Below are 230686 nucleotides of genomic sequence, written 5' to 3'. Positions count from 1 at the left end.
GATAGACGTGTTACTGGCTCACAAAGGCCCGGTGCTATTAAGTGGATATGATAGTGATTTATATAATGACCGTTTATCGGGCTGGTACCGGGAAGAAACAACGTGTTATTCGCAGGTCAGCAGCAAGAAAAGGGAAATATTGTGGATGAATTTTGAACCTGCAGGGCAGACAAATATATATGATTTTATCAGCTAAACAAAGATTTAAGAAAGGAGATTGACCTTTGAAAAATTGGGTTAAATGGGTAAGCGTAGGTGTGGCGGTATTAGTTGGAATCTGTTTTACAAGAAATCCAGTGTGCTTATGGGCATTCTTCATTCCGTTTTTCAGTGATATAGTTTCTTGATTAGGAACGGAGGCAAAGTCTTGAAATATAATTTACATATGCTTTTACGAAAGATTGTAATGAGGTGGACCGGGAAGCGTTACGGCTCCTGCAAGCATTACGATGGAAGATTTGGTGATAATACCTGCTTTGCCTGTGAGCGGAGCATAAAGGCGGTGGGATATGAACGAAAGTGAAATTCAGAAATATCGGTCTGCATATACGGACGCTTGGACGCTTATGAAAAATTACCAGATGGTCAAGCCGGAGCATGTAGCGCAGATGTTAAAAAAACATAATAATCCTGTCATGCGAAGATTGTTTTGCTTAGTTGTTTTGCAGGAGGTAAAGAGAATTAAAGCCGGCGGTACTCCACTTCAGGACAAGCAATATGAAGAGTGCCTTGTTAAAACGTGGAAACTGTTTAAGCAGTACAACGAGCCAAATGATACAGATGAATACTGGGACGGTCTTGTCGGCACGATTGGGACTATCTCCAAAGAATATGGTAATTGTAGTTTTGCAACAAATCTCCTGATTCACGTAATCTTGGAAGAACTTGAACAGATCTGGAGAGCAGGAAAACAAAAATAATGAAAGGAGCCAGCCTCCGGCCGGGGCAAGGGTATACCGGGCTTCTTTAGAAAAATGAGAGATGTAATTATAGACTACTTCTGTGGCGGCGGGGGCGTAAGTGTAGGCGGTACAATGGCATGGGGCAGATGCTTTGATTATGCAATTAATCATAATGCCGCTGCAATAGCAATGCACAAATACAATCATCCATACACACACCATTTCACGGAAGATATCATGAGAGTCAAAATTGACAAGTTCCTTACCTGGGGACAGAAAGTCAGCTTTGTATGGGCGAGTCCTGACTGTACTTCACATTCAAACGCAAAAGGATCCAAACCGATTGAGAGGGGCTTACGGATTCTTCCAATGGGAGTATGGAAACAGTGTAAGCTGATTTTAAAAGCAACGGGAAAAGTTCCGGAAGTGATCATGATGGAGAACGTTAAGGAAATTCAGAAATGGGGGCCATTGGATAAAAACAATAAGCCGATCAAAGCTAAAGAAGGAGAGTATTACAATAAATTCATTCGCCTTATGAAAGAGTTTGGTTATGAGTTTGAATGCCGGGTCTTAGTTGCTGCGGATTATGGAGCTCATACAACCAGAGAGCGTTGGTACGGACAGTTTAGATCTGATGGAAGACCTATTGTCTGGCCAGAACAGACTCATTCAAAGAATGGCACAAATGGAATGAAACCTTGGGAGCCCATTAGTCAGGATATTGATTTCACCGATTTAGGCAGCTCCATTTTTACCAGGAAGCGACCATTGAAAGATAAAACGCTTAGCCGCATAGCGGCAGGTATTAAAAAGTTTGTAGTAGATGATCCGAACCGGTTTATTCTTCCGGACAAACTGGCAGCCCCATTCCTTATACAGTATCATTCCGAAACAGCAAAAGGCGAAGTACGAGGGCAGAGTTTGAAAGAACCTATACAGACGATTGATACGTCGAACCGTTATGCGCTTGTGACTTGCTTTCTGTCAAAGTTTTATAAAACAGGAACCGGTCAGAGTGTTAATGAACCAATACATACAATCGCTACCTCTCCCGGACACTTTGCTATGGTATCAGCTTTCCTGATCAAGTATTACGGTCATGGAATCGGTCAAAGTCTGAATGAGCCAATAGGTACCATTGTTACAAAGGACCGGTTCGGACTTGTCCTTGTGGCCATAGACGGAGTGACATATCAGATCGTAGATATCTGGTTCCGAATGTTAAAGCCTGAAGAATTGAAACTGGGACAGGGCTTTCCAAAAGATTATGTTATTGAGTTTAAGATGCCAAACGGAAAGCTTTATCCCAAAACTCTACAAGTTGAGAAAATTGGAAATAGTGTTGTCCCTTTGATGGCCGAGAAACTTTGTTATACTGCCTGCCCGTATCTGAAAATCGGAGAGCGAATGCCGAACATGAGGATTGATGATAGCAAGGCGCAGCTTAGATTTGCTTGAAAAAAGGGAGGAAGCCGGTAAGATCGGGGGAATTCTACCGGCTGTTATGAAAAAAGTCTTATATTAAAAGGTTGTTTGCCTCTTTACAAGTATTATATACCGAGGAATTGTGACGGGAATTTGATGGATCTGTGAAGAGATTGTGAAAGAAATATTGTACATTGGAAACTTAATATTGATAGTTGGTATAAATTATTGTATTCTATATAATAAGAGTAATTTTTTTGATTCTATAGAATAAGATGGTATGAAAGATGGAAAATATTGAACTCTTATTTTTAAAAAATAGTAACACTGGTTCCAAGATAAAGATCAAAAATGCTGTTGTACAATTACATATAAAAGAGGAATCTAATATTTTTAGTGGTGAGACCATTAACAAAATAATAAATTTTGTTAATACATTACGCAAGCAATATAAAGGTATTAAAATCCCAATTGAGATATACTTAGGTAAAATAGAGTTTATAGATAAACTTACGTATGTCTTGTTTGAGTGTATATGTTATGATTTAATTAGGCGAGGGCATTATGTGCAGCTATATGCGGACGTAATAAAATCCATAGAAACAAAAGGGATTGTATCCTCACCTCTATTACTTTTAAATATGACTACAACAAAAAGTGTACAAAAGTTTATTCCTAAATTCTTTAATGATACCTTTGGATACCATTTTCGTAGAGTAATAAAAGGTTGTAGTATTGAAAATACTAATTATCTGGGTAAGCTTTATGAAGAAATTGACATTTTTTTAAAACCATTTGGAATTAATAATGATTGTAGAGATGAAGTTGGAAAGGTTATAATAGAACTTGTTGGTAATGCTTGTGAACATGCAAAAACAGATTGCTTAATTGATATTGATGTGACCAGTGATTATGAAAAGAAGATAAGAGGTGTTAGTGACGGCTATACATATTACGGCATAAATATAGCTGTAGTTAATTTTTCAAATATTTTACTAGGTGATGACATTAATAACAATATTTTAAATAATTCTGATAATATTGTTGATGAAAGATATAAAGAAGTCCTTCGTGCATTTGATAATCATAAGAAGATGTTCAGTGATGAATATAAAAAAGAAGATTTTTGTAACATAACAACTTTTCAACATAAGATTTCCGGAAGAGAAAAATTTTCCCGAACAGGTGGAACAGGACTTACTCAATTAATTAAGTCATTAGGGAAACGATCAGATACTTATAGGTGTTATGTTATTTCAGGGAATCAGTCAATATCTTTTTATTCGGAGCTTTTAGAATATAATTCTAATAATTGGGTAGGATTTAACTCTGAAAAGGATTATATTAAATGTATACCTAGTAAGGAAGTTATATCAGAAAGTTTAATTTACATGCCTGGCACAGCATATAATTTGAATTTCGTTTTGAGAGGTGAATGATAATGGAAAATAAAATTTATTTAAAATTTGATAAATCAGCGACAAGATTAGCTGGTAATCCGTATGGACGAGAAGTCTTTAGAGAACAAGCGAAAGACTTTATTGATTACAACTCTAAAAATCATATAATAATCCCAGATAATATACAACGTATAGCATCATCTTTTACACAAGGATTTTTTGCAGAAATAATTGATAGAATTGGGTATGAAGGGATTGAAGAAAAAATAGTTATTGAGACATCAAATGAAGAGCTTAAGAAAGATATCTACGAAGATCTAATGTCATAGGAGAACGTTATGGAAAAAATTTCTTTTGGAGTATCAATAGCTGCGATAATAATATCTATAATATCCCCAATATTTGAATATAATTGGAATAAAATGCTAAACAAAACGAATTTAGAGGCAGAATATTTTAATAAATTGTATAATCAATTTTTAATGCAAGATTTTCCTGAGGCAAGATGTTTTCTACATTATAGTGATAATAATTTTGGTGGAATAAATCAGTTAATAGAAGTGCTTAGGGATATTAGAAAAAAATCTATTTTTTTTAAGTATCATAACAAAACATTTTATGAAGAAATGCTTAAGCTGATACAAAAAATAGAAGATGATTTAATACTTAATGAAGGGGAGATGAATTCTGATACATATGTAGTGTTTTATACGCGATTAGAAAAAGAAATTGGAGATATGTATGAGTGCATTACAAATAGATATTTAGGCAAATAATATAAGTCAAAGAAATAACATTTTTAAATTATAAACCAACTATCAATATTCGGTAGTTGGTTTTTTGTTGCAAAAAATGAAAGGAGGTCGAACAGGCTATGTGGAAAATAAGGATCGTTTACAGTGATAAAAGCAAGTGTACATTAACTGGAAAGCACCAGGATATTCCTATAGAACTGGCTAAACATTATTACAACCAGTACGCGGCAGGGAAGCAGGTCAAGGCTACATATCAACAGTATCCGAAAAAGGATCATGAGGAAATGGATTTGTTTAGAAAGATTGAGGAAATGGAATCCAGTGAGTAATAGCTGAAAGTGTTGGGGGGCCGGCAAGGTTTCCCCTGCCGGTATGAGTATGAAAAAGCTATACCTAAGCCACAGGCAATATAATTCCCTGAAGCCTAAGATATACAACTGCATTATAGCAGAAAATCATTATAAATATTTTGGAAAAATTTTCCAGTTATAGTATAGCAAGCAAAATGAAAGGAGCTTTTTAAATGGCAGATCAAAATGAAATGGAAAAGATCGTAACTCCTATGATGGAGCATTTATGTGATCATCTGTGCCGGTTCCTCTGGGAGACGGAACGCAAGGAGGATCTGGAGGATATATGTGCCGAGTGCAAGATGGATAAGTATGTCTGCGATATCTTGAATACATACAACCGGCAGACTGAATGCCAAGAGGTAAGAGTTGACTGGAAGGATCACCTGATGGAACGGTTTAGGAGGTGCGAATGAAAATCACAAAACAAGATGGCAGTGTTGTTATGGGCTACAGCATTGAAATGCAAGGGTGCGCGATCTTACTGTACTTCCGATAATAAGCCAGGTGAACGTATAGAATGCGGTAAGTATGGAGACATGCTGCGAACAACGGAAGTATTTTCAGAAATGACTATCATTGGTTGGAACTTTAAAGATCCAGAATATGTTATGCCGCAAAATTAGGATTTCCCGGAGTACCGGGAGAAAAGGAGCAGAGTATGGAGCAAAGATGTAAACACCCAGAGTGTTTTGAACCAGAAAAGAATAATGCTTACCCCTTATGCGTTGGTAGGGATAAAATTGAATGTGAAGAATGCCAGTTACGTGCCGATTGGGAACCAGATGACCCATATGGAGTTGAGCATCGATATTTAAAATTAAAATCAGCACGATAAACTGAGATTTAAAAGTAATATTGTTCTTTGATAATTGAATATTGATAGTTGGTAGTAAGTAGGTTAATATATAAGTATTAAGATATCTTGGAGGGCAGTATGGATTTATTACATATAAGCAAGTCATTGGATAAGATAGGAAGTGGTCTGGAAAAGTATAACTATATCATGGATAGGCTTTATAAAACGAACACTTTTGAGGACAAAGAATTTCAAAGGAAATTTAATGCTTTTTATCGAATTAGGCAGAGAAGTCCAGAGTTCTATAACTGTTACTATGGACTGCTTGAAGATTCTAAGGCTAAAAAAGTGTCTTTTGAAGAAGTAATCAGATACATACATGAGAGACTTGGAAGAATTGAACCTTCATTCAGCAGCAAGTTGGTCGCAACCATTGATCCAGAGAAGCCCGTATGGGATTCCTTTGTATTAAAAAATCTTGGATTGAAATCACCGTATTATTCAGACAAGGACAGATTAAATAAGAATATTTTACTATATGATAGGATCTGCGATTGGTATGAAAATTATTTACAGACAGATGAAGCAAAAAAGGCAATTGAACTTTTTAATAAGAGGTATCCAGATATATCAATAACTAATGTAAAGAAAATAGATTTGATCTTATGGCAAACAAGGTAAAAACTACCAACTATCAGTATAGAGCTGGTAGTTTTTTATTATCACAAACTAAGGGAAAAGCCGGGGCATAGACCCCGGTAAAAAAATAGTTATAAAAGAACATACATTCGAATCAGCAACAATAAACAAGCGGCAGAGTCCCCGACCAAAGTTCTTCTACCGCTTCACGCTTAAGGATATTATAAGTCAAATTGTCTCCTTAAGCAACTGAAATTTATGGAAAAGGAGATTACATATTATGAATGGACAAACTGTAAAAGCACAGGTTATCAACAATATTATTGTTGCCATGGCTGACCATGTGGCAAAAGAAGTTTTGGATATTCTTTATCAGGTAATTGTGAAGGAATTTGTTAATGTCAATATGGAAGAGATAACAACCCTTCCGGCAGAGTACCAGAATGATACGGATCAGAAGAATAAATACATAATTCAGCTCTTCCTTGTTAAGAAGAAAATCAAGGATAATACAAAGGAAGCGTATCTTAGTGCTGTTAAGCGTCTGATTACTCTGATTGATAAGCCTCTGGATAAAATTGAGGAATCCGATATCAGCTATTATTTATCCTGGTATGAAAAGAGAAATTTGAACGTCGGCGGCAAGAAGAATCAGGCTGTGACCGTTAATAATGAAAGACGGTTCCTGTCAGCGTTCTTCACTTGGATGCGGAAAGAAAAATTAATCGGTGACAACCCAGTAGAAGCAACGGATCCGTTAAAGGCTATCAGAAAACCAATTGATTACTTCAAGCCAGAGGAGATGGCTAAGATGAGGGACGCATGTAAGAACCTCAGGGAACGGGCCTTAATCGAAGTGTTGCGGAGCACCGGGGCCAGAGTGGGAGAACTGGTGGAAATCACCTTGGATCAGATAGATTGGAACACTGGGGATATTATGATCCAGGGAGAAAAGAATGATAGGTATGAGCCTATATTCTTAGATGATGAAGCACGATATTATTACAGGCAGTATCTTGATTCCAGGAATGATGATAGCTCGTTTATGTTTCCTCAATGTAAAGCACCCCATGAGCAAATGTCAACTTCAGGGATCCGTAGTATTTTAAAAACTATTGGCAACCGGGCAAAATTAAAGTGCCGGGTATATCCTCATAAACTCCGCAAAACGCTAGGCATGAACCTTAAAAATAAGGGAGTAGATCTCGGCACCATTCAGGAAATTTTGAGACATTCCACTCCGTCAGTAACCGCTATATATTATGCTCAATCAACACCTAATACATTGAGAAGCGTAAGAGAGAGGTGTTCAGCATGATAGATAATAAGACAAAAAATCAGTTAAAGAATTTGGTTGTGATCAATGCGGCCATTGCTGAAGCTGGGGAAGAAATTCAGATGATACAAAAGGAAATGAATATCCATGGCCAAGATAAAAAATATGTTTCTGTCCTGAATGATTTAAAAGAAAAGATTATTTATTACCGATATCAAAAGGTAAAGATTTGCTTAGAACTGTATGATAAAATTGAGGCTCTGGAAGACGAACAGGTAAAACGTCTTCTTAAGTACCGATATATATGGGGATGTAAGTGGGAAACTATTGCAAATAAAATGGGGTATAGTGACAGGCAAATTTATAACATTCATGACAAGGCACTTAAAAGTATTAATTAAATATTGCATAGAAGTGCAGTTCTTGCCTATGTTATGCTCAACTATGATATCAGAATAAAAGGAGCGAAGCGTCCGGAGTAAAACTGCAGTGGCTTTTTTTGAAATGAGTCTTACGTTTTTGGATTTTTTTGCAGGCATTGGTGGATATCGTAGAGGAATGGAATTAGCAGGTCATAACTGTGTTGGTTTCTGTGAGTGGGATAAATTTGCGGTTATGAGTTATACATCAATGCACTTAATTACAAAAGAACAAGAGCGGTACCTTCTTCAGCTTTCAAAAAGCGAGAGACAAAAAGAGATTTTAAAGGAGAAATATAGAAATGGTGAATGGTACGCAAATGACATCAGAACTGTTTCAGCCAGAGAGTTGCCGAGAGCAGACATATGGTGTTTTGGATTCCCCTGCCAAGACATATCTGTTGCCGGTAAAAGAATCGGATTCGCTGGGAAACGTTCAAGTCTGTTTTTTACAGTTACAGGACTTATTAGAGACCTCAAAGAAGAGGAGAAACCCTCAATCTTATTTATTGAGAACGTTAAAAACCTACTTAGTGTTAATAGAGGATTTGATTTTGCCAAACTTCTCGTTGAGCTGGATGAAATCGGCTATGATGCAGAATGGCAAGTTCTCAACACTAAAGATTTCGGAATCCCTCAAAGCAGAGAAAGAGTGTTTATTATTGGATTTCTTAGAGGAAGAAGTAGAAGAAAAGTATTACCTATCACAGGAACAAATCGCAAAGATAATCTTTCATCAAAAATCAGAGATTTTAGAAAAGGCTTTTTAATTCGAGAAGCCAGTAAGGAAGGTTATGCGATAGCAGAAGTAGGAGATAGCATTAAATTAGACTATCCAAACAGTACAACTATGCGTGGTAGGGTTGGAAAAGGGCGGATTCATACTCTGACAACTTCATGTAATCAAGCAGTTGTATGTGCAAAGGATAATGTCCCAAGGATTAGAAGACTTACCCCGAGAGAATGTTTCCGCCTACAAGGTTGGAGGGATTGTTATTTTGATAAAGCTGCGATGGTAAATAGTGATAATCAACTTTATAAGCAGGCTGGAAATGGTGTGACAGTAAAAGTAATACAGAAAATAGCTACTCAGTTTCATAATTAATAATTTTCCTGAAAAATTGTTCTATTGAGAATTTCCAAGATAATAGGGGGTTTTTGTATATGAATAGTTTTATTAGCTGGATTGGTGGAAAGAAATTATTAAGAAAGCAGATTCTTGAGCAGTTTCCAGATCCGGATTCATATGGACGTTACATTGAGGTGTTCGGAGGAGCCGGATGGGTTTTGTTTTCAAAAGATAAACATGCTTCATTGGAAGTGTTTAACGATGCTAACGGGGAATTAATCAATTTATACCGGGTGGTTAAATATCACCCGGAGCCGCTACAGAAAGAATTAGAATGGCTTCTTATGTCCCGAGAACAGTTCTTTGATGAGCTAAGCCGGAATACCAGAGGAATGACCGATATACAGCGGGCAGCTCGGTTCTTCTGCCTGATCAAAGAGAGTTTTGGAACAGACTGCAGGTCATTCGGTGTAAGCTCCAGAGATATACATAAGGCAGTGGATTACTTAAAGGAAGTTTCTTGTCGGCTCAATAAAGTTGTAATTGAGAACCAGGACTTTGAAAGGTTGATAAAAACATATGACAGGCCTGACGCACTGTTTTACCTGGACCCTCCTTACTACGATGCAGAGAAATACTACCCGGATCGGTTTACCCCAGAGGATCATGAAAGGTTGCGAAAGTTTTTGGGTAATTTGAAGGGACGATTTGTTTTATCTTATAACGACTGCCAGCAGATACGGGAATTATACAAAGGATATCCGTTCATTGAAGTTGACAGAATGGATAATTTGGCAAATAAGGACAGGTGCAGAAGGTACAAGGAGTTGATTATGAGGAATTACTAATTATTTATTTACTTTTTTGCTTAATATTATGGAAATATAAGTTAAGATAAGATATAATAAAATGACAGTTCGAAAACATTTATAACAAATAGTTAATGATGTATTTAAAGGAGGTTATATGAAAACATTTAAAGAGTTTTATTTAAGAGGAAATGGTGTTAACTTAAAGGAATTTGAATTGAATATCGCCAGTTTTGTTAGCGGTGATTGGAAGTTAAAATCAAATAATCCATCTGATGATGACTTTATTGTTTTTTCTTATATAGGTCAAGAAGTTGAAAGGGCAAATGTATATTTATATCTAAAAGATTGTGATGGAGTAGGTTATAAAATATCAAACATTGTTCCGAGTGAAAAGAGTAAACTTGATTTTGATGAATACAATGCAATCTTAGATAAGTGCGTTCAGGATTGTATTCTTCCATGTGCAGAAAAATATAATCTAGAAAGTGAAATAACCAGTGAAAATGTCAGTTTAGAAAACTATATGTCCGAGGAAAGCAAGAAAAAGCTACACGCTTTCTCTGTTATGGCAAATAAATCTACTGGATCATCTCATCCAGATGATCAAAGAAGATGGCATGATTTTATTTGTCAAACAGTAATATCTGGGGATAAAAATGTAACTTCTATTTTAAGAAGATGGTTAGTTGAAGAGGGATGGGATGATGAAAATGCTACTGAATTAACAATTGAATATGAGCAAGGCTTGGCATTGCTGGAACATTATAGGAATAGATATGAACAGAAAATTTAGTTTTCAACATCTTGTTAAAGAACTAATTAAAAAAAATAAAAAAGTTTTAGTTCTAGATACTTGTTGTATTCTAGATGTCATTCGAGCAATTCAACGAAATAAATTATCTACAATAGAATCTGCAATAAATATAATTAATCTTTATAAAAAAGAGCAAAATGATTTTATAATAGTTTTACCATCTTTAATTCTTGAAGAGTGGTCCGATAATTTCGAAAGTGTATATATGGAATCAAAAAAGTATATAGAAAAGTGTGATGAGAATTATAAGTTGATTTGTCAAGCAATTCAATTGATTTTTGAGAAACAAATTAATGAGGTTTGTTTTGTTAGCTATAAAGTCGATGATTTCTTGAAAAATATTTCTGAAAAATTATTGGATATTGGTCTTATTGTAGATGATAAAGATATAAATGAATGTGCATCTAATGCCGGTTTTAGAGTTAGAAAAGGTATAGCACCAGCAAAAAAAGGTAAAGATTCTTATAAAGATTGTATGATCTTTGAAGAAACTCTTTATTTGGGAAAATTATTAAGAGATAATGGGTTTGAAAATAAGATTGTTTTTGCATCTTCAAACACCAAAGAATATTGTCTAGATAGAAAACTAATTGAAACAATAAGAATAGATTTAGAAAAGTATAATATAAAAATAGCTTTTTCATTGGAACATGGGTTAAAGGAGTCCAACACTCAATAAATCCATATTAAAGAGATTTATAATTAAATTACTGTCGAGACCTTAAAGTTTTTTAAATTCCAATAATTCTTGTTGCGATAAATGTGAACTATTTAAAGTTAGCCTGCAACATCTGCTGCAAGTCTGAACTTTTCCGGCAACCGATTGGGGCAGCCATGCCGGTGGCCGTTATAATACAAATAGCATAAACAAATTTCCTTGTCAAGGGTTGATTTGAAATTTGTTTTGTGCTAATCTGAAAAAGCCGAGGGGGCTCTATAAGAAATACTCAAGGGTATATCTTCCTGACGTTGACAATTTATCATGACGAATTTATCAGGCAGGCCAAGGAGCAGAAAATGTTTTGAAGCCTGCTTTTTGTATGCAAAAATCCGTATATTTTAGCCCAATATATTATAAATATATATAGACATATGGGATTATTTATTATATACTCTTAGGCTTTCTGTATCCCCTGAGGTAAGTATAATACTATATAGGGTATATAATAAAAATAAATATCCAGATATTGACAGATAAATAAATATCTGCTAAAGTGTAGACATTGAAAACTAAAAGAAGGCAGTATATAGCCACGTTAATATATACAATTTCGGAGGATAGGGATATATAGATTTTATATATTACTCCTTCACCCTGGTAGCTCTAGGAGCCGTGACCCGTCGCAGAACGTAACAATGCGATAGGTGGCGGCTTTTTTATTTGCCCGTAAAGCGATTTTTAGGAGGTAGACAAGAAAATGTCCATGGAAGATATTAAAAACGGCGCACGGCGCAAATTTGAACGTCAGAATGGCATTTAAAACCATAGGATATAGCACAAGTAGCACAGATTGTTAATAAATCCAACATTGAGGGGTTGAGCAAATGCAAGGAATGAGTAATAAATGCAGCCGGGAAAGTTGCCGATTTTGTGAAACTGGAAAATGCACGGATAAGGAACAACGGAATGAATGCCTCAAACTGTTAAATCAAATTATTCCCGATCCTGATGACCAGATAACATTTGCCATGGCAGATCAGGTTGTAAAAGATTAAATAAACCTGATGGAATATCAATGATATTTCCCCAGGTAATAAATATATAAAGCTTTTATATATACCTGTATAAGAGCCAGAAAGGAGTTATAAATATTATGCCTAAATCAGATGATTATACAGTTAATAGCTTTAATATAGAGCTCAATACAGATGATAAAAATACAGATGATAGAGACTATATAAATAATATTACAGCTACGATTATGGATATATCCAATGAGTTTATAAAGAGACATAGTAATATTAATCTTTGTACTTCTCAAGGATTATCTGAGTTATTAAAAGATATAGGACGTAAATACAAAGTTGGATTTAATACAGTTACAAAAGAGTATGATATCAAAGAACTTAATATATTATGGGATATTTATACTGTTATCTGTTGTACATGTAGAATTAAGCCTACGTTACTTAGATTTTCTATGATGGTAAATATCAATAAGGACACTATAAACAGCTGGTTAAAGGGGGAATATGACGGTCGGGTCGCCTCTGGACACTCCGTTTCGGCGCAAAAATGGAAAGCAGAATGCGAATCAACTTTGTATGACGAGGTGATTCAAACCGGGAATATCGGTTGTATGTTTGCCCTAAAAGCCAACTACGGATACCGGGACAATGTCCAAATTATAGCCTATGATGATAAGGCCGGGAAACCGGAATACAGCCGGGCTGAAATTGAGGAAAGGGCGAAAGCGGTGGACCTGCTGCCGGGATCGGCTGATGAATTACCGGATTAACACATCAAATATTCTGACAATATCTGCTTTTACCCACACAAAAGATAAAATTCAATACCACATATACAACATGCACAGTAATCATGATTGATTTTATGCAGAATTCAAGGTAAAGACTGCGTTAAACGGTTATTTAACGAATAGTTGAAATTGCAAGAGTAGAGTAATGACCTTGTTTTGTGAAATATGCTGTAAAAGCAATGATTATTTTGTACAATATTTTGTTTCTCCCTGTCCTTGCAGTAAAAGGCTGAAAGGATAGGGCGAGGGGGTCTAGGGGTAAGAAGTTCAGGGGCCAGTTACCTATCTGAGCAACCGGAAACAATTTATTCTGTACCACAAAAGGAGTTATCAATGAATAGTAAGTTGGATTTAATTAGTCATGGAATTGACCTTTTCACTGCTGACAGTATGTTGACTGATTATAAAGCTCGAATTGGAACCATGAATGGGGTTTATGAAATAATGGATATAAATTACGATTTTGCAGAAAGAGGGAAAGATGTCACGCTCAAATGTTCTCTTTGCGGAAAAGTAATTCATCGTATGATGATAAATGGTCGTAATAAATGGTCCGAATTGATTAAATCGTGTGAATGCCAAAAAGAAACTTCAAGGGTAGAATCTGAAAAAATTTTAAAAAATAAAAAAGCATTGATTCTTTCCGAGATTGGGAAAAGATATGGCGATTATGAGATCATTGAAGTTGAATTTGGTAATCCTGATAAATTGACCGTTAGGTGCTTAACTTGTGGCGGTGAAAAACAGGTTATGGCAAGCGTAATTGTTAATGGAACATGGAAAGGTTCAAAATGCCATAAGCATTATGTTCAGCCAGTAAAATATGATGAATCCTATATCGGACGAAAAAACAATTTTCTTACAGTTACTGGGTTAACGAGAAACAAGCGGAAAGAAAAGCGTTTTATTTGCAAGTGCGACTGCGGAAAAATAACACACGTCAATCCAAATAACTGGGAAACTGGAGTGGTAAAAAGTTGTGGTTGTATGGCTGTTGAGCTTATGCGAAATGCACTTAAAAAAGAAAATCCATTGTACAGTAGGCGTACATATCGTATATGGCAAGGAATGAAACAAAGGTGTTACAATCCACGGACAGATAACTACACGGATTATGGGGGCAGGGGAATTTGCATTTGTCCTCAGTGGTTAGATTCTTATGAGGAATTTGAAACGTGGGCATTGAGCCACGGATATTCAGATGAATTATCGATTGACCGGATAAATGTAAACGGCAATTATGAGCCATCAAATTGCAGATGGGCAACAGATAATGTACAGATGAAAAATCGTAGGCCTTACACTGAATGGGTTGGCCCTACAGGTAGAAAGAAAGTACTCTGGATTATAGATGGCGTTGAGAAGCCAGCAAGAGATTGGTGTTCTCAATTTGGTGTTTCCATGGAAACTGTGGCTTATCGTGTTAAGAACAAGGGAATGTCCATAGAAGAGGCTTTGACAGTTCCTAAAATGACGGACGGTAGACCGAGAAAGAGGTGTTTCAATGCGGACTGGTAGACCAACTATGGATAAGAAAGAATCAACAATTAAGCTCCGGATTAATGAAGATATGCGTACTTGGATTGAAAGACGAGCAGATAGAGAAAAGATTTCAATGTCGGAATATCTGCGTAAGCTGATTTTAAATGATATGCGCGATTGATGATTCTTAAAAATTTTTAAAAATATAAAAAGCCTTTTCTCCTGGGAGGATACATGAATGTTCAATCGAAAATTATTGTTTGCGAAACGGCATAGAGGAACTTTCCTGTTTGCCTTTGTAAATTTCAAAACTCAGGAATGTTACGAGTGGTTCTTTCAATTTTCGTTAAAGAATCCTTGGTGGCTTCCCAAATATGATCCATATTACCTGAATGAAAAATGGCCGTTAGCCGGTTGGTTGCTTTTCTATTTTGGCAGGCACACAAGGGGAGCAGTAATCCCATGCAAACAATGTGATATTGGTGAGGGTAAAAAGCCTGTTATTGATAAAGCCGGAAATCTCTATATGATTTATAATCTTCCTGATGAAGAACTGGCCAGAAAGTTCCGGCGAACGATTCTCCGGTATAACTGTGATGTTGGTATTGAGAAAGACGGCGACAACGTGACGGTAATTAATCGGGTCCGGTCTAGAAGATGGATTTCAATTTTCCTCAAAAAATAAAAAAGGTTTGGAAAGAAGTGATTAAATGCTTGACTTGGCAATAAACCATGAAGAAGAGTTACGGAAGAAATTCCGGAGTACTTGGTTTTCAGAAAAATACAAATTTTGGAGTTGCTCAAATTATCATGAAGATTATCAGGTTGCTGAAAGCTCGTGGAATAGTCATCAGTTTGCTTCCCTGGATTCTCTTGGTGATGTAATTGGATACATAGGCTATGAAATTGTTCGTGAAGATGACCGTGTTTGCGGTTTGAATATTATAAATTTTACGGATAACAAGGTCGCATTCGGAATTGATGTGGGGAATGCACTCCGGGATATCTTTGAAAAATTCCATTTTCGCAAATTGGATGTTACAGTTGTGATTGGGAATCCCATAGAAAGCACTTATGACCGAATGGTTGAAAAATACGGTGGTCGGATAGTTGGAATCCAGAAAAAGCAAGTGCGGCTTATTGACGGTCAACTTTATGACAAGAAATTGTATGAGATTCTTGCAGAGGATTATTTCAAAAAGAGAACCTGAGCCGGATTAAATGCGGTCAATCAGGTGGCGGCACCTGGGCGTAAAGCAGCCCGTAACTGAAATAATGAAATGGGGAGGCCCAAAATGGCAAAAGTTGAAATTAAAAGTGATAAATGTATCACCTCTGTTCTGTTGAACGGAACTGATATAAGCAAAACCTTATCTGGAGTAGATTTAAGGTTAGAGGCTGGCAGACTTCCAGAAATGATTTTACATAGTGCCCCAGTACCTGCCTTAAAATCCGTATTGAATGATGTATCTGTAAAGAGTTCTCCTGAATTGCTCCAGATAGCGGCAGAAATATTGCGAACTGAATTTATGCAGAAAGGTGACTGGTATACTGCACTGGTGGAATCCATTGCACAGTATTTGAGAACCATTCCAGCCAATAAAGGCTTATACAGCGTAGCGGAGGGACTTGCAGACCGTATTGTTGGAATTGGACCGGACCATGACAGTATTGACAATCTGGACTTTACAGTTAGGACATATAATTGTTTGAACCGTGCCGGTATTAAAACCGTAAGTCAGCTCCGTCAGACATCAGCAGAAGATTTGATGAAAATAAAAAATTTCACTCAACAGTCGTTAGATGAATTAGCAGAGAAACTGGAAAAGTATGAGCTTTTAGAAAGGGACTCCTCATGAACAAGAAAGAATTGGCAAGGCTTATTGATGGTAGGGAATATGGCTATGAGCCATTCCGGGCCGTTCAGCAGGCGGCGAAAGAAGCTGGTCTGGTAATAGTCAGCGGTGCTTCTGATGACGTAATAGAATTCATTGGAGCCATTTGTGATGAGGGCGGTTGCTTTGACGGTGGAAAGGTATTCTTCGACCGGAATGGCGTATCGCAAGACGGTTCTGAATGTGCAAACTGCATTGAAGCCATTTGGCGTGATAAAACGGCATTAGATGAAAATGGGAATGTCATTACCTGGACATATAAAACGGATATACCACATGAAACCTTCATGATTTATGAGGACGGGAAGCCGTATTGCCGGGGTATCGTATTTGATTTGGCAGATGTGAGATAGGGGGTAAGGGATATGGAAGTATTGAAATGGATTGTAACAGTCTGGAATGTATTCATGGTGATTTTCATTCTTTGGTTTTCCCGGGGTCTGATCTGGAAAAGAGATAAGGCAACAACAATAGGCTTTGGCATTATGACTGTTATGTATGTTCTGGCCTTGTTGCCGATGTGGAGGTAATAAACATGATTTGCTTTACAGAGCAGGAAAAGGATATAGGACGAGCTGCGTTGCTTGTGATTGAGTTCAATGAAGCAGTAAAAAGAGTATTTGAGTTTTTAAAAGATATGTTGATGCAGTTAGCAGATAGAATCTCCAAAAGCTTACAGGTAATTCACCGGGAATATAAGAATTTGCCTCCAAAAGAAAAATATAAGGCGGTACGCAGGCTGAATAAATGCGGATTCACTGAAAAAGAAATTAACTTGATGGTATGCGGAACATTCCACTGCCGGAACAATTGTTAGGGAGGATATGGGAAATGAGAAATTGGAAAGTTTTTGCAATCGGAGCAGTTGCAGTATTTGCCGTAATTCTGATGTGTGTGTTCGGAATCCAGGGCAGTCAAAACAAGGCAATTAATCTGGAAGAATCCATTCAGACGGCGCAGTCTGATATCAAGGTTCAGGAAAAGCGCCGGGTGGATTTAGTCTATAATTTGGCTGACACGATAAAGCAGTATGACAAGCATGAATCTGAAACGCTGACAGCCATTGTAGAGGGCCGGGGCAGCACCGGGGATATTGAGAATGTGACAACAGCAATTACAGCGGTATCTGAAGCTTATCCGGAATTAAAGAGCAATGAGAACTATAAGCAGCTCATGACCGAACTTGCCACAACAGAAAACCTGATGGCACAGTACCGGGAGAATTACAATCGTCAGGTAGGTACATATAATCGTTATGTTAAGGGATTCCCGGCCAGAGTATATCTTGATTGGTGTGGATATGAACGGCAAGACTATCAGCGATTGGATTATAATGCTCCGGTAGATGCTCCGCAGTCGCTCTTCGGAGAATAATTATGAAAAAGTCATGGGATTTTGGGGATTTTGAAATCACATTGAGAGAAATCATAGCGAGCGTTGCTATTGTTGCTGTTATGCTCCTGATTGGATTTGTAATAGCTGAAAAGATAGAAGCTCACCAGATGGATAAGAATGCTGAATATAACAAAGCAGTACATATAACTGATTCAGCCATGTTCCGATATGGCATGGAGACAAGTCTTGGTAATGCCTTTGTTTACGGAAATTTGGAAGCAGTCGACCCAGTAACGTATCCTGAACTTGGTGGAGCATATATGTATGTCGAAAAGGTTAAAGAGAGATATACAAGGCATACCAGAACAGTTCATCATTCGAATGGGAAAACTTCATGGACAACAACTGAAACATACTGGACATGGGATAAGATCGGATCAGAAAATATACATTCGAATAATATACGGTTTCTAGGTATTGAATTCTCCTATGGGAAAGTAGCTGTACCGAAAGCAGATTACATACAAACAATAAAAGAATCAAGCAAGATTCGTTATAAATATTATGGCTGTCTGAAAGAATACACAGGAACTATATATACCTTTCTGAAAGATGGAACCATAAAAGACAATTCAGAATTCTTTCAAAACAAGGATATTAGAGGAGCATTGAAGCAAAAGACTTCTGGAATTGGATTATGGATGTTCTTGATATTCTGGATTATTTTAACCGGTGGTGCAGTATTTGTATTCTTTTACATGGATAACAGATGGTTGGAGGGATAACTATGAAAGTTTGGATTACAAAATATGCATTAACTTCTGGTATTAAGGAAATGGAAGTAGAGCAAAGTGAGGATTTCCCGGATATAGTGAAAGGAAAAACGTGGAATGACTCTTATCATGGCGATGGTCGGGAATGGCATAGAACTTATGAATCAGCCATTGCCAAAGCGGAAGAAATGCGCCTGAAAAGGATTGAATCCCTTAAAAAGCAGATTGCAAAATTGGAGAAAAAGAGGTTCTCATGATTTTCATATATTTCGGAATTGTCTTGTTATTCATTACAGAACGGGTGCGATTCATAAAGGAGCGGCCACGTCAGACTTCACAAGGCCATGCATTGTCCTATGAAGCTGACAGGTCGAGGCACCCGGTATAGATGGTGCCAAAAGCGGAAGATGTGTAACTGTAAACAATGTATGATATTTTGTATGCCAAACAACATCAAGTGCCTAGTAATGAAAATTATTCTTCCGTAGGCCAATGGCAACGTAACAATGACGGTAAGTTGCTGAAAGAACCGTCAAAATTGTACCTTTAGCGCAGCGGTCAGCGCAGCCGGCTCATAACCGGTCGGTCTTGGGTTCGAATCCCAGAAGGTACATTGGTGGCTGAAAGTTTAGTGTGAACAAAATAAGCTAAAGACCTCATGTGAGAAAACACATGGGAGCTCATGAATATGGGCGAGTGGTATTTGGAAAATCCTTATTTCTGTTCTTAGTAGCCAGTAAGTGAACGTGCTTCATGTAAGTGGTTTGCATGGATATGGTTCTACCCCACAATGGGCTATTGCCAAACGGTAAGGCACAGGATTTTGATTCCTGCATTTCCCGGTTCGAATCCGGGTAGCCCAGTTTGCACATTGGAAATTGAATATTGATGGTTGGTGTGATATACTTTACTTATACTAAGGGGGAAGATGATGAAAAGAATGAAAGATTGGGTTGTTAAAAATACAATTGTATTAATTATTTTGATTATCTTGATGTTTTTATTTTTAATTAATATGGATTCGGCTTCTAATATGACAAAGACTAATAGTTTTATTAATGATATTACAGGATTAGTTGCCAAACTTGGAGGTTTTACCGCTGTGGTGGGATTGATATGTAAGTTTTCGGTTGACTATTTCATGGAAAAGAAAACTTATCAGTATAAACAGGAAATAGAGAAATTAAAACATGAATTATCATCAGAAATAGAAAAATCCAAATCTCTTAATGAACAGGTTTCTCATAAAAATAAATTGCTTTTTGATGAAGAAGTTGATATATACAAGAAAATTTCTCCGTTTGTAAATGATGTTAAGGAATCTATATTGTCATATATAGTGAATGCTAAAACTCAAGTTATGGATGCAGAGACTTTAGAAATGATAGAGTATTATGCTAAAATAAATTTAGACAAGCTTCGCGAGGTATGGAATCTATATACATTTTTTATGGAGGAAGATATACATGCATCGCTTGAAACATATTTGACAGAATGTTTTGCCGCTTTAGATAGGGCGAAAAAAAAAGATTTACATAATTATGAAATGAATAAAGAAATGAAAAAGGTAGTTGAACAATATAATGTTCTAAAAACAGTTATTAGAACGCACTTGAAAGATAAAGCAGAGCTAAAATAAGTTGTTTGCCAACCATTAATATTTGATGGTTGGTTTTTTATTGCAAAAACGAGGTGGATTATGGACGGATTCCAGCTATGCTTACATAATTTCTGCTCTTATTGCCCGGATTTTGAGCCGGAGGTTGAAAAAGAAGATTGTACCTTGCTGGGGGATTCCTCACCAAAGATTATGAATATTATCCGGTGTCAAAACGAGGGCAGATGTATCAATATTGTGGAGAATTTGAAAGGTGGTTTATATGGACGATAAAGAAACCCGTAAGGCAGTTCAATTTGAGCATTATAAAAGAATGTTTGGTTCATGTGATAAAGAGCCGTTAGTAGAAGTGTTTGCAGCCTTGCTTGTGAAGTTAAATGATAGTGGTGTAATGTTTGAGTTTCCTAATATTCAGACTGAGGATTCTTACGTGTCAATATATGATGACGATACAGGGCTTTTGAAACAAAGATTAAAAATTCCTAAGCCTAGCATGGTTTTATGGGAAGAAATAAAACTGAATTTTTTACAGCATGATGTAGAGGTATTGCAAAAACTTAAAGGGAAGGTGTGAACATGGAAAAGAGTAGTCCGGTTGTAATATACCGTTGCCGCCGGTGTGGAAAAGTATTTCAGGAGAAAAGGACTTTAAATAGAGGAATGCAGGTAAATGATGTTGACGTACCTGTTGGGCCAGTTTATTTGTACCATCTTTGTAATGATGGCATATATGGCCTTGGCGATTTAATCGGCGGATATGAGGTGAAAATGAATAGAGAGTATACATCTAAAGAGAGTGTGGAATTCGGAAAATGTATAATAGCAGGTTTAACTAGTGGCTTTGAAAAAGTAATGAATCCCCCAGAAGATGGATTTGACGGGCAGGCAAATATTGAGATTGACAGTAATGGAATAAAATGGGTATACTGTCCTTGGTGCCATAAAAAGCACTTCCCAATAAATAAAAGAGCAAAGATTCAAGGACTGCGGTATCAATGCCGAAATAGTAATTGTAAGAGAATATTTATAGTTAATATTTAAATAAATTACATATTATGTTTTGAAAAAAATACAAGGAGGAGAAGTAGCATGGAGTATGGATTCGATATTATAAATGGGAATAAGGTTCAACAGATGATAATTAATGGGGATCATGAATTACTTAATAAACATGAAGGTACAATACATGTGGAAAGTGGTACTTTAAAAATAGCTGGAGAAGTAAGTGGTACTTTAGATGTACAAATGAATACTAAAGTCATTATATTGGGGAAACAACGAGGAACTGTATCAATAGCTGAAAATGGGAACGTTGAGGTTTTTGGTAAATTATATGGAACTGTAAGTGTAAGTCAAGGTGGAACTTTAATTATTCATAGAGGAGCGAAAGTATTTGGAACTTTATCTAATAATGGAGAAGTGGTAGTTAGAGGAGAATTAAATGGAGTTCAAACAGGAATAGGAAGTGTACACATTGAAGATAATGGGTATATTCGTACGCAATAAAAAAGAATTATAGAGCCGAGAGCCAGAGAGCCGAGAGCCGTTGTAATTTTAGCGGAAGGAGGCTCTTTTTCTATGGATTTTCAAGAACACCGGGAAATAATCAAAAAATTAAAGCGGCAGATTGAAACGCCGCCGTCTTACGACATTCTAAACATTCTGTTATCAGAACTCCAATATACAATGCAAGATAATCCGGATTTGCCCGTTGAGGACCGGGATTTCATCATGACCTATTCCGGGTTTATCAAGAAGTGGGCGGTTACAAGATTTGTTCAAAGTATGGATACCCGATGGGATGATTTGTACTGGAAGACTTTGCTCTTTGAAGCTCCATTCCTGTTTGAATCGTTTTTAATTTACATGGAAAAAGACCGGAAGCCAGATAAGCGCTTCTATCTACCACGAAGGAAGACTTTAAAAGTGGTGGCTGATGATCTTCAGGATTTGGAAGACAACAAACTTGACTTCTATGGTCTATCCATGCCAAGTCGTGTAGGAAAAAGCACGATTTGTATTTTCTTCATGGCATGGATTATTGGAAAGCGTCCGAATAGCCATAATGCCATGGGCGGTCACTCTGGGAAGCTGGCAAAAGGTTTTTATGGTGAAGCCTTGAATCTCATAAATACAAAAGAATATTCGTTTGCAGAAATATTCCCGGATTCCAAGCTGCAGAAGTCAAGTGCAGAGGATTTGGAAATAAATTTGGGTGAACCAGATAGATTCGCAAGTCTTACGTGTCGTGGTATTGATGGTACATGGACCGGAGCCGTTGATATATCGGCAGACGGATACCTTTACGTAGATGATCTTATTCGTGACCGTGAGCACTCATTAAACCCAATTCGTATGGAGAATACGTATCAGGAATACTTAAACAAGATGGTTGACCGTAAGAATGATGGGGCCAGGGAACTAATGGTGGGGACTAGGTGGTCCATTTTAGATTGTTTGGGAAGAATCGAAAAAGAAAATACTCATAATTCAAGATACAGGTTTAGAAAAATACCAGCATTAAATGAAGATGATGAATCAAATTTTCAGTACGAAATTAAGGGATTTTCAACTAAATATTATCGTGATATGAAAGAACGGCTTGATAAGAATGAGTGGGAAGCAAAATACCAACAGAGGCCTTTTGTTCGTGAGGGGTTATTATTTCCAGAAGATGAACTTCGTTTCTTTTATGGGATTCTCCCGGAAAGCGGTTTTGTTCGTGTAGTGACAGCCTGTGACGTGGCTTGGGGCGGTGGAGATAGTTTATCTATGCCAATTGGATTTGAATATGAAAATGGAGATATTTATATTGTGGATTGGGTATTTAATAGAGGAATTAAAGAAGCCACTATTCCGATTGTTGAAGGAAAAATTGTAGGAAATAAAATTCAGCAGATAAATTTTGAAGCCAACAATGGGGGTGAAATGTATGCGAAATATGTGAATGATGATTTGATTCGACAGGGTTATAAATGTTCTATTACATCGACCAAGGCTCCTTCTACGATGGCCAAGATGGCAAAAATCATTCAGTATTCGGGTGACATTAAGCGGAAATTTATTTTCTTAGCTCCTAATTCACTAATAAAAAAACATGCAGAGAATGATCTGTCTAATATAAAACGATATATGCGTACCAAGGAATATGATGAAGCCATGGAAGAACTTACGTTATTCGTTCAGATTGGCAAGAATGAGCACGATGACAGCCCGGATAGTTTAAGCCAGTTAGAAAGATTTATAGAGGGTGGTTTTACTGCAAAGGCAAGCCCTATGAAACGCCCATTTTAAGGAGGAAATCGAAGTGTCCCATTATTTGAAAAATCCAATAAAAGAAAATCGAAGACTTTGGAATATATATCATGGAATGAAAAAGAGATGCCTGAACCCCAATTGCGTTAGATATAAGGATTATGGTGGAAGAGGAATTAAAATATGCCATGATTGGCTTTTAAGCTTTGATAGTTTTGCTGATTGGGCAAAAGAAAACGGCTACGTAGAGGGCCTCACAATTGAAAGAAAGAACGTGGACGGAAATTATGAGCCTAAAAATTGTGAATGGATTACTTTGAAACAACAGGCAAGAAATAAAAGAGAAACGATAAAGGTGAAATATCAGGGCAAGGAGAAGCCTTTGATTGAATGGTGCGAAGATTTAGGTTTAGAATATGATACCATGCACGACAGGATAATTACCCGAGATTGGAATATAGAAAAGGCTTTTACGACACCTTCACAACGGGAAAACTCATTTCTAAGCATGTGTGATGCTCATGGAATGAATCCTGCAACAGTTCATGATAGAGTTCATAAGTTTGGCTGGTCATTAGAGAAAGCACTGTCCACGCCATGTTTGGGCAGAGGTGCAAATTCAAAATCATATAATCCGGAGCAGTTTGGATATGCAAAATGCATTGTTTGTGGATCAAAGTTTTTGCGTAATAGCGGTAAACAGATATATTGCGGAGAACGATGCAGGAACATAACAAAGCGTACCAGCTACAAAAGAACAGGTCTAATATATGACGGGAGAACAAGTAAGGCAATGAAATAAATCTATGGACTGGAGGATTTGATTATGAAATTGACAAGGGAATATTTAGCGACTTATACATACCTGGAATCCGAAATTAAGCGTATCAGGCGCAGGATAAAATACTATGAGAACAATCCATTGACTTCTGAATATGGAATTGTGAAAGGCTCCTTGAAGCAGTTCCCTTTTACAGAATGCCATTTCGTTGTTTCCGGAGCAAATGTGAAATCGAATGAAGAAAGAGAAAAGGCGGTCCGGCAACTCTTAATTGATTTGAAAGGTAATGAACAGTTATTTGAGGATATGAAGTTGGAAATAGAGTGCTTTCTTGAAAAACTCCCCACTGAAGAAATAGAAATAAAGCATATATTAGCCCTGAAATATATTGACAGGGTTTCAGAAAGTGAAATAGCTAGTAAATTGGGTTATGAAAGAAGAACTATTGGCAAAAAAATAGACCGATTTCTTATAAAACATGTACAAGAAGATTAAAAAAAGGGGATTAGAACAGCTGGAGATTAAAGCTTATCCTGTATTGTCGGTATGACAATTGATAGGTTGATAATGAGATTGCAAAAGAAAATGAATATGATTTTTAAAATTGCATGCAAATATTGGCACCTAATAAGTACAATTTTGGCACTTGGGTTGTCTTTAGTATGAGTATATGTTATAAAAAATTTAACTTATAGTAAATTATTCACAAAAGAAAGAGGTGATTCCAATGATTTAATTGTTGATTTGATTCGTAACAAATAATTTTGCATACTATTAAAATTCTGGAGGGAAAATATGAAAAGATTTAAACAGTTTATTGTCATGCTTTTATCAGTAGCTATGTTATTAAGTAATTCAGCGTTAACATTTGCGGAAACGAAAGATATTTCAAGTGATAAAAAAGCACTTTTTGAGGAACAAGTTAAAGAAGTTCAAAGCTATATGGATAGTCATCCGGTTGGATTAACATTGAATGAACAAACACAAACATTTAATGTTCCCTTATCCAATGGTGAGAATGCAACGGTGAAAATTACATTAACTAAACCGGGGTATTCTTTGGCAAGAGATATATATACCGCAAAATTAGGAACATGGAACATAGATTATAATGTTACTATACCACCTTCAGGATCAATAAAGTTAAGAGGAACATTTAAGGTAACACATGTACCTAACATGAGTTCTTCCAGTTTGGATTGCCCCAAATTTAATGTAACAGGTTCATCTATATCTGCAGTACCACCACAAGGACATTCAATAACCGATAAAGGTTCTAGTTATAGAACAGTACAAACTAACCATGAATATGAGATAAGTGGTTATGTTACTTATAACTTTAGTGGACAATATACAGCAAATTATTATGTCAGTATGTTATTATATTGTAAAACTAATTCAGGAAGTGAACGTGACAAAATATATGTAGATACGGAATTAAGTATGTAACACATTATCATTAAAGGTGCCGTATAGTAGTATGGCACCTTTGTTATATGATTTTCATTTTGGAGGAAATGATTATGCAATATATGGCATTATTAACAGCAATTTTTGCAATTGTCTTCAGAGTATTAGAATTAGTGGCATTAATTTGTATAATAATATGTTGTATTAAATATCTCAAGAACTTTAGAAAGTGATAGATTGTAACAATAGAGTATAATGAAGATACAGTCATTATATATCTTTCAATATAATATTTAATTATTATTATTTGCTTTTTTGTAATATTGAAATTTCTAACTTAGCAAGTTAATATATCTTAAATTATTCCCACATTTCCCATATCTTATATGATAAAATGATATTGTGGTATAGAATGAAAAGAAAGCGTTGTCTTTGAGATGGCGCTTTTTGTTGTGTCTGGAGGTGGGGATTGTGGCATTCGAAGGCTGGCTATTAAAAATAAATGGAGCAGTGTTTCCAACTGAATTGATTGCTCTGGAATCATATAAGTGTACACCGGACCAGATAATGGACCTTGACCCCTATCGGGATGGAAGCGGTTTATTGCACCGGAACGCATTGCCGCATACAGCTACCTCCATGGAGTTTTCCACCACACATTTGCGATTGAGGGACGTTGAACGGCTGAATGCCTTTGTACCTCATGGAAATAGAGTTAAATGCGAAATTGAATATTGGAACCCTAACACGTCCTCGTATAAATCGGGGGCGTTTTATATTTCCGATATTCCTTATGAAATTGTTTATGTCGATGAAGAGAAGAAAGATATTCTCTATAAGCCAATAAAAATAACGATAACAGAGTATTAGGGAGGTCTTACTATGATGAATATTCCAGAAGAGATAAAGGAGCTGTTTCGGGCTGATAATTTGGGTGCGGCTACGCAACGGCATATAAAGCTGCGATTCTTTGATGAAGAGATCAAAATGCTTTATCCAGACGATATGCTGTTTCCGTCTGATGATCTGTTTCCCATTGATCAGGAGCCAGTGTACGTGATTGATAACAGCCAGATAATTTCTGAATCACTGACAATAACAGAAAGCGTATGTTCAAGCCAGAACTTAGCTTTTGGTGAATGTTGTGCTTCGTTGTTTGAAATCACGGTTGCTGATGTGTTGATGGACCTGACAGGGAAAGAATTCATGGCTACCGTTGAAATCGGCGGCTATGAAATGGCATTCGGAATTTACAAGGTTGACAGTTTTGTCCGGGAACAGGCGGACCGGCGGCGCAAGAAAATAACTGCTTATGATCGTATGCTGAATTTTGATATTGATGTGGCAGGCTGGTACCAGGGGTTGACCTTTCCACTGACATTGAAGCAGTTCCGTGATTCACTGTGTTCACATGTAGGAGTTACGCAGGTTATGACGGAATTACCTTTGGATGATATACAGATAACAAAGACCATTGAGCCGGAGCAATTGGACGGCCGTAAAGTTCTTATGGCCATCTGTGAGATAAATGGTTGCTTTGGAAATTTTGATAAGACAGGCCGGCTTACATATAAATTCTTGGGGACTTCCGGTTTGTTTCCGTCTGAAACCTTATTTCCTGATGAAGAGTTGTTCCCTTCTGAAATGACCAATGCGGAAACACTGTCTTACTACAAGCAATCAGAAACGCATTATGAAGATTATGTAGTCAATCCCATTGACAAAGTACAGATCAGACAAGAGGAAGGTGACGTTGGTGCTTCCTACGGTCCGGGAAATAATTGTTATGTGATTCAGGGGAATTACCTGGTATATGGAAAGTCGGGTCAGGAGTTGCTTGCTATAGCTGCTACCGTTTATGACCAGATATCCGGTAGAGTTTACAGACCGTGTCATATCGTTGGCCCGGCCCTTCCTTGGGTAGAAGTCGGGGACGGAATCATTTGCTATACTACGGACGATGTGATTGAAACTTATTGTCTTGAGCGGACTTTGAAAGGGATTCAGGGTATGATGGACACCTACGAAGCACAAGGGAGTCTTGAACAAGAACAGAGTTTCGGTCTTGGTGATCAGATTATTCAGCTTGAGGGCAAAACCGCTGTTATCAAGAAGTCTGTAGAAGAGGTATCTGTCAGGGTTACTGATTTAAAAGAGGAAACCGAAGCACGATTTGCTATTACAACAGAGCAGATCATTGCAGAAGTAACAAGGGCACAGCAAGCTGAAGCATCGTTGAGCATTAAGGCGGATCAGATAGCCATGTCAGTGTCGAACCTTGCCGATGATACAAACTCAAAATTTGAACAGACAGCGCAGCAGATATCATTGAAAGTGAGTAAAGGAGAAGTTTCTTCTCAGCTTTCTGTGGAGAGTGATAAAGTAATAATATCGGGAAATCGACTGATTGTAGATAGTTCGAACTTTAAACTGGACGGGGACGGAAATGCTACTTTCAGCGGTGATATAAGGGGCTCAAATATTTATGGCGCTTACTTTGAAGGCGGAGCCCTTAACCTTGGAAACGGTGCTGTGTATATGGATGCAAACGGCGCTTACATTAATGCTGGAGAAATAAACCTTGGGAATGTGTATATCAATCCAAATTACGCTTGGATTAATGGGTTTGGATTGTCTGATGCAGCGATTTATAGTAGGGATCCTGGTAATTCAATAATTATTTCTAGAAATGAGTTTGATGGATCAGGCCCGGCAATGGAATTAACAAGAAATGGAAGAAAGACAAGGGTTGATTCTGCATCAATAACAACGGGAGATATTTTCTTTACTGACCCGTGGGCCGATGGCTGGAGTGCTATAGATATGTTCAAAGATTTATACAATAAAGTAAATGGAGGTTGATTAAAAGAAAGATAACGGATATAATACAGACAAGGAGGTAATGCTGATGAAAAAAATAAAAACAATATCTTTTTTAACTGTATTATTTATGATGTTAATTTCTTTTAGTATTATTGCTATGGGAAAAGATGATATTATCAACGGTGACTTCGTAAGACCCACACCGCTTAATGAAAGTGAGTCAAGCGGGCAAAAATGGACATGGATTAGTGATGATTCTTGTGTACGATTTTCTACTTACGAATATGTAAGCATGGCTGGTCTGCAAAGAAAATATAATTATGGCGGCCTCCCTCAATGGGCGGAAGGTGGAAATAAAGAAGAAACAACCATTAAACATCGTGACACTTATTCTGGTAAATGGTCCAAGTCCCCAGAAGGCATCTGGTCCTTTGAGTTTGACGATAAGACTATCCCGGTCGGAGTGACTAAGATTGATGGTGTATTGTATGCCTTTACAGGATACGGCGAACTGAAAGAGGGATATGAATACTATAACGGCCTTAAGACTGGTGCAGATGGCCTTGTGACGGCTGACAGCGCAGAATTTAAAGAATGGCTTGCGACTCAGTATTTACCGGATTGTACTAGCCACGAATAAAATGATATGATTGAAAAGAGCAGGAGATTATTCCTGCTCTTTTATTGAATTAGGTCTTTATCTATGTTATATTTTTATTAATATACATGGGAGGACTATGAGATGAAGAAATCAATTATGTTTGTATTACTGGTTTTAATGCTAACTGGTTGTTCAAAGGAAGGGTGGAGAGAACAAACGGTGCATGAATTGGAAACTACAAAATCCGAGATAAAAGAAGTTGAATCCAATTCATATTATAGTAACATGAAATGGGGAGACAAGATATTTGTTGAAGGTATCGCTGAGGATTTTGCTATAAAAAGTGAAGATACGGGTTTTATAGAATTTACGTTGAGACAGGAAAATGGAAATTTATGGCATACCTCAGTAGCTGATGATTATATTAATGCGGAGAATGAATTAAATAACAAAACTATCAGAGTTTACGGTAAGTTTGCAGGAGTCGATAAAAAGGATTTACCGATTATAGTACTTAATGATGATTATGCTAAAATAACAAAAAAAGATACTTCAGGTGAATATCAGGTTATATGGGCTTTTGAGAAGCAGAATAAAAATTCACAAGAAGATCCATCGGAGTCTTCTGTGAGTAATAATACCAACTTATCCGTTGAGGACGTATCAGATGGTGATCCTATGTTTTCTTACAATGGAAGTGGTGATGATATCGTATCTGGATTTGTTTCTCCTGAAAAATTGTCATATGCATATATAAAGCACAGTGGAGATGGACACTTTGCAGTAAAAGCTCATTACGATGACAGCTATGACTTGTTGGTAAATACAACAGAACCTTATGATGGTAAAACTCTTATAATCCCGAACAAAGAATACACCTTTGAAGTAAACGCTCGTGGAGACTGGTCAATAGAGATATATGAATTGGGAACGTCACTTACGGACACTTTTAAGGGAACTGGGGATTTTGTAACACCTCTTTTTTACGGGACATCAGAAACGTACGAAATTTCATCAACTGGAGGTGGTCATTTTTCCGTAAAGGCTTGGACTGGTAAAGGATATGATTTGCTTGTAAATACAACTGATGATAATTACTCTGGTAAGGTTCTATTAAAAGGAAGTTCCAAAGGCGCTTTTTTTGAAATAAATTCAAGTAGAGAATGGTCTATTAAGCCAGTAAAATAATCAGTCAGTTTAGAGTTCTAAAAGAACAGAAAATCCCTGTTATTTTCATGAATATTGTTATAGATTATGGTATGTTTCATATATACGAATAGGGGGGGGTGTACTATGAAAAGGTGCCTTTTAACAATGGTTTTGGCTTTTGGAATCATTTTTATATCGGGTTGTTCAAAAGATGGACGGGAAGTGCAAACTAATGCTGAAAATAAGAACGATGTAAGCTTTTATGAGGGTGATAAGAGAGTAATATTTAATTTAAGAACTTTGCCCTATGAGATGGAATACATGGGACATATTCTTGAATTTTCATCATGTGAGCTGTATCAGGAAAAGGTAGATGCAAATAATTCTTATATACCCTACGTAATTGCAAAAGTTAAAATTGAAGGAATTGATGATGAGACACTGAATTTGTATAATGAAGGTTTATATGTTTACTCAAATATAAATAATGAAAAAAACCAATTAGGCAATAAGGCATTGTCAAAAATATGTGAGATTGATAATGATGGATACCGATATTATGTATTCTCACAGTGGTTACTTTCTTCTCATGATTATAGATATGATTTTTCAGAATCTAATTTTAATGTGGGGTTTTTAATCCTTCAAGGTGAAGATTATAGAGCTCTACAATTTATCTATGATGGACATTCAAGTTCGAATGTTAAGGATTTAAAAGATGTAGATGAAGAAGTCTGGCACGCAATCAAACAAAAGCAACTTGAATCTATGAAAACTAAGATTTAAGAATTTTTTTGAAAAAAAGATAATATAATAGATAAATCAACTAAATAATTATCGCAGCACAGAGTAGCGGATATATGGAAGAAAGCATGAATGAGCAAACCTCTCCTGTTAACATCGACAGCTATGCCAAGCGTTGAAATGGAACGTGATGGAGCCTTGACCGATTTTTGAAGATTAATTCAAATTCTGGTCATGGCTCTTTTTGTTTGAAAATTCCAGGTTTTATTCCTGTGAATATATAGGGGTGAAACTCCTTTCCGGGTATGCTCCGGGAACACCCTGAATTAATTTTACTGGCTCTGCGAAATGTGGAGCCGGAAGTAAAAATATTGGAGGTACGCTTAGATGAGCAGAACCGAATTTTTTACAGAAGAGATTGATGTACATAGGAAAAAAAAGTCAGCGGAAGTTCGCCATAATGATGAACTTGGAATTTCTGTTCGTGCAATCCAGAATGAAGATGGAAGTATTTCTATTAACGCAGAGGATGCGGCGATTGGATATGGCTGGGTGCAGGTGCAGAACAAAAAAGGAAAGCAGTATACTTCTGTCAGATGGGAAACTCTTAATGGTTATTGCAATGGGTTTGGTTTCCCCAACATTCTGGGGAAAGGTGATTATATTCCAGAAAGCTTGTTTTATATGCTTGGATTTAAAGCCGGGAATGAAAGAGCAGTTAAGTTCCAAAAATGGTTGGCAACGGAAGTTCTTCCATCAATTCGTAAAAATGGCATGTATGCGGAAGATGATCTTTTAGATAATCCAGACCTTTTACTGAAAGTGGTAATGAAATTAAAGACAGAGCGGGAAGCCAAGAGATTGGCAGAGCAAAGAGCCCAAGAGTTGGAGGCAGAACTTGACCAAAATAAGGATTGGTACTCCATTAAACGGGTGGCGGCTTTAAATGGAGTTGACTGGAAAACCTTTGATTGGAGAAAATTAAAGAGTACTGGCTTAGAAATGGGATATGAGGTCAAAAAGATTTTTGATGCCAATTATGGTGAGGTGAATACATATCACCGGGAAGTATGGGAAGCAGTATATCCTGAGTATGAAATTTAATAAAGTAATGAATTTAGGAAGAACGTCTTTAATGGGGCGTTCTTTTTCTATGCCAAAAGGAGGCTTTTATGAAAAAGATAATCACATTTACAGAGGAGCAGGTATTGCAGATGAAATATATGCTTAACGGAATCATGGTGGCCGGAATCCAGAATGCAAGGCAGGTTTCAGCCATTGCGCAGGTATTGGAATCTGGAACGCCGGGGGAGATTAAGGGTCCCGTGAGAGATGAAAAACTTAAAGATATATATTCTGCAGCCGATTGGAAAGACCTGCCTGAAAGAAAAACTAAAATCAGTAATGGGCCTAAAAAGAAAGAAGGTGAAGGCTAATGGCATTACAACCATTTTACACAATTACAGATTGGCAAAACTTACCGTCTCAAAAGACAGCACTGAATCGGACTAACTTACTACATACGGAAAATGGCGTAAAGGAATTGGATAATAGAACCGTCCAACTTGATGCAAACAAGGCGGATAAATCAACGGTAAATGCTTTGGTTAAGGATATTACGGTTGATGTTGATACCGGAATATTAACAATAACCTACCAAAATGGATCAGTGAAAACTTATGATCTGGACATCGAAAAGGTTGTTGTAAACTTTGACATCACGGACGATGACAAGCTGGTCCTTACCCTGGCAGATGGAACGCAGAAAGTAATTGACCTTACCCGGTTTGTTTACTCTGTAGACAGTACTCCTACTATTACCATGAAAATTTTGAACAGGACCATTACTGCTGAAATCGTAGACGGCTCTGTGACTATGGAGAAACTGGACGCAGCCATACAGACAGAGTTCCGGCAATACATGCTTGATGCACAGTCGGCCAGGGACGCAGCCCTGCAGTATCAGAAATTCGCCAAAAGATATTTTGAAGGTGATAATGATTTTCCAGGGAGCGAAACGGATAATGTCAAGTTCTATTACGGGCAGATAAAAGAGGACGCAGCCACTTCCGGCCAGAATGCTCAATCGGCAGCAGAAGATGCGGAAATAGCCGCACAACAGGCTGGTATAGCAAGGCAGAAGGCTACAAACGCTTCTGTTTCCGAAACTAACGCAGCAGCCAGTGCGCAGATAGCGACTCAAAAAGCGGCAGAGGCAGCAGCCAGCGAACAGATAGCAAAGGATAAAGCCGATGTATCTACGGCGGCAGCAGCTACGGCAACACAGAAAGCCTCTCTTGCAGCAGAAAGCGAAGCTAATGCCAAAATATACCGGGACCAGACAGAAAGTATTGCAAACGAAGCGGTAACTGATATCGCTGAAGCTGGCGGTCGGGTAGACAATGCTTTAACAGATTTCAATACAAAACTACTTAGTGGCTATTTTAACGGGCCTATGGGACCGCAGGGACCACAGGGAAAAGATGGCGAACGTGGGGCGGATGCGGTAGTGACACAAGCAAACGGAACTTACGCTTTTCAGGTTCGGGATAACGGCCATTTGTATGTTTTATTCCCGGATTCATCAGCGGCTCCACCGCCAGTACGTATCAATGAAGCCGGGCATTTTATTGTAAAGTTAGGAGGATAACATCAATGGAATTGGATTTAGGGAATGTAAGAGGTCCGCAAGGGGCCGCGGGCCAGCGGGGAAGCCTGTGGTATAACGGGACTGGAATCACTGGTACGAGTACAACCGCTACCGTGTTTAGCGGATCAGGAGTAACGGCAGCCCTTGTGAACGATTATTACCAGAATACGGGTGCCGGAGCCGATAGGGGAAGGATTTACCGTTGTACGGTGGCCGGTAATGCATCTACGGCAAAATGGGTTTATGCCGGTACGATTTTAGGCCCGCAAGGAGTACAGGGGCAAAAAGGAGAAAAGGGAGATCCGGGAGCGAAGGGAGAAAAAGGTGATCCGGGGGCAAGGGGTGCAACCGGTCCAAAGGGAGATAAGGGCGACAAGGGAGAAAAAGGAGATACCGGTCCAGCCGGTCCAAACAGTGCTGAACTTATTAGCGTTTCCGATATGCAGGGTCTTGTCAGTGCAGTTGGAGCAGACACGAATGTACAGGCATTGCTTGATGCGATAGCGGATAAGGTTGCCAATAAACTGCTGTTAAAAACCGATGTAGTCAATCAGTATATGAATAATTCAAGTAAGGCTGCCAGTGCGGCATTGGCCTATGCGCTTAAGCAGGAGACTAATGCGTTAAATAGCAATTTAACGGATCTAGGTAACAATAAGGCTGACAAAACCGATGTTCATGAGTTGTTTGGTGCTAATGCTGATAGAGCTTCACTATTAAATTGGGCCTCCGATGAAGCAAAGAGACTTTCAATTTGGAAAACAGCTAACAATACTGTTGCTGACTTCCCAGACGACTCGGAATGGTGTGCTCTTAATCTGCAAGATAGTCAAAATAGGGGTATCGTAGTAGCTTTTAAATATACTGGTGGCAACCCTTCGGTAAAGTATCGCTGTTATTTTAATAAGTCTTGGTATGGAGACTGGAAAACAATTATGTAAATGATTATTTTATATATCATCTGTAAAATACACAAGAGCGGCTGTAAGATACGCCCAAGTTTGGCTTACTATAATAGTTACTTTACCATCTGTGCCTATAGTAACACTACCATTCTCTGCGTTTCCATCACCAGCAAGAGCAAATCTTCTTTGTGATTTAGGCTTAAGTTTGGTCAATGTTCCAACTACATGGTTAGTGTCTGCGGTAAATACGTTTCCTGCGACATTAAGGTTTGCTGTCACTAGTTTGCCAACCCTCTCTATGACGCTGATGCTTACACCTGCCATTGATTGTGTATAGATATTATTTTGATTATATGTTACTAACATTAAATTGCTATTTAGTGAAGAAAGTCCAGCCACTTAATGACTGGACTTAAAGACTATGAATCGCTTAGACAAACAGAATAAAAGAGAGTGGATAAATCATTTAACTGAATAACTTCTTCAGAAAGATAGAGTGACTGCCCTTTTTCCAGTTTCTCTTTCAGAGCTTCTGTAAAGGCTTTAAACTTTAGGCTCTTTTTTATCTTGTTATAAAAGTATGTGTTAGAATATGAAGACCCATAAGGAATGTCTATTAAACCTAATCTAACAAGATTGTCAAGGGAAGTACATATAATACTTGCAGGTATTGAATTGATCCATGAGAAATGACGCTGAACGCTTGTTAACCCACCATTCTCGTCTAATATACTGATACTAATTAGAGGTCGAGTTTCAGCTTTGCAAATAATTTTAAATACTTTAGCATCGGTAGGAGACATTTGTTTTATAATTTCAACAAAAGCAGGGTGCACAGAATCTTTTGTGTCTGTATTCATTGATTTTGCAAGAAGATTGGCGTATAAGTTTCTTAATTCTTCACTGTTCATAGAATATGATATGGCTTGAATTGCTGGAATGGCAACATATGGTTCTGGCGTTACAATTTTTTCGGGTGAAATGCTTTGGAGCTTATGACTTAATAATTTTTTCGTTTCTTCAGTGCTGTATTCTTTGTTTAATATCCATTTATCAAGATCAGCAAAGACAGCATTAATTGCACGAGGCACTCGAGCCAAGAGTTTACCTGATTCTTGCGCAGCAGGTTTTAGAGCGTCATCATAAAGTTCTGGAATAGTTTCCAGAGCCTTTCCGGCTCCCTCGGCTAATTTGTCAAATCCATCTAACATAAAATCACGACCTTTCAATTTGATAATGATATTTTATCAGATTGTAGAAAAATAACAAATATTATTTGGGAGGAAATTCAATGAATTTTATTTCTTGTTTAAAAGTAAAACAGAAAGCAAAAGTACATATGGCGGGCGGAACCTTGGACTTGCTAACATTGGTGGTGGCCATCTGCAAGACAATAGCCGAAAGAATTTCGAAAGAAAAAGGATTAAACTTAGATGAATCCATGAAATTTGTTGTGCAAAGTATTGAAGACGTGTACAAAACATTAAAGTAAATAAACTTATAAACCAGTCCCTCACAGGGGCTTATTTTATTGTCCAGAATAGGACGGAAAGGAATTATCATGAACAAAATTGAAAAAATCAAATTTGGCGATCATGACTTTGATCTGGTTGCTGCAGGTGTAAACCTTGGAGAGTCAGGAGGCAGTATTTCCTTCCAGAAAGGAGATGCTTCTTTTGATGAAATCAAAGCTCTTTTGAAAGCCAACGGAAGTATTACCCAGATTGGTTTATCTGGAAATCCTGACTGGTCTCGTGATGATTTGGTCTATGCGGGGAGATTGGCCGAGCAGACCGATTATGTAATTAGCACAGCGGAGGACGGTGTAACGGAAGTAAAGGCTGATGTGATGATCGCATATTTCCGCACTCCTGATCTTACCGAAACAGTAAGGGAACAGGCATCTGAAATTAATTCTCTAAGAGCAACCGTTGACGCTTTAGTTTTATCAAATTTGGAGGTGTAAATATGTTTGAGACATTAATGAGATTGTACGCAGCTGGAAAGGGGCCGTTGACAGTTCCTATGTTGGCGAATGCGGTTATTAAAAAGTGGATTAGTGAGGATCAGAAAAAAGAGATTCTGGCAACAAAAAACTAGGGCAGTGTGAGGTGTTTAAGTGATACTTGACTTTCATGTAAATAAGCAGAAGTTAATAAGGGCTGATACTGAACAGCCGGCAGCCCAGAGTATGCAGTATTTAGTGTGCCGGTTTATTTTTTCATCAGAAGATTGGGCGAATATGGAAAAGCATGCTGTTTTCAAACGATATTTGGGAGGGAACAGTGACGCATATACGGTCCCATTAAACAACGAAGGTGATGCAATCGTACCCGCAGAGGTTATCACCGCCAAAGGCTTTGAAGTATCTGTCTATGGATACAATGATGGACAGCGGATAACTACAAATAAGATTTATGTACCGGTTCATGAGACCGGTTATGAGCAGGGGGGAACACCAAGTACCCCTGCTCCTGCTTTATATGAGCAACTTCTTGATGCCATGAAGAAGCAGGTGAATGGTTTGTCTTATGAATCTGGATATATGCAACTCATGGCTGGAGATATGGCGATAGGCGAGAAAATTAGGGTATCAGGCGAGGCTGGAGGTCGGGAAGTGGAATTTACCAATGACGGAACCTACATCAAGTGGAGGTATACGGATAGCAATGACTGGCGGGACTTGGTAAGTCTGCAGGCGATTACCGGACCGCAAGGTCCACCCGGAGTAACCCCGGAATTTGAAATAAGGTCAGGACACCTGATAGCAAAATATAACGAATAGGAAGGTGAAATAATGGCAGTAAGAGAAGAAGATTTAGGAAGTATCATAGGACCAGCGGGACCGCAGGGAAAGCAGGGGGAAGTGGGTCCCACTGGTGCAAAGGGTGATAAAGGGGAAAATGGAGCGAAATGGCTTACTGGCACGGTTGCCCCCTCTACACAGGGAGTAAATGGAGACTTTTACTTAAACACCAGTAATTGGGATGTTTATCAGAAGGTTTCCGGTACATGGACAAAGAAGGGAAATATTAGAGGCGCAACGGGTGCCAAAGGTGATCAGGGCGCAACGGGTATTCAGGGGCCTAAAGGCGATCCATTTGCGATTGCCAAAACCTATCCCAGCATCTCCGCCATGAATGCAGGGTATGCAACAGATGGTGTTGGAGCGGGGCAGTTTGTAGTGATTGATACCGGAAACGTTGAAGATGTAGACAATGCGAAGCTGTACTTAAAAGGGGCATCTTCCTATACATACATCACAGATATGTCTGGTGCAACAGGATTGACCGGGCCACAAGGTCCTAAAGGAGCCACAGGGCCAACCGGACCAAAAGGAGATAAAGGAGATAAGGGCGATCCTGGGGTCACACCTACGTTTACAGTTCGTAACGGACATTTGATCGCTATTTATCCAGAATAAGGAGGTGCTGCCATGACTGAAACGGAGGTTGCGGTTCGATTGGAAGCCCATGAGCATGAAATAAAGTCACTGAAACACCGAATGGGGGATCAGGAAGAACAGGGAAAGACAACTCAGGAGTTAGTTTTGGCTGTCAAGGAACTGGCTCTCAACATGCAAGCTATGATTAAGGAGCAGGGAATACAGGGGGCCAAAATTGCGAAATTGGAGGCTGCGCCCGGGGAGGCATATAATAATATGAAGCGAACATTTGCAAACAGAATTATTGATGTAATCGCCGGGGCACTGGCTTCCGGAATTATTATTATGATAGCTCAAAACTTAAAATAGAAAAGAGAGGATTAATTATGGAACAGATTATGAATTATGTAAAACCGGAACTTATTGTAGTAGCAGTAGTACTTTATTTTATGGGGCTTGGAATTAAGCAGAGTCAAACAATTAAGGATAAATACATTCCACTTGTAAACGGAGCTGTCGGTATTGTGCTCTGTGGGATATATGTTTTGGCCACAAGCAGCTGCGGGACCGGGCAGGAAGTTGCTATGGCAGTATTTACGGCTATTACTCAGGGGGTGCTGGTTGCAGGTCTGAGTACATATGTAAATCAGATCATCAAGCAGACAGGGAAAATAGAATAACCTGTTGCGACATCGCAACTCACGGGCCTGGGTGATTCCTGGGCCTTTTCTTTATATAGGAGGAAACCGATATGCAGATTCATCAATTATTAACACCGTATAATTATTCAAATGGCAGCGTCGAACGTATTAAGTATATCGTAATTCATTACGTCGGTGCCTTGGGTGGGGCAGAAGCAAACTGTAAATATTATGCCTCCCATTACGTCGGTGCCAGTGCACACTATTATGTGGGCTTCGCAGGTGAAATCTGGCAGTCCGTTGAGGATAAGAACATTGCCTGGCATTGCGGAGCAAAGAAGTATGTGCATCCTGAATGCCGGAATAGTAACAGCTTAGGTATTGAGCTATGTGTGCGGAATAAGGGAAGCCTGGCATCGGATTCCAAGGACTGGTATTTTGAGGATGCTACGGTACAGTCAGCCATTGAACTGACCAAGGTGCTGATGGCAAAGTACAACGTACCCGCTGATCATGTGATTCGGCATTATGATGTGACCGGGAAGATTTGTCCGAATCCTTATGTTTACAACCACACACAGCATACCTGGGACGCATTTAAGGCTACGCTGGTTGATAGGCCGACAGAATATACCCCAGGCTGGAATAAGGACAAAAACGGCTGGTGGTATGCTAATTCAAAGAACACTTACTATAAATCATGCTGGCAACTCATTAATCATCATCGGTACTATTTCAATCCAGATGGATATGCTGTTACCGGTTGGCAGGTAATTGATGGCAAGAATTATTATTTTGAGCCAAGAGCAGGACATCCGCTGGAATGCGCATTATATGTAACGGACAAAAATGGTGTGCAGGCTCCGGGAGAGTTTTAATACCTGTGACGCTCTCGCCCGATCAGGACGGTGCGCTGCAGTATCCGGGTCTAAATAAATAAAACATAATACATATATGTTGTATAATACTTCTAAAAGACTAGGAGGTTATGCTGTGATTACATATGATAAACTTTGGAAGACAATGAAACAAAAAGGGATAACGCAATATCGGTTAATTAACGAATTTAAGGTAAGCCCAGGTCAAATCGGTCGAATGAAGAAAAATGTCCATTGCTCGACACGTACGTTGGAAAAGTTATGTAAAATCCTAGATTGTAACATTGAAGATATTGTAGAGTTTAGAGCATAATATTCAGGCGGGCAACCATATATGGCCCCGCCTAAAAAAGTACTTTGCTATATTAATGTTCTATGATATTATGATATCGTAGAGTGGTAGGAAGGAAAACCACATGAGTAATGATAATAATCTTAAAATAATCAATTTAACACGCTATAATGGATCATCTATTAATCTAAGTGGTGCTTATATGTCTGGCACCAATTTTCAAAAAGGTCAAGTTTTACAAACAATGATATATTCTAACATGATTGTAATAATTCCAGCAATTCCAGAGGATCAAAACAAAACCAAATAAAGTATTTAAGCCACTCTACAAAAAGGAGCAGGCATTTATACTTCTGCTTCCTTATACTTTAAACTATCTACTGCGTGCTGTATTGTACTTATTGGGTTATTTCCAAAAAGCCACTCGTCATGGAAATCGGGAGAAAGAATAACCGGCATACGATCATGGATAAACGATATATCAGACCAAGCTGGACGTGTCAAAATAACAAATAGGGATTCTCCGGTTTTATGATCTGTCTTTGAAAGTCCGGCCATCCACACGGGTTGATTGTCCAAAGTAGTCAATGCATATTTTACTTTTTGAGAGCCTCGTTTTTCCCATTCGAAATACCAGCTTGCAGGGACAAGGCAACGACCTTCCATCATGGGAATTCGAAACATAGGTTTTCCGGCAGCAGTCTCACTTCTAGCGTTAATGACTGCTCCTTTACCATCGAACCGAGGGAATCCCCATCGCATAGCTGTCATGTCTCCAGTAGGGGATACAACAGGTACGATGTTAGTAGGGTATATTTCCCCAGTTTTAATGGCTGTTTTTCTTTCAACAGCAGCAATAATAGAATGTAACTCATCATTGTCAATTTCAATATAATATCTGCCGCACATAACGGACCGCCTTTCTAAAAATAATCAGTATTCATCATGTTATATTACCATAACCCATTTACAAGATTCCATGTAAAAAATCAATTTAAATTCATGAAGAATTCCGCCAATTATAGCTTCACAGCAAAACTCTTTTGATGGTATACCATCATAATTTTTATTATTGGCATATTTTACTTGAATATCGGAAACGGTCTGTATAATTCCATCGTCCCCCTCGAATTTAATGCTTAGAGGCATAGGGGAACAACTTGCAGTAAACCAGACTTTGCAAGCAATATGATACATCTTTCCCCTTATCTCACCACTATCTATGTTATTTACATTTGTTCCAATACCAAATGTTCCCATAATCTCACCTTACATTACATTTTGCTTATTATAATCAACAGTTCTTTTTTCACGACTGATTCCACCACTCATATGGTCAATTTTGTCAATTTGGGCGAAACTTGCCCTGACTACAGAGTCAGAGCCAAATTTCTTTCTAATATTATCTATAGCTTTATCCAATTTTTCAAGCTTCTCATAATCATAATTATCGAAAAGGCTTATTTGCCTAGTTTCTTCAGTTACGACTTGACTTGTGTGTATCCCCAAATGCCTAATAGGGACCTTATTCCATACTTCATCAAATATTTGGCAGGCGTATTCATATATTTCCCTTGTGATATTTGTAGCCGTTTCTAATTTCTTTTGGTGGCTGTAATATTCAAGGTTGTAGTCTCTTATGCCTACGGATATTACCTTTATTTTTACGTTATCGGCTCTGAGCCTGGCAGAAACAGTTTCAGCTAAAGATAATAGTACCAATTTGGCAGTCTGGGAGTCTTTTACATCAAAGGCAATTGTAGTACTGTTTCCATAACCTTTATTGGGTGGGGGAACTGGTTCAACTGATGAAAAATCTATTCCGTTTGCAAAAGACCAGATCACTTCTCCATGCTTACCAAAATGGCTTTTGACAATAGAAATATCAGTTTGTGCTAATTCACCTATTGTTTTTATCCCAAGACCAAATAATTTTTTTGTAGTTGCATTACCTACGAAAAACAATTCAGATACGGGGAGTGGCCACATTTTCTTTTTTATCTCTTCAATCCATAGCGTATGAATCATATTTGGCTTTCTAAAATCTGAAGCCATTTTTGCCAGTACTTTATTATTGGATATTCCTATGTTTACCGTAAAGCCAAGCTCTTTATATACACGTTCTTTTATTTCATTTGCTACTGTTAGTGGATCACCGAATAAAGATTGTGTTCCTGTCATATCAAGAAAAGATTCGTCAATAGAGTACTGCTCCACTGAAGGACTATATTTTCTTAATATTTGCAAAAATGCTTCTGATGATTTTTGGTACAAGTTATAATTTGGTGGTACTAGTAAAAGACTAGGGCATTTTCTTAAAGCATCGGTTACTGGCTCACCAGTTTTAATATTGTATTTTTTTGCTGGGATACTTTTAGCGAGTATAATGCCATGTCTCTTTGTGATGTCTCCACCAACAGCGGATGGTATACTACGTAAATCTAATTTACCTCCGAGATGATGCAGTCTATAAACGGCCTCCCAGCTAAGAAATGCAGAATTTACGTCAATATGAAAAATAACTCTATCCATTTTATCACCTCTACATATATTTATTACAGTATAATCGAATATATGTTCGAAAGAAAGAGGAAATAAAAGGAAAGAAGATAAAATAGCAATTTAAATGAGTATGCGTCAGGTGATCTTATTGTACTTTCGGGTCTTAGTGGCAGTATAAAATACGAACGCACTTCACGAAATTTCCGAATTGTTATTGACGCAATAAGCGGAATTGCTTTACCTGCGTACACCTGGGTTGTAATAGGTGGGCCAATAGCAGCCGGATTTCGCTCGGAACTAGGGGCAAGAATATGCGGTTTTTGCGTAGCCGCAGAAAACACGTTACAGTGTCGGATAAATAATGACGGCAATATTGAGGTCTATTCAAGTGTCCCGTTAACTGCTGATTATGTATTATTTGGCACTGCATCATGGATTTATAAATGATCATTTAAGGCTTTATAAATCTGCCGACAAAAATACCGTCAACGTAAAAGTTGAGTGATAATGTTTCGGCATTCCACCCCATGCTAACACGACCTTCACCCAAGCGGTATATTGCATTATCTGCTTTGGCTGATACACTGATTAAATCGGTTTGATTTGCTTTATCATTTGCGAGATTTTGTATGTCACCATGTACTCCTGTTAAATTGCTATTTAAGAACATATGTTCTAAGTGATCTATTAACATTCCCACATTTCCCACTCATAATATGATAATATGGTATCAGTGAAAAGTATATCAATGTGCGCTTGGCTTCGGCTGGGCGCATTTTTCGTGGGTGGAATTATGAAAAAAATAACTGGAAAATCGGAACAGAATAAAAAAGAATCTATTTGGAGAGATAGAAAATTACAACACCCGGAATGGAAGTGTTCCAGCGGAATGACTTTTAAGCCAAAGAAGGTGAAAAGCGGATGAATAATAAGCTGAGTTACGTAGACCTTTGCAAAGGTTCGTTCGGTCGGAAGGTGGCATATACCGGTGTTTCGGCAATTACTTCTGAAAATGTTCTAAAGGTAGTTGGTAGAGCCGTGAGCGTCCTGAATTATAATCGACCATTTATTCGATATCTTCATGACTACTACATGGGCGATCAGCCCATTTTGTACAGAGAAAAGCCGGTCCGTCCAGAAATTAATAACAAGACTGTTGAAAACCATGCTCTGGAAATCGTTCGTTTCAAAGCAGGTCAGACATACGGGGAACCTATTCAGTATGTAAGCCGTAAAACGGATGAAGTCATCAACAAGGCTGTTGATACTCTTAATGATTATATGAGGGACGCTCACAAACAGGCGAGAGACATTGAACTTGGGATTTGGCAAAGTTCTGTAGGAACTGCTTACAAGGCAACTCTGAAAGCTGATAAGAATAATCCGGTCCCTTTCCGGATTCATATTCCCACGCCGTTAAATACGATTGTCGTATATTCACAGGAAGATGGCCGAGATATGCTTTCGATTCAGCAGTTAAAAGACGAAAATGAGCGGCAGTATTATCTTTGCTTTTCTGTAGACAAATACTTCATTATAAAAAATGGGCAGGTAACAAAATCTGGTCTTAATGGGTTTGAAGGAATTCCAATAACGGAATATCCTAACAACCCAGACCGGCTGTCTGATATTGAGATTGTAATTACTGCTCTGGACCAGATGAATAAAATTCAGTCCGACAGAATGAATGGCATTGAGCAGTTCGTTCAGGCATTTATGCTCTTTAAAAACTGCGAAATTTCAAAAGATGAATTTATAGAGATGAGTCAGTTGGGAGCAATTCAGGTTAAAGATGCAGGTCAAGCTAATAAGTCAGAAGTAAAACTCATGACTGCTGAACTTAATCAGGAACAGACCCAAGTGTCAAAAGATGATGTATATCGTCAGGTCCTTGTGGTTGAAGGAATGCCAGACCGTCAACAAAATACCGGGGGAGATACAGGACAGGCGGTGTATCTTAGAAATGGTTGGGATTTTGCAGAACAGAGGGCAAAACTTGACGAACCGTTCATTATTGAAGCAGAAAAAAAACATTGCCAAATCGTGCTTAATATTATCAAGCAGACTGTTAATGATGTCCCGTTGACTGTTAGGGATTTTGATGTAAAAATTACTCGAAACTCCACTGACAATATGCTTGTTAAGGCACAAGCATTGGATTACTTATTAAAAAATAAAGTAAATCCACTAATTGCACTAACTACTTGTGGTTTATTTGGTGATCCTGAAAAGGTATGGATAATGAGTAAACCCTACATGGATACGCTATTTAAAACGCAAGAGCAGTTAGATATTGAAGCAGAAAAGCAAAGAGCATTTGAATTGCTAAAGAATCCATCGAATAATTCAACAGTTGGAACAGGAGAAGCCGAATAGCTTTTCTTTTTTTATTTTTGGAGCTATCCGTCAAATAGCGGAATCCAGCAGGTGCGACCTGCGTTACCAAAAGAGTGGATAGAAGGAGGATATTATCATGACCAGAGAACAGGCTAAAAAGAATTTGATTGCATTAGGCGTTGCTGAACCGACCGATGAGCAGATTACAGGCTATTTGAACCAGCACAATGGAGAAGTGAAAAAGGTTCAGGATGACGCTGATAAATGGAAAAAGGAAGCCGAAAAAGCTGGAGAGTTGCAGACAAAGCTTGATGAAATTGAACAGCAAAATCTCACAGAATTGGAAAAGGAAAAGAAAGCTAGGGAAGCGGCCGAAAAGGCGGCCGCAGACTTGCAGAAGCAGCTTACTCAATCAGCTGTGGAGGGAATCTTTGCAAAAGCAAATTTATCTGGTGAAGAATTTGCAGGAATGATTGGTGCTTTATCTGCCTTAGAGCTGGAAGCAGCAAAGACAAGCGCAGAGGCCTTTGTTGCCGGAATTTCCAAACGTGATGAAGCAAATAAGACCCAGTGGCAGAAAGAAACTTTTGAAAAAACCCCAAATCCGGGTGCAGGAGACCCACCGGAAAACACAGACCCAGACAAGAAAAGTGCTGCGGCTGAATATGCAAAGCAGTATTCCCAAAACAAAAATCCACAGCCTGTTGTAACACCTATTGTTGGTGCGCAGCCGGGAACATTAATTTAAGGAGGAATTGAGTTATGGCTTATATGAAAGTGATTCAGGGAGAAACACTCCCTAACTTTTTGGAAAGTGCCATAGGACTGGTACAGAAAACCGAAATGGTTACCAGGGAAATGGCAGAAACTGTAGATACCAAGAAACTGATTTATGGCGGTACGGTACTCCCGTCCAACGATGGAGACGCTACAGGCATTTTATTTGAAACTGTTGACATGACTGATGATGCTAAACGTCCGGCCAGCGTAATTAAGGCTGGCAGAATCTATGGAAATAGATTAAGGACTGCATTATCAGCCGCAGCAAAAACAGCTTTGGAAGCAAAGGGATTTGTTATTCTTGACGCTCCTGAAGTTGAATTTTAATCGGAGGTGCTAAAATGCCATTTAATGTATTGGACGCTATTAGCGTAGATGAAAGACTGAATTTTGCCCAGAACTTTGCAGTTGCAAGGCCTACTGTTCTGGATACTATTTTCCCAGATATCAAGACCCAGCATTTCAAAGCGGAGTATTACCGACTAATGCAGGGGCAGAACTTGCCGACACCGGCATTCGTGCATGCCCTGGATACCGAAGCGCATATCGGCACAAGACCGACATTCGAAAAGGTGCTGACTGAAAAACTTTTTATCAAGGAGAAAATCAATCAGTCAGAACAGCTTCAGATGTACATTACCAACGGTGTGCCTGATGATGACGGTTTAATCAAGTGGGTGTTTGATGATATGGGCCGCTTGGCCGAAAGCGTTGTTACCAGAACCAAGATTGCCAAGGGGCAGTTAATGAGCCAAGGCATTATGAAAATCAAGGAAAACAACCTTGATATGGCTATTGATTTTGGAATCCCTTCTGAACAGAAGATTACGTTTGGTGATTGGTCTGACCCAGAATATGATATCTTCTCTGATATTCAGAGAGCGGTAAAGATTCTGAAAGACCAGGGCAAAATTGCTAATCGCATGCTCACCTCTGATACACAGGTTCAGCGTATGAGAAAGAATAAGTCCATGCAAATTGCCATTTACGGAGCAATCAATGTTGGAAAATTGGTAACAATGGCAGAACTGCAAAGAATGTTGCAGGAAGAATTCAAGCTGCAGGTTATTTCTTGTGATGAGATGTTTGCGTATATCAAGTCAAACGGCTTGAAAGCAAATAAAAGATATTTTGATGAAAACAAGGTAACAATCTACACTGCGGATATTTCTGGAAGTGCAGGTATTGGCCTTTGGGGACCGACACCAGAAGAAGCTGAATATACAGCATTTCAGGAAGCATTGGAAAAGATGTTTGTCACAGTGACTATGTGGTCCACACAGGACCCTGTTGCTAAGTGGACTAAGGCTTCTGGCATGTTTATTCCGGTGTTGCCAGACCCGTACGGAATTGTAATTGCTACTGTTGGAACTGGTTCTGGTACGCTTGGAGTTTTGAATGTTAATTCCGTTGCTGGTACGGCTACGGGTGACACTAAAGTAACTGTTTCCCCGGCTAAGGCAAGTGGTAATTCTTATAAGTATAAAGTAGGAGCTTCCGCTAATGCAGTAACTTATGGTCAGAATGTTCAGACATGGTCAGCATGGGACGGTAGCACAGATATTACAGCGGCTACAGGGCAGGTTATCACTATTGTTGAATGTGATTCCAGCTATAAGGCAGTAAAGGCAGGCCACGCTACAGTAACAGCTAAGGCATAAGAAAGGCGGTGAGGTGAGTGGAAACAGATATTCTGGCTGATGTAAGTACATATTTTGGTGACGAAGTGAGCGAACAGGACAATCCGGTTCTGCTCATTCTCATTAACCGGGCAATTCGTAAGGTATGCTCCAAACGCTATCCGTATGGGTATACTGATGCAGAAAAGGAAACGGCAGTAGCAAAGTACAGAGATGTGGTCTTTGACGCTGCTGTTTTTTATTGGGCTAAACAAGGAAGTGAGGGGCAAAGTTCTCATTCTGAGAACGGAATTTCCCGTGGATATCAGAATGAAGATGATCTATATTTTGATGTAGTGCCTATGGTAAAGAGTTTATAACTTATATTTAAGACGGTGCGTGTCTGGCTAACCTCCCGGTCAGACGCAGGGTGTATGCCAGTAATGGTGGTGGGCAGGCATACTTAATTTGTCTGGGAGGATATAGGGAGAACGATTGTGACCAAAATGGAATTAAACGATACAGCGAAAATGATGAACAGTGCTGATTACAAAGAACGATTCAGAGCTGAGTATTATCAAATTGTTATCCGTTATCAGAAACTTAAAATGATGTTGGCAAACTGGGACAGGGGAGTATTAGGATTTAAACCAACTTGTCCGAGAAGCACTTACAACATGCAGATTGCCGCTATGGCTGATTATATTGCGGTTCTGGAAGCAAGAGCAGTCATGGAGGACGTGGAACTGTAAAGAGAGGTATTGTCCTCTCTTTTTCTTTTGTAAAGGTGAGGTTATATGAGAGGTCTGAAACGTAACCAACGAATTTTATACTATCAGCTCTATTCAGAGCATATCCCGGTCTATGAAACTGACTTGGACGGAAATATAATATATGACCCAGTGACCGGAGAACCGCTTCTCACTGGCGATTATACGGTTGGGTATGCGGACCCTGTAAAGTTCCGGGCGAATGTGTCCCCGGCCCGGTCTGAAGCCCAAACAGAACCGTTTGGAGTGAATACCGATTATGATAAAGTGATATGCTCCTGTGACCTTACTCTTCCAATTAATGAACTGTCACAGATATTTGTTGACCGGAAGCCAGAGGGCGGCAAGGAAGCAGATTATAAGGTTGTCAAGGTGGCACGGAGTATTAATTCCGTGCTTTTTGCTATTAAACAGTTGCCAGACGGAGGTACGGAGAACGTTCAAGAAACAGAATCTGTAATATCTTTCAATGGTGATAAGTTGTGGTAAGAGTAGGCTGGAGGTGTGCTAATGGCAAAGAAGCAGAAAGTTAAAATTTCATTCCGCTGTGAAAAATGTGGAAAGCTACAAGAATCAGACAAAGAGCAATCCTCAGAACTTTTTGAAATATTTGATTGCCATGAGAAATGCGATTGTGGCGGTAAATTTGTTATGCGTATTGATAAAGATAAGATAGATGAGCATATGGGCGGCGGAAAAGATTACGCTACTGATCTATTAAAAAATGAGAATGCAAAAAGCATTAAGAAATCATTAATGTGTTTTGAAACACTTAATGTGATTGTGACGGAGCCGACAGATGCGAAGGAATGATATAATATGGCTAAACGAATAATCCGAGGAAACTTCTCCTCAAAAGGAATCCAGGATATCATTAATCAACTTGAGCAGTACAAAGTGGGATTACACCGAAAGGCTGAATTGCTATGCCAACGTTTGGCGGAAGCCGGCCAGACCGTAGCCCTACAAAGTATCAGCGAATCCCCGTTAGGCAAAACCATTACCCTCCGGGTGGAAATGGAGCCAAGGACAGATGGTTGTAAAGCTATTCTTGTCGCTACAGGGCAAACAAAGTCCAATGACTACGGAGTCATTTCGACATTACTTTTAGTTGAGTTTGGGGCAGGCTCATTCTATAATCCTTCGGATAATCCAAAAGCTGGCGAAATGGGTTATGGAATCGGAACATTCCCCGGACAGATTCATGCTTTTGAAGATGGTTGGTACTACTGGGGTGAAGATGAAAAGTGGCATTACACTCATGGTACAAAGGCCACTATGCCTATGTATAATGCTTCCCTGGCTATCCGGACGCAGGTGGCGGCTATTGTAAAGGAGGTGTTCCGGTAATGCTTGATATTTCCTCTCTGGTTTATACAAGATTGTCCAATGATGAAACACTTAAAAAGTACATCAAAGGAAGCGGTACTACCAGGAATGATACTCCTTCGGCCTTTCCCTATCTTTATTTCAAAAGCCTGGGACAGCCGACAACAAGCAGTTCCCTGCAGAATAAACAATGCGCCATATCTGCTGACTTTGAGATTACCATATATGACTCTGGTTCTTCCAGTAAGGCAAAGCAATTAATCTTCCTTGTGGCAGATATTATGACAGAACTGGGTTTTATTTTGAAATACGGCCCACTGGAAGTGGACCGATCAAGTACATCAGAAGCATATCGCTGGATTGCAAGGTTCCATAGGACCTATTGCGAGGGCGATTTAATATAAAAATATGAGCAATTAACTTTGAGCTTCGTCTAATGACGAGGTTCTTTTTTTATGTGAAAAGGAGGAAATGACCTATGGGAAAAGCTGTAGATTTGTCAACTGCCGGTATCCATGTTGGGTATGCCATCGAAGAAACCGCCGGAACAAAACCCACAGTATTTACTGATCTGCCTAACCCTAAGAGTATCCCGGACTTTAACCCAGAAACGGGAACCTATGATGTAACATCTCTCAACGACACGATTTGGAAACGTTACATTGATGGATTGAAAGATCCAGGCGGAGCGATTGCACTCACTTTCGGAATGACCCAGGTATTTTTGGATATGTGGGAAGATATCTGCGATAAATATGATATAGCCAAAATCTCAAATAAGCGGATGTGGCTGGAGTTCTATCATCCAAGGTTGGAAAAAGCGTTTTTCTTCACCTGTATTCCTGCTCGTATGGGTTGGGCTGCTTCTGATGTAGATAGTGCATGGGATACTAGCGTTTCTGTTACTCCTACTGGCGAAATTGGTTGGTCGGTTGCCATTAAACCAACGGAGCCGGCAGAAGAACCTTAATTACAAAAAATGGGAGGTAATAAGACATGAAAATTTTAACAATTGGTGGCAAGGAATATAAAGTAGAATTTTCCTTTGAAGCTGCAGAGTATAAGGATTGTGTGGACAGAGTATTTAAAGTTGTTTCCGGCAGTTATATCATGAAGAATGGTCCATCTGAAGAAGGAGAAAAAATATCCATAGCGGCAGCTGTTATGAATGGAACGTCCGACATGGTTTCTGACATTCCCAAGGTAGCTATTGTGGCTCTTTATGCCGGCTTACTGGAAAACAATCCAGTGGAAAGTGAACAGGCAGCTAAGACTCTGTTTAAGCAGTTTGTTAAAGAAAATCCAGATGATGAACGTGCTTCTTTTTGGGGAATGTATAATTTCTTAAGAGATTGCATGGAAGAAGATGGTTTTTTCAAACTAACCGGAATGGACAAGGTAATCGACAAGCTGAACGAAGCGGCGGAGAATCAGAAGTCCAAATCCGGGAAGACTCCACAGGATCACAGAAGGAAATCAACTTCCACGAAATAATCTGGAATCAGTATTTACCAGAAGCATTGGTTATGGGTGTACCTTATGATTTATTCTGGCATCTAAATCCACAAAAACTCTTGCCGTTTGCGGAAGCGCATCGAAAAAAGCAACAGGCTCGTAGTGACGAAATGTGGCTTATGGGTCAATATGTAGCTTCTGCATTAGATGCAACGGTGTGTAATGCAATGCCGTTTGTAAAGCGCAGGCAAAAAGGTAAGTATTTTGAGAAACCAATAAGGGTGACCCCTATGACAGAAGAAGAGAAAAGAATTGAAGAAGAAAAAGCATTGAATCAGTTCATATCTTTTTTCAACGGTATGGAGAATGATAAAAGTAAAAGGCGTTCAAAAGGCGAGTGATGGTCGAAAATTCACTCGCCTTTTTTTGTATGTGTAGAAGGTGGTGAAAACATGGCTGATGTAATTGATGATCTGAAAGTCCAAATAGATGCCAGTACAAACAGTGCTGATGCCAAAATTGACAAATTTATACAGAAGATGTTAAGCCTGCAATCTGCTATTTCTGGCATTGAAATGTCAGGTGCAAGTCAGGTGGCTTCTGGAATAAATCAGATTGCTTCATCTATACAAAGCTTTAATGAGCGGACTAAGACTGCGGATTTTTCCAGAGTGACCGGAGGGCTTAATAAACTTGCAGCAGTCGATGTTCAGGGAGTGAGCAATACGGCTCACGCTATGGAAATCTTTGCGAATAGTATAAGCGGTATTGGAAATCTGAAATTTGATACGGATACTCTGACTAATATTGCAAATTCCATTTCAAAATTAGGAAGGTCCTCTGTCACAGAAGCAACACAAAATCTGGAATTTTTGAAAACCAGTATGGCTGATTTTGTATCTGGGATGAACAATGTAGGAAGTTTGAATTTTAATCCGGATGCTCTCTATAAATTGGTATCCTCAATTAGCCGGTTGGGAGGTAAAAATTCTACACAATTAGTAAAGAATCTACCGCAGATATCAAACCATCTGCATGGTTTTGTTACAAGCATGAATTCAATCGGTAGTGTAACCTTTAATATAGAAGGGCTTAGTGCGCTTGTAAATAATATTAGTCGTCTTGGTGGAGCAAAAGCTACGCAAGCGGCGACAAACCTTAAGCCAATTAAGGACCAAATCTTGAGATTTGTAAGTGGTCTAAACGGGATAGGTGCGCTCAATTTTGATACAGTTGGATTAGAGAACCTTGTTTCATCTATTTCAAAATTGGGAAATAAAGCTGCAGGTAATGCGATTCCGAATATTCAAGGACTTGGAATTGCCTTAAAAGATATGATGCAGACTCTGTCTGGTGCGCCTAAAATAAATAACAACTTAATTCAAATGACCAATGCTTTAGCAAATTTGGCTTCTAGCGGTTCAAAAGTATCAAGTGCAAGTCAAGCCATGAAAAATGGATTAAATTCATATTCCAATAGTGCTGGTAGAGCGAAAGATAGCACAAAAAGTCTTGCTTCTCAGTTAGGTATGCTCTATGCAAAATATTTCATGTTGGTTAGAGGTGTAAAGGGATTATGGAAAGCCACAGAATCTTCCATGGACTACATAGAGACTTTAAACTATTTTGATGCGGCTTGGGGACAGGTTGCAGATAATGCAGTAGGTTCATGGAAACAATCTGGCTATGATTCAGCGGAAGCATATGCAAACTCATTTAGCGAGCGTGCCAAAGAATTAACAGGTAAAATGTCAGGGTTTCAAGCTGACAGCAATGGGAATCTTGTTTCAACAGGTGCTCTGAGTCTGGGAATTGACCCGGATATGCTCATGAACTATCAAGCTACTTTCGGGCAAATGGCTTCTTCTATGGACGTGGCTTCGGAAACAGCCCTTCAATTATCAAATGCTTTAACTATGATTGGTGCAGATCTTGCTTCTGTCAGAAACATGGATTTTAAAGACGTTTGGGAGAACCTGGCTTCTGGAATGGTTGGTATGAGTGAAACCGTTGATAAATACGGTGTTAATATTCGTGAAGCCAATCTACAGCAGAAGTTAAGCGAACTGGGAATAAAAGCAAAAATATCAGCTTTGAACCAACAGGATAAAGTTCTTTTGAGAACAATGATCATTCTTGATTCAACACGGTATGCATGGGGAGATTTGGCTAACACTTTGGAGCAACCATCAAACCAATTAAGATTATTACAATCTAATTTTTCCAACCTAGCCAGAACTATCGGAAACATTTTTTTACCGATTGTTGCTGCAGTACTTCCATATGTTAATGCATTAGTTATCGCAGTACAAAGATTGTTTTCATGGATTGGTAATTTACTTGGAGTAAAAGTGGGTTCTTTGGTAGCCTCTACAGGAGCCGCCGCTACTGATATGAATGGTTTGGAAGATGCGGCTGGTGGTGTAGCTGATAAAATGGATGATGCTGCTAAAAAGTCAAAGAAGATGGCTAGTAATTTACAGTCATTCGATAACCTTAATGTTATCAGTTCTAATGACGGTTCTTCCGGAAAAGGTGGTGGAGGAAAGGCGGGAACCAGTGGTTTGCTTGATGATGCCTTTTTAAATGCCTTTTCAGAATATCAAAAGGCTTGGGATGACGCTTTTTCCAATATGGAAAACTCTGCACAAAAAATGGCTGATCAAATTCAAGATGCTTTTCAGAAAATATGGGATATTGCGGAGCCTACTAGGGATGCAATGAAACGCCTATGGATTGAAGGATTTAAAGAATTTGGAGAATTTAGTACAGATACATTAAAAGACTTTTACAATAATTTTTTGGTTCCAGTAGGAACATGGACATTAGGGGAAGATGGCCTGGCAAGGTTCTTAAATATTACAAATTCCATGCTTAAAGATATTAATTGGTCTAAACTCCGCACTAGCCTTAGTGACTTTTACAAAGAGCTGTCAAGGCTAACAATTCTTTCTTTTACCAGTATGTTGGATTTCTACGATGATTTCCTTAAACCTATTGCTGTATGGGGAATCGGAAATGGACTTCCTCGTTTACTTGATGTCATGACAAATTTATCGAAGAAGATAAAATGGGAACAGTTTGTTGACGCTTTAGACGATGTGTATAAAGCACTTTCTCATCTGACAGTTGGGATTGGAAATGGGCTGATTGCATTTGTTGAGGGATTAGCTAGATTACTAACACCTGTTCTTTCTGGATTAGTAAGTGGTTTGTCTTTGGTGTTAAAAGGGTTTTCTTCTGTGATTTCTGCCATACCAGAAGATACGCTTGTATTCCTAACTGGAGCAGTAGCAGGGTTCTTGACCACATTTATAACATACCAAACTGTTGTAACAGCCATTGACGCTATTAAGACCGGAATTACCGGACTTTACGTTGTCTTAGACGATTTCTTTATTAAAGCTATTGGCTGGGTGGCAGCAAATCCATATGTAGCACTGGCGGCTGGTCTGGCAGCCATTGCAGGTGGTTTAATTGCAATGAACCAGAACTGGAAGAAAAAGATGGCAGATGAGTTCTCTGAATTCCAAGACAAGATAGGTTCTAATACTGATTCATTGAATGAGGCTGCAGATTCTTTTTCCAATGTAGCAGAGAGCAGCCAAAAAGTCATTGAAAGCGCAGAACAAGATTCTGAAAAGTTAGGTGCACTCACCGAGGCATATTTTAACCTTGCAGATCAGTCATCTCTTACATCGTCAGAACAGGACAAGTTAAAGAATTATGCTCAGCAGTTGATTGATAAAGTTCCCGAGTTACAAGGGATGATTGATAAAACCACAGGACGATATACAGCTCAAAGAGATGAGATACAAAAAGTAATTGAAAAGCAACAAGAATATTACCAAGTGATGGCTTATCAAAAGGTAGTAGAAGAATATGGAGCTGCATTATCTGAGGCAAATGTACAATTGGCCATATCTGAAAAGCAGTATGGAAACAATGAAAAGAAAATGAAGACTTTGCAAGATGCAATGGATAGTCTTACAGGGAGTTACGAAGACCAAAATGTATGGTATTCTCAAAATAAGGATTTACTTGATAAATATGGAATCTCATTGGATAGCAATAAATCTATTGCCCAACAGTTAGCTCAACAGATTGCTTTTTATGAACAGGAATTAGGAAAGTCTACAGAAGCACAAAACAATGCAAAAAAAGCAGTGGAAGATGCTAGCCTTGCATATAATACAGCCAATGAAGTTTTAGATGGACATAAGCAGAAATATAAAGAATTAGAAGATACCGTTAATTCAATGAATTTTGGAAAAGTTACGATTGACGCATCAAAGGCTATTGATGATCTTGGTGGAATATTTGTTGACGGTAAGCAAATTGTTGGGGAAGCTGCCATAGAACTATATCAGTCAATTATAGAAGCTTATGGGAACACGGACCAAGATATGTATGACCTTGGAGAAAAAGGTGTTGTTCAGTTTGGACAGGGTGGAATGAATGGTGTACCGGAAGCCGTAAGTACCATGAATGACGAACTTTGGGCTAAAGTAAAAGCGGATTACGAATCAAAAGGATACCAAGTATCTTATGATGGAGGAAAGCTGCTGGTAAAAGCCATTGGTGATGGAGGAAAAGCAGAAGCGAATAGTACCGCCAATACAGTTACAGATGCCGTAACAAGTGGATTACAGAATGAAGAAAATACCACAAAATTCTTTAATGCCGGAGTATTTGGGGCGAAGAAAGTATTAGAAGGTGGAAAATCTCTAAACAATGATTTGCAAAACTTGGGTTCCGGTTGGGCAGCTTATTCTAATGAAGGACTTAAGCAGAAGTTTGAAGAGTTACAGAAATCCAGTACACCTGGTATTATGAGAAATTTTGCTAAAGTAGGTATTACTGATCCTTTTCAAATTGCTATGGGTATTCATTCACCATCTACTGTGTTTGCTGGATTTGGTGGTTTTATAGTGCAGGGATTAAATGACGGAATTAAGAATAATCAAGATAGTAGCAGAGGAGTAATAAGTACCTGGGTTGGTAATATTAAGAACTGGTTTACCGATCTGCTTGATATTCATTCGCCGTCCCAATTGTTTGCAAAGTTTGGTGGCTTCACGGTTGCTGGATTTAATGTAGGTCTATCTGACAATATGGAATCCTCCGAAAGCTTGATAGCGCTATGGGCAGATAACGTATCCAAGGCATTTGATATTGCAAACATCGTTGCTCCTGATGTTGGAACTACATATAGTGTCAACCGACAATTCTTTGATATGGTAGATACAAAAGCTTCAGTTTCATACGATGTTCCTTCTTATGATTTTAAGGCAGGCGTATCGGCTGAATTAAATGCAGCATTGTCCGGTATTTTTGATTATGAGAAAATGGCAAATACCATAGCTCCGATTGTAGCAAGGGCACTGGAAAATGCAGATATTAAAGCCCAAATTGGTGATCAGGAAGTATGGAGCAGTACAAAAAACAATTGGAATAAAGAGTATTCAAGAAATAAGAAAGCCCCTGTCCCAGTTTAATAGATACAAAATGTTAAATGTAACAACTTGTCGGTTTTCCATTAATCTATGGATTATATATATAGAAGAAACTTAACAATATACGACAACAAAATAACCGCATAGATATAATACAACTATGAATCCCTGCTCCTGCGGATTCTATCCCGACCGGAGCAAATGCAGATGTTCTGAACAGCAGGTTAATAAATATTTAAGCAGAATATCAAAGCCCCTTTTAGACCGGATTGATATATGTGCAGAGTCCAGAACTGTCACCTATGAAGAACTGGAGGAAAAGTCCACAGGAGAAACATCTGAGTCAATCCGCAGGAGGATCGAAGCGGCCAGACAGATTCAGGCGGAACGATATCAGGGAAAAAGAATATATTTTAACAGTTCCATGAAAAAGGCAGAAATCGACAGGTTTTGCGTCATGGATGGAGCAGAACGTGCATTATTACGGAAGATTTATGAAACTCAGGGACTTAGTGCAAGAAGTTATGAAAAATTACTCAAATTATCCAGGACGATTGCAGATTTGGAAGGTTCTGAGAAAATCATGAAAAGACATCTGGCAGAGGCGGCCGGGCTGCGCAGTCTGGAGGGAAAATACTGGGGAGGGGTCTATGGAAAATCATGAAGAAAAAGAATATTTGTATTGGCTCTGTCATGTTTCGGTTATTGGTGCAGTAAGCATTAAAAAACTTCATGATTATATGGGCAGCTATAAAAGGATATATAATATAGAAGGAAAGGAATTACAGAGGCTTGGACTTTTGAAGCAATCCGATGTATCCGTGTTTGAGGAAAGCAAATCAAATATAGATTTCTACCGGAGGCAACTGGCAGAATTAGAGCATCAGGGAATTAATTTTATTACATCTGATGAAGCCGGATACCCGAAGCGTCTGCTGGAAATTTACGGATATCCTGTGGGAATATTTTTTAGAGGGAGGCTCCCGGATGAAGAACGGCCCTCAGCGGCAATCATTGGAGCAAGAGACTGTACCAACTACGGAAAGCAGATGGCAACCTATCTGGCAAGAGAACTTTCAGCATCAGGCGTTCAGATCATCAGCGGGCTTGCTTTAGGAATTGACGGAGCAGGCCACAAGGGCGCTTTGGAGTCAGGCGGTGATACTTATGGAATATTGGGCTGTGGAATCAACATCTGTTATCCGAGAGAAAACTATGGTTTATTTGAACAGATGCAGAAAAGAGGCGGAGTTATTTCGGAGTTTGTACCTGATGAAGCCCCGAAGCCTCGTAATTTCCCGATGAGGAACCGGATCATCAGTGGCTTATCGGATGTGATTCTTGTAATTGAAGCGAGAGAAAAGAGCGGTTCGCTCATTACAGCCAATCTGGGACTTGAACAGGGAAAGGAAATCTTTGCCCTTCCCGGAAGGGTTACGGATTCTTTAAGTGCCGGTTGCAACCAGCTTATTTCCGATGGAGCAGAGGTGATTTTAAACCCTGATTCCGTGCTGGGATATTTTAAATTGCAAAACAGCAAAATATTAAGAGTTCATGAAAAAAATAAGAACGGGCTTGCCAAAAAAGAAAAAATGGTGTATAGTTGCCTAGATTTACAACCGAAGTATTTCGAAGAGATTGTATCTTTAAGCGGATTGTCTGTCAGCGAATGTATGAGTGCCCTTTTGGAGTTGGAATTGAACGGTCTCATTTTGCAGACATCCCATCAATATTATGGTAAGAAACTATAGGCGAGGAGTTTGGTATGGCGAACTGTTTAGTAATTGTAGAGTCACCGGCAAAGGTAAAGACGATAAAAAAGTTCCTGGGGACGAACTATGAAGTAGATGCCTCTAACGGTCATGTAAGGGATCTTCCTAAGAGTCAGATGGGGATTGATGTAGAGAATGATTTTGAACCTAAATATATAACAATCAGGGGAAAGGGAGATATTCTTGCCAAGCTTAGAAAAGAAGTAAAAAAGGCAGATAAGATTTACCTTGCAACGGACCCTGACCGCGAAGGAGAAGCCATTTCCTGGCATCTGATGAAAGCTCTGAAGCTGGATGAATTAAAAGAAAAACAGGTATTTCGGATCAGTTTTAATGAAATTACGAAAAACGCTGTAAAAACTTCATTAAAGACTCCCAGAGCTATTGATATGAATCTGGTGGATGCCCAGCAGGCCAGAAGAGTTCTGGACCGTATGGTTGGATATATGATCAGCCCTTTGTTATGGGCAAAAGTCAAGAGAGGGTTGAGTGCCGGCCGAGTTCAGTCTGTGGCACTCCGGCTTATTTGCGACAGGGAAGAAGAAATCAATGCATTTATTCCGGAAGAATACTGGAATCTGGATGCTGACTTAAAGCAGGAAGGAAGCAAAAAGATCCTTAAGGCGAAGTTTTATGGTGATAAGAACGGCAAGATAGTCATTCGCACCAAAGAGGAGCTGGATAAGATTCTCAGCGGACTTGAGAATCAGACCTATCAGGTGGAGGAAGTCAAACATGGAGAAAGAGTGAAAAAAGCTCCCATACCATTTACGACCAGTACCCTGCAGCAGGAAGCATCCAAAGTACTTAATTATTCAACTCAGAAAACCATGCGCCTGGCCCAGCAGCTTTATGAAGGTGTGGAGATTGCCGGACATGGAACGGTAGGTCTTATTACTTATCTTCGTACAGATTCTACCAGAATCGCAGAAGAAGCAGATGCAGCAGCAAGAGAGTACATTGAAAAACAATATGGCAGTCAATACGTGGCAAAAGGTGAGCAAAGCAAAAAGAGCAATGTAAAGATTCAGGATGCCCACGAGGCCATTCGCCCTACGGATATTGCCTTAACACCGGTAATGGTAAAAGAATCCCTGCAGAGAGATTTATTCAGACTCTATCAGCTGATCTGGAAACGATTTGCCGCCAGCCGTATGCAGCCCGCTGTTTATCAGACCACTTCTGTAAAAGTTGGCGCTGGTGCATATTCTTTTTCTCTTTCTGCTTCCAAATTGTCCTTTGATGGCTTTATGTCCGTTTATGTACAGGACGATGAAAAAGAAGAAGCAAATGTCTTGTTGGGAAATCTGGAAAAAGGCAGTGTACTGAATCTGGAGAAGCTTGAAAGCAGCCAGCATTTCACTCAGCCTCCGGCCCATTTTACAGAAGCGTCGTTGGTAAAAGGAATGGAAGAACAGGGCATCGGTCGTCCCAGTACTTATGCACCTACTATTACCACGATTATTGCCAGACGGTATGTGGCGAAGGAAAATAAAAACCTTTATGTGACAGAACTTGGTGAAGTTGTCAACCAAATGATGAAAAAGTGTTTCCCAAGTATTGTCGATATTACCTTTACTGCTAATTTGGAATATCTTCTCGATAAAGTTGGTGACGGTTCGGTTCAATGGAAGACAGTGGTAAAGAATTTCTACCCGGATTTAAAAGATGCAGTCGATAAAGCGCTTGTAGAACTGGAATCCGTAACCATTGCCGATGAGGTGACTGAAGAAATCTGTGAGCTTTGTGGTAGAAATATGGTTATAAAGTATGGCCCTCATGGCAAATTCCTGGCTTGTCCCGGTTTCCCGGAATGCAAAAATACCAAACCATATCTGGAGAAAATTGGAGTACCTTGTCCGAAATGCGGAAAAGAAGTTGTCATTAAAAAAACCAAAAAAGGCAGAATTTATTACGGCTGTGAGTCCAATCCAGAATGTGACTTTATGTCATGGCAAAAGCCCTCTACACAAAAATGTCCAAAGTGTGGCGCTTATATGGTAGAAAAAGGAAGCAAATTGCTGTGCTCAAATGAACAGTGTGGATACAGTGGAGATAAATAAGGAAAAAAGAATAATTATTAAGAAAATCGAAAATCTTCAAAAAACTATTGTTATTTGAAAATAATAATGTTAATATCTATATATTAAAAATTTATTTTGGATTTTCAAACAAATTCATAAGGAGGTTTTCGGCTATGAGCGTACAGTTGTTGGACAAAACTAGAAAAATTAACAAATTATTGCATAACAACAATTCGCATAAGGTTGTATTCAACGATATCTGTGAAGTGCTGACCGAGATCCTGAATTCAAATATTCTTGTAATAAGCAAGAAGGGAAAGGTGCTTGGCGTAGGTCTGACACCTGATATTGATGAAATTCAGGAGCTGATCGCAGATCAGGTCGGTGGCTATGTAGATACAATGCTGAATGAGCGTCTGCTCAGTATTTTATCAACGAAAGAAAATGTTAATCTGGAGACGCTGGGCTTTACCGGTGATGATATCAGAAGATATCAGGCGATTATAACGCCTATTGATATCGCAGGAGAAAGACTTGGTACTTTGTTCATATACAAGTCTGATTCACAATATGATATTGACGATATAATTTTAAGTGAGTATGGCACTACAGTTGTAGGACTTGAGATGATGCGGTCAGTCAATGAAGAGAATGCAGAAGAAACCAGAAAAGTGCAGATCGTAAAATCAGCCATCAGCACCCTGTCATTTTCAGAATTGGAAGCAATTACCCATATTTTTGAAGAGTTAGACGGCAATGAGGGAATTCTGGTAGCAAGCAAGATTGCTGACCGTGTGGGAATCACCCGTTCTGTAATTGTCAATGCTCTCCGTAAATTTGAAAGCGCCGGAGTAATTGAATCCAGATCTTCCGGTATGAAGGGTACTTACATCAAAGTCTTAAACGATGTGGTATTTGATGAATTAAAGGCAATTAAGGCTGGAACCGTGAAGAGTATGCCGGAACGCAGGGATATTAAGGATATATAAAAATATAAATTGCGATAAAAAGGAGCAGACGATGATCTGCTCCTTTTTAATCAAAATTCTGAAAAGTATACATTCTTTAGACGATAGGTACAAAAAATACTTGCATCATATAGATAATTATGCTATACTGGTTTAGCTTATTAAAAAACACGTTTGCGGATTCCTGAGGAAGGTGCCGGTATTGGTCTCCCGGGAAGTATGAGAAGCAGGCGGAAGTAAAAACCAATGGAGGTAATAACATGAGCGTTATTTCGATGAAGCAGCTTTTAGAAGCTGGCGTACATTTTGGTCATCAGACCAGAAGATGGAACCCTAAGATGGCCACCTATATTTACACAGAGAGAAATGGTATCTATATCATTGACTTACAGAAATCTGTTGTAAAAGTAGACGAAGCGTATAAAGCAATTTCTGACATTGCTGCAGAGGGCGGTAAGATCCTTTTCGTAGGAACAAAGAAGCAGGCTCAGGATGCAATCAAGTCTGAAGCAGAGCGTTGCGGTATGTATTTTGTTAATGAAAGATGGCTTGGCGGAATGCTGACAAACTTCAAGACAATTCAGTCCAGAGTAGCCAGATTGAAACAAATTGAGACTATGTCTCAGGATGGTACATTTGATGTACTTCCTAAGAAAGAAGTTATTGCTCTTAAGAAAGAGTGGGATAAATTAGAGAGAAACTTAGGCGGAATTAAAGAAATGAAGAAGATTCCGGATGCAATTTTTGTTGTTGATCCTAAGAAGGAAAGAATCTGTGTTCAGGAAGCCCATAATCTGGGTATTCCATTAATCGGTATTGCTGATACAAACTGTGATCCTGAGGAACTTGATTTTGTAATTCCGGGTAATGATGATGCGATCAGAGCCGTTAAGTTGATTGTATCCAAGATGGCAGACGCAGTAATCGAAGCAAACCAGGGCGAAGCAGTAGCTGAGGAAGCAGAAGCAGCTCAGGAAACAGAAGAGACTGTAGAAGCTTAATAATTCAGGCGATTGAATGCTTCGACCTGCTTTGATAAGCGGGTCGAAGCATTCTTTTTACTGGGAAAAGGTTTGTACAATATCAAGTAGAATATAAACGATAATATGATATAGATGGAGGGAAAATCAATGGCAGCAGTAACGGCTGGAATGGTAAAAGAATTAAGAGAAATGACTGGTGCAGGTATGATGGACTGCAAGAAAGCTCTTGCAGAGACAGATGGTGATATGGACAAGGCAGTAGAGTTCTTAAGAGAAAAAGGACTTGCAGCTGCATCCAAAAAGGCAGGAAGAATTGCAGCAGAAGGAATTGTTGCTACAATCATTAGCGAAGATGGAAAATCAGGAGCAATCGTAGAAGTAAACAGCGAGACTGACTTTGTTGCAAAGAACGCTCAGTTCCAGGGCTATGTAGCAGATGTAGCTGCTCAGGTACTTGCTTCCGAATCAAAAGATATGGAAGCATTTCTTGAAGAGAAATGGGCAAAAGACAATTCTTTAACCGTTGCACAGGTATTATCCAGCCAGATTTCTGTAATCGGCGAGAATATGAGCATCCGAAGATTTGAGAAAATCGTTACAGATGGCGTTGTTGTAGATTACAACCATGGCGGCGGAAGAATCGGTGTTATTATTGAGGCTGGCGCAGAAGTGGTTAATGATACTGTAAAAGAAGCCTTAAAGAATGTAGCTATGCAGATTGCGGCATTAGCACCAAAGTATGTTAAGAGAGATGAAATTCCACAGGAATTTATTGATCATGAGACAGAAATTTTAAAGCTTCAGGCTAAGAATGAAAATCCGGACAAACCAGATAACATTATTGAAAAGATGATCGTTGGACGTTTAAACAAAGAATTAAAAGAGTTCTGTCTGGTTGATCAGGCATATGTAAAAGATGGTGATTTAACCGTTGGTAAATATTTAGAGCAGGTTTCCAAAGAAGTTGGCGGCAAGGTAGAAGTGAAGAAGTTTGTACGTTTTGAAACCGGCGAGGGTCTTGAGAAGAAAGAAGAGAACTTTGCAGACGAAGTTGCAAGACAGATGCAGTAGTTTCAACAGGATTCTGGGGCGAATCCCATGGGTATCCATGGGATTTTTCTATTAAAATAGTGTCCGTTCACCATTAACAAATGTTTCCATATTGTGCGGACATCACAATACCAAAGGAGTTGACGAAAGTGGCTAAGTATATAATTAAGCGAATCGCTATGGCGGTTATAACAATTTTCGCTGTTGCAACGGTTACGTTCTTTGTCATGAACATGGTGCCGGGCGGTCCTTTCATGTCGGAAAAGGCGATCAGCCCCCAGGCACAGGCTGCCTTAAATGAAAAGTATGGGCTGGACAAACCGTTGGGAGAACAGTATGTAACTTACATGAAAGATTTGCTTCATGGAGATTTAGGATTAAGCGTGAAGCAGCGTGGACGTACAGTCAATATGATTATTGGAGCAAAGTTTCCGGTATCAGCAAGGATTGGCGGAATTGCAATATTAACGGCTGTCTGCATTGGTGTTCCTTTAGGAAGCGTAGCAGCATTTAAAAGAGGAACTGTTGTAGATAATGTTATTATTATATTCAGTACATGCGGGATTGCGGTGCCGAGTTTTGTAATATGTACGATCCTGATGTATGTTTTGAGCTTAGAATTGGGGCTTTTGCCTACCTATGGTCTGGCTTCGTGGAAAAACTATATTATGCCGGTTATAGCGCTTGCTCTTTATCCTTCTTCCTATATTGCACGCTTGATGCGGTCATCCATGCTAGACGTTATGGGACAGGATTATATGAGAACTGCCCGCGCAAAAGGTCTTTCTCAGATAGTGAGCATTTTCAAGCATGCACTTCGTAATGCGATTCTTCCTGTAGTTACATACTTAGGACCGCTTTTAGCCTATACTGTAACAGGAAGTTTTATTGTTGAGAAGATATTTACGATTCCGGGCTTGGGTTCTGAGTTCATCGGTTCCATTACTGGCCGTGATTATCCTCTTATTATGGGTACAACTATTTTCCTTGCTACTTTGATGGTTATCATGAATGTGCTGGTCGATGTTGCCTACAAGTTTATCGATCCGCGTATTAATCTGAAATAAGAGAAAGGAGAAAGAGGATGCCAAAGAATAAATTATCATTACAGGTTAATGTGGAAGACTTTCTCCCGGCAAGTGATGCGGAAAAAGAAAGTTTAACCGTCATGCGGAAAAGCGTCGGATTCTGGAAAGATGGAATCAGACGGCTTAAAAAGAATAAAATTGCTATGGTCAGCATAGTTGTGATTCTCTTGGTTTTTATTTTTTCATTTATAGTACCTCAGTTCTATCCGTATAGCTATGAACAGCAGATAAGAGGAAGTGAAAATCTTTCCCCAATGCAGTATTCTGAAAAAGAACTGCAGGCCATAGATGCAGGAGAGAGTGTTTTTCCCCATATTCTGGGAACTGATAACTTAGGCCGTGATTATGCAGTCCGTGTTATGATGGGTAGCCGGGTCTCTCTTATTGTAGGTCTGGTTGCTTCTGCGATTATTCTCATCATTGGTTCCGTTTACGGTGCCGTTGCCGGTTTCTTTGGCGGGTGGGTTGATATGATCATGATGCGTATTGTTGATATGATATATACAGTGCCTGATATTCTGATTATCGTATTGCTGTCGGTTGCATTTGATCAACCGTTAAAGGCACTGGCGCAAAAACCCGGCTTTGAGTGGATTCAGGTAATCGGTGTAAACCTGATCAGTATTTTTGTGGTATTTGCACTGCTTTATTGGGTAGGTATGGCCCGTATTGTAAGAAGCCAGATTCTGATACTTAAAGAGCAGGAATATGTTACGGCTGCAAGAGCTCTTGGAGCATCCAGCGGACATATTATCCGGAAGCATCTGCTTACGAACTGTATCGGTACTTTGATCGTAACCACAACACTACAGATTCCTTCTTCTATCTTTACAGAGAGCTTTTTAAGCTTTCTCGGCCTTGGTGTTGCGGCACCTATGCCTTCATTAGGAAGTCTTGCAAGTGCTGCGTTAAATGGTCTTCAAAGCTATCCTCACCGCCTGTTTGCGCCGGCCCTAATGATTTCTGTAATTATTTTGAGCTTCAACCTGCTGGGTGATGGTCTTCGTGATGCATTTGATCCAAAACTGAAAGATTAAAGGAGGAGAGAATTAATGAGTGAATATTTAGTTAATATTGAGAATGAACGTCTTTCTTTCTTTACTCCGGCAGGGGAAGTTAAGGCTTTAAATAATGTATCTCTTCATCTTAAAGAGGGAGAGGTTTTGGGAATTGTTGGTGAGTCCGGTTCTGGTAAATCCGTAACGGCATACAGTCTTATGGGCCTTACGGCTTATCCGGGCCGTTTAATCGGCGGATCTTTAATGTTTAACGGACATCAGATCGAGAAGATGACGGAAAAGGAAATGAGAAAAATTCGCGGTAATGAAATTTCTATCATTTTCCAGGATCCGATGACCAGCTTAAATCCTGTTTTTACCATTGGTAATCAGATATGCGAAGTAATTATGCTTCATACAAACAAGGATAAAAAGCAGGCCAATGAAAGAGCAAAAGAGCTTCTTACCCTGGTTGGAATCAACGAGCCGGAAAAGCGTTTAAAGCAGTATCCTCATGAACTTTCCGGCGGTATGCGTCAGCGTGTTATGATCGCCATTGCCCTGGCGTGTGAACCGAAACTTTTAATCGCAGATGAACCTACCACAGCTTTGGATGTTACCATTCAGGCACAGATTCTGGAATTGATGATGGAGCTGAAAGAAAAGCTGGGTATGGCGATTATTATGATTACCCATGATTTGGGTGTTGTTGCAAATATGTGTGACCGCATTGCAGTCATGTATGCGGGCAAGGTTATCGAGTATGGCGATACGGATGATATTTTTTATAATCCAAGCCATGAATATACCAAGGGTCTGATTCGAAGCATCCCAAAACTTACGGAAAAAGAGCATAACAAGCTGGTTCCGATCGAGGGAAGCCCTGTGGATATGCTGAATCCGCCGGCTGGTTGTCCCTTTGCGCCCAGATGCAGGGCCTGCATGAAGATCTGTCTGCGTGAAATGCCGCCGTATACTGATGTGTCGGATATTCATTACAGTGCTTGCTGGCTTCTTCAAAAGAAAGAATTTGAAAAACAACAGGCACAGAAGGGAGACGCATGATGGACAATAAATATCTTGTAGAAGTGCAGAATTTACAGCAGTATTTCCCTGTTTCCGGCAGTAAATTATTTGAAAAAAAGGTTGTAAAAGCTGTAGATAACGTATCTTTTGGAATAAAAAAAGGGGAGACACTGGGGCTGGTGGGAGAATCCGGTTGTGGAAAAACCACCACAGGCCGTACGCTGCTTCGTCTTTATGAACCTACATCAGGAAAGATCTTTTTTGACGGAAAAGACATTACAAAAGTAAATATGCTTCCTTACCGTCAGAAGATGCAGATCGTTTTTCAGGATCCGTATGCAAGTCTGGATCCCCGGATGACCGTTGGGGATATCATTGGGGAAGCGATTGATATTCACCATATGGCAGCCAATAAAAAGGACCGTCAGGAGCAGATTATTTCTGTTCTTTCTACCGTGGGCCTTAATTCAGAACATGCAAACCGTTACCCTCACGAATTTTCAGGCGGGCAGCGTCAGCGTGTTGGTATTGCCCGGGCTTTGGCAGTAGATCCCAAGTTTATTGTTTGCGATGAGCCGGTTTCCGCACTGGATGTTTCCATTCAGGCACAGGTTGTCAATATGTTTGAACAGCTTCAGGAAGAGCGTGGCCTTACCTATTTATTTATTGCCCATGACCTTTCCATTGTAAAGCACATTTCAAACCGGATCGGGGTTATGTATCTTGGTAAGATGGTAGAACTGGCAGACAGCTATGAGCTGACTTTCCACAGCCTTCACCCTTACACCAAGAGCCTGATTTCGGCGATTCCGATTGCTGATCCTAAGATAAGCCGTGAATCCAAACGAATCGTGTTAGAGGGAGATGTGCCAAGCCCTGTTAATCCGCCTTCCGGATGCCGCTTCCGTACACGGTGTCCGTATGCAGATGAGCTTTGTGCTGCTCAGGAGCCTGAATGGAAAGAAGTGTCCAGCGGACATTATGCTGCATGCCACCATCTCGATCGGGTGAATTAAAATAACATTGCTATTTTCCTGCTTTTATGGTATGCTAGTGGAATCGATCAGCGCAGTGGCCGGATAAGTGCTACTGCGCTGATAAAAATTATTTTATAGGAGGAAAAACTATGAAAAAAGTGTCACTTTTATTAGCGGCTGTTATGGCTACAGGCATGATTCTTACCGCATGTGGCGGCAGTAAGAATGCTCAGCCATCTGCGGACGCTACCACAGTTGCTTCAAATGGGGAGACGACTGCCCCAGAAGGAGGGACAACCAATGGACTTGATCTTGCGGTTCGAATTGGCCCGGATCCGGAGACCATCGATCCTGCTTTAAATAGTGCAGTTGACGGCGCTAATATGATCGTTCACGCTTTTGAGACCTTGTTGATTGTGGATTCCGAAAATAAGATTGTACCAGGGCAGGCAGAATCCTATGAAGTATCTGAGGATGGCCTGACTTATACTTTTAAACTTCGCAGCGGTTTAAAATGGAGCGATGGTACACCATTGACGGCTAAAGATTTCGTATATTCATGGAAGAGATTGGCAGATCCTAATACAGCGGCTCCGTATGCGGCTGATATGCTTGGATATATAAAAGGCTATGAAGATGCAGCAAAAGGAAACTTAGATGCTCTTGGCGTATCCGCACCGGATGACAACACATTTGTTGTTGAGTTATCTGTTCCTTGCGTATATTTTGCAAAACTGGTTACACATGCTTCCATGGTACCGGTTGAAAAAGCAACTATTGAAGCCAATGGTGAACAGTGGACCTTAAAGCCGGAAACATACGTTTCCAATGGCCCGTTAAAGATGATTGAGTGGGTTCCCGGATCTCATATCACATTCGCTAAGAATGAAAATTACTGGGACGCAGATAAAGTTACGTTGAATACGCTGAAGTTCGTTCTTATGGAAGATCCCAATGCGGCTTACAGTGCTTACCAGACTGGAGAAGTTTCCATGATTAAGGAGCCTCCGACAGAAGAAGTTCCGAGTCTGAAAGGAACAGAAGATTTTCATGTGGAGCCTATCATGGGTACTTACTACTTAGACTTCCAGAACCAGAAAGAACCTTTTACAAACCCTGATGTCCGTAAGGCATTAAGCCTTGTCATTGACCGCGATTATGTGGCTAATACAGTAATGCAGGGAACTTATACTCCGGCAACCAATTTTGTTGGACCTGGTGTTTCCGATGCGGAACCAGGAAGCTTCTTCCAGGATGTTACTAAGGAGAGAAACGGTAAGGATTATTTTGACCCAGCCAATTATGAAGCAGATGTTGCAAAGGCAAAAGAGCTTCTTGCAAAAGCAGGCTATCCCAATGGGGAAGGTTTTCCTACGATCGAATATATGATCAACGATGCAGGCTATCATAAACCTGTTGCTGAATATTTACAGAACTGTTGGAAAGAGACACTTGGTATTAATGTAGACATCAAGGTTGTTGAGTGGGCTACCTTTACCCCAACCCGTCGTGCCGGAGATTATCAGGCAGCCCGTGATGGATGGGTATATGATTATGATGATCCCTCCAACATGTTAAACTTAATGATGTCAACCAGCGGTAACAATAATGCAAAATACATCAATCCGGAGCTTGATAAGCTGCTTAACGAAGCAAACTCAACGGCTGATGTTAATGAGCATTATGAAAAACTTCATGAAGCAGAGAATATGATTCTTGAAGATGCAGCAATTGCACCAGTTGCATATTACAATGACTTCTGGTTACAAGATCCAAAGTTAAAAGGAACATGGCATTCTCCATACGGTTACTGGTTCTTCCAGTATGCTACCATGGAATAAATGCAGGGATTTAATTTATAAATACGTGGCAATAAGCTCAAATATCTTTTGAAGGTATTGAGGTAAATGCAAAAGAGAGAGCAAGATATATAGGAATATATATTATGCTCTTTCTTTTGTCAAAAAGTCCTTGTTTGGAACAAATAGTTTCCTGGGGTACTGTTTTATTCAGGCAGGTGAGTGTATTTTGATATCTTTGATGGCTATAATGGGATTTCAAAAAACAGTAGGATAGCGGCTATTTAAAATGCTGCTGCTCTGATAAATATTATATTAACGGGAGGAAAGAGTATGAAAAAATTATTACTTGTATTAGCTGCAATTATGACATCCTGCATGCTTCTTACCGCTTGCGGCGGTAAAAAGACAGAGGAACCACCAACAGGTGCGGCAGCAAACAGCGAAACAGCTGCCCCGGCAGGTGAATCGGCCACAGGGCTTGATCTTGCGGTACAGATCGGTCCGGATCCTGAAACCATTGATCCTGCTTTAAATAGTGCCTCTGACAGTGCGAACATGATTATGCATGCATTTGAAACCTTACTGATTGTTGACCAGGAGAATAAGATTGTTTCCGGACAGGCAGAATCTTACGAGGTATCTGATGACGGACTTACTTACACATTCCATCTACGTGATGGTTTAAAGTGGAGCGATGCCTCCCCGTTGACTGCCGATGATTTTGTTTACTCATGGAAAAGGCTTGCAGATCCAAATGTGGCTGCTCCATATGCAGGTGATATGCTTGGATACGTAAAAGGTTATGAGGAAGCAGCTGCCGGAAACATTGATGCTCTTGGTGTTTCTGCTCCAGACGATAAAACCTTTGTGGTAGAATTATCTGCGCCATGCGTATATTTTCCAAAGCTTATTACTCATGCGACCATGGTTCCCGTACAGAAGGCTACTGTAGAGGCAAATGGAGAGCAGTGGAGTTTAAAACCGGAAACTTATATCTCTAACGGTCCTTTAAAGATGATTGAGTGGGTTCCAGGTTCTCATGTAACTTTTGCAAAGAATGAAAATTACTGGAATGCAGATAAAATCACTTTAAACACATTGAAATTTGTTCTGATGGAAGATTCTAATGCGGCCTACAGTGCTTACCAGACTGGAGAAGTGGCTATGATTAGGGATGTTCCAACCGAGGAGATACCGGCCCTAAGAGATAAAGAAGAGTTTCATGTAGAGCCAAACATGGGAATTTCTTATATAGATTTCCAGAATCAGAAAGAACCGTTTAATAACCCTGATGTGCGAAAAGCTTTAAGTCTTGCAATTGACCGGGAATACCTTGCAAATACGGTTATGCAGGGAATCGGTGCTCCGGCTGCAAATTTTGTACCTGCTGGTGTTTCTGATGTAGAAGGTGGAACGTATTTTGAGGAGGTAACCCGGAAGAACAACGGAGGCGATTTCTTTAATATTAAAGACTATGAAGCCGATGTTGCAAAGGCAAAAGAACTGCTTGCTAAAGCCGGATATCCTGACGGAAAGGGATTCCCTGTATTTGAGTATATGACGAATGATGCCGGCTATAACAAACCGGTAGCAGAGTATCTGCAGAGCTGCTGGAAGGAGGCCCTTGGCATTACTATGGATATAAAGATTGTTGAATGGGCAACCTTTACACCAACCAGGCGTGCAGGAGATTATCAGATTGCACGTGATGCATGGAGCCTGGATTATGATGATCCATCCAATCTTTTGAATCTGTTAAAGTCAACAAGTGGGAATAATAATGCTCGCTATAACAATCCGGAGCTTGATAAGCTGCTTGATGAGGCCAATTCAACGAATGATGTTGCAGAGCATTATAAAAAACTTCATGAGGCGGAAAATATGATTCTTGAAGATGCCGCAATTGCGCCCCTTAATTACCGGAATGAATTCTGGCTGCAGAATCCTAAGCTAAAAGGGACATGGTATTCTCCATATGGATACTGGTTCTTCCAGTATGCTGTTATGGAATAAGAAAAGGTCTGGCGTTTAATACCCGGGAGCTGATTCCCGGGTATTTTTATGGTGTGCCCGGAAGAGGAAAGCAGGCAAACTTCCTCTTTCCAACCATCCAAAAGTATGCTATAATCTTTTCAGACAATACAAGAATACAGGAGAGTTAATGCTATGAATCCAAGACGTGTATTATTAAAGCTCAGTGGCGAGGCTCTTGCGGGCTGCGGGAAGACAGGCTATGAGGAAGCCACTGTTAAGGAGGTTGCACGGCAGGTTAAGATATCCGTTGATGCAGGTGTGGAAGTAGGCATAGTGATTGGCGGAGGAAACTTTTGGAGAGGCAGAACCAGCAATGCCATTGATCGGACGAAAGCGGATCAGATCGGTATGCTTGCTACAATTATGAACTGCATTTATGTTTCGGAAATTTTTCGGAACACAGGGATGAATACAGAGATTCTGACACCGTTTCCGTGTGGTTCCATGACAGAACTTTTTTCAAAGGACAGAGCCAATAGATATTTTGCAGAGGGTAAAGTCGTGTTTTTTGCCGGTGGAACAGGACATCCTTATTTTTCAACAGATACGGGAATTGCGCTGCGTGCCATTGAAATGGAGGCAGACTGCATTCTTTTGGCAAAGGCCATTGATGGAGTATATGACAGCGATCCAAAGACAAATCCGGATGCAGTGAAATACGATAAGATTTCCATTCAGGAAGTGATAGATAAGCAATTAGGGGTTATTGATTTAACCGCTTCCATCATGTGCATGGAGAATAAGATGCCGCTTGCGGTATTCAGTTTAAATGAAGAGAATGGCATTGCCAATGCAATGCAGGGAAAAATAAACGGTACCATCGTTACCGCATAAACCAGGAGGACGATATGCAGGAAAGTTTACAGGTTTACGAAGAAAAGATGAACAAGACACTGAAAACTCTGGAGAATGATTTTATGACCATTCGGGCCGGACGTGCCAACCCCCATGTATTGGACAAAATCAGAGTGGATTATTATGGAACCCCTACACCGCTTCAGCAGGTAGGCAATGTTACAATTCCCGAAGCCCGCATGATTGTAATTCAGCCATGGGAAAAAAGTCTGTTAAAGGCAATTGAAAAGGCAATTCTCACATCTGATTTGGGAATTAATCCTACCAACGATGGAAATGTAATCCGGCTTGTTTTCCCGGAACTGACAGAAGAACGAAGAAAAGAACTGGTAAAGGATGTTAAGAAAAAAGGGGAAGCTGCAAAAGTTGCCATCCGTAATATCCGCCGTGATGCCAATGATGCCTTTAAGAAACAGTTGAAAGCAGAGGAGATTTCTGAGGATGAGCAGGCAATTGCAGAGGATAAGATTCAGAAATTAACAGACAAAATGATTGCTCAGGTAGATAAGGCGATTGAAGAGAAGTCTAAAGATCTTCTTACTGTATAAAATTTTAACAGGGGGCAGGCATTTCGCCTGTCCTGTTTTGTGTTTTTTAAGGAGCAGATTAATATGGATGATAAGATGCAGAATATGGTAGTACCGGAGCATGTTGCGATTATACTGGATGGCAATGGCAGATGGGCCCAAAAACGGGGACTTCCCAGGAATCTGGGGCACAAAGAGGGCTGTGTAACCGTAGAGAAGACCGTGGAAGATGCGGCAAGGCTTGGAATTAAGTACTTGACGGTTTACGGATTTTCTACGGAAAACTGGAAGCGTTCTTCTGATGAAGTGGGAGCACTTATGCAGCTGTTCCGCTATTATATGGTCAGACTGTTGAAAGTTGCGAAAAAAAACAATGTAAGAGTAAAGATGATCGGTGACCTGGAACGGTTTGACCGGGATATTGTGGAAGGAATCGACAAACTGGTAAGAGAGACCAGGGATAATACCGGACTGACATTTGTGATTGCAGTCAATTACGGCGGACGTGATGAGATCGTGCGTGCGGTGAAACGTATTATGCAGGATGCAGATAATGGAAAAATTTCATCTGGTGATATGTGTGAGAAGGTCTTTTCTTCCTATCTGGATACGGCAGATATTCCGGACCCGGATCTGCTAATCCGAACCAGCGGGGAAATGAGGCTTTCTAATTACCTGTTATGGCAGCTTGCCTACACAGAGTTTTACATTGCCGATTGCTATTGGCCTGATTTTAATATGGATGAATTGAAAAAGGCGATTTCGGCGTACAATAGCAGGGATCGAAGATTTGGGGGAGTGAAGTGATTCGGAGGGAGGTAGCGCGATGTTTGCAATCAGACTGATAAGTGGAATTATTCTTTTATTGATTGCGCTTTTAACAGTAGGAAGCGGAGGGAGCCTTCTTTTTGTTACTACAATTACTATTTCCATAATCGGTTTGTTTGAGTTGTATCGTGTCTTGAAGATACAGGCGAATTTATTGGGGTATTTGGGGTATTTCACTGTTTTGGCGTATTATGGATTATTATGGTTCCAGAAAGAGAACTTTATGCTTTTCCTGTTCATTGGATTTTTAATGGTCCTTATGAGTGTTTATGTATTTACTTTTCCAAAGTATCAGCTGGAAGAAGTGTCGGTATCATTTCTGGGAGTGTTTTATGTAGCGGTCATGTTATCTTATCTCTATCAGGCAAGAGCCATGGTTGATGGAAAGTATCTGGTATGGCTGGTGTTCTTAAGTTCCTGGGGAAGTGATACCTGTGCATATTGTGTGGGAACGCTTTTGGGAAAACATAAATTGGCGCCTGTACTCAGTCCCAAGAAGTCCATAGAAGGGGCAATCGGAGGCGTTTTGGGAGCGGCTTTGCTGGGATTTATATATGCGACATTGTTCGGTTCCTATATAACGGAAATGCGCAATCCCCAGTTGGCCTGTTCCCTGTCATGTGCCATAGCAGCTATTATATCCCAGGTGGGAGATCTGGCTGCTTCCGCTATTAAACGGAATCATCAGGTAAAGGATTATGGGAAGCTGATTCCGGGCCACGGAGGAATTTTGGATCGTTTTGACAGTATGCTTTTTACTGCTCCGGCCATTTATCTGGCTGTGACATTTTTGCGATAGAGCGCAATTCCTGCCTGGAATGTTGGAAAAGAAAAGGAGCTTACAGCATAAGATGAAGAAAATAGCAATTTTAGGTTCCACAGGTTCTATAGGAACCCAGACCCTGGAGGTGATTGAAAACCAAAGGGATATGGAAGTAACCGCTTTGGCGGCAGGCAGCAACATCCGCCTGTTGGAGGAGCAGATCAGAAAATTCAAACCGAAACTTGCATGTGTGTGGGATACAGATAAAGCCAGAGAGCTGGCAGTACTGGTAAAGGATCTGCCGGTCTGCATCGTTTCGGGAATGGAAGGCTTGATTGAGGCTGCTACAGAGGTATCTGCGGATATCGTAGTAACAGCAGTTGTGGGCATGATTGGAATCCGGCCGACCATTGCAGCGATGGAAGCCGGAAAAGATATTGCCCTGGCGAACAAGGAAACTCTGGTTACTGCCGGTCATATCATTATGCCGCTGGCAAAAGAGCGGGGAGTTAAGATCCTGCCGGTCGACAGTGAACACAGTGCTATTTTCCAGTGTTTAAACGGTGAAGATAAAAATGCAATACATAAAATTCTTCTTACCGCTTCCGGCGGCCCTTTCAGAGGTAAAACCAGAGCCCAGCTTAAGACGGTACAGGTAGAAGATGCTTTAAATCATCCGAACTGGTCCATGGGAAGAAAGATTACCATTGATTCATCTACAATGGTCAATAAGGGGCTTGAAGTGATGGAGGCCAAATGGCTGTTCGGTGTTGAGATGGACCAGGTTGAAGTGGTGATTCAGCCCAAAAGCGTCATTCACTCTATGGTGGAATTTGAAGATGGTGCAGTAATGGCTCAGTTGGGAACACCCGATATGAAACTTCCGATTCAGTATGCGCTTTATTATCCCGAAAGAAGATTTCTTCCGGGAGACCGTCTGGATTTCCGCACCATTGGCCAGATTGCCTTTGAAGAACCGGATATGGTTAATTTTCCAGGGCTTTCACTGGCATATCAGGCCGGAAAGACAGGCGGAACGCTTCCTACAATTTTCAATGCTGCCAATGAACGGGCAGTTGCCAAATTTTTAAATAGAGAAATTTCATATCTTACCATAACCGATATGATAGAGGGAGCAATGGCCGGGCATACTGTAATAGAGAATCCGACGGTAGAAGAAATTCTCGAAGCGGAAGCAGCAGCTTATGAATATATAGAAAGCAGGTGGTAGATTGTCCAGTGTTATCGTAGCAATTCTGGTATTCGGACTGATTGTTTTAATTCATGAATTAGGTCACTTTTTATTTGCAAAAAAGAATGGAATCACAGTGGTGGAATTTTCCGTAGGAATGGGGCCGAGGCTGCTCCATTTCAAAAAGGGAGGGACCATTTATTCCATTAAAGCCTTACCTCTGGGCGGTTCCTGCATGATGTTAGGAGAAGATGAGGATAATGCGGACCAGGGGGCATTTCAGAATAAATCCATTCCGGCCCGTATGTCCGTAATAGCGGCAGGTCCCATATTTAACTTTATACTGGCATTTTTCCTTGCTATGATTCTGGTAGGGATGAGCGGCTATGATATGACCTATGTAAAAGAGGTAACGAAAGATTCTCCAGCATATGCGGCAGGAATGCAGGCTGGCGATAAGCTTCTTAAAATTAACGGTGAAAGTGTATCCATGTACCGGGAATACATTCTTTACAAGCTTTTAAAGCCTGATGAAAAGATGAATAAGGTGGAGTTTTTAAGGGTCGATCCATCCACAGGAGCAGGCCGTATTCAAACGGTAACCGTAACGCCCGAATATTCCCAGGAAAACGGGAAGTATTTGATTGGTATTACGATCGCGCCTCAGAACGCAAAGGTATCCTCGGTTGGTGAACTGATAAAATACGGATACAAGGAAATGGAATACGATGTGAAGCTGACAGTGAAAAGTCTTGGTATGCTCTTTTCCGGCAAGGCCAGTGTCAATGATTTGAGCGGTCCGGTGGGAATTGTGGTTATGATCGATGATTCCGTTAAGGCCGGCCTTACGGTTAGTTTTAAAGCGGCTATTATGAATGTGCTCAGCATGTGTATTCTGCTCAGTGCCAATCTGGGAGTTATGAATCTGCTTCCGATTCCGGCTCTTGACGGCGGACGGCTCCTGTTCCTGATCATTGAAGCCATCAGAGGAAAGCGAATGGACCCGAATAAAGAGGGCCTGGTCAATATGATCGGTATGGCAGCCCTTATGGCTCTTATGGTTTTTGTTATATTTAATGATATTAACCGGTTTACGTAAGCGGATATGAAGGCAGAATGGAGGAACGTATGAACCGAGAACATACAAGAGCGATTCGGATTGGCGACAGAATCATCGGAGGAGGAAATCCGGTTCTGATCCAATCCATGTGTAACACCAGGACTCAGGATATCGATGCAACGGTCAGCCAGATTGAGGCACTTACAAAGGCCGGCTGTGATATTATCCGGGTTGCTGTCCCTGATATAGAGGCAGCAAAGGCAGTCAAGGAGATCAAGAAGCAGATCACCATTCCTTTGGTGGCAGACATTCATTTTGATTACCGTCTGGCTATTGCTGCAATCGAATCTGGAGCAGATAAAATCCGTATCAATCCGGGAAATATCGGAAACGCAGAACGGGTGCGTGCCGTTGTGGAAAAGGCAAAGGAATATGATATTCCCATTCGTGTAGGAGTGAACAGCGGTTCTCTGGAGAAAAATCTCATTGAAAAATACGGGGGAGTGACTGCAGAGGGCATTGTAGAAAGTGCTCTGGATAAGATTCGGATGATCGAAGAACTGGGGTATGAAAATCTTGTTATCAGCATAAAGTCTTCCGATGTTCTTATGTGTGTCAAAGCCCATGAACTGATATCTGTGCAGACAGATTATCCTCTGCATGTGGGCATTACGGAATCAGGGACTCTGGCATCAGGAACCGTAAAGTCCTCTGTAGGTCTGGGCATTATTCTTCATGAAGGCATCGGAGATACCATCCGTGTTTCTTTGACGGGTGACCCGGTAGAGGAAGTAAGAACAGCAAGGCTGATTTTAAAATCCCTGGGTCTAAGGAGGGGCGGGGTAGAAGTCGTTTCCTGCCCTACCTGTGGAAGAACCCGGATTGATTTGATATCACTGGCCAATAAAGTAGAGGAAATGGTTTCCAAATTTGATCATCTGGATGTAAAAGTGGCTGTCATGGGCTGCGTGGTAAATGGACCAGGAGAAGCGAAGGAGGCTGATCTGGGCATTGCCGGAGGAATCGGAGAAGGTCTTCTTATAAAAAAAGGGGAAATTATCCGAAGGGTTCCGGAAGATCAGCTTCTGGAGGCACTGCAGGAAGAACTTATGAGCATGTAATAGGTGATAGAATGGCAAAAAAATTTTTGGAGGTATTTCCAAATTTACATATTACAGAAGAATTGAGAGAGCTTTTAAATCTGGTGGAAGTGGAGAAAGTCACTTGCACCAGGGATAGAAGCTCTATTCGTGTTTATCTTTTAAGCCCAAGGCTGATACATAAACAGAATATCTATGGTCTTGAAAAGGGAATCAAGGAGCAATTGTTTCCTTCCAAGAAACTTAGTGTGAAAATTATCGAGCGATTCCGGCTGTCAGAACAGTATACACCTCAGAAACTTTTAAAGGCATACCGGGATAGCCTGTTAATGGAACTTAAAAATTACAGCATTATCGAATACAACATGTTCCGAAAGGCAAAATACCAGTTTCCGGAACGGGATTTGCTTAAAATGACTGTGGAAGATACCATTGTCACCCATGAAAAGGCGGGAGAATTAAAGCGGGTACTGGAAAAGATATTCTTTGAACGATGCGGTCTTCCTCTGGAAGTGCAGTATGAATATGCAGCGCCCAAAGTCAATGAACTGGCAAAGCAGAAAGAATTGCAGATGCAGAGGGAAGTGGAGGAAATCGTAAGCCGTACCTCTTTTGGCATGAAAGTTTCTAATGGTGAGGAAGAGATTCCGCCTTCTATGGCAGCTGGCAAAAACCTGGAAGCCATGGCTGCAGACGATGGGGCCGACGTCCCGTTTGTTCAGGATAAGCCGACTCAGGGATTGCGCATGGGAGGGAAAAAAGAAAGCGGGAAGACGGGAGAAACTGATTCAGGCAAAAAGGAATTTGTCAAAAAGGAATGGAAAGATTATAAAAAAGGCGGGAATTCTTATACAAAACGTTCGGATAATCCAGATGTTTTGTACGGCCGTGATTTTGATGGAGAAATTATTGAAATCGAAAAAATCGACGGAGAAATTGGAGAAGTAACGGTTCGGGGTAAGATTTTAACGGTTGACAGCCGGGAATTAAGAAGCGGAAAGACCATTATGATCTTTGACGTGACTGATTTCACAGATACCATTACCGTAAAGATGTTTGCAAAGGAAGAACAGCTTGATGATTTAAAGGCTGCCGTTGTCCAGGGCAGTTTTATCCGGATCAAGGGTGTTACCACCATAGACAAATTTGATGGAGAGCTTACCCTTGGATCGGTGGTCGGAATCAAGAAATCAGAAGATTTTACCGGAAAAAGGATGGACAACAGTCTGGAAAAACGAGTGGAGCTCCACTGTCATACAAAGATGAGTGATATGGATGGAGTGTCTGAGGTAAAGGACATTGTTAAGAGAGCAAAAAAATGGGGAATGCCGGCCATTGCCATAACCGATCACGGTTGTGTCCAGTCCTTTCCCGATGCCAATCATGCTCTGGATAAGGGGGATGATTTTAAACTTATTTATGGAGTGGAAGGATATCTGGTGGATGATTTAAAGCAGTTGGTAGAGAATTCAAGAAACCAGAAATTATCGGATACCTTTGTGGTCTTTGATATCGAGACCACCGGTTTTAGCTCTTCTAAAAACAGAATTATAGAAATCGGGGCAGTGAAGGTAAAGGACGGGGAAGTAATCGACAAATACAGTACCTTTGTGAACCCGGATGTACCCATTCCGTTTGAAATAGAGAAGCTGACCGGAATTAATGACAACATGGTGCTGCCTTATCCGGGAATCAAGGAGATCCTTCCCCAGTTTCTGGAGTTCTGTTCGGATGCGGTTCTGGTCGCACATAATGCCTCCTTTGATGTAAGCTTTATTGCCTATAATGCATCTCAGCTGGGACTGGAGTTCGACCCGACGGTAATGGATACGGTTGCCCTTGCAAGACTTCTGCTTCCCAATCTAAACCGATATAAACTTGATACGGTTGCCAAAGCCTTAAATATTTCATTGGAGAATCACCATAGAGCGGTCGATGATGCAGGCTGTACGGCTCTTATATTTACAGCATTTGTAAAGATGATCCGGGACAGGGGCGTGGAGACTTTAGATGAACTGAATCAGCTGAATACCATGTCTGCAAGCATGATCAAGAAACTTCCTACCCATCACGTTATCATTTTGGCGGCCAATGATGTGGGAAGAGTAAATCTTTACCGGCTGGTGTCTTATTCTCATATTGATTATTTTGCCAGAAGACCCAGAATTCCTAAAAGTATTCTGAATAAGTACAGGGAGGGGCTTATCATTGGTTCCGCCTGCGAAGCCGGAGAATTGTATCAGGCGCTTTTAAGGGGAGTACCGGATGCGGAGATTGCGAAGCTGGTGAATTTTTATGATTATCTGGAAATACAGCCGTTGGGCAATAACGGATTTATGCTGCGGGATGAAAAAAGTGTAGTAAAGACGGAGCAGGATTTGATTGACATTAATAAGAAAATCGTTTCTTTGGGAGAACAGTTTGGAAAGCCGGTCTGTGCTACCTGTGATGTACATTTTCTCGATCCGGAAGATGAGGTTTACCGGAGAATTATTATGGCTGGACAGGGCTTTAAGGACTCTGATGATCAGGCTCCTTTGTATCTGAGAACAACGGAAGAGATGCTTAAGGAATTTGAGTATTTGGGACCGAATAAGGCGGAAGAGGTTGTTATAAAAAATACCAGAAAGATCGCAGATATGTGTGAAAGAATATCTCCGGTCCGGCCGGATAAATGTCCTCCGGTCATCGAAAATTCAGATGAAGACTTAAGAAAGATCTGCTACGATAAGGCACATGCCATATATGGAGAGAATCTTCCGGCTATAGTTACAGAGCGTCTGGAACGGGAACTGAACTCCATTATTTCCAATGGATTTGCTGTTATGTATATTATTGCCCAAAAGCTGGTTTGGAAATCCAATGAAGACGGATACCTGGTGGGTTCCCGTGGTTCCGTAGGTTCTTCCTTTGTGGCTTACATGTCAGGTATTACAGAGGTCAATTCCTTAAGCCCTCATTATTATTGTAAGTCCTGTCATTATTATGATTTTGATTCCGATGAGGTGAAAAAGTTTTCCGGTATGGCAGGCTGTGATATGCCTGATAAGACTTGCCCGGTGTGCGGACACCCGTTGGAAAAAGACGGATTTGATATTCCCTTTGAGACCTTTTTGGGCTTTAAGGGAGATAAGGAACCGGATATTGACTTAAACTTCTCCGGAGAGTATCAGAGTAAGGCTCATGACTATACAGAGGTCATATTCGGGAAAGGTCAGACCTTCCGTGCAGGGACTATTGGTACGCTGGCGGATAAGACGGCTTACGGCTATGTGAAGAATTATTATGAAGAACATGGAGTGAGAAAACGCAACTGTGAGATCAATCGGATCGTCCAGGGCTGTGTTGGCGTGAGGAGAACTACGGGACAGCATCCGGGAGGTATTATCGTACTTCCTCATGGGGAGGAAATCTATTCCTTTACGCCGGTCCAGCGTCCTGCCAATGATATGACGACCATGACGGTAACCACTCATTTTGATTACCACTCCATTGACCATAACCTGCTGAAACTTGATATTCTGGGACACGACGATCCGACGATGATCCGTATGCTTCAGGACTTGATTGGCTTTGATCCGGTTAAGGATATTCCTCTGGACAGTCAGGAAGTTATGTCCTTATTCCAGAATACGAAAGCCCTTGGAATCACGCCGGAAGATATTGGTGGATGTAAATTAGGCGCCCTTGGTGTCCCTGAATTCGGTACAGATTTTGCCATGCAGATGTTAATCGATACCCAGCCTAAATATTTTTCCGATCTGGTGCGTATCGCAGGTCTGGCCCACGGTACGGATGTATGGCTTGGAAATGCCCAGACTCTTATTCAGGAAGGGAAAGCAACCATTCAGACTGCCATCTGTACCCGTGATGATATCATGATATACCTTATCTCTATGGGAATCGAAGAGGGACTGTCCTTTTCCATCATGGAGAGCGTACGTAAAGGAAAAGGGCTAAAGGATGAATGGGTAGAAGAAATGACTGCTCATGGGGTACCTGACTGGTATATCTGGTCCTGTAAAAAGATAAAATACATGTTCCCCAAAGCACATGCTGCGGCTTATGTTATGATGGCCTGGCGTATTGCATATTGCAAAGTGTTTTATCCTCTGGCATATTATGCTGCCTTTTTCAGCATTCGGGCAAACGGATTCAGTTATGAGCTGATGTGCCAGGGAAGAGAAAAGCTGGAACATTATCTGGCGGATTACCGCAAGAGAATGGATACCTTGTCAAAAAAAGAACTGGATACCCTGCGTGATATGAGGATTGTACAGGAGATGTATGCCAGAGGATATGACTTTATTCCCATTGATATTTACCGGGCAAAGGCAAGACATTTTCAGATCATTGACGGAAAGCTGATGCCTTCCTTAAGCAGCATCGATGGTTTGGGTGAAAAGGCAGCCGATGCAGTGGTGGATGCGGTCAAGGACGGTGCTTTCTTATCAAGAGAAGATTTCAGAAACCGTACCAAGGTCAGTAAAACGGTATGCGATTTAATGGGAGATTTAGGACTTCTGGGGGAATTGCCGGAATCCAACCAGCTTTCTCTTTTTGATCTTGGCTAAACGAAACGGGAAAATATCTATGAAACTTTTAGAAATTTTTCCAGTTATTAAAAAAAAATAAAATATTTTGAAAATAAGGTTGACATACGTTAGGATTTATATTATACTACCTAACGTAATCGAGGCGTGGCTCAGTTTGGTAGAGCGCTGCGTTCGGGACGCAGAGGTCGCAAGTTCGAATCTTGTCGCCTCGATTCTGTACGAATTAACATTTGTACTGGCCTATTGGTCAAGCGGTCAAGACGCCGCCCTCTCACGGCGGAAACCCGAGTTCGATTCTCGGATAGGTCATCATATAAGCCTTCAGGATTTAACCTGAAGGCTTTTTGCTACTAAAAAATAGTTACAAGATTGATAATTTGTATGCAAATAGGCTATATATGTGAAATAAAGCGATTTTTTTGTTGTTAATATAAGAAAATATGTGTTAAAATAGAAAACAGTTACCATAATATGTCAAATTGTTATATTTTTAAATAATAATTTTAATCTATGGAGGATAAATGGATAGTATTACTCTTGATGAAATAAAAGATAAATTGGATTTCTTTCATAAAATGTATGATGCCGTACGCCTGATTGACCCGCTCCATAAAATCGTTTTGGATTTCAGAAATACTTCCATGTTTCCTACCGATGAGATCTGTTACTGTTATTGGGGAAATAACAAGATTTGTGATAATTGTATTTCTATCAGGTCGTATAATGAAGACAGAAGTTTAGTGAAGATGGAAAAGAATCTGAATGCCGTTTTACTGGTAACAGCAATTCCGATCACAAATGTTGGACAGCCTGCGGTACTGGAGCTTTTTAAGAATGTTACAGATACTATGTTTATTGGAGAGGGGGATTACAACAAGAGTGAAATGCTTACTCAGTATGTTAGAGAAATTAACGATGCAATTGTAAAGGACCCTCTTTCTTCACTTTATAACCGGCGGTATATCGATGAGCGTCTCCCGGCGGATATTGTGAAGTCTGCCCTGACTCACAAACCCTTATCTGTCTGCTTTATTGATATTGATAATTTCAAAGCCATCAATGACTCTTATGGTCATGAAGCAGGAGATCTGGCAATTAAGACTGTGAGTGAGATAATTCTCAGGACTGTTGGTTGTGAGAATACCTGGGCTGCCAGATATGGGGGAGATGAATTCCTGATCTGTTTCAACGGTATAAAAGAAGAGGAAGCTCAGCTTATCATGGAACGGATTCAAAAAGAAGCAGAAAATATCCCTCTCAGTGCAAAAGATGAAAGTATTAAGCTGACCCTTTCTTTTGGTATACGGACAATGGATGAGACACCTGTTACGGCAAAAGAGATGATAAGGGATGCAGATAAAAAAATGTACACGGCAAAGAAAAGAAGCTATAAATTGAAACATGAGAGAAGGAGAAGCGTATAAGAGCTAACAAATAAGGTACTGTGATGAAATTAAAGTTGCTTTTTTGTTTATTTCTTATATAATAAAAATATGAAAACAATACGTACTTTAAAAGAAGTTTTTTTATCTTCACTCCCCCTTGTTTTTATCATAATATTTGTTTGCGTCTTTGTTGCTCCCATGGAGAAGCCGGAAGATTATTATAAGTTGCTTGCAGGCTATGCAAGTGTGGTATTTGGGCAGGCTTTTTTCCTGGTTGGCCTGGATTCCAGTATTTTGCCCATAGGAAAGCTTGTAGGAAGTTCGCTGGTAAAATTTAATAAAGGTATATTTATTATTTTGTTCGGGATCCTGTTTGGAATACTTGCCACAGTTGCAGAGCCTGCACTTGCAGTACTTGCCCGTCAGACGCATATGACAATGAATGAGGTCAATGAGACCGCCTTTGTCTGGATATTAAGCACTGGAGTGGGTGTGTTCGTCGGATTTGCCCTATATCGTGTTATCAGGGATATGAATATTAAGGTTACTTTTGCCATTCTTTATGCCATGACATTTTTAATTGTAATTTTCGTCCCTGAGGAGTTTGTTGCGCTTGCTTTTGATGGAAGCGGAGCAACTACCGGTGATATCTCAGTTCCTTTCATTCTTGCTTTGGGAATGGGCATTTCAGCAACCATGTCAAGGCGTAAAACGAATGATGATATGTTTGGTATTATAGGCATCGCTTCGGTAGGTCCTATCATTGCGGTATTTATCTATGGTATTATATTAAAAATTATCTATGGTGGCAGTATACCGCCTGCCGGAGTCTATGACCCGGGTGGTGCGGAAAGTTTTGTGAAGATCGTTGTATCGAATATTACAGGCGTTACCATGGCTTTAATCCCGATTCTTGTTGTTTTTTTGCCGTTTCAATTATTTATTATTAAACTGCCGAGCAAGCAGTTTATAAAAACCATATTGGGTGTGGTACCAGTGTATCTGGGACTGCTTATATTTTTATCAGGAATTGATTACGGTTTTGCGTTTGCAGGTAAGTATATTGGTGAGGTGTTTTTAAGTGCAGCCCGCCCTCTGTGGTTTAAGTGGCTTCTTCTTCCTCTGGGATTTATTCTGGGTGCGGCCATTACCTTGTCAGAACCGGCAGTAACCGTTTTAGGAGAGCAGCTGGAGGAAATAACCAATGGTCATATTAAAAAGATGACAATCCGGGTTACTTTAGCCATTGGAATTGGTTTTGCTTCTTTGTTCGCAATGCTGAAAATTTTGACCCAGATCAACATTCTCTGGTTTTTGGTACCGCTTTATGCCGTTTCCCTGATTATGATGATCAAGACTTCTTCCCTGTTTGTTGGTCTTGCCTTTGACTCAGGAGGCGTAACCGGCGGTGCGCTCACCTCCGCTTTTTTAACCCCGCTTACCCTTGGTGCGGCTCAGGCGATAGCCCTGACAGCTGGAAGCGAAGCCCAATCAGTGCTTACCAATGGGTTTGGAATCATTGCATTTATTTCAGTAACCCCCTTAATCGCAGTTCAGTCCTTGGGACTGCTTTATAACAGAAAGCTGAAAAAAGTACAGGAGCTAAATAAAAAATACGAAGAAGAAAAGTATGATGAATTATCCTTTTATGCAGCACAGATGGCGGAAGAAGATTCTCTTGAAGGCATGCCGAAAGAAACAGGATATGAACCGGAACCGTATATTGACGTAGAGGAGGATGGGCATGGATAATATAGAATATCTGTTTATTATTACTGGCAGGAAACAAAAGGATGCTTTATTAAGCCGAATCTGCAGCATTGATAACAGAATTGTCAATACTATATATGGAAAGGGAACTGTAAAATCCAATTATCTGTTAGATATGCTGGGTTTGGTACCTGAAGAAAATAAAGTTATTATGACTTCGGTATTACCAAAAGATAAAACAGAAGCTATTTTTGAAGTGCTGCTAAATGAATTTGACTTTGGAAAGCCCAACACTGGAATCGCTTTTACGATGCCTATATCGGGAATGTCATTTTAATTATTTATATTAGGAGGAAAACGAATCAAATGGAATGTTCCGACCAAATAAAAGCCCTGTTTATAGTGGTGAATGCCGGATATACAGATACAATCATGGATATTGTAAGGGCAGAGGGCGCAGGCGGTGCTACGGTAATAAACGCACGAGGAGAGGGAGTCAATCATGAATCCTTTTTGGGTATAACGATTGATTCTGAAAAGGAAATTATTCTGACTCTTGTAGACTCTGGCACAGCAAAAAGAATCATGAATGGGATTAAAGAAAAGGCCGGGTGGAAATCCCCGCTTCATGGTGTATGTTTCGTAATGCCTGTGAATAAAGCCATTGGCATTAACACGGCAATTACGGATTATGAGGAAAATAAAGAGGCAGAGACTAAATAACGGATTATAAATAAAAATTGTAAATGCAGGCACTCCGAAACAGAAATATAATTGTTTCGGGGTGCTTTTTGTTTGAATAAACAGGGTTAAAGGGGACTTTGAGGAAGCAGTTGTTATATATTCTCTTGACAATGCCTGTTATGTTCTATATAATAAAAACAATCATATATGACAAGACACTTGACAATTCATATGAATATGCAAATGCGTTTCTAATTTCTCATTGAGAGGAGATCAAATGAACAGTAAAAATCCAATACAAAAAATGACAATCGCAGCAGCACTTTCGGCAATTGGCATACTCATACCAATGTTTGCACCGAAATTTATACTGGAACCTGCTTCCTACACCTTGGCTAGTCATGTGCCTATATTTATAGCAATGTTTCTGTCGCCTTATATTGCAATATCTGTTGCCCTTATTTCTGCTATGGGGTTTTTATTGGCAGGTATTTTCCCCATTGCCGTGGTACTTAGAGCGCTGTCCCATATTGTATTTGTTGTCATTGGTTCTTTTATGCTTAAAAGAAATCCCAATTTGCTGAGCACCGGAAAAGGAACTGTGCTGTTCAGTTTTCTGATGGCTGTCATTCATTCTGTCAGCGAGGTGACAGTTGTTACCCTGTTCTACTGGGGGAATGAGATGTCCAGTGCATATTATGACAAGGGATATCTGTTTTCTGTTATTCTCTTAGTAGGAGTGGGAACTGTAATTCACAGCATGATTGATTTTTCGATTGCTTATGCAATATGGAAGCCCATTCAGCGGGTAGTAAATATTCCGGTCAGTGTCAGCGGGAGAAAACCAAAGAAATTATAGTGGATAGAAATAAAGGTGGTAAAAAATAAAAAGATAAAGGCATCTTTAGACAGTCGGTTCCTATTGTCTAAAGATGCCTTTTTATCATTTGTTGTCAAACTGTGCTTTCATTCGTGTAAAAGGTGTTTTCTTTACTCCAGATTGAGATGCTTAGACAAGATCCGTTCTGTACTGAAGAAGAATATTACAAGCTTTATGAGGCTGTAGCAAATAGATGCCAGAAAAGTCATATTCATGACAAATGTTACTGCCTGTGTATTTGGCATTGAATTAATCATACTGCTCAATGAGTCGACGAAGGGACCATTGCCGAACAGGATCATAATAAAACCGCTTAAGAAACTGAAAAATATAGAGGTCACAATATAAGCCACTGCAGACAGCATGATCCGGTGCTGGTTAGCCAGATGACCGATAGCCATGGCGAAGTATAGATGGTAAAGCTGCGAAAGACCGCTGAGAATAGCAAAAACAAGCAATTCAAATGCGATCAGAGGCCATGAGGGAACTTCTGAGAATACACGGTTAATCCCCATCCATAACTGGGGAGAAGTGATCGCGTTTATGAATTCCCCAGGGCCGGCGGCACCGAGTATTAATAACATAATGGAGATTGCTGCTGTCAGACCGCTGGCCAGTGACATCACAAATGCAGTAATACCTTTTGCAGTAATGAGCATCCAAGGTTTAACCGGAAGAGTGAACATCAGATATCCTTCGTCGCAAAGAAGTCCTTTATAAAACCGCTGAATAATTACGATCAGGGTCAGTACGCTCAGTGCAACCATTACGCCGAAATAAGCAAAGATGGAGACCATCTGAACCAGATTCAGCAGACTTTTGCCAAAGTTGAAGTTATTGAGCAAGGTATCGTAGTAACCGTTTGTCATAGAACCTACACCCATGAACATGTTGACAATGGATATGGCAATTACGGCCAGATATATGGGACCCAGGGTCCGTATAATGGATTTGAATTCGTATTTACAAAGTTTGTAAAACATTTTATTAGCCCCCTTCTGTTAGCTGGTATATGAAAATATTTCGCGAAAAAGCTGATCTACGGATTTGCCTTCCTGTTCGCGTATATTGTCTACGGTATCGTGACGTACAACCTTGCCGTTCTGCAGGAAAATAGCTTCGTCCAATATCCGTTCAATATCGGAAATCAGGTGCGTCGACAGCATAACAGTGCCATTTTCATTATAATTAGTCAAAATCGTGTTCAGGATGAAGTCTCTGGCGGCCGGATCCACTCCTCCAATTGGTTCGTCCAGCAAATAAAGCTGTGCTTTGCGGCTCATAATTAAGGCCAGCTGAACCTTTTCCTTTGTACCTTTTGACATGGTTTTCATTCGTTCATTTTTCCCGATGCTTAAAGCGGAGAACATCTCCAGGGCCTTTTGACGATCGAAATCTGAATAAAAATCAGCAAAAAAATCGGTTAAGTCAGAGGCTTTCATCCAGTCGGCAAAATACATACGATCGGGAAGATAAGAGATAATTGCTTTTGTTTCTACACCCGGAGAATGTCCGTCTATTAGCAGGGTTCCTGAGGTTGGGTGCAAAAGCCCGCAGAGAAGTTTGATAAATGTAGTTTTACCAGATCCATTAGGCCCCAGAAGACCGACAATGCGGCCTCGGCCAACGGTTAAATCCATATGATCCAGTGCCGGCTTTGTTCCATAGGTCTTGGTCAGCCCCTGCACGTTAATTAGTTCCTGATTCATTCTGTTTCCTCCTTATTTTCCCAAGCTGCGAGCAGCTCACGTGTTTGTTCATCTGTGTAGCCAAGAGCATGCATAGATGCAAAAAATTCACTCATGCGCTGATATGCAAAATCTTTACGAACACTTTGTATCAGTGCCAGATCTTCTGTGACGATACGGCCTGTTGTGCGGTGGGTTTCCACAAGTCCTCTGTTTTCCAGTTCAGCCAGCGCTCGCTGCATGGTATTGGGGTTGACGCCCGCCTCGGCGGCTAGTGTTCGCACTGCTGGTATAGCTGCTCCGGACGCATATAAGCCGGATACGATAAGCATGGTGAGTTGGTCGACGAGTTGTATCCAGATTGGTCGGTCTTCTGTCAATTTCCAGTTCATGATGCAGCCTCCTTTTATATTATTGTATTAGTGATTTAATACAATAATACAGTATGTGTTTCAACTTGTCAATAGGTAATGAAAATATAAAGTGTGAGACATACTTGATTTTTCACATTTTCCTTCCCATGGAAACAAAATATTGATAGTTCATAGTATTTGTCGTATTCTTATAGTAATGTATTATATTTTTTATACAAATAATAATTCTTTTTTTATGGAGGTACTAATGGATTTTAGAAAGACATTTGATGCAATTCCAGAAGCGTTTGATCAATGGAGGCCACGCTACTGCAAGGAACTTTTTGAGTTTTTGATTGATTATACAAAAATTGACCGGATGAAATCGGCACTTGAAATTGGTCCCGGAACGGGGCAGGCTACGGAACCGTTTTTAAAAACCGGCTGCAATTATCTGGCAATCGAGCTGGGTGAAAATTTTGTGGAATTTACGAAAAATAAATTTGGCTCATATAATAATTTTCATATTGTAAACGGTGATTTTGAAATTTATGACTTTGGGACTCAGAGATTTGATTTGGTTTTTTCTGCGGCTACGATCCAATGGATACCGGAAGCCATCTGTTTTCCAAAGGTATATGATCTTCTTAAAAGTGGTGGGACATTGGCGATGTTTATGACATATACAGATGAAAAGACATCGAACCTTGCATTATTTGAAGAAATACAGAAGGTATATGACGAACACTTTCATGTTGATACAAAATATACATGCAAACTGGACTACGGCAATGTTGTCAATTACGGTTTTACTGATTACAGTTACCGTGAATGGAAAACAACACGGGTATATACCGCCAAAGAGTATGTGGATTATCTGGCGGGCACGCAGGTGGAACATATTACGTTAAAGGAGCCATATAAATCAAGTTTTTATCATGGGATTTATCAAGCGGTTGTAAACGCGGGAAATAAAATTGTACTTAATGATACGATTGCCCTGTACTTAGCAAAAAAGCCTTGATTCTATAAAAGGGATAGAAATGAAAGCCGTCGAAAATGAAAAAGTCCGGTTTATGCAATGGAATACTGCTTGCTGCAATACAACATCGAATCAATCAGAGTCAAATAACTGAAAAATGAAAATGGTTTCTATTTCATTCCATAAAAACGGATAACCAAATCAAAGAGTGCCTGAACGAATCATTAAAAATTATGGTAAAATATTGACAACTTATACCTGTATGGGTATAATACACCTATACCCCCATAGGTATAAATATATGTTGCGGCTAATGGTACATAAATGAATTTTATATGTGTCACCATGTAAATCAGTGCAATGATATATAGTTATGCTTCAATGGGAAAGGTTTATTTTTATCATAGAGCAGGAGGAAAAAATGAAAGAGTGGGTGCTATTTATACTGTTTATTCTTGCAGGAGCAGGAATGCTGGGAGCAGGAATCTTTTATTGGAGAAAGGAAAGAGATGATTTGGATTCTGTGAAGATTTACAGAACGGTTACAATTATCGGGGCTGTAATTGTATTATTATCATTGGTATTAAAGTTTTTGGTTTAGATTTGTATATTATAAGGAAGTTGAAAATTCAAATTCAACTCCCTTTTTTTATGAAATCCAATTATAGGACTGCAGATAAGTGGTATATGGGAGAGGGGGGAAGTAATTGCCTGGGAATGAGCAAAAAAGTTTGTTTTAAAATAAGAAAAACCCCGTAAATACGAGGTTTTTAATAAGCTCCCGGGGGGACTCGAACCCCCGACCCACGCATTACGAATGCGTTGCGCTACCAACTGCGCTACGGAAGCAATCCGGTTTTTTTGGCATGACAGCCAAACCTTTGATATTATAACAACTAATTTATGAAAAATCAACCCTTTCATGAAAAAAACTTAAATTCGCTGACTTGAAAAAGTAAATTCCACTGTCATGTATCATATTCTTTCTGTCTGCGTGAAATGATACCGTAAGACCAGATATATCTGTCAAGGGGGCAAAGCCCCTAATGGCAAGCCCTTGACAGGTAATCTGGCTTTCGGTACAGGCTGTTCAAGCCAGAAATGGATAGCTTTTTTTATATGAAAGATTAGATTCCACTTGTGCAATACTAAATTTCAGTATGGGTTAAAAGAGCGGAATTTACTTTTTCATTTCTGGAAAACTTAAATTCTATGTCTGATTTATGATAATGTCTTAACATACTACACGTGATTACGCCCCACTCGATCTATTACGTGGTATACTTATTCCTCATGAATATATAGAACGTACTTATTATTATAAATACTAACGATATTAGCCTTTTGCTGATTGGAAAGGGAATAAAGGGGTTTTGCGTACGGTATTGCCATGATCAAAGTCAGCCTTTTCTTCTTCGGTATATTTAAGAGACGGTTGATGAGCCGTTTGGTACAGCCAATCTTGATGGCGGCATAGCCCTTGGAAATATGTTCCTCAGACAGACGTTTTATGATTTCGTATTGTTCCAGTGCTTTCATTAATAATGTTATATTTCTCATATGCATTCGGATACTAACTTTACTCATTGCTGTGAATTACTTGAAATTATTCCCCTTATCGAAGCCTTGCATGAAATAGCGGAAGAAAAGTCGTGGTTTGCGTATTTTAACCATAAAGCTATACTGTTTCTATGTTTTGGTCTATTTAATTCTCATGAATAAAATGACTGAGGATAAAGCTAGAGGATTGGCTGCCCAATTTCCAAAGCGGTATTTCGGTAGTGGTCAATTGCAAGTGCAATGAACGTGCGCATTGCCTTGGTCAAATAATGAGCTTTTTTGTAGGGGGCGCAGAGCTCCCAGCGAGGGCGCTGAGGCAGGTAGAAGTATGCCACTTCTTTCTGTTCCTGTGCATAGTTGAATGTGAGGAGGGAGCATGCCATATTGTTCTTTACCATATTGCACATGGTCCAGTTACTTTTTGCTTCAAAAAGTAGCTTAGGCATAAAACCGGATTCTTCAAACAGCGGGGCGATGATGGAACACATCGTAGAACTCTTAAACATCAGAACAAAGTATTCATCTTTGAAATCCCTTAAATCAGCAACTGCAAATGGTGCATCCGGCGGGTTTGCATTCTTTGCAAGCGGATGGCGGCGCGGAACTGCAAGAAGAATATCTTCGTAATAAATATGTATATATTCGTCTCCGGTCTTATCATCATAGCTAAGCGTGACAAAGCCCAAATCTAAATATCCTTTGGAAATCAAAGATTGCTGCCTGTGTACGCCAATTTCCTGAGGCTCTATGACGATTTTGGGTAATCGATTGTGAAAATCAGGATAAACGCTTGTAAGCATTTTGATACCGCGTTCCGGTGTGAGCCCGATGGAAAGACTGCCCGCTTTACTGTCCGCAATGTCGTTTAGAATATCGTAAGTCTCTTTTTTAAAAATGTAAAATCTGCCGTCCATAATCCACATACACCTTGCCGGCCTCCGTTAAGCGCAGGGGGTTCTTGCACCGGTGGAACAGTGGTGTGCCAAGCTCTGTCTCCATTTTCAGGAGCTGCTGATTCATTCCTGACTGGGAAATAAACATTTTTTCTGCAGCTTTCGTAATGCAGCATTCGTCTGCAATCTGAATGATATATTCTATCTGTCTTAAATCCATGAAATATCCTCCCGGAAAGATATTGTGAAATAAGTTTTACTTAGTCAATAACTAATGACAAATAATTTTACTTACTTATAGATGTTTTATACAATAAATTCAAGAAAATGGCAAGAGAAATATAAAATATGCCATGAAATTGAAAGGAGAATTTAGTTGTGTCATCAGATATCACAAAGGTGGAGGTATAACCTGTGGCAGGCGCTGATTGTATGGAGTTGACTTTGAGCGGTGCACATACCCCGTACTTTATAAGAAATGTGGTTGTCCTATATGCGGATAACGGATAGACTGGCGTCGGGAAAGTCCCGGGAGGTGAAAAATCACAAAAGTCCTAAAGAAATGCATACCGATTGTGGAGGGCGCACAGGTTGATGAGTACAAGAGCACGCTTCTGAAAGTAAAGAAATATGTGAATTCCAGAGGGGAAGAAGATGTGCGTGGAAACCAGATCTTTGATTTGCGCACAGATGTCCATGTGGTTACTGCAATTGAGGTTTTGTGTCTGGATTTGCTGGGTAAATAAGATGTCACACGAAGCCGTTTGTTTCTCCGCACGGCAGTGTGTTAGTGGAAAGGAGCAACAGTATGGAGAAAATCATTTTAGACAGTGCAATTAAGTTTGGCGCGGGGCGCTACCGCCAGGACAAGGAAATTTTAGAGGTGTGTGGGGAGGAAATACGCAGGTTTGGAAAAAAAGCATATGTGATTGCGGGCTCCAGAGCATTTGCCGCGGTGAAAGAACGCCTGTTGCCTGGATTTGAACGGGCGGGGCTGGATTATATGCTGGAGATTTACGAGGGTGCCTGCAGCTATGAGGCAGCAAAAGTACATGCGAAAAAATGCCTGGAGGCAGGGTGTGATGAGGTAGTCGGCATTGGTGGTGGGAAAATTATGGATTTTTCCAAGGCTGTTGCGGAGACGGCGCATCTGGGAACAGTGAATATCCCTACCTCGATTTCCACCTGTGCAGCATTTACCACTATGAGCGTTATGTACACGCCGGAGGGGGCGAAGAAAAACTGTTGGCGATTTGAGCATGAGATAGATGCGGTGCTGGTGGATATGGAGGTTATCGCAAAGTGCCCGATTCGATATGCGGCCGCGGGGATTTTAGATGCAATGGCAAAGCGAATTGAAATTCAGAACGGGAAACCGGTTATGCGGCTCGAGGAAAATAAGTTCGATTTGTTTACAGCATTTAAGATGGCGGAATATACCTATGAAGTGCTGGAAAAGTATGGACTGCAGGCAATAGAGGATATCCGTAACGGAAAGCTGACAAAGACGGTGGAGGATGTGACCTTTATCAATATTGCGGTAACAGGCGTGATTGCCAATATCACAAAGAGCTTCAGCCAGTCAGCACTGGGGCATATGATGTACGATGGGGTGCGGACTTATTTTACAAAAGAGGCTTCTGCTGCGCTTCACGGGGAGATTGTGGCTGTGGGACTTTTTTCCCAGCTTTATTACAATCAGCTCAGCCATGAGAAAGACCGGCTGAAAGCGTTAATGCGCAGGATGGATATGCCGCTGACGCTTAGAGAACTGGGTATAGAAGAGAACGTGAAGAATTTAAAGGTCCTTGAGGATTATCTGATAGATTCGCCCTATGTGGAGCACACACCGGAGAGCCTGGAGAGGCTGCATAAGGCTATGAGGCAGATGTGTTAAAGGAGCCGTAGCGGTTAGTAGCTCAATAGATGGACCGGTTCTTTAAAGGGAAGAAGCTTCCCTAAATACGAGACTAAAGGGTTCCTATTCTGACTGAGATTGGGTCTGCCATGGGTGCAGCATTTTCCAGGTGCTTCTGGTCTTTCCATCGCCTTCTCAAAAGGTATATCTGGATATTATGTAAAATTTCAAAGGACTTGTATTGAATAAGAAATAGGTACGGCTATGTAACATATAGGAATAATTTTGCCCAAACAGAGAATTTTTGAGTTCAGGAAAATGTGTTGAAACAAGGGAGAACTATAGTACAGATATTAAGGGTAGTGAGAAATGCCAATGCGGTTGGCGCAGTAGGTACTGACTGCAGGCATAGAAAAACCACCCTTGTATACTTTTGATCTGACCCCAAAAAGTTAGACAAAAATTAAATTAAACAGCTAATGAGGATTGAAGCCTATATTGTACAGGACTCAGTCCTTTTAGTTTGCTCTTAATCCTTCTGTTATTATAATAATCAATATATTCTTCCAATTCAATATGAAACTCTTCCATTGAGCTGAATTCTCTTAAGTATAGCAGTTCTGATTTTAACAACCCGAAAAAATTTTCCATAACTGAATTATCCAGACAATTCCCTTTTCGAGACATGCTTTGGCGGATTCCTTTATTCTTTAGGCGGTTTTGATACCGTTTATGTTGGTATTGCCAGCCCTGATCTGAGTGGAAAATTAGATCTGTAGAATCTGGTATCTTTTCAAATGCTTTGTCCAGCATTTCCATTACCTGATCAAGTATCGGGCGGGTACTGATACTGTAGCTTATGATTTCACCATTATACATATCAAGTATGGGTGAAAGGTATACGTTTTAATTTTCAAAGATGTCATAGAATTTGAGCCCATAACTCCACATGTCTTATGCCATACATTTGCCACAAGGGGCCTCAGGTAATCCTGGGGCACAGCAGTCTTGCAATGACCGCCGATTTATATTCTCATGTATTGCCGGATACGAAAGCAGAGGAAATGAAAAAGATTGAAAATATACTATAAAAAATAGAAGTGGTGTCAAAATGGTGTCAAAGCAAAAAAGGACTTTCCAAATTAAATCGGAAGTCCTCTTTTTCCTTGTAAATAAAAGGTTTAGAGCAGATAACGGGAATCGAACCCGCCTCCTCAGCTTGGGAAGCTGATATTCTACCAATGAACTATATCTGCTTAATTGTTTAAATTGCGTTTTTTATTATAACACAGGTCATCAGAAATAATCAATAGTTATTTATTAAAAGTGGAAAAAATTACTAGTAACTTGCCAAAAATGGAAAAATCATTGTATAATGAAAGCTGATTATACAAGATGTGGAGGAGTATCATGGCAAAAACGCAGTATAATGCGGATAGTATTACCGTATTGGAAGGCCTTGAGGCTGTACGAAAACGTCCTGGAATGTACATAGGCAGTGTAGGGACAAAGGGATTAAATCATTTAATTTACGAAATAGTAGATAATGCGGTGGACGAGCATCTGGCTGGTTACTGTAATCAGATATGGGTGACGCTGGAGGCCGATGGTTCCTGTACGGTTAAGGACTCTGGCCGTGGAATACCGGTAGAGATGCATAAAAAAGGCGTTTCAGCAGAGCGTGTGGTTTTATCAACGCTTCACGCAGGCGGCAAATTTGACAACGATGCCTACAAAACCAGCGGAGGTCTTCACGGAGTTGGTTCTTCCGTTGTGAATGCGTTGTCTGCCCACATGAAAATCAAAGTACATAAGAACGGTCTGATTCATTATGACGCATATGAGCGGGGCATACCAACGGTGGAACTGGTGGATGGCCTGCTTCCTACGTTGGGAAAGACAAAAGAGACCGGTACAGAAATAAATTTTCTTCCTGATGTTGAGATTTTTGAAAAAATACGTTTTAAAGCGGATTGGCTCAAAAGCCGGCTTCATGAAACTGCATATTTGAATCCAGAGCTGCGGATCACCTATGTAAATAAAAGACAGGGAGAGCAGGAAACCGTCGTTTATCATGAACCGGACGGAATTGTTGCTTATGTAAGAGAATTAAACGTAGGAAAAGAAGCGGTTCATGACCCTGTTTATTTTAAAGGAACGGTCGATAAGGTGGAGGTGGAGGTTGCACTCCAGTTTGTAGATACCTTTGAGGAGAATATTCTTGGATTTTGCAATAACATTTTTACGCAGGAAGGCGGGACCCATCTTGCAGGCTTTAAGACCCGTTTTACTCAGATGATCAACAGTTATGCAAGAGAGCTTGGGATATTAAAAGAAAAGGATACTAATTTTACCGGTGCAGATACGAGAAACGGAATGACAGCTGTTGTAGCGGTCAAGCATTCGGACCCAATCTTTGAAGGACAGACAAAGACCAAACTGGCAAGCGCAGATGCAACAAAGGCTGTTTTTACTGTGGTGGGAGATGAGCTTCAGCGGTATTTTGACCGGAATCTGGAAGTTTTAAAAGCGGTCATCAGCTGTGCGGAGAAATCAGCTAAAATCCGGAAAGCAGAAGAAAAAGCAAAGACCAATTTGCTGTCCAGACCCAAATTTTCCTTTGACACCAACGGAAAACTGGCCAACTGTGAAAGCCGTGATGCAGAAAAGTGTGAGATCTTTATCGTAGAGGGAGATTCCGCAGGAGGCTCGGCAAAAACCGCCCGTAACAGAAAGTATCAGGCGATCCTTCCCATCCGCGGTAAGATATTAAATGTGGAAAAGGCTTCCATGGATAAAGTGTTGGCAAATGCAGAGATCAAAACCATGATCAATACGTTTGGATGCGGTTTTTCGGAAGGATACGGCAATGATTTTGACATTACTAAGCTGCGCTATAACAAGATCATATTGATGACAGATGCCGATGTGGATGGAAGTCATATTGACACCTTGCTGCTGACCTTTTTATACCGGTTCATGCCGGAGCTTATATACGATGGACATGTATATATAGCCATGCCGCCTCTGTTTAAAGTCATCCCCAAGCGGGGCGAGGAGCAGTATCTTTACGATGAAAAAGAGCTGGAACGTTACCGCCGCACCCATACCGGGGATTTCACCTTGCAGCGATACAAAGGTCTTGGTGAAATGGATGCAGAGCAGCTGTGGGAAACCACTCTTGACCCGGAACGCCGTGTGCTTAAGCTGGTTGAGATCGAGGATGCAAGAATGGCTTCCGAGATTACAGAGATGCTTATGGGAAACGATGTACTCCCCAGGCGGCAATTTATCTATGAGCACGCGGATGAAGCTGAGATTGATGCATAAGGAGAAGGAGCATGGCAGAAAAAATCATTAGAACAGAATATTCCGAGGAAATGCAAAAGAGCTACATGAATTATTCCATGAGTGTTATTACAGCCAGAGCAATCCCGGATGCGAGAGATGGATTAAAGCCGGTCCAGCGGCGTGTATTATATGATATGAGTGAGCTTCATTTAAACCACGATAAGCCCCACAGAAAGTCGGCGCGTATCGTCGGTGATACCATGGGTAAATACCACCCCCACGGTGACAGTTCAATTTATGAGACTCTGGTAGTCATGTCCCAGGTATTCAAAAAGGGGATGCCTCTGGTCAATGGTCACGGAAACTTCGGTTCCATCGAGGGTGACGGTGCAGCGGCCATGCGTTATACGGAAGCGAGACTGGAGAAATTTGCGGAAGAAGTCTATTTAAAGGACTTAGACAAGACGGTAGACTTTATCCCGAATTATGACGAGACGGAAAAAGAGCCGGAGGTACTTCCGGTCAGAGTTCCAAATCTTTTAATTAACGGAGCCGAAGGAATTGCAGTTGGTATGAGCACCAGTATTCCTGCACACAACCTGGGGGAAGTCATTGATGCAGTCATGGCTTACATTGATAATTCCGATATTACGGTTGCGGAATTGATGGAATATCTGCCGGGACCGGATTTTCCGACCGGAGGTATTATAGCAAATAAAAGTGATTTGCCTTCGATTTACGAAACCGGTATGGGAAAGATCAAACTTCGGGGCAAAATTGAAGTGGAGCTTGGAAAGCGTAAGGCGGATAAGGATAAGCTGGTGATCACAGAGATACCTTATACCATGATCGGGGCCGGAATCAACAAGTTTCTGGTGGACGTTGCCGACCTGGTGGAAAGCAAAAAACTTACTGATGTGGTAGATATCTCCAACCAGTCCAACAAAGACGGAATACGGATCGTACTGGAACTGCGCAAGGATGCGGATGTAGAGAAAATCCGCAATATACTTTATAAGAAAACAAAACTTGAAGACACCTACGGGGTCAATATGCTTGCCATCGTAAACGGTCGCCCGGAGACTCTCAATTTAAAGGGAATACTGAAAAATTATCTGGACTTTCAATATAAGAATGCGACAAGAAAGTATCAGGCGCTGTTAGATAAAGAGCTGGAAAAGAGAGAGATCAAGGAAGGTCTTATCAAAGCCTGCGATATAATCGACTTAATCATTGCAGTTTTAAGAGGCTCTAAGAATTTAAAAGATGCAAAAAACTGTCTGATGACCGGAGATGTTACTAATATTAAATTCCGTGTCAGCGGGTTTGAAGAGGATGCCAAAAAGCTGAATTTTACGGAAAAGCAGGCAAGTGCGATTCTGGAAATGCGGCTTTATAAGCTGATCGGGCTGGAGATCCTACAGCTGCAGAAGGAATTCAAGGAGACTCTGGAAAAGATCTCTCTATACGAAAAGATTCTTTCCAGCAGAAAAAATATGGATGAAGTAATCAAACAGGATCTGGAATACATAAAGACGGAATATGCCACACCAAGAAGAACCTTGATCGAAGACGGCAAGGAAGCGGTTTATGATGAATCTGCCGTAAGTATCTCAGAAGTGACTTTTGTTATGGACAAGTTTGGATACTGCAAAGTACTGGATAAGAATACCTATGACAGGAACAAAGAAACCATTGAAACAGAGAACATATATGTGGTAAACTGTTTCAATACGGACAAGATCTGCATTTTTACCGACACCGGAAATTTGCATCAGGTGAAGGTACTTGATATTCCGGGAGGAAAGCTCCGGGACAAAGGGACTCCTATTGATAATTTAAGCAAGTTCGATGGGACAAAGGAAAAAATCATTTATTTAGGTCATGCGGGAGGATTAAAGGGACGGAAATTCCTGTTTGCGACAAAGCAGGCATTAATAAAGCTGGTGCCGGGAGAAGAATTTGAAACCAATAACCGGACAGTAGCAGCCACCAAGCTTCAGGAGGAGGATTCTGTTATCAGTATACAGCTTTTGGAAGGGCAGACGGATGTTGTGCTTCAGACATCGGCAGGAGTCTTCTTAAGGTTCCGTACGGAAGAAATTTCTGAAATGAAGAAGAGCGCAAGAGGTGTCCGCGGAATTAAATTATCTCCGGGTGAGGAACTTGAAGCGGTTTACCTTTTAGGGGAGGAACCTGTGATTCAATACAAGGAGAAAGAGGTTCACTTAAATCGCCTGAAAGTTGGGAAACGGGATGGAAAAGGCAGTAAGGTTCGCCTTTAGTACTTTACCACAAGATACATTTTGAAGAAATGTCTTTGACTGACGCACAAATGTATTTTTATCGCGAATAAATATTGATTTTTCTTTCACTTTGTTATAGGATAGTTAAGAATTTAGCATATGCTGGTATTACAGAATGAAGAGAAGTGAGGAGAAAGCGATGGAAAAGAAATTGCAGGTAGGCATCTTGGGAGCAACTGGTATGGTAGGTCAGAGGTTCATTTCTCTGCTGGAAAATCATCCCTGGTTTGAGGTAGTGACAGTAGCAGCAAGTCCACGCTCTGCCGGGAAAACATATGTAGAAGCTGTTGGAAACCGCTGGAAGATGACAACACCTATGCCGGAGTCAGTGAAAAACTTAACGGTAATGAATGTAAATGAAGTGGAAAAAGTGGCCGCTGGTGTTGATTTTGTTTTCAGTGCAGTGGACATGACAAAAGAGGAAATTAAGGCGATTGAAGAAGCATACGCGAAAGCGGAGATTCCGGTTGTTTCAAATAACAGTGCCCATAGGTGGACTCCCGATGTTCCTATGGTAATCCCCGAGATTAATCCGGAGCATTTTGAAGTGATCAAGGATCAGAAAAAGCGTCTTGGTACACAGCGTGGATTTATTGCAGTAAAGCCAAACTGTTCCATCCAAAGCTATGCGCCGGTGCTTACAGCCTGGAGAGAGTTTGAACCTTACGAAGTAGTGGCTACTACCTATCAGGCAATCTCCGGAGCAGGAAAGACCTTTAAGGATTGGCCGGAAATGGAAGGAAACGTGATTCCATATATTGGCGGAGAAGAAGAAAAAAGTGAACAGGAGCCGTTACGTCTCTGGGGTTCCATTGAGAATGGCCAGATTGTAAAGGCAAGTGAACCGGTTATTACCTGCCAGTGTATCAGAATTCCTGTTTTAAATGGCCATACCGCTGCAGTTTTTGTTAAATTCCGTAAAAAGCCGTCCAAAGAGGAATTGATTGAACGCATCCGTAATTTTAAGGGGATTCCGCAGGAGTTATCCCTGCCAAGCGCACCAAAGCAGTTTATTCAATATATGGAAGAAGATAACCGTCCTCAGATAGCGCTTGATGTGGATTATGAAAATGGAATGGGTATTTCTGTAGGCCGCTTACGGGAAGATACTGTTTATGATTACAAATTCGTAGGAATGTCCCATAACACGGTCAGAGGAGCAGCCGGCGGTGCGGTTCTCTGCGCCGAGTTATTAACAGCAAAGGGATTTATATCTGCCGCAAAATAAAAAGCCCTGAAAATTCCCTCTTTATAAAAGGGGGATTTTAGGAAAAGGTATATGGAGGAAGCAATATGTCGTACAAAAAAGAATTGTGGGGAAACATGCCTGATGGCAGTGAGGTGTATTTGTATACACTGGAAAACGGAAACGGAGTTTCCGCTTCATTTACGGATCTGGGTGCAGTCTGGGTAACCATGAAGGTGCCGGATAAGACCGGGAAGAAGACCGATGTGGTTCTGGGATTTGACAGTGTAGCAGAGTATCTGGAGAACCCGCCCCACTTTGGAGCCCCCATTGGACGGAATGCAAACCGAATAGCCAATGCCAGATTTACGATCAACGGCAAGGAATATATTCTGGAAGCCAATAACGGGGTCAATAACCTTCACAGCGGGCCTGACCTTTACCATAGCCGCCTGTGGGAGGCTATGGTGGAAGAGAGTGATTCTGGAACCAGCATTCATTTTTCTCTTTCCTCTCCGGATGGAGATCAGGGATTTCCTGGGAATGCATCGATCACAGTCACTTATACACTGACGCCGGATGACAGCCTTATGCTTACTTACCATATGATTTGCGACCAGGATACAGTAGCCAACTTTACCAACCACAGTTATTTCAATCTGGATGGTCATGATGGCGGTTATGCCATGAATCAGAGGGTCTGGATCGATGCGGATACATACACAAGGGCAGATCAAGGTTCGATTCCAACCGGAGAATTTACTCCTGTTAAAGGAACCCCTATGGATTTTACCGTTATGAAGACCATTGAGCGGGATATCAATGAGGACTATGAGGCGTTGGTATTTGGAAATGGCTATGACCATAACTGGGTACTCAATCATCCGGAAGGAGAAGTTTCCTTATGTGCGGCTGCAGAATCTGATAAGACAGGCATCCGTATGGAGGTGTATACGGATCTGCCGGGAATGCAGTTCTATACAGCCAATTTCTTAACGGATGGCCTGAAAGGAAAGGGGAATGCGGTTTATGATAAGCGTTGCTGTTACTGCTTTGAGACTCAGTATTATCCCAATGCCGTGAATATTCCTGAATTTCCGTCTCCGGTTTTGAAGGCGGGAGAAGAATATCATACGGTGACTGTTTACAAATTTTCCGTTACAGAATAACGGAAAAAGACACGAAAAACCAGGGACGCAAAAATATTGCGCCCCTGAACTTATGTGAAAGGACTTCGTTAGTGTACCTATGAAAATACAGGATAGAAACGTAATTAAGGCACTGTCTGTCTTAGGCTTGATTGTGACAACCATTATTTGGGGCAGTGCTTTTGTTGTGATGAAAAATACGGTAAATGTGATTTCGCCTACTTATCTGCTGGCGTTGCGTTTTACCATTGCTTCCATAGCTTTAGTGATCGTATTCTGGAAGCGGGTTCGATCGGTCAAAAAGACAGACCTTCTATGCGGCGGTCTTTTAGGTCTATTTCTGTTTGCTGCATATCTGCTGCAGACATACGGCCTGAAATATACCACAGCCAGCAAAAATGCTTTTATCACAACCCTATATGTGATTCTGGTGCCGTTTCTGCACTGGTTTTTCAATAGAAAAAAGCCGTCAGGAAATAATATGGCTGCGGCAGTGATTGCAGTAGCAGGTCTTGCTCTTATTTCTCTGGAAGGAGATTTGTATGCGAATACAGGGGATTTGATGACACTGCTATGCAGTCTTTTCTTTGCGTTTCAAATTGTATTTACTGACCGTTACACCATTGATCACGATCCGGTAATCTTAACTGTGATCCAGATGGCAGTAGCAGCGGCATTGAGCTGGATGCTGGCACCGCTGCTGGACGGCGCTCAGGATTTTCGTGTGATCAACAGCTCCATGCTCACTGGTTTGCTTTATCTGGGTATTTTCAGTACCATGATCTGCTTTTTGCTGCAGAATCTTGGGCAAAAACATTTAAGTCCCAATACCTCTTCGATTATATTGTCCTTTGAGGCAGTCTTTGGTCTGGTGTTTTCCGTCCTGTTTCTCGGGGAATCCGTTACAGCCAGAATGCTGTCAGGCTGTGTCCTTATGTTCGTATCCATTCTTTTATCGGAATACCGCAAGAAGAATGCCGTCTGATTATTTGGATAGAAGAGTCCGGTCATTATCAAAGGTCTTTTTGCTTTTTGCAGAATACAAATCTAAAAGTTCCGGAATATCCATTTTCTCTTTTTCTTTTCCGGAGATATCTAAAATGATAGCTCCGGAATCCATCATTACAATCCGGTTTCCCGTATTTAATGCAGAGGTCATATTATGAGTGATCATCATGGTGGTAAGCCTGTGCCTGGTTACGATCTGATTGGTGATTTCCATTACCTTTTCTGCTGTGGCAGGGTCCAGGGCTGCTGTATGCTCATCTAAAAGCAGAAGTTTTGGAGGTACCAGGGTACACATGAGCAGAGTGACCACCTGTCTCTGTCCTCCCGAGAGAAGCCCCATTTTTGTTTTCATACGGTCTTCCAGCCCCATGTGGAATTCAGCCAGCCGTTCCCGAAAAAGCTTACTGTCTGCCTTGTTGATGGCAGGAAAAAGAGGACCCCGTTTGCTTCTGGAATAGGAGAGTGCGAGATTTTCTTCAATGGTCAGTCCGGGGGCAGTTCCTTTCATCGGGTCCTGGAACAGCCGTCCGATGGTCTGTGCACGTTTGTGCTCAGGGAGAAAGGTAATGTCCGTTTCATCTAAAAGGATCTTTCCCTCATCCAGCCAGAAGCTTCCGCTGATCGCCTGAAAAAGTGTTGATTTTCCGGCACCGTTGGAACCTACGATGGTTACAAAATCCCCGTCATTCAGAGTCAGATTAAGATGGTTGAGTGCCGTATGCTCGTTGGGAGTGTTCTTTAAAAATGTTTTAACGGCATTTTGAATGTTCAGCATGATTTTCTGGCTCCTTTTTTGATTTTTTCCAGTTCTGCCCGGTATTTCATCGCAGGAATGGAAAGAGCGATTGCAACAATACAGGCAGAAACAAGTTTTAGCGCGTATGCCGGAAACGGACTGTATTTTAAGGCAAGAGCAATCATAAAACGGTAAAGAATGGAACCGAGGATTGCAGAAAAGAGGCCGTAAGTAATACCGTCCTTTCGGAAAATAAGCTCTCCTATGATGACGGAAGCAAGACCAACAACGATAATGCCGACTCCGGAATTAATATCTGCAAATCCCTGATACTGGGAGATCAGTGCGCCGGACAATGCGATAGAGGCGTTGGCTGCGGCAAGTGCAATGATTTTTGTCACATCCACATCGATGGAAGAAGCCCGAACCATATCTTCATTATTGCCTGTGGCCCGAATGCATAAGCCGATCCGGGTCTTAAAAAAGAATGATCCGGCAAGTGCGGTAATAGTAACAACAATCAATGGAAGAATGATCTTGACTCCTTCTCTGGAGAAGATTCCGGAGGCGTCCGTCATTATCTTGAATATGGTATTGCTTCCAATTAAAGAAAGGTTGGAACTGCTTCCCATGATCAGCAGGTTGATGGTATACAGTCCGCTCATGGTCAGAATTCCGGCAAGAACCGGATGGATCAGAAGCTTCGTCTGAAAGAGTCCGGTTATGCTGCCGGCCAAAGCACCTGCACCGACAGCAGCTATGATTCCAAGGAATGGGTGCCCCATAAGCGTGAACTTTGCGGAGACAGCAAGGCCAAAGGTAAAGCTTCCTTCCGCAGTTAAATCAGGAATGTTTAAAATACGAAAAGCGATAAAAACACCAATAGCCAGCAGACCGTAGATAAGTCCCAACTGCAGGGAGCCTAAGAATAATGTCATAATAATCCCTCCTTAGAAATTAGTTGGTATCTTTTACAAATACAGCCGTCTTACTTATTTCGTCTGTAAATGTAATGCCAAGGGCATCAGCGGCGTCCTGATTGATGACCATGGAAGAGGCGGGAACAACAATTGCAGGAATTTCACTGACAGGAGTACCTTCCAGGTTCTGAATTGCCATATCTGCTGAGATTCTGCCTATTTCTTTGTCACTGATTGCGATGGTGGCAAAAGCACCGGATTCAACTGTTGTTGCGGAGCTGGCGTAGATGGGAAGCCCGGCTTTGCGGGCTTCTTCAGAGACCAGCGGCATGGCGCTCTGGATAATGCTGTCGTTTGGAACATAAATGGCATCAACTTTCCCTGCAAGAGACTGGGCAGCCTGCTGTACTTCAGAGGAATTGGTCACTACTGCCTCTTCATAGGATAAACCGATGGAATCTAAATATTTTTTTGAATTTTCTACGGTTGTAACAGAATTGATCTCTCCGGTATTGTAAAGGAATCCAAAGGTTTTGCACTCAGGAGTCAGCTTTTTTGCCAGGTCAAAAATTTCATTGACCGGAATGGCATTGGAGGTTCCTGTTGCATTCTTATCCGGTTTTTCCATATCAGTAATGATTCCTGCCCCTACCGGGTTGGAAACGGAGATAAATACTACGGGAATCCCGGAATCCAAATTAACCATGGCTTGTGCGGCAGGGGTTGCAATGGCTGCGATTAAATCCACGTTGCTGTCTGCCATTTCCTGACAGATGGAATTTAAGTTGGTTGCATCTCCCTGAGCATTCTTATAATTGATGGTAAGTTTATCTTTTCCATATCCTCTTTTTTCTAATTCCTCTGTAAAACCTTCCCTCATATCCGTAAAAGCGCCGTTATCAACAAGCTGGACGATTCCTACTTTAAATGTTCCGTCAGAAGAGGCGGAAGGTTTTGCTGACTGGCATCCGGTAAGCATAAACAGAGCAGCTGCTAAAATGGTTGTTCTGGTAATCTTTGATATCTTTTTCATAATAAAATCTCCCTTTTTAATTGTTTTGTTCGGAATTTGCGAGCGGGGGAGTGATCTTTTTTTAAAAATCAAAAAAAGCACCCATCCTCAGATATACTCCAAGGACAGATGCTGATGATCTGCGGTACCACCTTGATTGGCAAAATTTGCCCGACTCATGCAGAGTGCCGACACACTCCTCATCCGTTAACGCTGATGCTGCGTCGCAGAATACTAAGAATAAATTCTGTTCCCTGCGCCCTCCGTGGCCCATTGTACTATGCCGAATCGCTGTAAGGGTTCCACCTTCCCAAACTCTCTGTAAGCACGTATCATAGTTTTACTTCCACTTCACTGGTTTTGTTTTAATAAATATAAACATATCGGAGATCATTTGTCAATATGTTAATTAAAAATTATTATAAAACATTATAAAATTAAGCGGGATCACTCCATGGGATAACGTTTCCCCCATAAGGCATTACATAAACAGATTGATCCGTAAAGTCAATCTGGTCTAAAAGCTCCTTCAAATCCTGGTATGCAGATATATTCATATCCTTTAATACATCCTTGCTTAAATCCTTTGAAAAAGAAGTGAGCATAAGAACTCTTCCTTTTGAAATGGCTTCGCAGCCGGCATAAAAGATATAACCGGCAATGGAAAAGCTCTCCCGCAGCGCTTTATCAAGAATTCCTTTTTTTAAGGGAATCCGCCAGTCAAAGAAGTCCGAAGATCCGCCGCCTTCGCTGCATTCTGCAAGGAAAATCATGGTCCCGCCCTGCTTTACTGCATAGGACATGTTAAGAAGTGTTTTGATGCCCTGATAAAGATTAATATCCTTTGGATATCCTCCGCAGGAAGCAATGACAATATCCGCTTTTTCTTTTATGGGGATGCTAAAAGCATCATGAACAATTTCACAGCTCTTTTCCCATGCCTTTTCCCAATCTCCGCAGATGATATGGCTGTGTTTTCCTTCCGGAGTAGAGATTATATTAATACCAAATGCAGGAGAAACCATTCGTGCAGCCTCCATCATGTCTTCATGAACCGGATTGCCGGTTAAAATCCCGCAGCCAATGGCTGTGCTGGATCTGGGCTGGTCCGGGTCAAGACAGAGCAAATGATTCTGCTCAATGGTCTTTTTTCCTGAGATTCCTGGAAGAATGCTTTTTCTGCCGCCTCCAAAACCAGCCATTAAGTGATGAACCGTCCCGCCGATTAAGATTACCTTACGGCCAATGGCCAGAGGATTCACCCATACATCGGTTCCTCTTTTTGTGGTTCCCATAAAAACCAGGTCAGGGGCCTGGCCATCATGGTTTAAAACTTTCACTTTTTTATAAACTTCTTCTCCGACCACCTTTTTCTGTTCCGCCTCACTGTGGCCTCTGTGCGTGCCGAGTGCGACCAGAATAACCATATTTTCATAGGGAATGTTGATCTGGGTATGAAGGTATTCCACCAGCTCCCGGCAGATGAGATCCTGTCTCATCCAGAAGCGGGTAATATCACTGACAACTATCGTAACTAAGTCTGTATTGGATAGAAGTTCATGGAGAGGTTTGGAAGCAATTGTATGGGCTGTAACCGCTTCTTTGAAGGCTGCTTTTAAGTCCTTGATCGGAAGAAGCTCTTTGCCCTGCAGATACGTTACTGATCTGGCATTGCTTACATCAATAGATACAGAGGAATTTCCGTATTTTAATAAAACAGATTCAGGGTTTGTCATGATTTGATTTTCTCCTTAAGCCTCGGTAAGTTTACATACATCGATCCATTCAGCGGCATTGGAAAGCATCATCAGTTCTTCACAGGATAATTCGATGGCGGAATTGGAACTGCCGGCTGCGGGAAAGATGGATTCAAACCGCTGGAGGGAAAGATCTAAATAGGTAGTGGTCTGCTCCGGATTTGCAAATGGGCAGACACCTCCGATTTCATGCCCTGTCATTGCGGATACTTCATCAGGGGCCAGCATTTTTGCTTTAAATCCAAATTTCTTTTTGAATTTTGCATTGTCTATTTTTGCATCACCTGCGGTTACGACCAGAATGCAGCCTTCTTCGGTGGCTTTGCGAAATGACAGGGTCTTTGCAATGCGGGCCGGCGATACATCAAGGGCCTTTGCTGCCAATTCTACGGTTGCGCTTGAGACCGGAAATTCCCTGACCTGGCAATCTCTTCCAAAATCCTTTAAATATTCTTTTACCTTCTGTACTGACATGCTTTATCACTCCTCCTCGTAAAATTGTTTACCATTGTACCATTGATAATCCATTTTTACAATAATATAATAAGTTTAGACAGGTAAATATTTGCTATTCATAAGTTTTAATGGTATAATGGCAGGGTTACTATAATTAAAGCAGTGGGGAGATATATGTCTAAATCGTTATTCATTGCAGAAAAACCAAGTGTAGCTCAGGAATTTGCCAATGCTTTAAAAGTGAAAGGAAGACGCAGCGACGGCTATATTGAATCGGAGCAGGTTATCATAACCTGGTGCGTGGGTCATCTGGTAACTATGAGCTATCCGGAAAGCTACGATCCTAAATTTAAACGATGGAGCCTATCCACCCTTCCCTTTCTTCCAAAAGAGTTTAAGTATGAGGTAATACCCAGTGCTGAAAAGCAGTTTAAGATTGTAAGCGGTCTGCTGAACCGTCCGGATGTGGATGTGATTTATGTCTGCACTGACTCCGGACGTGAAGGAGAATACATATACCGTCTGGTCGCCCAGATGGCAGGAGTGAAGGACAAGCAACAGAAACGTGTATGGATCGATTCCCAGACAGAGGATGAGATTTTAAGAGGAATCCGGGAAGCAAAGGATGAATCGGAATATGACAATCTTTCTGCGTCTGCATATTTACGGGCAAAAGAAGATTATCTTATGGGAATTAATTTTTCCCGATTGCTTACACTAAGATATGGACAGCACATTTCCAATTATTTGCGGACAGGGAAAAATACGGTCATATCCGTAGGCCGTGTCATGACCTGTGTAATGGGTATGGTGGTCCGCAGAGAGAGGGAGATAAGAGATTTTGTAAAAACTCCTTTTTACCGGGTGATCGGTACATTTATAAAGGATGAGATGGATTTTGAAGGAGAATGGAGAAGTGCTCCCGGCTCTAAGTACTTTGAGTCCCCATTCCTTTATAAAGAAAATGGTTTTAAGGAGCGAAAGCATGCGGAAGAATTAGTCGGATCACTGTCTGCCCTGGAGCCTATGGAAGGGACGGTTGTCTCCATAGAAAAGAAAAAGGAAACAAAAAACCCTCCCCTTCTTTATAATCTGGCAGAGCTGCAGAATGACTGTTCCAAGATGTTTAAAATCAGTCCGGATGAGACTCTTAAAGTGGTACAGGAACTATATGAAAAGAAGATGGTCACCTATCCGAGAACCGATGCCAGAGTGTTATCAACCGCAGTGGCAAAGGAAATCCATAAAAACATCAGCGGCTTGAAAGGATTTGAGCCGTTATCAGCAGCAGCGGCAGAGGTAATGGAGATGGGGTCTTACCGGACCATTGAAAAGACCAGATATGTCAATGACAAGCAGATCACGGACCATTATGCGATCATTCCTACCGGCCAGGGACTGGGGGCAGCAAGAGGGCTGTCTTCTCTGACAGCAAAGGTTTATGAAGTTATTACAAGAAGGTTTCTGAGCATTTTTTATCCGCCGGCTGTTTATCAGAAGTATTCTCTGGAGCTGGCCGCGGAGAAAGAGCATTTTTACTCCAGCTTCCGCGTGATGCTGGAAGCTGGTTATTTAAAAATTGCAGATGTTTCAGGCGCTAAGAAAAAGGCGCAGGAAGAAAAGAACGGGGAAGGCAATCCGGAGGATAACAATACGGAGGCGCCCCAGAAGAACATGGATAACCCGGCCTTTATTGCCATGCTTGGAGCTTTGAAAAAAGGCATGAAGATTCCCATAAAGGGACTGGCAATCAAAGAAGGAGAGACGTCTCCGCCCAAACGCTACACCTCCGGTTCCATGATTCTTGCCATGGAAAATGCAGGACAGCTGATTGAAGATGAGGAATTGCGCGCCCAGATCAAAGGGAGCGGAATCGGAACCAGTGCAACAAGGGCTGAGATATTAAAAAAGCTGTTTCATATCAAATATCTTTCCTTAAACACAAAAACTCAGGTGATTGTTCCCACCTTGCTTGGAGAGATGATCTATGATGTGGTCAATGCCTCCATCAAACAACTGCTGAACCCTGAACTTACAGCAAGCTGGGAAAAAGGGCTTACTTATGTATCAGAAGGTTCCATTACCGTGGAAGAGTATATGCAAAAATTGGAGAATTTTGTTGCCGGGCGCACCGCAGGGGTGTTAAGACTTAATAATCATTACGATCTTCGTAGTGTGTTTGATGTTGCGGCAGCTAATTATAAAAAACAAAAATAGGAGATTATTAACATGAAAAAAGAAGATATGACAAACCAGGATCTATTTGATACGAACCATACTGCTGCAAAATTATTATTTGAGCAGACCACATATCCATGGGAGATTCTTCCTAAAATCAGCGAGTTTATTGTTTCCCTGGGAGCGCGTCTTCCAAAAGATGAATTTGTTCATGTGGGAAAAGCAGTCTGGATTCACAAATCAGTAAATCTGCCGCCTACAGCATGTATGGGTGAGCACGTAATCATTGGAAAAGGTGCTCAGATCCGCCATTGTGCATTTATCAGAGGCAATGCGATTATCGGAGAGGGTGCTGTCGTAGGAAACTCTTCTGAAATCAAGAATTCCATTCTCTTTGACGGTGTTCAGGTACCACATTTTAATTATGTCGGAGATTCTATTTTGGGATATAAGTCTCATATGGGTGCTTCCTCCATCGCTTCCAATGTAAAAACTGACAAATCTCTGGTTACTGTACATGCAGAAGATGGAGATATCGAGACCGGACTGAAAAAGTTTGGCGCTATTATCGGAGACTATGCAGAGATTGGCTGCGGTGCTATCTTAAATCCGGGTACAGTAATCGGACCAAAATCCAACATTTATCCTCTTTCTTGTGTAAGGACCTGTGTGGATGCCAACTCCATTTACAAAAACCAGGGAGAAGTTGTTGAGAAAAAGGTAACAGAGGAATAAACAGGCTGTTAAGAACTTAAAGAAAACCATGTAAAAAATACGTCTTGAATCAAGCATATATAGCTTGCACCAAGGCGTATTTTTATGTTTAAATGTTTATTTTGTTCCGAAAATACGGTCTCCCGCATCGCCCAAACCAGGGCAGATATAAGCATTTTCGTTTAATTCACGGTCTAAATGTCCTACATAAATCTGAATATCCGGATGGGCTTCGTGAAGTCTTTTTAAACCTTCCGGAGCGGCAATGATCGCCATAAACTTGATATGCTTTCCGCCGTACTGTTTGATGAAATCAACCGCTGCCACAGCAGAACCGCCGGTCGCCAGCATAGGATCGGTGACCACAATCGTTCTCTGCTCAATGGGGCTTGGCAGTTTGCAGTAATATTCATGAGGTTCGTGGGTTACTTCATCCCGGTACAGGCCAATGTGTCCAACCTTTGCGGAAGGAACCAGAGCCAGAATACCATTCACCATTCCCAGTCCTGCACGAAGAATCGGAACAACCGCCATTTTCTTGCCTGCGATCATAGGAGTCATGCAGGCTTCAAAGCCCATCAGCATGGCAATTTCCTCGATGAGAGCACGGAATTCATTGGTTCCTGTCTTCTTATCTCTTAAAATAGAAATCTTATGCTGGATCAGAGGGTGGGTAAAAACGGTTACATTGTCCATTGAAAAGTCCATAATGTTATTTATCCTTTCTTGAATCTCTTATTGTATCAGGAGTTTCCGGCAGAATCAGGTTCATCAGAACACCGACGACGACTGCAATGAAAAGACCTGAAATGTTTAATGTAATTGAGCCGATCTCTAAGTTAAGACCGCCGAGCTGTCCAAAGCCAAGTCCAAATACCAGAATCAGTCCGACTATGGATAAATTCCTGCTGTGTGTGAAATCTAATTTGGATTCAGCCAGAGAACGGATACCGACAGCAGCGATCATTCCAAAGAGCATGATCTCAACTCCGCCCTTTACAGGACCTGGAATGGTCTGGAGAATTGCGCCCATCTTTCCGAATAAGCCCAGAATAATGGCAAATATTGCGGTAATGCGCAGCAGCTTAGGGTTGTAGTTCTTAGTGGTTGCAAGCACTCCTGTGTTTTCGGCATAAGTCGTATTGGCAGGACCGCCTGTAAAACCGGCAAACAGTGTAGCAATGCCGTCGCCCATAAGTGTGCGGTGAAGCCCCGGATCCTTTAAGAAGTCTTTGCCTACAACCGTTCCATTGGTGGTAATGTCACCGATATGTTCCATAAAAGTCACACATGCAATGGGTGCAATGGAAAGAATGGCTCCCAGGCTGAACTGGGGAACGGTCATAAAGCCTACTCCATTGGAGTCCTTTGTCACATATGGAATGTTGACCCAGGAAGCGGATGTGATTGCAGAATAATCCATATGAAAAATACCTGCGGCTCCTAAAATTACGCACAACAAATAGCCTGCCGCAATTCCGATGAGAATAGGAACAAGCTTAAAAAAGCCACGGGCGAAAATGGAACAGAGAATCACAACGAGCAGGGTAAAGAGGGCAATTCCCAGATTTAACGCAATGGCTGGAGTCAATCCGTCGGCAATATCTAAATTGCCGGTGGCATCATTAATTGCGGTACTTGCCAGATTGATACCGATAACCACGATGACCGGACCCGTAACCACCGGAGGAAATATCCTCTTGATCTTGTCCGAACCTACGATAAATACTATAAGTGCGAAAAGAAGATAGACCAGACCGGCAAAAATAATTCCACCCTGTGCTAAAGGTACGTTTTCTGGAATCACGGTTCCTTCCGGCCGTATGATTGTGGTAACAGCAGCCAGGAATGCGAAGGAAGAACCAAGAAACACAGGAACCTTAAATTTAGTACAGCAGTGGAATATTAAAGTACCAACGCCTGCAGAAAAAAGTGCCAGCGATGGGTTGAGACCTGTCAGCAAAGGAACCAGTACGGTTGCGCCGAACATGGCGAACAGATGCTGGATACTGAGCAGATAATCCCGAGGGGTGAGTTTTGCATTATTACTCATTTTTTGACTCCATTTCTATTTATTTTCCGTCCTATTTTATCAGAGAAAGGAGTAAATGGCAACTATTTTTGCTATTTTGTCACAGGAGAGTAAGAAACCAGCGCATAATCACCCAACGCATGGGGGACGGGAATGGAAAAAATAATCCTTCCATTATCCTCATAGCTAAAGGAATCCGGGAACGCGGGAGTGCCATCGGGCAGACTGGCCTTAAGGGGGAAATCGGCTTGCTGGAAAATTTTGGAATATGTTTGAAGATCGGTCTGGGTCCGTGCTTCTTTAAGTGCTACCACAAGTTCGGCAGAGGCATCATAAAAATCCACCTGATCGGAAAGAATATATTCAGCAAGAACTTCCGGGTCTGCATAATCCGTAAGACCAAGATCCTTAACCTGGGTCAGATCAACGGTATTTGTATAGAACATATTCAGAGGATGGGCAGCACCTTCGGAATAGCAGGTGCCGGTATACACTACCGTAATCCGTTTGGAATCGGTTGAAACTATCCGGGCATCTATGATAACCGTATCTTTTAACGGGTCTACGGCATTCACTTGCAATACTTTAAGGGCATTGCTTTTTAAGAGCGCATTAACCTCTTCTTCTTTTTTTGAATCACTTAGATAGGAGAGAACCGGGTATTGTATGGAGATATTTTTATCTTTGTAAGTTTTTATGGAAGCAGTGATTCCGGGCCGGGAAGTGGGATTATCCGAATAATCCCTGATTACAATGGTGCGCTCCTGGTTTTGCGTGGATACAACATCAGTGGATCCGGTCTTTATATAATTTTTCTGACCGCAGCTGCTTATAGCCAGTACACAGCCAATGGAAATAATAAGAACCAGTATACGTTCCATAATAAGATTCCAGCCTTTCCGGATAAACTTTACTATTAGTATACCATATTTTGCACGGGTATGATAAAAAAAGTGGGAAAATATCTTTTAGATAAGAAATTATGCCGGACTGGGATAGATTTTATAAAGGACTTTTCGATTTCAGGGACGAAAGAATAGGAGTGCTTTTTATTATACAGGGGAGTTCGTAGAACTTTCCTGCATAATAAAAAAGGTGCTGTAAAATCGAAACATCTTATCAAATGCTCTGATCTTACAACACCTTTTCACACAATGCCGATGGCCGGATTCGAACCGGCACGGAGGTTGTCCGCTGCATTTTGAGTGCAGTGCGTCTGCCAGTTCCGCCACATCGGCTTTCGTCTGCAACGATGATTATTCTATCACAGGATTTTCCATTTGGCAAGTGTTTTTTTGAGATTATTAAATTGAAAATAGGCTGAATATATTGTATGATAGATAAAAGAAATTGTTAAGGAGGTGTCTGGACGATGACATGCAAAGAAGCCGAACGTTTCGTCATGCCTTACATCAGGGATGAGCTTACCGATGAGGAATTAAAGGATTTTCTGGAACACATGGAAACCTGTCCCAGCTGCCGTGATGAACTGGAAATTTATTTTACAGTGGAAGTTGGTATCAGACAATTAGACTCCGAAACCGGGAATTATAATATAAAAGGAGCGTTGGAAGCTGCGATTGAGCAGTCCAGACAAAGAATACAGGCCGTAAGGCTTATAAAAATTGCCAGGTATGCAGTAACTACATTAAGTATGATGGCATTGATAATTTCAGTCCTTTTACAATGCAGAATCTGGCTGCAGCAGGGCTTATTATGATAGGAGAACAGATGAACAGTAAGAAAATCGTTTTAATAGATGGAAGCAGTATGATAACGAATGCTTTTTACGGACTTCCTTCCAATGCGGCGGATGCTGTGTTCCGTTTGATAAAAGGTATTTTGGAACGAAGAGAAGCAGATTATCTTGCCGTAACCTTTTCGGCTGGAGAAGGATATGAAAATCAGGCAGAGGAAGCGCTGAAACAGCAGAAAGAGCGGCTTAAAGAACTGTCTGATTCCCTTAGCATTTCCGTATTTTCTGAGGACGGATATGAATCTGCTGATCTGTTGGCATCATTGGCAAAAAACTGTGAAAAAGAAGGCGGAGAGGTACGGATCATATCAAAAGACAGAAGACTTCTGCAGATTGCAGGAGAGCATGTGGCGGTATGTATTCCTTCCATGGGAGAAGAGGGTCTTGTTTTAAGATCCTGGTCGCCTGCGGATATTGAAGGCGAATTCGGTCTTGAGCCGGAGAGGCTAAAGGAAGTTTTTTCTCTTACAAAAGCGAACGGCATAGGAGAGAAAACCGCCGGTCAGCTTATCAAACAATTCAAAAGTATTGCAAATCTTTTTGATCATCTGGAAGAAGTGGAGTCTCCTAGAATCAAAGAAATCCTGAAAGCATTTGAGAATGAAATCAAACAGGAAGAAAAGCGGAATACCCTTCGCGATGACAGCGGAATTCGTCTGGACGAATCAAAATCCATTTCAGAAACGGAAATCCGCCAGATCATGGATATGGATTTTGTTCCGGCAGAATTTCCGGATGAAGAAAATCACAAGTCGTCTGAAAGGTTTCAAGTCCATCTGGTAACGGAACTATCGGAAGCGGAAGCCCTATTTTCCAAATGCCTGCCGGAAAGCCGTCTGGGACTTCAACTGGTGATTGAAGACAAAGCCATCACAGCCTTATCCTTGTGCTTTGGCGAAACGGAATGTTACTGTATTGTTCCCCAGGGATTTTTAACCTCGGACTATCTGGCTGGAAAAGCGGAGGAAATCTCTAAAAGGGCTGGACATGTAACCGTGCTGGATTTAAAGAGCCAGCTTCCTTTTTTAAAGCTGGAGGCGGGAAGTCCGGTATTCGATGCAGGGGTCGCCGCTTATCTGCTGAATCCCTTAAAGGATTCCTATGCATATCACGATCTGGCGGCGGATTATCTTCAAATGACCATTCCCTCAAGAGCGGATCTCATTGGTAAAAGCTCCATTGGCCGTGCCTTGGAAGAAAAACGGGACAATGCCGTATCCTGTATCGGTTACATGTCCTATGTCGCCTATGCGTGCGGGAAAGTACTTCCCGAAAAATTAAAAGAGAATGGGATGGAAACCCTGTATTATGAGATCGAACTGCCGCTGGTCTACAGTCTTTTTTCTATGGAATCAGTGGGAATCAAGGTAGAACGTGACCGGCTGAGGGAATATGGGGACCGGTTGAAGGTCCGTATTCTGGAGCTGGAGCAAAAAATATACGAAGAAACAGGAGAAACCTTTAACATCAATTCTCCCAAACAGTTGGGGGAGGTTTTGTTTGATCATATGAAGCTACCGGGAGGAAAGAAGACCAAAACCGGATATTCCACAGCTGCAGACGTTTTGGAAAAACTGGCACCTGACTATCCGGTGGTAAGCCTGATCCTCGATTACCGTCAGCTGACAAAATTAAATTCCACTTATGCAGACGGCCTGGCTGCATATATTGGACCGGATGAACGGATTCACGGAACCTTTAACCAGACAATTACTGCTACCGGAAGAATCAGCAGCACAGAGCCGAACCTTCAGAACATTCCGGTGCGGATGGAACTTGGGCGGGAGATTCGTAAGGTATTTGTTCCAAAAGAAGGCTGTGTCTTTGTGGATGCCGACTATTCCCAGATCGAGCTGAGGGTCCTGGCCCATATGTCAGGGGATCAGCGTCTTATCAATGCTTATAAACAGGCAGAAGATATCCATGCCATTACCGCATCAGAAGTATTTCATGTTCCTCTTAACGAAGTGACCTCTTTGCAGAGAAGAAATGCAAAAGCCGTAAACTTCGGAATTGTATACGGGATCAGTTCTTTTGGTTTGAGCGAAGGATTAAGCATTACCAGGAAAGAAGCAGCGGAATATATTGAAAAATATTTTGAAACTTATCCGGGCGTCAAGATATTTTTAGACGGACTTGTGACGGAGGCAAAGGAAAAAGGATATGCGGTCAGTATGTTTGGAAGACGCCGTCCGGTTCCGGAACTGAAATCATCAAATTTTATGCAGCGTAATTTCGGCGAGCGTGTGGCCATGAATTCGCCGATTCAGGGAACTGCAGCAGATATCATTAAGATTGCCATGATTCGGGTGGACCAGGCATTGAAAAAGCAGGGATTAAAATCCCGGATCGTTCTTCAGATACACGATGAACTTTTAATAGAAGCATACCGGGATGAGCTTGAAAAGGTAAAGGAACTTTTAACAGAAGAGATGAAACATGCGGCAGACCTTTTGGTATCCCTTGAAGTGGAAGCCAATGTGGGAGAATCCTGGTTTGACGCAAAATAAGGAACTGGTGGCAGAAAATGAGAGTAATTGCATTAACAGGAGGGGTAGGCGCAGGGAAGAGCCTGGTTCTTTCTATATTAGAAAATGAATATGAGGCGAAAGTCATCAAAGCAGATGAGGTTGCCCATGAACTGATGGAACCGGGGCAGGAAGGATACCATGCGATCGTGAAAAATTTGGGTAAAACCATCTTAAAGCCGGACGGTTCCATTGACAAAAGGATACTCTCCGAATGCATTTTCCGGGATGACCGTATAAGAAAAGCAGTGGATGATATCATTCATCCGCTTGTATGGAAAACCATAAAGGGTAAAATTTCTTCTTCCCAAGCAGGGCTTATTGTGGTAGAATTTGCAATTATGGGTGAAAAGGCGGAAGTCGGTTATGACGAGATGTGGTATATTTATGCATCGGAACAGATACGAATCCGCCGGCTTTTTGAAAACAGGGGATATGAGAGGGAACACGCAGAACGTATCATTGCGAGTCAGGCCACAGAAGCAGAATACCTGGCCCGCTGTGACAGGGTCATCAGAAATGACGGTTCCATCGAAGAGATCAGGAACCAACTTGCGGAAATATTAAATAACAGGGGACAGAAAGAAACATGAGACTGGTAAGCATTGCAAGTGGAAGCAGCGGAAACTGCATTTACGTGGGCTCGGACACGACTCACATTCTGGTAGATGCAGGAATAAGCAACAAACGAATCGAGCAGGGGTTAAACGACATTGGAGTAAAGGGCAGTGAACTGACTGGAATCGTAATTACCCATGAGCATTCGGATCATACCAAAGGCCTGGGAGTCTTAGCCAGGAAGTGTGGGGTTCCGATTTACGGGACAAAGGAAACGCTTGAAGAGATATCCAGGCAAAAGTATCTGGGGGAATATCCCAGAGAACTGTTTTGTCCCATTTGTCCGGATGTGAATTTTGGCATCGGGGATTTGGAGGTCAAGCCTTTTTCCATTGACCATGATGCAGCAAATCCGGTGGCATACCGTATCCAGCACGGTTATAAATCCGTCGCAGTCGCCACTGACATGGGGCATTTTGACCAGTATATCATAGAGCATCTTCAGGGGCTTGATGCAGTACTTTTGGAGTCCAACCATGATGTGAATATGCTGCAGGCCGGACCATACCCTTATTATCTGAAGCGGAGAATTCTTGGAGACCATGGACATCTGTCCAATGAAAATGCCGGCAGGCTGTTGTGCCATATCCTTCATGAAAACCTGAAGAAGGTTCTGCTTGGGCATTTGAGCAAGGAAAATAATTACGAAGAACTTGCTTATGAGACGGTAAAGCTGGAGATCACAGAAGGAGATAATCCATATCAGGCATCTGATTTTTCCATTGAAGTTGCAAAAAGGGATCAGATGTCGGAAATTATTACTATATAACATAGAGGAGAGCATTATGAATAAGACGATTATTACAGTAGTTGGAAAAGACACCGTAGGGATCATTGCAAAAATCTGTACATATCTGGCTAATAACCGGGTAAACATTCTGGATATTTCCCAGACCATCGTACAGGGATTCTTTAATATGATGATGATTGTGGACATTGATGATTCTGTAAAACCATTTGGAGAACTGTCTGATGAACTGGAACAGATTGGTGATGAAATCGGCGTAAAAATCAAATGCCAGAGAGAAGAAATTTTCACAAAAATGCACCGTATCTGATGATAACAGCAAGGCTTAAGAAAAGGATGGATTCCCGTTATGTTAAATATGTTTGAAGTAAATGAAACCAATAAGATGATTGAACAGGAACGGCTTGATGTGCGTACCATCACCATGGGTATCAGCCTTCTTGACTGCTGTGACAGCGATTTAAAGGCAGTGAATGAAAAAATTTACCGTAAGATCACAACCGTTGCCAAAGACCTTGTTTCAGTTGGAAAAGAGATTGAAAAAGATTTTGCAATTCCTATCGTAAATAAAAGGATTTCCATAACTCCGATCGCAATGGTAGGCGGCTCCGCCTGCAAGTCTCCGGAGGACTTTGTGACCATCGCCCAGACCCTGGACCGGGCGGCAAAGGAAGTCGGCGTCAACTTTATCGGTGGATACTCTGCACTGGTAAGCAAAGGAATGACTACTGCAGATGAGAATCTGATCCGTTCGATTCCTAAGGCCCTTGCATGCACAGAGCGGGTATGCAGTTCTGTCAACGTAGGTTCAACAAAGACAGGAATCAACATGGATGCCGTGGCTCTTATGGGAAAAATCGTTCTGGAAACAGCGGAAGAAACAAAGGATAATGATTCACTTGGCTGTGCAAAGCTTGTAGTGTTCTGCAATGCGCCGGATGATAACCCGTTTATGGCTGGAGCTTTCCATGGCGTAACAGAAGCAGATACCATCATTAATGTAGGGGTCAGCGGACCTGGAGTTGTAAAAACTGCGATTGAATCCGCCAGAGGGCAGGATTTTGAGGTCCTTTGCGAAACCATCAAAAAGACGGCATTTAAGATTACCCGTGTGGGACAGCTGGTTGCACAGGAAGCATCCAAAAGATTGAATGTACCTTTTGGAATCATTGATTTGTCTCTTGCTCCTACTCCGGCAATCGGTGACAGCGTGGCTGAGATTTTAGAAGAGATCGGTCTTGAGAGAGTCGGAGCACCGGGAACAACAGCAGCTCTTGCCCTTTTAAATGATCAGGTAAAAAAAGGCGGCGTTATGGCTTCTTCTTACGTAGGCGGTTTAAGCGGCGCATTTATTCCGGTCAGTGAAGATCAGGGAATGATTGATGCAGTTGCCATGGGAGCACTTAATTTAGAAAAGCTGGAAGCCATGACCTGTGTCTGCTCCGTAGGTCTTGATATGATTGCAATTCCTGGAGATACTCCGTCCAGCACCATTGCAGGTATCATTGCAGATGAATCTGCCATTGGCATGATCAATCAGAAGACTACGGCAGTCCGTATTATTCCGGTCATTGGCAAGACGGTCGGTGACACTGTGGAATTCGGCGGCCTTTTGGGCTATGCTCCTGTTATGCCAGTAAACAAGTACTCCTGTGAAAAATTTGTGTCCAGAGGCGGAAGAATTCCAGCTCCGATCCACAGTTTTAAGAACTGATCGATTTCTGGAGGAAAAGAAATGAATCTCTATTTGATCCGTCATGGACGTCAATCCAGCCGGCTTTGCAACGTAGATGTAAACTTATCAGAAGCCGGCTTTCGCCAGGCCAGGCTTACAGGAGAACGGCTGGCTTTAAAAAAGATAGATGCCCTCTACTCCAGCGATCTGATACGGGCAGTAGAAACCGCACAGGAAGCCAACAAACTTTGGAATGTCCCCCATTTGATCAGGCCCGAATTGCGTGAGATTTCATTTGGGGATATGGAAGGTATGACGGATGAGGCGATTGCCGTCACCTTTGAGGAATTTAAAAAAGAGCAGGCAAGGATGGAAAAGGATTTGCCGTATCCTGGCGGAGAATGTGCCGCTGATGTAATAAAAAGGGCAATGCCTGTCTTTGAAGAGATTGCCTCAAGCGGATTCCAGAATGTGGCGGTAGTGACCCATGGAGGCGTGATCCGCACCATGGTTGCTGCTTTTCTTCATATGGAGCCGAAGGATTACCGTCTGCTGGGGAATTCCCTGGAAAACTGCAGCATAACAGAAGTCCGGTGGCTGGAGGAAGCAAACCGGTTTACGGTGGAACGTTTTAATGATTATGCGCATCTGGAGTCTTATCCGGAGCTTTTAAGGGCAAGCTGGACGGATACAGAGAACTGAAGGCAGAAAGGAAATGCTTGATTCAATGGAACAAAAAGATAAGGAACATCTGATTCAGCTTGCGAAAGCATACCTTAATGAGAATCTGCTTCGTATCGTAATCAGTAATCCGGCCATAAAAGAGGAGATTTCAAAGGTTAAAATACGCCCGCTTCTGCTGAAAGGAAATCTGATTTTTCAGGCGGAGGAATTGACGGGAACCCAGGCTTTTCATAAGAATTTTTCGGCGGAGGAATGTGCCGGTTATCTGTCGGAGCTGTTGGATGGAAGATTTCGGCAGCTGGAACTGGAATCCGGAAAGGGGCAGGTGAGAATTCTGGTGAGCAAAAAGGGAACATTGAGCTTCAAGGAAAAACGGCATCTGCCAAAGATGGAAGCCGCTCCTCTTGTATCAGAGCATAACAGGCAAAAAAGCTATATTTTAAAGGAAGGGACTCCCATCCCTTTTCTTGTGGATTTAGGGGTGATGACCGAAGAGGGAAGGATCATTAAATCCCGCTACGATAAATTCCGCCAGATTAACCGGTTTCTGGAATTTATTGAAGATATACTCCCAAGACTTTATTCTGACAGGGAAAATGTGATCATAGATTTTGGCTGCGGAAAATCCTATCTGACTTTTGCCATGTATTACTATCTTCATGAATTAAAGGGGTATTCTATCCGGGTAATCGGTCTTGACCTCAAGCAGACGGTTATTGATGACTGCAACCGCTTAAGGGAAAAATACGGGTATGAAAAGCTGGATTTTTATCATGGAGATATTGCCTCTTACGAGGGAGTCGATCATGTAGATATGGTGGTAACGCTTCATGCCTGTGATACGGCTACGGATTATGCGCTTGCAAAGGCTGTCCGCTGGGGGGCTTCTGTGATTTTATCAGTTCCCTGCTGTCAGCATGAGCTGAATAAGCAGATGAATAATGAACAAATGGCACCTGTATTCCAGTATGGTCTCATCAAAGAACGCCTTGCAGCCCTTTACACCGATGCTCTGAGAGCGGAAATTCTGGAAAATAACGGATACCGTACCCAGATTCTGGAGTTTATTGACATGGAGCATACTCCGAAAAATATTCTGATCCGTGCGGTGAAGCAGGGTGGAAGAAAGAATAACAGAAAAGAGATCAAAGAGATTATGGAATATCTACATGGTAAGCTGACCCTTTTTGATCTGCTGTCTGAATAAGCGGTTCTGTGTTTTAAAGGATAGATATTTTTTTATGGATATGTTATGATAAAGTAAATAACGGAAGGAGAAAATCATGCCTTTTATTAATTCAAAAGTTAATATTCCTTTATCCGAAGAAGAAAAAGAGGTTTTAAAGTCAAAACTGGGCCAGGCCATCAGCCTGATCCCGGGTAAATCAGAAAACTGGCTGATGCTCAGTTTTGAAGACGAATGTTCTCTTTATTTTAAGGGGAAAAATAATACAAAGATCGCATTCATCGAGGTAAAGATTTTTGGGCGTGCCTCTGACCGTGACTATGAATGCCTGACCGCTGAGATCAGCCGGATTTACAGAGAGGTTCTGGGAATTTCACAGGATAAAATTTATATTAAATATGAAGAAGCAGAACACTGGGGCTGGAATGGAACAAACTTTTAACCATACGGATTGATGCTATGGCAGGAGGAATGGTTGATGGAGCTTTGGGATGTTTACGATGAAAACAGAAGGGAAACAGGGAAGACTCATGTTCGTGGGATTCCTCTGGAGTCTGGTGAGTATCACCTCGTTGCAGATGTCTGGACGGTCAATGAAAGCGGAGAAGTGCTTTTAACCAGGCGTCACCCGGAGAAGCCTTATGGTCTTATGTGGGAATGCAGCGGAGGTTCGGTCCTTGCCGGAGAAACAAGCGTAAAAGGAGCCGTTCGGGAACTGGCAGAGGAAACAGGGATTCATGTCAGGGAAGAGGAACTTGTTTTGATTCATACGGTTCGTTTAGAGGAACGGTTTGTAGATACCTATATTACCCGTCAAAGGATTAACGTAAAACAATTGGCTCTGCAGCCGGAAGAGGTGGTGGACGCAAAGTTTGTCACATTTGAAGAGCTTCTTCAAATGTGGGAGCAGGGAATTGTTGTTCCAAAAACACGGTTTCTTCTATATAAAGATTGCATCCGCAGATTTATCAATCCGCCGTCATAATGTGACGACGGATTGAGTAAATTCATTCTTTCTGCTTATCTGATATTTGTCCTGCAATACCGTCTGATAGATGTGGGAACAGTAGAAATCCTGCCGGAGCATGAAACCTGCTTCTTCAGGAAGAGTCCGGTCGGCTCCGGCAGTTTTTGTGATGAGAGGGATGCTCCCTCTTTTTTTTATTTGTCCCATTAAGGAGGCGGAGTCCCTTTTAAAGCCCAGTACTCTTGCATAAGGAGCATATCCTGCGTTTTTTGCCGATGCAACCTGCTCCGAAGTGATCCCTAATATAATATGGAGCAGCGCCCGGCTGATACGGGTATAGGTGTATTGCCTGGTTTTCAGGCGGCTTATTTTTTCTTCAAAGGGAAGAAAATCAGGAAGCTGTTTTATAATCTTTGAAGCAAGCTCTTCAGAAACATCGGCAAAGATATCTAAAGAAGTTCCGCTATGGGAAAGGCGCAGCAGTTCGCTGTTTAGAAGAACGCTGAAATCATCAGGGAATAGCGGATAACCGTTTTCCATCATCTGCTTTACTGGTTTTGGAACCTGCAGAAAAGAGGAATCCCTTGGTAAAGAGCTTTTTTCGTGTTCTTTTATTACTTTCCGGATTCCTGTTGCAGAACTGTATTGATTTGGAATCAGGACCGTATCGTGATAGTCACTTCCTTTTCTCTGGATTGTAAGAGGCAGAAGATGGCTTTTCTGTCTGATTATGGCTTTGCAGTATTCAATTCCCAAAATATTATTGGGAGATTCCAGGAGAGATGCCTCCTCTGCTGACAGATGATTGGAGAAAACCAAAGCCTGGTATCTTGCCTGAGGAAAGCTCAATCCTTTTTTTAATCCTGCGCGCAGGGCGTGGGTATATGCCTCAGGCTCTTTGGCTAAAACAGAAGCGATTTTGGAGAGCTTTTCTATATCTCCGCATTCACTTCCAAAACAGACGGAATCCACAACCCCAAGCCGGTCAAGCAAGGCTATGCTTCCGGCAGCAAAATCCTCTGCACTGCTGGTTGCAAAAACGGAAGGGAGTTCGACCACAAGGTCGGCACCGCAGGAGAGTGCCATTGCGGTCCTTGTATATTTGTCGTAGACAGCCGGAGCTCCCCTTTGCACGAAATCGCCGCTCATGACCACAATACAGAAATCTGAATGTGACAGTTCCCTGGCTTTTTGTATATGATAGGCATGTCCATTATGAAAGGGATTATACTCTGCAATAATGCCGACTGTGCGGGAATGTTTGTTGTTTGTCATGTAATAAGTCCTTTTTTATTATTTTATACCTTATTATGCTATTGTTTCGTAAAAAATGCAAATTATTTTAATTGAAGACTTGAAAATTTTGAGGAATACTCATAGAATAGAGTGAGGGTTAATAAAAATCTTTGAGGAAAAGAACAGGAGATTAGGGAAACATGAAGTTTATTGTCGAAACATCAGCTCGTCATGTACATTTATCTCAGGAACATCTTGAGATACTATTTGGAAAGGGATATGAACTGACAAAGAAAAAAGAATTGTCCCAGCCAGGACAGTTTGCCTGTGAGGAGAGAGTAACCATTATAGGCTCTAAAAGTGAGTTTAAAGGAGTTTCTATCTTAGGACCAGTGAGAAAATCAACTCAGGTAGAGCTTTCCCTGACTGATGCCCGTTCCGTTGGTATCGCTGCACCAGTAAGAGAATCTGGAGATATTGCAGGAAGCGGTGCATGCAAGATTGTTGGACCAGCAGGTGAGATCGATATTGCAGAAGGCGTTATCGCTGCAAAACGTCATATTCATGCGACTCCTGCAGATGCGGAAAAGCTTGGCGTTAAAAATGGTGAGATCGTTTCTGTTAAAATTGACACAGACGGCAGAAGCCTTGTTTTTGGAGATGTGGTCGTTCGAGTAAGCGACTCCTACGCTCTTGCTATGCACATTGACACAGATGAATCTAACGCAGCTGGCTGCGGAAGAGAACAGTACGGCGAAATCGTTAAATAATCGAAGGAGAAACAAATTCATATGAAAATTTTAGTTATCAACTGCGGAAGTTCTTCCTTGAAATATCAGCTGATCAATATGGAGAATGAGGAAGTACTAGCAAAAGGTTTATGCGAGAGAATTGGTATTCCAGGTTCCAAACTGACTCATAAGGCTGCCGGAAAAGGGGAAAAGGTAGTAGAAGAAGATATGCCGAACCATACCATTGCCATTAAGCTTGTTATGGCTGCTTTGGTTGAGCCGGAGTTTGGTGTAATCAAAGACACCAGTGAGATTTCTGCAGTAGGACATCGTGTTCTCCACGCCGGCACTGTTTACAGTGATTCTATCGTGGTTACCGAAGACGTTAAAAAAGTAGTCCGTGATTGCTTTGATTTAGGACCTCTGCATAATCCGGCAAACTTAATGGGCATTGAAGCGTGTGAAGATGCAATGCCTGGCGTTCCAAACGTTGCAGTATTTGATACGGCCTTTGGTATGGGTATGCCTGATAAAGCCGCTTTATATGCAATTCCTAATGAATATTATGAGAAATACAGCATCCGCCGTTACGGCTTCCATGGAACAAGCCACAGCTTCGTATCCAAGGAAACTTTAAAATTCTGCGGGCTCGACGAAAAGAAGGGGAAAGTAATCGTATGCCATTTGGGTAACGGTGCCAGCATTTCAGCTTCCATCGGCGGCAAATGCGTAGATACCAGCATGGGTCTTACTCCATTGGAAGGGCTTATTATGGGAACCAGAAGCGGTGATATCGATCCTGCTGTTGTCCAGTTCATCTGCGACAAAGAAGGTAAGACAGTCAATGAAGTCATTGATATCTTAAATAAAAAGTCCGGGATTCTGGGTATGTCCGGCGGTATCTCCAGCGATTTCCGTGATGTTCAGAAAGCTCAGGCAGAAGGTAACCATCTTGCAGATAACGCAATCAATGCCTATGTATACCGCGTCGCTAAATATATTGGTGCTTATACAGCAGCCATGAACGGTGTTGATGCCATCGCCTTTACCGCAGGTGTTGGTGAAAATGATATGCCGATCCGTGCTGAGATCTGCAGCTATTTAGGCTATCTTGGAGTTGTTATTGATGAAGAGGCCAATAGCAGAAGAGGGGACAACAATATGATCTCCGCTCCTGAATCAAAGGTTAAAGTGTGCGTGATTCCTACCAATGAAGAACTTGCAATTGCAAGAGAGACAAAAGCCCTGGTATAATCCGGAAGGTGATGGAGCATCATAGTATTGCGACATCAAATATGGAAATATTTTGTTGACAAATAGTGCGCGCCTATGTATAATAACATAGGTGCGTATTAGGAGACTAATATGCTTATTAATTTGACCGAGTTGTTTGCCCTTGATGGGAAAGAGAAAACCTATACACCAGATATTGAGATGAAAGTCTATCATGGGCCGAACGGTGATTATGAAGTGGCTGCTGCGAAACCAGTTGTGCTGCGGATTATGAATCTGGGAGGCAAAAAGCTGGAAGTGGAAGGGAAAGCTGGTCTTACCCTTATTGTTCCATGTGACCGGTGTTTAACGCCGGTACCTGTTGCGCTGGAATTTGATATCATCCGTGCGATTGACTTAAGTGAATCCGGGGGAGAGAGTGTAGAGGATCTTGATGAACAGCCATATGTTGACGGTTATAATCTGGATGTAGACCAGTTGGTTTGTGATGAACTCATACTGAACCTGCCTATGAAGGTTCTCTGCAGTGAAAACTGCAAGGGGATTTGTAATAGATGTGGAACAAATCTCAATCATGAGACTTGTGACTGCGATATTAGGCCTACAGATCCTAGAATGGCAGTCATCCAGGATATTTTTAAACAGTTTAAGGAGGTGTAACCATGTCTATCTGTCCAAAGAACAAATCTTCTAAAGCAAGAAGAGACAAACGTAGAGCAAACTGGAAGATGAGTGCTCCGAATTTAGTAAAGTGCAGCAAGTGCGGTGAGCTTATGATGCCTCACAGAGTATGCAAGGCTTGCGGTTCTTACAACAAGAAAGAAATCATCAGCGTTGAAGCTTAATATTTCTTTGTATTTCGTCTTTTCTTTGATGTGGTGCTTTTCAACAATGTACAAGTTCCTGATCGGAAGAAAATACTCATAGGAAGCTGTTACTCAATGATTGGGTAACAGCTTTTTTGGGCTTTTTTTCAGTGAAACCAACAGAACTTGCATATTTTAAGGGCTAAAGTTATAATAGTACTTGGTTATGAACTAGGGTACAGGAAAGGAACGAGAGATACTATGGCAGAAAAAACAGCTACGAAAGATAAAATAGTCGAAGCTGCCTGGAAATTATTTTATGAAAAGGGATACGAGAATACAACAGTGGAAGATATTATTGCGGCTGCAAAGATATCTAAGGGATCATTTTATTATTATTTTGACAGAAAAGATGCACTGCTTGATACATTGTCTACAAAACTTGATCTGGAATATGAAAAGCTGCAGAAACGAATGGACCCGGAATTAAACAGTTTTGATAAATTGCTTTTTATGAATTATGAAATGCATGTCTTTATTGAAACCCAGATTGAACTGGATTTGCTTGCCTCCCTTTACTCTACGCAGCTGCTTACCAAAGGAAGTTCAAATCTGTTGGATCAAAATAGAGTTTATTATAAATTAGTGTCCGATATCATTGAAGAAGGGCAAAAACGGGATCAGATCACCAAAGACAGATCTGTACGGGAAATCACCAAATACTATACGCTCTGCGAACGGGCATTAATTACGGATTGGTGCTTAAGCAGAGGCAGTTATTCTCTGGCGGAATACAGCAAGGAATATATGCCTGTTATGCTGGGAGAAATGAAAGCATGCACAAACAAAACGAAAGGATCGTAAGAGATGAAATTTGAACAAGTTGATGTAGTAAAGGAAGCTAATGTTTATTTTGATGGAAGAGTAACAAGCCGGACCATTTTTTTTAAGAATGGAGAGAGAAAAACCTTAGGTTTTATGATGCCGGGAGAATATGAATTTGGCACAGATGCTGAGGAATGCATGGAGGTGTTAGGCGGTTCCATGGATATTTGCCTGCCTGGCGAAACCAGCTTTACGACTTATAAAAAAGGGGAAAGCTTTGTGGTACCCTCTCAGTCTAAGTTCAAGGTAATCGTAAAAGATTACGGAGATTATTGCTGTTCTTACAGGGATTAATGTGAAGGTATTATTTTTACAATCATATGAGGTACAAGTGAGGTGTTTTTGCTGTGTTTATCATGGCAGAAGCACCTTTTTTTGATTATAAGAAAGCTGCCGCATCACAAAGTGTTCTTTAAAGTATATCTTGACAAATAGGAGCTTCACGCATAGAATCATATATAAACTATAGTATAAACTTAAGTATAAAAGGACGGTTATATGTGTAAACCATTGATTACGGATATACAGAAATATTCCATCCATAATGGTGCCGGTATCAGAACCACCGTTTTTTTTAAAGGCTGTCCGCTTTCCTGTATCTGGTGTCATAATCCGGAGACCCAGAGTTTTTCAGAGCAATTGCTGTTTGACAGGGGAAAATGCACCGGCTGCGGCAGCTGCGTTCCTGCATGTCCATCAAAGGCAATTCGGCTTACAGGGAAACTTGCAGCAACAGAAGAAAGCAAATGCGCTCATTGCGGAGTGTGTCTGGATTATTGCCTTCAAAATATTCGGGAAATAGCGGGGAAGCATTATACCATTAAAGCTCTTATGGAGGAAATCGAAAAGGACAAAGTGTTTTATGAGCAGTCAGGGGGCGGTGTGACTTTTTCCGGTGGTGAGGTCTTTGCCCAGGATATGGATTATATGGAAGAACTGCTTTCAAAACTTCATGGAAAAGGTTACCGGATCGATCTGGATACTTCAGGATATGCCCCATTTCATCAGATAAAAAGGCTTTTGCCTTATGTAGATACGTTTTTATATGATGTAAAAATTATGGATACAGACTTACATAAAAGATATACAGGGGTAGATAATCATTTGATTTTAGAGAATTTGAAAAAGCTAAGTGAGGAACAAGCAGCCATATGGATTCGGATTCCAGTCATCGGAGGGGTTAATAATACCACAGCCCATATGGAAGCAATTGCCAAATTTATAAAAGCTGAGAAAATTTCCATTCGACAGATTCATTTGCTGCCCTATCACAATACCGGAAGCGGAAAATATAAACGCTTAAACCGGGAATACAAGGGGGAGGATTATTATCCTCCAACAAATGATGAGTTAAATAACTATGTAACTGTCTTTCAGCAATACGGTTTTAATCGAATAATAACGGGAGGGTAAGCTATGGAGCGTGGAATGAACAAACGCATTCAGAATTTAAGAAAGATCAGTATGGAAACTCCGGCCCACATTGATATGGAGCGGGCAAGATTGTATACAGAAGCGTATAAGCTATATGAGGGAAGCGTGTCTGTACCGGAACTGCGCGCGCTGGCGCTCCGGTATTATTTTTCTAAGAAAAAACTTTTTATTGGAGAAGGGGAATTGATTGTAGGGGAAAAGGGAGACGGTCCTCAGGCAACGCCTACCTTTCCTGAATTATGCTGTCATACCTTAGAAGATTTTCATGTAATGAATGACAGGGACTTAATTAATTTTAAAGTAAAAAAAGAGGATTATTATTTTCAGGAAAAGGAAATCATTCCTTATTGGGAAAAACGGTCCATCCGTCATAAAATCATTGCGCATATGTCAGAGGACTGGAAATCAGCCTATCACAATGGCATTTTTACGGAATTTATGGAGCAAAGAGGTCCTGGCCATACGGTTGGATCTGAGAATATCTATATCAAAGGATTTTCAGACTATCAGGCAGATATTGAAAAAGCCAGGTCAAAGCTTGACTATATTCATGATCGGAAGGCACTTGAGAAGGAAAACCAGCTCAAGGCAATGTCCATCGCCTGCGATGCCATTATGATCCTGGGGCAGCGCTATCATGATTACGCCATGGAATTATCAGCAATGGAAAAGGACCCGGTGCGAAAAAAAGAATTGCTGCAGATAGCGGAAAACTGCAGGGTGGTGCCTGCCAATAAGCCGGAGACTTACTGGCAGGCAATACAGATGTATTGGTTCGTTCATCTGGGTGTAACAACAGAATTAAATCCCTGGGATGCCTACAGTCCGGGAAGACTGGATCAGCATCTGATTTCCTTTTATAAAAAGGATACGCAAGAGGGCTGTCTGGACCGTGACAGAGCAAAAGAATTGCTGGAGTGTCTTTGGATAAAATTCAACAATCAGCCGGCACCTCCCAAGGTGGGCATTACCTTAAAGGAAAGCAGTACTTATACAGACTTTGCAAATATTAACACAGGTGGGATCACGCCAGAAGGAAAAGACGGCGTCAATGATGTCAGTTATCTCATTCTGGAATGTATGGATGAGATGAAATTGCTTCAGCCAAGCTCCAACGTCCAGATCAGCAGAAAGACTCCGAAAGCGTTTTTATTAAAAGCCTGTGAGATATCAAGAAAGGGCTGGGGACAGCCGGCATTTTACAATACCGAGGCGATTCTTCAGGAACTGCTGAATGCAGGTAAAACCATTGAAGATGCAAGAAAGGGAGGAACCAGCGGATGTGTGGAAACGGGAGCTTTTGGCAATGAAGCGTATATCCTGACTGGCTATTTTAATCTTCCCAAAATTCTGGAGCTGACCTTACATAACGGCTTTGATCCTGTGAGCGGACAGCAGCTGGGGCTGAAAACGGGGGATGCAGAAGACTTTCGATCCTATGAAGAGTTATTTGAAGCATATAAAAAACAGATTGATTATTTTCTCGATATTAAAATTGCAGGCAATAACATCATTGAAAAAATTTATGCGGAGTATATGCCTGTCCCTTTTTTGTCTATTATTACCAACGACTGCATTACAAACGGAAAGGACTACAATGCCGGCGGAGCCAGATATAATACCAATTATATCCAAGGGGTCGGCATCGGAACAGTCACCGATTGCCTGACGGCAGTTAAATACAATGTGTATGATAAGAAAAAATTCACCATGGAAGAATTATTGGAGTCAATGAAGGATAACTTTTCCGGACATGACAGAATTTTAAATCTTGTTTTAAATCATACTCCCAAATACGGCAATGATGATGAATATGCGGATAAGATCATGAGGGAAATATTCACCTTTTATTGTGAGAGTGTGACCGGAAGACCGAACGTAAAAGGCGGTACGTATAGGATCAACATGCTTCCCACCACCTGTCATGTATATTTTGGTGAAGTTATGATCGCAAGTCCCAATGGACGTCTGGCCCATAAACCGGTGTCTGAAGGAATTTCACCGGAAAAGGGCGCTGATGTATGCGGACCAACAGCCGTACTTAAGTCTGCATCAAAGATGGACCATCTTCGTACCGGAGGAACCTTATTGAACCAGAAATTTACACCATCTGTAGTTGCAGGTGAGAATGGTCTTAAGCAGATGGCAAATCTGGTAAGAGCGTATTTTGAACTGGATGGGCATCACATTCAGTTTAATGTAATTGACAGACAGACTCTGATCGATGCGCAGGCACGTCCCCAGGAGTATAAAGATCTGATCGTAAGAGTAGCGGGATACAGTGATCATTTCAGGAACTTAAGTAAGGAACTTCAGGATGAAATCATTGAAAGAACAGAGCAGTCGTTTCAGTAAAGTTATTTTATTTTGGAGGTAATTAAGTTTTTTACTTAAATAAATGAATGAAAAATCTATTTATCAAAGGAAAAGAGAGAATCTCTTGACAATGTATTAGAACGTAGTCTAGAATGAGGTATATTAAATTTCCATATAAGTACAGAGCACTATAAAGCATACTTCGTAAATGACGATGGTGTCACAAATTATTTGTGACACCATATTTTTATGGACAAAACTCTGTTGAGCCTGCAAGGAGGAATGTATGGTGCAAGGATCTGAATATACCGTATTTGAGACCATCGATTCTCATACGATGGGAGAGCCCACCAGAATCATTACAAGCGGTTTCCCTGATCTTGTGGGGAGTACTATGATTGAACGGAAAAAGTATCTGGAGGAATCTTTTGACCGCTACAGAACTGCACTGATGTTAGAACCTCGCGGACATAAAGACATGTTTGGAGCGCTTGTAACAAAACCTGTCAGTAAGGAGGCTGATCTGGGAGTAATCTTTATGGATACGGGCGGGTACTTGAATATGTGCGGACATGGGAGTATCGGATTGTCGACGGTTGCTGTGGAAACAGGAATGGTAAAAGCATCAGAGCCTTTCACAGAAGTGGTGCTGGAGGCACCGGCGGGGCTCATACGTGCACAGGTCAGGGTTGAGAATGGAAGAGCCGTAGAAACCAGTATCTTAAATGTGCCGGCATTTTTATACCTGGAGAACCAGGAGATTGAAATAGAAGGCTACGGTAAGATTGTTTTGGATATTTCATTTGGAGGAAGTTTTTTTGCCCTCATTGATGCAGAGAAAATTGGATTGGCACTAGATACGGAGAATATTGAACAAATTACGGATCTGGGAATGAAAATCATAAAAAAAGTCAACGAAACCATAGAAATCCGGCATCCCTGCCTGGATATTACGTCGGTTGATCTGGCAGAGTTTTATACCAGCCCTGTCAATCCGTTGGCTCACAAAAAGAATGTTGTGATTTTTGGCGACAGGCAGGCGGACCGTTCTCCCTGCGGCACCGGAACCAGTGCAAAGCTTGCACTTTTATATGCCAAAGGGCAGTTGAAGATCGGGGAAGAATTCATCTATGAAAGCATTACCGGATCCATGTTCAAAGGAACCATCACCAGGGAAATTGAAATCGGGGGCTATCAGGCAGTGATTCCTCAAATTACAGGAAGTGCTTATATTACCGGATTCAATAAATGGGTCATTGATCAAACCGATCCTTTGAAACACGGATTCCTTTTTGGAAAGCATAAGGAAAGGGAAGAATTTGCATGGATGCATTGCAAGTATTAATCCATGGCGGAAGGAGAAGGGAGAAAGGGATGGAACAGGAGATCTACCGGGTTTATTTAAAGCAGCATATTGGAAAGCCTTCTCTTGCCTGTGTCAGTTCAGGGGATGCAGTGAAAGCCGGAGCGCTGATTGGAAGAGCGGATGAAGGGTTAAGCTTAAATGTTCACGCAAGTGTGTCTGGCGTCATCGTTCAGGTAACCGGAGAGTATGTGGACATCAAAAAGACCGGGGAATCAGAAGAATACATACCGCTGGAAAAAGCGGATCCTTTAAGCATGATCAGGGAATCGGGGTTATGCGGAATGGGGGGAGCCGGTTTTCCTACCTATATAAAACTGCAGACAGATCTGGGTCATAAGGGCCTTGTGATCGTCAATGCGGCAGAATGCGAACCGGTTTTGGAACACAATATACATAGAATTATTGCAAACCCGGCGGAGGCAGCAGCAGGACTTCGGATCGCTATGAATATTACAAAAGCTGCCAAAGGGATTTTTGCAATCAAGGAAAAGCAAAAAAAAGCCATTGCTTCTCTGGAAAGGCACTTGACTTCTGATATGGAACTGTTTCCTTTACCAGACATTTATCCAATGGGAGAGGAACGGGCATTGATCCGGGAAATCACAGGAACGCTTCTGAGCCCTCAGTCTCTTCCGTCATCGATGCATGTAATTGTGCTCAACTCAGAAACAGTTTATCGGATCTATGAAGCAGTTGAACGGAAAAAACCTGTAATAGCAAAAGATATGACTGTAGGCGGGGCAGTGACCAATGGCACCTCCATATATCTGGACGTTCCTGTTGGTACAAAAGTCGGTTCTCTGCTGGAACAATCCGGTGGACTGAAACCGGATGTGGGAGAATTGATTATGGGCGGTCCGTTTACGGGGAAAAGAACCACAAAAGAAGCCTGTACCGGAAAGACAACAGGCGGAATTATCGCTTCCATGCCGTTTATCAGGGATACAAGAGATATGGGATTGCTGGTGTGTGCCTGTGGGGGCAATGAGGAACGGTTACGTGAAATTGCAGACTCCATGGGAGCCCATGTGGCTGGTGTCGAGTTCTGTAAACAGGCCCATATGGTAAATGGCAATTTAAAGTGTGATAATCCCGGCAAATGCCCCGGACAGTCACAAAAGGTTTTGCAGCTTCGTAATGCGGGAGCACAAACTCTTTTGATCAGCAATTGTACCGACTGCAGCAATACGGTAATGTCAATAGCGCCTCAGCTGAAAATGCCGGTCTATCATTGTACCGATGGTGCGCTGCGTGCAGCGGGAAAGAAACTTGTAAGAAAAATACATCTATAAAAAGGAGAGAATTTATGTCGATATCAAAAGAAACTGTAAAAAGCCATTTAAAGGATCCTGCTATTTTTTGCTGCCAGAGAAAAAAAGGATTGGTGATCAGCGAAGCAGATTTAGAAGACCCGGCCATCTTTCCGGATTTGGTGGAATCACAGCTGCTGACTCTTTCTGATGATGGATTGACCATTGGGGAGGTTTTAGGAAAGACTTTAAAGGTTGATGCGGAAGCATTGACCCCTATTACAAGTACAATGCTGGAAGGAACCGGTAAGGCAGAGGAACCGGCAAAGGCAGTGCCTGCCGGCACATGGAATCATGAAGATAGTAAAATGATCCACCTTTCAATTGATGAACTGAAAGGGCTGCGCATTGATATTCCGGCAGGCGCTTTTCCTGTTCTGGATTTGGCAAAACCGGAAAAACTGGAAACGGCTGCTTTGCCACAGGAAGATAAGATCATACGTACTCTGGTACAGAAGGTGTATAAGGTAAAGGAAGTTATGATCAGCGATCATACTTCTTTGAAAGATGGTAGTTTATGTATTGACCAGGGATTAATTGAACAGGCAAAGGCCTGCAATCCTCTGGTAAAATCGGTTGAAATGGATATCATCACTCCGGATCATCATCATGTATTTACTAATACGATCATGGATATTATTCCTATTGCAGCCAAAGTCAGCGGAAAACTGGGAGAAGGAGAAACGGCTGTTATAAATGGGGCAGTATTTTGCTTGACCGGACTTGATGAAAGCGGTGTACAGATTCATGAGTTCGGTTCCTGCGAGGGTTACATAGATGAAAAGGTGGCTTTTGGAAGGCCGGGCTGTCCGGATGAACAGGATATTATGATACGGATAAATGTAGTGATTCAAGAAGGAACCGGTATGGAACGCAGAGGCCCCTTTGCCGCTCATTGTGCATGCGATGTTCTGATTCAGGCTATCCGGGAGGTGTTAAAGACGACGGCAGAACCCGCTGCCAGTCAGGAGATTCATCATGATGTCCGCAAATCCGGCCGTCCAAGAGTAGTTCTTGTAAAGGAGATCATGGGACAGGGGGCCATGCACGATAATATTCTCTGCCCTGCAGAGCCTGCAGGCGTACATGGGGGACGAAAGAATGTTGATTTGGGAAATGTTCCGGTAATGCTTTCTCCTAATGAAGTTCTTGACGGAGGGATACACGCCCTTACCTGTATCGGTCCGGCAACCAAAGAGATGACAAGGCATTATTTCCGGGAACCGCTTGTTCATGCGCTTTCAAAAGACAGAGAGCTTGATCTGGTTGGAGTGGTCTTCATTGGCAGTCCTCAGGTAAATGATGAAAAGCTCTATGTATCGGAAAGGCTTGGAGCCCTGGTGGAGGCCATGGCGCTTGACGGTGCCATCGTAACAACAGAGGGGTTTGGCAATAACCATATTGATTTTGCAGCCAATATTGCAGAGATCGGAAGCCGTGGCATACCTGTAGTAGGAGTGACCTTTTCTGCCTATCAGGGCCAGCTTGTAGTAGGCAACAAGTACATGGATGCAATGATTGAGCTGAACAAGGATCCCCAGGGATTTGAAAATGAAGTGCTTGGATGCAGTTCGATCTGTCCGGAGGATGCCCACAGGGCAATCCTGATGTTAAAGACAAAGATGTCCGGAATCCCTATTGAGGCACCGAATAGAAAATGGTCCCAAAGTGTCATTGACAGCAATCAGAAGCTGGTCAGACAGTAGAATTTACGGAAAGGAGCAGCCGATGATGCAGCTGGAACTGGTACCGCAGCTTACTAGAGCAAAAATAACTGAAATCAATGATACTGCCGTTAAGGTCAGCCTCCAGGGGCGGCTGGGAGTAATTACGGTCCCTTTAAGGTGGATATTTACCGACAAAACGTTAGAGATCGGCCAATATGTGGAATTTTATTTTAGTTACATGAAGGTGACATGAGGAAATGCTTTTAAAAGAAATGGAGGAATATTATGCAATTAACAACAGCTGCAGGACTGAAATCAGAGATTTTTGTACCGATCACTCCGGAACCTGTCTGGACCCCGCTCACAAAACCTTTAAGTGAATGCAAGGTTGCGTTTATTACTGCTGGCGGAATCCATTTAAAATCACAAGAGCCCTATAATACAGCAGGCGATTATACCTATAGAGAAATCCCCTCAGATAGTCCAGCCAGTGAACTTATGGTTACCCACGGAGGTTTTGACAATTCAGATATTAATAAAGACCCCAATGCCATGTTTCCCCTTGACAGGCTTCGGGAACTGGTGGCAGAAGGGTATATTGGCAGTCTGGCTGACACCATGTTCGGATTTATGGGCGGCGGAGGAAATGTGGAGAAGTTCATGCAGGAAACCGGACCTGAGATTGCAGCCAGACTTAAGGAGCAGGGCGTGGATGTTGTGGTCTGTACCGGAGGATGCGGAACCTGTCACCGTTCGGCGGTCATTGTGGAACGCGCCTGTGAGAGTCTTGGCATGTCAACGGTTATTATTGCCGCACTTCCGCCCATTGCAAGGCAGCAGGGAGCTCCCCGCATTACGGCGCCTCATGTTCCCATTGGTTCCAATGCCGGCGAGCCAAACAATAAAGAAATGCAGACAGCCATCTTAAAAGACACCTTGCAGGCAGTCGCAGAAATGCAGTCCTTCGGGGAATTGAAAGTTCTTCCATACGAATACAGACATAATGTTTAGACTGGTAAATATCGAATAAGGAAGGAGGGAAACGAGCTGGCACAGGAAAGCGAAAAAAAGAAGAAAATCATTGATACCGCATGGCGGTTATTCTATGAACAGGGGTATGATGCTACAACCGTTGAGCAGATCATTGGAGAATGCAAAGTTTCCAAAGGCACTTTTTACCATTATTTCAGTGCAAAAACGGATTTGTTCAGTTCTCTTTCGGACTTGTTTGATGAACAGTATCAGATTATTGAAAAAGATTTAGATCCATCTCTGCACAGCTTTGATAAGCTGATCTACATGTCAAAGCATCTGTTTAAGTATATAGAAGATAAGGTATCTGTGGATATTTTAGCATATCTTTATTCTTCCCAGGTGACGAAAAAAGGGGAGAAACATCTCTTGAACCAGAACCGCTACTATTATAAGCTGCTGATGGCAATTATTGTGGAGGGGCAAAAGAGAAATCAATTAAAAAGTGAGCGTTCCTCCAGGGAATTAATGAAAATTTATGCCATGCAGGAGCGATCCATCCTTTATGACTGGTGTATCTGCGAAGGAAACTATCCATTGGCCTCCTACGGCATAGAGCTGCTGGCCATCTTCATGAAGGATTTTCGGATCGATTAAACACAGGGCGCGTGGGAAAACGCATAAGGAGTATGATATGAGACTGAAAGAGCTGGGAATGACAAAGGAAGATATAAAGAGACTTGTGAATAAGTATATGATAGATACCTATGAGCGTTTTGATATGGTTGCTGAGACTGCAAAAGATATGTATCTGTATGATGCGGACGGGGATAAATATCTTGATTTTTATGCCGGCATTGCGGTAAACAGTGCGGGAAGCTGTAATGAGAAGGTAGTTGCAGCAGTGATTGACCAGGTACAGGATGTGATACATACCTTCAATTACCCCTACACCATTCCTCAGGCACTTCTTGCAGAAAAAATCTGCACCACCATTGGCATGGATAAAATCTTCTTTCAGAATTCGGGAACAGAAGCAAATGAAGCGATGATTAAGATGGCAAGAAAGTATGGAGCAGAGAAATACGGCAATGGAAGATGTGATATTGTAACTGCAAAAATGGGCTTTCACGGAAGAAGTTTTGGCTCCATGTCAGCAACGGGTCAGCCGGATAATGCCTGTCAGCAAGGGTTTGGAGATATGGTACCTGGATTTCAGTATGCGGATTATAACGATCTGGAATCCTTTAAAGCCGCCTCTACGGATAAGACCATTGCCATTATGATAGAACCAATTCAAGGGGAGGGCGGTGTTTACCCGGCAGACATGGAATTTATGAAGGGGCTTCGTAAGTTCTGTGATAAAGAGGGGCTGCTCTTATTATTGGATGAGGTGCAGACTGGCTGGTGCAGGACCGGTGCTGTTATGTGCTATATGAATTACGGCATAAAACCGGATATCGTATCCATGGCAAAAGCTATGGGCGGTGGAATGCCGATCGGTGCAATCTGTACGACAGAAGAGATATCAAAGACCTTTTCCATGGGATCCCATGGCACCACCTACGGCGGGAATCCGGTGTGCTGTGCCGCAGCATTGGCACAGATTGAAGAACTTCTTGACAGAGACCTTGCAAAGAATGCCCAAAACATGGGAGAATACTTTAAAAGTCTGCTTAAAACTCTTCCCCATGTAAAAGAAGTACGGGGAGCTGGTCTGCTGATAGGCGTTGAATTCGATGAGACAATCAATGCCGCAGATGTAAAACATGGCTGCTTTGACAGGAAACTGATCATTACAGCAATCGGAAGCAATGTGATTCGCATGGTTCCGCCTCTTATTGTAACAGAAGCTGACTGCGGCAAGGCATATGAGATCATAAAAGAGACAGTGAATTTGCAATTGACAAATTGCGGATAATCGGGTATAGTTTATCTAAATAAATATATGGTATCCGGTTGGGCAGAGGTTCCGTTTATTATTTCTTTCTGCTTTCAAGAATTGTTGCTTTTAGGGTGGAGGCTTCTTAAGAAGTCCCTGCCTTTTTTTGTTCCTTAATATACTGACTTGCACCATTAAGAAGGAGAATATTAATATGTTGTTCTTGGAAAGTGTTTATGTTTCATTTTTTTTGATGGCAGTGGTATTTTTTGTTTTATTCTGCCTTTATTTATCCATTAAGCTGTTTTCTTTTTTATTAGGAAAATTTAACGGTTCCGGAAAGACAAAAAATGAAAGAGGAGATTAAATATGTTTGTTCAAGCATTACAGGACTTATGGGTATCATCAGGATTTTTAGCCTTAACATGGCAGCATGCAATGATGATTATCATGTCTTGCCTGCTGATTTACCTGGCAATCGTTCATAAATTTGAGCCGCTTTTATTGCTGCCAATTGCTTTTGGCATGCTGCTGGTGAATCTGCCGCTGACGGGATTAATGTCAGAACCTACCGCACAGTCAAAAACCGGCGGATTGCTTTACTATCTTTATCAGGGAGTAAAATTAGGGATATACCCCTCCCTTATATTTCTTGGAATCGGTGCAATGACAGATTTCGGACCACTGATTGCCCGTCCCAGCTCCCTGTTCTTGGGTGCGGGTGCCCAGTTTGGAATCTGTATTGCATTTCTCGTTGCCAATGCACTGGGGTTTTTACCGGAAGAAGCTGCCTCGATTGCAATCATCGGTGGGGCCGACGGACCTACCGCTATTTTCCTTGCCTCAAGACTGGCACCTGAGTTGCTTCCCGCCATCGCCGTTGCGGCTTATTCGTACATGGCTCTTATTCCCATGATCCAGCCGCCTGTCATGCGTTTTCTGACAACAAAAAAAGAACGGGAGACTTCCATGGAACAGCTCCGGACAGTATCAAAGCTTGAGAAAATCTGCTTTCCTATTATCGTTACGATTTTATGTGTACTTTTACTGCCATCGGTTGCACCATTGATTGGAATGCTGATGCTTGGAAATTTATTTAAAGAATCCGGAGTTGTGGAACGTCTGTCCGATACTGCGCAAAATACATTGATTAACATTGTAACTATATTTTTAGGGGTTACAGTAGGAGCAACTGCTAATGCTGAAACATTTTTACGCCCTCAGACACTGATGATCGTTGGACTTGGATTAATGGCATTTATATTCAGTACCATCGGCGGTTTGCTTCTCGGAAAACTTATGTATTGGATCACAAAAGGAAAGGTGAATCCTTTGATCGGTTCTGCGGGAGTTTCTGCTGTGCCCATGGCGGCCAGAGTCGCACATCTGGAAGGGCAGAGGGCAAATCCATCCAACTATCTGTTAATGCACGCAATTGGGCCAAATGTTGCCGGTGTCATCGGGTCGGCAGTTGCAGCCGGAATTTTATTGTCCTTATTCGGCTAAAAAGCCTTGGCATAAAACAAGAAACAGAACATTATAAATAAAACGGGAAAGTCTACAGAGGCTATGGATGCATTTAGTCCGCCTCTAAAAGATTTCCCGTTTTATTTTTATTGGAATCTATATAATTTTTTTATACTCATGATATTTATTCCGTAGTTTCTGGCTTCTCATTATTCTCATTCAGGGCTTCTTCCAGAGTATGCCAGGCAAGTACGGCACATTTTACCCTTCCAGGCATATGGGAGATTCCCTGCAGGGCAACGATGTCATCTAAAACCTCCAGCTGTCCGTCATCAGTAATTTCCCCTTTGATCATTCCGTAGAAGGTACGGAGCAGCTGCTTTGCCTCCTCCACGGTTTTTCCCATAATTAAGTCGATCATCATAGAAGCAGATGCCTGGGAAATCGCGCAGCCCGTACCGGTAAATCCGGCATCCTTGATGATGCCATTGCTCACAGAAAGCTCAAGGGTAATATCGTCGCCGCAGCTGGGATTTACCCCCTCTAAAACGGCGGTTGCATGATCTACTTTATGGCGGTTGTGGGAAGCACGGCTGTTTTCCACAATGATTTGATTATAAAGCGCTTTCAGATCCAAAGCCCATCCACCTCCTTACATTTTGCAGGCTGTTTAAAAATGCGTCCACATCCTCTGTTGTGTTATAAACGGCGAAACTGGCCCGGACGCATGCGTTGATTCCCATATATTCCATCAAAGGCTGGGCGCAGTGATGGCCGGCCCGGACGGTGATGCCGTCGGCATCCAGTAAGGTGGCTGTATCATGGGGATGAACATCGTCAACATTAAAGGAGATTACGCCATGTCGCTTTTCTGGAGCAAGGTCTCCGTATACAGTCACATGAGGGATTTTTGCAAGTCCCTCCAGGGCCCGGGCGACAAGGCCCTGCTCATGAGCCTGAATGTTCTCCCAGCCAATTGACTGGAGATAGTCGATGGCGGCTGCCAGACCGACTTCTCCGCCTACGTTTCGTGTTCCTGCTTCAAAGCGGCGCGGGACTTCTGCGTAAGTAGCGCTTTGTTCATGAACACTTCCAATCATATCTCCGCCGGTCAAAAAGGGCGGCATCTTCTCAAGCAGTTCTTTTTTTCCGTATAAAACCCCAACTCCCATGGGAGCATAGAGCTTATGTCCGGAAAATGCTGCAAAATCCACATCAAGTTTCTTTACATCTACCGGAATATGAGGTGCGCTCTGAGCACAATCCAGAACTACAACCGCACCTGCATGACGGGCACGGCGGATAATGGCTTCCACCGGAATCTCAATTCCAAGAACATTGGATACGTGAGCGACTGCAACCAATCTGGTTTTGGAGGTAATTTTTTTATCCAGTTCTTCCTCTGTCAAATGACCGTCTGAATCAGGATAAAGGTAAACAAGTTTTGCTCCGGTTGTCTTGGCGACCCGCTGCCAGGGAACCAGGTTGCTGTGGTGCTCTGCCACGGAGAGGACGATTTCATCCTCCTTTTTTAAAAATTCCATGCCATAGCTGTAGGCAATCAGATTTAAGCTTTCGGTTGTATTCTGTGTAAAAATAATCTCATCCGGAAAGGCATTTAAAAATTCAGCCACTTTTGTGCGGGAATCCTCGTGAGCTTTTGTCGCACGGGCAGCAAGTTCATAAACGCCGCGGTGCGGGTTGGCGTTGTCGTGACGGTAATAGGCGTCAACTGCCTGCAGCACCTGAAGCGGTTTTGAGGTAGTGGCGGCATTATCCAGATAAACCAGCCGTTTTTCATTCTCAGTAATGGAAAGTATGGGGAAATCATCCCGGAGTGTTTTCATGGCTGTCCAGCCTCCTTTCGATGCATTCAAGTATTTCTTTTCGTAAGTCTTCATCCGGGAGCCTGTCAAGTACCGGTGTGAAACGTGCTTCTACCATCAGCCGCTTTGCCTGTGTGGGAGTCATACCCCTGGAACAGAGGTAGTAAAGCTGCTTTTCATCAAAGCGGCCAAGGGTGGCGGCGTGCTGACCCTCCACCTGTTCTTCCCCGCAGAGAATTAGAGGTACCGTACGGTTGCGTGCCTCAGAACTGAGAAGCAGTACGGTTTCGTTTTCATGACCAACGGAATGAACCGCTCCGCTGAGAAAATCGATGGTTCCCCGAAGGATTTTGTTGCTTTTACCAGTCAGAACGCCGGAAGTATACATTTCACTTACCGTTTCTTTGCCGAGGTGGCGGGCAACGTCGTTAAAATCCAGATATTGTTCCTTCTCTCCAAAGTAAGCGGTATTTAGGCCGAACTCACTTTTTGTCCCTTCCAGAAGAGCCAGAGAGCCGCAGGCAGCAACATTACCACCTAAAACAGCCCGGACAAGCTCTACCCTGGCACCAGCTCCAAGCACAGCCCCCACTGCATCCCAGCTCCGGCTCTTGTCTCCTAAAAGCTGTATCTGTATCAGACGGACTTTGGAACCGGCTTTTGCATCAATCTGCGTTAGATTCATGGAAACACCATCTCTGGCATCCCCGCGGGTTATCTGTACTACCGTAAGCTGGCTGCCCTCTTTTGCAACGATTCCGAAATGGTTCCTGCTTACGGGGCGGGAGGAGTCTAAATACTCTGTAACAATCAGCGGTTCTTCCACATTACGGTCTGCCAAAAGAAAGCAGGTTTGATCCGCTGTATTTATGATATACTGGTCAAGGGCTTCTCCCATTCCGCTTTTAATAGCTGCAGTCTCATGAGGCAGTTCCTTCAATTGGTGTATACCACTTGGGAAAGAACCTGAATAAGCCTCTTTTTTCCCGGGAAGAATTGATTCCCCGGGCAGAGCAGCTTTGGCATCTGCCCAGTTGACTCCGGTACGGTTCCAGGTGGGAACCGGCAATATGTTTATTTTTTCGTTCATTATCCAGTTCCTCCTTTCAGCCAATGCTTCCTATCATTTCCAGATGTATCAGGTTGTTCATTTCAACCGCGTATTCCAAAGGAAGCTCTTTGGCAATCGGTTCGGCAAAGCCTCCCACGATCATGGCACGGGCATCTTCTTCGGATAATCCACGGCTCATCAGATAGAAGATGGCGGATTCGCTGATACGGCCGATTTTTGCTTCGTGTCCCATATCCACCTCATCGCACTGGATATCCATAACAGGAATTGTATCCGAGCGGGAGATGCTGTCTAACATCAGGGACTCACAGGACACCGATGATTTGCTTCCTGCCGCCTGGGGCGTTACAGTAATGGAACTGCGGAAGGTCGATGCTCCGCCATCTCTGGAGATGGATTTTGTGGTGATGTGTGAAGTAGTGTTAGGAGCAGAGTGAAGTACCTTGGCTCCGGTATCCAAATTCTGGCCTTCTCCGGCAAATGTGATTCCGGTAAATTCCATACGGGAATTTTTCCCCTTTAAGATGCTCATAGGATAAAGGTAAGAGGTATGGGAGCCAAAAGAACCGGATACCCATTCAATGGTGCCGCCTTCTTCCACCGATGCCCGCTTGGTGTTAAGGTTATACATGTTTTTTGACCAGTTTTCAATGGTGGAATAGCGGAGTCTGGCATTTTTCCCCACATATAGTTCGACGCATCCGGCATGAAGGTTCGCCACATTGTATTTCGGAGCGGAGCAGCCTTCGATAAAGTGCAGATAAGCTCCTTCGTCAACAATGATGAGCGTGTGCTCAAATTGTCCTGCACCCGGCGCATTAAGCCGGAAATAGGACTGGAGAGGGATCTCTACCGATGCTCCCGGAGGAACATAGACGAAAGAACCGCCAGACCAGACGGCTCCGTGAAGAGCAGCAAATTTATGATCGGAAGGAGGAACCAGACGCATGAAGTGCTTTCGCACCATTTCTGCATAGGGTCCTGTCAGAGCGCTTTCCATATCCGTATAAACGACTCCCTGGGCGGCAACTTCAGCCCTGACACTGTGGTATACCACCTCAGAATCGTATTGGGCACCCACACCGGCAAGAGATTCCCGTTCTGCCTTTGGGATTCCCAGCCGTTCAAAAGTATTCTTGATATCATCGGGAACATCGGACCACTTGGTACGCATATCTGTTTTGGGACGGACATAAGTTACGATATTGGCTATGTCCAGTCCGTCTAAGGGGGGACCCCATGTAGGCATTGGAGTCTTATGATAGGTTTCCAGTGCCTTCAGACGGAAGATGCGCATCCATTCAGGATCATTTTTTTCCTCCGATATCTTCTGCACGATAGCAGGAGTCAGTCCGGAAGCCACCTCAAAGGAGGAATCGACCTTATCCCGAATGTCATAGATACTTCGGTCCATCTCGTCTACTTTCGTTTTTTCCTGATTAAAGTCTTTCATGGAGCGATCCCTCCTTTTCCAGCACAGCAAAACCGCCATTTGTGATTTTAGAGATCAGTTCCTTTCCTCCGGTCTGGACGATCCGTCCGCCTTCCAGAATATGAACTACATTTACATCAAGGCCTTCCAGAATTTTGGCATTATGTGTGATGATAAAAAGGCCGTTGCGGCGGTTTAAATAGGAGCGGATGCCCTTGGTTACAGTGCGCACCGCATCCACATCAAGACCGGAATCTGTCTCATCCAGCAGGGCCAGCTTGGGACGAAGCATTAGCATCTGTAAAATTTCCGCTTTTTTCTTTTCACCCCCGGAAAAACCTACATTTAAATATCGTTCCAGATAGGCAGGATCCATCTCCAGTGCCTTCATCTGCTCCAGAAGTTCTTTGCGGAAAGATAGAATTTTGGGTTGTTTGCCGTCAACGGCTCCCCGTGCAGTGCGTAAAAAGTTTTCTAATGTAATGCCGGGGATTTCTTCCGGCGCCTGAAAGGAGAGAAATACTCCGGCGCGCGCCCGTACATCTGCTTTTTCTTCTGTAATGTCCTTACCTTCAAAGAGAATCCTGCCTCTTTTTATGGTGTAGCGGGGATCCCCCATAATTGCAGAAACAAGAGTGGATTTTCCAGTACCGTTGGGTCCCATAAGTACATGGAGTTCCCCTGGCTGAATGGTTAAATTCACTCCGTCTAAAATGACTTTATCTTCTACAGCAACACTTAAATCTAAAATTTCAAGCAATGGACTGCTCATATATATCGACCTCCTTATGCCTGTAACAGGCAATTCTTTAGTTAGTATAAGCCAACTAATGTTTTATAGATTTATACTATACCTTTTTAGTAGGAATTACAAGCCTAATTTTTGATTTTGTACAATTTATCGTATAAAAATTACCGTATTGATATGTCATTATAAAGTTACCATAAAAATTAGAATGCGAGAAACTCTAAAAATTTTTTAAGAAAAAGAATGCGGCGTTATGGGAATTCTGGCGATTATCGTTGAACCTGGATCGTTTGCTTTATTAAAAAAAGGACCTGGAAAAGGTCCTGTTTGGTACATGGATATATTTTTATCTATTGTTTTTAAAATACATTTTGTGGTACTGGTAAGGAGTCACTTCTTCTTTTTCTTTAAAAAGCCGGATGAAGTAATTGATATTGTCATAACCGATTTTTGTGCAGATTTCATTTACGGTTAAATTGGTATTCTGCAGCAGGATTTTTGCTTTGTTTATCCGGATGAGCTGGATATATTTTTTAAATCCATAGCCAATGATCTCTTTGAATTGGTGGGAAAGGTAATATTTATTTATAAAAAAATTCTGTGCAACCGTGTCCAGACTTAAAGGTTCGCTGTAATGGTGGTCAATGTAATCCTTGATGGTGAATATAACATTTAATTCTTCCGGATTTTTCTCGATCAAAAACATTTCCGGATTGCTTCTATAAAGAAGAATCAGTATGTCAAAGAGAATCACTGCACACCGTTCCTTCCATTTCACTTCATGATTTGCAGTCTCTGAAACCAGCAGTTTAAAGTAACGTTCGATCTCATCAGCGGCTTCCTGGGTCAGATCGATAACTCCCCGCTGCTGGTTGCTGCGAATGAATGCCGAAGCCATAACCGGATCGTGAATGTATTCAGAACATAAGTCCATGGAAGATACAAAGACATACCGGTGGTAAGGCGTACAGATGGAGTGGGTGGAATGATTTTCAAGTGCACTGATCAGCAGAATCTGATTCTTTTTGATGATATATGATTCCCCGGAGATATCAAACGTGATTTGTCCTTCTTTTACAAAAACAATTTCGTTTTGCGTGTGATGATGTCTTGTGAGGGCTGAATTGTGAGATCTTTCATCGTAATAAGCATGAGCAAAATCCCTGGAATGAATGATACTGTTTTGCGAAGTGATATTCTTTTCTCCCATCTTGAACGTCCTCCTTATTATATGGTTGCCTGAAATGCTTCATTTCAATTATATGATCGTGAGAATCTGCCGCCAAAAGAAATAAACAGTGTTTTGTAAATTATAACCATTTTTTAAAAGAAGTCAACCGAAAATATGTGTTAATACACAAGAAAAACAAGAAAAGTGTATTATAGAACAATTTATTATCTAGCGATTATGAATAAAACTTTTTATAATTGACTTACTTAAATAGTAAATCTTTGGAGGTCAAATCATGGCAAAGCACAAAATGTTTCGGTACAAGTCTTTGGAGGAATTGAGACAGGAAATTGAGAATCAGGAGTTGAACATTGAATTAACGGAAGACTTATCACCCCTTAGGAACAACGTAAAAGTAGGGCACTTAAAAACATCAAATGCTATGGCAGTATTGCCGATGGAAGGGTGTGACTGTGAGCCGGATGGATCGATGTCTGAACTTACCAAACGCCGCTATATGAGATATTCAAAAGGCGGTTCCGGTCTGATCTGGTGGGAAGCCAATGCGGTGGTAGAAGAAGGAAAGGCAAATCCCCAGGCTTTGATGCTTACAAAAGAAAATCTTTCATCTTTTCAGGAATTCCTGGCAGAGAGCAGAAAAGCGGCCAAAGAGGCCAATGATGTTTCTCTGATCCATATCCTTCAGCTGACACACTCTGGCCGTTACAGCCGTCCAGGCAAGGAAAGAGCTCCGATGGTAGCATTCAGGGATCCGCTGTTAGACGAACGCAGCGGAGTATTCCGGGACGATCAGGTGGTTACCGATGAATATCTGGATTCCCTGACTGAAAAATATGTGGAATCAGCCCTGCTTGCAAAAGAAGCCGGATATGACGGGGTGGATATTAAGGCCTGTCATAAATATCTTTTAAGTGAACTGTTGGGTGGATTTACGCGAAAAGGGAAATACGGCGGTGAAAGTCTGGAAAACCGAAGCCGTTTTCTGGTTCAGACCGTAGAAGCAGTACGGAAAGCAGTTGGTAATGATTTTATCATCGGATGCCGGTTAAATGTTTTTGATGTTCATCCATATCCGTATGGATTTGGCTGTGACAAAGAAGATATTTATAAATTTGACAGCACAGAACCGGTAGCGCTGATTAAAATGCTGGTTCATGCAGGTGTCGATGTGTTTGCATTATCCTCCAGCAATCCTTACTATGTATATCCTCAGTTTGGCCGTCCCTTTGATATACCAAGCCTTGGAATTCCGGAGCCGGAAGAATCCCAGCTGTCCATTCTTGAAAAAATATTTGAGTACACCCGTGTGGCTCAGGAGGCAGCAGGTGAAGTGCCCATTATTGGAAACGGTTACAGCTGGCTCCGTCAATATATTCCGAATGCTGCGGCAGCCAATATTAAGTCTCACTCCTGCAGCATGGTTGGCCTTGGCCGTTCCAGCTTTGCATATCCGGATGCCGCTCATGACATTTTCACCAATGGAAAGATGGATCTGAGAAAAGTCTGTGTAGCCTGCAGCAAATGTACACAGATCATGAGAGATCATGGCAGTACCGGATGTGTTGTCCGTGATTCCCAGGTTTATGTTCCTAAATACAGAGAAGCAAGAGCAGCCGCAGAAGCTTTGGCAGCCGCGAAATAGCAACAGGAGGAAGCAAATGGCGAAAACAGCAATTGTAACCGGCGGAACCCGTGGCATCGGATTGGCGATTGCCAAACAGCTGTCAGAGGATGGCTTTCACGTAGTCATTGTCGGAACCCGTGAAAAAGAAGCATATGCAGACCACTTAAAATGGTTTGATGAGAACGGAAAAGACTATTTTTATGTGACCGGGGATATTTCCAGTCATGAGGACAGAGTGCATATCGTAGCAGAGAGCGTAAAGCATTATGGGAAGATTGATGTTCTTGTAAACAATGCAGGCGTTGCCCCGAAAGTAAGAGCGGATTTACTGACAATGAGTGAGGAAAGCTTTGATTACGTACTGGGAATCAATCTTCGCGGAAATATGTTCTTAACGCAGCTGGTTGCAAACCAGATGATTCAGCAGGAAGAAAAGGGCATTATCATCAATGTCTCATCCTGTTCGGCAGAAGTAAGTTCTGTAAACCGTGGGGAATACTGTGTTTCCAAGGCAGGCGTCAGCATGCTGACAAAACTCTATGCAGACCGCCTTTCCAGTGAAGGAATCCTTGTTTATGAAGTCCGGCCAGGGGTTATTCTGACGGATATGACCAGTACGGTACAAGCAAAATACGAGAAAATGATTGAAGACGGAGTATTTCCTATTAACCGCTTTGGCCTGCCGGAAGATGTGGCATTGGCAGTCAGTGCGTTCGCAGGAGGAAAGTTCCCTTACACCACAGGTAATTACATTGATGTGGATGGAGGTTTTCACATCAGACGCTTATAGGCAGAGGTATGCGATGGAGAAAGTAAGTTATAAGTTTTTGCAATATGATACGGTTGTAGTAGGAAGCGGAGCAGCGGCTTTTAATGCGGCGGACTGGCTGTATGACCTGGGACGGAGAAACATCGCCCTGCTGACGGAAGGAATCCATATGGGCACGTCCAGGAATACAGGAAGTGATAAACAGACGTACTATAAGCTTTCGGTAGGTTTTGACGAAAATGATTCTATTTACGAAATGGCACAGACCTTATTTGACGGGGAAGGGGTCGACGGTTCGGTTGCTCTTGCAGAAGCAGCCAATTCTCTGCGGTGCTTTTATAAGCTGGCGAACCTGGGAGTGGATTTTCCTACGGATGAATATGGAATCTTTACCGGTTATAAGACGGACCATGATCCCAGACAGCGTGCAACCTCAGCAGGGCCTCTTACCTCCCGGTATATGACGGAAGCCCTGGAGAAATCGGTGAAGAATAAGGAAATCCCCATTCTTAATGAAATGCTGGCATTTCAGATTTATGAGGAAGACAACAAGCTTTGTGGAATCATCTGTTTAAATAAAGAAAAACTTTCTGATGATCATCTGGAGCTTGTGGTGATTGCCGTAAATAACGTGATCTGGTGCACCGGGGGACCAAGTGCCTGTTATAAGAACGTAGTATATCCGGCAGGGCATACCGGAATGTCGGGAGCGCTCCTTGATGCAGGAGTCTGCGGTGCAAATCTTCAGGAGTGGCAGTACGGGCTTGCATCCATTAAGTTCCGGTGGAATGTATCAGGTACCTATCAACAGGTACTTCCCCGCTATGTATCCATTGATGAATCAGGGGTGGAACGGGAGTTTCTGACAGATTCCATGAGTCCGGAGGAAGCGGTAAATCTGGTGTTCTTAAAAGGATACCAGTGGCCCTTTGATGCAAGCAGAAAGGATGCCTCCTCACGGATTGACCTATGTGTGTATGAGGAGACAGCAATAAAAGGCCGCAGAGTGTTCATGGATTTCATGCATAACCCATGTGGCATTAAAGATGGTTTTAAGAATCTGTCGGATGAAGCATATACGTATCTGGAGAAATCAGGTGCACTGTTCGGGACTCCCATAGAGAGGCTGAGGAAGATGAATCCTCTTGCCATCGAACTGTACAGCAGCCACCATATCGATCTGGAAAAAGAAATGCTGGAAATCAGTGTCTGTGCCCAGCATCATAATGGCGGAATAAAAGTGGATGCAAACTGGCAGTCTTCCATGAAAGGTCTGTTCGTCGCAGGAGAAGCAGCCGGAACCTTTGGAGTACACCGTCCGGGAGGTTCTGCACTGAATTCCACACAGGTAGGCTCTCTGCGGGCTGCACAGCATATCGCTTACACCAGGGAAGAAGCAACGCCGGATCCTTCTTTGTGGAAAATCAAACCGGACAGGCTGGCAGAGGAGATTGCAGGCAGTCTCCTGGGTATGATAGGAGAAGATAACAATGCGTTTACGGTCAGAGAGGAACTTCAGAGTGCCATGTCCCGTGTGGCTGCACAGGTGCGGGACATAAAGGGAATGGTCCGTTTAAGAGAAAAAGCGGAGAATTATCGGCTCCATTTTAAAGAAATGATCAAGGTCTCTAATGTTCGCACGCTGCCTGTTTTACTGAAAACTTATGATATGATTGTAACCCAGTGTGCGGTATTAGAGTCCATGGAACAGTCTGCGGCTCTATTTGGCAGCAGGGGCAGCTGTCTTGTAAAAGGGGAGGCAGAAGATTATATGCCAGCCAGAAAAAGGGAACAGAATTTACGTCTTATCACACAAAAGCAAAAGGGAAGTTTTGTAAGCTTTACGGAAGAAGTGAGCCCGGTTCCTCAGGGCAGGGAATGGTTTGAAACTATATGGGCGGAGCACCGAACACTGCGCCAGTCTAAAAATAATCCAATATAAATCGGTCTCATTTTACTTAAAATCATATTATGAAAAATTAAGGAGTGTCCCTATGAAATACAATAAAATGGCGCAGCGTATCGTTATATACGTAGTTGGAGTATTGCTGCTTGCACTTGGAGTCGTACTTAACACAAAATGCTTACTCGGGGTTTCCACAACCAATTCCGTTCCTTTTGTCATCAGCAAAATCAGCAGTTTGACACTTGGATCAGCCTGTACCGTCGTTTATCTGGCAGACGTTTTATTTCAGTGCATTGTTTACCGCAAGGTGAAAATTAAAGTTCTTCTACAGTTTCCGTTCTCTTTTGTTTTTGGTTGGATCGTAGATTTTTATAACAAGTTTATAATAATATCCAATCCGGATATAGCGATGCGGTCTGTTCTTTTGATATTAGCAATTATCTTTATCTCTGTCGGGATCAGCATGGTTGTCAATATGGACTTTGTTCCAAACCCTCCCGATGGCGGAGTACAGGCACTGTCCGCTCTTACCAAGCTGCCTTTTGGACGGGCAAAGCTGTTTTATGACGGAATCATGTTAGCAGTTACAGTTATCATCAGTTTAACTGCTTCCGGAAAAATCATTGGTATCGGTGTTGGTACGATTGTAGCTTTCTTTGCAATCGGTAATATCATACATTTCATCAACAAACAATTTGGGACCTGGTTTCGTTCTGTTTATGATAAGGAGTCACAAGCGGTAAAGGGTTAATGACCAGGACCAAAGAAAAGACAGTCTCAGGCTTTTACAGATAGCCCTTGAGACTGTTTTTTTCTGTAATTTTTAAAATATCGGTGACAAGTGAATAGGAACGTGGTAGAATACGTTTGCACTGCTGTAAAACAGCCTGATCTTTAACGAAAAAGGATGAAAAAACAATGGAAACAGACATGACGAAAGGCAGCCCTCTTCCGATTATTTTAAGATTTACCCTGCCGCTCTTTCTGGGTAATATATTTCAACAGCTGTACAATATGGTAGATACCATTGTAGTAGGGCGCTTCGTAGGTCCGGACGCATTGGCAGCAGTTGGTTCTACCGGTACCATTATGTTTTTGGTAATTGGCTTTTCTCAGGGAATGAGTACCGGATTTACCGTACTTACCAGTCAGCGGTTTGGAGCCGGTGACGGAGAGGGAACAAAGCATTCTGTGGCAAACGGCACCCTTTTATCTTTGTTTGTCATTGCATTCATGACAAGTGTAAGCCTGCTGTTCATGAAACCGCTTTTAAGGCTTATGAATACTCCGGAAGATATCTTTAAAGATGCATTGACCTATATTTCTATTATCTGTATAGGAATCGTTGCAAATGTATTTTACAATCTGTTTTCCTCTTTTTTACGGTCTGTGGGAAACAGCAGAGTTCCTCTTTTGTTCCTGGCATTTTCATCAGGCTTAAATCTTGTTTTGAACCTGCTCTTTGTTATTGCATTCCAATGGGGAGTTGCAGGATCTGCATGGGCAACTAATGTGTCTCAGGGAATTTCTGCGCTCCTTTGTTTTTGTTATATCTATAAAAAGGTTCCGACCCTTGCACCCGGGCGTCATCACTGGAAGCTGAACTTAGCCGACACAAAGCATCAGTTATCCGTAGGAATTCCAATGGCACTGCAGTTTGGAATCACTGCTTCCGGAACCATGGTCATGCAGTCTGCCATTAATTTATTTGGTTCTACAGCGGTAGCCTCCTTTACTGCTGCCAGTAAGATTCAGAATATCGCCATGCAGGGAATGATGGCAATGGGACAGACTATGGCTACCTACACCGGGCAGAATTACGGAAAAGGTGATATAAAAAGAATCCGGCAGGGAGTCCGTCTTGCTTTGGGAACGGAATTCATATATGCAGTTGTCTGCTCAGCAGCCGTAATCCTGACCCTTCCCCATGTGCTTGGAATATTTTTTTCCGGCGGTGTGGATATTTCAGCTATGCTTCCATGGGCGAAGACCTATATCTATTTGTGTGCGGTATTTTATATTCCTCTAAGCACCATTTTTATATTCAGGAATGCCATGCAGGGCTGCGGGCTTGGTCTGCTTCCCATGCTGGGAGGAGTTGTGGAGCTGATCGCAAGGTTCTCCATGGCAGCGCTTGCGATCCGGCTGGTAAGCTATCCCTTATCCTGCGCCTGCGATCCGGCGGCCTGGGTCAGCGCAGCCATATTTACAGGTATTTCTTATGTCATAGTAATGAAAAAGATAGAGAAAAAACGGCACTTTACGTAGAGAAAAAACAGTGAGATATGTTCAGAACACGAAATTCATAAGACTTATTTTGATGTTTTATTATCCTGTTTTAATTTTCTCAATTTATTATTGATTTATAGAATAATATTTAGTATATTATGTAATAGATTATCTTAGGGAGTACTTGAAAGGGGAATCGTGATGATAAAAGTAGCTGTAGATGCCATGGGCGGTGACTATGCGCCAACAGAGATGGTTGCTGGGGCTGTGGCGGCTGTGAATGCGAATAAAGAGATCCAGGTTCTCTTAGTAGGGCAGGAGCATATTGTATCTGAGGAACTGTCGGGACATACGTATCCAAACGATCAGATCCAGATTGTAAATGCGACAGAGATAATCGAGACGGAAGAATCTCCGGTTAATGCGATACGAAAGAAGAAAGATTCTTCTATTGTTGTTGGAATGAATCTGGTAAAGCAAAAGGAAGCGGATGCATTTGTATCGGCAGGCAGTTCTGGAGCCATACTGGTTGGCGGACAGGTGATTGTCGGCCGGATTAAAGGTGTGGAAAGACCACCGTTAGCCCCGCTGATTCCTACGGAAAAAGGTGTTTCCCTGCTGATTGACTGTGGGGCCAACGTAGATGCAAGACCGTCCCATCTGGTACAGTTTGCACAAATGGGTTCTCTCTATATGGAACATGTCATGGGAATCAAGAACCCAAGGGTGGCCATCGTCAATATTGGCGCAGAGGAAGAAAAAGGGAACGCTTTGGTGAAAGAGACCTTTCCACTGTTAAAAGAATGCAAGGATATCCATTTTACCGGAAGCATTGAAGCCAGGGAGATTCCTCATGGTGGAGCAGATGTCATTGTTTGTGAGGCATTTGTGGGAAATGTAATCCTGAAGCTTTATGAAGGGGTGGGCGCTACCTTGATTGGCAAGGTAAAAAGCGGCATGATGGGAAGCTTGAGGAGCAAGATTGGAGCTTTGCTTGTGAAACCGGCTTTGAAGGAAACATTAAAATCATTCGATGCATCCCAATACGGCGGAGCACCGCTTCTGGGACTTAATGGTCTGGTTGTAAAAACTCACGGAAACTCAAAAGCGACAGAAGTAAAGAACTCCATACTTCAGTGTGTAACCTTCAAAGAACAGGGAATTAATGATAAGATAAGAGAAAGTCTTAAATCGAAAAATGAAGGAACGCCCTTCGGACATACCACTATGCCTATAGAGAATGGGCAAGAATAAGGAAATCAAGAATAGGAGAGAGGAAGGAAGAGAAATGGAATTTGAAAAGTTAAAGAATATTATTGCAGAGGTATTAAATATTGAGCCGGATGAGGTTTCAATGAACTCCACATTTGTGGATGATCTTGGAGCTGACTCCCTTGATGTGTTCCAGATTATCATGGGTATTGAAGAGGAATTTGATATTGAGATTCCAACTGAAGTGGCAGAAAACATTGTTAGTGTCAGCGACGCAGTAGAACAGATCAAGAATGCATTAAATTAATAGATGTGGGTGCTGCCGGGACCGTCAGGTCTGTCCGCAGCACCTTCTTTCATAATTGGGAAAGAGGGATCATATGAGTAGAAGTTTAAAAGAACTGGAGGAACGGATCGGCTATCATTTTTCGGACAAGCACCTGATGACGCAGGCAATGACCCATAGTTCTTATGCCAATGAACACCGTTTAAATAAGCTGGAATGCAACGAACGGCTGGAGTTTTTAGGCGATTCGGTGCTGGAAGTATTTTCCAGTGACTGTCTGTATCATAAGTACCCGGATAAGCCGGAGGGGGATTTGACAAAAATACGCGCAAGCATCGTATGCGAGCCTACACTGGCTTATTGCGCAGAAGAATTAAAGCTTGGGGAATATCTGCTTTTGGGCAAGGGAGAAGAAGCGACCGGCGGCAGGGGACGTGCCTCGATCGTATCTGATGCAATGGAAGCGCTGATAGGGGCCATTTATCTGGACGGTGGTTTTGCTAATGCAAAAGAGTTTATTCTTCGTTTTATTATGAATGATCTGGAACACAAACAGCTCTTTTATGATAGCAAGACTATCTTGCAGGAGATTGTACAGAGTCAGTCGGAAGAACCATTGACCTACAAGCTCTTACGTGAAGAAGGGCCGGATCATAATAAGGTATTTGAAGCACAGGTCTTAATTGGGAATAAAGCCATCGGTGAGGGGATTGGCCGAACAAAAAAAGCTGCAGAGCAGGTAGCTGCTTACCATGGGATTCTTGCACTTAAAGGTAAGTAATGCCCTTCCGGGCATCCCTTTATGTCCAGAAGTCAGGACAAGAATATGGAACGCCCTTCCGGGCATCCCTTTATGTCCAAAAGTCAGGACAAGAATATGGAAAAGAAAGGGCAGGCTTTGTAGGTCTGTTGGCGTGAACTATGTATTTAAAAAGTATTGAAGTACAGGGCTTTAAGTCATTTGCCAATAAGATCGTGTTTGATTTCCATAATGGAATCACCGGAATCGTTGGACCCAACGGAAGCGGTAAGAGCAATGTTGCCGATGCAGTCCGCTGGGTTCTTGGCGAACAGAAGGTAAAGCAGCTGCGCAGTTCCAGCATGCAGGATGTGATTTTTTCGGGAACAGAGCTAAGAAAGCCCCAGGGCTTTGCATACGTAGCAATTACCCTGGATAATTCCGATAAGCATCTGGCCATTGATTATGATCAGGTTACGGTTTCCAGAAGAGTTTACCGCTCTGGTGAAAGTGAATACATGATAAACGGAAGTGCCTGCCGGTTAAAGGATATTTATGAATTATTCTACGATACAGGAATCGGTAAGGAAGGCTATTCCATTATCGGACAGGGTCAGATCGACAAGATTTTAAGCGGAAAACCGGAGGAACGCCGGGAATTGTTTGATGAGGCGGCCGGTATTGTAAAGTTCAAACGCCGAAAGGCGATTGCTCAAAAAAAGCTGGAGGATGAGAAGCAGAATCTGGTCCGTGTCAATGATATTTTATCCGAACTGGAAAAGCAGGTAGGCCCTCTTGCCAGACAATCAGAAGCCGCAAAGGAATATCTTCGTTTGAAAGAAGAACTGAAGCGATACGATGTGAACCAGTTCTTAATGGAAACAGAAGATCTTCGTCTTCAGATAAAAGAGAACGAGGATAAGGAAAGAATTGTTGCAAAGGACCTGGAAGACGCCAGGCAGAGTTCAGAGAGAATCCGTGAAGAATATGAAACGTTAGATACATACTTATCCCAACTGGATGATGCCATTACTGCACTGCGGAATGAAAAAAATGTGTCCAACATGGAAACCGGGAATTTAGAAGGGCGTATCAACGTATTAAAGGAGCAGATCAATACGGAACACATGAATGCGGAACATATTGCAGGTCGTGTGAAAGCCATTCATTCTGAGCTTGACGGAAAGCGGGCACAGAAGGCTTCCTATGAAGAAGCGCGGTCAGAAATTGCCGGTCAGGTCTCGTCTGCCGTGGAGAAACTAAAGGAAGCCGAGAAAATCCTTTTCTCAGAAGATGAAAAGATCCGTTTGTTGGAACAGAAGATAGAAGAGGGAAAAGGACGAATTATTGATCTTCTTAATGAAAAAGCTTCCTTTACTGCAAAGCAGCAGCGCTATGAGGCTATGCTGGAGCAGGTCAATGTCCGCCGTTCGGAAGTATGCCAAAAGCTCTTAAAATTTAAAAGTGATGAATCGGAACAGGATGAACAGCTTATAAACCTTCAAAAAGAAGCAGCCGAGATCGATGAAGCCATTGCAAAGAGGGAAGAAGCCCAGGCATTGTGTGAAAACAGGACGGAGGAGCTGGAGAATCAGGTTAAAAGGCTTGGTAAGAACTTAAACAACAGGCAGCAGGAATACCATACCTGCGATACAAAGCTTGAATCCTTAAAAAATATTGCCGAGCGGTATGACGGATACGGCGGCAGTATCAGAAAAGTAATGGAAGTCCGGGACCGGGTACATGGCATTCACGGTGTTGTGGCAGATCTGATTACTGTCCCGAAAAAATATGAGATCGCAATAGAGACCGCTCTTGGAGGAAGCATTCAAAACGTTGTTACGGATTCCGACCAGACAGCCAAGCAACTGATCGAATACTTAAAAAAGAACCGGTTTGGCCGTGCTACCTTTCTTCCTTTAACAAGCATTGGCAACAGAAGCACTTTTCAGCAGGATAAGGCTCTGGCAGAGCCTGGTGTCCTGGGACTTGCCAATTCTCTGGTAGAAGCAGATAAGCAGTACGAGGGCCTGATGAATTACCTTCTGGGCCGGGTAGTCGTGGTGGATACCATTGATCATGCCATTGCATTGGCTAAAAAGTTTCAGTATTCTCTGCGGATTGTCACCCTGGAAGGAGAACTTTTAAGCGCCGGAGGCTCCATGACCGGCGGTGCCTTTAAAAATACCAGTAATCTTCTGGGACGCAAGCGGGAAATCGAAGAGCTGGAAGAATGTTGCAGCAAAGCCCTTGCAGATGTGGAGCGTCTGGAAAAAGAACTGGTAATGAATGAAGGACTTCTTTCCGAAAGCAGGGAGGAACTGGAAAAGATCCGGTCAGAAAAACAGCATCTTTATTTAAGGCAGAATACGGTTAAAATAAACTTGCGCCGGATCGAAGATAAAAAGACGGAAATCCGGGAATCCTACGGAGATCTGGAAAGAGAAAACCTTCAACTGGAAGCGCAGATCCGGGAAATCGGCATCAGCCAGCAAGAACTTCTTACAGCCGTGGACAGTCTGGAAAAGCAAAATCTTGATACGGGCGGTGATCTGGAATCACTAAACGCAGAACTTGAAAAAGCAAAAACAGACAGAGAGCAGTTTTTTAAAGATTTATCTGCCATTCAGCTGGAAGTTTCCGGCTTAAAACAAAAGGATGCGTTTGAACAGGAAAACCTCCGCCGGATCGACGAGGAAATCAACCGGCTGGAAGAGGAACTTTCCGGACTTGCTGACGGTTCCTGTGATTCTCAGTTCGTTATTGAGGAGAAGCAAAAAGAGATCGAAGAATTAAAAAAACAGATCTGGAAAGAGAAAGCTCATGCAGAAGAACTGGAGCAGTTGATTCAGGACAAGGCTGCCAGGAAGGAGACGAAAGCCAGAGAGCAAAAGGAATTGTTTCAAAAAAGAGAAGAACTGACCGGCAGGATCAGCCTTTTGGATAAGGAGCAGTTCCGCCTTCAAAGCCAGAAAGAAAAGCTGAATGAACGTTTAGAAGGGCATGTAAATTACATGTGGAATGAGTATGAACTGACGTTTTCTACAGCCCAGGCTTTACGGAATGAAGCATGGACGTCTCTTCCTGATATCAAGCGTATGATTGCCTCTTTAAAGGATGAGATCAGGAAACTTGGAAATGTCAATGTCAATGCCATTGAGGATTATAAAGAAGTCTCCGAACGCTATGAATTTATGAAGACCCAGCACGATGATCTTGTGACTGCAGAAGGGACCTTGTTAAAGATCATAGAGGAACTGGATATGGGAATGCGAAAACAGTTTGAAGAAAAATTCCGGGAAATACGGGCAGAATTTGACAAGGTATTCAAAGAACTGTTCGGAGGCGGAAGAGGTGCCCTGGAGTTGGTGGAAGATGAAGACATTCTGGAAGCTGGAATCCAGATCATTTCCCAGCCGCCAGGAAAGAAACTGCAGAATATGATGCAGCTTTCCGGTGGAGAAAAGGCACTTACCGCCATTGCACTGTTGTTCGCCATACAGAATTTAAAGCCATCTCCATTCTGTCTATTGGATGAGATTGAAGCGGCTCTTGATGATTCCAACGTAGACCGTTTTGCAAAATATCTGCATAAACTGACAAAATCTACGCAGTTCATAGTAATTACGCACAGACGTGGAACTATGGTATCTGCGGACCGTCTGTATGGGATTACCATGCAGGAAAAAGGCGTTTCAACGCTTGTATCTGTAAACCTGATTGAAGAAGATTTAGATAGTTAAGGAGAGCGACTATGGGTGAGAAAAAGGGATTTTTTGGGAAGCTGGTAGCTGGACTGCAAAAGACAAGGGATAATATTATTGCCGGCGTGGATTCCATTTTCAGCGGCTTCTCAGCCATTGATGATGAGTTCTATGAAGAAATCGAAGAAACTCTCATTATGGGAGATCTGGGAATCCAGACCACCATGTCAATTGTAGAGGATTTAAGAAAAAAGGTAAAAGAAAAAGGTATTAAAGATCCTTCGGAATGCAAGCAGCTTCTTATGGACAGCATTATGGAACAGATGGATCTTGGGGAAAATGCTTATGAATTTGAAAACCGCAAGTCTGTTCTTCTTGTGATCGGCGTGAACGGAGTTGGCAAAACAACTTCTGTTGGAAAGCTGGCCGGACAGATGAAGGATGATGGGAAAAAAGTAATCGTTGCAGCGGCAGATACGTTCCGGGCGGCAGCTATCGAGCAGCTTACGGAATGGGCCAGAAGGGCCGGAGTGGACATTATTGCCCAGCAGGAAGGCTCAGACCCGGCTGCGGTGGTCTACGATGCGGTAGCGGCTGCTAAGTCAAGACAGGCGGATATATTGATTTGTGATACGGCAGGACGTCTCCACAACAAAAAGAATCTGATGGAAGAGCTTAAAAAGATCAACCGGATTATTGACAAGGAGTATCCGGATGCATACCGTGAAACTCTGGTCGTATTAGACGGAACTACGGGACAGAACGCTCTTGTACAGGCAAAACAGTTTATGGAGGTAGCAGATATTACCGGTATCATATTAACAAAGCTTGACGGCACTGCAAAAGGAGGAATTGCAGTTGCGATTCAGTCAGAGCTTTCCATACCTGTAAAATATATCGGAGTTGGGGAGAAAATCGATGACTTACAAAAGTTCAATGCAAATGAATTTGTGAATGCATTGTTCCACGTAGATGAGAAAGTAGAGGCGTAAATCATGTTGACATTGGAAAAGTTTGAAGAAGCAGCAGAAGTCGTAAGTAAAGTCACCCTGGAAACAAAGCTCATATACAGCGAATATTTTTCCGCCCAGACTGGGAATAAGGTGTATTTTAAGCCGGAAAACATGCAGTATACCGGAGCTTATAAAGTGAGAGGCGCTTATTATAAGATCAGCACTCTTACGGAAGAGGAAAAGTCCAAGGGGCTGATTACTGCATCTGCCGGCAATCATGCCCAGGGAGTTGCTTATGCGGCCAAGCTTGCCGGAATACCCGCTACGATCGTCATGCCGACCACGACGCCTCTTATGAAGGTAAACCGTACCAAGGGATATGGGGCAGAAGTTATCCTGGAAGGAGATGTCTTTGACGAAGCCTGCAATTATGCCTATCAGCTTGCTGATGAGCGGGGGCTGACCTTTGTTCATCCCTTTAATGATTTGGATGTTGCTGCCGGACAGGGAAGCATTGCCATGGAAATCATTAAGGAACTTCCTACTGTTGATTATATTCTGGTTCCCATTGGCGGCGGCGGTCTCTGCACAGGAGTATCCACGCTTGCCAAGATGTTGAACCCAAAGATCAAAGTCATTGGTGTGGAACCGGCCGGTGCAAACTGCATGCAGGAATCTCTCCGCCAGGGAAAGGTGGTTTCCCTTCCCAGTGTCAATACCATTGCAGATGGTACGGCTGTAAAATGTCCGGGAGATAAGCTTTTTTCTTATATCCAGGAGAATGTGGATGAAATCATTTCCATCGAGGACTCGGAACTGATCGTATCCTTTCTTGATATGGTAGAGAACCATAAAATGGTAGTGGAAAACTCCGGACTTTTAACGGTCGCAGCGTTAAAACACATGAATGTGGATAACAAGAAGATTGTCTCGATCTTAAGCGGAGGCAATATGGATGTAATCACCATGGCTTCCATTGTACAGCTTGGTCTGATTCAGAGAGACCGGATCTTTACTGTCTCCATTCTTCTTCCCGATAAGCCGGGAGAACTTGCAAAAGTATCTGCACTTCTTGCAAAAGAACAGGGAAATGTAATCCGGTTAGAGCATAACCAGTTTATCACCATTAACCGGAATTCTGCTGTGGAGCTTCGCATTACATTAGAAGCATTTGGAACAGAACATAAAAATTCCATTATGGCAGCACTGACCGAACAGGGATATCGCCCAAAGCTGGTGAAGTCTAAGGGGACTTATGGAGACGGGTGCTGATATGAAACAGGATATATTCATATTATAATTGCAAAAGGGATAAACGCTTTGGCTCAGGCGTTTATCCCTTTTGCTGTTTAAATATCTTTCAGCGCCTTATGTACTTTTCCCATCATTCGTTTGGAAACAGAGTAAGTTTCTTTGTTATCCATAGTCAAAAGCGCCTGTTCCCTGGAATATTTTGACACATGCTTTAAATTCACAATAGCCGAACGGCTGCACTGAAAAAAGGAAGAATTTAAAGTTGCATACAGTTCTTTCAAAGAACCTGTGATCTGACGGGTTCCGTTCTTCGTGTGAATGATTATTTTGTGATAATCCTCACTTGTTGTAATAGCAACAATATCATCCTGATCAAGAACCAGAGAAGCCTTGTCTATCTTCACAGAAAGCAGGCGTTTGGAGGTATCGAGCTGGCTTCTGTAGTTGGCTTCCGCATTCTTTATGCAGGCACAAATCTGCTCCGGCAGAGTGGCGACCTTGTCTTTTATGATAAAATCCATGGCTTCCACCTTATAACGGAAGGTGAGAATGGCCATTTCACTGTGAGTCGTGACAAAAACAATATATCCCCGCGGATCGTATTTTCGGATTTCCTGAGCCAGTTCAATCCCGTTTTTCTTCGCTTGTAAGTCGATGTCTAAAAAATAAAGTCCTATAGTATCGGACTTTTTTCTTACGGCAAGTAATTCCTCTGGATTTGAGGCGGTACAATAAAGCAGAGATTCGGTAGAATTCATTAATAAATATTTTCCTATAATGGTTTTCCAATAGGTTAATTGTCTGTTATCATCTTCGCAAAGATAAATGTGAATCATGTTTTACTCCTTAAGAACCAGGTTTCATTAAAATCAGCTCCTGTGTGAAATATGGTTCTTCATATGTAGTATTCCAAATGGTATTATCGTAATCTTTTAAAATCATTTCTACGTTATATAAGCCGACTCCCCGGTTTTCCCCTTTTGATGAGATTCCATGGCTGCGAAGCTCGGATATGGCATGGTCCGGCGGGAGAGAGGTGTTTTGTATAATCACGTAAAGATTTTCTTCTTTATAAAACATACAGAAAATCAATTCTTTTTCTTTGGTTTCCGCTGCAGCTTCCACGGCATTGTCTAAAAAGATGCCGATGATCCGTGACAGATCCAGGGTGTCCATATAAAGTCTTTCAATAGGCTCGGTCAGCTCAATCTCCGTTTTGATGCCGATTTCCATGGAATAGATGAATTTGGAAGAGAGAAGGCTCTTTAAAGCGGTATCCTTAATGTTGGAAAGAGTTCCAAGCTTTGTGTCGGATTCGGTAAATGAATGACTGATAGGAAGAATCCGCTCCCCGTAATATTTCATCAGCCCTTTCATGTCATTTTCTTCCATATACCCGGACATGGTACTTAAGATATTCATATAATCATGTTTAAATTTCCGCATGATCCCATAGGAGTTTTCCAGGCGCTCTGTATAGAGCCGGAGGTTTTCAAATTGTGCCATACGGTGCTTATAAGCCTGTTCTCCTACGGTGACTTTATAGATAGAATACATGAGAAACACGGTAATTGCAAACAGCAAAAGAAATATAATCCCGTTGAGTGCAATAACGCCATGATTATAACCAAGGAATTCCCCATAAGAAAAGTTAAATATATAAAAAAACACCAGAATAAAAAGGTCAATAAAAACGGCCTTTAAAAGATGCTGATTGGTTAAATATTTGGAAATAACCAGTTTCTTATGAATATACCAGCCAATGATTTTTGTTGTAATACCGCAATAGATACTGTATGTAACGGAAAACATCATATTAAGCTGATTATGGTTCAGTAATGCCCTCATATCCATATGGAGCACAATACCGGCTGCCCACATGAAAAGGTAATTAAAAGAAACCGTATAGAGGTAACCAAAAAGATAGCAGGACATATTCAAATAAGGGTCTTTTGCAAACAGGGAATTTAAAAGCAGAAGCCCTACAAATGTTATATATGTACCGGCCTGCCCATAGATCCTGTTAAACAGAAACAAACTCCCGAATGCATATAAAAACAGAATGAATTTTTTAAGAGCCGTTATTTTATCAGGAAGAAGATTAATACAGGAAAAATAAGTGCATAACCCTCCGGTTAATGTATATATAAAATAAGTCATGATGTATCACCTCGTTAGTAAGTACATTTATTTTACCTTGTTGACCAAGGAAAGTAAAGGGAATTGTTTGTATAAGATATACATCTAACGTTTAAGAAGAAAAATTCAACGAAAATTGCAAAAACATTCATTTGAATTAAGATATGGTAATATAAATGCAAATGGTGGTGATATTGATGGGGATTTCGGGAATTGCTGTCGGATTTTGCAACTGGATGAATAAAATAAATCCAAAAAATCAAGACGAAAATAAAGTGATTCAATATGGAATGGAATTGCTGCTTGATAATATTATAAAGTTTGTAATGATTCAATTGATTGGCCTTTTGATTGGAAAAGGATTTGAAACTTTTATAATCTTATTATCCTTTTGCGGCTTTCGGCTGCAGGCCGGAGGTATTCATGCCAAAACGGGAATGGGCTGCGGGTTCAGCATGCTGCTTATGTGGGCGGTATCACTTCTGGCAGATCTCTTTATTGACATGCATATATCCGTATTACCGTTAATCTATGCAGTATCAATTGTAGTTGTATGGATCTGTGCACCCCGAACCATAAATATTGAATTCTTCACTTCCAGGGATAAGTTAAATAAGAAGATATCTTCTTCTGTTGTATTATCCATTTTGATGGCGGCTGCTTCCATATTTCCGTCATTAAGAGAGTTGATTATGATTCCGGTTATTTTGGAAGTAATGACATTACTTCCCCAAAATAAAAATAATTAAAAAGGAGAGAACAAGGGATGAAGAAAACATTAGTTGAAAAAGTTCAAAAAGTGTTAGTTAAGGTTTCTTTAAATTCCGTAGGAAGAAGTATTCCTGCTGGAATTTATGAAAGAAAAATTCCGGAGGAAGTTTTAAAAGCGAACAATGCAAAATAATCTAAGACCTGTTATTTATGAAAACCTGTTAAAGAGATTTTTAAAAAACAAGTCCGGTATGAGTTTGAAAATGACAAAGTGTCATTTGAATTGAAAAAGCGCATTCATGTCAGAAATGATTCCATACATATCCTGACATGACAATTGATTTGCACTGAACAACCAAGGGGGAAATTCTGATTTGTTTGGCAAATATTTTGTTTCAAATCTTATCATTATTTTATGAGTTGTTCAGTGCTATATCATTAAAGGATTCATTTGGATTTAATAGTTATAAAGCGGGAGAAGGAGTATATAGATTTTTTCTATTCATGGTTCTTTTTGTGATAGGAGAAGATACGTATGAGAAGAAGTTTGTTCCAGAAGTTTATCAAACGGGATAAAAAGCTTTTTATCAGTTCTTTGGAAAAAAGGATTTTATCAACGAGAAGAAAGCGAATCATTATTCCTGAAGAGTATTTTATTGAGGTGATAACAACCGTTCCTGAGAGAAAAGCTGTGGTTGAATATCTCGACAAATAAGTAAAATTAATACAGTTGGGAACGATAAAAAGACAGGTACAGAAAAAGAGTTTTATATTCTTTTTTCTGTACCTGTTTTGGTATCATCACATTGTAATTGTAAAAGGATTTAAAATAAATCTGTGATAGCTGTTTAGATAAAAACCATATGGATACCATGAGCATACGCCTTGACACAGGTTATCTGTCCTGAATTAAGGCGTATTTTTTGTTTTCATGGAGCTGAATAAAAATTCAATAACTAAAAATATTTAGTAAGCGGAAATTAATAAATCCATTAATTGTATAATATTATGATAATAGGCCTCTTAAAACCCTGTTATTCAGGCATATTTACAAGCTATAAAATGATTGTTTACAATCATTTTGCCAAAATGCTAAAATATTTACAGGAATTCCCATTCCGAATTAACGAAAAGGAGGTCATAGAAACATCAAACAGGTTTATCAGGGAGGCGAAGTGCTTGGTTTACCATCAGAGAAAGCAGGGGATAACCAAGGAACTGTGAAAAAGGCTTAAAATATGATGTGGAGGGGAAACAAATGCTTTTAAGAACAAAGTTAAAACGAGGACTGCTTGTATTTGCCAGTGCTATTTTTATGACTGGAATGTCCTTACCGCAAACGGCAGAGGCAGGAGGGGGAAATGCCTCAGACAGGGCACTGACCGCTTTGACAACGGATCAAGGGGTCTTTGTAAGCTGGCGGTTTTACCATGAGGATGGACCATCAGCCTCTTTCATCCTGAAACGTAATGGTCAGGAAATCTACCGAGGCGCAAATACTAATTTTCTGGATAAAGAAGGAAAAGGGGGAGACCGGTATGATGTGGCAGATAGCAGGGGCAGCCAGAATATAGGGCAAACAACACTTGCATGGGAAAAAGAGTATTTGGAGTTAAATCTTCAGGCTCCTGATCAACAGGTAATGCCGGATGGAGCTGTTACGGATTATACGGCAAATGATATGTCTGTAGGGGACTTAGATGGAGATGGCCAGCTGGAATTGATCGTAAAATGGTATCCGGATAATGCACAGGACAACTCAAAAGACGGATATACGGGAACTACTTTTATTGACGCATATGACATTGATACAAGTACCGGAGCAGCAGAGCTGCTGTGGAGAATCGATTTAGGAATAAATATCCGTTCCGGTGCCCATTATACTCAATTTCAGGTTTGGGATTACGATGGGGATGGCCGTGCGGAATTGCTGTGCAAAACTGCAGACGGGTCCACCACCTATCAGAATGTAAATGGTGTTTTAAAGGAAACAGGACATGTTGGAGCGGTGAATGCTGCAGCACTTCCTGTCAGTAAAATTAGTGAAGAATACGATTTCCGCAGTTTTAGCGGAAGAATCGGACGCATTGTAAACGGAGATGAATACCTGACTGCCTTTGATGGAGAGACAGGAAGCATCATAGACACCACCGCCTATATTCCTTCCCGTGGAATTTATGATGAAAAAACAGGAACCTGGGATACTTCCATGTGGGGGCTTGACAGCAAAGGAAATCCGGAACCTCCGGGTTATGCAAACCGCCCGGACCGTTTTCTTGCCGCAACGGCTTACCTTGACGGAAAAACTCCAAGTGCAGTATTCTGCCGTGGTTACTACGGGAGAACTGCTATTGCCGCATGGAATTTGAAGAATGGAAAGCTGGTTCAAAAGTGGGTTTTTGATGTTCCTACCGGAGATCAATATGCGGGTCAGGGAAATCATAATCTTTCTGTAAACGATGTGGACGGAGATGGAAACGATGAAATCATCTACGGTTCCCTCACACTGGATGATAATGGTAAGCCGAAGTATACCACAGGGCTTGGCCATGGAGACGCCATGCATGTCAGCGACTGGAATGATGATGGGAAACTGGAAGTATTTCAGGTGCATGAAGAAAAGGATGCTCAATACCATATTGAACTTCATGATGCTGAGACCGGGAAGATCCTTTGGGGTTATAAATACGGAAAGGATACTGGCCGCGGTGTGGCCGCTGATATAGATCCGAGATATCCGGGAGCGGAAATGTGGGCCGCAGTTAAGGCGATCACCTACAATGCGAACGGACAGCAAATATACAAAGAAGGAATCAAGCCAAGCCAGAATTTTTCCATCTTCTGGGATGGGGATCTGTTGATGGAACTGTTTGATTCTAATAATTCCACCGAATTGATTCCACAGGTCCAGAAATGGGATTATGAAAATCAGAAAACAGATGTTATTCTTCAGATGGATGGAACGAAACTGAATAATGGCACAAAAGCAAATGCCGGACTGGTGGCGGATATTTTAGGGGACTGGAGAGAAGAAATAATTGTCCGGGATGAAAAAGATAAAAATAAAATAAGAATTTACAGCACTCCCATTGAGACCGATTACCGGGTTCCCTGCCTTTTGACGGACAGGGCTTATGCAGAAGGAGTCGCCTGGCAGAATACTGCTTACAACCAGCCTGCAAATTTAAGCTATTTGTTGTCCTCTGGGATAAAGGTACCGGAGATTACGGCAGAGGGACGAAGGGATCAGACCATCCGGCTTAACTGGACCGCAGCCAGTGACGGAACGTATGGTCATAAAGTTTCCGGTTATAAAATTTACCGGGCTGAACCGGGAAAAGAGTATGAGGCAGTGGCAACCGTAGACAAAAATGTTCTGACGTATCAGGATAAAGGCTTAAATCCGGATACGGAATATCAGTATAAAGTAGCTGCGGTTGTAGATGGAAAGTCATCTTATCGGTCATTTCCGGCGACTGCAAAGCCCCAGTCTTAAACAGGGTGTCAAGATAAATGGAATGGGAATTGGATTTATGAAATAAATAACACAGGAACCGGCTGATAAACGCGTACGGTATGACCGGTCCCTGTGTTTATATAGAGTCAATTAATGTTACTGGCATTCCTTTAAGGTTAATTTGGGCTCTGCAACCATGGAATAGTTGGTGTGGTATATGACGAAGCCAGGAGCAGCGCCGGTTACCTTTTTAAGGTTTTTTTTCTGAATATAATCCACTTCTACCTTATCGTTATCCCGTCCTTTGGAATAGTATGCCGCCAAAGCCCCTGCTTCTTCAAATACTCTGTCCGGAAGTTCCTTTCCCTCCGCTTTCACAATGACATGGGAACCTGGAATTCCTTTGGCATGGAACCACCAGTCATTGCCGCTTGCAACCTTAAAGGTCAGTTCTTCATTTTGATAATTGTTCTTGCCTACATAAATATGAAAACCGTCGGTGGATATATAATGAAACGGTTTGCTCATGATTTTCGGTTTCTTATCTCCAGCACGGCGATGTTTGATGTAACCATACTCCATCAGTTCTTCCTTGATCTGAACCAGATCTTCTTCCTTTAACGCAATATCCAGTGAAGCGCTTACGGACTCCAGGTGATCGATCTCCCGTCTGGTTTCCTTTAGCTGTGCGGTAACGGCTTCAAAGGTTCGTTTTAGCTTATTGTATTTGTCAAAATATTTCTGTGCATTTTCCTTTGCGGATAACTGGTCATCCAAAGGAATTGTAATGTCCTCATTGGTATAGTAATTGAAACAGGTGAGCGTCTTCTCTCCGCCGGTCAATTCGTATCCGTAGGTATTTAACAGTTCCCCGTAAATCTTGAACTTGTCCCGTTTTTCCGTATCTTTCAGCTGCTTGGACTGCAGATCATATTTTTTATAATTCCGTTCCAGAGCGGTCTGAACTATTTTTCTTAAATCTACGGACTTTTGACGGATTCTTGTAATGGTGTTTTTGGAAGCGTAGTAGGTTTCCAGCAGAGAACTGATGGATTCAAAAGAAACAGCATGATAGCCGTCCCCTTCGTAGCAGGTCAATGGAAGAGCAGAAAATTCCACTGGTTCCTCGTTCCTGTATATGATGTTAGGAGTAAAATTCCCCTGTTTTATGTCTTCTGTCATCAGGGAGAACATCCGGTATAAATGGATCATTTCCACTTCAGTCAGCTCGTTGGCAAAACGGTCCCCGTCAATGGAGGCAAGATGACAAAGTTCATGTCCCATAACAGGGCTGAAACCGGTCAGCTTTAAATATAAGGCTTTTTGTATGGGAGCCGCTGTAGAACCGATGACTTCCTGAAATTCTTCCTGGGTAATGGTCAGCGGATTCCTCTTTTCTGTAGTCTTTGGGATGAAGTAGGTCCTTCCCGGTAAAACTTCCCTTACAGAGCTGACCTGAGCGGAAATGTGCTTGATGCTGTCTAAAATAAGGTCATCCTCGTTGCAGAAAATAATATTGCTGTGTTTTCCCATGATCTCAATGATCAGTTTTTTGGTCCGTTTATCCCCCAGCTCATCCAGATGTTCAATCTCCATGCAAAGAATGCGCTCCAGTTCCGGCTGGCTTATTTTAATAATGCGCCCGTTTCCGATATGCTTTCTTAACAGCATACAGAAATTAGGTGCGGTTAAAGGACTTTGCTTATTGGATTCCGTAAAATAAACCAGCGGAAGACTGGCGCTGGCGGAGATTAAAAGTCTCCAGGTGTTTTTTTGATTCTTAACAGTAAACAGCAGTTCGTCTTTTTCCGGCTGGGCAATTTTAGCGATTTTTCCGCCTTCCAGCCGGTCGGTCATTTCTGCTGCGAGATTCGCCATAACAATTCCGTCTAATGCCATCGTCTGATTCCTCCGGTAAATGGTCTATATGATGGAAATAGTATAGCACAAAAATGCTGTTGTGTAAAATTTAAAACCAATTGACTTGTATTTTAATATGACTTATAATGGATAATATCTATGGCGAAAGAGAGGCATTTGTAATGATTAAGAGCATGACAGGTTTCGGCAGGTACGAAACCGTCACGGATGAGTATAAGATTTCCGTCGAGATGAAAGCTGTAAATCACAGATATTTGGATTTAAGCATAAAGATGCCGAAAAAGTTTAATTTCTTTGAAGCAGGAATCAGAAATCTGTTAAAGAATTATATTCAGCGGGGAAAAGTTGATGTTTTCATCAGCTATGAAGATTATACGGAGAATAAGTTGTGTTTAAAATATAACAGCGCTCTGGCTGCTGAATATATGGATTATTTCGCAAAGATAGAGGCGCAGTTTGGAATAGAGAACGACATCAAGGTATCAACCCTGGCAAAGTTTCCCGAAGTCCTTACTATGGACGAGGTGCCTGAGGATGTAGACCAGATGTGGAAATTCCTTTCCGAGACTGTGGAAGAGGCTGCAAAGCAATTTGTTGATACCAGAGTGACCGAAGGTGAGACACTTAAAAGCGACCTGATGAAAAAGCTTGATTATATGACAGAAATTCTGGATTTCATTGAAGAGAGATCTCCGAAGATCCTTATGGAATACCGTACAAAGCTTGAGGATAAGGTAAGGGAGCTGTTGGAAAGTGCCTCCATTGATGAAGGAAGAATTGCTACAGAAGTAACCATATTTGCTGATAAAATATGTGTGGATGAGGAAACAGTACGTTTAAGAAGCCACATTGAAAATACCCGGACAGAGCTGGAGGCTGGCGGAAGTGTGGGAAGAAAACTGGATTTCATTGCACAGGAGATGAACCGGGAAGCCAATACCATATTATCAAAGGCCAATGACTTGGAGATTTCAGATAAAGCAATCATCTTAAAGACTGAGATCGAAAAGGTCAGAGAACAGATCCAGAATATTGAGTAGGGAGTGTACTAAATCCATGAATGAGCAAGGCATGTTGGCAGTTGTATCCGGTTTTTCAGGAGCAGGGAAAGGAACTCTTATGAAGGAGCTTCTGAAGCGGTATGATAATTATGCGCTGTCTATATCCGCAACTACAAGAAACCCCAGAGAAGGGGAAGTGGATGGGAGAGAATATTTTTTCGTAACAGAAGAATCTTTTCGGGAAATGATAGAGCAGGACGCGTTGATTGAATATGCCCAGTATGTAAAACATTTTTATGGAACACCCAAAGAGTATGTTTTAAACCAGATGAAAAAGGGCAAAGATGTAATACTGGAAATTGAAATACAGGGTGCACTGAAAATCAAAGAACGCTTTCCTGAGGCTATTTTGATTTTTGTCATGCCTCCCAATGCGGAAGAATTGAAGCGCCGCTTAATTGGGCGGGGAACAGAGAGCATGGAAATCATCAATGCCAGACTGCGCAGAGCTTTGGAAGAGGCGGAGTGCATGGAGGCTTATGATTATATCCTTATTAATGACAAGATTGATACCTGTGTGGAAGAGATGCATCAGATGATCCGGGTGCAGCATAACCGTGCTTCCAATAATGTGGCATTTTTATCCCAGATCCGGGAAGAATTGAAAAAAATATAGTTATTTGAGAAAGGGGAATAAAAGATGTTACATCCATCTTATTCAGATTTAATTAATGTAGTGAACAGCGAGGTAGAACCTGGAGACACTCCTGTTGTACAAAGCCGTTATTCCATTGTAATTGCTGCTGCGAAAAGAGCAAGACAGATCATCGGCGGATCAGAACCTGAAGTACCTGGATACGGTAAAAAACCGCTTTCTGTTGCCGTAGAGGAACTGTATGAGGGCCAGGTAAAGATTCTGAGCGAAGCGGACGCAACAGAAGAAGACGATTAATTAAAAAGAAGGCCGTCTCCCTTTTGGTAGATGGCTTTTCTCTTACACGAAATATAAACGACAGGAGTTTTATGATGAAATTATTATGCATTTCACTGGGTTGTGACAAGAATCTTGTTGATACGGAGATGATGTTAGGCCTTCTGAATAAAGACGGATATACCTTTACCGATGATGAATACGAGGCGGACGTGATTGTAATCAATACTTGCTGTTTTATCGGAGATGCAAAAGAAGAGAGTATTAATACCATATTAGATATGGCTCAGAGAAAAATAGACGGCAACTGCAAAGCACTTATTGTCACAGGCTGCCTTGCCCAGCGGTATAAACAGGAGATCATTGATGAGATTCCGGAAGTGGATGGAATTCTTGGAACCTCCACATACGATGAGATCTCCAATGTCCTAAATGAAGCATTGGGTGGAAAAGAGCACGTACAGCGTTTTCATGAACTGGAAGGGATTCCGCAAGTGGATGCAGGACGGGTTCTTACGACCGGCGGTCATTACGCATTTCTTAAAATTGCAGAAGGCTGTGACAAACATTGTACTTACTGTATCATTCCGGCACTGCGGGGAAACTACCGCAGCGTTCCCATGGAGCGGCTTATAAAAGAAGCGGAAGATTTGGCGCAGAAGGGTGTAAAAGAGCTGATATTGGTAGCTCAGGAAACCACTCTCTACGGAGTGGACTTGTATGGGAAAAAATCACTTCCGGAATTATTGAAGAAACTCTGCCGTATTTCAGGCATTCAATGGATCAGGATTCAGTACTGCTATCCGGAGGAAATTACGGATGAACTGATTCAGACCATAAAGCAGGAAGAAAAGATCTGCCGTTATCTGGACCTTCCGATTCAGCATGCCAGTGATAAGATTTTAAAACGTATGGGAAGAAAGACGACCAAAGACCAGCTTCGCAGTATCATAGGAAAACTTCGGAAGGAGATTCCTGATATTGCACTGCGTACCACACTGATCTCCGGTTTCCCTGGGGAAACGGAAGATGACCATGAAGAACTTATGGAATTTGTGGATGAGATGGAATTTGAACGTCTTGGTGTATTTGCATATTCGGCGGAGGAAGATACTCCTGCCGCAGAGTTTCCGGACCAGGTTTTACAGGAGGTGAAAGAAGAACGCCGTGATGCAATCATGGAACTTCAGCAGGAGATATCCCTTGACCATTCAAATTCCATGATCGGAAAAACGGTGGAGGTCATGATTGAAGGCAAGGTAGCAGACGAAAACGCGTATGTAGGCCGCACTTATATGGATGGACCGGGTGTCGATGGAATGATATTCGTTCAGACCGGCGAAGAATTGATGTCAGGTGATTTTGCCAGGGTTCGGGTAACTGGAGCCATGGAATATGATTTGATGGGAGAGTTGGAAGATGAATTTACCGAATAAATTAACAATTTTAAGGGTTATCATGATTCCGTTTTTTGTTTTTTTCCTTCTTCTGGGCGGGGGAGCGCATGCAGCATACCGTTACATTGCAGCTGCCATATTCATTATTGCAAGTTTTACGGACATGCTGGATGGTATGATCGCCAGAAAGTATGGTCTGGTTACTAACTTTGGAAAGTTTATGGATCCCCTTGCAGACAAACTTCTGGTCTGTTCCGGACTCATTTGTTTTACCGCCCTGGACCAGCTTGCCGCCTGGATCGTAATTATTATCATCAGCAGAGAGTTTATCATCAGCGGATTTCGTTTGGTGGCATCGGATAACGGTGTTGTAATTGCGGCAAGCAAATGGGGGAAGTTTAAGACCGTGTCCCAGATGATAATGTCTGTTCTTCTTATTTTAAATATTCCGCTCTTATCACCGGTTACTGCAGCGTTTACCTGTATTGCCGTCCTGTTGACGGTGGTATCGCTGATTGACTATATTGCAAAAAATTATAAGGTTCTTACAGAAGGGAGTATGTAAACGTTATGGTTGTTGAACTGGTTTCCGTCGGAACAGAGCTTTTGCTTGGTAACATTGTGAATACAAACACCCAGTATCTTGCAGAAAAATGTGCTCTTTTGGGATTGTCCATGTATCACCAGGTGACTGTCGGTGATAACAGAGAACGTTTGTCTAAAGTGATTCAAGTTGCATTGGAACGTTCGGATGTCGTTATTTTAACCGGTGGATTAGGACCTACAGAGGATGATTTGACAAAAGAGGTTTGTGCGGAGGTCATGGGATTTGCACTGGAAGAAGATGCCCATACCAAGGAACGGATTGTTCAGTATTTTAAGAACAGTATCTACAAAGAAATACCGGATAATAACTGGAAACAGGCTTTGGTTCCTCACGGAGCGATTGTTCTTGACAACAACAACGGAACTGCCCCCGGACTGATTATGGAAAAGGATGGAAAAGCTGCCGTTTTGCTGCCTGGACCTCCCAACGAGTTAAAGCCTCTTTTTCAAGAGGCGGTTGTTCCTTATCTGCAGAAGCTGCAGCCCGATATCATACGGTCTCAGATGATAAAGATCTGCGGACAGGGAGAAAGCCAGGTAGAGAATAAAATCCTTGATTTGATCGATGGTCAGTCCAATCCAACGATTGCCACTTATGCGAAAACAGCAGAGGTACATTTAAGAATTACTGCAAAGGCTTCCGGCGAAGAAGAAGCCAGAGAACTTTTAAAACCGGTCGTGAAAGAAATCAAAAGCCGTTTTGGTAATGATATCTATACCACAAAGGAAGAAGAGACTCTTGAAATGGCAGTCGTCCGCCTTCTGAAAAAGTACGAATTAACGGTAACTACAGCAGAATCCTGTACCGGCGGACTGATTTCGGGACGCCTGGTCAACGTATCAGGAGCTTCTGAAGTTTTCAGGGAAGGCTTTGTTACCTATTCCAACAAGGCAAAGCGTAAACTGCTCAATGTCAATAAAAGTACGCTGAAAAAATACGGTGCCGTCAGCAAACAGACAGCCAAAGAGATGGCTATCGGTGGTGTCTTTGCCACAGATGCAGATGTCTGCATTGCTGTGACAGGTATTGCCGGCCCTAATTCTGAGGGAGAAAAGCCGGTAGGCCTTGTGTATATTGCCTGTTATCTGAAAGATAAGGTAAAAGTTGAAGAATATCACTTTAAAGGAAACCGTGAAAAGATCAGGGAACAGTCTGTGGTGAAGGCGCTGGATCTGCTGAGACGGTCGATTCTTGCCAATTATAATACTTAAGAGGATCCGAAAGGAGATAGATTGTGGAAACCCGTTTGCTGAAAAAACAGATGACCGCTGCTTACCAGTATTCTTATGTAAGGCTGGCGCTGAACTATTATACTTTTTTTGAGACGATTGCAGAAAATCCCCGTATTCCGGAACGCATCTTCCATTCTGTCAATCGGCTGAACGAACTTCTTGACGGTCATTTTTCCGGTCAGGATAAGTTTGGCGGATTGTTGAAGCTAAGAGAAGATATTACTCATGAAGTAGAGATTATGACTTCCTATGCGGACTGTTTTCAAATATATGAATACGTCTTAAACCGCCTGGAACGAAAATTTAAGACTCTGCCGTCTGCCGGATCTGATGATGAAGCATTTGTAAAGCGCTTATTGGAATTTGTTACAGGAACCAATGATGCTCCGGTAATGAATGGCAGAATCAAGCAGATCATCGGACAGCTTCCGATTCGTTTGACAAAGCAGAAGTTTTTCAGCCTTCTGATGGAAGGATTGTCTGTCTATATCGGTTCTTCCAGAGAGAATCTAAAAGATATGATGTATACCCTCCGGACAGAATCCATGACAAGGCTTCCAAAGGATATGGAACATGGACATAAGGAGCTCTATAAGCTTCTGGAGCAGTTTCGTCAAACAGACTATCGGAATATGACTGAAGAAGGCTTTGATGAAGCAATGGCAAAACTGACCTCCGCCAGTGAGGAACTTACCAATGAATCAGGGCTTTATGTTATGATTCAGGAAATTATCAATGATTTTTGCGTGCTGCTGCTTGCAGGAACGGAAGCGGTTGTTGATATAAAGGAGGAAGAACTTTACCGGTCAATCGTTACGGATATCCTTCAAAAATTCCGCAAGGAAGATTATTCCATTGGAGAGGATTCCTTCCTTGAGAAGTTTACTCAGCTGGAAGGCCGGCAGGAAGCATATTATGAACGCTATTTAAAGATTGAACTTCCTCAGGAAAGGGGCAGCAAAGATCCTGATTATATAAAGGCATTCAATGTAGACAGGCTGTTATCCGGAAGCAGTTTTGCAGAGCTGATCGGTCCGGAGTCCGGTACGGAGCAGGCAGAAGAGGAAGCTATCGTAGACCGCGCGTATCTGGAAACAGAAGCGGGTGCTTATTTAAAGGAACTGGAAGATATCTTCTCCAGTTCCTCCAAACAGGTGGTACGGGCCATTATGGCTAAGGTTTTATCAGACCTTCCTGTGTACTTTAACTCCATGGATGAAATACAGGCATATATCAGAGGAAGTCTGGAAAGCTGCCTGGACGAAGCGGAAAAGGAAACGTGCAAGGAATTATTGGAAGAGCTGATGGATTATGAAAATAAGCTGGTTTGACCGTCTGTATGTTGGGGAAAAAGCAAAGAAAAAGCGTTACCGGATTATACGGGGAATCAGGAAATCAATACCAAGACCGGATATTTATGTGATTATACCTGCTTCAAATGGGAATAATATACTTGATATCTATCCGACTGCGGAATTGTTTGCTCCATTTTTCCGGAAAGAAGAGATTCTCATTTTAGGCATTGCTGCCGGTTATTGGGAAGCTCTGGAAGTGGCCGGACATGTGATTCATGATATGTACCGGATAACAGATGGCTTTGATTTATCTGCCTTTTTAGAGGAAGGAAGCCGGTAAGGTGTGAGGTGTTCATGCTTCATATAATTTTATTAATATTAAAAATAATAGGACTTCTTTTACTGATCATTCTGGGGCTTATTCTTGCAGGGCTGCTGCTAGTGCTTCTGGTACCGGTACGCTATCGCGGAACAGGTTCTTATTACGAAAAGGGACAAGGGAGTGTGGTTCTCTCCTGGCTGCTACATATCCTTACCGTAAGAGTGGAGTACGAGGGGGATGTGAAAATGGCAGTCCGCTTATTTGGGTTCCGCATTCTAAAACCTAAGGTCATGAATGAAGAACTGGAGGAAGCGGAAGATATCATGGTTCATGCCATGGAGCGGCTGGAGCCGGAGGCATTGGAAGAAGCAGAGGAACTAAAAGAGGATGTTCAGGAAGAAATCAGGAAACAGCAGGATGCCCTCAGACAGACATCAGACAGACCTTCCCCTGTAACAGCAGAAACAGAAAAGAAAAAAAGCTCTTTTTTCATTGGACTTTGGCCACATGTAAAAAAGGCAGTACTCAGGTTTTTATCAAAACTTAAGTTTTTTTTTCGCAGAGTTTATGATACACTGAGAACAGTAAAAGAAAAAAAAGATGAAGTTTATGCCTGGTTTTCCAACAAGGATAATCAGAGAACAGTAAAGCTGGTTCTAAAGCAAAGCAAAAAGCTGTTACGGCACGTTCTTCCTCTAAAGGGAAAAGGAACGGTTACCTTTGGCTTTGAGGATCCTTCCCTGACCGGTCAGGTGCTTATGTACGCAAGTGTGGTATACCCCCTTTGCCATAAGTATTTGGATATTTATCCGGTTTTTGATGAGACCGTGTTTACAGCGGAAGGTACCTTTCGTGGCAGGATCCGCTTGGGAACAGTACTTTTCATCGGGTTACGCCTGGTGATGGATAAGAATTTCAGGATTCTGTTAAAGAAATGGCTTCGATAAAGGAGGAATTGCTTTCGATGGCAGACAATAATTTTACATCTACAGTTGAGGCTCTGTTTAAAGGAATGGATGCTTTTGTAGCAACAAAAACAGTGGTAGGAGATGCCGTAAAGGTTGATGATGCGATCATTCTTCCTTTGGTGGATGTGACCTGCGGAATGGCGGCTGGTTCTTTCGCTGAGAATTCCAAGCAAAGAGGTGCGGGTGGCATGCATGCAAAGATGAGCCCCAGTGCGGTCCTCATTATTCAGAATGGGGTAACAAAGCTTGTGAATATCAAACAGCAGGATGCTGTTACAAAGATTTTGGACATGGTTCCTGATTTTGTGAACAAATTTGCAGGTGGCTCAAAAGAAGTATCCTCTGACGCTATAAAGGTGGCCGAAGAGATGGCTGCGGCACAAGAGAAGGAATAAGAAGGGGATAAGCCGCATAGGATGTCATATAGCCTGAATGAATTGAGGGATGATATGAGAAGAGTATGCGGACTTATGCTGTTCTGTTTCGGAGCGGGAATGGCAATCCTGCTTTTTATCCCGGCAACAATTGTTACAATTTTATTTATCATTGGATGTCTGGTATTGGGATATAACCTGTTCTGCTGTTAACAGAACATTGCCATAGAAGTAGAAATAGAAATGGGGACTGGTTTCTTTAAAGGAGGCCGGGCCCCATTATAATTAAAAAAATACCCCTGACTGATATCAGCCAGGAGTTTCGTTTCCTTTGATTAAGCTCTTTCAACTAATCCGGATCTTAAGCAAGAAGTACATACGTACATCTTCTTAGCGCCGCCTGTAACTTTTACTTTAACGGACTTTACATTTGCTTTCCACATCTTATTGGATCTTCTATGGGAATGGCTCACTGCATTACCAAAGTGAGCAGCTTTTTCACAAATTGAACATTTAGCCATGATTGCACCTCCTTAAAAGCTACTTGGATTTTTTATGGTTGAAAAATCCACAACAAATGTATGATAACAGAAAACACAATGATTTGCAAGTGAAAATTAAAAATTTGTTTCTTTTTTTGGTAAAATAATGTATAATCAAAACAGACAGAAAGAACGGAGGTAGAGACTATGAAGGGTTATATCAATAATAAACTGGGCGAAATCCAGGTAAGCCCTGATGTTATCGCTATGTATGCCGGAACTACTGCAGTAGAATGCTTCGGTATTGTCGGTATGGCGGCTGTCAGTATGAAGGATGGACTCGTTAAGTTGTTAAAGCGGGAAGGCCTGACTCATGGAATTAATGTAAACATCCAGGACAACCATATCACCATTGATTTTCATGTGATCGTTGCTTATGGAGTCAGCATTTCTGCAGTAGCGGATAATTTGATTGAGAATGTAAAATACAAAGTTGAAGAATTCACCGGAATGACGGTAGATAAGATTAACATCTACGTCGAAGGCGTAAGAGTGATTGATTAAGGAGGAAACCACCTGTGGGTATGAAGTATATAGACGCCGTGATGCTGCAGAAAGCATTTCTGGCAGGTGCAAAAGGACTGGAAGCAAAAAAGGAATGGATTAATGAATTAAATGTGTTTCCAGTTCCGGATGGAGATACCGGAACCAATATGACCATGACTATTATGTCAGCGGCCAAAGAAGTAGCAGCCATTGAAGATCCTACCATGGAGTCATTGGCAAAAGCGATTTCTTCCGGTTCTTTACGAGGCGCCAGAGGAAACTCGGGCGTAATATTATCCCAGCTGTTCCGTGGTTTTACCAAAGAAATCGCCGGCGCAAAAAAGGTGACCACTACAATTTTGGCAAATTCCTTTGTCAGGGCTACTGAGACTGCTTATAAGGCTGTTATGAAGCCAAAGGAAGGGACGATTCTTACCGTAGCCAAAGGAATGGCAGATAAAGCGGCAGAGCTTGTTACAGAGACAGAAGATGTGATTGAGTTTTGTCAGAAAGTAATTGACCATGGAGATTATGTATTGAGCCAGACTCCGGAGATGCTGCCTGTCCTAAAACAGGCAGGTGTCGTGGATTCCGGCGGTCAGGGACTGATGCAGGTCATGAAGGGCGCCTTTGACAGCCTGTTGGGAAAAGAAGTTGATTTATCCTTAGAAACAAGCGTCCGACCTGGCGCATCTGCAGGAGCTGATGGCCTGAATCTGGCAGACATTGATATTAAATTTGGGTATTGTACTGAATTTATCATCAATTTAGAAAAACCATATGATGATAAAACAGAACTTGATTTTAAGGATTATCTGGAATCTATCGGAGATTCACTGGTTGTTGTATCCGATGATGACATGGTAAAGGTTCATGTTCATACCAATGACCCTGGTCTTGCCATTCAGAGAGCGCTTACTTACGGTTCTTTATCCCGTATGAAGATCGATAATATGAGAGAAGAGCATCAGGAAAAGCTGATCAAGGAATCAGAAAAGCTGGCAGAACAGCAAAAAGCGGAAAGGGAGAAAAAGATACAGCCAAGAAAACCATATGGCTTTATTTCCGTTTCGGCAGGAGAGGGCCTTGATGAGATTTTCCGCGGCATTGGTGCGGATTACTTAATTAAGGGCGGTCAGACCATGAATCCCAGCACAGAAGATATGCTTAACGCCATAGAGCAGGTGAACGCTGACACCGTTTACATCCTTCCGAATAATAAAAATATTATTCTGGCTGCCGAGCAGGCAAAAAGTCTGGTTGAGGACAAAAAAGTAATTGTGATTCCGTCAAAGACCATTCCTCAGGGGATTACTGCAATCATTAATTTTGCAGCGGATCTGTCACCGGAAGATAATGAAAAGAACATGACAGAAGAGATGTCCAAGGTTAAGACAGGACAGATTACTTATGCCGTACGCAATACCATGATCGATGACATTGAAATCAAGGAAGGGGATATCATGGCTTTGGGAGACAGCGGAATACTTGCTGTTGGAAAAGATATGGAATCCACGGTGCTTCATGCTCTCCGGTCTATGGTTGAAGATGAATCAGAATTAGTGACTATTTATTATGGAAAAGATATAAGTGAAGAAGCTGCAAATAAGCTGAAGGAAAAGGTAGAAGAGACATTCTCAGCCTGTGAAGTGGAACTTCATGCAGGCGGCCAGCCTGTCTACTATTATTTGCTTTCTGTAGAGTAGTGCACATAACTCCCGGGCAGACGGGATATCGTCTGTCCGGTTTTTGCTATAAAAAGAAACCTGGAGGTGAATGTATCTGTGAACCGTGACCCCATTGATACATTAAAAGGAATTGGAGAAAAAACAGGAAAACTGTTTCAAAAGGTAGGCGTATTCACTGTAGAAGATCTTCTGGGGTATTATCCAAGAGCATATGATGCTTATGAAGAGCCGTCAGCCATTGGAGAGCTGAAACCAGACCGTGTTATGGCGGTGGCCGGAATGCTTTATAAGACTCCGGATGTAAAGCGGTACAGCCATATTCAGGTAATAACCACCACGTTAAAGGATCCTACAGGAACCCTTACCCTTACCTGGTTTAATATGCCTTATCTCCATTCGACTCTGAAAGCGGGTATGCGGGCAGTTTTTAGAGGAAGAGTGGTAAAGAAAAGCGGCCGGCTTACCATGGAACAACCGGAAATATTTACTAAAGAAGCCTATGACCAGATCATTCATTCCATGCAGCCAATCTATGGCCAAACTAAGGGACTCAGCAATAAAAGCATTGTAAGAGCAGAAAAACAGGCCCTTGAGATTCGTAAAATGGTAAGGGATTATATGCCTGCAGATATAAGAAAAAAGCATGAACTGGCAGAATATAATTTCGCTATCGAGCATATTCATTTCCCGGCAGATCGGAAAGAATTGCTGTTTGCCAGAAAAAGACTGGTCTTTGATGAGTTTTTCCTGTTTTTAATGGCAGTCAGAAAGCTGAAAGAGAAAAGGGAGGACAAGCTGAGTCCTTATTCTCTGACTCTGTCTCAGGAAGTGGAAAACTTAAAGAATCATCTGCCCTATTCCCTGACTAAGGCACAGGAGAAAGTATTGCAGGAAGTGTATGGAGATTTGACAGGCGGACGGGTTATGAGCCGCCTGATTCAGGGAGACGTAGGGTCAGGTAAGACCATTATAGCGTTTCTTGCACTTCTTCAGGCCGCCTGTAATGGATATCAGGGTGCGCTTATGGTTCCTACGGAGGTATTGGCAAAACAGCACTTTGAGTCCATGACAGAGCTGTTTGCATCCCACGGGATTGATAAAACCCCGTTGCTTGTTACCGGTTCCATGACAGCAAAGGAAAAACGGATTGCTTATGAAAAAATCGAATCTCATGAAGCAGATATTATCATTGGTACTCATGCCCTCATCCAGGAGAAGGTAGTCTATGATGACCTGGCACTGGTCATTACCGATGAACAGCACCGGTTTGGCGTGGAACAGAGAGAACTTCTGGGGCAAAAGGGGAAGGAACCTCATGTCCTTGTTATGAGTGCGACACCGATACCGAGGACTCTTGCCATTATTATTTACGGCGATCTGGATATTTCGGTTATTGATGAACTGCCTGCAAGCCGTCTTCCCATAAAAAACTGTGTTGTGGATACCGGATACCGGAAAAAAGCCTATGAATTTATCCGGAATGAAGTGGCACAGGGACGTCAGGCTTATGTAATCTGTCCCATGGTTGAAGCCAGTGAGATGATCGAAGCAGAAAACGTTGTGGATTATACAAAAGTGTTAAAAGAAGCACTTCCGGGCATTGCGGTAGAATATCTTCACGGAAAGATGAAGCCCAGGGATAAAAATAAAATCATGGAACGCTTTTCAAACGGAGAAATTCAGGTTCTGGTATCGACGACGGTGATTGAAGTAGGAGTGAATGTGCCGAATGCAACGGTTATGCTGATTGAAAATGCAGAAAGGTTTGGTCTGGCTCAGCTTCATCAGTTAAGAGGAAGAGTCGGCCGCGGAAAGTATCAGTCCTACTGCATTATGGTGAATGGTTCTGACCAGGATGGGACAAAAGAGCGGCTGGATATTTTAAATAAGTCCAACGACGGTTTTTACATCGCATCGGAGGATTTGAAACTGCGCGGCCCAGGTGATATTTTCGGAATTCGCCAGAGCGGAGACCTTGAATTTAAGTTGGGAGACATTTTTACTGATGCAAATCTGCTGAAAACAGTATCCGAGGAAGTAAATCTGCTTTTTAAAGAAGACCCGGAGCTGGAAAAAGAGGAGCATCAGGAATTAAAGTTTAAATTACAGGAATATTTGGAAAAAAGTTACGATAAGCTAAATTTGTAATGAAGTGTACACTGGTATTGTCAGGAATCAGGAGGTATGGGATGGAAAGAAGTGTTTTAAAGATGGATGCAAAAGCCGCCATGAGGGAAGCAGTGATCAGTCCTTATGGGGTTACGGTGATTTACGGAATTATTTTAATTATTTTGTCTGTAATTCAAAGCTTTTTGGATATTTGGGAAAGAATCCTTGATAAAGCAAATGGATACATAGATCCCGCACAGCTGATTGCCTTTATAGGCTCCAGCATCGTATTTTTTATTATTTCTTTTGTAATAACTACGATCATTGAATTTGGATATTCTTCATTTTGTTTGAAGGTTTCAAACAGAGATGCCACAATGTCTTATATGGATCTGTTTTCCAGTTTCAGATATTTGTTAAAAGCCATAGGGTTATCGGTTGTGACAGGTATTTTGGTGCTTCTGTGGTCCCTTCTTTTCATTATACCGGGGATTATCGCTGCATACCGTTATTCACAGGCTGTCTTTGTAATGGTGGAGGACCCGAGAAAAGGGATCATGCAGTGCATTCAGGAAAGCAAGGATATGATGGTTGGACATAAATTTGAATTTTTTGTACTTCAATTGTCTTTTTTATTGTGGGAGCTTATGGGAATCTTTACCTGCGGCCTGGGCTACATCTATGTTTACCCTTATATGAATGTTACAAAGGCAAACTATTATAATGCAGTTAAGCCCAAAACAGCTTTTTATGGAGAATATACGATGTATGAATAAAGATTATACAGGTTCAGCTTTCGTTTGAGAACTGAACCTGTCTTTCATTTTACAATAAAGTAATTGAAAAGAATTGAATAAAATCTATGATTCTGCTAGAATATGAATGGTAAATATTTGAAGGCAATATTAGTGGAGCTTACTATGAAAATAACAGAACTAAAGTGTAAGGCCTGTAATGGCACATTAAAGATAGACGAAAATAACCCTAACATTGCAGTTTGTGAATACTGTCACAGCAACTATGTAATTGAGTCTGATAATCATGAAAACGTATATTTTACGGATCCAGTGCAGAACAGCTCCGGGAAATCACAAATCAGCGCAGGATCAAGACTTTTTATTTCCATTCTTTTTATGACCATATTTTATTTAGGGGCAAGGGGACTTCTGTTAAAGTTTGCTCATAAAGCGGACACCGCTTCCCTGTCTGACGTCCAAATTGAAAATCACGTCACGGAAGAAGCAGCTTTATCCGGCCCTCTGGGGGCTATGGCTGAATCTGTAACCGGCCGCCCGGCAAAAGATTTAACAGAAGCTGAGCTGTCCCGTTTTAAATGGTTGGAAATCACATATGAGGCAGACGGTGTCCGTATTGGATACAGCTTCGCTGATCCCTATGAGGATGCAGATGCAGAGCTGACATATATATCCTATAACAGAGAGACCGGAATAACAGCAGATGACATGTTGTCCCGTTTTACCGGACTTAAAAAACTTAAGACCGGAGGTTATCTGGATTCTGATTCTTTAAATGGACTTTCTTTGAAAGGAATCAGCTGTAACGTGAAATCTCCTTTGGAACTTGCGGAGATATATCCGGGAGTGTCCGGGTTAAAAGAGATCGAATTTCAATCAGGGGTTAATAATCTTGACGGGCTGGAGCTTTATTCGAATTTAGAAGGCTTAACGCTTAACGGACTTAATTTATCCGATTTAAAAAATCTTGCGAGCTTAAAAAACTTAAAAAGTCTGACACTTACGAACGGTGACGAAATCAATGATTTTTCGGTTCTGTCTGTTATGCGTAAATTAGAATCTTTGTCGCTGGAATCCGAAGGAATCCGTGATCTGGGATTTATCTCAGGCATTACCGGGTTAAAATCATTTTCTCTTTATGATGCGGGCATATTAAACGTTAATGATTTAAGTTCTTTAACAGGGCTGTCTTCCCTAACCATTGATAACTGCGATGAGATAAAAGATTTAAGTGAAATACAGGAGCTTTTAGGATTAAAGGAACTGGCCCTTGAAATTCCCGGCAACTGTCCTCAGCCGGATTTAAGCCGTCTGACAGGGCTGACAAAGCTCTCTGTCACCCATGCCGATGATGTGGGATTTTTACATAACATGAACCTACTGGAAGAGCTTGAGCTGGAAGGCTGCAGAGTGAACAGCAAAGATGGATTTTCTGCTCTCACCAGCTTAAAAAAATTAACCTGCAACCGGTTATTTGGGGATTTTACAGATTTGAGTTTTATAAGTGATATAGCATCTCTGGAATATCTGGATATTAATGGTTACTCCACATATGAAGACATATCAGGAATTTTTCATGCTCCCGCTTTACAGGAAATTTATTTGAACGGTGTAGAATGTGAACTTGATTTTGATCATGTAGAGTCTTCAGAAACTCTGAAGGTTTTAGAAATGGATGGAGTAAAACTTTATAAGAACGTAAAAATAAGCGGAGGCGGCGGAATTTATTCTGTGGATTATGATAAAGTGATATTAGATGAACATCTGGATTTCTTTGCAAAATTTCCAGGACTTAAGAAGCTTAGTTTAGCAGATAATACTTTAACAGGAATCGGTTTTGCTTCTTCACTTCCAATGCTGGAAGAATTAAATATCAGTGGAAATTATGTGACAGATTTAAAACCACTTCAGAATCTAAATCAACTTAAAACGGTAAACTGTACCGATAATCCGATAGAGAATGACCGGGTATTGGCTGACAATATAGTAATAATTAAATAAATATACAATGTAGAAACAAAAAGGGATTAAAGGAGTGCGGAAGATGAAGTCTATATTAATTGGTATTGCCGGAGGAACAGGTTCAGGAAAGTCTACCTTTACCAACCGGCTGAAAGAAGCGTTTTGTGATAATATTGCGGTCCTGTATCACGACAATTATTACAAGAAGCAGGATGGAATCCCTTTTGATGAAAGAAAAAAGATGAATTATGACCATCCGGAAGCCTTTGAAACGGAGCTTTTGCTCAAACAGCTGACCCAGCTCCGCTCAGGGAGATCGGTGGAGTGTCCCATCTACGATTATTCCATGCATAACCGTTCCAATGAGGTGGTGACTGTTGAGCCGAAAAAGGTGATTTTAGTGGAAGGAATCCTGGTTTTTGCCGATGAACGGTTAAGGAATATGTTTGATATTAAGATCTTTGTGGAAGCCGATGCGGATGAGAGAATCCTCCGTCGTGTGATCCGGGATGTAAAGGAACGGGGCAGAGATATCGAAGGCGTGGTGGAACAGTATCTTACTACAGTAAAACCAATGCATTATCTATATGTAGAGCCGACAAAACCTTTGGCTGATGTGATTATGAACAGCGGTATGAATGAGGTTGCTTTTCAGCTGGTAAAGACTAATATTGAAAAAATACTTGATTGCGACTAACATGTTTTTAAGGTACATAAGAACTATTATAAGGGTTAAAAAACTCATTCCAAAAAATGACATTTTACGAAAAACCTTCTAGTGTATTTCATTCTGTTTCAGCCATAATAGGAGTGTAGCACAAAACACACCATGTAAAAAACAAATCAAAGACATGGTGAAATAGATGAAAAGGAGGCATTTTATTATGTCAGGAAAATCTAACACTACAAATGTACCAGAAGCAAAGGAAGCAATGGACCGTTTCAAAATGGAAGTAGCAAATGAATTAGGAGTACCGTTAACAAATGGTTACAACGGTAACTTAACTTCCGCACAGAATGGTTCCGTAGGCGGCTATATGGTTAAGAAAATGATTGAATCCTATGAAAGAAATCTTGCAGGTAAATAATCTGTAAACAAGGAACAAGGAAAAAGGAGCTTCGGCTCCTTTTTTCTTTGCCAGAAAAGACGTAATTATCAGATTTTTTTATTGGAAGCGGACAAAATCTGGTTGTATATCTTTTGATTTCATACTATAATTATTTGGAAAAATAAAGTGAGGTTTATCATGAGAGTAATTGCAGGAAAAGCCAGAAGGCTTTTATTAAAGACAATAGAAGGTCAGGATACCCGGCCTACCACTGATAGAATTAAAGAAACTCTTTTTAATATGATAAATGCGGACATTCCGGACAGTTGTTTTCTGGATCTTTTTTCCGGAAGCGGAGCCATTGGAATCGAGGCTCTAAGCCGAGGAGCCAGAAAAGCCGTGATGGTGGAGCAAAATCCAAAAGCAGCGGAATGCATCCGTGAAAATTTAAAAACCACCAGATTGGAAGAGGATGCTTTAGTCATGAACTGTGAAGTTATGACTGCACTATCGAGACTGGAAGGAAAAGGAGAGGTCTTTGATTTTGTTTTTATGGACCCTCCTTATAACTTTGAATGGGAAAAAAGGGTCTTGCAGTATTTGTCCAATTCTTCCATCATTGATGAAAATACGGTAATCATTGCAGAGGCATCTTTAGAAACATCGTTTGAATATCTGGATGCCATGGGATATCATATGAGTAAGGATAAGCGTTATAAGACGAATAAACATATTTTTATAGAAAAAAAGGAACAGGAAAAAGGAAAAAAACTATGAGAAAAGCAGTATATCCGGGAAGCTTTGATCCGGTAACTTTTGGACACTTGGATATTATTGAACGTTCGGCCAAAATGTCTGACCATCTGATTATCGGAGTTTTAAATAATAATTCAAAAACTCCGTTGTTTTCTGTAGAAGAACGTGTTAATATGTTAAAGAGCCTAACCAAAGATTTACCAAACGTAGAAGTCGCATCGTTTGGAGGACTTTTGGTTGATTTTGTACGAGCCAAACAGGCGAATGCGGTTATTCGCGGACTTCGCGCTGTAACAGATTTTGAATATGAAATGCAGATCGCACAGACCAACCGGGTCATTGCACCGGAAGTGGATACTGTGTTTTTAACGACGAATCTAAAATATTCTTACTTGAGTTCCAGCATTGTGAAGGAGATTGCCACTTTTGGCGGAGAGATAAACGCGTTTGTGCCTGAAGCTGTTGCGGAACGTGTGATGAAGAAAGTGAAAGATAGAATGAAATAAAAGTAAGGAGTGTTCGAATTTATGATGAGCAGAATTGAGCAGTTAATCGGTGAAATTGAAGAATATATTGACAGCTGTAAGTATCAGCCCCTTTCTAACAGCAAGATTGTGGTGAACCGGGATGAATTAGAGGAGCTTCTGGTGGAACTGCGTCTTCGCATTCCCGATGAGATCAAACAATACCAGAAGATTATCAGTAATCGTGATGCGATCATTAATGAAGCTCGTCAGCAGGCAGATTCTATACTGGCCCAGGCCAATGCCCAGACCAATGAACTGGTCAATGAACACGAGATCATGCAAAAGGCTTATGCCCAGGCCAATGATATTATTGAGCAGGCCAGCCAGCAGGCCCAGCAGATCGTAGAAAAAGCAGTTGCCGATGCCAATGGCATCAGACAAAGCTCCGTACAGTATACGGATGATATGTTAAAGAGTCTCCAGACCATCATCAGCCACTCCATGGAAGGTGCACAGGGGCGTTTTGATGCATTTATGACCTCCATGCAGTCAAGCTATGATATCGTCTCATCCAATCGTCAGGAACTGACGGGTGCTGTTATGGGGATGGCACAAGCACAGGAACCTGAGTCAGCAGAATAAACAGGATAATGGTTAGAAGGCCGTGAAAGGCTTTCCATGCTACATAGTGCCGGATGGATAATCCGGCATTTTTTATAACACTCTTTGTTTGAAAAATCCCTGATAAGCCGCCAAATGCAGTGGCGGCAGCGATCCAAAGGCCACCGGAGAATCCGGAGAACGTTTCGGATATTGCTTTAATTCCGGTTGTAATTTCTACAAGGCCCAGTAAAATCGCCTTATATTCAGGAATATTTACAGGAAGCTTTGTTATGTACAGGGCAAGAATGGAAAAAAGCATGATATATCCGCCGATCTTTACCATAACCTCGCAGGAATCCATAAGACTGTCATCAAAGGTCTGGACTGCTTTTTTACTGACAGGAAGGGAACGGGCAGGGCCTGTGATCCGGTAGTAAGCTCTTGCTGCAGCAGATACTGGTAAAATGGGTAAATAGATACATACAAGAAGCAGCCAGACCGGAACCGTCTGTGGAAGGCCGGAAGCGGCATACCCCAGAAGGAACATGGGACTTGGGTGATTACAGATTGCCAGTAGGTATTTCCCTTCATTTTCTGTAATGCGTCCGTTATCCATAAAGTCACTGCAGGTACGGGCACCCATGGGATATCCGCATAAAAGACCGGAAACCAGAGCATAACTGCCTGCATCAGACAGGCAGAAAAACCGGTGTAAAAGTCTTTTCACCGGAAATATCAGAATATGGATGGCATTTAAGGCCACAATGACATTGGAGCAGATCATAAAGGGCAGTAATGTAGGCACCACCACAGATCCCCACAGAAGCAGTCCGTTTCTGGCCCCTTCGTAAGCAATGGAGGGACGTAGGAGCAGAAAAAACAGTGCTGCAACAGAAAGCAGGCGGAAAAAGGATTTTTTCATATGGACCCGAATAGATTGTTTTATACATTTATATGAAAAGGCGTGACCGATATGATGCTGATTGTATTTTTCATTATGATCCTGTCGGTGTTCCATGTGACCATGATTGATTATTTATATAATAATCCCACCTTTTATCAACTGAATGCATACACCTGGGAAAGTGATGATTTCAGAAGTCTGAAGCTTGGCAAAATGGTTGCAGAATGGGATTCCATTGATTACGATACACTTACCGCATTGATGGTGGAACACCAGTACGATCTGACAAAAGTAAAGGATAAGGAAAACCGGGGGGCACGTCTTAAAAAAGTAAAACCCCAGGAATACAGAAAACTGAAAAATGCCTATATCAGCCTGCTGGGAGATTTAAGGTTTTTTCCGGTTCCACTCAATATGAAAACGGATGCCCCTGATATTACCTATGAAAACGGCTGGATGGATCCCCGCACCTATGGCGGTGAGCGGGGGCATGAAGGCTGTGATCTTATGGGAAACAAACGGCCCAGAGGCTATTATCCGGTGGTCAGCATGAGTGACGGCGTTGTAGAGAAAGTCGGCTGGCTGAATAAAGGCGGCTGGCGCATCGGAATCCGGGCCCCAGGAGGTGCATACCTTTATTATGCCCATCTTTACGGTTACAGTAAGGAGTGGAAAGAAGGGGACACGGTAAGGGCCGGAGAACTTCTGGGCTTTATGGGCGATACCGGCTACAGCGAAATCGAAGGGACCACCGGGAATTTTGACGTACATCTTCATGTTGGAATTTATTTAAAAACAGACCATAACGAAGAGATGAGTGTAAATCCCTATTGGGTCTTAAAATATCTGGAGAAATACCGGTTGAAATATTCCTATTAGTATATTAAGATTGCTTACATAGATGAGAAACAGGAGCAAAAATGTGAAAGAAATAAAGATTTCGGAAGAATTTTTAAATAGAATGAAGGAATTGCTGGGGGAAAAGGATTATGAAGCATACGTAAGGAGCTTTGACGAAGAACGGCTTTATGGTCTGAGGGTCAACACCTTAAAAATCACCCCGGAGAATTTCACAGAAATAACGTCTCTTTCTTTAAGACCCGTTCCGTGGACCGCAAACGGATTTTATTATGAAGGAGATGAGCGGCCGGCAAAAGATCCTTATTATTACGCAGGCTTATACTATCTGCAGGAACCAAGTGCCATGACGCCGGCAAGCCTTCTTCCGGTAGTGCCGGGAGATAAAATTCTCGATCTTTGTGCCGCTCCCGGCGGAAAGAGCACAGAACTTGGGGCAAAGCTGAATGGAACGGGAATGCTTGTGTCAAATGATATCAGCAGTTCCAGGGCAAAGGCGCTCCTTAAAAATCTGGAGCTATGGGGAATTGAAAATATCTGTGTTACCAGTGAGGAACCAAAAAAATTAAAAGAAACCTTTGGAGCTTTTTTTGATAAAATTTTGATCGATGCTCCCTGCTCCGGAGAAGGAATGTTCCGGAAAGATGCAGACATGGTAAAAAGCTACGAGGAGCATGGGCCTGAGTATTATGCTCAGATACAGAAAGAGATCGTGAATCAGGCGGTGGACATGCTGGTTCCTGGCGGTCTGCTTTTGTATTCCACATGTACCTTTTCGGTTTGTGAGGATGAGGATATCATCCGATTTATTCTTGAACAGCATCAGGATATGGAACTGGTTTCTCTTCCTCTCTTTGAGGGAGCATCGGATGGCATCGGGCTTTCCGGCTGCCTCCGCCTGTTCCCGCACCGGATAAAAGGGGAGGGGCACTTTATGGCATTGTTAAGAAAAAAACAATCAAGTCCACTCCCTGATACCATCGGAAAACTTCCGGAGAAAAGGACCGTTTTGCCGGAGGAACTGACGGAATTTCTTTCCATGACAGCAAAACCGATCGACCAAAGCCGTATCCGGATCAAACATGAGATGGTATATTATTTGCCGGAGGGCTTTCCGGAGCATGCCGGGAATCTTCGGTTTTTAAGAACCGGTCTGCTGCTGGGAGAAATGAAAAAAGGACGGTTTGAACCGGCACAGGCCTTTGCCATGGCCTTAAAAGTACAGGAATTCAAACAAAGGGTGTGCTGGGAGAAATCGGATGAAAGAGTAATCCGTTACTTGAAGGGAGAAACCATATCCTTGAAGGAAGAGGAGGGGCAGATAAAAGGCTGGTGTCTGGTCTGCGTTGACGGTTTTCCTCTTGGATTTGCAAAGGGGACCGGCAGTACCCTGAAAAATAAATATTACCCTGGATGGCGGTGGCAGTGATGAAAGAAATCAGATTGGATAAATACCTTGGAGAAATGGGAGAAGGAACCCGGAGCCAGATTAAGGAAATGGCAAAAAAAGGCAGAATATGGGTAGACGGAATCCCGGAGAAAAAAACAGAAAGAAAGATCGATCCGGAACGTAATCAGGTAACGGTAGACGGACGGCAGGTTTCCTACGCTGCGTTTGAGTATTATATGCTGAACAAACCTCAGGGAGTGGTTTCTGCCACCGAGGATAAACGGTATGAAACCGTGGTCGGCCTGATCCGGGAAAGAAAACGGGATGATCTCTTTCCGGTAGGAAGGCTCGATATTGACACGGAAGGGCTTCTCCTTATCACCAATGACGGAGATCTGGCCCACCGGCTTCTTTCTCCGAAAAAGCACGTGGATAAGGTTTATTTTGCGAAGATTGAAGGAGCACTGCCTTCTGATGCAAAGGAACGCATAGCAGAAGGACTTATCCTTACGGATGGGACGAAAACCCTTCCTGCATGGCTGGAAGTTCTTAAAACCGGAGAGATCACAGAAGTCCGTCTGACCATACGGGAAGGAAAATTCCATCAGGTGAAACGTATGTTTGAAACTCTTGGGTGCAGTGTGGTATACTTAAAAAGGATGGCAATGGGCAGTCTTTTATTGGATGAATCATTAAAGCCCGGAGAGTATCGTGCTCTCAGGGAAGAGGAAATTGAGGAATTAAAGAAAGGAAAGTAAGCGCATACATGTTAAACGGAAAAAAGGCTGTGATTTTTGATCTGGATGGGACACTTGTAGATTCCATGTGGATGTGGAAAACGATTGATATAGAATTTTTGGAAAGCAGAGGCATGGAATGCCCCGATGACTTACAAAAGGAGATTGAAGGGATGAGTTTTTCTGAAACCGCATTTTATTTTAAGGAACGGTTCAAGCTCAAAGAATCTCTGGAAGAAATCAAAGAAATATGGGTGGGTATGTCCATTGAAAAATACCGGAATGAGGTTCCGCTCAAACCGGGAGCCAAAACGTTTTTAGAATACATAGCAAAGAATGGTCTGAAAGCAGGCATCGCTACCAGCAACGGAAGACAAATGGTTGACGCGGTGATTGAGTCTCTTCACATTGGGCAATATTTTCAGGTAGTGGCTACTTCCTGCGAAGTAGCGGCCGGAAAGCCTGCACCTGATATTTATTTGAAAGTGGCAGAAGAGCTTTCTGTATCTCCTTCCCATTGCCTGGTGTTTGAAGATGTGCCTGCAGGAATTCTTGCGGGAAAGAGGGCAGGCATGACGGTCTGTGCCGTTGACGATGAATTTTCCAGGGAAATGGAAGAAGAAAAAAGACAGCTTGCAGATTATTATATCAGTGACTATTACCAGATATTGAATAGAAATGGAGCAAACGAATGATACACGATTATCTTCCTGTCAGCCGGACGGATATGAATATCAGAGGTTGGAAGCAATGTGACTTTGTCTATGTGATCGGTGATGCCTATGTGGACCACCCTTCCTTTGGACATGCAATTATCAGCCGCCTGTTAGAGGCTCATGGATACAAAGTGGGAATTATTTCCCAGCCCGACTGGAAGGATAAAAAAAGCGTTCAGATACTTGGAGAACCCAGGCTTGGGTTTCTGGTTTCCGCCGGTAACATGGACTCCATGGTAAACCATTATTCTGTTTCAAAAAAGCGGAGACAACAGGATTCCTATACTCCCGGCGGAGTTATGGGAAGACGTCCGGATTACGCGACCACGGTTTACTGCAACCTGATTCGTTCCGTTTATAAAAATGCACCGATTATCATCGGCGGAATCGAAGCCAGTTTAAGACGTCTGGCCCATTATGATTACTGGTCTGACCGTTTGAAGCATTCCATTCTCATCGATTCCCAGGCGGATCTGATTTCCTACGGAATGGGAGAAAAATCAATCGTAGAGATTGCAGATGCTTTAAACAGCGGCATCGATATAAAAGACATTACATTTATAGAAGGTACGGTTTACAAGACAAACAGCCTGGAATCCGTTTATGACGTTCATGTGCTTCCTTCTTTTGAAAGCATGAAGGCAGATAAACTGGAGTATGCAAAAAGCTATTACGTTCAGTACTGCAACACAGACCCGTTTCTTGGGAAGCGTCTGGCAGAACCCTACAAAGACAATTTATTCGTGGTCCAGAATCCTCCTGCGAAGCCCCTTACTCAGGAAGATATGGATTATACTTACGGTCTTCCTTACATGCGCAATTACCATCCTTCCTATGAGGAGCAGGGAGGTATTCCGGCAGTAAGGGAAATCAAATTCAGCCTGATTAATAACCGTGGCTGCTTTGGTGCCTGCAGCTTTTGTGCTCTTACCTTTCATCAGGGCAGAATCATTCAGGCAAGAAGCCATGAGTCTCTGGTGGAAGAGGCAAAGATGCTGACAGAAGAACCGGATTTTAAAGGATACATCCATGATGTGGGCGGCCCTACTGCAGATTTTCGCTTTCCGGCCTGTGAAAAGCAGATGACAAAAGGCGCCTGTCCCAATAAGCAGTGCCTTTTTCCGGAACCGTGCAAAAATATAAGAGCAGACCACACAGATTACATTGAGCTGCTTAGAAAGCTTAGAAATCTGCCGAAAGTAAAAAAGGTATTTATCCGCTCAGGAATCCGTTTCGACTATGTGCTGGCTGATCCGGGAAAGAAGTTTTTAAAGGAGCTGTGTGAATATCATGTCAGCGGACAGCTGAAGGTTGCTCCGGAGCATGTGGCAGACAAGGTGCTTTCCAAAATGGGCAAACCGGAAAATAAAGTTTACCGGCAATTTGTAAAGGAATACAATGAGATGAACGGCAGGATTGGAAAAAAACAGTATCTGGTGCCCTATCTGATGTCCTCTCATCCCGGCTCCGGCCTGTCTGAGGCCATTGAGCTTGCAGAATATCTGCGGGATCTGGGGTACATGCCGGAACAGGTACAGGATTTTTATCCGACGCCTTCCACCATTTCCACCTGCATGTATTATACAGGCTATGATCCCAGAACCATGGAAAAGGTATATGTTCCTACCAATCCCCATGAAAAAGCCATGCAGAGAGCCTTGATACAGTATAGAAATCCAAAGAATTATGATCTTGTTGCAGAAGCCTTAAAACTGGCTGGCCGGACGGACCTGATCGGATTTGAAAAAAAATGTTTAATACGTCCAAAAACTGGTTCTCCAAAAGGGTTTACGGATGCAAAAAACGGGAAAAATTATGGAAGTATGAGACGAACAGATGCAGCTTCCGGTGATACCCAGAAGAACCGCAGGAAAAAGACCATACGGAATGTTCATAAGAAGTCTGTAAAAAAATAGTATAAAACATTCAGGAAAAGAAGGGATCAACATGAAGATTGCGATTGTAACCGGCGCTTCTTCCGGTATGGGAAGAGAATTTGTTATACAGATAGCGGACCGCTTTAACGGAATCGAAGAGATCTGGGCCATAGCCAGACGTCAGGAGCTTATGGAAGAATTGGCTTCCATGGTTCCGGTTAAGCTTCGGACATTTTCTCTTGATTTAACGGATGAGCATCAATTAAAACAGCTTGAAGAGACTTTAAGAGAAGAAAAACCGGAAGTAAAATGGCTGGTCAATGCGTCCGGCTTTGGAAAGATCGGAACCGTGGGAAGTGTGAACCTGGCTGACGAGATGGGAATGGTGGATTTAAACTGCAGGGCATTGATTGCAGTCACCCATTTAACGCTCCCTTACTTATCGAGAAACAGCCGGATCGTACAGTTTGCTTCTGCTGCTGCCTTTATGCCCCAGCCTGGGTTTGCCATTTATGCGGCAACAAAGGCATTTGTTTTAAGCTATAGCAGAGCATTGAATGAAGAGTTGAATGAAAAGGACATTTTTGTAACGGCGGTCTGCCCGGGGCCGGTGCGAACGGAATTTTTCAGTATTGCAGAGACAACAGGGGTGATGCCTCTTTATAAAAAGATGGTTATGGCAAATCCAAAGAAGGTGGTGCGTCTGGCCTTGCGTGACAGTATGATGGGGCGTTCTGTTTCCGTGTATGGCAGTTCTATGAAAGCCTTCCGGGTTATATGCAAAGCATTGCCTCACATCGTTATCTTCCGCCTTATGAAAGGGTTTTTAAAGGTACACTAAAACCAATTGCATAAGCGGCTGACAGAAAGGATAAATCATGCAGTCTTTGATTGTATCGAAAAATGAAGCAGGCCAGCGTCTGGATAAGCTGCTTGCAAAGTATTTGAATCTGGCCGGAAAAGGATTTCTCTATAAAATGATGAGAAAAAAGAATATTACTCTGAACGGCAAGAGATGTGATGGATCAGAAAAGCTTGTTTCAGGAGATGAGATAAGGCTTTTTTTATCAGATGATACCATTTCAAAATTTTCCGAAGTAAAGATTCCGGTTGTGAAAAAGGTGGATTTAAATGTTATCTATGAGGATGAACATATTCTGCTGGTCAATAAGCCTTCCGGTATGCTATCCCAAAAAGCAAAAGAATCTGATGAATCTCTGGTGGAATACATGATCGACTATCTGATTTCAAGCGGACAGTTATCCACAGACCAGTTAAAGAGCTTCCGCCCTTCCATATGCAACCGTCTGGACCGGAATACCAGCGGCCTTGTGGTAGGAGGAAAATCTCTGGCAGGGCTTCAGATCATGTCAGAGGTGTTTAAAGACAGGACTATCCATAAATATTATCAGTGCGTGGTCAAAGGGCAGATTTCTGACAGACAGAAAATCACCGGATTTTTAATCAAGGATGAGGCTGGCAATCAGGTAACTGTCCACAGATCTCAGGTACCGGGCAGTGTTCCCATTGCTACAGAATACGAACCGGTTCAGCACTGCGGCGGATACACCCTTTTAAAAGTCACATTGATCACCGGACGGACCCATCAGATCAGAGCTCACTTATCATCCATCGGACATCCGATTGTGGGAGATTACAAGTATGGCAACCGCCAGGTCAATGAAGAAGCAAAAAGGTTATACCACATCAATTCCCAGATGCTCCATTCTTTTCAGGTGGTATTCCCTCCGCTCAAGGAGCCTCTGGCGTATTTATCAGGAAAATCCTTTCTTGCACCGCTTCCGGGAACTTTTTCAAAAATATGCAAAGACTGGAGATAGGAGATACACATGGGAACCTGGAAAACAAGGGGCTTAAGAGGGTCAAGCCTGGAGGAGCTGATCAACCGCAGCAACGAAAGCTACCGGGAAAAAGGATTGGCTCTGATTCAGAAAATACCGACCCCTATTACGCCTATTTCTATTGATAAAGAAAGCCGCCACATTACCCTTGCTTATTTTGAACAAAAGAGTACGGTAGACTATATTGGTTCCGTACAGGGAATCCCCATATGCTTTGATGCAAAAGAATGTGCAGTCAATACATTTCCCTTGCAAAATATCCATCCGCACCAGATTGCCTTTATGGAAGAATTTGAGCAACAGGGCGGAATCTCTTTTATCATATTATCTTACACCCATAAGAATGAAATCTATTATCTGCCCTTTATCCGGTTAAGAGAATTCTGGAAGCGGATGGAGGAGGGAGGAAGGAAAAGCTTTACTTATGAGGAGGTGGATAAGTCCTGGAAAATCAAAAGCCACCGGGACATCTTTGTACATTATCTGGAAATGATTCAGAAAGATTTAGACGGAAGAGATTGACAAGACCGGATTTCTAACCTATAATTAACAGCACATCATTGAATTAGCACTTTACTACAAGAAAGTGTCATAGAGTGAATAATCATGAAATAAATTTTCTTCGCTGTATTCTGGCGGTCAGGAGGTTTTTATGACAAATAAACTGTTACATACACCGGACGGGGTCCGGGATATCTATGGAGCGGAGTGTACAAGAAAGACAGTCATACAGGATAAGATGCTAAAGGTCTTTCATCTGTGCGGCTACCAGGACATAGAAACTCCGACCTTTGAATTTTTTGATATTTTCAGCGAAGCCCGCGGAAGCGTGAAATCAAGAGAAATGTTTAAGTTTTTCGACCGGGATAACCGTACTCTGGTGCTCCGGCCGGATGAGACGCCTGCCATTGCAAGATGCGCGGCAAAGTATTTTCTCAATGAAGATATGCCGATCCGCCTCTGCTACATGGAACGTACCTTTATCAATCACTCCAGCTATCAGGGAAGGTTAAAGGAAGCCAGTCAGACAGGGGTTGAGCTTATTGGTGATGATTCTGCAGATTCTGACGCTGAAGTTCTGGCCATGGTGATATGGGCCCTGAGGAATGCAGGCCTTAATGAAATTAAGGTAGAACTGGGGGAAGTGGATTTCTTCAAAGGCCTTTTAGAAGAAGCAGGCATGGATGGGATACAGGAAGAATCCTTAAGAGAGTTGATTGAGAACAAAAACTATATTGGCGTAGAAGAGCTGGTTATGGCCCAGTCCATCTCTGAGGAACTGAAGCAGGCATTTTTAAAGCTTCCAGAGCTTTTTGGTTCTCTTGACCAGATCAGGGAAGCAAAAAGCTTGACAAAGAATCAAAGAGCCCTGAGAGCCATTGAGCGTTTGGAAGAAGTCAACCGCATTCTTTCAATCTATGGATTGGCCGATTATGTTTCCTATGATCTTGGAATGCTGAGCCAGTACCAGTATTATACCGGCATCATCTTTAAAGCTTATACGTCTGGTTCCGGCGATTACATTGTGAATGGAGGCAGATACGATAATCTGTTGGAGCAGTTTGGAAAAGATTCTCCGGCAGTAGGCTTTGGAATTTCAGTGGATAATTTGCTTCTCGCCCTGTCCCGGCAGAATATAAAGACAGAAATTCCTGTGACCAATACTATGATTCTCTACGAACAGGTATCCAGAGAAAAAGCCATTCTTCTGGCGGAACATTTCCGAAGCTCCGGGGTGGCGGTTCAGCTTCAGCTTAAAGATTCTTCCCGTTCCATGGAAGATTATGAAGCGTATGCCCGCCGAAGAGAACTGATGAATCTGCTTTATTTGGATGAACGTGGGATTTCGGTTTCTATCCATAATCTTTCTATGGGGCGTATAGATGAGATACCGCTTTCAGAATATTTGAAATAACGGGAGGGGACTTATGAAATACTTGACATTTGCGCTTGCAAAAGGACGCCTGGCAAACCAGTCGCTTTCCATGTTTGAAAAAATCGGAATCACTTGTGAAGAGATGAAGGATAAGGATTCCAGAAAGCTGATCTTTGTCAATGAAGAACTGGGTATCCGCTTCTTTCTTGCAAAAGCCAGTGACGTTCCTACTTATGTAGAATACGGTGCGGCTGACATCGGAGTGGTCGGCAAGGATACCATATTAGAAGAAGGTCGAAAGCTTTACGAAGTCATGGACCTGGGAATGGGAAACTGCCGCATGTGCGTCTGCGGTCCCCAGTCGGCAGGAGAATTGTTAAAGCATCATGAAAGAATCCGGGTTGCCACCAAATATCCGGCCATTGCAAAAGACTATTTTTACAATAAAAAGCATCAGACGGTGGAAATCATCAAGTTAAACGGTTCCATCGAGCTGGCCCCCATTGTAGGACTGTCGGAGGTAATCGTAGATATTGTGGAAACCGGAACTACCTTAAAGGAAAACGGCCTTACGGTTTTAGAGGAAATCTGCCCCCTTTCCGCCCGTATGGTAGTAAACCAGGTGAGTATGAAACGGGAGAATGACAGAATTACAAAGCTGATTCATGATCTCCGTATTTTACTGCAGGAGGAGAGCCAATGAGAATTGTTAAATTAGATGAAGCTTCCAAACAGAATATTCTTGCTGATCTTTTGAAACGGGATCCCAATCAGTACGGTACGTATGCGGATACGGTTCAGGAAATCGTTGATATGGTAAAAAAAGACCGTGATCAGGCAGTTTTTCGTTATACAAAACAGTTTGACAAAGCGGATATCAATGGATCAAATATCAGAGTGACGGAACAGGAAATTGAAGACGCTCTTAAGGAAATAAAACCGGAACTTCTGGCAGTCATGAAAAAGTCCTTGAAAAATATCCGGGAATTTCATGAAAAGCAAAAACAGTACAGCTGGTTTGACAGTAAGCCCAATGGAACGATTCTTGGGCAGAAAGTCACTGCTTTGGAACGTGTGGGTGTCTATGTTCCAGGCGGCAAGGCAGCTTATCCGTCTTCCGTTCTTATGAATATCCTTCCAGCAGAAGTGGCCGGCGTAAGCCGTATCGTAATGGTAACTCCTCCGGGAAGGGATGGAAAGGTAAATCCGGTAACATTGACAGCGGCATATCTGGCCGGCGTTACGGAAGTGTATAAGGTTGGCGGAGCACAGGCCATTGCTGCGCTGGCTTTTGGAACGGAATCCATCCCCAGAGTCGATAAGATCGTAGGACCTGGAAACATATTTGTGGCTCTTGCAAAAAAAGCAGTTTACGGACATGTGAGCATTGACAGCATCGCAGGCCCAAGTGAGATTCTGGTGCTTGCAGATGAGAGCGCTAATCCCCGCTTTATTGCTGCGGATCTTCTTTCCCAGGCAGAGCATGATGAGCTGGCTTCCGCCATATTAGTCACTACCAGTATGGAGCTGGCAGAAAAGGTTTCAAAGGAAGCGGAAGCCTTTGCGAATGAACTGACCCGTTCTGAAATCATTCATAAATCCCTGGAGCAATATGGTTATATTCTGGTAACAGATACCATGAAAGAGGCCGTTGCTGCAGTCAATGAGATTGCGCCGGAGCATTTGGAGATTGTTACAAGGAATCCCTTTGAAGATATGACAAAGATTCAGCATGCAGGTGCTATCTTTATCGGAGAATACAGTTCAGAGCCTTTGGGAGACTATTTTGCAGGACCGAACCATGTGCTTCCAACCAACGGAACTGCCAGGTTCTTTTCCGCATTAAGCGTCGATGATTTTATTAAAAAATCAAGTATCGTATATTACTCCAAAGAGGCGTTAAAAGAGGTGCATCAGGATATTGAAGCATTTGCAGAGGCAGAATATCTTACGGCGCATGCAAATTCCGTAAAAGTACGGTTTGAGGATGAGGAAGCTTAAGAGAAAGGGAGAAAAGCGGAATATGGGACGAAGTTGTGATATTTCAAGAGTAACCCGGGAAACTGATATCAACATGAGTCTGGAGCTTGACGGAAGCGGAAAAGCAGAAATAAAAACCGGAATCGGTTTTTTTGACCATATGTTAAACAGCTTTGCGCGCCATGGCTTTTTTGATCTGAATCTTCTGGTTCAGGGAGATTTGGAAGTGGATACCCATCATACCATAGAAGATACGGGAATCGTTCTTGGGTCTGCCATAAAAAAAGCGCTTGGTGATAAGAAATCCATCAAACGGTACGGAAGTATGATACTTCCTATGGATGAAACGTTGATCCTCTGTGCTGTCGATCTGTCCGGAAGGCCTTATTTCAGTTTTGATGCAGCCTTTACCTCAGAACGGGTAGGGGAGTTTGAAACTGAGATGGTAAAGGAATTTTTCTATGCCGTTTCCTGCGCTGGTGAGATGAATCTGCATATAAGAAAGCTGTCCGGGGAGAATAACCATCATATCATTGAAGGAATATTTAAGGCCTTTGCAAAGGCACTTGATGAAGCCACCATGCTGGATGGAAGAATACACGGAGTTTTATCTACAAAAGGTACATTGTAAAGGAGAATCCATATGCAGCTATATCCAGCCATTGATTTAAAAAACGGACAGTGTGTCCGTTTAAAACAGGGAGCCTTTAAAGAAATCACAGTTTATTCTGATAAGCCGGAAGAAATTGCAGCAAAGTGGCAGTCCAAAGGAGCCAGTTATCTCCATCTGGTGGATTTAGACGGTGCTTTGGCCGGACATTCCGTTAATGAAAAAGCTATTAAAAGGATCGTAAGCACCGTATCCATTCCCATTGAGATCGGCGGCGGAATCCGAAGTGAAGAAGCCATAGAAGCCATGCTTTCACTTGGAGTTTCCCGCGTTATTATTGGAACGAAAGCTGCTGAAAATCCGGAATTTATCCGTGATATGGTGAATAAGTTTGGACAGGAGCATATCGTAGCCGGGATCGATGCAAAGAACGGTATGGTTGCAGTCGAAGGCTGGGAAAAATTAAGTGATCTTTCCGCCTCTGAACTTGTAAACCGGATGAAAGAGTATGGAATCAGACATGTGGTATATACGGATATTGCCAGGGACGGCATGCTGTCAGGACCAAATGTGGAATATACAAAAAAGCTGACAGACGATACAGGACTGGATATCATTGCTTCCGGCGGAATGTCCTCTATGGAGGATTTAAGGGAACTTTATCATGCAGGCGTACACGGTGCCATTATTGGAAAAGCATTGTATGAAAACCGGATTGATTTAAAAGAAGCCATAGATGCATTTGAAAAACAGGACCATCAGGGGAGGATAAGTTGATGGAGTGCAAAAAACTGATTGCTGGTTTCGGCATAAAAAATGGCCGGGCAGTCAAATTAAATGATTTACAGACCTGTTATGAGGAAGATCTGCTGGCGCTTGCCCGTTATTTCGGAGACAGCGGAGCCGATGAACTCTTTCTTTATGATCAGTCAGAATCAGAAGAGGATCATGAAAAAACCATTGGATTTATGAAAGAAGTTGCAAGACTTTCTGATATTCCGGTCATTGCAGGAGGCAGGGTGAAACGGCTGGAGGATGTTAAAAAATATCTGTATGTCGGATCAAAAGCTGTCTTTCTGGATGCGGGAATCGATGAAAATGTAGATCTTATGAAAGAAGCGGCAGACCGTTTTGGAGACGATAAGATTTATGCATATTTACCGGATGTCTCTTATCTTGACAGGGCTGCGGAATGTGCCCAGCTTGGGGCTTCCGTCATGATATTAGGGGATCCGTATATTACCGAAGATACCCTTAAAGCGGTGTCAGAATGTGAAGAACATTTCCTGCTGACCGGTTCCGGTAAAGACCGTCAGCTCCTTGCAGCTTCCCTGAAAATAAACAATGTGGAGGGCTTCGTGGCTGCCTTTGACAATGACTGCGTCTGCATGGACTTAAAACAGGATTTAAAATCTCAGGGAATCGGAGTGGATACCTTTGAGAGTTCCATTGCTTTTGATCAGTTTAAATTGAATTCCGATGGATTGATTCCGGTAATCACTCAGGATTACCGCACCAGAGAAGTGTTGATGATGGCCTATATGAATGAAGAGGCATTCCATGAAACATTGAAAACCGGCTGCATGACCTATTATAGCCGCAGCCGTCAAAGTCTTTGGAAAAAAGGAGAGACCTCCGGTCACTATCAGTATGTAAAATCATTGTCCCTTGACTGTGACAACGACACTCTGCTTGCAAAGGTCAATCAAATCGGAGCTGCCTGCCATACCGGGGAAAGAAGCTGCTTTTACCAGAATCTCATTCAAAAGGAATTTAAGGATTCCAATCCTCTTAAGGTGTTTGAAGAGGTGCTACAGGTAATTCTTGACCGAAAAGAAAATCCCAAAGAGGGTTCTTATACCAACTATCTGTTTGATAAGGGAATTGATAAGATTCTGAAAAAACTGGGAGAAGAAGCAACCGAAATCATTATCGCCGCAAAAAACCCCAACCCGGAAGAAGTAAAATACGAAATCTCGGATTTCCTTTATCACATGATGGTTTTGATGGCACAAAAAGGAGTTAGCTGGGAGGATATTACCAGAGAACTGGCAAACCGTTAATCAAATAAAAAAGTCGGAAGGATTAGCACTTTCCGGCTTTTTTATCCTGTCAAAAAGTCCGTCAGGGACCGCACTGCGGCAGGATTCTTTCTAATTGTACCAAGTTGCGGACCTTTTGCCGCAATGTCTTTAGGGATAGTATCTTCCCCGGAAGCTTAAATACGGTTTTGGTAAGCTCAATACACCGGAAATAACTGGATTTTCACCGTATTTTTTCGATACTGGAAGTTTTTTTGGCATGCTTCGCAGACCTTCCAGTGGGAGGCTTTTTTTAAATCATATGAAATTTGTACGCTTTTACCAGAAAGAACCATATACCTTTCTCAGTTGTTTCATGGTGGCATGTCCACAATCCGGACAGATGCGGATATCAAAGTTCCAGACCGCTTTTAACAACTCTGCAATGGTCAGACCCGTGTAACGCCGTTTGAATCTCTGCTGGCCCTGAAGAGTAAATATGATCTTTAGATTTTTGGACTTCATCTGGTTGTTGGAAATGGCAATCTTGTGGGTATAGCGGCCCAGATACTCGATGGCATTGCCGAAACCATTAAAGGTTTCTTTTATGTAATGACACCAACCTTTCCGGCAAAGACCGTCTTTCCATTCCTGCCAGTGGTAAGCGTTTTTGAGATGTTCACAAGAGGAAGAAAAGGTCAGTTTTCCACCTTTATAATAAGAATCCAGGCAGGCCAGATACTTCCCTTTAAATTTATCTCTTAAGACATACACGGGAATAAAGAAGTGACTGTTTGACTGTCGTATGTTCCAGTCGCAGGTGAGCCCGCAGCAGGAAATGATGCAGTGCATATGCACGTAGTAAGAAAGTTCCTGATTCCAGGTATGAAGCACCTGTATGATTCCTGGAGTTGCGCCGAGATACTTCTTATCAGAAGAACATAGAACATTTTATAAATGAATCAAAAGGTATCATATGTCCATCGAGTAGCGTATGGATAAAGAAGAAAAAGATTTATACAGGCTTGTATAAAGAACGGAATGGAGTAAAATAACGAACAGACCAGTTATTTTATTCCATTCCTTTTTTCGTGCTTAGAAATTCATGCTGTGATGCATTATTTTTGGTATAATGGATCGAAACAGGAGGTAACAGAATGAAACGGAGACGGTTCAGGAGAAACTACTAATAGAAACTTATTTTCCACATCGCAAACGAGTTCCTACCCATAGGAGTCTGCTACATATCTATGGCAACTTACCAAAGAAAACAACTATAATAACTGAAATAAACGTAAAAGTAGTAAAAATATATTTATAAGTCTTTTTTATGTTGCGTAGCCATATTATACAAGTCCAACTTATTGCAATAACAATGCATAAAGCTAACATTTGATAATGACTTATATTCCATCTGTAATTATTTGCAATCCACAAGATTATCATAAAAACCACATAAGTAATCTCCATGATTGTTTCTATGATTTTTTTTATAATTTTTTTCATATTAATATGTATTAACAGACATAACTTGATGTGTAATTTTATATACTTGTCGTCTGCCCATTCTAGTCCTGTAATATTTAACGGTTTTTATGTGCAATTTTATACCATGATTAGAATCATTAGGGATAACCAAAGATCCAAATCCTCCAGCTGTACAAATTTCACCAATTTTAGTCAATACGCCACTAGCAAACTCTGCTGCTGGAATTTTTGTTACAACTAAAGCAACGAATCCTGCTACAGTAAACGTTGTACCTAAAGCATTTCTAATATCAGAATAAGAAATATACTCAAAACTATAAGAAGATACCGAATCTGGAGAGATTTTTCCACTAATCTCACTATTGTTTAAATTAATTGTTTTTCCCGTAATAGATGAGTAAATTGTATTAGACGACTTATCATATTTTAAATAATCTTCCTCGCCTGTTTTAGTATTTTTAATTGTTACCGTTCTTGTGCTATCATCTTCTGCAACAGATACAAGTTCTGATTCCCCCTGGGACTCTACCAATATCGAAGTATCATTGTTATTTGTTTGCTTTTCCGATAATACGGAATTTGTTTCTGCTGCAGAAACTGGCGTAACAAATAATGTTGCTACTGTAGTTATAGACAGTAACATAGCTAAAGCTTTTTTCATATAAATTTTTCTCCTTTTTATAGTTAGACAAATCTAACTCTTTATTGTTGGAGTACGATCGTAATTCCATTTTTATTATAGTACTTTTATATTTTTATATCAACATGTTTATTCTTAAGTTATTTTTAACTAACTTCTATATTTTATTCAAAAGATTGCACAATATCTTTCTTTATTCGACATTTTTTGATATTATTTGATATAAATTCTTACAGAATATTTAAGTTTTGTAAACTTTTTTATTAAATTATTGAAATCATTTAATATTTTATATATGTTATTCTTCGTTATAATATAGTATCTACAAGGATAGATAGTTCTGGAATCGAGGATTATATTCCAAATGCATATGCTCATTTTTGAACATACCCAGTCACTCACGGGTAGTAATTAAATTTTGGAGTAAGAGTGAAGCATGAATGGATGGGTATGTCAAGAACACCTGAATTTTCATACCATCTTGTGAAAAAATGAAATCAGGAGTACAATGGGGTAATATGGAAGAGAGCAGCAAATATGAACGAGAACATGGAATATCACACACATAAAGCAGAGTATGGAACCGAGTATACCCATTCCCATTTACCCGGTCACCCGCATAAGCATAGCAATACAAAGATGGTTATCAACCGGCTATCCCGTGCGATCGACATTTAGAATCTGTGAAACGTATGGTCAGTGACGAAAGAGACTGCAGTGAAGTGCTGATTCAGCAGTCATATCAGCATTAAATCAGACAGGAAAAGTGATAATCAAGGATCATATTGAACATTGCATTGTAGACGCGGTGGAATCAGGAGACAAGCAGGCAATTGAGGATTTGAATAAGGCAATTGATGGACATAAAGAGTAGTGGAATATAGAGATTTATGTCCAAGGAGAGCTTTAATGGTAAGGAGATCGGCCCCGTCTTTATAGAGATGCGTGCCAAAAGCATGGCGGAGAGAATGGCAGGTGATCCGTGGTTCCCAGCCCAGGAGACGTTCCTGGTTGTGTATGTGGCGGGAAAGGAAAAAAGTATCAATGGGCTTAGCTGGATCATTGCGGAGATGGCAGACCTCACCAATGCGCAGGCCGGAAGAATAGGCAAGTGCAGTCATAGCTTTGACTTTAAAATCAGTCATGGAATCAATCAGGGTCAGAACCTGTAGTTTAGAGGGGACAAAGGGAAGAAAGGAATCAAATTTCCGAAAGGGAAGCTGAGTTTCATCCCAAGGTTTATGAAGAACATAGATGGTGAAAAAGCGGATCTGTGAAATGACACAGTTCATGGTACGGTCAGAAAGAGAGCGATCTTTTTGAAGCCATCTGACGAAATCGCGCAGATCAGCCCAGGAAACATCCTCTGGAAGTTTCCGCAGAAAGAGCTCAAGATAATCGAGGTAAGCGCGGAGGTAGGTGCAGTAGTTTTTTAAGGTATGGTCGGTAAGACCACGAAGGGAAATCATTTCCCTGAAAGAATCAAGATATTTATCCATAATAAAATCTCCTTTGAAAGGTGTTAGTGGATAAGGCTACATTTCAAAAAAGGAGGAGGACGAATAAAAAAATTAAATATGTAGTTGTTGAGTTTAAAAATCCATGATAAAGTAAACATAGCAGTTTCTGTCGTTATGATTTATGGTTGTCTTGTGGTGATTCAACAATAAAGCATAAATGCAAAAACTGCTACCTTTATATTGAAAAAAGACAAAAAAAGTAAAAAATAGAGAAAAAAGTAGAGGAATCACGTACCTGGGTCTAGCCGTCGCGCCAGCGACTTGGTATAATAAAGCAATTGGGATAAGGGAACGCTATTAAAGAAAACTAAATTATTTAAGAAAAAGAGGCGATTATTATGTCAGACGTATTAAAGCATTTTTTAAAGTATATATCCTTTGACACCCAGTCAAAAGATGAGGTAGAAGCAGTTCCAAGCACAGAGAAGCAAAGATTATTAGCCCAGGAGCTGGCCGCAGAGCTTCGTGCCATGAAGGCAGAGGAGGTAATGGTTGATGAACACAGCTATGTTTATGCCACCATCCCTGCGACTGTAGAAAAGCCACTTCCGGTTCTGGGTTTTATTTCACATATGGATACATCTCCTGCATATTCTGGAGCAGGAGTAAAACCGCAGATAATAAAGAATTATGATGGAACGGATATTCTGATGAATCAGGAAACCGGTCTGACGATGAAGGTCAGTGATTTTCCCGACTTATTAAAATACAAAGGCCAGGACATCATTACCACTGACGGAACCACGCTTCTGGGTGCGGATGATAAAGCAGGGGTTGCTGAGATCATGACCATGGCAGAGTTCCTTTTATCTCATCCGGAGATTCCTCATGGAACCATCCGCATTGGTTTTACTCCTGATGAAGAAGTGGGCAGAGGTGCTGATTTCTTTGATGTAAAGGGATTTGGCGCTGATGTGGCTTACACCGTAGACGGCGGCGGCCTTGGGGAACTGGAATATGAGAATTTCAATGCTGCTTCTGCGAAAGTGCAGATCAACGGTACAAGCATCCACCCTGGTTCATCCAAAGGTAAGATGAAGAATGCACTGTTGATTGCCATGGAGTTTCACAATATGCTTCCCGTATTTGAAAATCCCATGTATACAGAAGGCTATGAAGGCTTTTTTCATTTGGATTCCATGGATGGAACCGTGGAACATGCCCGTATGGACTACATCATCCGTGACCACAGCAAGGGGAAGTTTGAGGAAAAGAAAGCATTGATCAAAGGAATTGAGGAATATTTAAACCGCCGGTATGGAGCCGGGACCGTAGAACTTTTATTAAAAGACAGCTACTATAACATGAAAGAAAAAATTGAGCCTCATATGTATTTGATCGACATTGCAAGATCTGCCATGGAAGAACTGGGAATCGAACCTCAGGTGACGCCCATCCGGGGAGGGACAGACGGAGCCCGTTTGTCTTACATGGGCCTTCCATGCCCGAATCTGTGTACCGGTGGTTATAACTTCCATGGGAAGTTTGAGTTTATTCCGGTTCAGTCCATGGAAAAAGTGGTGGAGCTGCTGCTTAAGATGATTGAAAAATTTGCAGAAAGATCATAAAAGCAAAATTGCTGCAAAACATCTGGAAGCGGTTGTTCCATTTGTTTTGCAGCAATTTTGTTTATCTGATTTACTCTAAGATATGAGAAGATAATGTACTTCCTTTTCGCAGTTCCTGTCTTGCATTCTGTATTAAAGAATCCATTTTTTCAAGCTTATCCAGCAGTTTCTTTTCTTCCTCCGTTGTCTCAATCACCTTGCTGATACCGCCGTTTTTAATGACGATCCGCTTGTCCGCCATAAGTGCCAGAAGAGGGTCATGGGTTGCCATGAGTACGATCTTATCGGAAGATACCAAAAGATCCAGTGCCTTTTTGCGGTCGATACCTGCATTTTCAATCTCATCAATCAGCACAATGGGAGAGGAACTTAAGATAGCCGTATCCGCAATCATAAGGGCTCTTGACTGTCCGCCGCTTAAACTGGTAACAGGAGTGGTTAAATCAAACTTTTCTCCGGCAAGATTATTGGCCGCTTTTATGATCTCTTCAATGACAGACTGAGGGTCTTCCACCATACGGCTCACTGCATGCATGTTTAAAAAATCATGGACTGTAAGGTCCATTACAAAATTCATATTCTGAGACAGCTGTGCCACCAGACGGTTATTTGAGGAAAAACGCCATTTGTTGTCCGGAGTCTCTCCGTTAATCAGAATGCTTCGTCCGGTCGGCGTATCGTTCTGAGCTGCCCATTCAATATCGGCAAGAAGGCGGCTCTTTCCGGAACCTGTTGGACCAACAATGGAAATAATCTGGGATGTGAGAGCAGTAAGTTCAGTAAAGCCTTCCGGATCCCCTGACTTGTCATGGCCAGCCAGAATCGTCAGGGAATGAACCAGGTTTTTCTTTTCCGTTCCAAGAAATGCCTGCATTTGTTCTATATATAAGGGAAAGTCGGATAATATTTTTTCTTTATCAATGGCCTGGTCCTCCAGCTCCATGATTGAAAAATGCTCCAGGTATTCTTCTAGTGTATTCCCTTCATAGCCTGTGATATCCAGCTTGTTCTGCTCAAAATAGGATAAGGCAAAGGGATATTCTTTTAATATTTGTTTCAGTGTCCAGTTTGTCATGTTTTATCAGCCCCCAAATCCATCTTTTTAACATTCCCCATCTGATAGGCCTCTCCAATTCTGGTTTCCCCAAGACAGTAGGAGCAAAGCGCAGAAGGCATGGGAAAGCGCAGCTTCATTCCCTGAACCGTTTTGATATCCTGGCTTTCATCATATAAAAGACTGCCAAGCTCATAGGCCCCCTGCCCGGTTAATCCATTGACATGCATGGTGATTGCACGAGGATTGACAGAGCTTACACAGGAGGCAAAAACTTCACGTTCTGCCTGTGATACGATATCTCCCTTTGTAATAACAACAAAATCTGCAGATTTTAACATAGGGCCGATTTTTTTTGGCGTGTTAATACCGGATAAGTTATCGATCACACAGACTCCTTTGATATCCTTTAAATAGGGAGAACAGCGATTGCATAAGCCGGCAGATTCTGTAATGAGTAAATCCAGCTTCTCCTGATTTCCCCAGTTGACCACTTCTTCAATATTGGAAGCGAAAAAATGGTCCGGACATAAAGCACCTGATAATCCTTTTTTGACCGGAATCCCGGCTTTTTCATAGGCTAAGTCATCATCGGTATATAAACAGTCAAATTTTACTACGCCTACTTTAATATTTCTTTTATTATAAGAAGCAATGACCTTTAATATGATCGAGGTTTTCCCAGAGGAAGGCGGCCCCGAAAAAATAATCAGATTCATAAGATCTCCCTTTCTGCAGCCTGATAAAATTTACGTTCAATGGTTTTTATCAGTTCGCCGATATCATGTTTGTGGATAAAGTCCCAGCCCAGCCACATGAAGTTCTGGTTGTCAGTTAAATGATTATCTACAAGCGGGTTGGTAGAAGGAAACTTTCCGTTGGAAGAAAGGACCTCGCCCACTTCTTTGGAATAAAGAAAGTCCACGAACGGTTTTACTTTGTCTTTGTTCTTTTTTCTTGCAAGAAGGAATATGGGACTGAGAATCGCACCATCCTTTGGCCAAACCGGGCGCATGGGACCTTTCTCATCTGCCATGCTGGCAAAAAAGTATGGAGTAACTGTAATCGTCGGTACTTTTGCATCACCTTTTGAGATGTGAGATTTAACCATCTGAGCCGGGTGCATGCTGCGAAGAAGGGCTTTTCCCATTTTCTCCACTCCATCTTCTCCATAGAAACGGTAAATATGAAGTAAAAATGCATTGAACATATCCAGATCCTTCATTGGAAGGCTGATGCTGTTTTCAAATTCAGGTTTCATTAAGTCGGCCCAGCTTTCCGGCATGGGACGGTCACCAAGGGCATTGATATTGACCATAAAAATGGCTGGAACCACTCCAATGATGGCATACTGGCCTTTTGGATCCTTTAAGGAAATCTGATCATTGTCAAAATCAGAATTAATCTTATCCAAACCTGAAATATCCTCAAATTCGCCTGCTTCGCCATAACGCCCCATAAGTCCCTTATCAAAAAACAAATCAAATCCTGCAGACATATAAAGATCAGACAGCAAATCAGCGTTGCCATTTGCAGCAACCACACGTTCTTTAACATCATCAAGCCCCAGATTCGCAGATTTTAAGTCATAATCCACGGTATAACCAAGGGTATCCTTTTTTTCATCTAGCCATGACTGGAATTTTTCCATCAGCGGCAGACGGATGGGGCAGGGCAGTACTCCTTCAATACGGATATCACCGCCATTTTCCTTTTTCATGGGAGCAAGACCGGCAGATGTGTCAGGAGCTGTTTGTTCAATTACTTCAGACAGTCTCTGAATAAAGGCTTCCTGATTGATTTTTTTCATGGAAAGAGCCATTTCCAGGGTAACGGTTTTTCCAAGTGTGCGGCGCATAACCGGATTGCTGAGATTTTCAAAGCCATTTGAAACAAAGAAGCTGATTGTCTCCGGGTATTTTTCTGTTATATCATATATAGTATCTGTAGCTTTTACATAGTTTGTCATAATTTTTCCTTTCTATAAATGAAAAGTTATTGGTTCACTGCTTATTGTGAGTCCTATCATATCATACTATTTCTGGTTTGTTTGTTGTAAATACAACAGTTTACGAAATGTTTATTGATACAAATTCTTACCTGGCAAAAAAGTATTTTTAAATGAATCATACCATAGAATGTAAAATTTTGTTAAAATTTTTTTGTATTAAATTTTACAATCAAGATTGTACTGCTATATTCTTTATGCTATACTTACTAAGGTTTGTCAATTTTTGCGTATAAATATACTTCTTTTAACGCTAAAAAAGATGGTTTTACTACAATTGTATATAAAACCTCTTATTAAAAAGGGAAACATTCGCAAATTGTACAATCCATAGGACAAATACGGTGACTGCAGTTGAATTTTGATGCTGCAGCGAAAATTTTGGAGGTGATTTCTTGAGCATTACCTTAAACGAGTTTTTACTGGAACTGACAAAAAATCTGCCGCTTGCGATTGTTTCAGTTCTGACATTGGGAGTTATTCTTGTTAATGGCTGGACGGACGCACCAAATGCAATCGCAACTTGTGTATCCACTCGTTCCCTGAGGCCCAGAACCGCGATCTTAATGGCGGCAGTGATGAACTTTGTCGGAATTTTAATTATGACCTCGGTGAATGCTACGGTTGCCATGACCATTTATAATATGGTCGACTTCAGCCAGGGGGCAAATCAGGCCGGTGATGCACTGACTGCACTTTGTGCGGCTTTGTCAGCCATCGTGCTTTGGGCCGTTCTCGCCTGGAAGTTTGGAATTCCTACAAGCGAGAGTCATGCACTGATCGCTGGACTCAGTGGTTCTGCAATTGCACTTCATGGAAGCTTTGCAGGCATCAATGGAAGTGAGTGGATAAAGGTATTATACGGACTGATTGCTTCCGCAGTTTTGGGATTTGGTTTAGGCTGGATCATGACAAAATTGACGGAACGGCTATGTGCCCGTGCAGACCGTGGTAAAGCACAGCCCTTTTTCCGGGGAGCACAGATTGCAGGCGCCGCAGCGATGGCTTTCATGCATGGAGCACAGGATGGCCAGAAGTTTATGAGTGTATTTTTACTTGGTACATTCCTTGCCAGAGGCAATGGAAGTGAAAGTACCTTTGCAGTCCCTCTTTGGCTTATGATTTTGTGCGCCATTGTTATGGGGCTTGGAACTTCCATTGGCGGTATGCGAATCATTAAAACCGTAGGAATGAGTATGGTGAAACTGGAAAAATATCAGGGATTTTCAGCTGATATTGCAGCGGCGGCCTGTCTGTTACTCTCCACATTGACCGGTATGCCAGTCAGCACGACTCATACTAAAACTACTGCAATGATGGGTGTAGGAGCATCAAAACGTATCAGTGCAGTGAACTGGGGAGTTGCCCGGGAGATGGCGCTTGCGTGGATCTTGACGTTCCCAGGCTGCGGTTTGGTTGGCTTTTTGATGACACATTTATTTTTACGCATTTTTTAGTGTGAGCAGTTCTGAAAGGAGAATGAAACATGGCAAGAAGAAATGACAATGAGTATTTTACACTGTTTGTCAAAATGGCAGAGGTTGCTCTGCGGACCCAACGGTTACTGACAGAGATTCTGGAAGATTTTGATCCGGACAAGCTGGGGGAACAGCTTAATAAGCTTCATGAATTAGAATCTGAAGGTGACAGACATACTCATGAACTTATGAAGAGAGTTGCAAAGGATTTTGTAACTCCTATTGAGAGAGATGATATCATTGCTTTAGGAAGAGAACTTGATGATATCACAGATAATATAGAAGATATCTTAATTAAAATCTACATGTATAACATCAAGTCCATTACACCAGAGGCCATGGAAATGCTTAAGGTAGTGGGACAGTGCTGTGAAAAAGTGAGCATTGTAGTGACTGAATTCTCTAATTTCCGTAAATCTGGCACTATTTTAAAGGATATTGTTGAGATCAACCGTCTGGAAGAGCTTGGTGATAACTTATATATCCAGGCGTTCCGTAAGTTATATACAAAAGGCGGTGATCCACTGGAGATCATTGCGTGGTCAGAGGTATACAAACAGCTGGAGAAATGCTGTGATACCTGCGAACACGCTGCAGACGTTATCGAATGCGTAATTGTCAAAAACACATAAAACTGCAAAATCCCTGATTTCTTTTTATATAAAAGAAATTCAGGGTTTTTATGTTTTAAAAATTATAAGTTCTTAAAAAAGTCCAGCAATACATTGGCTTTCTCATATAACTGGGGATTCTCATCATTGGGAATCGGCTTTACAATCCCGATTTTGGTCTTTACTGCATTTCTTATGCGGTAATAAGTCAATCTGGGGAACAGCTGAAGATTTGCCAATTGTCTGGGAAGAATGGCACAGCCTCCTTTTTGAACCAGAAGAGGGTAAATCATCATGTGCCTTGGAAATGTTCCCTTAAGTTCCCCTTTAAATCCGATATCATTTAACTGCATCTTAGCCAACCGGTAAACATCCGAATCTTTCGTCAGCGTATATATATTTTCCAGCTTAAAACCGGATAAATCAATTTCGCTGCCCTGTTCAAATGGATAAGTATCCTTATTGCATATTAATACCATCTCATCTGTACACAATGGAATTGCCTCATATTCCTTATCTGAAAGGAAATCAAGGCGGCATATAGCTACGTCGATTTCTTTTTGAGAAAGTTGCCTTAATAAATGACATTGATCCGATTCCATAATTTCAATCGCATAGTTGCTGTTCTTTTCCTGAAACTGGAGCAGCGGCTCCATGATCCCGCTTTCAGCCAGACAAGGTATCGTACCAACGGCTAACCGGTAGATACAGGGAGAAGTTCCGAATTTATTTAATTTAAAACGGAGTTCGTGAGAAAACTTGCGTATATTGAGTGCATACTCAAGATATATATTTCCTGCTTCTGTAAGTTCAGCTTTTGTGTTGTTTCTTATAAACAATACCACACCAAGTTCATTTTCAATCGCCTTTATATGCTTTGATAAAGCTGATTGAGATATGTAAATACTGTCGGCTGCGGAAGAAAAATTCTTATGCTCCGCTAAGGCCAGAAAATCATCGATCCATTTAATCATGAGTGTTGCCCCCCTTCCTGTTTCATACATAATATGCAACAGTCCATCTAGTTATAAAATAATGAAAAACCATCTTTTTCAAGATAATTTGTTATCACAGCTATTATAATACAGAATGGGCGGAAGGAAAATATGATTTTATTATTTTCTCTTGACATTTTCGAATACACTCAAACGACATTATTCGACAAATATCGACATGTTTTTACCAATATCTCTGTGCATTTCATCTATTATTCCAGCAGTATTTTATAATTTTTCGTTTGTTTGTCCAAATATAATAATATTATTAGTTATATGCATTTCTATTTTGGAATATACCTGTATTTTTTTTCGAATTGCCACAGAATTTATGTATGTTTATAATCATGGCAGTTGGTTATAGATCAACCGAAATCCGTAAGCAGTTTACAAATGATTAGGAGGAAAAATTATGGCAAAGGTATATCAGGATTTGCGCAGTTTCCTTTCCACCTTGGAGGAAAACGGTCAGTTAGTACGAATTAAGGATGAAGTCAATCCCGAACCTGATATTGCTGCAGCTGGCAGGGCAGCGGCAAATATCGAGAATGCTCCCGCTGTACTTTTTGAAAAGGTTAAGGGGTATCCTTACCGCGTTGTGACGAATGTACATGGCTCCTGGGCCAATCATGCGCTGATGCTTGGCATGCAGAAAACAGCTTCTACCAAAGAACAGTTTCATGAAATTAACCGCCGCTGGGACAGCTTCCCGGTGAAGCCGGAGATCCTGTCCAGAGAAAATGCTCCCTGTAAGGAGAATACCATTGATAAACCGGAAGATATCAATCTGTTCGAGATATTACCCCTTTACCGGATCAATGAGCAGGACAGCGGATTCTTTCTCTCCAAAGCTTCTATTATCACAGCAGACCCTAATGAACCTGACAATTTCGATAAACTGAACGTAGGAACATACCGCATTCAGGTCAAAGGGAAGAACCGTGTGGGAATTCAGGCGCTTGCATTTCATGACATTGCCATACAGCTGGAAGCGGCAGAACGTAAAAATGAAAAAGTCCCGATCTGCATTACAGTGGGAAACAGCCCTCTGGTTACCTATATGGCTTCCACTCCCGTCATGTATACCCAGAACGAATATGAATTTGTGGGAGCATTGCAGGATGGCGTTCCAACGCAGATTGTTAAGTCGGATCTTTATGATAACTTATATGTTCCTGCCGGATCTGAAGTGGTACTGGAAGGATATATTGAACCTCGTGTCCGTGAAGTAGAGGGTCCTTTCGGAGAGTTTCCGGGATCATACTCCGGTTCCCGCCGCCAATGTGTCATAACGATTACCCATGTGACACACCGGACCAATCCGATTTTTGAAAATCTTTATCTTGGTATTCCATGGACAGAAATTGATTATCTGATGGCACTCAATACCTCCGTTCCTCTTTACCAGCAGATCAAACGGGATTTTCCTGAGGTTCAGGCAGTCAATGCCATGTATACCCATGGAATCGGATGCATTATTTCAACTAAGGTACGTTTTGGCGGTTTTGGGAAGGAAGTTGCGTTCCGGCTGCTTTCCACTCCTCATGGCGGCTCTTACAGCAAAATAATCATTATCGTTGATGAATTTGTTGATCCATTTAACCTTCCTCAGGTAATGTGGGCACTGACAACACGGGTCCGTCCGGATAAAGACGTAGTAGTGATTCCGAATTGTCCCGGAATGCCATTGGATCCTTCATCCTACCCGGCAGGTATGCATTCAAAGCTGATTATTGATGCGACCACACCGAAAGATCCAGAGCCGAATCCCCGTGAAGTGGAACTGCTTGAACCGCCGGTTGGCTACGAGAAGTATGAGACACTGATCCGTAATCTGATGTCTGATATGAAATAACAAATGAGAAAGGGGTAATGAAATATGAAATGTCCACGTTGTGACGGTAACAAAATTGAAGTAATTGCAACTTCACCGGTAGGCAATGTTTGGGAAGTCTACGAATGCATGGATTGCTTTTATTCCTGGCGATCCACAGAAACACCCGTCGTACATGAAAAGTTTAAACTGACCAAAGAACAGATCGATCATCTGCCTATGATTCCGCCAATCCCTCCTCTTGACAAATGACAAACGGGAGAATACCTCAATAGAAAGGGGCGTTTGCGATGAAATTCAATAAGCAGATCATAGGTTTTTTCAGCGGCATCATAGTTTTGATAGTTGCCTTGCTTCTGCCGCTTCATGGGCTGGCATGGGAAGGACAGGTATTTCTTGGATTAACTTTAATGACGGTAGTCTGGTGGGCCACACAAGTGGCCCAGTCCGGATACGTTGGCGGTTTTTATATCGTATCTTTGTGTCTTTTGAAGCTGGCTGATACAAAGGTAATATTTGCAAGCTGGACCGGTTCCACGCTCTGGCTGGTAATCGGTGCATACATGATTGCAACTGCTGTAAAGCGGTCAGGTCTTGGAGAACGGATTTCCTATATGTATATACTGAGATTCGTAAAGTCATGGAAGAGCATTATCATAGGGATTTTTGTATTGACCCTGATATTATCTCTGTTGATACCCAATCCATGGTCCAGAGCATTTCTCATAATGTCCGTAATGTCCGTTATCATTAAGGCGGCAGGAATGCCAAAGGAGGATGCTGTTAAAGTTGGATTTACCGTATTTGCGGCTTCTGTTCCGGTGTCTCTTATATTTATGACTGGTGATTCCATTATAAATCCGTTGGTTATAAGCTATTCCACGGAAAGTATTAACTTTGTGCGCTGGTTTGTGATTATGGGACCTCCCGCAATCTTTTTAAGCATTATGAACATTTTATTGATTCTTATCCTCTTTAAACCTACAAAAGAAATAAATATGAATTTTGAAGAGGTGAAAAAAGCACAGTCGGATCTGGGAAAGATGAGTGAAAAAGAAATACGGACCATGATCTGGATCCTGATAGCCATTGTTTTATGGATCACCAATGGAATTACCGGTTTGGACATCGGCTGGGTGACGCTTGCAGTGGCCATGTGCCTGTCTCTGCCTGTAATTGGAAACGTTTTGACGGCAAAAGAATGGGGAGAAGTTCCGGTTCATGTACTGGTATTTTTGACTGCAGCCATGGCAATTGGTAAAGTGGGCGCTGAAACAGGACTAAACAATTGGCTGGCAGTTACACTTTTGCCTGGTGAATTGCCGGGAAACATCTTTATTCTTGCAATTTTTATTGCCATCATAGCAATAGTCATACACATGTTTATCGGTTCGGTCATTGCAGCCATGGGAGTTGCAGTTCCTGCAGTTCTCGTATGTACCAATGCTTTGGGAATTAATCCCTTTGTCATTGCAGCCATTATTTATCTGGCAGTTTATACTCATTATGTCATGCCGTTCCATCATCTGAATATTCTGGTGGGGCAGGGAGAAGAGAATGGAATGTATACCCAGAAGGAAGCCCTGAAGATGGGAATCCCTCTGCTTGTGCCTGTTCTTCTGACCGTTATTTTTGGAGTTTTATGGTTTTCTGTTCTTGGACTGGTATAGGAACAAATATTCAAATGAGGATGTGAGTCAATGCGAATAATTATTGGAGTTTCCGGTGCTACCGGCGTAATCATGAGCTATTATTTACTTAGGGCGCTAAAAGAAGTGGAAGACTGTGAAACCCATCTGGTGATATCTGACTATGCAAAGCTAAACTGGGATCTGGAGACGGACCTGCCCTTTCAGCGGCTCCTTGACTATGCGGATAAATATTATGATGTACATAATCTTGCGGCAGCAATTTCCAGCGGTTCCTATAAGACTGACGGCATGATCATTATGCCCTGCAGCATGAAAACGCTGGCGGGAATTGTAAGCGGTTATACCGATAATTTATTGATACGTGCGGCAGATGTATGCCTTAAGGAAAATAGAAAGGTTGTCCTTTGTACCAGAGAGATGCCGCTCAGTAAAATACATCTTCGCAATATGCAGGCAGCTGCAGATTTTGGCTGTACGATTATACCGCCGATGCTTACGTTTTATAATAATCCTCAATCTCTTGATGACCAGATTAATCACGTTGTGGGGAAAACACTGATGCAGTTTGGGATTGACCATAAAAGCTTTGTTCCGTGGAACGGTATCAATTGACTGGATTTAAAGCAGGAAAGCAGAGGCAGAACAAACAGTTTTTAAGAAAGGCTGCATGATTATGATAAGTGAAACCTATGGAAGCGGAAAACACGTTGTAAATGTAAGCGTTCATGATACAAATGGCTGGGGGCTTGCAGTCTTTGTAAGAGGAGGTGACAGGCCCCATCTTGGAGGCGTTGCACTGGCTTCTCCGGGAGTGGAAATCCATGGCAAAAAGCTGTCAAGCTGTGATTTGTGGACGATAACGGTGCCTGGTCATAAAGATGCGGAACTGGCACAGAAGATAGCGAAAAAGATCTGCAAAGCAACCGGAGAGCCGGTATCCGTCAGCCTTGGAATCCATGTGGAACATGCAAAAGCAGAAGATATCGAACTTGTTTGTGCAAATGTTGATACTGCAGTAACCGCTTTTTTAGAAAAATATTCAAATTAAAGACAACCGGTGTCTAAATGGAGCTTAAAACCGGCTCAACCCGGCATTTCCAGTTGTTTGTGAGAAAAATCCGAGGATACTCCTCTGGATTTTTCTCTGCTGTTAAAACAAGTATTGATCGATTACTTTTTACCAAAGAAAAATAAATACGAGGAGCCTGAACAATATGGCAGAATCCCAGTTGTCATTCCAAGACGGAAGAGATAGGTTCATCATAAAACACAAGTGGGAGGTATTTTTATGAATGAGAAAAAAGCATCAAAGGTTTTATTGAAAGGGTTGTCAGTGAAATGGAAACTGACAGTAGGATTTGGAGTTGTATTCATTATATTACTTTTATCCCTGGCTACGTCAGCCAGGAGCATTTCCAAAATCGGACAACAGGTAGAAATGTATTCAAAATACACCTATCCTCTTACCACTTATAATCTAACCGCACAGGTGAATATGGTTTCGGTACAGCGTTATCTCTTGATGGCAATAATTGATAAGGAAGCCGGAAAAGATTATCAGGCCTCCCTTGATTTATCAGACGAGAGCGTGGAAGGCTTCAAAAAGAATATGGAGTATTTCTCCACGCATCAGCGCAGTTCTGCCAATGATGAAAATATTGCACAGGTAATGCAGCATGTAACAGAGGCAGAGGCAGCGCGCAAACAGATTGTCGATATGATTAAAGACCCATCAAAAAAAGATATAAAAGCAATCTATGATCTGTTTCAAAATGATTTTGTACCGGCGTTCAACCAGATTGCCCAGATCATGGATGATATGAATGCAGTGGGTAACCAAAAAGCGGAAGTACAAAAGCAAACAGCCACCAATATTATTTCTCAGGCGTGGGTGATTTTGGTCATTGTTCTGTTAGGTGCCATTTTAGCTACTGCTGGTGTTATCTTTGTGCTGGTACGTGCCATTCTTACTCCGGTCAGGGAAATCGAAAAGGTATATACGGAAATGGCAAAAGGAAACCTTCATACAAGAATCCAGTATGAAAGCAATGACGAACTGGGCCGTATGGCAGCAAATATCCGAGATACCAACGAAAGGCTTACTTCATATATTGAAGACATCATTGCGAAGCTGACCCAGCTTTCTCAGGGAGATATGTGCATTTCCATGGATCTGGATTATGTGGGAGATTTTGCTGTAATAAAGCAGTCTCTTATCCAGACAACGGCTGCCCTTAATTCTACCATGCTGGTGATCCAGGCTTCTGCAGATCAGGTCAATTCCGGAGCAGGACAGGTAGCAGACGCTTCCCAGGCCCTTGCTTCAGGTGCCACAGAGCAGGCAGCCACCGTAGAAGAATTAACATCTGCCATTCAGAGCGTAACGGAAAAAGCAGAAAAAAACACTGTTTCCGTACGCAAAGCAACCGAATATGTGGCACAGGCTGGAGCTGGTGTATACGAAAGCAATAACCGCATGAAAAATCTGAATGCTTCTATGAAAGAAATAAGTCAGTCTTCTGAGGAAATCTCCAAAGTTACAAAACTTGTAGAAGATATTGCTTTTCAGACAAACATACTGGCTTTAAATGCCGCCGTGGAAGCAGCCAGAGCCGGAGAAGCCGGAAAAGGCTTTGCAGTGGTTGCGGATGAAGTCAGAAACCTGGCTGCAAAATCAGCAGAAGCAGCAAAGCAGACTGCAGATCTGATTCAAAAATCCAATATTAAGGTTTCAGAAGGTGAAAAGATTGCCAGTGAAACCCTGGAACTTTTAGCTGATGTTGCGGAAAAAGCTGCAATGGTTGACAAAGCCATAAAAGAAATAGAGTCAGATTCCTTAGACCAGACCAATTCCATCGTACAGATCAACCAGGGATTGTCACAGGTTTCCGCTGTTGTACAAAACAATGCTGCCACAGCAGAAGAAAGCTCTGCCTCCAGTGAAGAACTGACTGCCCAAGCTCAGATTCTGCGTGAAGAGATCGCAAAGTTTAAGCTCTCTGGCAATTCTTCGGTTCCGGCAGGTGACGCTGCACCGGTAAAAAATATTGCCGGTTATCAGGAGAACCTATTGGGAAAGTACTAGATTCCTTGTTCGGTTAGGATAAAACCCTTAGTATTTGCGGTCCAGGCAGATACCAAGGGTTTTATTTCGTTTTCCGGTCAGAATCCTGGATTTTACTAAATAGTGTTGCTTAATCACCTAAAGTACTTTATAATTATTCAGTATATTATGAAATAACAGGTGATACAACGGTTGTATTTTATATCCCTGTACAATGAGTCAATTATAAAATGTGAGCCATTCACATGTAAAAAAGGAATCAGCATGAAAAAATTAGCTTTAAGTGACGAAATCTTAATGAAAATCGAGAAACCTGCCCGCTATATCGGCAATGAGGTCAACATGGTCAAAAAAGATCCGGCAGCAGTGGACGTTCGTTTTGGCATGTGTTTTCCTGATGTTTATGAAATCGGAATGTCTCATCTGGGAATGCAGATTTTATATGATATGTTTAACCGCAGAGAAGATATTTACTGCGAACGTATCTTTTCCCCGTGGACAGATTTGGACAAGATTATGAGGGAACAGAAGATTCCTCTTTTTGCTCTGGAATCACAGGATCCCATAAAAGAATTTGATTTTATTGGAATTACGCTGCAGTATGAGATGAGTTACACCAATATCCTGCAGGTACTTGACCTGGGCCAGATTCCGCTTCATGCGGCAGACCGCAGGGAGGAAGATCCTATTATAATCGGCGGCGGGCCCTGCGCCTATAATCCTGAGCCTCTGGCAGAGTTTTTTGATCTGTTTTATATTGGCGAAGGAGAAACCGTTTATTTTGAATTGATGGACCGCTACAAGGAAAATAAGAAAAAGGGCAAAAGCCGCAAAGAATTCCTTGAGATGGCTGCTGAAATAGAGGGCATCTATGTGCCGTCCTTTTATGATGTCATATACAAAGAGGACGGAACCATTGAAAGCATGAAGCCAAATAATTCTCATGCAAAAGAAAAAGTAAGGAAACAGCTGGTAACGAATATGGATGACGCTTACTATATTGAGAAGCCGGTTGTACCATTTATTAAAGTGACCCAGGACCGTGTGGTGCTGGAGATTCAGAGAGGCTGTATCCGGGGCTGCCGTTTCTGTCAGGCAGGTAACGTATACCGTCCCTTAAGAGAACACAGCCTGGAGTATTTAAAGGATTACGCATATAAACTTTTAAAAAGTACCGGGCACGAGGAGATTTCCCTAAGCTCATTAAGCTCCAGTGATTATACTCATTTAGAGGGAATTGTGAATTTCCTTATTGATGAATTTAAGGACAAAGGGGTGAACATTTCCCTGCCTTCCCTTCGTATAGATGCATTTTCCCTTGATGTCATGAGTAAGGTTCAGGATATCCGCAAAAGCAGTCTTACATTTGCACCGGAAGCCGGCTCCCAGAGACTTCGTGATGTTATTAACAAAGGGTTGACGGAGGAAATCATCTTAAAAGGTGCCGCAGAAGCATTTAAGGGCGGCTGGAACCGGGTAAAGCTCTATTTCATGTTAGGTCTGCCAACGGAAACCGTAGAAGATATGGAAGGCATTGCAGAGTTATCGGAAAAGGTTGCAGAAACCTATTATGAAATTCCAAAGGATCAGAGAAACGGAAAAGTCCAGGTAGTTGCAAGCTCCTCCTTCTTTGTTCCAAAGCCATTTACTCCTTTCCAGTGGGCAAGAATGTGTACCAAAGAGGAATTTTTAGAGAGAGCCTATATCGTTAAGGACAAATTCCGTACCATGCTTAATAAAAAGAGTTTAAAATACAATTATCATGAAGCGGATCTAACCGTTTTGGAAGGTGTGCTGGCAAGAGGCGACAGAAAGATTTCTGCTTTGATCGAAGAAGCTTATAATAACGGCGCGATTTACGATTCCTGGGGAGAGCATTTTAAAAATGATATCTGGATGAAAGCCTTTGAAAGCTGCGGACTTGACCCTGATTTCTATACCATAAGAGAGAGGGACTTAGAGGAAGTATTTCCCTGGGATTTCATTGATTCCGGAGTTACCAAAGAGTTTTTAAAGAGAGAGTGGCAGAATGCCATCGGTGAAAAAGTAACTCCCAACTGCCGGCAGCATTGTACCGGCTGTGGAGCCATGAGTTTCAAAGGAGGTATCTGCTATGAAGCTAAGAATTAAATTTTCCAAACACGGGCCAGTAAAGTTCATCGGACATCTGGATGTAATGCGTTATTTCCAAAAGGCCATAAGAAGAGCAGAAATTGATATCAAATACAGCGAAGGCTTCAGCCCTCATCAGATCATGTCTTTTGCAGCACCCCTGGGCGTGGGACTTACAAGCAATGGAGAATACATGGATATTGAAGTGAACTCCATGACAGATACCAAAACCCTTATGGAACAGTTAAATGCAGTCATGGTTGACGGAATCCATATATCAGAATGCAGCATCTTAGAGGAAGGGGCGAAGAATGCCATGTCTCTGGTAGCTGCTGCTGATTATACGCTTTCATTCCGGGAGGGAAAGCAGCCCAAAGACCTGGAAGGGTTTCTAAAGGGGCTTGAATCATTTCTCAATCAGCCCCAGATCATCATAAATAAGAAAACCAAAAAAGGGGAGAAGGATGTGGACATTAAGCCATGGATTTACCAGCTTTCTGTCGACGGTGAAACCATCTTTATGAAAGTATCTTCCGGAAGTGCTGATAATTTAAAACCGGAACTGGTGATGGAAGCCTACTATAACTTCCTGGGACTTTCTATGCCTGAATTCGCATTTCATATTCAGAGAGAAGAAGTTTATGCCAATACCGGAGACGAAGATAACCGCATTCTTGTCCCCCTGGGTCGCTTAGGAGGATCCTGTGAGTAAGCTGATCATTACAAGATGGAAAGGCTCTGTTCTCACACTCCTTCATTCCGGAAAAGAAGCAGTTCAGATTCATATTGAATCAGAGGAGAGCCAGTGTGTTCTTGGGAATATTTATATTGGAAAAGTAAATAAAATTGTCAAAAACATTAACGCTGCCTTTGTAGATATGGGGCAGGGGCAGATGGGGTATTTAAGCCTTGGAGACGGGATGGTCCATCATGCCGATGGCCGCCTGAGTGACGGCAAGCTGCGGCAGGGAGATGAAATCATCGTTCAGGTGGAGCGGGATGCGGTAAAATCCAAAGCACCGGTCCTTACCGGAAATTTAAACATCACAGGCCGTTACTTTGTTCTGACTTCAGGGAAAAAACAGATTGGTTTTTCCTCTAAGATTACGGATCAGGCATGGAAACTTAAGATGAAGTCTCAGCTTGAAGCTGTCAAAGGAGAGAACTTCGGAATCATTGTAAGGACCAATGCTCCCGGTGCTTCTGAGGAGGAGCTTCAGAAGGAGCTTCAGAGCCTTATTCATACCCTTAACAAATTATTTGAAGAGGCGAGATACAGAACGTGCTACAGCCTGTTGTACAGTGCGGCACCCTCGTATTTATCAGGCTTGAGAGACAGCCTGAAGTCAACGCTTGAAGCTGTGATTACTGATGAACCGGATATTTATGAGGCTGTTAAATCTTATCTGGTTCAGAATCAGCCGGAAGATTTGAACCTTCTGGTTTTATATGAAGATAAGCTGCTTCCTCTTTCAAAGCTGTACCGGATTGATAAGACCATGGAAGAGGCATTAGGAAAAAGAGTCTGGTTAAAATCCGGCGGATACCTGGTGATCGAACCTACAGAAGCACTAACTGTTATTGATGTAAATACGGGAAAATATTCCGGAAAGAAAGAACTTCGGGATACGATTATGAAGATAAATCTGGAGTCGGCAGAAGAAATCGGCCACCAGCTCCGGCTAAGAAATTTATCCGGGATCATAATTATCGATTTTATTGACATGGCTTTTGAGGAAGATAAAAACAGACTGGTGGCACGGCTTACCGATATCCTGTCAAAAGACCCCGTCAAAACCACAGTCGTAGAGATAACAAAACTGAATCTGGTGGAAGTCACAAGAAAAAAAATACGCAAGCCGCTTCATGAGCAGGTATCTCAATTGTCACAAGAAAGAGTCTGACAAGTCAGACTCTGGCGCTGACGCGCCGTCGCTTTAGTGACATCTTCCTCTTAAGCGTCATGTGCATCCTGCAGGTCGTGCTTTTTATTATACAGGGGAGTTCGCAGAACTTTCCTGTATAATAAAAAAAGGATAAGCCGATGATATCAAGTGCTTATCCTTTTTTTGTTAAGTTAATGCATTATTTTTATGACGGCCTCTGAAATTAATAACTGCCAGAATAATTACGAAAACAATATTAAAACTCAGAATACTGATAGCTGCTACGATTCCAATCTGATCTGCTGCGGCCCCCACAAGCTGCGGTGTTATGATGCCCCCCGCAGCAGAGATAGCGGTTAAAATAGACATTCCTACGGTAGACCCTTTAATATAAATACCGGCATTTGCAATGCAGGTCGGATAAATACCGGAAAGAAAGAGCCCCAGCCCTAAAAGAGCAACTGTAATCATTGGAAGACTTTTAATTGTGATCAGTAAAAAGAGGCAGATCCCGCTTCCTAATGCCAGTATAAGTATTATGGTGCTTTTTTCCAGCCTTTTTGAAAGGGCAGCACAAATAAGGCGCCCTGCCATAATGACCAGCCAGGTAACGGATACCAAGGTGGTTGCGTAGCCCGGACTCATAACACCCGTATTCTGTAAGTAAGTGATAAACCAGCCATTGATACAATTTTCAACGCCCAGGTAAAAGAATAAAATAAATGCAATACAGTAAAAAGAAAAGGATTTCATAAAAGCCTTGTTTCCTGTCTCCTTCCCTGAGTCTGCTTTTTTACTTCCGCTGGATGATGTATTAAGCAAGGCTTCATCCATCGTACCATAGGAAAGAGCAGTCAAAGCAGCCAAAAAGAGAATCACATAAAGAATGTCTCTCCAGTTAAAGCCAAATCTCATCAAAACAGCTGTCATAAAAGGAGCTATGAATGCTCCGATTGCAAAACTGCAATGCAGCAGATTTAATTTTCCTGTTGCATTCTGTCCATAGATATCGTTCACGGCAGAGTTATTTAAAATCGTAATACATCCCCTGACCAGGCCGTAGATTAAAATAGCCCCGTACATAACCGGAAAAGGCGGCAGCAATATAAGCAAAAACAGGCAGATCGGAGAAAGAAGAGTTATTAAAAAAATCGCCCGTTTTCTTCCGATCCATGAGGCAAGAATGGGGAACAGAAAGCTGGAACTTAGATTTCCTATGGCCATTGCGGATAAAAGGCTTCCAGCTGCTAAATAACTGATGCCGGCTTCTTTTATAATAGAAGGCAGAATCGCTCCTATAACAAGAACCGCCATACCGCTGACAACATATCCATAACAGCAGCGGATAAAAATTTGATTGTACTTATCTGTTTTCATCATGATACTCCCTTGTAATTTCAAATACATCTATTATACTAAGATGCAATAATAAAAACAAGGAAAAGCGTATATTTAATAAAAAACTCTGATTTATTTTTATATAAAAAATATTGACATTACTGACATGAAATGCTATATTAATAAAGTATGCCGCACAATGAGGTCAAAAGTTTTCATATATTTTATATGGTATGAAACACCGAAGTTGGCGAGTAATGATAATAGGAGGTGCCATATGTACGCGATTATTGCAACAGGTGGAAAGCAGTACAAAGTAGCGGAAGGCGATATCATTAAAGTAGAGAAACTTGGTGTTGACGCTGGCGAAGCTGTCACATTTGATCAGGTTCTTGTTGTAAACAATGGTGAATTAGCAGTTGGCTGCCCGACCGTAGCAGGTGCGACCGTAACCGGTACAGTTGTGAAGGAAGGCAAAGCTAAAAAAGTTATTGTTTACAAGTATAAGAGAAAATCTGGATACCATAAGAAAAATGGTCACAGACAGACTTATACACAGGTTAAGATCGATAAGATCAATGCTTAATTATGATAAGAGTAACTGTATTTGTTGATTCAGAACAGAATTATACAGGGATTCAAATGGTAGGACATGCAGGCTTTGCAGATGATCATCAGGATGGACAGGAACTTGTCTGTGCTGCAGTATCAGCGCTTACATTTAACATGTCCAACAGTGTAGAGCAATTTACAGAAGATTCCTTTGAAGTAGATCAGGAAGAAGAGACTGGTGCTTTTCATTTTCGTTTTACTTCATCTATTAGTTCAGAGTCACGACTCCTTATGAACTCTCTCATATTTGGTTTACAGGATATTGAGGAGGAATATGGAGAGCCATATATTAAAATCCGATTTAAGGAGGTGTAAGTTATGTTAAAAATGAACCTTCAATTTTTCGCTCATAAAAAGGGTGTTGGTTCTACCAAAAACGGTAGAGATTCCGAGTCCAAAAGATTAGGCGCCAAAAGAGCTGATGGTCAGTTCGTATTAGCAGGCAATATTCTTTACAGACAGCGTGGAACTCATATCCATCCAGGCATCAACGTAGGCCGCGGCGGTGATGATACATTATTCGCTTTAGTGGATGGCGTTGTTAGATTTGAGAGAAGAGGCAGAGACAAAAAGCAGGTTTCTGTTTATCCAAAAGTAATTAACGAATAATTGGACCGGCTTCATACCTTACGTATGGAGCCGTTTTTTACGATACAGATAAAATATTTATCTGTATTTTCCATCTTTCTGGCAGATTTTTGCAGATTGATGTTATTTTGATGCTCATGTTCAGTTTGGTTTTTATCCTCTTAAGAAAGAGGCTGAACCTGATTGATAGATAAATTAGAAAGGGAACAGGTGAATGAATGTTTGCCGATAGAGCAAAAATATATATTAGATCCGGAAAAGGCGGCGACGGCCATGTCAGTTTCCGGAGAGAACTTTATGTTCCGTGCGGAGGTCCTGACGGAGGCGATGGCGGCCGGGGCGGTGACATCATATTTGAAGTGGATGACGGACTTAATACGTTAACTGATTTCCGGCACATTCACAAATATATGGCAAAAGACGGGGAAGCCGGCGGAAAACGCCGATGCCACGGAAAAGACGGGGAAGATCTGGTAATTAAGGTTCCGGAAGGCACCGTTATTAAAGAGTTTGAAACCGGTAAGGTAATTGCCGATATGTCCGGAGAAAACCGCAGAGAAGTAATATTAAAGGGCGGAAGAGGCGGCCAGGGAAATATGAACTTTGCAACTCCCACCATGCAGGCGCCTAAATATGCCCAGCCTGGACAAGCGGCTCAGGAGCTTTGGGTTCAACTGGAATTAAAAGTGATTGCCGATGTAGGATTGGTTGGTTTTCCTAATGTAGGAAAGTCTACCCTTTTATCCAGAGTCAGCAATGCAAAGCCTAAGATTGCCAATTATCACTTTACAACTTTAAATCCTCACCTGGGTGTGGTTGACGTTGCCGAAGGCAAAGGTTTTGTAATGGCCGACATTCCCGGACTTATTGAAGGTGCTTCGGAAGGCGTGGGGCTGGGACATGATTTCCTTCGCCATATCGAGCGTACCAGAGTACTGGTTCATGTAGTGGATGCTGCTTCTACCGAAGGCAGGGATCCTATTGCGGATATCCATGCCATTAACAAGGAGTTGGAAGCTTATAACCCTGAGCTTCTTAAGCGTCCTCAAATTATTGCTGCCAATAAGACGGATGCGATTTTTGATGAAGATGAGAATCCGGTCGAGAAATTGAAGGCAGAATTTGAACCTAAGGGAGTAAAAGTATATCCGATTTCAGCAGTAAGCGGACAAGGCGTAAAAGAGCTTTTATTCGCCATTTATGAGCTGCTTCAAACGGTTAATTTAAGTCCTGTTATTTTTGAAAAAGAATTTGATCTGAAGAGTCTGAGAAATGTTCTACTGCCTTATTCCGTAGAAGTTACAGAAGACGGAGTCTACGTAGTGGAAGGGCCAAGGATCGATAAAATGTTGGGGTATACCAATCTGGAATCAGAAAAAGGCTTCCGTTTCTTTCAGAATTTCTTAAAAGAAAACGGAATATTAGATGAATTAGAACGGGCAGGAATCAAAGAAGGTGATACCGTCCGTATGTATGGTCTGGAATTTGACTATTACAAGTAAACAAGGAGAATATTATGACAAGTAAGCAGAGATCCTATTTAAAAGGATTGGCGATGAATATAGATCCGATTTTCCAGATTGGAAAATCAAGCCTGACTCCGGAGATCACCAATGCAATTGCAGAAGCACTGGAAGCCAGGGAATTAATAAAAATAACGGTATTGAAAAATTGCCTGGATGATGGCCGCAGCATTGCAGAGGTTCTGTCAGAGCGCACCCGTTCTGAGATCGTTCAGGTAATTGGAAGGCGTATTGTCCTTTATAAGCAGGCAAAAGAGGAGACAAAGAGAAAGATCACACTTCCTAAATAATCCTGCTTCATTATCCGGTCAAGGAGTCGAAGATTATGGGGAATATAGGGATTATGGGTGGAACATTTGATCCCATCCATAATGGGCATCTTATGCTTGGAGAGCAGGCATATCGTGAATATCACCTTGATGAAGTCTGGTTCATGCCTTCGGGGCAGCCGCCTCATAAAAAAAATCATCATGTGACTGCGCCGGACCAGCGTCTGGCCATGACGGCTGCTGCAGTAGAAGGGCGCCCGGGGCTTATCAGTTCTGATTTTGAAATAAGGCGGAATGGGAACACCTATACGGCACAGACCCTCAGGCTGCTTCGGAAGGAATATCCGCAACATACCTATTATTTTATAGTGGGGGCTGATTCTCTCTATGAGATTGAAAAATGGTATGAACCGGACCAGGTGCTGACTCAGGCAGTTCTGTTGGCTGCAAGGCGGGAATATGAGGCTAAGGACCGATCGATGGAACTTCAGATAGAATATTTAAACCATAAATATCAAGCGGATATCCGAATGCTTCATTGCAGGGAAATGAATGTTTCTTCTGCCGAGCTTCGTGAAAAGGTTTCTAAAGGAGAATCTATTGCTGAATATGTACCGGAAAAAGTTATGGCATATATCCATGCCCACAGTTTATATCAGGAGATGAAAAGGTGAAAGAAGTTATTTTAGATCTGAGAAATGAATTGAGGGGCAAATTAAGCCCGCAAAGATATGAACATACTATAAGTGTGTCATTTATTTGTACGGCTCTGGCAATGAGATATGGCAGTGATTTATATCATGCAGAATTAGCAGGATTGCTCCATGACTGCGCAAAGCATCTTGGAGATGGAGAAATTATAAAAAAATGCCAAAAACAGGGCATACAATTAACTGATGATGAACGGAAAGCACCGGCAGTACTTCACGCCAAATACGGAGCTTGGCTGGCACAGTATAAGTACGGTATTGAAGAGGATGAAGTTATTAATGCCATAAGGTGGCATACGACTGGAAGGCCGGAGATGTCCATACTGGAAAAGATTGTTTTTGTTGCGGATTATATCGAACCGAGACGCGACAAAGCCGCAGGGCTGTCTGTGGTACGTTCCATTGCTTTTAAAGATTTGGATGAGTGTATTTATCTGATTCTAAAGAATACCCTGGACTATTTAAAGGGAAAAAACTGTTTTGTGGATTCTATGTCTTTGGAGGCATATGCTTACTATGAACAGATTCATAAGGAAATGAAGGGAGAACAATGATGAATCAGTCAGTGGAAATGGTAAAAACCGCATATAGTGCGTTGTCTGATAAAAAAGGGGAGGATATCAGTGTTATTGATATCCACAATGTATCGGTGGTAGCAGATTATTTTATTATCGCCAGCGGTACAAATGCAAACCAGGTACAGGCTATGGTTGACAATGTGGAAGAGGAGCTAGGGAAAAAGGGATATGTCTGCAAACAGGTGGAGGGATACCGGACTGCCAACTGGATCTTAATGGATTATGGCGATATTATTGTCCACGTCTTCGACCGTGACAATCGTTTGTTCTATGATCTGGAAAGAATCTGGAGAGATGGAAAGACAATTGATGTAAAGGATCTGGATTCATTATAAGAAACAATAAGGGAAAGCGGCTTAATAAATATGTAAGCCGTCTTTTTGCATTTCTGCCTTTATAAAAAGCCGGGTCATAGTTGACATAAAATAATTATGTCAACTATGACCCGGCTTTTTTTACTCAGACATTTATCAATGAATTCCTAACCGGAATAAACCGATTACCTTCCCAAGTATCTCCACATGCTCTACAATAATGGGTTCCATGGAATCATTTTCCGGCTGCAGGCGGTAATGACCGTTTTCCTTAAAAAAGCGCTTTACCGTAGCAGAATCTTCCACCAACGCAACAACAATCTCACCGTTGGCTGCAGTAGGGCAATGCTCCACAATTATCTGATCCCCTTCTAATATGCCAGCATTGATCATACTGTTTCCTCTTACCTTAAGCATAAAAGTTTCTCCGTTAGGAAGAAGCTCCGATGGAATTGGGTAATAGCTTTCAATGTTTTCCTCTGCATAAAGAGGCTGACCGGCTGCAACTGTTCCTAAAACC

242 protein-coding genes, 7 tRNA genes, 4 pseudogenes and 1 other annotated feature (2 of these 254 cut by a window edge) are annotated in these 230686 nt (G+C 41.7%); of the genes and pseudogenes, 208 read left to right on the top strand and 45 right to left on the bottom strand.

Annotated features, from left to right (window positions below):
* The 48 genes from ACLTWA_RS02655 to ACLTWA_RS02420 form a co-directional block, all read left to right on the top strand.
* A protein-coding gene (locus tag ACLTWA_RS02655; protein ID WP_412325994.1) for a DNA adenine methylase crosses the window boundary here: on the top strand, positions 1 to 196 show its 3' end. 599 nt of this gene lie to the left of the window's left edge; the window shows 196 of its 795 coding nt (coding positions 600-795); the start codon falls outside the window, past its left edge; the stop codon is at positions 194 to 196.
* A 28-nt stretch (positions 197 to 224) separates the two neighbouring features.
* Complete coding sequence (locus tag ACLTWA_RS02650; protein WP_412325993.1) at positions 225 to 347, top strand: hypothetical protein; 123 nt, start codon at positions 225 to 227, stop codon at positions 345 to 347.
* 20 nt (positions 348 to 367) lie between these two features.
* The gene (locus tag ACLTWA_RS02645; RefSeq protein ID WP_412325992.1) at positions 368 to 523 is read left to right on the top strand and encodes a hypothetical protein; all 156 of its coding nucleotides are present in this window, start codon (positions 368 to 370) and stop codon (positions 521 to 523) included.
* Positions 510 to 920 (top strand): hypothetical protein, encoded by a 411-nt coding sequence (locus tag ACLTWA_RS02640; RefSeq protein WP_412325991.1) that lies wholly within the window; start codon positions 510 to 512, stop codon positions 918 to 920. Before ACLTWA_RS02645 ends, ACLTWA_RS02640 begins: the two co-directional genes overlap by 14 nt.
* A gap of 54 nt (positions 921 to 974) precedes the next feature.
* On the top strand, positions 975 to 2363 hold the full coding sequence (locus tag ACLTWA_RS02635; protein WP_412325990.1) for a DNA cytosine methyltransferase: 1389 nt from the start codon (positions 975 to 977) through the stop codon (positions 2361 to 2363).
* Positions 2364 to 2617: 254 nt separating this feature from the next.
* Complete coding sequence (locus ACLTWA_RS02630; RefSeq protein WP_412325989.1) at positions 2618 to 3769, top strand: hypothetical protein; 1152 nt, start codon at positions 2618 to 2620, stop codon at positions 3767 to 3769.
* A gap of 2 nt (positions 3770 to 3771) precedes the next feature.
* A complete protein-coding gene (locus ACLTWA_RS02625) occupies positions 3772 to 4059 on the top strand; it encodes a hypothetical protein (protein ID WP_412325988.1) in 288 nt (95 codons plus the stop codon).
* 9 nt (positions 4060 to 4068) lie between these two features.
* Positions 4069 to 4506, top strand: a complete 438-nt coding sequence (locus ACLTWA_RS02620) for a hypothetical protein (RefSeq protein WP_412325987.1) — start codon at positions 4069 to 4071, stop codon at positions 4504 to 4506.
* A gap of 98 nt (positions 4507 to 4604) precedes the next feature.
* Positions 4605 to 4814: a hypothetical protein gene (locus tag ACLTWA_RS02615; RefSeq protein ID WP_412325986.1), complete on the top strand. Its 210-nt coding sequence runs from the start codon at positions 4605 to 4607 to the stop codon at positions 4812 to 4814.
* Positions 4815 to 5008: 194 nt separating this feature from the next.
* On the top strand, positions 5009 to 5251 hold the full coding sequence (locus ACLTWA_RS02610; protein ID WP_412325985.1) for a hypothetical protein: 243 nt from the start codon (positions 5009 to 5011) through the stop codon (positions 5249 to 5251).
* A gap of 521 nt (positions 5252 to 5772) precedes the next feature.
* A complete protein-coding gene (locus tag ACLTWA_RS02605; protein ID WP_412325984.1) occupies positions 5773 to 6315 on the top strand; it encodes a hypothetical protein in 543 nt (180 codons plus the stop codon).
* A gap of 238 nt (positions 6316 to 6553) precedes the next feature.
* Positions 6554 to 7591, top strand: a complete 1038-nt coding sequence (locus ACLTWA_RS02600) for a tyrosine-type recombinase/integrase (protein ID WP_412325983.1) — start codon at positions 6554 to 6556, stop codon at positions 7589 to 7591.
* The gene (locus tag ACLTWA_RS02595) at positions 7588 to 7950 is read left to right on the top strand and encodes a hypothetical protein (protein WP_412325982.1); all 363 of its coding nucleotides are present in this window, start codon (positions 7588 to 7590) and stop codon (positions 7948 to 7950) included. Before ACLTWA_RS02600 ends, ACLTWA_RS02595 begins: the two co-directional genes overlap by 4 nt.
* 88 nt (positions 7951 to 8038) lie before the next feature.
* Positions 8039 to 9073: a DNA cytosine methyltransferase gene (locus ACLTWA_RS02590; protein ID WP_412325981.1), complete on the top strand. Its 1035-nt coding sequence runs from the start codon at positions 8039 to 8041 to the stop codon at positions 9071 to 9073.
* Positions 9074 to 9132: 59 nt separating this feature from the next.
* Positions 9133 to 9885, top strand: coding sequence for a DNA adenine methylase (locus ACLTWA_RS02585; protein ID WP_412325980.1), 753 nt, complete (start codon positions 9133 to 9135; stop codon positions 9883 to 9885).
* A 118-nt stretch (positions 9886 to 10003) separates the two neighbouring features.
* Complete coding sequence (locus ACLTWA_RS02580; RefSeq protein WP_412325979.1) at positions 10004 to 10642, top strand: hypothetical protein; 639 nt, start codon at positions 10004 to 10006, stop codon at positions 10640 to 10642.
* Positions 10626 to 11342 (top strand): PIN domain-containing protein, encoded by a 717-nt coding sequence (locus tag ACLTWA_RS02575; RefSeq protein WP_412325978.1) that lies wholly within the window; start codon positions 10626 to 10628, stop codon positions 11340 to 11342. The genes ACLTWA_RS02580 and ACLTWA_RS02575 overlap by 17 nt, the downstream gene beginning before the upstream one ends.
* Positions 11343 to 12477: 1135 nt before the next feature.
* The gene (locus ACLTWA_RS02570) at positions 12478 to 13122 is read left to right on the top strand and encodes a hypothetical protein (RefSeq protein WP_412325977.1); all 645 of its coding nucleotides are present in this window, start codon (positions 12478 to 12480) and stop codon (positions 13120 to 13122) included.
* A 354-nt stretch (positions 13123 to 13476) separates the two neighbouring features.
* On the top strand, positions 13477 to 14661 hold the full coding sequence (locus ACLTWA_RS02565; protein WP_412325976.1) for a hypothetical protein: 1185 nt from the start codon (positions 13477 to 13479) through the stop codon (positions 14659 to 14661).
* A gap of 7 nt (positions 14662 to 14668) precedes the next feature.
* Positions 14669 to 14806, top strand: coding sequence for a plasmid mobilization protein (locus ACLTWA_RS02560; RefSeq protein ID WP_412325975.1), 138 nt, complete (start codon positions 14669 to 14671; stop codon positions 14804 to 14806).
* Between the two features lie 57 nt (positions 14807 to 14863).
* On the top strand, positions 14864 to 15310 hold the full coding sequence (locus ACLTWA_RS02555) for a hypothetical protein (RefSeq protein ID WP_412325974.1): 447 nt from the start codon (positions 14864 to 14866) through the stop codon (positions 15308 to 15310).
* A gap of 25 nt (positions 15311 to 15335) precedes the next feature.
* Positions 15336 to 15836 (top strand): hypothetical protein, encoded by a 501-nt coding sequence (locus ACLTWA_RS02550; RefSeq protein WP_412325973.1) that lies wholly within the window; start codon positions 15336 to 15338, stop codon positions 15834 to 15836.
* Between the two features lie 84 nt (positions 15837 to 15920).
* Positions 15921 to 16484 carry a DNA-directed RNA polymerase subunit alpha C-terminal domain-containing protein gene (locus ACLTWA_RS02545; RefSeq protein WP_412325972.1) on the top strand — a complete coding sequence of 188 codons (564 nt, stop codon included), beginning with the start codon at positions 15921 to 15923 and terminating at the stop codon, positions 16482 to 16484.
* Positions 16481 to 16873, top strand: a complete 393-nt coding sequence (locus ACLTWA_RS02540) for a hypothetical protein (RefSeq protein ID WP_412325971.1) — start codon at positions 16481 to 16483, stop codon at positions 16871 to 16873. Before ACLTWA_RS02545 ends, ACLTWA_RS02540 begins: the two co-directional genes overlap by 4 nt.
* A 12-nt stretch (positions 16874 to 16885) precedes the next feature.
* Complete coding sequence (locus tag ACLTWA_RS02535; RefSeq protein WP_412325970.1) at positions 16886 to 17050, top strand: hypothetical protein; 165 nt, start codon at positions 16886 to 16888, stop codon at positions 17048 to 17050.
* A gap of 5 nt (positions 17051 to 17055) precedes the next feature.
* Complete coding sequence (locus ACLTWA_RS02530; RefSeq protein WP_412325969.1) at positions 17056 to 17337, top strand: hypothetical protein; 282 nt, start codon at positions 17056 to 17058, stop codon at positions 17335 to 17337.
* A 14-nt stretch (positions 17338 to 17351) separates the two neighbouring features.
* Positions 17352 to 17894: a LemA family protein gene (locus ACLTWA_RS02525; protein WP_412325968.1), complete on the top strand. Its 543-nt coding sequence runs from the start codon at positions 17352 to 17354 to the stop codon at positions 17892 to 17894.
* A 2-nt stretch (positions 17895 to 17896) separates the two neighbouring features.
* Positions 17897 to 18640, top strand: a complete 744-nt coding sequence (locus ACLTWA_RS02520) for a hypothetical protein (protein WP_412325967.1) — start codon at positions 17897 to 17899, stop codon at positions 18638 to 18640.
* 2 nt (positions 18641 to 18642) lie between these two features.
* Entirely contained in the window at positions 18643 to 18885 is a 243-nt protein-coding gene (locus ACLTWA_RS02515; RefSeq protein ID WP_412325966.1) for a hypothetical protein, read from the top strand.
* Between the two features lie 283 nt (positions 18886 to 19168).
* A tRNA-Ile gene (locus tag ACLTWA_RS02510) sits at positions 19169 to 19241 on the top strand.
* A 178-nt stretch (positions 19242 to 19419) separates the two neighbouring features.
* Positions 19420 to 19491: transfer RNA gene (locus ACLTWA_RS02505), tRNA-Gln, on the top strand.
* Between the two features lie 68 nt (positions 19492 to 19559).
* On the top strand, positions 19560 to 20267 hold the full coding sequence (locus ACLTWA_RS02500; RefSeq protein WP_412325965.1) for a hypothetical protein: 708 nt from the start codon (positions 19560 to 19562) through the stop codon (positions 20265 to 20267).
* Positions 20268 to 20508: 241 nt separating this feature from the next.
* The gene (locus tag ACLTWA_RS02495) at positions 20509 to 20820 is read left to right on the top strand and encodes a hypothetical protein (RefSeq protein ID WP_412325964.1); all 312 of its coding nucleotides are present in this window, start codon (positions 20509 to 20511) and stop codon (positions 20818 to 20820) included.
* Between the two features lie 2 nt (positions 20821 to 20822).
* Positions 20823 to 21287, top strand: coding sequence for a hypothetical protein (locus tag ACLTWA_RS02490; protein ID WP_412325963.1), 465 nt, complete (start codon positions 20823 to 20825; stop codon positions 21285 to 21287).
* A 48-nt stretch (positions 21288 to 21335) separates the two neighbouring features.
* Positions 21336 to 21752, top strand: coding sequence for a hypothetical protein (locus tag ACLTWA_RS02485; RefSeq protein ID WP_412325962.1), 417 nt, complete (start codon positions 21336 to 21338; stop codon positions 21750 to 21752).
* A gap of 72 nt (positions 21753 to 21824) precedes the next feature.
* On the top strand, positions 21825 to 23540 hold the full coding sequence (locus ACLTWA_RS02480) for a hypothetical protein (RefSeq protein WP_412325961.1): 1716 nt from the start codon (positions 21825 to 21827) through the stop codon (positions 23538 to 23540).
* Between the two features lie 13 nt (positions 23541 to 23553).
* Complete coding sequence (locus ACLTWA_RS02475; RefSeq protein ID WP_412325960.1) at positions 23554 to 24303, top strand: hypothetical protein; 750 nt, start codon at positions 23554 to 23556, stop codon at positions 24301 to 24303.
* A 24-nt stretch (positions 24304 to 24327) separates the two neighbouring features.
* A complete protein-coding gene (locus ACLTWA_RS02470) occupies positions 24328 to 24777 on the top strand; it encodes a hypothetical protein (RefSeq protein ID WP_412325959.1) in 450 nt (149 codons plus the stop codon).
* Between the two features lie 300 nt (positions 24778 to 25077).
* Positions 25078 to 25731 (top strand): hypothetical protein, encoded by a 654-nt coding sequence (locus ACLTWA_RS02465; RefSeq protein WP_412325958.1) that lies wholly within the window; start codon positions 25078 to 25080, stop codon positions 25729 to 25731.
* Between the two features lie 432 nt (positions 25732 to 26163).
* Positions 26164 to 26562 (top strand): DUF6711 family protein, encoded by a 399-nt coding sequence (locus ACLTWA_RS02460; protein ID WP_412325957.1) that lies wholly within the window; start codon positions 26164 to 26166, stop codon positions 26560 to 26562.
* Between the two features lie 12 nt (positions 26563 to 26574).
* Positions 26575 to 28554 carry a tail fiber domain-containing protein gene (locus ACLTWA_RS02455; protein ID WP_412325956.1) on the top strand — a complete coding sequence of 660 codons (1980 nt, stop codon included), beginning with the start codon at positions 26575 to 26577 and terminating at the stop codon, positions 28552 to 28554.
* A gap of 46 nt (positions 28555 to 28600) precedes the next feature.
* A complete protein-coding gene (locus ACLTWA_RS02450) occupies positions 28601 to 29155 on the top strand; it encodes a hypothetical protein (RefSeq protein WP_412325955.1) in 555 nt (184 codons plus the stop codon).
* A gap of 102 nt (positions 29156 to 29257) precedes the next feature.
* Positions 29258 to 30304, top strand: a complete 1047-nt coding sequence (locus tag ACLTWA_RS02445) for a membrane lipoprotein lipid attachment site-containing protein (RefSeq protein WP_412325954.1) — start codon at positions 29258 to 29260, stop codon at positions 30302 to 30304.
* A 105-nt stretch (positions 30305 to 30409) separates the two neighbouring features.
* Entirely contained in the window at positions 30410 to 31051 is a 642-nt protein-coding gene (locus ACLTWA_RS02440) for a hypothetical protein (protein WP_412325953.1), read from the top strand.
* 345 nt (positions 31052 to 31396) lie between these two features.
* On the top strand, positions 31397 to 32113 hold the full coding sequence (locus tag ACLTWA_RS02435; protein ID WP_412325952.1) for a hypothetical protein: 717 nt from the start codon (positions 31397 to 31399) through the stop codon (positions 32111 to 32113).
* A gap of 68 nt (positions 32114 to 32181) precedes the next feature.
* Positions 32182 to 32445, top strand: a complete 264-nt coding sequence (locus ACLTWA_RS02430; RefSeq protein WP_412325951.1) for a hypothetical protein — start codon at positions 32182 to 32184, stop codon at positions 32443 to 32445.
* Complete coding sequence (locus tag ACLTWA_RS02425; RefSeq protein WP_412325950.1) at positions 32445 to 33659, top strand: hypothetical protein; 1215 nt, start codon at positions 32445 to 32447, stop codon at positions 33657 to 33659. The genes ACLTWA_RS02430 and ACLTWA_RS02425 overlap by 1 nt, the downstream gene beginning before the upstream one ends.
* A 5-nt stretch (positions 33660 to 33664) precedes the next feature.
* Positions 33665 to 34600, top strand: a complete 936-nt coding sequence (locus ACLTWA_RS02420) for a collagen-like protein (RefSeq protein ID WP_412325949.1) — start codon at positions 33665 to 33667, stop codon at positions 34598 to 34600.
* Positions 34601 to 34609: 9 nt separating this feature from the next.
* On the opposite strand, the gene ACLTWA_RS02415 is transcribed toward ACLTWA_RS02420, so the two are convergent.
* Positions 34610 to 34930: a hypothetical protein gene (locus ACLTWA_RS02415; protein WP_412325948.1), complete on the bottom strand. Its 321-nt coding sequence runs from the start codon at positions 34928 to 34930 to the stop codon at positions 34610 to 34612.
* 53 nt (positions 34931 to 34983) lie between these two features.
* Positions 34984 to 35775 carry a DUF4393 domain-containing protein gene (locus ACLTWA_RS02410; protein WP_412325947.1) on the bottom strand — a complete coding sequence of 264 codons (792 nt, stop codon included), beginning with the start codon at positions 35773 to 35775 and terminating at the stop codon, positions 34984 to 34986.
* 80 nt (positions 35776 to 35855) lie between these two features.
* On the opposite strand from ACLTWA_RS02410, the gene ACLTWA_RS02405 reads away from it, so the two are divergent.
* From ACLTWA_RS02405 to ACLTWA_RS02360, 10 genes are all read left to right on the top strand, one after another.
* Entirely contained in the window at positions 35856 to 36056 is a 201-nt protein-coding gene (locus tag ACLTWA_RS02405) for a hypothetical protein (RefSeq protein ID WP_412325946.1), read from the top strand.
* Positions 36057 to 36125: 69 nt separating this feature from the next.
* On the top strand, positions 36126 to 36530 hold the full coding sequence (locus tag ACLTWA_RS02400; RefSeq protein WP_412325945.1) for a hypothetical protein: 405 nt from the start codon (positions 36126 to 36128) through the stop codon (positions 36528 to 36530).
* Positions 36531 to 36532: 2 nt separating this feature from the next.
* Positions 36533 to 36664, top strand: coding sequence for an XkdX family protein (locus ACLTWA_RS02395; RefSeq protein WP_394526592.1), 132 nt, complete (start codon positions 36533 to 36535; stop codon positions 36662 to 36664).
* Positions 36665 to 36683: 19 nt separating this feature from the next.
* Positions 36684 to 37349: a hypothetical protein gene (locus ACLTWA_RS02390; RefSeq protein WP_412325944.1), complete on the top strand. Its 666-nt coding sequence runs from the start codon at positions 36684 to 36686 to the stop codon at positions 37347 to 37349.
* Positions 37350 to 37361: 12 nt separating this feature from the next.
* Entirely contained in the window at positions 37362 to 37988 is a 627-nt protein-coding gene (locus ACLTWA_RS02385; protein WP_412325943.1) for a hypothetical protein, read from the top strand.
* 12 nt (positions 37989 to 38000) lie between these two features.
* A complete protein-coding gene (locus ACLTWA_RS02380; protein ID WP_412325942.1) occupies positions 38001 to 38318 on the top strand; it encodes a hypothetical protein in 318 nt (105 codons plus the stop codon).
* A gap of 17 nt (positions 38319 to 38335) precedes the next feature.
* Entirely contained in the window at positions 38336 to 38629 is a 294-nt protein-coding gene (locus ACLTWA_RS02375) for a phage holin family protein (protein WP_412325941.1), read from the top strand.
* A gap of 71 nt (positions 38630 to 38700) precedes the next feature.
* Positions 38701 to 39468: an N-acetylmuramoyl-L-alanine amidase gene (locus ACLTWA_RS02370; protein ID WP_412325940.1), complete on the top strand. Its 768-nt coding sequence runs from the start codon at positions 38701 to 38703 to the stop codon at positions 39466 to 39468.
* Between the two features lie 76 nt (positions 39469 to 39544).
* A complete protein-coding gene (locus ACLTWA_RS02365) occupies positions 39545 to 39781 on the top strand; it encodes a helix-turn-helix domain-containing protein (protein ID WP_412325939.1) in 237 nt (78 codons plus the stop codon).
* Positions 39782 to 39884: 103 nt separating this feature from the next.
* Positions 39885 to 40070: a hypothetical protein gene (locus tag ACLTWA_RS02360; RefSeq protein WP_412325938.1), complete on the top strand. Its 186-nt coding sequence runs from the start codon at positions 39885 to 39887 to the stop codon at positions 40068 to 40070.
* Between the two features lie 35 nt (positions 40071 to 40105).
* Here the strand turns inward: ACLTWA_RS02360 and ACLTWA_RS02355 are convergent, their stop codons facing one another.
* From ACLTWA_RS02355 to ACLTWA_RS02340, 4 genes are all read right to left on the bottom strand, one after another.
* Positions 40106 to 40669 (bottom strand): SOS response-associated peptidase, encoded by a 564-nt coding sequence (locus ACLTWA_RS02355; RefSeq protein ID WP_412325937.1) that lies wholly within the window; start codon positions 40667 to 40669, stop codon positions 40106 to 40108.
* A gap of 39 nt (positions 40670 to 40708) precedes the next feature.
* Positions 40709 to 41020: a hypothetical protein gene (locus ACLTWA_RS02350; protein ID WP_412325936.1), complete on the bottom strand. Its 312-nt coding sequence runs from the start codon at positions 41018 to 41020 to the stop codon at positions 40709 to 40711.
* Positions 41021 to 41029: 9 nt separating this feature from the next.
* Positions 41030 to 42292, bottom strand: coding sequence for a DNA polymerase IV (locus tag ACLTWA_RS02345; protein WP_412325935.1), 1263 nt, complete (start codon positions 42290 to 42292; stop codon positions 41030 to 41032).
* Positions 42293 to 42713: 421 nt separating this feature from the next.
* Complete coding sequence (locus tag ACLTWA_RS02340; protein ID WP_412325934.1) at positions 42714 to 42956, bottom strand: hypothetical protein; 243 nt, start codon at positions 42954 to 42956, stop codon at positions 42714 to 42716.
* Positions 42957 to 43183: 227 nt separating this feature from the next.
* Here ACLTWA_RS02340 and ACLTWA_RS02335 point away from each other — a divergent pair, with 227 nt between their 5' ends.
* The 41 genes from ACLTWA_RS02335 (at position 43184) to ACLTWA_RS02135 (ending at position 86249) form a co-directional block, all read left to right on the top strand.
* Complete coding sequence (locus tag ACLTWA_RS02335) at positions 43184 to 44638, top strand: phage portal protein (protein ID WP_412325933.1); 1455 nt, start codon at positions 43184 to 43186, stop codon at positions 44636 to 44638.
* Between the two features lie 97 nt (positions 44639 to 44735).
* Positions 44736 to 45347, top strand: coding sequence for a hypothetical protein (locus ACLTWA_RS02330; protein WP_412325932.1), 612 nt, complete (start codon positions 44736 to 44738; stop codon positions 45345 to 45347).
* Positions 45348 to 45361: 14 nt separating this feature from the next.
* Entirely contained in the window at positions 45362 to 45706 is a 345-nt protein-coding gene (locus ACLTWA_RS02325; protein WP_412325931.1) for a hypothetical protein, read from the top strand.
* A gap of 14 nt (positions 45707 to 45720) precedes the next feature.
* The gene (locus tag ACLTWA_RS02320) at positions 45721 to 47040 is read left to right on the top strand and encodes a hypothetical protein (protein WP_412325930.1); all 1320 of its coding nucleotides are present in this window, start codon (positions 45721 to 45723) and stop codon (positions 47038 to 47040) included.
* A 17-nt stretch (positions 47041 to 47057) separates the two neighbouring features.
* Positions 47058 to 47378 (top strand): hypothetical protein, encoded by a 321-nt coding sequence (locus tag ACLTWA_RS02315; protein WP_412325929.1) that lies wholly within the window; start codon positions 47058 to 47060, stop codon positions 47376 to 47378.
* A 126-nt stretch (positions 47379 to 47504) separates the two neighbouring features.
* On the top strand, positions 47505 to 47750 hold the full coding sequence (locus tag ACLTWA_RS02310) for a crAss001_48 related protein (RefSeq protein WP_412327165.1): 246 nt from the start codon (positions 47505 to 47507) through the stop codon (positions 47748 to 47750).
* 45 nt (positions 47751 to 47795) lie between these two features.
* Positions 47796 to 48257, top strand: a complete 462-nt coding sequence (locus ACLTWA_RS02305; RefSeq protein WP_412325928.1) for a hypothetical protein — start codon at positions 47796 to 47798, stop codon at positions 48255 to 48257.
* Positions 48258 to 48278: 21 nt separating this feature from the next.
* The gene (locus tag ACLTWA_RS02300; RefSeq protein ID WP_412325927.1) at positions 48279 to 48581 is read left to right on the top strand and encodes a hypothetical protein; all 303 of its coding nucleotides are present in this window, start codon (positions 48279 to 48281) and stop codon (positions 48579 to 48581) included.
* Positions 48582 to 48587: 6 nt separating this feature from the next.
* Positions 48588 to 49118, top strand: coding sequence for a hypothetical protein (locus tag ACLTWA_RS02295; RefSeq protein ID WP_412325926.1), 531 nt, complete (start codon positions 48588 to 48590; stop codon positions 49116 to 49118).
* Positions 49118 to 49501: a hypothetical protein gene (locus ACLTWA_RS02290; protein WP_412325925.1), complete on the top strand. Its 384-nt coding sequence runs from the start codon at positions 49118 to 49120 to the stop codon at positions 49499 to 49501. The genes ACLTWA_RS02295 and ACLTWA_RS02290 overlap by 1 nt, the downstream gene beginning before the upstream one ends.
* 74 nt (positions 49502 to 49575) lie before the next feature.
* Positions 49576 to 50067: a hypothetical protein gene (locus tag ACLTWA_RS02285; protein WP_412325924.1), complete on the top strand. Its 492-nt coding sequence runs from the start codon at positions 49576 to 49578 to the stop codon at positions 50065 to 50067.
* Positions 50068 to 50093: 26 nt separating this feature from the next.
* The gene (locus ACLTWA_RS02280; RefSeq protein ID WP_412325923.1) at positions 50094 to 50591 is read left to right on the top strand and encodes a hypothetical protein; all 498 of its coding nucleotides are present in this window, start codon (positions 50094 to 50096) and stop codon (positions 50589 to 50591) included.
* A gap of 32 nt (positions 50592 to 50623) precedes the next feature.
* A complete protein-coding gene (locus ACLTWA_RS02275) occupies positions 50624 to 50953 on the top strand; it encodes a hypothetical protein (protein WP_412325922.1) in 330 nt (109 codons plus the stop codon).
* Between the two features lie 51 nt (positions 50954 to 51004).
* Positions 51005 to 56050, top strand: coding sequence for a methyl-accepting chemotaxis protein (locus ACLTWA_RS02270; RefSeq protein WP_412325921.1), 5046 nt, complete (start codon positions 51005 to 51007; stop codon positions 56048 to 56050).
* Positions 56051 to 56168: 118 nt separating this feature from the next.
* Positions 56169 to 56672: an ATP-binding protein gene (locus ACLTWA_RS02265; RefSeq protein ID WP_412325920.1), complete on the top strand. Its 504-nt coding sequence runs from the start codon at positions 56169 to 56171 to the stop codon at positions 56670 to 56672.
* Entirely contained in the window at positions 56659 to 57759 is a 1101-nt protein-coding gene (gene dprA / locus ACLTWA_RS02260; protein WP_412325919.1) for a DNA-processing protein DprA, read from the top strand. The genes ACLTWA_RS02265 and dprA overlap by 14 nt, the downstream gene beginning before the upstream one ends.
* A 14-nt stretch (positions 57760 to 57773) precedes the next feature.
* A complete protein-coding gene (topA, locus tag ACLTWA_RS02255; protein WP_412325918.1) occupies positions 57774 to 59843 on the top strand; it encodes a type I DNA topoisomerase in 2070 nt (689 codons plus the stop codon).
* A gap of 134 nt (positions 59844 to 59977) precedes the next feature.
* Positions 59978 to 60793: a GTP-sensing pleiotropic transcriptional regulator CodY gene (gene codY / locus ACLTWA_RS02250; protein ID WP_412325917.1), complete on the top strand. Its 816-nt coding sequence runs from the start codon at positions 59978 to 59980 to the stop codon at positions 60791 to 60793.
* Between the two features lie 239 nt (positions 60794 to 61032).
* The gene (gene rpsB, locus ACLTWA_RS02245; RefSeq protein ID WP_412325916.1) at positions 61033 to 61773 is read left to right on the top strand and encodes a 30S ribosomal protein S2; all 741 of its coding nucleotides are present in this window, start codon (positions 61033 to 61035) and stop codon (positions 61771 to 61773) included.
* Positions 61774 to 61902: 129 nt separating this feature from the next.
* Positions 61903 to 62826, top strand: a complete 924-nt coding sequence (gene tsf / locus ACLTWA_RS02240; protein ID WP_412325915.1) for a translation elongation factor Ts — start codon at positions 61903 to 61905, stop codon at positions 62824 to 62826.
* A gap of 128 nt (positions 62827 to 62954) precedes the next feature.
* Positions 62955 to 63872, top strand: coding sequence for an ABC transporter permease (locus ACLTWA_RS02235; RefSeq protein ID WP_412325914.1), 918 nt, complete (start codon positions 62955 to 62957; stop codon positions 63870 to 63872).
* Positions 63873 to 63889: 17 nt separating this feature from the next.
* A complete protein-coding gene (locus tag ACLTWA_RS02230; RefSeq protein ID WP_412325913.1) occupies positions 63890 to 64930 on the top strand; it encodes an ABC transporter permease in 1041 nt (346 codons plus the stop codon).
* Between the two features lie 15 nt (positions 64931 to 64945).
* On the top strand, positions 64946 to 65956 hold the full coding sequence (locus ACLTWA_RS02225; RefSeq protein WP_412325912.1) for an ABC transporter ATP-binding protein: 1011 nt from the start codon (positions 64946 to 64948) through the stop codon (positions 65954 to 65956).
* The gene (locus ACLTWA_RS02220) at positions 65956 to 66933 is read left to right on the top strand and encodes an ABC transporter ATP-binding protein (protein WP_412327164.1); all 978 of its coding nucleotides are present in this window, start codon (positions 65956 to 65958) and stop codon (positions 66931 to 66933) included. Before ACLTWA_RS02225 ends, ACLTWA_RS02220 begins: the two co-directional genes overlap by 1 nt.
* Before the next feature lie 110 nt (positions 66934 to 67043).
* Positions 67044 to 68735 (top strand): peptide ABC transporter substrate-binding protein, encoded by a 1692-nt coding sequence (locus tag ACLTWA_RS02215; RefSeq protein ID WP_412325911.1) that lies wholly within the window; start codon positions 67044 to 67046, stop codon positions 68733 to 68735.
* Positions 68736 to 69026: 291 nt separating this feature from the next.
* Positions 69027 to 70709 carry a peptide ABC transporter substrate-binding protein gene (locus ACLTWA_RS02210; protein ID WP_412325910.1) on the top strand — a complete coding sequence of 561 codons (1683 nt, stop codon included), beginning with the start codon at positions 69027 to 69029 and terminating at the stop codon, positions 70707 to 70709.
* A 153-nt stretch (positions 70710 to 70862) separates the two neighbouring features.
* Positions 70863 to 71564, top strand: a complete 702-nt coding sequence (gene pyrH / locus ACLTWA_RS02205; RefSeq protein WP_412325909.1) for a UMP kinase — start codon at positions 70863 to 70865, stop codon at positions 71562 to 71564.
* 14 nt (positions 71565 to 71578) lie between these two features.
* Entirely contained in the window at positions 71579 to 72133 is a 555-nt protein-coding gene (gene frr / locus ACLTWA_RS02200; protein ID WP_412325908.1) for a ribosome recycling factor, read from the top strand.
* Positions 72134 to 72196: 63 nt separating this feature from the next.
* Complete coding sequence (locus tag ACLTWA_RS02195; protein WP_412325907.1) at positions 72197 to 72919, top strand: isoprenyl transferase; 723 nt, start codon at positions 72197 to 72199, stop codon at positions 72917 to 72919.
* Positions 72920 to 72938: 19 nt separating this feature from the next.
* The gene (locus tag ACLTWA_RS02190; protein WP_412325906.1) at positions 72939 to 73739 is read left to right on the top strand and encodes a phosphatidate cytidylyltransferase; all 801 of its coding nucleotides are present in this window, start codon (positions 72939 to 72941) and stop codon (positions 73737 to 73739) included.
* 52 nt (positions 73740 to 73791) lie between these two features.
* Positions 73792 to 74934: a 1-deoxy-D-xylulose-5-phosphate reductoisomerase gene (locus tag ACLTWA_RS02185; protein WP_412325905.1), complete on the top strand. Its 1143-nt coding sequence runs from the start codon at positions 73792 to 73794 to the stop codon at positions 74932 to 74934.
* Position 74935: 1 nt separating this feature from the next.
* The gene (gene rseP / locus ACLTWA_RS02180; protein ID WP_412325904.1) at positions 74936 to 75994 is read left to right on the top strand and encodes an RIP metalloprotease RseP; all 1059 of its coding nucleotides are present in this window, start codon (positions 74936 to 74938) and stop codon (positions 75992 to 75994) included.
* Positions 75995 to 76011: 17 nt separating this feature from the next.
* The gene (gene ispG, locus ACLTWA_RS02175; RefSeq protein WP_412325903.1) at positions 76012 to 77076 is read left to right on the top strand and encodes a flavodoxin-dependent (E)-4-hydroxy-3-methylbut-2-enyl-diphosphate synthase; all 1065 of its coding nucleotides are present in this window, start codon (positions 76012 to 76014) and stop codon (positions 77074 to 77076) included.
* A gap of 11 nt (positions 77077 to 77087) precedes the next feature.
* The gene (locus ACLTWA_RS02170; protein WP_412325902.1) at positions 77088 to 81629 is read left to right on the top strand and encodes a PolC-type DNA polymerase III; all 4542 of its coding nucleotides are present in this window, start codon (positions 77088 to 77090) and stop codon (positions 81627 to 81629) included.
* Positions 81630 to 81749: 120 nt separating this feature from the next.
* Positions 81750 to 81823 (top strand) — tRNA-Pro (locus ACLTWA_RS02165).
* Positions 81824 to 81848: 25 nt separating this feature from the next.
* Positions 81849 to 81920 (top strand) — tRNA-Glu (locus tag ACLTWA_RS02160).
* Between the two features lie 212 nt (positions 81921 to 82132).
* Positions 82133 to 83035, top strand: coding sequence for a GGDEF domain-containing protein (locus tag ACLTWA_RS02155; protein ID WP_412325901.1), 903 nt, complete (start codon positions 82133 to 82135; stop codon positions 83033 to 83035).
* A 69-nt stretch (positions 83036 to 83104) separates the two neighbouring features.
* Positions 83105 to 84748, top strand: coding sequence for a DUF1538 domain-containing protein (locus tag ACLTWA_RS02150; protein WP_412325900.1), 1644 nt, complete (start codon positions 83105 to 83107; stop codon positions 84746 to 84748).
* The gene (locus ACLTWA_RS02145) at positions 84741 to 85043 is read left to right on the top strand and encodes a hypothetical protein (RefSeq protein ID WP_412325899.1); all 303 of its coding nucleotides are present in this window, start codon (positions 84741 to 84743) and stop codon (positions 85041 to 85043) included. Before ACLTWA_RS02150 ends, ACLTWA_RS02145 begins: the two co-directional genes overlap by 8 nt.
* A 29-nt stretch (positions 85044 to 85072) precedes the next feature.
* On the top strand, positions 85073 to 85429 hold the full coding sequence (locus ACLTWA_RS02140; RefSeq protein WP_412325898.1) for a P-II family nitrogen regulator: 357 nt from the start codon (positions 85073 to 85075) through the stop codon (positions 85427 to 85429).
* Positions 85430 to 85667: 238 nt separating this feature from the next.
* Positions 85668 to 86249 carry a hypothetical protein gene (locus tag ACLTWA_RS02135; RefSeq protein WP_412325897.1) on the top strand — a complete coding sequence of 194 codons (582 nt, stop codon included), beginning with the start codon at positions 85668 to 85670 and terminating at the stop codon, positions 86247 to 86249.
* Between the two features lie 131 nt (positions 86250 to 86380).
* Here the strand turns inward: ACLTWA_RS02135 and ACLTWA_RS02130 are convergent, their stop codons facing one another.
* From ACLTWA_RS02130 to ACLTWA_RS02120, 3 genes are read right to left on the bottom strand one after another with little or no spacing between them, the layout of a single operon-like run.
* Complete coding sequence (locus ACLTWA_RS02130) at positions 86381 to 87253, bottom strand: hypothetical protein (protein WP_412325896.1); 873 nt, start codon at positions 87251 to 87253, stop codon at positions 86381 to 86383.
* A gap of 18 nt (positions 87254 to 87271) precedes the next feature.
* Entirely contained in the window at positions 87272 to 87979 is a 708-nt protein-coding gene (locus ACLTWA_RS02125; RefSeq protein WP_412325895.1) for an ABC transporter ATP-binding protein, read from the bottom strand.
* A complete protein-coding gene (locus ACLTWA_RS02120; protein WP_412325894.1) occupies positions 87976 to 88350 on the bottom strand; it encodes a GntR family transcriptional regulator in 375 nt (124 codons plus the stop codon). The genes ACLTWA_RS02125 and ACLTWA_RS02120 overlap by 4 nt, the downstream gene beginning before the upstream one ends.
* A 229-nt stretch (positions 88351 to 88579) precedes the next feature.
* Here ACLTWA_RS02120 and ACLTWA_RS02115 point away from each other — a divergent pair, with 229 nt between their 5' ends.
* Together ACLTWA_RS02115 and ACLTWA_RS02110 are read left to right on the top strand one after the other, a co-directional pair.
* Positions 88580 to 89335, top strand: coding sequence for a class I SAM-dependent methyltransferase (locus tag ACLTWA_RS02115; RefSeq protein ID WP_412325893.1), 756 nt, complete (start codon positions 88580 to 88582; stop codon positions 89333 to 89335).
* Between the two features lie 379 nt (positions 89336 to 89714).
* Positions 89715 to 89894 (top strand): hypothetical protein, encoded by a 180-nt coding sequence (locus tag ACLTWA_RS02110; RefSeq protein WP_412325892.1) that lies wholly within the window; start codon positions 89715 to 89717, stop codon positions 89892 to 89894.
* 175 nt (positions 89895 to 90069) lie between these two features.
* On the opposite strand, the gene ACLTWA_RS02105 is transcribed toward ACLTWA_RS02110, so the two are convergent.
* The 4 genes from ACLTWA_RS02105 to ACLTWA_RS02090 all read right to left on the bottom strand — a co-directional run bounded on the left by ACLTWA_RS02105 (position 90070) and on the right by ACLTWA_RS02090 (position 91966).
* Positions 90070 to 90142, bottom strand: a tRNA-Thr gene (locus tag ACLTWA_RS02105).
* 435 nt (positions 90143 to 90577) lie between these two features.
* Positions 90578 to 90880, bottom strand: coding sequence for a hypothetical protein (locus ACLTWA_RS02100; protein ID WP_412325891.1), 303 nt, complete (start codon positions 90878 to 90880; stop codon positions 90578 to 90580).
* A gap of 152 nt (positions 90881 to 91032) precedes the next feature.
* Entirely contained in the window at positions 91033 to 91767 is a 735-nt protein-coding gene (locus tag ACLTWA_RS02095; protein ID WP_412325890.1) for a LysR family transcriptional regulator substrate-binding protein, read from the bottom strand.
* The gene (locus ACLTWA_RS02090) at positions 91742 to 91966 is read right to left on the bottom strand and encodes a LysR family transcriptional regulator (RefSeq protein ID WP_412325889.1); all 225 of its coding nucleotides are present in this window, start codon (positions 91964 to 91966) and stop codon (positions 91742 to 91744) included. Before ACLTWA_RS02090 ends, ACLTWA_RS02095 begins: the two co-directional genes overlap by 26 nt.
* A 212-nt stretch (positions 91967 to 92178) precedes the next feature.
* On the opposite strand from ACLTWA_RS02090, the pseudogene gudD reads away from it, so the two are divergent.
* Positions 92179 to 92489 (top strand): annotated as a pseudogene (gudD, locus tag ACLTWA_RS02085) (glucarate dehydratase); the annotation flags it as partial.
* Positions 92490 to 92554: 65 nt separating this feature from the next.
* Positions 92555 to 93643 carry an iron-containing alcohol dehydrogenase family protein gene (locus tag ACLTWA_RS02080; RefSeq protein WP_412325888.1) on the top strand — a complete coding sequence of 363 codons (1089 nt, stop codon included), beginning with the start codon at positions 92555 to 92557 and terminating at the stop codon, positions 93641 to 93643.
* Positions 93644 to 94072: 429 nt separating this feature from the next.
* Here the strand turns inward: ACLTWA_RS02080 and ACLTWA_RS02075 are convergent.
* Positions 94073 to 94507: pseudogene (locus tag ACLTWA_RS02075) on the bottom strand (IS3 family transposase); the annotation flags it as partial.
* Positions 94508 to 94789: 282 nt separating this feature from the next.
* Positions 94790 to 94860: transfer RNA gene (locus ACLTWA_RS02070), tRNA-Gly, on the bottom strand.
* A 154-nt stretch (positions 94861 to 95014) separates the two neighbouring features.
* On the opposite strand from ACLTWA_RS02070, the gene ACLTWA_RS02065 reads away from it, so the two are divergent.
* From ACLTWA_RS02065 to ACLTWA_RS02045, 5 genes are all read left to right on the top strand, one after another.
* On the top strand, positions 95015 to 96934 hold the full coding sequence (locus tag ACLTWA_RS02065) for a DNA gyrase/topoisomerase IV subunit B (protein WP_412325887.1): 1920 nt from the start codon (positions 95015 to 95017) through the stop codon (positions 96932 to 96934).
* Positions 96935 to 96945: 11 nt separating this feature from the next.
* The gene (locus ACLTWA_RS02060; protein WP_412325886.1) at positions 96946 to 99180 is read left to right on the top strand and encodes a DNA topoisomerase (ATP-hydrolyzing) subunit A; all 2235 of its coding nucleotides are present in this window, start codon (positions 96946 to 96948) and stop codon (positions 99178 to 99180) included.
* 160 nt (positions 99181 to 99340) lie between these two features.
* Complete coding sequence (asd, locus tag ACLTWA_RS02055; RefSeq protein WP_412325885.1) at positions 99341 to 100429, top strand: aspartate-semialdehyde dehydrogenase; 1089 nt, start codon at positions 99341 to 99343, stop codon at positions 100427 to 100429.
* A 65-nt stretch (positions 100430 to 100494) separates the two neighbouring features.
* Positions 100495 to 101556, top strand: coding sequence for an aldose epimerase family protein (locus tag ACLTWA_RS02050; protein ID WP_412325884.1), 1062 nt, complete (start codon positions 100495 to 100497; stop codon positions 101554 to 101556).
* A 79-nt stretch (positions 101557 to 101635) separates the two neighbouring features.
* Positions 101636 to 102520, top strand: coding sequence for a DMT family transporter (locus ACLTWA_RS02045; RefSeq protein ID WP_412325883.1), 885 nt, complete (start codon positions 101636 to 101638; stop codon positions 102518 to 102520).
* Here the strand turns inward: ACLTWA_RS02045 and ACLTWA_RS02040 are convergent, their stop codons facing one another.
* The 5 genes from ACLTWA_RS02040 to ACLTWA_RS02020 form a co-directional block, all read right to left on the bottom strand.
* Complete coding sequence (locus ACLTWA_RS02040; protein WP_412325882.1) at positions 102521 to 103318, bottom strand: ABC transporter ATP-binding protein; 798 nt, start codon at positions 103316 to 103318, stop codon at positions 102521 to 102523. It lies immediately after the preceding gene.
* Positions 103312 to 104217, bottom strand: a complete 906-nt coding sequence (locus ACLTWA_RS02035) for an ABC transporter permease (RefSeq protein ID WP_412325881.1) — start codon at positions 104215 to 104217, stop codon at positions 103312 to 103314. The genes ACLTWA_RS02040 and ACLTWA_RS02035 overlap by 7 nt, the downstream gene beginning before the upstream one ends.
* 19 nt (positions 104218 to 104236) lie before the next feature.
* Positions 104237 to 105232 (bottom strand): ABC transporter substrate-binding protein, encoded by a 996-nt coding sequence (locus tag ACLTWA_RS02030; RefSeq protein ID WP_412325880.1) that lies wholly within the window; start codon positions 105230 to 105232, stop codon positions 104237 to 104239.
* Between the two features lie 416 nt (positions 105233 to 105648).
* A complete protein-coding gene (gene larA, locus ACLTWA_RS02025; protein WP_412325879.1) occupies positions 105649 to 106947 on the bottom strand; it encodes a nickel-dependent lactate racemase in 1299 nt (432 codons plus the stop codon).
* Between the two features lie 15 nt (positions 106948 to 106962).
* Positions 106963 to 107442 (bottom strand): YbaK/EbsC family protein, encoded by a 480-nt coding sequence (locus ACLTWA_RS02020; protein ID WP_412325878.1) that lies wholly within the window; start codon positions 107440 to 107442, stop codon positions 106963 to 106965.
* A gap of 156 nt (positions 107443 to 107598) precedes the next feature.
* On the opposite strand from ACLTWA_RS02020, the gene ACLTWA_RS02015 reads away from it, so the two are divergent.
* Together ACLTWA_RS02015 and ACLTWA_RS02010 are read left to right on the top strand one after the other, a co-directional pair.
* Positions 107599 to 109641, top strand: coding sequence for a DNA topoisomerase (locus tag ACLTWA_RS02015; RefSeq protein WP_412325877.1), 2043 nt, complete (start codon positions 107599 to 107601; stop codon positions 109639 to 109641).
* A gap of 12 nt (positions 109642 to 109653) precedes the next feature.
* Complete coding sequence (locus ACLTWA_RS02010) at positions 109654 to 110337, top strand: UDP-N-acetylglucosamine pyrophosphorylase (RefSeq protein ID WP_412325876.1); 684 nt, start codon at positions 109654 to 109656, stop codon at positions 110335 to 110337.
* 96 nt (positions 110338 to 110433) lie between these two features.
* Here ACLTWA_RS02010 and upp read toward each other — a convergent pair whose 3' ends face one another.
* From upp to ACLTWA_RS01990, 4 genes are all read right to left on the bottom strand, one after another.
* Complete coding sequence (gene upp, locus ACLTWA_RS02005; RefSeq protein ID WP_412327163.1) at positions 110434 to 111012, bottom strand: uracil phosphoribosyltransferase; 579 nt, start codon at positions 111010 to 111012, stop codon at positions 110434 to 110436.
* A gap of 16 nt (positions 111013 to 111028) precedes the next feature.
* Positions 111029 to 112369 carry a uracil-xanthine permease family protein gene (locus tag ACLTWA_RS02000; RefSeq protein WP_412325875.1) on the bottom strand — a complete coding sequence of 447 codons (1341 nt, stop codon included), beginning with the start codon at positions 112367 to 112369 and terminating at the stop codon, positions 111029 to 111031.
* A gap of 71 nt (positions 112370 to 112440) precedes the next feature.
* A complete protein-coding gene (locus ACLTWA_RS01995) occupies positions 112441 to 113229 on the bottom strand; it encodes a hypothetical protein (protein WP_412325874.1) in 789 nt (262 codons plus the stop codon).
* A 274-nt stretch (positions 113230 to 113503) separates the two neighbouring features.
* Positions 113504 to 113586, bottom strand: a tRNA-Leu gene (locus tag ACLTWA_RS01990).
* Between the two features lie 134 nt (positions 113587 to 113720).
* Between ACLTWA_RS01990 and ACLTWA_RS01985 the strand changes: the two genes are divergently transcribed.
* From ACLTWA_RS01985 to ACLTWA_RS01940, 10 genes are all read left to right on the top strand, one after another.
* The gene (locus ACLTWA_RS01985; RefSeq protein WP_412325873.1) at positions 113721 to 114068 is read left to right on the top strand and encodes an anti-sigma factor family protein; all 348 of its coding nucleotides are present in this window, start codon (positions 113721 to 113723) and stop codon (positions 114066 to 114068) included.
* Positions 114069 to 114079: 11 nt separating this feature from the next.
* Complete coding sequence (gene polA / locus ACLTWA_RS01980) at positions 114080 to 116614, top strand: DNA polymerase I (protein ID WP_412325872.1); 2535 nt, start codon at positions 114080 to 114082, stop codon at positions 116612 to 116614.
* A 17-nt stretch (positions 116615 to 116631) separates the two neighbouring features.
* Positions 116632 to 117225, top strand: coding sequence for a dephospho-CoA kinase (gene coaE / locus ACLTWA_RS01975; RefSeq protein WP_412325871.1), 594 nt, complete (start codon positions 116632 to 116634; stop codon positions 117223 to 117225).
* Positions 117222 to 118019: an MBL fold metallo-hydrolase gene (locus ACLTWA_RS01970; RefSeq protein ID WP_412325870.1), complete on the top strand. Its 798-nt coding sequence runs from the start codon at positions 117222 to 117224 to the stop codon at positions 118017 to 118019. Before coaE ends, ACLTWA_RS01970 begins: the two co-directional genes overlap by 4 nt.
* Before the next feature lie 16 nt (positions 118020 to 118035).
* Positions 118036 to 118308: an ACT domain-containing protein gene (locus tag ACLTWA_RS01965; RefSeq protein ID WP_412325869.1), complete on the top strand. Its 273-nt coding sequence runs from the start codon at positions 118036 to 118038 to the stop codon at positions 118306 to 118308.
* A 39-nt stretch (positions 118309 to 118347) separates the two neighbouring features.
* Positions 118348 to 119712, top strand: coding sequence for a PFL family protein (locus ACLTWA_RS01960; protein ID WP_412325868.1), 1365 nt, complete (start codon positions 118348 to 118350; stop codon positions 119710 to 119712).
* A 21-nt stretch (positions 119713 to 119733) separates the two neighbouring features.
* Positions 119734 to 120375: a histidine phosphatase family protein gene (locus tag ACLTWA_RS01955; protein ID WP_412325867.1), complete on the top strand. Its 642-nt coding sequence runs from the start codon at positions 119734 to 119736 to the stop codon at positions 120373 to 120375.
* 25 nt (positions 120376 to 120400) lie between these two features.
* Positions 120401 to 121564, top strand: coding sequence for a class I SAM-dependent methyltransferase (locus tag ACLTWA_RS01950; RefSeq protein ID WP_412327161.1), 1164 nt, complete (start codon positions 120401 to 120403; stop codon positions 121562 to 121564).
* A gap of 76 nt (positions 121565 to 121640) precedes the next feature.
* On the top strand, positions 121641 to 121985 hold the full coding sequence (locus ACLTWA_RS01945; RefSeq protein WP_412325866.1) for a phenylpyruvate tautomerase MIF-related protein: 345 nt from the start codon (positions 121641 to 121643) through the stop codon (positions 121983 to 121985).
* A gap of 36 nt (positions 121986 to 122021) precedes the next feature.
* A complete protein-coding gene (locus ACLTWA_RS01940) occupies positions 122022 to 122528 on the top strand; it encodes an NUDIX hydrolase (protein ID WP_412325865.1) in 507 nt (168 codons plus the stop codon).
* Here the strand turns inward: ACLTWA_RS01940 and ACLTWA_RS01935 are convergent.
* Positions 122523 to 123785 (bottom strand): nucleotidyltransferase, encoded by a 1263-nt coding sequence (locus tag ACLTWA_RS01935; protein ID WP_412325864.1) that lies wholly within the window; start codon positions 123783 to 123785, stop codon positions 122523 to 122525. The genes ACLTWA_RS01940 and ACLTWA_RS01935 overlap by 6 nt on opposite strands.
* Positions 123786 to 123946: 161 nt before the next feature.
* On the opposite strand from ACLTWA_RS01935, the gene pduL reads away from it, so the two are divergent.
* The 17 genes and pseudogenes from pduL to ACLTWA_RS01850 all read left to right on the top strand — a co-directional run bounded on the left by pduL (position 123947) and on the right by ACLTWA_RS01850 (position 139854).
* Complete coding sequence (pduL, locus tag ACLTWA_RS01930; RefSeq protein WP_412325863.1) at positions 123947 to 124516, top strand: phosphate propanoyltransferase; 570 nt, start codon at positions 123947 to 123949, stop codon at positions 124514 to 124516.
* Positions 124517 to 124537: 21 nt separating this feature from the next.
* Positions 124538 to 125731, top strand: coding sequence for an acetate/propionate family kinase (locus ACLTWA_RS01925; protein ID WP_412325862.1), 1194 nt, complete (start codon positions 124538 to 124540; stop codon positions 125729 to 125731).
* A 111-nt stretch (positions 125732 to 125842) separates the two neighbouring features.
* On the top strand, positions 125843 to 126370 hold the full coding sequence (locus ACLTWA_RS01920; protein WP_412325861.1) for a YceD family protein: 528 nt from the start codon (positions 125843 to 125845) through the stop codon (positions 126368 to 126370).
* Positions 126371 to 126372: 2 nt separating this feature from the next.
* Positions 126373 to 126555, top strand: coding sequence for a 50S ribosomal protein L32 (gene rpmF, locus ACLTWA_RS01915; protein WP_143318967.1), 183 nt, complete (start codon positions 126373 to 126375; stop codon positions 126553 to 126555).
* 222 nt (positions 126556 to 126777) lie between these two features.
* Entirely contained in the window at positions 126778 to 127380 is a 603-nt protein-coding gene (locus ACLTWA_RS01910; RefSeq protein WP_412325860.1) for a TetR/AcrR family transcriptional regulator, read from the top strand.
* 3 nt (positions 127381 to 127383) lie between these two features.
* Positions 127384 to 127695 carry a pyrimidine/purine nucleoside phosphorylase gene (locus ACLTWA_RS01905; RefSeq protein WP_412325859.1) on the top strand — a complete coding sequence of 104 codons (312 nt, stop codon included), beginning with the start codon at positions 127384 to 127386 and terminating at the stop codon, positions 127693 to 127695.
* A 204-nt stretch (positions 127696 to 127899) separates the two neighbouring features.
* A complete protein-coding gene (locus tag ACLTWA_RS01900) occupies positions 127900 to 128814 on the top strand; it encodes a glycyl-radical enzyme activating protein (protein ID WP_412325858.1) in 915 nt (304 codons plus the stop codon).
* 3 nt (positions 128815 to 128817) lie between these two features.
* Entirely contained in the window at positions 128818 to 131190 is a 2373-nt protein-coding gene (gene hypD / locus ACLTWA_RS01895; protein ID WP_412325857.1) for a trans-4-hydroxy-L-proline dehydratase, read from the top strand.
* Between the two features lie 247 nt (positions 131191 to 131437).
* Positions 131438 to 132496 (top strand): proline racemase family protein, encoded by a 1059-nt coding sequence (locus tag ACLTWA_RS01890; RefSeq protein WP_412325856.1) that lies wholly within the window; start codon positions 131438 to 131440, stop codon positions 132494 to 132496.
* Positions 132475 to 133809 carry a proline reductase-associated electron transfer protein PrdC gene (gene prdC, locus ACLTWA_RS01885; RefSeq protein ID WP_412325855.1) on the top strand — a complete coding sequence of 445 codons (1335 nt, stop codon included), beginning with the start codon at positions 132475 to 132477 and terminating at the stop codon, positions 133807 to 133809. Before ACLTWA_RS01890 ends, prdC begins: the two co-directional genes overlap by 22 nt.
* A 14-nt stretch (positions 133810 to 133823) precedes the next feature.
* Positions 133824 to 135533 carry a D-proline reductase (dithiol) proprotein PrdA gene (gene prdA / locus ACLTWA_RS01880; RefSeq protein WP_412325854.1) on the top strand — a complete coding sequence of 570 codons (1710 nt, stop codon included), beginning with the start codon at positions 133824 to 133826 and terminating at the stop codon, positions 135531 to 135533.
* Between the two features lie 22 nt (positions 135534 to 135555).
* Positions 135556 to 135747, top strand: coding sequence for a CBO2463/CBO2479 domain-containing protein (locus tag ACLTWA_RS01875; protein ID WP_412325853.1), 192 nt, complete (start codon positions 135556 to 135558; stop codon positions 135745 to 135747).
* A 32-nt stretch (positions 135748 to 135779) separates the two neighbouring features.
* Positions 135780 to 136505, top strand: a complete 726-nt coding sequence (prdB, locus tag ACLTWA_RS01870; RefSeq protein ID WP_412325852.1) for a D-proline reductase (dithiol) protein PrdB — start codon at positions 135780 to 135782, stop codon at positions 136503 to 136505.
* A 15-nt stretch (positions 136506 to 136520) separates the two neighbouring features.
* Positions 136521 to 136697, top strand: a pseudogene (locus tag ACLTWA_RS01865) (TetR/AcrR family transcriptional regulator); the annotation flags it as partial.
* Positions 136698 to 137123 (top strand): TetR/AcrR family transcriptional regulator, encoded by a 426-nt coding sequence (locus ACLTWA_RS01860; protein ID WP_412325851.1) that lies wholly within the window; start codon positions 136698 to 136700, stop codon positions 137121 to 137123.
* Between the two features lie 37 nt (positions 137124 to 137160).
* On the top strand, positions 137161 to 138387 hold the full coding sequence (locus tag ACLTWA_RS01855) for an aspartate aminotransferase family protein (protein WP_412325850.1): 1227 nt from the start codon (positions 137161 to 137163) through the stop codon (positions 138385 to 138387).
* Between the two features lie 36 nt (positions 138388 to 138423).
* Positions 138424 to 138491 (top strand) — a sequence feature (sodium ion sensor (DUF1646 type); this cis-regulatory element may regulate processes involved in with the transportation of sodium ions).
* 226 nt (positions 138492 to 138717) lie between these two features.
* A complete protein-coding gene (locus ACLTWA_RS01850; protein WP_412325849.1) occupies positions 138718 to 139854 on the top strand; it encodes a sodium ion-translocating decarboxylase subunit beta in 1137 nt (378 codons plus the stop codon).
* 145 nt (positions 139855 to 139999) lie between these two features.
* Here ACLTWA_RS01850 and sufU read toward each other — a convergent pair whose 3' ends face one another.
* From sufU to ACLTWA_RS01820, 6 genes are all read right to left on the bottom strand, one after another.
* The gene (sufU, locus tag ACLTWA_RS01845) at positions 140000 to 140452 is read right to left on the bottom strand and encodes a Fe-S cluster assembly sulfur transfer protein SufU (protein WP_412325848.1); all 453 of its coding nucleotides are present in this window, start codon (positions 140450 to 140452) and stop codon (positions 140000 to 140002) included.
* On the bottom strand, positions 140430 to 141662 hold the full coding sequence (locus ACLTWA_RS01840) for a cysteine desulfurase (RefSeq protein WP_412325847.1): 1233 nt from the start codon (positions 141660 to 141662) through the stop codon (positions 140430 to 140432). Before ACLTWA_RS01840 ends, sufU begins: the two co-directional genes overlap by 23 nt.
* Positions 141643 to 142731 (bottom strand): SufB/SufD family protein, encoded by a 1089-nt coding sequence (locus ACLTWA_RS01835; protein ID WP_412325846.1) that lies wholly within the window; start codon positions 142729 to 142731, stop codon positions 141643 to 141645. The genes ACLTWA_RS01840 and ACLTWA_RS01835 overlap by 20 nt, the downstream gene beginning before the upstream one ends.
* Positions 142732 to 142747: 16 nt before the next feature.
* Entirely contained in the window at positions 142748 to 144166 is a 1419-nt protein-coding gene (gene sufB, locus ACLTWA_RS01830; protein ID WP_412325845.1) for a Fe-S cluster assembly protein SufB, read from the bottom strand.
* Positions 144153 to 144917 carry a Fe-S cluster assembly ATPase SufC gene (gene sufC / locus ACLTWA_RS01825; protein WP_412325844.1) on the bottom strand — a complete coding sequence of 255 codons (765 nt, stop codon included), beginning with the start codon at positions 144915 to 144917 and terminating at the stop codon, positions 144153 to 144155. The genes sufB and sufC overlap by 14 nt, the downstream gene beginning before the upstream one ends.
* A 322-nt stretch (positions 144918 to 145239) precedes the next feature.
* Entirely contained in the window at positions 145240 to 146103 is an 864-nt protein-coding gene (locus ACLTWA_RS01820; RefSeq protein WP_412325843.1) for a helix-turn-helix domain-containing protein, read from the bottom strand.
* A 256-nt stretch (positions 146104 to 146359) separates the two neighbouring features.
* On the opposite strand from ACLTWA_RS01820, the gene ACLTWA_RS01815 reads away from it, so the two are divergent.
* The 11 genes from ACLTWA_RS01815 (at position 146360) to ilvA (ending at position 160779) form a co-directional block, all read left to right on the top strand.
* Complete coding sequence (locus tag ACLTWA_RS01815) at positions 146360 to 147727, top strand: hypothetical protein (protein WP_412325842.1); 1368 nt, start codon at positions 146360 to 146362, stop codon at positions 147725 to 147727.
* A 16-nt stretch (positions 147728 to 147743) separates the two neighbouring features.
* Positions 147744 to 148499: a 3-ketoacyl-ACP reductase gene (locus tag ACLTWA_RS01810; protein WP_412325841.1), complete on the top strand. Its 756-nt coding sequence runs from the start codon at positions 147744 to 147746 to the stop codon at positions 148497 to 148499.
* Between the two features lie 13 nt (positions 148500 to 148512).
* Positions 148513 to 150420, top strand: coding sequence for an FAD-binding protein (locus ACLTWA_RS01805; RefSeq protein ID WP_412325840.1), 1908 nt, complete (start codon positions 148513 to 148515; stop codon positions 150418 to 150420).
* Positions 150421 to 150472: 52 nt separating this feature from the next.
* Positions 150473 to 151135 carry a YczE/YyaS/YitT family protein gene (locus ACLTWA_RS01800; RefSeq protein WP_412325839.1) on the top strand — a complete coding sequence of 221 codons (663 nt, stop codon included), beginning with the start codon at positions 150473 to 150475 and terminating at the stop codon, positions 151133 to 151135.
* A gap of 167 nt (positions 151136 to 151302) precedes the next feature.
* On the top strand, positions 151303 to 152652 hold the full coding sequence (locus ACLTWA_RS01795) for an MATE family efflux transporter (protein ID WP_412325838.1): 1350 nt from the start codon (positions 151303 to 151305) through the stop codon (positions 152650 to 152652).
* Between the two features lie 162 nt (positions 152653 to 152814).
* Positions 152815 to 153867 carry a phosphate acyltransferase PlsX gene (gene plsX / locus ACLTWA_RS01790; RefSeq protein WP_412325837.1) on the top strand — a complete coding sequence of 351 codons (1053 nt, stop codon included), beginning with the start codon at positions 152815 to 152817 and terminating at the stop codon, positions 153865 to 153867.
* 34 nt (positions 153868 to 153901) lie between these two features.
* A complete protein-coding gene (acpP, locus tag ACLTWA_RS01785) occupies positions 153902 to 154132 on the top strand; it encodes an acyl carrier protein (RefSeq protein WP_412325836.1) in 231 nt (76 codons plus the stop codon).
* 73 nt (positions 154133 to 154205) lie between these two features.
* The gene (gene rnc, locus ACLTWA_RS01780; RefSeq protein ID WP_412325835.1) at positions 154206 to 154892 is read left to right on the top strand and encodes a ribonuclease III; all 687 of its coding nucleotides are present in this window, start codon (positions 154206 to 154208) and stop codon (positions 154890 to 154892) included.
* A gap of 140 nt (positions 154893 to 155032) precedes the next feature.
* Positions 155033 to 158593, top strand: a complete 3561-nt coding sequence (gene smc, locus ACLTWA_RS01775; RefSeq protein ID WP_412325834.1) for a chromosome segregation protein SMC — start codon at positions 155033 to 155035, stop codon at positions 158591 to 158593.
* A gap of 11 nt (positions 158594 to 158604) precedes the next feature.
* Positions 158605 to 159546: a signal recognition particle-docking protein FtsY gene (ftsY, locus tag ACLTWA_RS01770; RefSeq protein WP_412325833.1), complete on the top strand. Its 942-nt coding sequence runs from the start codon at positions 158605 to 158607 to the stop codon at positions 159544 to 159546.
* A 3-nt stretch (positions 159547 to 159549) separates the two neighbouring features.
* On the top strand, positions 159550 to 160779 hold the full coding sequence (gene ilvA, locus ACLTWA_RS01765; protein ID WP_412325832.1) for a threonine ammonia-lyase: 1230 nt from the start codon (positions 159550 to 159552) through the stop codon (positions 160777 to 160779).
* Positions 160780 to 160856: 77 nt separating this feature from the next.
* Here ilvA and ACLTWA_RS01760 read toward each other — a convergent pair whose 3' ends face one another.
* Complete coding sequence (locus ACLTWA_RS01760) at positions 160857 to 161597, bottom strand: LytR/AlgR family response regulator transcription factor (protein ID WP_412325831.1); 741 nt, start codon at positions 161595 to 161597, stop codon at positions 160857 to 160859.
* Between the two features lie 10 nt (positions 161598 to 161607).
* On the bottom strand, positions 161608 to 162921 hold the full coding sequence (locus ACLTWA_RS01755; RefSeq protein ID WP_412325830.1) for a sensor histidine kinase: 1314 nt from the start codon (positions 162919 to 162921) through the stop codon (positions 161608 to 161610).
* 176 nt (positions 162922 to 163097) lie between these two features.
* Here ACLTWA_RS01755 and ACLTWA_RS01750 point away from each other — a divergent pair, with 176 nt between their 5' ends.
* The 4 genes from ACLTWA_RS01750 (at position 163098) to ACLTWA_RS01735 (ending at position 167107) form a co-directional block, all read left to right on the top strand.
* A complete protein-coding gene (locus ACLTWA_RS01750) occupies positions 163098 to 163649 on the top strand; it encodes an accessory gene regulator B family protein (RefSeq protein WP_412325829.1) in 552 nt (183 codons plus the stop codon).
* 17 nt (positions 163650 to 163666) lie between these two features.
* Complete coding sequence (locus tag ACLTWA_RS01745; RefSeq protein WP_412325828.1) at positions 163667 to 163804, top strand: exodeoxyribonuclease V subunit alpha; 138 nt, start codon at positions 163667 to 163669, stop codon at positions 163802 to 163804.
* 342 nt (positions 163805 to 164146) lie between these two features.
* A complete protein-coding gene (locus ACLTWA_RS01740) occupies positions 164147 to 164326 on the top strand; it encodes a hypothetical protein (RefSeq protein ID WP_412325827.1) in 180 nt (59 codons plus the stop codon).
* Between the two features lie 543 nt (positions 164327 to 164869).
* On the top strand, positions 164870 to 167107 hold the full coding sequence (locus tag ACLTWA_RS01735) for a fibronectin type III domain-containing protein (protein WP_412325826.1): 2238 nt from the start codon (positions 164870 to 164872) through the stop codon (positions 167105 to 167107).
* Between the two features lie 117 nt (positions 167108 to 167224).
* Here ACLTWA_RS01735 and ACLTWA_RS01730 read toward each other — a convergent pair whose 3' ends face one another.
* The gene (locus ACLTWA_RS01730; protein WP_412325825.1) at positions 167225 to 168967 is read right to left on the bottom strand and encodes an NFACT family protein; all 1743 of its coding nucleotides are present in this window, start codon (positions 168965 to 168967) and stop codon (positions 167225 to 167227) included.
* Between the two features lie 143 nt (positions 168968 to 169110).
* Here ACLTWA_RS01730 and ACLTWA_RS01725 point away from each other — a divergent pair, with 143 nt between their 5' ends.
* From ACLTWA_RS01725 to ACLTWA_RS01675, 11 genes are all read left to right on the top strand, one after another.
* A complete protein-coding gene (locus ACLTWA_RS01725) occupies positions 169111 to 169989 on the top strand; it encodes a YicC/YloC family endoribonuclease (protein WP_412325824.1) in 879 nt (292 codons plus the stop codon).
* 16 nt (positions 169990 to 170005) lie between these two features.
* Positions 170006 to 170626 (top strand): guanylate kinase, encoded by a 621-nt coding sequence (gene gmk, locus ACLTWA_RS01720; RefSeq protein WP_412325823.1) that lies wholly within the window; start codon positions 170006 to 170008, stop codon positions 170624 to 170626.
* Between the two features lie 24 nt (positions 170627 to 170650).
* Entirely contained in the window at positions 170651 to 170902 is a 252-nt protein-coding gene (gene rpoZ, locus ACLTWA_RS01715; RefSeq protein ID WP_412325822.1) for a DNA-directed RNA polymerase subunit omega, read from the top strand.
* Positions 170903 to 170976: 74 nt separating this feature from the next.
* On the top strand, positions 170977 to 172317 hold the full coding sequence (rimO, locus tag ACLTWA_RS01710) for a 30S ribosomal protein S12 methylthiotransferase RimO (RefSeq protein WP_412327160.1): 1341 nt from the start codon (positions 170977 to 170979) through the stop codon (positions 172315 to 172317).
* On the top strand, positions 172301 to 172843 hold the full coding sequence (gene pgsA, locus ACLTWA_RS01705) for a CDP-diacylglycerol--glycerol-3-phosphate 3-phosphatidyltransferase (RefSeq protein WP_412325821.1): 543 nt from the start codon (positions 172301 to 172303) through the stop codon (positions 172841 to 172843). The genes rimO and pgsA overlap by 17 nt, the downstream gene beginning before the upstream one ends.
* Before the next feature lie 5 nt (positions 172844 to 172848).
* Positions 172849 to 174096, top strand: coding sequence for a competence/damage-inducible protein A (locus ACLTWA_RS01700; RefSeq protein ID WP_412325820.1), 1248 nt, complete (start codon positions 172849 to 172851; stop codon positions 174094 to 174096).
* 23 nt (positions 174097 to 174119) lie between these two features.
* Positions 174120 to 175448, top strand: a complete 1329-nt coding sequence (locus tag ACLTWA_RS01695) for a hypothetical protein (protein WP_412325819.1) — start codon at positions 174120 to 174122, stop codon at positions 175446 to 175448.
* The gene (locus ACLTWA_RS01690) at positions 175429 to 175752 is read left to right on the top strand and encodes a hypothetical protein (protein ID WP_412325818.1); all 324 of its coding nucleotides are present in this window, start codon (positions 175429 to 175431) and stop codon (positions 175750 to 175752) included. Before ACLTWA_RS01695 ends, ACLTWA_RS01690 begins: the two co-directional genes overlap by 20 nt.
* A 14-nt stretch (positions 175753 to 175766) precedes the next feature.
* A complete protein-coding gene (locus tag ACLTWA_RS01685; protein WP_412325817.1) occupies positions 175767 to 176681 on the top strand; it encodes a DUF2953 domain-containing protein in 915 nt (304 codons plus the stop codon).
* Positions 176682 to 176698: 17 nt separating this feature from the next.
* A complete protein-coding gene (locus tag ACLTWA_RS01680) occupies positions 176699 to 177097 on the top strand; it encodes a GerW family sporulation protein (protein ID WP_412325816.1) in 399 nt (132 codons plus the stop codon).
* 54 nt (positions 177098 to 177151) lie between these two features.
* Positions 177152 to 177289, top strand: coding sequence for a hypothetical protein (locus ACLTWA_RS01675; RefSeq protein ID WP_013272624.1), 138 nt, complete (start codon positions 177152 to 177154; stop codon positions 177287 to 177289).
* A 122-nt stretch (positions 177290 to 177411) separates the two neighbouring features.
* On the opposite strand, the gene rpmB is transcribed toward ACLTWA_RS01675, so the two are convergent.
* Entirely contained in the window at positions 177412 to 177597 is a 186-nt protein-coding gene (gene rpmB, locus ACLTWA_RS01670; protein ID WP_394522152.1) for a 50S ribosomal protein L28, read from the bottom strand.
* A 168-nt stretch (positions 177598 to 177765) separates the two neighbouring features.
* Between rpmB and ACLTWA_RS01665 the strand changes: the two genes are divergently transcribed.
* The 10 genes from ACLTWA_RS01665 to ACLTWA_RS01620 all read left to right on the top strand — a co-directional run bounded on the left by ACLTWA_RS01665 (position 177766) and on the right by ACLTWA_RS01620 (position 187532).
* Complete coding sequence (locus tag ACLTWA_RS01665) at positions 177766 to 178122, top strand: Asp23/Gls24 family envelope stress response protein (protein ID WP_412325815.1); 357 nt, start codon at positions 177766 to 177768, stop codon at positions 178120 to 178122.
* 14 nt (positions 178123 to 178136) lie between these two features.
* Positions 178137 to 179810, top strand: a complete 1674-nt coding sequence (locus ACLTWA_RS01660; protein ID WP_412325814.1) for a DAK2 domain-containing protein — start codon at positions 178137 to 178139, stop codon at positions 179808 to 179810.
* 78 nt (positions 179811 to 179888) lie between these two features.
* Complete coding sequence (gene recG / locus ACLTWA_RS01655) at positions 179889 to 181940, top strand: ATP-dependent DNA helicase RecG (protein ID WP_412325813.1); 2052 nt, start codon at positions 179889 to 179891, stop codon at positions 181938 to 181940.
* Between the two features lie 41 nt (positions 181941 to 181981).
* Positions 181982 to 182677, top strand: a complete 696-nt coding sequence (locus tag ACLTWA_RS01650; RefSeq protein ID WP_412325812.1) for a DUF975 family protein — start codon at positions 181982 to 181984, stop codon at positions 182675 to 182677.
* 144 nt (positions 182678 to 182821) lie between these two features.
* Positions 182822 to 184657 (top strand): leucine-rich repeat domain-containing protein, encoded by a 1836-nt coding sequence (locus ACLTWA_RS01645; protein WP_412325811.1) that lies wholly within the window; start codon positions 182822 to 182824, stop codon positions 184655 to 184657.
* 43 nt (positions 184658 to 184700) lie between these two features.
* Positions 184701 to 185315, top strand: a complete 615-nt coding sequence (gene udk / locus ACLTWA_RS01640; protein ID WP_412325810.1) for a uridine kinase — start codon at positions 184701 to 184703, stop codon at positions 185313 to 185315.
* Positions 185316 to 185502: 187 nt separating this feature from the next.
* Positions 185503 to 185706: an alpha/beta-type small acid-soluble spore protein gene (locus tag ACLTWA_RS01635; RefSeq protein WP_143319006.1), complete on the top strand. Its 204-nt coding sequence runs from the start codon at positions 185503 to 185505 to the stop codon at positions 185704 to 185706.
* Between the two features lie 159 nt (positions 185707 to 185865).
* Positions 185866 to 186444, top strand: a complete 579-nt coding sequence (rsmD, locus tag ACLTWA_RS01630) for a 16S rRNA (guanine(966)-N(2))-methyltransferase RsmD (RefSeq protein ID WP_412325809.1) — start codon at positions 185866 to 185868, stop codon at positions 186442 to 186444.
* Positions 186441 to 186929: a pantetheine-phosphate adenylyltransferase gene (gene coaD, locus ACLTWA_RS01625; protein WP_412325808.1), complete on the top strand. Its 489-nt coding sequence runs from the start codon at positions 186441 to 186443 to the stop codon at positions 186927 to 186929. Before rsmD ends, coaD begins: the two co-directional genes overlap by 4 nt.
* A gap of 21 nt (positions 186930 to 186950) precedes the next feature.
* Complete coding sequence (locus ACLTWA_RS01620; RefSeq protein ID WP_412325807.1) at positions 186951 to 187532, top strand: vacuolar family H+-ATPase subunit H; 582 nt, start codon at positions 186951 to 186953, stop codon at positions 187530 to 187532.
* Here ACLTWA_RS01620 and ACLTWA_RS01615 read toward each other — a convergent pair.
* Positions 187489 to 188415, bottom strand: coding sequence for a nucleoside recognition protein (locus ACLTWA_RS01615; protein ID WP_412325806.1), 927 nt, complete (start codon positions 188413 to 188415; stop codon positions 187489 to 187491). The two genes, ACLTWA_RS01620 and ACLTWA_RS01615, sit on opposite strands and share 44 nt — an antisense overlap.
* Before the next feature lie 51 nt (positions 188416 to 188466).
* Between ACLTWA_RS01615 and ACLTWA_RS01610 the strand changes: the two genes are divergently transcribed.
* The 14 genes from ACLTWA_RS01610 to hisIE all read left to right on the top strand — a co-directional run bounded on the left by ACLTWA_RS01610 (position 188467) and on the right by hisIE (position 202366).
* Positions 188467 to 189276, top strand: a complete 810-nt coding sequence (locus ACLTWA_RS01610) for a M23 family metallopeptidase (protein WP_412325805.1) — start codon at positions 188467 to 188469, stop codon at positions 189274 to 189276.
* 82 nt (positions 189277 to 189358) lie between these two features.
* Positions 189359 to 190684 carry an RsmF rRNA methyltransferase first C-terminal domain-containing protein gene (locus ACLTWA_RS01605; protein WP_412327159.1) on the top strand — a complete coding sequence of 442 codons (1326 nt, stop codon included), beginning with the start codon at positions 189359 to 189361 and terminating at the stop codon, positions 190682 to 190684.
* Positions 190684 to 191403, top strand: a complete 720-nt coding sequence (locus tag ACLTWA_RS01600) for a pseudouridine synthase (protein ID WP_412325804.1) — start codon at positions 190684 to 190686, stop codon at positions 191401 to 191403. Before ACLTWA_RS01605 ends, ACLTWA_RS01600 begins: the two co-directional genes overlap by 1 nt.
* Positions 191404 to 191411: 8 nt before the next feature.
* Complete coding sequence (locus ACLTWA_RS01595) at positions 191412 to 192077, top strand: HAD family hydrolase (RefSeq protein WP_412325803.1); 666 nt, start codon at positions 191412 to 191414, stop codon at positions 192075 to 192077.
* Positions 192074 to 194014 (top strand): YgiQ family radical SAM protein, encoded by a 1941-nt coding sequence (locus tag ACLTWA_RS01590; RefSeq protein WP_412325802.1) that lies wholly within the window; start codon positions 192074 to 192076, stop codon positions 194012 to 194014. Before ACLTWA_RS01595 ends, ACLTWA_RS01590 begins: the two co-directional genes overlap by 4 nt.
* 31 nt (positions 194015 to 194045) lie before the next feature.
* A complete protein-coding gene (locus ACLTWA_RS01585; RefSeq protein WP_412325801.1) occupies positions 194046 to 194816 on the top strand; it encodes an SDR family NAD(P)-dependent oxidoreductase in 771 nt (256 codons plus the stop codon).
* Between the two features lie 37 nt (positions 194817 to 194853).
* Complete coding sequence (locus ACLTWA_RS01580) at positions 194854 to 195816, top strand: RluA family pseudouridine synthase (RefSeq protein WP_412325800.1); 963 nt, start codon at positions 194854 to 194856, stop codon at positions 195814 to 195816.
* 9 nt (positions 195817 to 195825) lie between these two features.
* On the top strand, positions 195826 to 196359 hold the full coding sequence (locus ACLTWA_RS01575) for a Holliday junction resolvase RecU (RefSeq protein WP_412325799.1): 534 nt from the start codon (positions 195826 to 195828) through the stop codon (positions 196357 to 196359).
* Between the two features lie 130 nt (positions 196360 to 196489).
* Positions 196490 to 197752, top strand: a complete 1263-nt coding sequence (gene hisZ, locus ACLTWA_RS01570) for an ATP phosphoribosyltransferase regulatory subunit (protein ID WP_412325798.1) — start codon at positions 196490 to 196492, stop codon at positions 197750 to 197752.
* A 13-nt stretch (positions 197753 to 197765) separates the two neighbouring features.
* Positions 197766 to 198416: an ATP phosphoribosyltransferase gene (gene hisG / locus ACLTWA_RS01565; RefSeq protein WP_412325797.1), complete on the top strand. Its 651-nt coding sequence runs from the start codon at positions 197766 to 197768 to the stop codon at positions 198414 to 198416.
* Positions 198413 to 199714 carry a histidinol dehydrogenase gene (hisD, locus tag ACLTWA_RS01560; RefSeq protein WP_412325796.1) on the top strand — a complete coding sequence of 434 codons (1302 nt, stop codon included), beginning with the start codon at positions 198413 to 198415 and terminating at the stop codon, positions 199712 to 199714. The genes hisG and hisD overlap by 4 nt, the downstream gene beginning before the upstream one ends.
* 22 nt (positions 199715 to 199736) lie before the next feature.
* A complete protein-coding gene (gene hisB / locus ACLTWA_RS01555) occupies positions 199737 to 200324 on the top strand; it encodes an imidazoleglycerol-phosphate dehydratase HisB (protein WP_412325795.1) in 588 nt (195 codons plus the stop codon).
* 12 nt (positions 200325 to 200336) lie between these two features.
* Positions 200337 to 201080: a 1-(5-phosphoribosyl)-5-[(5-phosphoribosylamino)methylideneamino]imidazole-4-carboxamide isomerase gene (hisA, locus tag ACLTWA_RS01550; protein ID WP_412325794.1), complete on the top strand. Its 744-nt coding sequence runs from the start codon at positions 200337 to 200339 to the stop codon at positions 201078 to 201080.
* Positions 201077 to 202366, top strand: a complete 1290-nt coding sequence (hisIE, locus tag ACLTWA_RS01545; RefSeq protein ID WP_412325793.1) for a bifunctional phosphoribosyl-AMP cyclohydrolase/phosphoribosyl-ATP diphosphatase HisIE — start codon at positions 201077 to 201079, stop codon at positions 202364 to 202366. Before hisA ends, hisIE begins: the two co-directional genes overlap by 4 nt.
* A gap of 297 nt (positions 202367 to 202663) precedes the next feature.
* Here the strand turns inward: hisIE and ACLTWA_RS01540 are convergent, their stop codons facing one another.
* Both ACLTWA_RS01540 and ACLTWA_RS01535 read right to left on the bottom strand, forming a co-directional pair.
* Positions 202664 to 203218: a transposase gene (locus tag ACLTWA_RS01540; RefSeq protein ID WP_412325792.1), complete on the bottom strand. Its 555-nt coding sequence runs from the start codon at positions 203216 to 203218 to the stop codon at positions 202664 to 202666.
* A 613-nt stretch (positions 203219 to 203831) separates the two neighbouring features.
* Entirely contained in the window at positions 203832 to 204473 is a 642-nt protein-coding gene (locus tag ACLTWA_RS01535; RefSeq protein WP_412325791.1) for a hypothetical protein, read from the bottom strand.
* A gap of 516 nt (positions 204474 to 204989) precedes the next feature.
* Between ACLTWA_RS01535 and ACLTWA_RS01530 the strand changes: the two are divergent.
* A pseudogene (locus tag ACLTWA_RS01530) lies at positions 204990 to 205326 on the top strand (metal-sensing transcriptional repressor).
* On the opposite strand, the gene ACLTWA_RS01525 reads toward ACLTWA_RS01530, so the two are convergent.
* On the bottom strand, positions 205226 to 205951 hold the full coding sequence (locus tag ACLTWA_RS01525; protein ID WP_412325790.1) for a tyrosine-type recombinase/integrase: 726 nt from the start codon (positions 205949 to 205951) through the stop codon (positions 205226 to 205228). The pseudogene ACLTWA_RS01530 and the gene ACLTWA_RS01525 sit on opposite strands and share 101 nt — an antisense overlap.
* A gap of 359 nt (positions 205952 to 206310) precedes the next feature.
* Here ACLTWA_RS01525 and pepT point away from each other — a divergent pair, with 359 nt between their 5' ends.
* Complete coding sequence (gene pepT, locus ACLTWA_RS01520) at positions 206311 to 207540, top strand: peptidase T (protein ID WP_412325789.1); 1230 nt, start codon at positions 206311 to 206313, stop codon at positions 207538 to 207540.
* A gap of 70 nt (positions 207541 to 207610) precedes the next feature.
* On the opposite strand, the gene ACLTWA_RS01515 is transcribed toward pepT, so the two are convergent.
* The 3 genes from ACLTWA_RS01515 to ACLTWA_RS01505 are packed head-to-tail and all read right to left on the bottom strand — an operon-like array spanning position 207611 to position 210563.
* A complete protein-coding gene (locus tag ACLTWA_RS01515) occupies positions 207611 to 208615 on the bottom strand; it encodes an ATP-binding cassette domain-containing protein (RefSeq protein WP_412325788.1) in 1005 nt (334 codons plus the stop codon).
* Complete coding sequence (locus ACLTWA_RS01510) at positions 208612 to 209313, bottom strand: GTP-binding protein (RefSeq protein ID WP_412325787.1); 702 nt, start codon at positions 209311 to 209313, stop codon at positions 208612 to 208614. Before ACLTWA_RS01510 ends, ACLTWA_RS01515 begins: the two co-directional genes overlap by 4 nt.
* Positions 209310 to 210563 carry an ABC transporter substrate-binding protein gene (locus tag ACLTWA_RS01505; protein WP_412325786.1) on the bottom strand — a complete coding sequence of 418 codons (1254 nt, stop codon included), beginning with the start codon at positions 210561 to 210563 and terminating at the stop codon, positions 209310 to 209312. The genes ACLTWA_RS01510 and ACLTWA_RS01505 overlap by 4 nt, the downstream gene beginning before the upstream one ends.
* Positions 210564 to 210997: 434 nt before the next feature.
* Between ACLTWA_RS01505 and ACLTWA_RS01500 the strand changes: the two genes are divergently transcribed.
* Together ACLTWA_RS01500 and ACLTWA_RS01495 are read left to right on the top strand one after the other, a co-directional pair.
* The gene (locus tag ACLTWA_RS01500) at positions 210998 to 212059 is read left to right on the top strand and encodes an inorganic phosphate transporter (protein ID WP_412325785.1); all 1062 of its coding nucleotides are present in this window, start codon (positions 210998 to 211000) and stop codon (positions 212057 to 212059) included.
* Positions 212060 to 212088: 29 nt separating this feature from the next.
* On the top strand, positions 212089 to 212712 hold the full coding sequence (locus ACLTWA_RS01495; RefSeq protein WP_412325784.1) for a DUF47 domain-containing protein: 624 nt from the start codon (positions 212089 to 212091) through the stop codon (positions 212710 to 212712).
* Between the two features lie 62 nt (positions 212713 to 212774).
* Here ACLTWA_RS01495 and ACLTWA_RS01490 read toward each other — a convergent pair whose 3' ends face one another.
* The gene (locus tag ACLTWA_RS01490) at positions 212775 to 213665 is read right to left on the bottom strand and encodes a LysR family transcriptional regulator (protein ID WP_412325783.1); all 891 of its coding nucleotides are present in this window, start codon (positions 213663 to 213665) and stop codon (positions 212775 to 212777) included.
* A 433-nt stretch (positions 213666 to 214098) separates the two neighbouring features.
* On the opposite strand from ACLTWA_RS01490, the gene ACLTWA_RS01485 reads away from it, so the two are divergent.
* The 9 genes from ACLTWA_RS01485 (at position 214099) to ACLTWA_RS01445 (ending at position 224252) form a co-directional block, all read left to right on the top strand.
* Complete coding sequence (locus ACLTWA_RS01485; protein ID WP_412325782.1) at positions 214099 to 215541, top strand: non-oxidative hydroxyarylic acid decarboxylases subunit C; 1443 nt, start codon at positions 214099 to 214101, stop codon at positions 215539 to 215541.
* A 24-nt stretch (positions 215542 to 215565) separates the two neighbouring features.
* Positions 215566 to 215772: a non-oxidative hydroxyarylic acid decarboxylases subunit D gene (locus ACLTWA_RS01480; RefSeq protein WP_412325781.1), complete on the top strand. Its 207-nt coding sequence runs from the start codon at positions 215566 to 215568 to the stop codon at positions 215770 to 215772.
* Between the two features lie 38 nt (positions 215773 to 215810).
* The gene (locus ACLTWA_RS01475) at positions 215811 to 217190 is read left to right on the top strand and encodes an SLC13 family permease (protein WP_412325780.1); all 1380 of its coding nucleotides are present in this window, start codon (positions 215811 to 215813) and stop codon (positions 217188 to 217190) included.
* A gap of 30 nt (positions 217191 to 217220) precedes the next feature.
* A complete protein-coding gene (locus ACLTWA_RS01470; RefSeq protein WP_412325779.1) occupies positions 217221 to 217784 on the top strand; it encodes a UbiX family flavin prenyltransferase in 564 nt (187 codons plus the stop codon).
* A gap of 55 nt (positions 217785 to 217839) precedes the next feature.
* A complete protein-coding gene (locus tag ACLTWA_RS01465; RefSeq protein ID WP_412325778.1) occupies positions 217840 to 218220 on the top strand; it encodes a hypothetical protein in 381 nt (126 codons plus the stop codon).
* A 240-nt stretch (positions 218221 to 218460) separates the two neighbouring features.
* Positions 218461 to 220257 (top strand): methyl-accepting chemotaxis protein, encoded by a 1797-nt coding sequence (locus ACLTWA_RS01460; RefSeq protein ID WP_412325777.1) that lies wholly within the window; start codon positions 218461 to 218463, stop codon positions 220255 to 220257.
* 243 nt (positions 220258 to 220500) lie between these two features.
* Complete coding sequence (locus ACLTWA_RS01455; protein ID WP_412325776.1) at positions 220501 to 222366, top strand: TIGR03960 family B12-binding radical SAM protein; 1866 nt, start codon at positions 220501 to 220503, stop codon at positions 222364 to 222366.
* Complete coding sequence (locus ACLTWA_RS01450) at positions 222350 to 223060, top strand: TIGR03936 family radical SAM-associated protein (protein ID WP_412325775.1); 711 nt, start codon at positions 222350 to 222352, stop codon at positions 223058 to 223060. The genes ACLTWA_RS01455 and ACLTWA_RS01450 overlap by 17 nt, the downstream gene beginning before the upstream one ends.
* Positions 223053 to 224252, top strand: coding sequence for a ribonuclease E/G (locus ACLTWA_RS01445; protein WP_412325774.1), 1200 nt, complete (start codon positions 223053 to 223055; stop codon positions 224250 to 224252). Before ACLTWA_RS01450 ends, ACLTWA_RS01445 begins: the two co-directional genes overlap by 8 nt.
* A gap of 168 nt (positions 224253 to 224420) precedes the next feature.
* Here ACLTWA_RS01445 and ACLTWA_RS01440 read toward each other — a convergent pair whose 3' ends face one another.
* Positions 224421 to 225614 carry an MFS transporter gene (locus ACLTWA_RS01440; RefSeq protein ID WP_412325773.1) on the bottom strand — a complete coding sequence of 398 codons (1194 nt, stop codon included), beginning with the start codon at positions 225612 to 225614 and terminating at the stop codon, positions 224421 to 224423.
* Positions 225615 to 225849: 235 nt separating this feature from the next.
* Between ACLTWA_RS01440 and rplU the strand changes: the two genes are divergently transcribed.
* The 8 genes from rplU to rsfS all read left to right on the top strand — a co-directional run bounded on the left by rplU (position 225850) and on the right by rsfS (position 230187).
* Positions 225850 to 226158: a 50S ribosomal protein L21 gene (gene rplU / locus ACLTWA_RS01435; RefSeq protein ID WP_412325772.1), complete on the top strand. Its 309-nt coding sequence runs from the start codon at positions 225850 to 225852 to the stop codon at positions 226156 to 226158.
* A gap of 2 nt (positions 226159 to 226160) precedes the next feature.
* Positions 226161 to 226499 (top strand): ribosomal-processing cysteine protease Prp, encoded by a 339-nt coding sequence (locus ACLTWA_RS01430; protein WP_412325771.1) that lies wholly within the window; start codon positions 226161 to 226163, stop codon positions 226497 to 226499.
* Between the two features lie 3 nt (positions 226500 to 226502).
* Positions 226503 to 226793 (top strand): 50S ribosomal protein L27, encoded by a 291-nt coding sequence (gene rpmA, locus ACLTWA_RS01425; RefSeq protein WP_412325770.1) that lies wholly within the window; start codon positions 226503 to 226505, stop codon positions 226791 to 226793.
* A 197-nt stretch (positions 226794 to 226990) separates the two neighbouring features.
* On the top strand, positions 226991 to 228274 hold the full coding sequence (obgE, locus tag ACLTWA_RS01420) for a GTPase ObgE (protein ID WP_412325769.1): 1284 nt from the start codon (positions 226991 to 226993) through the stop codon (positions 228272 to 228274).
* A 14-nt stretch (positions 228275 to 228288) separates the two neighbouring features.
* The gene (yhbY, locus tag ACLTWA_RS01415; protein ID WP_412325768.1) at positions 228289 to 228585 is read left to right on the top strand and encodes a ribosome assembly RNA-binding protein YhbY; all 297 of its coding nucleotides are present in this window, start codon (positions 228289 to 228291) and stop codon (positions 228583 to 228585) included.
* Positions 228586 to 228620: 35 nt separating this feature from the next.
* Positions 228621 to 229238 carry a nicotinate-nucleotide adenylyltransferase gene (gene nadD / locus ACLTWA_RS01410; protein ID WP_412325767.1) on the top strand — a complete coding sequence of 206 codons (618 nt, stop codon included), beginning with the start codon at positions 228621 to 228623 and terminating at the stop codon, positions 229236 to 229238.
* Entirely contained in the window at positions 229235 to 229828 is a 594-nt protein-coding gene (gene yqeK / locus ACLTWA_RS01405) for a bis(5'-nucleosyl)-tetraphosphatase (symmetrical) YqeK (protein WP_412325766.1), read from the top strand. The genes nadD and yqeK overlap by 4 nt, the downstream gene beginning before the upstream one ends.
* Positions 229828 to 230187: a ribosome silencing factor gene (gene rsfS, locus ACLTWA_RS01400; protein WP_412327158.1), complete on the top strand. Its 360-nt coding sequence runs from the start codon at positions 229828 to 229830 to the stop codon at positions 230185 to 230187. Before yqeK ends, rsfS begins: the two co-directional genes overlap by 1 nt.
* Positions 230188 to 230322: 135 nt before the next feature.
* Here the strand turns inward: rsfS and lexA are convergent, their stop codons facing one another.
* A protein-coding gene (gene lexA, locus ACLTWA_RS01395) for a transcriptional repressor LexA (RefSeq protein ID WP_412325765.1) crosses the window boundary here: on the bottom strand, positions 230323 to 230686 show its 3' portion. It continues 257 nt past the right edge of the window; 364 of the gene's 621 nt are visible here — the last part of the coding sequence; the start codon falls outside the window, past its right edge; its stop codon occupies positions 230323 to 230325.

The organism is Lacrimispora sp., assembly GCF_046972725.1.
Taxonomy (GTDB): domain Bacteria; phylum Bacillota; class Clostridia; order Lachnospirales; family Lachnospiraceae; genus Lacrimispora.
The sequence above is the reverse complement of the archived record's forward strand: the minus strand, read 5'-3'. Positions and strand labels throughout refer to the sequence as shown.

Coding starts and splice junctions, on each gene's coding strand:
- ACLTWA_RS02640 (WP_412325991.1), top strand. CDS start 510: ATGAACGAAAGTGAAATTCAGAAATATCGGTCTGCATATACGGACGCT.
- ACLTWA_RS02635 (WP_412325990.1), top strand. CDS start 975: ATGAGAGATGTAATTATAGACTACTTCTGTGGCGGCGGGGGCGTAAGT.
- ACLTWA_RS02630 (WP_412325989.1), top strand. CDS start 2,618: ATGGAAAATATTGAACTCTTATTTTTAAAAAATAGTAACACTGGTTCC.
- ACLTWA_RS02625 (WP_412325988.1), top strand. CDS start 3,772: ATGGAAAATAAAATTTATTTAAAATTTGATAAATCAGCGACAAGATTA.
- ACLTWA_RS02620 (WP_412325987.1), top strand. CDS start 4,069: ATGGAAAAAATTTCTTTTGGAGTATCAATAGCTGCGATAATAATATCT.
- ACLTWA_RS02615 (WP_412325986.1), top strand. CDS start 4,605: ATGTGGAAAATAAGGATCGTTTACAGTGATAAAAGCAAGTGTACATTA.
- ACLTWA_RS02610 (WP_412325985.1), top strand. CDS start 5,009: ATGGCAGATCAAAATGAAATGGAAAAGATCGTAACTCCTATGATGGAG.
- ACLTWA_RS02605 (WP_412325984.1), top strand. CDS start 5,773: ATGGATTTATTACATATAAGCAAGTCATTGGATAAGATAGGAAGTGGT.
- ACLTWA_RS02600 (WP_412325983.1), top strand. CDS start 6,554: ATGAATGGACAAACTGTAAAAGCACAGGTTATCAACAATATTATTGTT.
- ACLTWA_RS02595 (WP_412325982.1), top strand. CDS start 7,588: ATGATAGATAATAAGACAAAAAATCAGTTAAAGAATTTGGTTGTGATC.
- ACLTWA_RS02585 (WP_412325980.1), top strand. CDS start 9,133: ATGAATAGTTTTATTAGCTGGATTGGTGGAAAGAAATTATTAAGAAAG.
- ACLTWA_RS02580 (WP_412325979.1), top strand. CDS start 10,004: ATGAAAACATTTAAAGAGTTTTATTTAAGAGGAAATGGTGTTAACTTA.
- ACLTWA_RS02575 (WP_412325978.1), top strand. CDS start 10,626: ATGAACAGAAAATTTAGTTTTCAACATCTTGTTAAAGAACTAATTAAA.
- ACLTWA_RS02570 (WP_412325977.1), top strand. CDS start 12,478: ATGCCTAAATCAGATGATTATACAGTTAATAGCTTTAATATAGAGCTC.
- ACLTWA_RS02565 (WP_412325976.1), top strand. CDS start 13,477: ATGAATAGTAAGTTGGATTTAATTAGTCATGGAATTGACCTTTTCACT.
- ACLTWA_RS02560 (WP_412325975.1), top strand. CDS start 14,669: ATGGATAAGAAAGAATCAACAATTAAGCTCCGGATTAATGAAGATATG.
- ACLTWA_RS02555 (WP_412325974.1), top strand. CDS start 14,864: ATGTTCAATCGAAAATTATTGTTTGCGAAACGGCATAGAGGAACTTTC.
- ACLTWA_RS02550 (WP_412325973.1), top strand. CDS start 15,336: ATGCTTGACTTGGCAATAAACCATGAAGAAGAGTTACGGAAGAAATTC.
- ACLTWA_RS02545 (WP_412325972.1), top strand. CDS start 15,921: ATGGCAAAAGTTGAAATTAAAAGTGATAAATGTATCACCTCTGTTCTG.
- ACLTWA_RS02540 (WP_412325971.1), top strand. CDS start 16,481: ATGAACAAGAAAGAATTGGCAAGGCTTATTGATGGTAGGGAATATGGC.
- ACLTWA_RS02535 (WP_412325970.1), top strand. CDS start 16,886: ATGGAAGTATTGAAATGGATTGTAACAGTCTGGAATGTATTCATGGTG.
- ACLTWA_RS02530 (WP_412325969.1), top strand. CDS start 17,056: ATGATTTGCTTTACAGAGCAGGAAAAGGATATAGGACGAGCTGCGTTG.
- ACLTWA_RS02525 (WP_412325968.1), top strand. CDS start 17,352: ATGAGAAATTGGAAAGTTTTTGCAATCGGAGCAGTTGCAGTATTTGCC.
- ACLTWA_RS02520 (WP_412325967.1), top strand. CDS start 17,897: ATGAAAAAGTCATGGGATTTTGGGGATTTTGAAATCACATTGAGAGAA.
- ACLTWA_RS02515 (WP_412325966.1), top strand. CDS start 18,643: ATGAAAGTTTGGATTACAAAATATGCATTAACTTCTGGTATTAAGGAA.
- ACLTWA_RS02500 (WP_412325965.1), top strand. CDS start 19,560: ATGAAAAGAATGAAAGATTGGGTTGTTAAAAATACAATTGTATTAATT.
- ACLTWA_RS02495 (WP_412325964.1), top strand. CDS start 20,509: ATGGACGATAAAGAAACCCGTAAGGCAGTTCAATTTGAGCATTATAAA.
- ACLTWA_RS02490 (WP_412325963.1), top strand. CDS start 20,823: ATGGAAAAGAGTAGTCCGGTTGTAATATACCGTTGCCGCCGGTGTGGA.
- ACLTWA_RS02485 (WP_412325962.1), top strand. CDS start 21,336: ATGGAGTATGGATTCGATATTATAAATGGGAATAAGGTTCAACAGATG.
- ACLTWA_RS02480 (WP_412325961.1), top strand. CDS start 21,825: ATGGATTTTCAAGAACACCGGGAAATAATCAAAAAATTAAAGCGGCAG.
- ACLTWA_RS02470 (WP_412325959.1), top strand. CDS start 24,328: ATGAAATTGACAAGGGAATATTTAGCGACTTATACATACCTGGAATCC.
- ACLTWA_RS02465 (WP_412325958.1), top strand. CDS start 25,078: ATGAAAAGATTTAAACAGTTTATTGTCATGCTTTTATCAGTAGCTATG.
- ACLTWA_RS02455 (WP_412325956.1), top strand. CDS start 26,575: ATGATGAATATTCCAGAAGAGATAAAGGAGCTGTTTCGGGCTGATAAT.
- ACLTWA_RS02450 (WP_412325955.1), top strand. CDS start 28,601: ATGAAAAAAATAAAAACAATATCTTTTTTAACTGTATTATTTATGATG.
- ACLTWA_RS02445 (WP_412325954.1), top strand. CDS start 29,258: ATGAAGAAATCAATTATGTTTGTATTACTGGTTTTAATGCTAACTGGT.
- ACLTWA_RS02440 (WP_412325953.1), top strand. CDS start 30,410: ATGAAAAGGTGCCTTTTAACAATGGTTTTGGCTTTTGGAATCATTTTT.
- ACLTWA_RS02435 (WP_412325952.1), top strand. CDS start 31,397: ATGAGCAGAACCGAATTTTTTACAGAAGAGATTGATGTACATAGGAAA.
- ACLTWA_RS02430 (WP_412325951.1), top strand. CDS start 32,182: ATGAAAAAGATAATCACATTTACAGAGGAGCAGGTATTGCAGATGAAA.
- ACLTWA_RS02425 (WP_412325950.1), top strand. CDS start 32,445: ATGGCATTACAACCATTTTACACAATTACAGATTGGCAAAACTTACCG.
- ACLTWA_RS02420 (WP_412325949.1), top strand. CDS start 33,665: ATGGAATTGGATTTAGGGAATGTAAGAGGTCCGCAAGGGGCCGCGGGC.
- ACLTWA_RS02415 (WP_412325948.1), bottom strand. CDS start 34,930: ATGTTAGTAACATATAATCAAAATAATATCTATACACAATCAATGGCA.
- ACLTWA_RS02410 (WP_412325947.1), bottom strand. CDS start 35,775: ATGTTAGATGGATTTGACAAATTAGCCGAGGGAGCCGGAAAGGCTCTG.
- ACLTWA_RS02405 (WP_412325946.1), top strand. CDS start 35,856: ATGAATTTTATTTCTTGTTTAAAAGTAAAACAGAAAGCAAAAGTACAT.
- ACLTWA_RS02400 (WP_412325945.1), top strand. CDS start 36,126: ATGAACAAAATTGAAAAAATCAAATTTGGCGATCATGACTTTGATCTG.
- ACLTWA_RS02395 (WP_394526592.1), top strand. CDS start 36,533: ATGTTTGAGACATTAATGAGATTGTACGCAGCTGGAAAGGGGCCGTTG.
- ACLTWA_RS02385 (WP_412325943.1), top strand. CDS start 37,362: ATGGCAGTAAGAGAAGAAGATTTAGGAAGTATCATAGGACCAGCGGGA.
- ACLTWA_RS02380 (WP_412325942.1), top strand. CDS start 38,001: ATGACTGAAACGGAGGTTGCGGTTCGATTGGAAGCCCATGAGCATGAA.
- ACLTWA_RS02375 (WP_412325941.1), top strand. CDS start 38,336: ATGGAACAGATTATGAATTATGTAAAACCGGAACTTATTGTAGTAGCA.
- ACLTWA_RS02370 (WP_412325940.1), top strand. CDS start 38,701: ATGCAGATTCATCAATTATTAACACCGTATAATTATTCAAATGGCAGC.
- ACLTWA_RS02365 (WP_412325939.1), top strand. CDS start 39,545: ATGTTGTATAATACTTCTAAAAGACTAGGAGGTTATGCTGTGATTACA.
- ACLTWA_RS02360 (WP_412325938.1), top strand. CDS start 39,885: ATGAGTAATGATAATAATCTTAAAATAATCAATTTAACACGCTATAAT.
- ACLTWA_RS02355 (WP_412325937.1), bottom strand. CDS start 40,669: ATGTGCGGCAGATATTATATTGAAATTGACAATGATGAGTTACATTCT.
- ACLTWA_RS02350 (WP_412325936.1), bottom strand. CDS start 41,020: ATGGGAACATTTGGTATTGGAACAAATGTAAATAACATAGATAGTGGT.
- ACLTWA_RS02345 (WP_412325935.1), bottom strand. CDS start 42,292: ATGGATAGAGTTATTTTTCATATTGACGTAAATTCTGCATTTCTTAGC.
- ACLTWA_RS02340 (WP_412325934.1), bottom strand. CDS start 42,956: ATGTTAATAGATCACTTAGAACATATGTTCTTAAATAGCAATTTAACA.
- ACLTWA_RS02335 (WP_412325933.1), top strand. CDS start 43,184: ATGAATAATAAGCTGAGTTACGTAGACCTTTGCAAAGGTTCGTTCGGT.
- ACLTWA_RS02330 (WP_412325932.1), top strand. CDS start 44,736: ATGACCAGAGAACAGGCTAAAAAGAATTTGATTGCATTAGGCGTTGCT.
- ACLTWA_RS02325 (WP_412325931.1), top strand. CDS start 45,362: ATGGCTTATATGAAAGTGATTCAGGGAGAAACACTCCCTAACTTTTTG.
- ACLTWA_RS02320 (WP_412325930.1), top strand. CDS start 45,721: ATGCCATTTAATGTATTGGACGCTATTAGCGTAGATGAAAGACTGAAT.
- ACLTWA_RS02310 (WP_412327165.1), top strand. CDS start 47,505: ATGGAATTAAACGATACAGCGAAAATGATGAACAGTGCTGATTACAAA.
- ACLTWA_RS02305 (WP_412325928.1), top strand. CDS start 47,796: ATGAGAGGTCTGAAACGTAACCAACGAATTTTATACTATCAGCTCTAT.
- ACLTWA_RS02300 (WP_412325927.1), top strand. CDS start 48,279: ATGGCAAAGAAGCAGAAAGTTAAAATTTCATTCCGCTGTGAAAAATGT.
- ACLTWA_RS02295 (WP_412325926.1), top strand. CDS start 48,588: ATGGCTAAACGAATAATCCGAGGAAACTTCTCCTCAAAAGGAATCCAG.
- ACLTWA_RS02290 (WP_412325925.1), top strand. CDS start 49,118: ATGCTTGATATTTCCTCTCTGGTTTATACAAGATTGTCCAATGATGAA.
- ACLTWA_RS02285 (WP_412325924.1), top strand. CDS start 49,576: ATGGGAAAAGCTGTAGATTTGTCAACTGCCGGTATCCATGTTGGGTAT.
- ACLTWA_RS02280 (WP_412325923.1), top strand. CDS start 50,094: ATGAAAATTTTAACAATTGGTGGCAAGGAATATAAAGTAGAATTTTCC.
- ACLTWA_RS02275 (WP_412325922.1), top strand. CDS start 50,624: ATGGGTGTACCTTATGATTTATTCTGGCATCTAAATCCACAAAAACTC.
- ACLTWA_RS02270 (WP_412325921.1), top strand. CDS start 51,005: ATGGCTGATGTAATTGATGATCTGAAAGTCCAAATAGATGCCAGTACA.
- ACLTWA_RS02265 (WP_412325920.1), top strand. CDS start 56,169: ATGAATCCCTGCTCCTGCGGATTCTATCCCGACCGGAGCAAATGCAGA.
- dprA (WP_412325919.1), top strand. CDS start 56,659: ATGGAAAATCATGAAGAAAAAGAATATTTGTATTGGCTCTGTCATGTT.
- topA (WP_412325918.1), top strand. CDS start 57,774: ATGGCGAACTGTTTAGTAATTGTAGAGTCACCGGCAAAGGTAAAGACG.
- codY (WP_412325917.1), top strand. CDS start 59,978: ATGAGCGTACAGTTGTTGGACAAAACTAGAAAAATTAACAAATTATTG.
- rpsB (WP_412325916.1), top strand. CDS start 61,033: ATGAGCGTTATTTCGATGAAGCAGCTTTTAGAAGCTGGCGTACATTTT.
- tsf (WP_412325915.1), top strand. CDS start 61,903: ATGGCAGCAGTAACGGCTGGAATGGTAAAAGAATTAAGAGAAATGACT.
- ACLTWA_RS02230 (WP_412325913.1), top strand. CDS start 63,890: ATGCCAAAGAATAAATTATCATTACAGGTTAATGTGGAAGACTTTCTC.
- ACLTWA_RS02225 (WP_412325912.1), top strand. CDS start 64,946: ATGAGTGAATATTTAGTTAATATTGAGAATGAACGTCTTTCTTTCTTT.
- ACLTWA_RS02220 (WP_412327164.1), top strand. CDS start 65,956: ATGGACAATAAATATCTTGTAGAAGTGCAGAATTTACAGCAGTATTTC.
- ACLTWA_RS02215 (WP_412325911.1), top strand. CDS start 67,044: ATGAAAAAAGTGTCACTTTTATTAGCGGCTGTTATGGCTACAGGCATG.
- ACLTWA_RS02210 (WP_412325910.1), top strand. CDS start 69,027: ATGAAAAAATTATTACTTGTATTAGCTGCAATTATGACATCCTGCATG.
- pyrH (WP_412325909.1), top strand. CDS start 70,863: ATGAATCCAAGACGTGTATTATTAAAGCTCAGTGGCGAGGCTCTTGCG.
- frr (WP_412325908.1), top strand. CDS start 71,579: ATGCAGGAAAGTTTACAGGTTTACGAAGAAAAGATGAACAAGACACTG.
- ACLTWA_RS02195 (WP_412325907.1), top strand. CDS start 72,197: ATGGATGATAAGATGCAGAATATGGTAGTACCGGAGCATGTTGCGATT.
- ACLTWA_RS02190 (WP_412325906.1), top strand. CDS start 72,939: ATGTTTGCAATCAGACTGATAAGTGGAATTATTCTTTTATTGATTGCG.
- ACLTWA_RS02185 (WP_412325905.1), top strand. CDS start 73,792: ATGAAGAAAATAGCAATTTTAGGTTCCACAGGTTCTATAGGAACCCAG.
- ispG (WP_412325903.1), top strand. CDS start 76,012: ATGGAGGAACGTATGAACCGAGAACATACAAGAGCGATTCGGATTGGC.
- ACLTWA_RS02170 (WP_412325902.1), top strand. CDS start 77,088: ATGGCAAAAAAATTTTTGGAGGTATTTCCAAATTTACATATTACAGAA.
- ACLTWA_RS02155 (WP_412325901.1), top strand. CDS start 82,133: ATGGATAGTATTACTCTTGATGAAATAAAAGATAAATTGGATTTCTTT.
- ACLTWA_RS02150 (WP_412325900.1), top strand. CDS start 83,105: ATGAAAACAATACGTACTTTAAAAGAAGTTTTTTTATCTTCACTCCCC.
- ACLTWA_RS02145 (WP_412325899.1), top strand. CDS start 84,741: ATGGATAATATAGAATATCTGTTTATTATTACTGGCAGGAAACAAAAG.
- ACLTWA_RS02140 (WP_412325898.1), top strand. CDS start 85,073: ATGGAATGTTCCGACCAAATAAAAGCCCTGTTTATAGTGGTGAATGCC.
- ACLTWA_RS02135 (WP_412325897.1), top strand. CDS start 85,668: ATGAACAGTAAAAATCCAATACAAAAAATGACAATCGCAGCAGCACTT.
- ACLTWA_RS02130 (WP_412325896.1), bottom strand. CDS start 87,253: ATGTTTTACAAACTTTGTAAATACGAATTCAAATCCATTATACGGACC.
- ACLTWA_RS02125 (WP_412325895.1), bottom strand. CDS start 87,979: ATGAATCAGGAACTAATTAACGTGCAGGGGCTGACCAAGACCTATGGA.
- ACLTWA_RS02120 (WP_412325894.1), bottom strand. CDS start 88,350: ATGAACTGGAAATTGACAGAAGACCGACCAATCTGGATACAACTCGTC.
- ACLTWA_RS02115 (WP_412325893.1), top strand. CDS start 88,580: ATGGATTTTAGAAAGACATTTGATGCAATTCCAGAAGCGTTTGATCAA.
- ACLTWA_RS02110 (WP_412325892.1), top strand. CDS start 89,715: ATGAAAGAGTGGGTGCTATTTATACTGTTTATTCTTGCAGGAGCAGGA.
- ACLTWA_RS02100 (WP_412325891.1), bottom strand. CDS start 90,880: ATGAGTAAAGTTAGTATCCGAATGCATATGAGAAATATAACATTATTA.
- ACLTWA_RS02095 (WP_412325890.1), bottom strand. CDS start 91,767: ATGGACGGCAGATTTTACATTTTTAAAAAAGAGACTTACGATATTCTA.
- ACLTWA_RS02090 (WP_412325889.1), bottom strand. CDS start 91,966: ATGGATTTAAGACAGATAGAATATATCATTCAGATTGCAGACGAATGC.
- ACLTWA_RS02080 (WP_412325888.1), top strand. CDS start 92,555: ATGGAGAAAATCATTTTAGACAGTGCAATTAAGTTTGGCGCGGGGCGC.
- ACLTWA_RS02065 (WP_412325887.1), top strand. CDS start 95,015: ATGGCAAAAACGCAGTATAATGCGGATAGTATTACCGTATTGGAAGGC.
- ACLTWA_RS02060 (WP_412325886.1), top strand. CDS start 96,946: ATGGCAGAAAAAATCATTAGAACAGAATATTCCGAGGAAATGCAAAAG.
- asd (WP_412325885.1), top strand. CDS start 99,341: ATGGAAAAGAAATTGCAGGTAGGCATCTTGGGAGCAACTGGTATGGTA.
- ACLTWA_RS02050 (WP_412325884.1), top strand. CDS start 100,495: ATGTCGTACAAAAAAGAATTGTGGGGAAACATGCCTGATGGCAGTGAG.
- ACLTWA_RS02045 (WP_412325883.1), top strand. CDS start 101,636: ATGAAAATACAGGATAGAAACGTAATTAAGGCACTGTCTGTCTTAGGC.
- ACLTWA_RS02040 (WP_412325882.1), bottom strand. CDS start 103,318: ATGCTGAACATTCAAAATGCCGTTAAAACATTTTTAAAGAACACTCCC.
- ACLTWA_RS02035 (WP_412325881.1), bottom strand. CDS start 104,217: ATGACATTATTCTTAGGCTCCCTGCAGTTGGGACTTATCTACGGTCTG.
- ACLTWA_RS02030 (WP_412325880.1), bottom strand. CDS start 105,232: ATGAAAAAGATATCAAAGATTACCAGAACAACCATTTTAGCAGCTGCT.
- larA (WP_412325879.1), bottom strand. CDS start 106,947: ATGACAAACCCTGAATCTGTTTTATTAAAATACGGAAATTCCTCTGTA.
- ACLTWA_RS02020 (WP_412325878.1), bottom strand. CDS start 107,442: ATGTCAGTACAGAAGGTAAAAGAATATTTAAAGGATTTTGGAAGAGAT.
- ACLTWA_RS02015 (WP_412325877.1), top strand. CDS start 107,599: ATGTCTAAATCGTTATTCATTGCAGAAAAACCAAGTGTAGCTCAGGAA.
- ACLTWA_RS02010 (WP_412325876.1), top strand. CDS start 109,654: ATGAAAAAAGAAGATATGACAAACCAGGATCTATTTGATACGAACCAT.
- upp (WP_412327163.1), bottom strand. CDS start 111,012: ATGGACAATGTAACCGTTTTTACCCACCCTCTGATCCAGCATAAGATT.
- ACLTWA_RS02000 (WP_412325875.1), bottom strand. CDS start 112,369: ATGAGTAATAATGCAAAACTCACCCCTCGGGATTATCTGCTCAGTATC.
- ACLTWA_RS01995 (WP_412325874.1), bottom strand. CDS start 113,229: ATGGAACGTATACTGGTTCTTATTATTTCCATTGGCTGTGTACTGGCT.
- ACLTWA_RS01985 (WP_412325873.1), top strand. CDS start 113,721: ATGACATGCAAAGAAGCCGAACGTTTCGTCATGCCTTACATCAGGGAT.
- polA (WP_412325872.1), top strand. CDS start 114,080: ATGAACAGTAAGAAAATCGTTTTAATAGATGGAAGCAGTATGATAACG.
- coaE (WP_412325871.1), top strand. CDS start 116,632: ATGAGAGTAATTGCATTAACAGGAGGGGTAGGCGCAGGGAAGAGCCTG.
- ACLTWA_RS01970 (WP_412325870.1), top strand. CDS start 117,222: ATGAGACTGGTAAGCATTGCAAGTGGAAGCAGCGGAAACTGCATTTAC.
- ACLTWA_RS01965 (WP_412325869.1), top strand. CDS start 118,036: ATGAATAAGACGATTATTACAGTAGTTGGAAAAGACACCGTAGGGATC.
- ACLTWA_RS01960 (WP_412325868.1), top strand. CDS start 118,348: ATGTTAAATATGTTTGAAGTAAATGAAACCAATAAGATGATTGAACAG.
- ACLTWA_RS01955 (WP_412325867.1), top strand. CDS start 119,734: ATGAATCTCTATTTGATCCGTCATGGACGTCAATCCAGCCGGCTTTGC.
- ACLTWA_RS01950 (WP_412327161.1), top strand. CDS start 120,401: ATGGAACAAAAAGATAAGGAACATCTGATTCAGCTTGCGAAAGCATAC.
- ACLTWA_RS01945 (WP_412325866.1), top strand. CDS start 121,641: ATGCCTTTTATTAATTCAAAAGTTAATATTCCTTTATCCGAAGAAGAA.
- ACLTWA_RS01940 (WP_412325865.1), top strand. CDS start 122,022: ATGGAGCTTTGGGATGTTTACGATGAAAACAGAAGGGAAACAGGGAAG.
- ACLTWA_RS01935 (WP_412325864.1), bottom strand. CDS start 123,785: ATGACAAACAACAAACATTCCCGCACAGTCGGCATTATTGCAGAGTAT.
- pduL (WP_412325863.1), top strand. CDS start 123,947: ATGAAGTTTATTGTCGAAACATCAGCTCGTCATGTACATTTATCTCAG.
- ACLTWA_RS01925 (WP_412325862.1), top strand. CDS start 124,538: ATGAAAATTTTAGTTATCAACTGCGGAAGTTCTTCCTTGAAATATCAG.
- ACLTWA_RS01920 (WP_412325861.1), top strand. CDS start 125,843: ATGCTTATTAATTTGACCGAGTTGTTTGCCCTTGATGGGAAAGAGAAA.
- rpmF (WP_143318967.1), top strand. CDS start 126,373: ATGTCTATCTGTCCAAAGAACAAATCTTCTAAAGCAAGAAGAGACAAA.
- ACLTWA_RS01910 (WP_412325860.1), top strand. CDS start 126,778: ATGGCAGAAAAAACAGCTACGAAAGATAAAATAGTCGAAGCTGCCTGG.
- ACLTWA_RS01905 (WP_412325859.1), top strand. CDS start 127,384: ATGAAATTTGAACAAGTTGATGTAGTAAAGGAAGCTAATGTTTATTTT.
- ACLTWA_RS01900 (WP_412325858.1), top strand. CDS start 127,900: ATGTGTAAACCATTGATTACGGATATACAGAAATATTCCATCCATAAT.
- hypD (WP_412325857.1), top strand. CDS start 128,818: ATGGAGCGTGGAATGAACAAACGCATTCAGAATTTAAGAAAGATCAGT.
- ACLTWA_RS01890 (WP_412325856.1), top strand. CDS start 131,438: ATGGTGCAAGGATCTGAATATACCGTATTTGAGACCATCGATTCTCAT.
- prdC (WP_412325855.1), top strand. CDS start 132,475: ATGGATGCATTGCAAGTATTAATCCATGGCGGAAGGAGAAGGGAGAAA.
- prdA (WP_412325854.1), top strand. CDS start 133,824: ATGTCGATATCAAAAGAAACTGTAAAAAGCCATTTAAAGGATCCTGCT.
- ACLTWA_RS01875 (WP_412325853.1), top strand. CDS start 135,556: ATGATGCAGCTGGAACTGGTACCGCAGCTTACTAGAGCAAAAATAACT.
- prdB (WP_412325852.1), top strand. CDS start 135,780: ATGCAATTAACAACAGCTGCAGGACTGAAATCAGAGATTTTTGTACCG.
- ACLTWA_RS01855 (WP_412325850.1), top strand. CDS start 137,161: ATGAGACTGAAAGAGCTGGGAATGACAAAGGAAGATATAAAGAGACTT.
- ACLTWA_RS01850 (WP_412325849.1), top strand. CDS start 138,718: ATGTTTGTTCAAGCATTACAGGACTTATGGGTATCATCAGGATTTTTA.
- ACLTWA_RS01840 (WP_412325847.1), bottom strand. CDS start 141,662: ATGAAAACACTCCGGGATGATTTCCCCATACTTTCCATTACTGAGAAT.
- ACLTWA_RS01835 (WP_412325846.1), bottom strand. CDS start 142,731: ATGAACGAAAAAATAAACATATTGCCGGTTCCCACCTGGAACCGTACC.
- sufB (WP_412325845.1), bottom strand. CDS start 144,166: ATGAAAGACTTTAATCAGGAAAAAACGAAAGTAGACGAGATGGACCGA.
- sufC (WP_412325844.1), bottom strand. CDS start 144,917: ATGAGCAGTCCATTGCTTGAAATTTTAGATTTAAGTGTTGCTGTAGAA.
- ACLTWA_RS01820 (WP_412325843.1), bottom strand. CDS start 146,103: ATGGGAGAAAAGAATATCACTTCGCAAAACAGTATCATTCATTCCAGG.
- ACLTWA_RS01815 (WP_412325842.1), top strand. CDS start 146,360: ATGGCAAAGCACAAAATGTTTCGGTACAAGTCTTTGGAGGAATTGAGA.
- ACLTWA_RS01810 (WP_412325841.1), top strand. CDS start 147,744: ATGGCGAAAACAGCAATTGTAACCGGCGGAACCCGTGGCATCGGATTG.
- ACLTWA_RS01805 (WP_412325840.1), top strand. CDS start 148,513: ATGGAGAAAGTAAGTTATAAGTTTTTGCAATATGATACGGTTGTAGTA.
- ACLTWA_RS01800 (WP_412325839.1), top strand. CDS start 150,473: ATGAAATACAATAAAATGGCGCAGCGTATCGTTATATACGTAGTTGGA.
- ACLTWA_RS01795 (WP_412325838.1), top strand. CDS start 151,303: ATGGAAACAGACATGACGAAAGGCAGCCCTCTTCCGATTATTTTAAGA.
- plsX (WP_412325837.1), top strand. CDS start 152,815: ATGATAAAAGTAGCTGTAGATGCCATGGGCGGTGACTATGCGCCAACA.
- acpP (WP_412325836.1), top strand. CDS start 153,902: ATGGAATTTGAAAAGTTAAAGAATATTATTGCAGAGGTATTAAATATT.
- rnc (WP_412325835.1), top strand. CDS start 154,206: ATGAGTAGAAGTTTAAAAGAACTGGAGGAACGGATCGGCTATCATTTT.
- smc (WP_412325834.1), top strand. CDS start 155,033: ATGTATTTAAAAAGTATTGAAGTACAGGGCTTTAAGTCATTTGCCAAT.
- ftsY (WP_412325833.1), top strand. CDS start 158,605: ATGGGTGAGAAAAAGGGATTTTTTGGGAAGCTGGTAGCTGGACTGCAA.
- ilvA (WP_412325832.1), top strand. CDS start 159,550: ATGTTGACATTGGAAAAGTTTGAAGAAGCAGCAGAAGTCGTAAGTAAA.
- ACLTWA_RS01760 (WP_412325831.1), bottom strand. CDS start 161,597: ATGATTCACATTTATCTTTGCGAAGATGATAACAGACAATTAACCTAT.
- ACLTWA_RS01755 (WP_412325830.1), bottom strand. CDS start 162,921: ATGACTTATTTTATATATACATTAACCGGAGGGTTATGCACTTATTTT.
- ACLTWA_RS01750 (WP_412325829.1), top strand. CDS start 163,098: ATGGGGATTTCGGGAATTGCTGTCGGATTTTGCAACTGGATGAATAAA.
- ACLTWA_RS01745 (WP_412325828.1), top strand. CDS start 163,667: ATGAAGAAAACATTAGTTGAAAAAGTTCAAAAAGTGTTAGTTAAGGTT.
- ACLTWA_RS01740 (WP_412325827.1), top strand. CDS start 164,147: ATGAGAAGAAGTTTGTTCCAGAAGTTTATCAAACGGGATAAAAAGCTT.
- ACLTWA_RS01735 (WP_412325826.1), top strand. CDS start 164,870: ATGCTTTTAAGAACAAAGTTAAAACGAGGACTGCTTGTATTTGCCAGT.
- ACLTWA_RS01730 (WP_412325825.1), bottom strand. CDS start 168,967: ATGGCATTAGACGGAATTGTTATGGCGAATCTCGCAGCAGAAATGACC.
- ACLTWA_RS01725 (WP_412325824.1), top strand. CDS start 169,111: ATGATTAAGAGCATGACAGGTTTCGGCAGGTACGAAACCGTCACGGAT.
- gmk (WP_412325823.1), top strand. CDS start 170,006: ATGAATGAGCAAGGCATGTTGGCAGTTGTATCCGGTTTTTCAGGAGCA.
- rpoZ (WP_412325822.1), top strand. CDS start 170,651: ATGTTACATCCATCTTATTCAGATTTAATTAATGTAGTGAACAGCGAG.
- rimO (WP_412327160.1), top strand. CDS start 170,977: ATGAAATTATTATGCATTTCACTGGGTTGTGACAAGAATCTTGTTGAT.
- pgsA (WP_412325821.1), top strand. CDS start 172,301: ATGAATTTACCGAATAAATTAACAATTTTAAGGGTTATCATGATTCCG.
- ACLTWA_RS01700 (WP_412325820.1), top strand. CDS start 172,849: ATGGTTGTTGAACTGGTTTCCGTCGGAACAGAGCTTTTGCTTGGTAAC.
- ACLTWA_RS01690 (WP_412325818.1), top strand. CDS start 175,429: ATGAAAATAAGCTGGTTTGACCGTCTGTATGTTGGGGAAAAAGCAAAG.
- ACLTWA_RS01685 (WP_412325817.1), top strand. CDS start 175,767: ATGCTTCATATAATTTTATTAATATTAAAAATAATAGGACTTCTTTTA.
- ACLTWA_RS01680 (WP_412325816.1), top strand. CDS start 176,699: ATGGCAGACAATAATTTTACATCTACAGTTGAGGCTCTGTTTAAAGGA.
- ACLTWA_RS01675 (WP_013272624.1), top strand. CDS start 177,152: ATGAGAAGAGTATGCGGACTTATGCTGTTCTGTTTCGGAGCGGGAATG.
- rpmB (WP_394522152.1), bottom strand. CDS start 177,597: ATGGCTAAATGTTCAATTTGTGAAAAAGCTGCTCACTTTGGTAATGCA.
- ACLTWA_RS01665 (WP_412325815.1), top strand. CDS start 177,766: ATGAAGGGTTATATCAATAATAAACTGGGCGAAATCCAGGTAAGCCCT.
- ACLTWA_RS01650 (WP_412325812.1), top strand. CDS start 181,982: ATGGAAAGAAGTGTTTTAAAGATGGATGCAAAAGCCGCCATGAGGGAA.
- ACLTWA_RS01645 (WP_412325811.1), top strand. CDS start 182,822: ATGAAAATAACAGAACTAAAGTGTAAGGCCTGTAATGGCACATTAAAG.
- udk (WP_412325810.1), top strand. CDS start 184,701: ATGAAGTCTATATTAATTGGTATTGCCGGAGGAACAGGTTCAGGAAAG.
- ACLTWA_RS01635 (WP_143319006.1), top strand. CDS start 185,503: ATGTCAGGAAAATCTAACACTACAAATGTACCAGAAGCAAAGGAAGCA.
- rsmD (WP_412325809.1), top strand. CDS start 185,866: ATGAGAGTAATTGCAGGAAAAGCCAGAAGGCTTTTATTAAAGACAATA.
- coaD (WP_412325808.1), top strand. CDS start 186,441: ATGAGAAAAGCAGTATATCCGGGAAGCTTTGATCCGGTAACTTTTGGA.
- ACLTWA_RS01620 (WP_412325807.1), top strand. CDS start 186,951: ATGATGAGCAGAATTGAGCAGTTAATCGGTGAAATTGAAGAATATATT.
- ACLTWA_RS01615 (WP_412325806.1), bottom strand. CDS start 188,415: ATGAAAAAATCCTTTTTCCGCCTGCTTTCTGTTGCAGCACTGTTTTTT.
- ACLTWA_RS01610 (WP_412325805.1), top strand. CDS start 188,467: ATGATGCTGATTGTATTTTTCATTATGATCCTGTCGGTGTTCCATGTG.
- ACLTWA_RS01605 (WP_412327159.1), top strand. CDS start 189,359: ATGAAGGAATTGCTGGGGGAAAAGGATTATGAAGCATACGTAAGGAGC.
- ACLTWA_RS01600 (WP_412325804.1), top strand. CDS start 190,684: ATGAAAGAAATCAGATTGGATAAATACCTTGGAGAAATGGGAGAAGGA.
- ACLTWA_RS01595 (WP_412325803.1), top strand. CDS start 191,412: ATGTTAAACGGAAAAAAGGCTGTGATTTTTGATCTGGATGGGACACTT.
- ACLTWA_RS01590 (WP_412325802.1), top strand. CDS start 192,074: ATGATACACGATTATCTTCCTGTCAGCCGGACGGATATGAATATCAGA.
- ACLTWA_RS01585 (WP_412325801.1), top strand. CDS start 194,046: ATGAAGATTGCGATTGTAACCGGCGCTTCTTCCGGTATGGGAAGAGAA.
- ACLTWA_RS01580 (WP_412325800.1), top strand. CDS start 194,854: ATGCAGTCTTTGATTGTATCGAAAAATGAAGCAGGCCAGCGTCTGGAT.
- ACLTWA_RS01575 (WP_412325799.1), top strand. CDS start 195,826: ATGGGAACCTGGAAAACAAGGGGCTTAAGAGGGTCAAGCCTGGAGGAG.
- hisZ (WP_412325798.1), top strand. CDS start 196,490: ATGACAAATAAACTGTTACATACACCGGACGGGGTCCGGGATATCTAT.
- hisG (WP_412325797.1), top strand. CDS start 197,766: ATGAAATACTTGACATTTGCGCTTGCAAAAGGACGCCTGGCAAACCAG.
- hisD (WP_412325796.1), top strand. CDS start 198,413: ATGAGAATTGTTAAATTAGATGAAGCTTCCAAACAGAATATTCTTGCT.
- hisB (WP_412325795.1), top strand. CDS start 199,737: ATGGGACGAAGTTGTGATATTTCAAGAGTAACCCGGGAAACTGATATC.
- hisA (WP_412325794.1), top strand. CDS start 200,337: ATGCAGCTATATCCAGCCATTGATTTAAAAAACGGACAGTGTGTCCGT.
- ACLTWA_RS01535 (WP_412325791.1), bottom strand. CDS start 204,473: ATGAAAAAAGCTTTAGCTATGTTACTGTCTATAACTACAGTAGCAACA.
- ACLTWA_RS01525 (WP_412325790.1), bottom strand. CDS start 205,951: ATGGATAAATATCTTGATTCTTTCAGGGAAATGATTTCCCTTCGTGGT.
- pepT (WP_412325789.1), top strand. CDS start 206,311: ATGTCAGACGTATTAAAGCATTTTTTAAAGTATATATCCTTTGACACC.
- ACLTWA_RS01515 (WP_412325788.1), bottom strand. CDS start 208,615: ATGACAAACTGGACACTGAAACAAATATTAAAAGAATATCCCTTTGCC.
- ACLTWA_RS01510 (WP_412325787.1), bottom strand. CDS start 209,313: ATGAATCTGATTATTTTTTCGGGGCCGCCTTCCTCTGGGAAAACCTCG.
- ACLTWA_RS01505 (WP_412325786.1), bottom strand. CDS start 210,563: ATGACAAACTATGTAAAAGCTACAGATACTATATATGATATAACAGAA.
- ACLTWA_RS01495 (WP_412325784.1), top strand. CDS start 212,089: ATGGCAAGAAGAAATGACAATGAGTATTTTACACTGTTTGTCAAAATG.
- ACLTWA_RS01490 (WP_412325783.1), bottom strand. CDS start 213,665: ATGATTAAATGGATCGATGATTTTCTGGCCTTAGCGGAGCATAAGAAT.
- ACLTWA_RS01485 (WP_412325782.1), top strand. CDS start 214,099: ATGGCAAAGGTATATCAGGATTTGCGCAGTTTCCTTTCCACCTTGGAG.
- ACLTWA_RS01480 (WP_412325781.1), top strand. CDS start 215,566: ATGAAATGTCCACGTTGTGACGGTAACAAAATTGAAGTAATTGCAACT.
- ACLTWA_RS01475 (WP_412325780.1), top strand. CDS start 215,811: ATGAAATTCAATAAGCAGATCATAGGTTTTTTCAGCGGCATCATAGTT.
- ACLTWA_RS01470 (WP_412325779.1), top strand. CDS start 217,221: ATGCGAATAATTATTGGAGTTTCCGGTGCTACCGGCGTAATCATGAGC.
- ACLTWA_RS01465 (WP_412325778.1), top strand. CDS start 217,840: ATGATTATGATAAGTGAAACCTATGGAAGCGGAAAACACGTTGTAAAT.
- ACLTWA_RS01460 (WP_412325777.1), top strand. CDS start 218,461: ATGAATGAGAAAAAAGCATCAAAGGTTTTATTGAAAGGGTTGTCAGTG.
- ACLTWA_RS01455 (WP_412325776.1), top strand. CDS start 220,501: ATGAAAAAATTAGCTTTAAGTGACGAAATCTTAATGAAAATCGAGAAA.
- ACLTWA_RS01450 (WP_412325775.1), top strand. CDS start 222,350: ATGAAGCTAAGAATTAAATTTTCCAAACACGGGCCAGTAAAGTTCATC.
- ACLTWA_RS01440 (WP_412325773.1), bottom strand. CDS start 225,614: ATGATGAAAACAGATAAGTACAATCAAATTTTTATCCGCTGCTGTTAT.
- rplU (WP_412325772.1), top strand. CDS start 225,850: ATGTACGCGATTATTGCAACAGGTGGAAAGCAGTACAAAGTAGCGGAA.
- ACLTWA_RS01430 (WP_412325771.1), top strand. CDS start 226,161: ATGATAAGAGTAACTGTATTTGTTGATTCAGAACAGAATTATACAGGG.
- rpmA (WP_412325770.1), top strand. CDS start 226,503: ATGTTAAAAATGAACCTTCAATTTTTCGCTCATAAAAAGGGTGTTGGT.
- obgE (WP_412325769.1), top strand. CDS start 226,991: ATGTTTGCCGATAGAGCAAAAATATATATTAGATCCGGAAAAGGCGGC.
- yhbY (WP_412325768.1), top strand. CDS start 228,289: ATGACAAGTAAGCAGAGATCCTATTTAAAAGGATTGGCGATGAATATA.
- nadD (WP_412325767.1), top strand. CDS start 228,621: ATGGGGAATATAGGGATTATGGGTGGAACATTTGATCCCATCCATAAT.
- rsfS (WP_412327158.1), top strand. CDS start 229,828: ATGAATCAGTCAGTGGAAATGGTAAAAACCGCATATAGTGCGTTGTCT.